Here is a 199,552-nt window from a genome sequence, read left to right as displayed (position 1 = left end):
AATTTGGTTTTCGCATACTATAATTATACAACATTTGCGGGGCTTTCGAGCCCCGCATTTTCTATATCTGAAATAAAACAGGGCTGCTACACAGCTAACTATTTAGTTAGTTGTGCAACAGCCCCTTATTTTTTATTCTGTTTAAGATATTAGAGAGAGAGTTCTGAAATTAATTAACATTATTATATAATATGAAAATATATAGCAAACACTAAAATTTAAAATTTTAATGTTCTAAAATCATGTTTTAATTCCCAATAAGTTTACATATATGTATTAATATGATATGGTTGATACATTAAAGACAAAATAATTCCATATTTGTAGTAATTTTTGAAATATTTTACACTAGAATTATACGATGTAAAAGAGTGCATTAAATAAAGAAGGGAGGTAATTAAATACTTAGTAGTTACTGTCTTATTAACGTACAGAAAAAATTCATATGAGAACGTTTAAAATGTATTTATTGAAAGAATATATTGGAGGGGTAGATCGTGAGAAGAATAAGGAAATTAATAGGTAAATTTTGCATAACCTCATTTGTGCTTTTTGTAGTTATGCTTGCCAATAGTATACAAAGCGTACATGCAGGTGTTGATAGAAATTATAGCGATGATGAGCAGATTAAAAGTTTAATAAATAATTATTTTGCTTTGGAATTTGAAGAGTTAAAATATAAAGATGTAAAATATACTATTAATGATTTGGTAGACAATGGATCGTTAAGTAAGTTTAAAGCTACTAAATTAAAGTTAGACAAGCTTTGGTATAAGAAAATTAGCGATAATATTAAAGATTACAAATTATGTATTGATTATTTATCATTAGATATTAATGATGATGAAGCAATAGTAACTTTGAGAAAAAGCGTAGATTTTTCATTTGAAAATTCACCTGAGATAGTACAAAAGATAAGAAATGAAGAGCATAAAGTATATTTAAAGAAGCATAGCGGTAAATGGAAAATTAAAAATGATTATTATAACAATATATTATTAGGAGAAGAGTTCCAAGGGTTAAATAACTCGAATGCATTAGAAAGTAAAACTGCGTTATTAGAAGAGAATATTAGGAACATAGAGGAAATCGTTAAGAAATTTAGCACAACAAAGTATAATAATAATTCAAATCAAGCGAATGCTATGATATATAGTAATTATTATGGGCCATATGCTGCATCTTATGCAATTAGGTACGCTGAAGACTATAATCTTGATTACAGCAATTATAATGGTAAAGGTGGAGATTGCACTAACTTTGTCTCACAAGCACTATTAGCAGGAGGGTTACCTAGTGATAGTACTTGGTATAAAGATAGCAATGCATGGATAAGGGTAATAGAATTAAGGAATTGGTTAATAAATAAAGGTTATGCTACTGAACATACGTGGAATAACAACTGCAAAGAAGGAGATGTAATACAATTTTATAATAATGCTTATAAAGAATGGCGTCATTCGGTCATTATAACATACAGACGTCCAGATAGTGGATTGTTGTTTGTGTCAGGTCATGCACCAGATGTAGTAAATGTTAGCGTAAGTTATTTCTTTCAATATAATGCTAACTTAACGGATACTAGATATCTGAGGCTAACTAGCTAGATTTAATAGGGGTGATTAAAATTAATAAGAAAAAAACTATTATCACTATTATTGCATCTGTAGTAATAGTTTTAACCATAGGTTTTCTAATATTTAATAGAAGTAGCAAACCAGAAAAGCTTATAAGCAAAAATATTGAAAGTTTAATAAAGAAAGATGTAAAATCCTATAACTCAACTATGGATTCTAGAAAACAAGAAAGTCCGGAAAAATTTGGTGAGGCTGTTAAAGATATAAAGATAACTAGTATTAAAGAAATAGCTAAAGAGGATTTTAAGCAATATGGCTTTGACGCTCTTACAAGGCAAAAGGGACTATCAGAGGAGAATACAAAGATATTTATTGTAGATAAAGATGTAGAATATTATGAACATATTCAGACTTCTAGAGATTCAGGAAAGGCTCAAGGGTATTATATATTAACAAAGAAAAATAACAGGTGGATAATTCATGAGTGGTGGGATTTTTAGTATGTACATTAAAAAAGCGACGAAGGTCGCTTTTTTTTACACTACCTGAAAAACAAAGAATTTCAAATAATAGGATTCATCAGAGCTCCAAAGGATTGGATGATCCGCAGATTGAGTTCTAAATTCTACTTGTCTCAATACTCTATTGGCATCTCTAGCTGCTTCTGCAATAGTGCTCTTTAATAGGTCTTCCTTCATAAAATGAGAGCAGGAGCAGGTCACAAAGTAGCCGCCAGGTTTAACCATTTTTAGTCCTCTTAGGTTGATTTCTTTATAGCCTCTTTTAGCGCCGTTCACTGTGTCTCTTGACTTTGTAAAGGCTGGAGGATCTAATATCACCACATCGAATTTTCTGCCTTCCTTAGCCCATTTAGGCAGGATATCAAAAGCATTGTGACATTCAAACTTAACAACATCCTCTAAATTATTAAGCTTAGAGTTCTTTGCAGCAAAATCTACAGCGTGCTGGGATACATCTATACCCAAAACACTTTTAGCGCCAGCAATGCCTGCGTTTAAGGCAAAGGAGCCCGTATGAGTAAAGCAATCTAAAACCTCAGCATCCTTACAGATTCTATGTATAGCCTTTCTATTTTCCTTTTGGTCTAGGAAAAAGCCTGTTTTTTGGCCATTCTCTATATCTACATAATATTTAACGCCGTTTTCCGTGATTTGCACCATGGTATCGAAAGGTTCAGTCAAGAAGCCCTTTTTTTGCTCTAAACCCTCTAGTTCTCTTGAAGCTATATCGCTTCTCTCATAAACTCCTTTGGCCTTATAATCTTCTACTAAAATCTTTGTAATGATATCCCTATATCTGTCCATACCCAAAGAGGATATCTGTATAACAAAATAATCCTCAAACTTATCTATGGTGAGTCCAGGGAGGAAATCTGCTTCCCCAAATAAAAATCTACAGCTGGAGGTATCTATAATTTGCTCTCTATAGCTCCAAGCATCTTTAAATCTTTTTCTGAAAAAGTCCTCATTTATAGCCTCATCTATATCTCTAGTCATTATTCTTAGGGCTATCTTGGATTGATCATTTATGTAGCCCTTACCTATGAATTGATTTTTAAAATTATATATTTCTACTATGTCTCCATTTGTATATTCGCCATCATAACCCTCAATTTCATCTGTATATATCCATGGATGACCGTTTTCTGCTTTTCTACCCATACCTTTATGTAAATAGAATTTACATGCCATTAAAGTGTTCATCTCCTCACATTTAAATTACTTTAAGATTATACCATAAACTATAGGGAAACAATACGAAAAACTTAATATATAAAGGTTCTAATATGGCGCCATATACCAAGGCTAAATTATAAAAGTCCAGAGCATACAGCTCTAGACCCTTATAATTTTCCAAGCATATCCTTTATTATATCTACCTGCTCAATACCTATACCCATTCTACTAGCAATAGTAGATGAGTCCATACCTACGTGGATGCATTCTTTGAATTTTTTTAGATTATCTGGACTGGTTATTATATCCTCTACCACTCTGCTATCTTTTTCAGATATGCTCTTTAGGTGATTCTCTACTTTATCAAATAAATTCATTTCCTTTAACTTTTCCCAAGACATAAAAATCCCTCCATAAAATATATATTTAATTACAAATTTATCTTTCCCATAAAAATATTTTTTATTTTATGAACCGATAATATAATGGGACGTAAAACATATATGAAGGGGGGGATGATAACAGTTAATAAAATATTATAGAAGTTTATATAACATTCTTAAATTTGTATAATGTTTATATTATAAGAAATTTTTTAGGAATTAAAGGTATTGAAACTAAAACTAAAAAAGTAATAGGATACTGTAGAATTACTTCCTATAAACAAAAAGACGATTTAGAACGTCAGATTGAAAATGTAAAAATATACATGATTATTAAAGGCTATCAATTTGAAGTCATTACTGATGTAGGAAGTGGAATTAACTACAATAAAAAAGGGTTACACCAATTAATAGATATGATAACTAATTCAGAAGTTGAAAAGATAGTAATTCTATATAAAGATAGATTATTGAGATTTGGGTTTGAAATCATAGAAAATCTTTGTAATAAGTATGGAACTACTATAGAAATTATAGATAATACTGAAAAAACAATCGATGCGGAATTAGTTGAAGATTTAACTCAAATTGTACAGTCTTTAGTTGTAGACTACAAGGCAAGAGAGCAAATAAAGCTAAAGAAATGATTAAGGAGCTATTGTAAGATGATAACATCAACGAAGGTTAGGCTAGAACCTAATAATAAGCAAAACACTAAATTGTTTCAAAGTTCTGGAACAGCAAGGTGGGCATATAACTGGGTTTTAAGTAAACAAGAAGAAAACTATAAAAATGGTGGCAAATTTTTATCTGATAGTATTTTAAGAAAAGACCTAACTCAATTAAAGAAAACAGAAGAATTAAAATGGCTTAATGATTATAGTAATAACATAACTAAACAAGCTATAAAAGACAGTTGTGAAGCTTATAAAAAATTCTTCAAGGGATTATCAGATAAACCTAAATTCAAGAGCAGAAAGAGGTCAAAACTTTCTTTTTATCAAGATACTGAAAAAATAAAGTTTACTGAAACTCATGTAAGACTTGAAAAAATAGGTTGGGTAAAGCTTTCAGAGCATAATAGAATACCTACAAACTCAAAATATAGTAATCCAAGGGTTAGTTTTGATGGTGTTCATTGGTATGTGTCAGTAGGTATTGAGTTAAATCAAATACAATTAGAATTAATCGACAAAAGTATTGGTATAGATGTCGGAATTAAAGATTTGGCAATGTGTTCACATAAAGAAAAACCCTATAAAAATATTAACAAGACCAAAAGAGTTAAAAACTTAGAAAAGAAATTATGTAGATTGCAACGTAAAGTATCAAGAAAATATGAAAAAAATAGAGAAGGGGGGAGTTACGTAAAGACAGGCAACATTATAAAACTTGAAAAGAGCATTAAAAAGTTACACAAAAAGCTTGATAATATTAGAACTGATTACAGACATAAAGTAACTACAGAGATTGTGAAAGCCAAACCTTCTCGAATAGTTATGGAAAATCTAAATATTAGTGGTATGCTTAAAAATAAGCATTTATCAAAAGCAGTTGCACAGCAAAGCTTATATGAATTTAAAACTATGATTAAATATAAAGCTGAAAGATGCAATATTGAATTTGTAGAAGCTGATAAGTGGTATCCTTCATCAAAGACTTGTAGCAAATGTGGTTATGTTAAACCTAAATTATCACTATCAGAAAGAACCTTTATATGTGAATGTTGTGGAGCTGTTATAGATAGGGATAGAAATGCTAGTATTAATTTATCAAGATATAAAGTATCATAAAGCACTTTAACGAATTATGATACTGTGTAGGGTGAGTTACACCCGAATTTACGCCCTCGGAGTGTTATATCAAACGAAAGTAGCATTTTGCAAAATCGGACACATTGAACAGGGAAGTAAACAGAAACTTTTATAATGTTATTAGAGAGTTTTATAAGTTTTACGTAACGGGAACAATATTGGAAGATAAATATATATTTAATTTATTTAAATCTAATAGAGAAGAAGCTTTAGAGCTTCTTGTGGATAAATACAAAAACCCCCTTTATAAATTTTGCTTTCATATATGCAGAAACCAGCAGGAAGCAGAAGAACTATTTCAAGATACTTGGATGAAGGTTTTTAAAAACTTTAATAGCTATGATGAAAATAAAAATTTTCAAACCTGGTTATTTACCATCGCTGTAAATTCTTATAAGGATAAGTATAGGAAGGCTAAAAGGTGGCTTAACAGGATTAAGGACTACTTTGATAATGAAGAGAAGAAGAGGGAAATAGAGAGTATTCAGAGCTTTCAAGGGATTCCAGAAGAACAGCTCATGATAAGGGATGAAAAAGAGAGCTTAATAAAAGCTGTGAGAACCCTAGAAGATAATTATAAAATTCCTCTGATTCTTTATTATTTTAAAGGCTTGAGTTATAAGGATATATCAGAAATAATGCAAATACCTGAGGGTACTATAAAATCAAGATTAAACACTGCAAGAAAAAAACTTAAGGAAATAATGGAGGTGTAGGCATGGAAGAGGAAAGATTAGAAGAATTACTTTTTGAAATAGGCAATGAAACTATGGAGCCAAGGAAAGAAGTGGTTATGAAAACAAAAGAAAGAATTAAGTATAATCCTTTGATATATTTGATTCCACTTAGTGTGCTGCTTAATGTAGTTTTTGGCGTTCTGATATCTACTATATTTTTAACATATTTTGATATAAAGCTTATATCCATAACCTTTATTTCTTTAGGGATTATTTCTAATACCATTATTTGCATATTACTTCTTAATGAAGGGTTGTTTAATGAAAAAATTAATTTAGGAGGATTTAGTCATGAGTAATATAATGGCATTACCTATTTTTATAATAATGATTTTAGGCTTAGTGGGGGTACCACTACTTTTAATAACTTTAGTATTGATGAAAAAGAAAAATAGAAGATATGATGGGGGTTATGTGGAGGGAGAGCCGAGTAAATTTAAATATCTATTTTGGACATTGATAACCTTAATATGCTTACCAGTGCTATTATTTTTTATAAGGGTTTTCCCATTAATACTATCTGAAGGAGCGGAATCCTTTAAAAATACCATTGCTATGGGAAGCATTTTTATTTTAATTATGGTATTTATAGCCTCTATAGCTTTTGCTATAGCTAGATTTGTGTATAATGATGCAAAGAAAAGAGGCATGGACCCATGGCTTTGGATGACAGTGGCAATTTTTATTCCCAATCTTATAGGGTTAATCATATATTTAGTGGCAAGAAACTCTTATGTGAATATAGATAATAAGCAATGTATAAATTGCGGAAGAACCATAAACAAAGATTTTAAGCTTTGCCCCTATTGTGGAAAAGATTTAAATAATACCTGTAGCCAATGTGGAAGTACTGTGGATGAATCTTGGAAAATGTGTCCTTACTGTGGAAAAGATTTAAAGTAAGTTTGGGGAGGATATTATGAGAAAAAATTATTGTAAGTATTTATTAATAGTAGCTATGATGTTCTTGCTTGGGGGTTGTAGCTATAGCAAGGGTATAAAAATAATGTCAACAGAAAGTAATACGTTTAGCAAAAAGTCAGCCAGCTTTAAAAAGTTTGATGGAGAGGATAAGAAAATAATCATCTTAAAAAAGGGTGAGAACCTTGAGCTTAACTATAAAAAAACTGTGGAATCAGGAGAGCTTGATATTAAGGTCATGCACAAGGATGAAATACTTTTAGACTTAAAGGAAAACTCAGGGAAAGAAACCATAACTGCAAAGGATAGTGGAGAATATATAGTATCAATAAAAGGCAAAGCTGCAAAGGGCAGCTATGAAGTAAAATGGGATAAAAAATAAATATGTTTAAATTTATTATAATACCTGCAATTCTACGTGGAATGCAGGTATTATTTTGCCATAGATTATAGGTAGAATAATAGTCTGAGTTAATATATAATTATAAGGGTATTTAGTCTTTTACTGAGGAAGGAGAAAATATGAATTTACTAACTTTAGAAAATATAACAAAGAGCTATAGTGAAAAAGTTCTTTTAAATAATATATCCCTAGGCATAAATGAAGGGGAAAAAATAGGATTAATTGGTGTAAATGGTACAGGAAAGAGTACCTTTTTAAAGATTATAGCTGGTATAGAGGTGGCGGATTTAGGAACTATAGTGAAAGGGAACAAGGTAAGAATTGAATATCTATCCCAGAATCCAGACTATGACCCTAATGCTACAGTTCTAGAACAGGTTTTTAAAGGTTCCTCACCAGAGATGGTGCTTTTAAGGGAGTATGAGCAGCTGTTAGAAAAAATAAATCACCCTAAGGCTACAGAGGACTTAGAGAAACTAAATAGAAGATTAATAGAGCTCCAAGGAAAGATAGATGCATTAAATGCTTGGGAGCTTGAAAGCGAAGCTAAAAGTATTTTAACTCAATTAGGCATCACAGACTTTGAAGCAAAAATAGGATTACTATCCGGCGGTCAAAAGAAGAGGGTATCCCTAGCTAGCGCACTTATAACCCCTTGTGAGCTTCTAATTTTAGATGAACCCACAAACCATATGGATAATGATACTATTGGTTGGTTAGAGAAATATTTAAATGGGAGAAAAGGATCTTTGCTCATGATAACCCATGATAGATATTTCCTAGATAGGGTTACTAATAGGATACTGGAGCTTCATAATGGCAATTTATATAGCTATGCTGGTAATTACAGTATATTTTTGGAAAAGAAAGCAGAAAGAGAAGAATTAAAACTGGCTAGTGAGAAGAAAAGAGAAAACTTATATAGAAGAGAATTAGCATGGATAAAAAGAGGGGCTAAGGCTAGAACCACTAAGCAAAAGGCCAGAATCCAAAGATTTGAGGATATAGAAGAACAAAGGATTGATATTAAAGAAGAAAAATTAGATATATCAGTATTAGGCAGAAGATTAGGCAAAAAGATTATAGAGCTTAAAAATATAAATAAAAGCTACGATGCTTTAAAGCTTATTGAGGATTTTAGTTACATTTTATTAAGAGAAGACAGAATAGGTATAGTAGGCCCTAATGGGATAGGAAAATCAACTTTGATGAATATAATCAACGGAGATATATTGCCTGATAGCGGTGAAGTAAATAGAGGAGAGACTATAAAGATAGGCTTCTTCTCCCAAGAAAACGCCTTTATGGATGAAGCCATGAGGGTTATTGACTATATAAAAGAAGTGGGAGAATATCTTCCTACAGCTGATGGCTACAGAATAACAGCATCTCAGATGCTGGAGAGATTTTTGTTTAATGGAAGCATACAGTATGCACCTATCGGAAAGCTTTCAGGAGGAGAAAAGAGAAGGTTATATCTGTTAAGAGCACTTATGTCAGAGCCTAATATATTATTACTGGATGAGCCTACTAATGATTTAGATATTCAAACTTTAACTATATTAGAAGACTACTTAGATAGCTTTGAAGGAGCCATCATTGCCGTATCCCATGACAGGTATTTCTTAGATAGGATATGTAATAAAATCTTCTCCTATGAAGGCAATGGAAAAATAAAGCAATATAACGGGAACTATGAAGATTACATTGAAAGCTTAAAAGCTATGGAACAATCAGCTTCAGAGGATAGCAAGAAGAATAAAGAAAAGCCTATAAAGGAACAAGCTGTAGAAAGCAAAGCTGATAAGAAAGAAAAGCCTATTAAATTTACCTTTAAGGAGCAAAAGGAATTTGAAGAAATTGACGGAGTTATTGAAGCTTTGGAGAATAAAATCTCTGAGATAGGTATTAAAATCGAAGGAGCTGCTTCAGATTTTCTATTATTACAAGAACTATTAAAGGAAAAAGAGGAATTAGAAAAAGCCTTAGAAGAAAAATATGATAGATGGACTTACTTAAATGAACTAGCAGAAAAAATAGAAGCACAGAAAAAATAAAAATTGCGAAGCAATTTTTATTAAGGGAATTTATAAAGCGTGGCTAATGTTTAGCCACGGCTTTTTAGAAAATATAATTAAAGATTTTTCGTAGAGTAGCGAAGAAAAATCCTCCTCAATTGTGCATTGTGCATTGTGAACTGTGAATTCAAAAAAAGCGACCTTGGTCGCTCAGGATGTTGAAAAACCCCATCGGATTTTATGAAAATCCTGATGAGGTTTTTTAACAGCAAAAAAATCCATACTGTGGGCGTAGGTAGGTGAAAAACTCACGTAAAAATTGGTATTTTCTCTCCTAAGAGTACGAGCATTGGCGTGATAACACCAATGCAATCTTCTTTATATTCTGTGCTACTGATGTTAGTAGGCACTGTTCACTAACTTTGGGTAATCCGCGGAAGCGAGCGTAGCGAAGCCCATGCAGTTCTTTTGAATCTGCAAAGCTTCGCTCAATAGTTTCCTTTCTACGTTTATAGATACCGTTACCTTTATCAGATCTAAGAAAGTCAAAAACCTTTTCCTTTAACTCCTCCCATACATGCCGTCTAATTGTCCTGACATCAGCTTTATCTGATGTCAAGCACTTTTCTCGTAACGAACAATTATCACAGTAGAACTTATCACTTACATATTCTTTATATCCTTGTCTTGTTGTTGTCTTATAACGCAATGGTGCTGCACCTGGACAAACATATAGATCATGTTCAGGTACATACTGAAATCTTAGTTTAGTAAATTTGCCTTTTACATGTGGTCCCATTCTAAAACCTAACACTGCCTGATAACTTTTTTCTGAGAGTTTCTTTATAGTTGGAGCTGTTGAATATCCTGCATCAGCTACTGCATACTTAGTATCAAACTTAAATTTGTCTATTATTGTGTCAACTCTATCCACATAAGGTTCGTCATCATTGATATTTCCAGGGGTTACGTAGCTATCAAGGATAATGTTATACCTACCATCAACAGTTCTATGCTCAAGGTAAAAGAACCCTTTTGGCTTTCCATCTCTTGTCATAAATCCGCTATCTGGATCAGTTGTACTTACTTTTCTATTCTTCTCTATTTTATCTGGAAGCTTTTTTTTTAGAGGTGTCTGACCATGGTCTTCTCTTGACTTATTTACTGCATCATCAAGATCATTTAGATAATCTTTGGTTGATGCAGTTATTTCTTCATTGGTGAATTTATTCTTATTGGCATTTGCCTTTATATGTGTAGAATCTGTATAAAGTATCTTGCCACTTACCAGTTTTATGTCAATAGAATTTCCACTATTTTATCAAATATCTTCTGGTATACATCTGATTCGCTAAAGCGCTTAGTTCTATTTTTGCTAATGGTTGAATGATCTGGAATCTTTTCTGATAACGAGAAACCCAAAAACCATCTATACGCTATATTAACTTCAATTTCTTCTACAAGTCTTCTTTCTGATCTTATTCCAAATATGTAACCTATCAGTAGCATCTTAAAAAGAACTATCGGGTCAATAGCTGGTCTGCCATTATCAAGACAGTAATACTCCTTTGTTAATTCTCTAATAAACGAGAAATCAATGCACTTATCAATCTTTCGTAACAAATGATTTTGTGGAACCAAGTTTTCAATATATACTAATTCTAGTTTCTGCTGTGCAGAATTATTTTCTTTAATCATGCTTTATCACCTCATACTATCCTATGAGTATAATATTCTACACCGAAGTTAAAAATCCTTTTTGCAAAGAAAAAATACCCGCCACAGCGGGTATTCCCATAAAATGTTTATCAACAGTCTGAGCGACCTTGGTCGCTTTTTTCCTACTTTCCATATTTATCTAAAAGCTCTTGTATCTTTGGAGTACATCTTCTACCAGAGCAACCACCAGAGCCAGCTCCTGTAGCCTTTTGAACCTCTTCTACAGTTCTTGCACCATTAGCAATGGCTTCCTTCATTTTAGATCTTGGTATAGCTTTGCATAAACATACCTTAGTCAATTTATCCATAATCATTTCATTTGCATTATTTTCCATAGTTATCTCCCTTTCAAGTCTCATATCATTAAAATAATAAATAATATTAATAAATACATATTATCTATTAATATTATTAAAGCATGAAATTTATATAATTTCAATAAGATAAATTTTGCTTACACATACTTAAATTGAGTAAAATGGAATTTAGTAAAGCTGTTTATTCCGTGGATAATTTAGCTATAGGTTGGGTTACATTGCACTTATATAGATCATCAGGATACCTAGCATTTCTACGTCTTTAGTCACTCTCATAGTATTTCTTCTTGAAATAAAATAAATTTTAACCTATGGATAGATTTCCATAGGTTAAAATTTATTTTTAATAGTTTAATTAGGCTATAGTATTAATTTGCTCATTAAACTTGTTAGTACTGCTTAAGTTATTGTTTCTATAATATTCAATGCTATGCAAAATTTGCTTGCGTTTAACCTTGGTTTTGGCATCCTTTAATGCCTCTCCAAATTTTTCTTCAATAGACTCCATATTATTCTGAAGCTTAGTAGCAGCTTCTTTTTTATCAGTGGGATTAATACCTCTTTTTTCATCTGCTCTTATTTCGCCATTTAAGACTTTTATTTTACTTGATACTTCTTTTCTTTGACGAGATAAAAGTTTAGCTTTTCTTAGTGTAGTAGAAGATTCTAAGAGGTTTTCCATAGAGGCATCACTTAAATTATTATGGGAAGAGTCTTCATCGTAGGTATTTTGAAGATTTTCTTTTTTGCCTTCTTTGTTTTTAGTACCCATTTTTTTCTGTTGTTCTTCTAGTTGAAGCTTAGTTATTTGCTTGTCGATTTCTTTCATTTGTTTGTCGATTTCTTCAAGCTTTTCTTTTATCGACGCAGGATCGGTATTTCTCTTAGCTGCTCTATCTAAAATAGTCTGTTTATTTTCCATTAATTTTTCTTTTTGCTTCATTAAGTTTTCCAATAAATTATTTTTCTTTAGTTGTACTCCCGAATTTATACTTTTATTTTTGTTCATATGGTGATTGACTTCATTTTTAATATTTTTATTATTATTAGATACATAGCTTAAAGATGTTAAGGATGTTCGGAAATATGGAGAAGAAAGAACTTGCATAATCACACCTCCTTATATATTTTTTTGTAACTATGATATATTCTTACAAGTAATATATCGTAGTTTATTGAATAAAGTAGATATGTATTCTGAATTTTGTATTTAACATAAATAATGTGTAATAGAGCAAATATAAAAACCATATATTATTTATCCTTTATTTATGCTAAAATTGGAATATTACCATATTAAAACACATGAAAGAAAGGGTACTATAGTGAGTAAGAATTATAAAGAAATAATAAAGCAGAAAATTGAATACTTTAAAAGAGAGCTTAAAGCTATATATTTAGCATATAAAAGCCCAGATATGCCGGTACCTGCCAAGATATTAGCAGCTATTGTCATAGCTTATGCATTGAGTCCAATAGATTTAATTCCTGATTTTATACCTATATTAGGATACTTAGATGACCTTATACTTATACCCTTGGGTGTAACCTTGGTAGTGAAGCTTGTACCTTTAGAGTTAATGGAGAAATGCAGGCTGGAAGCAGATGCTCAAAAGGATAAAGATAATCCGAGAAGCATTATCGGTGGGGTGGTTATTACCGCTATATGGGTTTTAATAATAGCCTTTATATTATATAGGTTTTTAAAATAGTTAAATTTTATCGTATATGAGTTTATAAAAACAAAGGCTTTATCCCTGTGTTTTTACAGCACAAGGATAAAGTCTTTTAATATTTATTTACTATTCTACTATGGATTATTCAAATTTAAACTCTCTATTTACATAGTTAGTCAATAATTCTATGCAAGCTTCTGTATCTTTCTTATTTACGAAGCAGTTTGGTCCATGTACATATCTTGTAGCTACGGATATACCAGAAGCTCTTACTCCGTAGTAAGACTTGTTTATAGCTCCAACGTCAGTACCGCCAGCGTCAATAATGTCTCTTTGGTACTTGATATTATTCTCTTCAGCACATTTAATCATTTCTTCCACTAGGTACTCATCGCAAAGTACAGAAGCATCTGAAATTTTAATTGCAGCCCCTCCGCCTAGAGCATTGCTTCCTTCACCAGAATTAGGGAAGTCATGAGCTACAGTAACATCTAAGGCTATTCCTAAATCAGGCTTTATTCTTTCCGCAGCAACGGTAGCACCTCTAAGCCCTACCTCCTCTTGAACAGTAAATACAAAATAAACATCATTATAAGGCTTTTCTAATTTCTTTAAAGCTTCTATAGCTATGTAGCAGCCTATTCTGTCGTCTAAAGCTTTAGCTATAAAGTTATCATCCTGAAGCTCTAAATATTCGCCATCATAGCAAGCCACGTCTCCAACCTTTACACATTTCTCTGCTGCTTCTTTGGATTGAGCTCCTATATCTATATATAATTTTTTTATGTCATTTTTTATGTCGTCAATTTTAACACTGCACCATACTACTCCAGGAGTTCCGTTTCTAAATTTAACTCTGTTCATCACAGTAGCAGTTACAGGAATTCCACCTATGGCCCTAACTCTAATTAGCCCTTTATCATCGATTTTCATAACTTGGAAGCCTATCTCATCCATGTGAGCAGCAGCCATTACTTTTTTCTTATTTTCTCCTACACCTTTTTTATAAACAATTAGGTTTCCAAGGGCATCTACAGTTATATCGTCGGCATAGTCCTTTACAGTAGTTTTTATTAGTTCTCTTACTTCTCTCTCATATCCACTTACCCCGAAGGTTTGTGTAAGTTCTTTTATTAGCATGATTAGTCCTCCTCTTTAATAGGATTTTTAAAATGTATAAATTTACTCAACATAAATATATTATCATTAATTAGCTCTTTATGTAAACGGTGTAATAAGCATTTATTCAATAATTACATAACAGAAACTATACAAGATTTATGACGTATTAATATGAAAGGAGGTTTGTTATGGAAAAAAATAAATCAATAGCTAAAAATAAATTTATTTTAATAGGATTACTTATAATAATACTGATTTTCATGTATGAAAGTACTCAAATAAACCTTCCATTATCGGCTCCAAACTTAATAGTTAAAGTTAATGGCAAAAAGTTTGAGGCTACTAAAAATGAATATAATTGGTCTAGCTTTAAAAACTCAAATTCTAATCTAGGATATAGAGTAGTTGAAGTAGCTAAAAAAATAAAACCATATAAAGTACCAGGAGAGGGCCATTTGAAGTTAATGTTATCTTCAAATAAAAACATAAAAAATTTCAATGTAAAGCAAGTCTTAGGAACAGATAAAGAAAACTATGTTCTTAAAGATATTGATTTGACTAATGATAGTATCAGAGTTCCCAAAGAAGCAGGCGAATACACTTATTTTATTTATGCGGGTTGGGACGAAGATCATTTTGTGGAATATATAGTTAAAGTTGTTGTAGAAGAATAACTGTGATTGGAGCATTCTCATTTTTCTTAATGATTAAAGCAATTTATATATGAAATTAACCATAGGTTAATTATCTTCCATCATAATCAACTACCCGTCCATTGGTAAGGGAAAGGTGTTACTGTATACTAAATATATAATTTAGTTTAGGAGTGATTGCTTTGAATAAATTAATCATAGGAGAAGTTATATATAGATTAAGAAAAGAAAAATCCATAACTCAGGAACAGTTAGCAAGCTTTATAGGAGTTTCTACAGCAGCTGTCTCAAAATGGGAAAGCGGAGCTTCTTATCCAGATATCACTTTGTTACCTGTGCTGGCTACCTTTTTTAATGTGACTATAGATAAGCTTTTAAATTTTAAAATTGATATATCTAAAGAAGAAGTGATAGAAATATTTAAGGAATGTGAAGCAGCTTTTAGCAGCAATGAGAATTTTAATGCCGCTGTAGAATTAAGTGAGGATTATATGAAAAAATATCCTTCCAGCTATCTTTTAAAGTTTAGAATAGCTTATTTATTTTTCGCCTATTCTTGGAAAGGTGGCGATGAAGAAAAGTATAATAATATGATAAAATATTCTATAGAGCTTTTGGAAGAAGTAGTGGCAAATTCAATGGATGTAGAATTGGTGGAACCATCATTATTTCAATTAGGAGCGCTTTATTCAGATTTAGAGGAATATGATAAAGCTGTAGAAGTACTAAACAAAATGCATAGGAGTCACTGTGATCCTAATGATATATTGTCTAGTGTATATATTAGGCAAGGTAAGCTTAAAGAAGCAAGAAGAATACTTCAAAGTAAATTATACAAGAGTATTCATGATATATCCCTTACTTGCATGTCTCTTGCTGGTTCCTACAGAAAATATGAAAAAGATTTTGATATAGCAGAAAGGTATTCTCAATTGCCTATTAAATTTAAGCAAGCAACAGCTCTAAATTTATTCATGGAGTACTATAATCTAGCTGAAATATATATACAGAAAAATGATAAGCGTAAAGCTATTGAAATGTTGAAGCTTATGCTAGGGGAGATAAAAAAACAGGACATTAATAAGGCTTCGCAGATTAATAATATATGGTGCTTTAATGACATGGAAGTGGGAGAACGCTCACTTACTATGAATTTATATGAAAATATAAGCAAAATGCTTGAAGATCCTAGCCTTGACCCTATAAGGGAGCATGAGGAGTTTACTGATATAGTAGAAGAGGTAAGAACTTTAAAAGATAGGGCTATGTAGTCTCTTTTTACCATGCATATTGATAAATAATATGCAAATGCTATAACTGTATAAATATATGTTTACAGTATGAAAGGAGTCCTTCTTATGAATAGAAATAAGAAAACCAAAAATGTTAAAGTAAATAAAGCTATTGACAATATGGGAGATAGTGCAACCATAGATGCACTAAATGCTTCACTTACTAATAATAGTGATTATAAGCTTAATACTAATATTAATGGATCTACAACAAATAAATAAAAGCAAAGAGACTATACTAGAAGCAGCTAAATAATCTCATGTTACAAGGGAAGGCATTTTTGTTTTCCCTTAATTTTATAACAATTTTGTGTTATAATAAAGGATATAAAGGTTAATACTTCTTGGTATGGGAGATATAATAATGTTGGATGATAAATTAAAATTTCAATTGCAACAAATCTTTGATAAGTATTCACAAATTGAAAAGGTAGTATTATTTGGTTCTAGAGCTAGAGGCGATAATAAATATAATTCAGATGTAGATCTATGCATATTTGGTGAGGAGATTACTCATCGAGTTTTAGCGAAAATTAGTATGGATATAAATGAAGTAACTACTCCCTTGAGTTTTGATATATTATCTTTTAATGAAATAAGCAAGAAAGAGCTGATAAATAATATATTAGAGGAAGGGGTAATCATATATAATGGGTAAAAAATTAAATGAAAGAATTAAAGATTTTACTAATGCCTTAAGTAGATTACAGGAAGCCTTAGAAAAGGATATTTCTGATGATATAATAGTGGACGGAATTATTCAAAGGTTTGAATTTACCTTTGAACAAAGCTGGAAGGCTATGAAGTTATATTTAGAGGATCAGGGAGTTTTAGATGAGGCTTTAGCACCTAGAAGTACTATTAAAACTGCCTTTATGCATAGAGTGATTTCTGATGGGGACATTTGGATTGAAATGATGTTAGATAGGAATAGAACTTCACATATGTACGATGAAGATGCAGCTAAGGAGATAGTTAAGAGAATTAAGGAAACCTACATTAAGGAATTTAGTAGCTTAAAAAACTTTTTAGAGAGTAATTTTTGAAATTGACAATATTCTTTAGTTATAATATAATCAAAGGTAATTAAAAACTGTGAATAGGAAAAGTATTTAAGTTTAAGCCTTTCAGAGAGTGGCGGTAGGTGCGAAGCCATAGGGAGAATTTAAAGAAAATCACCTAGGAGTTGGCAGCTGAAATATGCTATTAAAGTAAGTGAGCCCGTAGTTCTGCGTTAAGGAATAGAGCATAATAATGTGCTTGAAATAAGCTGCCTATGTAAGTGTAATATGTATTTAAAATTTAAATAGGGCAGTATAACCTTTAGGTGGTATAGCGAATACAACTTCGTCCTGCGGGATGGAGTTTTTTTATTTGAAGCACATAATAGCACATAATATTGAATATGGAAAGGGGAAAGAAATATGTACAAAAAAATTGACTCTTCAAGGAGCTTTGTAGATATAGAAAAAGATATATTAAAGCTTTGGGAAGAAAAAGATGTTGTTCAAAAGAATTTTGATTTAAATCCAGATGCAGAATATTTTACTTTTTATGATGGACCGCCAACGGCTAATGGTAAGCCACATATAGGCCACGTTTTAACAAGAGTTATGAAGGATCTTATCCCAAGATATAAAGTAATGAAAGGCTATAAGGTTTTAAGAAAAGCTGGTTGGGATACTCATGGGCTTCCAGTAGAGCTTGAAATCGAAAAGAAGCTTGGTATCTCAGGAAAGCAAGAGATAGAAAAGTATGGAGTAGAAGATTTCATAAAGCAATGTAAGGAAAGCGTATTTACCTATTCAAGCATGTGGAAGGATATGTCTGAAAAAATAGGCTTCTGGGTAGACATGGATAATCCTTATGTTACTTACCATAACAACTATATAGAGTCTGTATGGTGGGCATTAAAACAAATGTGGGATAAAAACCTATTATACAAAGGACATAAGGTTCTACCTTACTGCCCAAGATGTGGAACAGGTCTATCTTCTCACGAAGTAGCTCAAGGCTATAAGGATGTAAAGGAATCTACAGCTTTTGTTAAGTTTAAAGTAAAGGGAGAAGAAAACAAGTTCATATTAGCTTGGACAACAACTCCTTGGACACTACCTTCTAACGTAGCGTTAACCATAAATAAAAAATATGATTATGCAGAAATCAAGGTTGGAGAAGAGACTTATATATTAGCAAAGGAGCTAATAGGAAAAGCTCTTGGAGAAGTAGAATATGAAGTAGTTAAGGAATTTAAGGGAGAAGCTATATTAGGCTTAGAGTATGAACAATTATTTAAGTTCTATACACCAGAAGAAAAGGCCTTCATAGTAATCCATGGAGACTTCGTTACCCTAACAGATGGTACAGGTATAGTTCATACAGCACCAGCTTATGGTGAAGATGATAACCTAGTGTGCAAACAATATAATCTTCCATTAATAAACCTAGTAGATGCAGAAGGTAAATTTGTTGACTGCGTAGAGCCTTGGGCAGGGGTTTCCGTTAAAAAGGCAGACCCCAAGATCCTTGAGTACATGCAAGAAAACAATATGCTATATAAATCGGAGAAGTTTACACACTCCTATCCACACTGTTGGAGATGTGATACACCATTATTATACTATCCAAGGGAAAGCTGGTTTGTAAGAATGACTTCTCTAAGAGATAAGCTTTTAGAGAACAATAACAATATAAACTGGTATCCTGACAACGTGAGAACGGGTAGAATGGGTAAATTCTTAGAAGGTGTAATCGACTGGGGTATATCCAGAGACAGATACTGGGGAACACCACTGCCAATATGGGAATGCGATTGCGGTCATAGAGAGTGCATAGGCAGTGTTGAAGAATTAAAGAATAAAGGAATCAATGTGCCAGAAGGCATAGAACTTCATAAACCATATATAGATAATGTGCATTTAAAATGTGAAAAGTGCGGTAAGGAAATGAAGAGAACTGCAGAGGTTATAGACTGCTGGTTCGACTCAGGCTCCATGCCTTTTGCTCAATATCACTATCCCTTTGAAAATAAGGAAATATTTGAAGCTAACTTCCCAGCGCAGTTTATTTCAGAGGCTGTAGACCAAACAAGAGGATGGTTCTATACATTACTTGCTATATCTACATCTATATTTGATAAGAAGCCTTTTGAAAACTGCGTAGTGCTAGGACACGTTTTAGATAAGCAAGGAATTAAGATGTCAAAGCATAAAGGAAACGTAGTAGACCCAATCGATGTTATAGAAACTCAAGGAGCAGATTCTACAAGATGGCATTTCTACACTGCTAGTGCACCATGGCTTCCAACAAGATTCTCAAAGGATGACGTGGCAGAGGCTCAAAGAAAGTTCCTAAGCACTTTATGGAATGTGTACTCCTTCTATGTGCTATATGCTGAGATAGATCAGTTTGATGCTACAAAATATGCTGATTTTACTTCAGACAATGTAATGGATAAGTGGATAATATCAAAATTAAACACTTTAGTTAAATCCGTAGATGAGGATTTAGAAAACTATAGAATAACTCAAGCTGCATTATCTATAGAAGAGTTTGTAGATGAGCTTTCTAACTGGTATGTAAGAAGAAACAGAGCAAGATACTGGAGTGAAGAATTAACTGATGATAAGATAGGAGCTTATGTAACATTATATAAAGTATTAGTGACTATATGCAAAGTAGCAGCGCCATTTGTTCCATTTATCACAGAAGAAATATATCAAAATCTAGTGGTTAATCTAGATCAAAAAGCTGAAGAGAGCTTACACCTATGCTCATGGCCAGAGTACAGAGAAGACTTAGTTAACAAAGAGCTAGAAGAAGAAATGGAAATGGCTTATAGAATAGTTAAGTTAGGAAGAAGTGCTAGAAATGGAGCTAATATAAAGAACAGACAGCCACTTTCTAAAATGCTTATGAGCGCTAAGTCTCTTCCAGAGTATTATGGAGACATAATAAGAGATGAATTAAATATCAAGGAAGTAGAATTTGGAGCAGACCTTTCAAAATATGTTAACTTTGAAATAAAACCAAATCTACCTGTGCTAGGCAAAGCGTATGGTAAGATGATACCTGGCATAAGAAAAGAAATAGCTGCTAGAAACCAAATGGAGCTTGCTCAAACTATCCAAAAGGGTAATACTGTAACTATAAATGTAGATGGTACAGAAATAGAGCTAAACAGCGAAAACTTACTTGTGACAATGCAAGGATTAGAAGGTTATGCTTTTGCTGGTGAAGGTGAAGTAGGAGTAGTACTAGATACAACTATCACAGAAGCTCTAAAAGAAGAAGGTCACTTAAGAGAAATCATAAGCAAGATCCAAAACATGAGAAAGGAAAGCGGTTTTGAAGTAGCAGATAAGATTAACCTATATGTAGCTAACAATGATATGCTAGTAGAAGTAGTTAAGAAATTTGCTGAGGTAATTAAGAAAGAAACCTTAACCTTAGAAATAGTTTATAATGGTGAATTTAGCTATACAGAATGCAATATAAACGGAGAAAAGTTTGATATTGCTGTAGAAGTGGTTAAATAAGATTATTATATAATACTGCTGAATAAATAGAAGCTGAGTTAAAACGGAGATTTAAGTTCTGTTTTAACCTAGCTTTTTCTGTTTAAAAAGTGAAAGGTAATTTTATCGTAATTTTATGAGATTATTTCAATTTACATATTATTGACAAAAAGGAATAGAACATATAATATGTAAATATAAAGAAAAAATATAAATATAGAAACTGCCCAAATTCGGATCTAATCTCTTAAATTTTACGCTCTATAAAAGATTATGTTGTAGAACTACTTAAGAAGAGTTATTGAAAAGAAACAATACTATATAAAATCAGTTGATTATTAAGATCATTCTAATAACTACAGCTATAAGATTATAAAAATTATAAGCTATGATAATAAGCAAATTTAATTGTATGTTTGTTATAGGAAAGAAAAAATCACATCAAGACATAACTATTATGCTAAAGTATATGATTTTTAAAAAGTTAGAATGATATTTAAATATAATATTTATATACGTATGCACGTTAGAGATACAGATATACTTAACTGTATTTAGAGCCATGCCCATAAAAATATAATTAGGAAAAATATTGAACATGGTCTATTCAAAGATGAATAATGATTCATGATTACTAATTTATCATTAAAGTATAGTTCGTAAGAAATAAAAAGTTATATTACTCTTGTTACTAGTAAGCATCCATGTATTAAATTTTTAAGTATGATAACCTATGAAACTGGACAAGTAATGCTGCAGAAAATAAAAGGTATGATACTAAAGTATCTCTAGAGTTTCTTAAAGAGATAGAGAATATCTACGCTATTATGCTATTGGATAACTCACGAATTTACCATGCTAAACAATCGAATAGATCTTAGAGTATATTCTTATGTTAAATTTAGTATTTTCCCCATTATCAATTTTATAGACAGTTTATTGATATAACTTAAGTATAAGCTGTTATAATTACTTTTACCCTGCTGTTAAAGAAATAAAATTTACTGTTGAGAAATCTATCTAGATAAAAAGTTATTAATAGACTTTGTATTAGATTATAAATCCTTTTTTGCTATTCATATAGATAATTAGAGTCTAAAGATAAAAATACATAATTTAAAAAATTTTTTAATTAAGTACTACAGTTTTAGTCATAGATTGGATTAAGGTTAATATGTATATACATATATTAATAAGCCTATAAATAATTTAGTTAGCTTGGAATGATACCTTGACAAGAATATACTAGAAGCGTAGTAGTATGCAATTCAAAAAATAAATACTATACCTAACTTATAAGGGATGCAAATGTTTTTAGAGGGCGTAGAAGATACAGAGAGCTTATTTATTATTACGCGAAACACTAAAATGCTTAGGGTGATTTTTATATTTGTACTTTTCTTTTATATTTATTACATACTTGAAAGTTAGTGCAGAAACTTCTAAATTTTTAAGTAAAATTTATCAAAATTAAATTATGAGATAATTTAAGCTCATAAATAGGCTAGTCTTATAATTATTTTTGAAAATTTGATTTAAATATAATATAAAACTCATCTTCGATAAATGATTTTTATATTTATGACATTTAAATATTAATAAACTTTACTGCATAAAGTTAAAAATGCATAAAGCTAGTTCTATTTTTACTTACTTAGCGAAATATGAAGTAAAATGTTTATAAAAGTTATTTATCTATTTATAAAATTAATAATTAAATCTTAGGAGGGTGAATTATTTAATGTTTAAAAAGCATATGTTTGTAAGTTTGTTAAGTATTGTTATAATATTTTCTCAGCTTGGCCTCGTTGCTAAAGCGTATGAAGGATTTTCTGTATATGATAAGTATTTTTTCTACTCAGGAGCTCAAGCTACTAAAGCAAAAGAGTGTTTTGATTATGTTGGATACAATACTCCAATACCAAGTGATGAGCCTTTTACAAAAGCTAACTTAATGGAACATATACCATCCCTTCATTGTTTCTATTATAGTGGACATGGTTCACAACCTACAACTGTAACTAGTAAAATCTTTACAGGATATAATGGAACTGAAGCAGCAATTACTGATGCTGAAATTAAAGCAAAAGCTTATGGATATTACAAGTTTGTATTTATTGATGCATGTAGTGTAGGAGCTAATAAATATATGGCTTCTGCTTTTGGTATAACAAATGATGACGGTTTAAATCATGCGTTTTTAGGATGGACAACAGCTATTTACGATACCCCATCACAATACAAGTTTACACAGTCAGTTCTTGAAAATCTAACAATATACAATAAAAATTTAAATGATAGTGTTTGGGCAGCATATACTGAATCAGGATGCTCAAACTATAAAATATATGGAAAGTGGAATATGACTATGTCACCACATAATTAAGTATTTGATCAATGTGTGTTAGAAAGGAGAATTAAATTGATAATTAATAAAAAACAAATTTGTTTTATGGCTTCCGTAATATTTATATGCATAGTTTTTTTCGTAAACACAGCTAGTACTAGACAAAATGTTAATGCAAAAGAGAATAGCGAAATTTCAATAAAATTAGCCAAAGAAAAGGTTAGCAAATTTTTGGCATATGTAAAACCAGTTGAAAAACCAGGAGATTTTAATGGTGATTTTGAAAATATAATTAGTAAGAATGACTCATATTGGAAAAATAAAAAGAATTTAATGACTAATGATGAAATAAGTATTGAAACAGATGAAAGTGGTGACGTAATTACTTTTATTAATAAGCTTAAAACAGCTCAACAAGAAATTAAGAATAAAAGTAAAATTGTAGATAAAGAGTTATTGCTGAAAAGAGCTGAATATATTAGTGAGCAGTTTAGCAAAGAAGAAAAAAGTCTAATTACATCGGAAGATCAGTTTAATGGATACAAAATATTTAAATGGGCTAGAACTTATAAGGGGTATAAATATGACACTGATTTTATTACTGTAGCATTAGATCCTTCTACTGGGGAAGTAGCTGCAGCTAGCAAAAGATTTGTATCAACTAAACCTGACATTCAAGTTAATTTAAATGAAGAAAAAGCAAAGGAGATTGCAATTTATGAAATTGAAAATATTTCAGAGTTTAAGGTAGGGAATATTAAGGATATAAATATGTTACTAGTTAATCCGAATTATAGATGGACTAACAAGGCTACAATAGAATTTAATCCTAATGCAAGGCTAGCTTATGCAATTACTTTTGAGAGATTAAGTCCATTAATCGGAGAGGTTATCATGTGGATAGATTCGTTGAATGGAGAAATGTTAGGGGGAGTGGTGTCCAAGTAAAAAATATTTTAATTTGCTTAAAAAATTGCTAAGTATTGGTGAAAGTATTTAATCTCATCAAGGAGGAAATGTGAAAATTAAAAAATTATTAAAAGTATTACTATTTATTGTTGCAGCTATAGTTATAATAAAGATTATGATTTATTATAGGATACCTAGTCCAAAAGAAATTTATGTGTATCGCAATGGATATAAAGTAGTAGTTGAAAAAAACAGTCCTAAGTTTAATGAAGTTGTAAGATATACTCGTCAAAGATATAAATTATTTAAATATAGGGGAAAAGGTGCAGTAGAGGATAATATTAAAGAACAAGAGTTGGTATTAGAGTTTATCTATGATAAGAAGTATAGAATAGCTAGAAATGATTTTGTAAAAATATTATTCCCATTAAAGACTAAATTAGAGTCATCAAATTATAATGAAGAAATGTATTTTGCTAATGAACTTAATAGTAATTATTACGTGGGAGGAATTGGTCCTTTAAAGCATTCTAATAAGCTTATAGATGTGCTTATAAATATAAGTGAGTAAAAGTATGTAGTAGGCAAGCAATCATTGTGATTGCTTGTCTTAATTTTTTACCTCTAAATATTGAAAATATACAGATTCTCATTAATAGATTGCCTGTATGCTTAAGCTATATATGTAGGCTCAAATTCTTATTCAATATTTCTTTCTAGAATGCATTGGTATAGTAGTCTATCATTTCGAATTATAACTTTCCAATTCCATTTTGTAGCGTCTGATATATTAGACTTCCCCATGAGTTATTAGTTAATTTTCTAGGCATGGTCATAGCATAAGCTAACAGAAGGCTTGTTAGTGTACCTATAAGACTAAATTCATAAGCTCTTCCCTCAATGAATGTTCTTATTGAATAATGAATGATAAAATTATATAAATAAAAAACTATAGGAGCTAAAGAAAACCATGGATTTAAAGTCTTTGGAAGAAGATCATCAATTTTTTTAATAATTACAACATAATAAAATCCTTCGATTATACCCCAAGTTAGAAAAGTTAACATTATCCCAATTAAATTAAATGGGAAGGATAGATTTAATGAGTATAGAACAGTGGTATGAGTTCTCATGGGAAAGTAAACTAATCCTCCAGCATCAATTGACTTTAATAAAATCATTATTACTATAAAACTTAATGTAAATAGTATCGATTTTTTTATATTATCTTTTTTTATACCATAATCAGAAAAACTCTCTTTTCTTATAAACATAACTACAAAAGCCCCAAGGCCTGCAGCGCAAAATTCTATTATTGATAAGAGAACTACTGAAATAAAATTCGAATTAGCATTAATATAATTACCAAATAAAATGAACAGCGGAAGTGATAGTGGTAAAAATATGAAAATCAAACCTAAATCAATTGCTATACTCAATTTCTGATTTTTCTTTTTTGGTTGTGTATTGATTAACATAATGCCCCTCCTTTTTCTCTTGTTTAAACTTTATAAATATATAAATGCTAATTACTAATAAGGCTAAGCTTACTACTAAGCCCCCTTCAGGTACCTTATATGTTCCAGATAGTAAACCTTCTTTTATATTAAAACTAATAGATACATTATTATCTAAAAATAAAATGTGTTGTGTTAAATTCCAAGTTAGATGGAATCCTACTGCCATCATTAATGACTCAGTTTTAATTACTATGAAGGAAAGCAGCATACCTACAATACTTGCATTTATAAGCCCTATCCAAAAATAATAGTTTGACGAATAAGCAAAAAGATGTAGACCTCCAAAAATCAATGAAGATATAATTATAGATTTTATCACATTGAATCTCTTAAGCAATTTTTGTAATATATACCCTCTAAAAAGTGATTCTTCAAATAGAGCTACCGCTAAACATCCTATACCATTAATTAAAAACAACAATAAGGAATTTTTTAAAGCATTAGTGTGATAGTTATATGTACCTTCACCAAATAGATAAACAATTACTGTATAAATTAGGAATCCAATAGTACCTAGGACAAAACCTTCCGTAAACAACCTTACCGCTCTTTTATCGAATTGAATTAAAAAATCTTTTAGACCTTCTTTATGCACTATCTTTCTTATTAGAAGAATAATTGCAAATAATATAAAATTAGAAATCCCTGTTATAATGGAATCTGAATACATTAATTTAATCCCCCCAATATATTTACTTTCATTTAATAATGACAATATTATTTTGAAAAATTATTTATAGTCATCTAAGTATTCTTCTTGTCACAGAAAATCTATGATATAAACAGATTAGAATAAATAATAGTCAACTTATAAGAAAAATGTGTCTTACAATATAGAGATGTTTCCCTTATCTTCTGGAATTAAGCATTTTTGCAACATAATATCCATGTACCGGCTTTCCTATAAATTCCTTAATTAAACTTTCACCTCTCATAATAGCTGGACACATACAATAATTAAGTGCATGCCACATAGGAATAGCCTCTATTTTATCATCACTACTCCATGCACGAATCTGATTGTATCCGTAATTCTTTGCCCACTCTTCTGTCAATTTAATAAGCTTTGTAGCGATACCTTGACGACGATAGGCTTTATCAACTTCAATATCATCAATATATGCATCATAGTAACATTCTAACGGCTCAGGATAATAAAGTGGATAAGTTGAAATAAATCCTATGGGGTCATTATCACATAGCGCAGCAATAGAATAACAACCTTCACCATAATGTAGACAGTTAAATTCTTTTACCCAATTGCCATACTTTGCAATTATTTTTTTCTCAATCTCTTGATTAATTTCTTTATAAATAATTTCAGGCATATAATCCTCCAAACTTTACGAGAGGGTTAAAATATAGTCGCCCTCCTTATGATTATGACATCTTTTAATGTGTTTTTCATATGATATTACCTCTTCATGAATTCTTATCCATTATATTTGTCGAAATAATATTAGTGAATTCTCATTAATTTTAAAGTTACGTTTATCATATTTCCAGAAAGTATTTTTATAATAAAAGTTTCCATGCTTTGTTGCGTTAAATAAGAATATTACGAACCAATAATCATAATATCGTAGTCCTATATAGACTATTAATCAATTATGATTATGATAATACAATGCCTTTTTCTATTTTATTTCCTTTTAAAAATTCTTTTACCTCAAGAGGTTTCCCCCCTGGAAACTGTAATATTTCTATAATCAGAATACCGTTATTGGTGGCGACTGTAATTCCTTCATTATTTGCATCTATTATATAACCAGGTGGTTTAATAATATTTGCCTCTAATGACTTGGATTTGAATATTTTAATTGGAATATCTTTATAATAAGTATGAGCAGTTGGCCATGAGTTTATATTTTTATATGGCCAAGAACTCAATCCTCTTATTAAATTATGTATGTTAATACTACTGTCATTCCAATTAATCTTTGCCATTTGCTTGTTTAACATCTGTACATAAGAACTTCCATCACTCTGTTGTTTTACCCCACAAATTTTACCTGTGATAATTCCATTTATTGTTTCCTCTAACAGTTCAGCACCGTTTATTTTTAATAATTTGTACAGTTCTCCTGCTGTCATAGATTCAGATATGTCAAACTCACTTCTCATAAGCATATCACCCGTATCTATGCCAGTATCCATTAGTATAGTTGTATTTCCAGTTGTTATTTCCCCATTTATTAAACTCCAATTTATTGGTGATGACCCCCTATACATTGGGAGGAGAGATGCATGTAGATTAATACATCCGAGTCTTGGTATGTCAAGTATATGCTTAGTTATGATTTGACCATATGCTACAACAATAATAAAATCAGGTTTTATTTCTTTTAATTTATCAATAATTACAGAGTCTGTTTTTATTTTTTCGGGCTGAAAAATTGGAATTTGATTCGATAGTCCGACCTCTTTGATTGGTGAAATTGCTACCTTTTTCCCTCTTCCACTTGGTTTATCAGGTTGTGTTACAATCGCACTTACATTATATTTCTCTATCATTTTCTTCAATGAGGGAACTGCAAAATCAGGAGTTCCCATAAAAACTATTTTCATTATTGATACCTCCTTTTGATACTACAAAATATATTTTGTAGTTATTCATTAGTTACACAATATATTACAATTACGTTTCATAAAAACCAGATCTAAAAATTTTTAAGCCTTTTACAACCTATATGCGTAAAAATTCCCCATGCAGTTCCTTTTCACATAGGTATAATATAATGACTTTGAGTATTAAACAAAGCTAAGTGCTAACAAGTATAATTTTACTATTTTTCACTGCCTAGCATCTGATGTAATGATAAACCCATATTCACACTCATTATCTCCCCAGCTGCAAATAATCTTAAAGCCTCTTATTGTATTTCCTGGTTCATAATCTTTGCTGTTTGAACTTAACATTGCTGCCATATGCACATCAAGTTTGAAGGTTACCTTTTCGTCAATCAGTTTAACTGGTATTTCATTTATTTCCTTTTCTGTGTACTTAGGAATACCATTTTCTTTTAAAATATAATCCTTTAATACTAATTTATCTGGCTTAATCCCTTTAAAATCGATTTGAATAGTCTTTCTTAATTGAATGTATGGAACTTTTATGCCAGAGTCTTTTTTGATAATTGTTTGAAAAGTGTCTTCCCTATCATAAATAGAGCCATTCCACTGATTTAAGCCAACAACATAAGGAATTTCTTTATCTTCTGATGTAATTAGAATTTTAGGTGGAGCAGCTGTTTTCTTATTATAGCTACATGACGTGAAAGTAAGCATTATTAGTAGGGCGAAAATAAACCAATAGCATTTTCTCAATACATATACCCCCTATTAAGAAAAAATATTTTATTTCTTCTATCTAGTTATGTAAAGCGAGTATTTATTATGCAAGTATACTTTATTTCTAAAAAGTTCAACCTTAGAGCCTGATAAAACAAAACCAAGTTTTTCTACAAGGCGCATTGATCTTTGATTATAAATATAAATACATGCGATTATCTCCTTTATGTTCATTTCAGCTATGGCGAATGCTATGATTTCTTTCATCGCTTCTTGTATATAACCATTTCCCCAAAACTCTTCTTTGAGATCATAGCCAATTTCAACTTTACAATCTGTTCGATTCCAGCAATGAAATCCACATGTACCCATTTTCATCTCATCTGATTTTCGCACGATAACCCAACGATGTTGCAATTGTGGCTTAGGCTGTGTATAAAATGTAATAATTTCATCTGCACCATTGATATCGGTTAATGGTTCTGCATCGAATAAGTATTTATTTACTACCTCGTCAGAAAACTGGCTAAATATAAAATCCCTATGGCTAATTTCTATATTTTTTAAAAATAATCTATCTGTTTCTAAATTGTAAAATAGCATAAGACCTCTCCCTCGAATATAATTTTAATACCATGGTAGGGTTACCTTCCTTTATTAATCCTAGCATTTTCACATACCTTGCATTTACAAAAGATCAACGGACATGATGTTGCCGCTGAGGTCCCTAAGAACATTATTCTCATTCAAGCACACACACTTTCTATTCTAAAATTTCTGCAGCATACTGTTGTATAATAATATCTAAATTATACTATATTTTCCTGTGAATTCTCAATCCATTCTTAAAGGCTATTTTATATAATTGTTAAATTTTTCCACAATAGATTCTGTTAAAAAAGTAGCTTTCTCTTTTCTTGCTTGCTTTACTTAAATATATTATATTCTATAATTTGGCATATAATTATAATGAAGAGGTTTCTAAGGGGTGAGAAATAATGAAGAGGTCTGAGGATATCGTCTATGAATATCTCAAGAAGTGCTGTGAAAATCAAAAGATTAATGGTGAGGAAATGGGTTGTTCCACAAAAGAGATTGCAGATGGGTTAGAGCTTCAGAGGACTAATGTGAGCACTATATTAAATAGACTCTGTGAGGAAGAACGAATAATAAAATTAAAGAGCAAACCTGTACTATACAGCATTATAGATGGGAAGGAATCACAGGAGAAAGTGAATATGAATTTTGATATGCTAATAGGAAGCAGCAGGAGTTTAAAAAAGAGCATACAACAGGCTAAGGCAGCAATTTTATATCCACCTAAGGGACTTCACACCCTTCTTTTAGGGCCTACTGGCGTTGGTAAAACCATGTTTGCTGAGCTTATGTACAAATTTGCAGTTGAAAAACAGATGTTTTCTAGCAGTGCACCTTTTATTCATTTTAATTGCGCTGATTATGCTAATAATTCACAATTGCTTCTAGCTCATCTCTTTGGATGTAAAAAAGGAGCTTTCACAGGAGCGGATAGGGATAGACTAGGTATGGTAGACAAAGCCGATGGAGGAATTCTTTTTTTAGATGAAGTACATAGACTGCCTCCAGAAGGGCAAGAAATGCTTTTTATGCTTATCGATAAAGGAATTTATACTCCTTTAGGAGATATTGATAATAAAAAGAACTGTGAAATAATGATAATATGTGCTACTACTGAGGATGCAGATAGTTCATTATTAAATACCTTTACTCGAAGGATTCCTATGACCATAAGTATACCTTCATTAAAAGAAAGAAGCTTGGAGGAAAGGTTTGAGCTCATTGGTGAGTTTTTTAAAATAGAGTCAAGAAGGATAGGCAGAGAAATAATAGTATCCACTAATACTTTGAGGAGCCTTCTTCTTTATAACTGTCTTGGAAATATAGGACAGCTTAGGAGTGATATTCAATTAGGCTGTGCTAATGCTTTTTTAAAGTGCATATCCAAGGGAGAGAAGAAGATAAGGGTTTATAGTACGGATTTTTCAAACTCCGTTAAACAGGGATTGATTCTATATAAAAATTACGGACAAGTTGTTGATAAATTGGTTAAAGAGGACATGAAAATGAGCTTTACACCTAAAGGAGGACGGCTTCAAGCAGCCTATGATGACTATTCTCTTCCTAATAGCTTCTATGATGACATAGAAAAAAGGATTCAAGAGCTTCAAGAGCGGGGAATAGAGGAAGAAGAGATAAATTTTATAATGTTTTTTGATATAGAAAACTATTTTAAAAAATATATAAGAAAATTTGAAAAGGGTGTTAAAAAAGAAGAGCTGTCAAAGATTGTGGATAATAAAATTATAACCCTTGTAGAGAATTATTTAGAAATGGCCTCTGATAGATTAAAAAAGATCTTTTCTACTAAGGTGTTTTATGGGCTTTGCCTTCATATAAGCTCCAGCATAGAGAGAATAAGGCTAAACAAAAATATAATAAATCATAATCTTAAAGATATAATAGATAGACACCCTGATGAATATGCTATAGCTCTTCACTTTTCAAGCACTTTAGAAAAGGAGTTTAATATAAGGATACCCTTAGACGAAGTTGGCTTTATTGCTATGTTCTTATGTGTAGATGAGCCTAAGGAAGAAGGACTAAATCATAAGCCTGTGGTGGTAATCGCCATGCATGGCAAAAGCACTGCTTCCTCCATGGCAGAGGTGGCTAATAAGCTGGTAGGAGGAGAAAATGTATACGGCTACGACATGCCTTTGGATAAAAGTCCTAAAGTAGCCTATGAAGAGATAAAAGAAGTCATATTAAAATATAATCAAGGAGCGGGAGTGCTGTTATTAGTGGACATGGGATCTTTGGGTATGTTTGGAGAGCTCATAAGTGAAGAGACAGGAATAGAAATAAGGGTTATTGATATGGTTACTACGGTGATAGCCATTGAGTGCGCTAGAAAGGCTCTTACAGAAAAGAATATTCATGAAATATGGGAAGAAACTAAAAACTCTCTAGGATTTCTAAACACTTACACTGCTAGCATGGCACAAACCTATATACCTAATAAGGATAATATAATAATAACCCTTTGTACTACAGGTGAGGGCAGCGCTATAAAGCTTAAGAATATGATAGAGCAAAGGATTAATTTATCAGAAAAGGATATACAAGTTATACCCATGGCTATAAGTGATAAACAGCATATGTATAACAGTATAAATAAATTAAATAAGGATAAAAAGCTTTTAGCTATTGTAGGAACTATAAACCCCAATATTTATGGAGTGCCTTTTATATCCACCTCAGAACTGTTTATGGATAACAACTATGGAAGACTTAAAGAAATAGTTGATAATACGGAGACTTTAGAAAGATTCTATAATAGTATTTTTGAAGCTCTAGCAATGGAAATTACAGAGCTAGATATAAGCAGATTTAAACCACAGTGCATAAAATTTATAGATACTATTCAAGGATGCATAGAAAAAAAGTTAGATAAGGACAAGGTTGTTGGAATAATACTGCATTTAGCCTGTGCTATAACAAGACTTCTAAGTAGAAATAATCCTCCAGTATGCTATATGAAAGATAAAATAATTGCAGATTATACAGAGGAATTTATGTGTATAAAGAAGGGATTAAAGATTTTTGAAGATAGTTACAATATAGGCTTTTCCGAGGATGAGGCTTGTTTTATAGTTATGATAATATTGAGTCTTTAACTATAGGGAAACAAAGGTGAAACTTAACTTATGTATGTTCCAAAATGGCAACTTTAAGCCATTATGGCGTATGCATAAGCTAATAGTTGAACTTGTATCCCTATATAATGTCCATAGAAATTATTATAAATACTTGTGAAGATAATATAATTCTATTAATGTGTATAAATTGGATATTAAATCTAATCCATAGCGGTGATAGTGTATAAAAATAGTATATATATGTATAAAAATAAGGGGCAGAAAGAGGATTGCCCTTATTTTTATATTATTATGAAAATTGGCATGGATAATGCTATATACATAAGTGTATGTAAAAAAATAAAGGGGGGTTAGTAATGAAAATTTTACTTGTATGTGCAGCAGGTATGTCTACCAGTCTTATTGTAGAAAAGATGAAAAAATCTTTAAAACCTGAGGAAGCTGACAGCGCCATTGTAGCTGTACCCGTAGAGGAATTTGAAAGTCTAGTAAAGGATTATGATGTGGTGTTACTGGGGCCTCAAATTAGATATAAGAAGGTTGAATTTGAGGCTATAGCTAAAAAGCATAATATACCTTTAGATGTTATTAACACTATGGATTACGGTCTAGTAAAAGGAGACAAGATATTAGACCATGCCAGAAAACTGTATAATTCCAGATAATTATGAGGGGGAGTATTCATGAGTTCAAAGGTTTCTTTTTATGAAAAGTTTAGTCTTTTTCTAGAAGAAAAGCTTATGCCCATAGCAAGTAAAATTGCTAATCAAAGACACCTTAAGGCAGTGAGAGACGGTATGATAAGTATAGTTCCGCTTACTATAGTTGGGGGATTATCTTTAATCCTTGCTTTTCCTCCTATAGATCCAGAGAGAACACAAGGCACTAATTTTTTTCTTAAAGCTATGCTGGGATGGCATAAATGGGCACAGAACAATTTTTCAGAGATAATGATGCCTTTTAACATGACCATGGCTATAATGTCCTTATTTGTGGCCATTGCCATAGGCTATAGTCTTTCTAAATCCTATAATATAAATCCCCTATCTGGTGCAATTTTATCTGGAACAACCTTCTTATTAGTATCAGCGCCAGCACAGAACTCAGTGGCTTTATCTAAAATAAAAGAGGGGATGGACTTAAAGGCAATTCAAGCTCTAGGGGAAGGGGTATTACCTAGCTCCTACCTAGATGCTAAAGGCTTGTTTACCGCAATTATAATAGGTTTATTATCCATAGAAGTTATGAGATTTTTAAAAGAGAAGAATTTTACTATAAAAATGCCTGATGGAGTTCCACCAGCAGTAGCTTCCTCTTTTGAAGCTTTGGTTCCATTAATAGTAAATGTAATTCTTTTTTATGCCATAAGCTTAATTTTCCAAAAATCCTTCCATATGATAATACCTGAAGCTATAATGAAGGCCTTAACTCCTGCTATGAATGCAGTGGATAGCGCCTTGGCTGTCTTCCTAATATCATGTTTATCACAATTACTATGGTTTGTAGGGCTACATGGAGCAGCTATAACAGGAGCTATAAGAGATCCTTTTGTAAATGCAAATTTAATGCTTAATGCTAATGAAAAATTAGCAGGTACCCCTATGACCCACGTATTTACAGGACCTTTCTGGTCTTACTTCATAGTTATAGGAGGATCAGGAGCTACTTTAGCACTAGTATTCTTAATGCTTAAGAGCAGGTCCTCACATTTAAAATCCGTAGGTAAGGTTGCTTTGCTACCTGCTTTATTTAATATAAATGAACCTATAATATTTGGTGCTCCAATGGTTTTAAACCCCATATTCGCAATTCCCTTTATATTTATACAAGGAATAAATGGTGTGCTAGCTTATTATGTAGTTAAACTTGGCATCGTCGGAAAAGCCTTTATAAATACACCTTGGACAACGCCTGCACCCATAGGAGCCTTTTTATCAACTATGGATTGGAAAGCTTTAGTTCTAGTTATAGCTCTTGCAGTATTAGATGGATTCTTGTTCTATCCATTCTATAGGGTGTATGAAAAGGCTATGATCAAGCAGCAAGAAGCTTCTCAAGAAACGGCTATAGATAATTCAACTAAATCCATGTAATAGCCTTAAGATAAATTATTTTAGACCAAGGAGGTAGGCGCACATGCAGTTTACAGAAGAGATTATATTTCAATTAATAAGCTTTTCCGGATCAGCTAGAAGTTATGTTTTCGAAGCCTTAAAAAATGCTAAGGAAGGTAATTATACAAAAAGCGAAGAGAATCTAGCTGCTGCAAAGAAAGAGCTTTTAGAAGCTCATAAAATTCAAACTAACCTGATTCAAGAAGAGGCAGCAGGAAATTCCATGGAGGTAAAGCTTCTTATGGTACATGCGCAGGACCATTTAATGACCTCTATTTTAGCAAAGGATTTAATCTTTCAGATGGTGGAAATGCAGAGAGAGATAAATGTATTAAAGGAAAAGCTAGAGGAAGGAGCTAAATAGTATGAATGGGTTAAAGATAGCAACCATAGGAGGAGGTTCAAGCTATACTCCTGAAATAATAGAAGGGTTTATAAAAAAGAAGTTAGAAGGAACTCTGCCCTTAAAGGATCTATATTTAGTGGATATAGAAGAAGGAAAAGAAAAGCTAAACATTGTAGGAAATTTAGCTAAAAGGATGGTTGAAAAAGCTGGAGCTGATATAAATATTCATCTTACCTTAGATAGGAGAGAGGCTTTAAAGGATGCAGATTTTGTAACTACTCAATTTAGAGTAGGATTATTAGAGGCTAGAATTAGAGATGAAAGGATTCCTTTAAAGTATGATCTTATAGGGCAAGAAACTACAGGAGCTGGAGGTTTTGCTAAAGCTCAAAGAACAATCCCTGTGATCTTAGATATATGTAAGGATATGGAGGAATTATGTCCTAATGCTTGGTTAATTAATTTTACAAATCCCTCAGGTATAATTACAGAAACTGTATTAAAGCATACAAAAATTAAAACTATTGGACTATGTAATGTGCCCATAGGCATGATTTATATGGCGGCGGAAATGCATAATGTATCTCCTGAAAGAATATATATTGAGTTTGCTGGACTAAATCATCTGGTTTGGGGAAGAAAAATATTTAAGGATGGAGTGGATGTAACTAAGGAAACCCTAGAAGTAATAAAAGATGGCAAATTCTTTACCATGAAGAATATACCCAACATGGAATGGGGGCCAGAGCTCATTGAAGCTCTAGGAGCAATGCCTTGTCCTTATCACAGATATTACTATTTAAAAGACCATATGCTAAAGTATTGTCATGAGGAAGCAGCAGGTACAGGCACAAGAGGAGAGGTTGTAAAGAAGGTTGAGAGTGAACTATTTGAACTATATAAGAATCCCAATCTCAGCATTAAACCTCCACAATTAGAAAAAAGAGGAGGAGCACATTATAGTGAGGCAGCAGTGAATTTAATTGATTCCATATACAATGACAGAAAGAATATACAGATTGTAAATATAAGAAATAATGGAACCATAGCGGACCTTCCAAGGGATGTAGCTATAGAATGCAACTGCGTTATTGATAAAAATGGGGCACATCCTATAAATGTAGGGCATATGGAAACCAGTATAAGAGGACTGCTCCAAGCGGTAAAGGCTTATGAGGAATTAACCGTAGAAGCTGGAGTTACAGGGGATTATAATACTGCTTTAAAGGCTTTAATCATACATCCCTTAGTAAATGATGCCATAAGAGCTAAAAAGGTATTAGATGACATCATAAAAGAGAATAAAGCATATCTTCCTCAGTACAAATAGTAAAAGGGTGGTTTTCCACTCTTTTATTTTTATAGGTATAACAACCTGCAAAAAAACACAAATTAATAATGTAAATATTAATCTATAATATAGTTATTTATTGCATTATAGCCATTTTATAAGTATAATAATAAAAAGTGAATAAGAGAGATATGGGAGTTGATAATATGGCAGCTTCAATTAAAGATGTTGCAAAGGAAGCAGGAGTATCTATTGCTACTGTTTCAAGAGTTTTAAATGACGTAGACGTAGTAAATGAAGAAACAAAGAAAAAGGTATTAGATGCTATAAAAAAGCTGGGATACAGACCTAATATAGTAGCAAGAAGCTTAAAAACTCAAAGAACAAAAACTATAGGAATACTTATTCCAGACATATCAAGTCAGTTTTATCCGGAAATAGTTAGAGGTACAGAGGACGTAGCTAATATATACGACTATAATATAATGCTTTGTAACTCAGATTCAGACTTAGAAAAGGAAAAAGAGTATTTAAGAGTGCTTAAGGAAAAAATGGTGGATGGAGTTCTATATATGAGTAGTTCTCTTGAACCTGAAATTCTTAACCTTATTAAGCAGTTAGAACTTACTACAGTATTAGTTGAAACCAAAGACCCAGAAGACATATTCCCTAGCGTAACTATAGACAACAGGGCTGCGGCTTATGATGCAGTAAGATACTTGACAGAAAAGGGAAATAAAAAGGTAGCCTACATAGGAGCTTATAGAGATGTGGTAACAGCTTGGGCTAAAAGATACCTAGGCTATGAAGAAGCCCTAAAGGATAGCGACCTAGAGGTAAATGAGAATTTAACCTTCTTTGGAGAATTAAAGGCTCAAACAGGCTATGAAGGAATAAATAAGATTTTAGAAAAAGAGGAAAGCATAGACTCATTATTCTGTGCGTCAGATGAAATTGCTATGGGAGCTATAAATGCTTTAAGAGATAAGGGTATAAGAGTACCAGAGGATGTGGATGTAGTTGGTTTTAACGATATCTATGCTGCTTCAATCTTCTATCCTAAGCTAACTACTGTGTCTCAGCCTATGTATGATATGGGTTCAGTAGCTATGAGAATGCTTATAAAGCTTGTAAATAATAAAGAAGTAGATCATAAGCAATATGTATTACCATATAATCTTATAGAGAGAGACTCTTGCAAAAAGTAAATAAAAAAGAAAAATTAGAGACCTTTTATGGGTCTCTTTTTAATAGGGGGACAAAATGAAGAGTTTTCTTTATATGGGAGAAGAAATTAAATATGAAGTAAAAAGAAGTAAAAGAAAGACTATAGGCATAAAAATATCTAAAGCATCAGGAATAGTAGTAATGATACCTTATAATTGCAGTGAAAAAATGGCGGCGAAGGTTGTAGAAGAGAAAAAGACATGGATATTCAAGCATTGGAAGAGCCTAAAGGAGGTTAAAGACAAAGAATTAAAAAGGCAATATAAAGAGGGTGAAGAAATAACTTATTTAGGTAATAATTATCCTATAAAAATTAAGGAACATGATAAAGACTTAATAAATGTATCCTTAGAGCAGAATAATTTTAATATTTTTACCAATAACATAAAATCTACATATTTAAAGGATAAAATTATTAGAAATGCTGTTTTGGAATGGTATGAATATCAAGCTTATAGCATATTTAAAGATATAACTGATAAATACTCTGCTATCATGGGAGTAACCTATGGGGATATAAAATTAAAAATCATGAAATCTATTTGGGGAAGCTGTTCTTATAGAAATAATTTAAGCTATAATCTAAGACTTGCTATAGCTCCGAAAGAAGTAATTGAATATGTGATTTTGCATGAGCTATGTCATATACTTGAGAAAAATCATTCATCTAGGTTTTGGAGTTTGGTTGAAAGATATATGCCAGATTATAAATTAAAAAAGCGATGGCTTAAGGAAAATGGATACAAGCTAAATTTTGATTATATTTATCAATAAATGCTATTGATAAAAGCAATTGAGAAAAAGTATTTTTATTATTTGACACATTTTATTATTTAAACTAGAATATACTTATACCATGCAGGGGTATTTTGAAAGAGAAGGAGGGTGTTTCATGAAAAAGTGGATTAAAGTAGCCGTTCTTGCCCTGATCGTGTTATCCTTAGCAGGCATATATTATGGAAAAAATGTATATGGAAAGAAGGATAAGGTAGAGGCAAGTAAAGAGCTGCAATGGGAAACCTTTGATCCTAATCCGCCAAAGGAAGGTAAGGCTTTACCTGTGATTCTAGAGTTAGGATCACCTACATGACCAGCTTGCTTACGGATGGAGTCCGTTTTAAAAGAAGCAAAGGCTAAGTATGAAGGAAAGGTTCAGGTTATAAAAGTTAATATTGAAGAGGAAAAAAACTATAAGCTAGCATTAAAATATAATATTAGATTAATGCCTACAATAATGTTTTTTGATGAGAATAGGCAAGTAAAAGGAAGGTATGAAGGGTTACTAGACATGAGTCAAATTGATAAAATAGTTTCTTCTATGGGGGTAAAATAACATGAGCGGTATATTGAATAATTTTGCTGAGCTTATATCAAATAATATATGGCTAGCTCTTGTAATGTCACTCATAGCTGGATTAGCTTCATCCTTTAGCCCTTGTGTGTTGTCCTCTGTCCCACTAATTGTAGGATATGTGGAAGGAAATGGGGTAAAGGATAAAAAATCAGCTTTTAAGATTTCCCTAGTATTCTCTTTAGGAGTAATAGTGACCTTTACCGCTATAGGAGCTTTTTCAGCTATATTAGGAAAGTTTTTTAGCGGGGCGGGTAAATGGTGGTATATAATGTTATCTATAATTATGCTCCTAAGTGGATTACAGCTATTAGGGGTAATAAATATAGGTAAGAGTAATAACAGCTGCAAATTACCTAATCAAAGAAAGGGCTTACTAGGAGCATTTTTTCTAGGTATATTAGGGGGAGCATTATCCTCACCCTGTGCTACACCAGTATTAGCAGCCATATTAACCTTTGTGGCAGGAAAAGCTAATATACTTATAGGAATATTGATGCTTTTGCTTTATTCTATAGGTCATTGCCTATTGCTTATTGTAGCAGGAAGCTCTGTAGGAATAGTAGAGCACTTAAGCAGCTCTCCTAAGACTATAAAGATAGGAAATATATTAAGAATAGTTTTAGGCATAGCTATAATAATTTTAGGATTATATCTGTTTTCTATAGGAATCTAATATTTTAAAGTACCAAAAATATATAGTTGCAAGCACAACTAATTTTATGTATAATAATAGTTGTGCTTGCAACTATTATTTTTTAAAGCAATAAAATTTTGTGAGGAGATAGACTATGACAGTAAAATGTGAATCCATTGGAAAATATATATCTATGTTATACAGGATGGGCAGCTGTTATTATAGTAAAAAGTTATCACCTTATAATATAGGCAGTGGGCAAATCATGTTTTTAGGTTATCTATATGCTCATGATGGTGTCAATCAAGAGGATATGAGTCATAATCTAAATATCGACAAGGGTACTACCGCTAGAGCTATTAAGAAGCTAGAGGAAGAAGGATATGTTACTAGAAAAGTAGATGATAAAGATAAAAGAGCCTACAGAATCTATGTTACGGACAAAGCCTTAGCCATAAAGGAAGAGTTTTATGAGGTGCTAAAAAGCTGGAATGATATCATATCTTCTGATTTTACCGATGAAGAGAAGGAGATGGTTATAAAGCTTTTAAATAGAATGGTGAATAATAGAAATAATTTTTATATGAAGGGAGATAATTTATGCAACAGGACAGACAAAAGAGTTTAGGAACAGAAAGTATACCTAAGCTACTATTAAAGTTTTCGGTACCCGCTATAGTGGGAATGATGGTAAACGCCCTATATAATATAGTAGATAGAATGTATATAGGGCATATAAAAGATGTAGGACAATATGCAATAACTGGAGTAGGAATAACCATGCCAATTATGACCATAATAATGGCCTTTGGTATGTTGGTAGGTATAGGTACTTCAGCCTCTATTTCTATAAGACTTGGACAAAAGAAGAGAGATGAAGCAGAAAATATATTAGGTAATGCATTTACTTTATTACTTATTTTAAGTGTTACTATAACAGTATTTGGAATTATTTTTGGTAATAGCATATTAGATCTTTTTGGAGCCAGTGAAAATACAGTACAGTATGCAAAAGAATATATTAACATAATATTTTTTGGAACTATTTTTAATATGATGAGCTTTGGCTTAAATCACTCTATAAGGGCGGAGGGAAACCCTAAAATAGCAATGTATTCAATGCTGATAGGAGCTATAATGAATACAGTCCTTGACCCTATATTTATCTTTACCTTTAATCTTGGAGTAAAAGGTGCGGCTATAGCTACGGTGTTGTCACAAGTGGCTACAGCAATATGGGTTTTAAAATACTTTACAAGCAAAAACAGTGTTCTAAAATTAAAAGTAGCTAATATGAAACTGAATAAGAAACTAGTGCTTAGCATATTTGCTATAGGTGTATCGCCTTTCAGCATGCAGCTTGCTGCCAGTGTAGTTCAAGTTATTTCTAATACTGCATTAAGAACTCACGGGGGAGATCTAGCTATAGGAGCTATGACAGCCATTAGCAGTATTGCTATGATATTCTTAATGCCTATATTTGGTATTAACCAAGGTTGTCAACCGATAATTGGTTTTAACTATGGAGCAAAGCAATATAAAAGAGTAGTAGATACTGTAAAATACGCAGTTATGGCAGCCACTTCCATAGTGGTAGTAGGGTTTTTAGTAGTTCAATTCTTCCCTGACGCTGTAATAGGATTATTCAATAATGATGAAGAGCTATTAAGCATAGGAAGAGTAGGAATTAGAATATACCTAGCCATGCTTCCAGTGATAGGCTTCCAAATAATAAGCGCTAACTACTTCCAATCCATCGGTAAAGCTAAAATATCCATGTTATTGAGCCTATTAAGACAAGTAATTCTGCTAATTCCATTATTATTGATACTGCCAAATATTCTTGGACTAACAGGAGTTTGGCTATCAGGTCCTATAGCAGATGGATTATCCTCAATAATAACAGCTATATTATTTTATAAAGAAGTGAGATTATTACATCTCTCACATGAGGAAAGCTTTAGAGAAGGTTTAAATAACGCGTAAAAAGTATATATTATAATATTAAGGCTTATAGCTTATTTTCGTCAGAGAATAGGGTATAGGCTTTTTTATTTAGAAAAGATATTTATAATCACCTTACAACACGTGTATGTTCCACTTTTGCTTCAGATACTTAAGAATATATTTAATTGTAATACATGAATAAAAACACTATAATGTTCATATAGGATATAAATGGAAGTGGTGATGAAATGAGAAAAATAGCCATTGTATTTATAATAGGTTTGATTTCTATTATAGTAGTTTATTGCTTTGCACAGTGGCTAAAGCCTGGTGGAAGTAAAAAAGTTATAAAAGATGAAAGTGTTTTAGAATACGTAAAAACTATTGAGGTTTATGATAAGAATATTTCTAGTTTGGAAGTATATACTCAAAATGCTGTGTTATTTTTTAATTATAAATTAAAGAACATGCCTCAGAAAGTAATATTGGACGATATATATAATAAAAATTATAATTTTATAGTGGAGAACGAAGTAATAAAAAATATAATCTATTCTCCACCTTCAGGGGATTACGTAAGATCAGTATATATAAGATTTACTTGTAAAGAGGAGATATATAGTTATGAAGGCAGAAAATTTATCTATACGGAGCATTCAAAAATAGAAGATAATTATCAGCGTTGGGATGTAAAGAAGGATGGAATGATAATAGATGCTATAATCCAGGGCAATTAATTAATTTTCTACTCAATGCTCCTCTAATATTATGATGATATTTAATTAAAAATAGGAGAAGCGCTATGGATAAAGAAAAATTAGAAACCTTAATTAAAAATTTTAAGCTAAGGAATATTGAAGTAAGTTATTTCGATACCCTTAAAGATGCCAAAGCAGAAATATTAAGGATTATACCAGCTGACTGCACCATAGGTATTGGACATTCTTCAACCCTTCAAGAGATGAATATTAGTGAGGTGCTATTAGAAAGAGGAAATATAGTGTATGACAAGGAATTAGGCAAAAATAAAGAAGAGTGCAAAAGCTTAAAAAAGAAAGCCCTTATTACTGATTGGTATATTACAGGATCTAATGCTATATCAATGGATGGACGAATCGTTAATGTGGATCATAGCGGAAATAGAGTTGCTGCAATTTCCTTTGGACCGGATAATGTAATAATTGTGGTCGGTATAAATAAGGTTGTAGATTCTTTAGATGAAGCAATAAAGAGAGTAAAAAACATTGCATCGCCATTAAATGCAAAAAGAGCTGGATATAATCCTCCTTGCGTGACACTTAATAGATGTGTAGATTGTGTATCAAAAGAAAGAGTTTGTAACAGCCTCTCTATAATAGAGGGACAATCAAATCCTAATAGAATCAAGCTATTTGTTGTTAAGGATAATTATGGATTCTAAATACAGGAGGGTAAATATGAAAAGTATAGATTTAATAATGCATTTTTGGGAAACCGTAGATAAGCAAGAATGGGAAAAGCTTAAATACTTTTTTGAGGATTCAGCTACTGTTGCTTGGCCCAATACAAAGGAACTTTTTGATGATATAAATAATTACATTCGTGCTAATAGTGAGTATCCAGGAGATTGGCTCATTAAGGTTGAACGTATAGAAGAAGTAGATAATAAGGTTATTACTGTAGCAACGGTATCATTAAAGGATCAGGATACCTCATTTTATGCAGTATCATTTTTTGAGATTACTAATGGTAAAATAAAAAGCCTTACAGAGTACTGGGGAGATAATGGTGATGCACCTGAATGGAGAAGAAAATTAAATTTGAGCAGAACATTAAAATAAAAAATATAAATAGCATAGCTTTATTTAAGGGTATATTTGATTGAGCTAGGATAAATGGGGAGGAGAATAATATGGAGTATATTTTAGAATGTACAGGCTATGAAATGTTTGTAAAAGATATTTATTTCCTTATAGGGGGTGCAAAATGAAAAAATTAATTTTTATTCATGGACCTAATGGCGTTGGAAAATCAACTATTTGTAAGGTATTACATCATAAATTATTAAATTCTGCCTGGCTTGAAAGTGAGTGGTGTCGAAATACAAATCCTTTTATATTTAGTGCTGAGATAGAGTTAATGGTGGAGAAAAACATAACCTTTTTGATAAGAAATTATTTTGAGTGCAGCATGATAGATTATGTAATATTCAATTGGGGATTCCACGGCCCAAGGAAAAAGATATTCCATAAAGTCCTTAAAAATCTTAGCGATCTAAAATTTGAGCTAGTTCCAATAACTATAACTTGTAGTGAAGAAGAGAATATAAAAAGAATGAAACAGGATGGAAGAGATGAAGAAAGGATTAAGAGAATTCTTGATACTAGATACCTATATGAAGGGCCATCAAATCCAACCATTGATAGCACTTTCTTAACTGTTGAGGGTACAGTAAATAGAATTTTAGATATTTTGGAGAATTAAATAGGTATATTAAAGTAAAATAAAAAAACACTAAAGGCATGAAGCACTTAGTGTTTTTGCTAGTTTCAAGTTATTTTTAATTAATATACGCTTTTCATGGTGCTTATAAATTCTTTGGCTGCCCCAGAAAGGTATCTGTCTTTTCTATAGGCTACTACCATAGCTCTTGTAGGTTTTAAATCTTGTATAGAAAAATAAAAGGGCTTATCATAACCGTCATACAAGGATAATAAGGTATCTGGTACAAAGGTAACACCCATGCCGGAGGTAGCTAAAGCGTGAGCAGCTTCAATACTTTCACTTTCTAATATTATATTAGGCTTAAAGCCACATTGGTTACATAGGGAGATGGCTATCTGGTGGAGCTTTTGATGGCTTTTTAATAGTACAAAGGGTTCATGCTCAAGCTGTTTTAAATTAATAGTTGGACGACTTTTAGAAGAATCACTTTTAATTGAATTTTTGCATAGAGCTTGGCCAGCAGGCAAGGCTACTAAAATTTCTTCTTTAGCAATAGATTCATAATTAAAAACATCGTCTTTTATGGGGAGAGTCATTATAGTTATATCTGTACTGCCTTTTATAGCTAAATCCTCTAGTTCAGAGGAGGTACCTTCCACGAAAATTACTTCAATACCAGGAAATTTTTCTCGAAATTTTGGCAGAACCTTTGGCATTACATAGGTGCTCCTAAAAGGCGAAAGGCCTATAATAAGACGTCCTTTCTTTAAACTAGCCACATCTGTCATCTGTTGTAAAAGCTGATCCTTTAAGTCCAATATCTGTTTAGCGGTCCGCACATATAATTCTCCTGCAAAGGTAAGCTTAAGAGGGACGGTACTTCTATCAAATAATTGAACACCTAGTTGCTGTTCAAGTTTTTGAATATATTGACTTAGGGAGGGCTGCGCTATATAAAGCTTCTGAGCCGCTTTAGAAAAACTTTTTTCTTCTGCCACCTTAAGCATATATTGCAATTGACGAAAATCCATAAGAAAATCTCCTTTGTAATTATAGGTTTTAACCTATATATTTTATAAACATTATAGTATTAGATATATTTTATTTTAGATGATACAATAATAAGGAGCAAAATTCAATGCTTTATAGAAGAAAGGTAATAGTTATGATAAATTTATTAATAACCTTAGCGATAGGGGGAATAGGAGCCTTAATAGCTTTACGACTTAAAGTTCCAGCTGGAGCCATGGTAGGGTCAATGTTGGCAGTAGCTTTATTTAATGTAGTAACAGGAGAGGCACTGATTCCTCAAAATGTTAGAATAATAACTCAAATAGCCGCAGGAGCTTTTATTGGAGCAGGTGTAAGCTATAAAGATGTCGCAGGACTAAAATCCATGGTTAAGCCAGCAATTCTCATGGTTTCTTCTATGATAGTATTAGATTTAATCATGGGATATATAATGTACAAGACTACAGATATTGATTTAGTGACTTCCCTTTTTGCCTGTGCTCCTGGAGGTATTGTGGATATGTCAATAATAAGCAGTGATTTAGGAGCAGACTCTTCAAAGGTAGCTATATTGCAGATGGTAAGATTGATGAGTGTCTTTGCTTTACTGCCGTCCATAATGAAATTTTTATCTTCAAGGATAGAGAAGAAAGTCGCTAAAAAGCAGAGTAAATCAATAAATATCTCAGAAGTAGAATTAGATAAGAAGTGTTTAGAAAAGGATAAAAAGAAATACGTAGGAAAAGAAGCTTTAATAAACTTAGGCATTACTACTATTATAGCTACCATTGCTGGCTTAATAGGGTATAAGTTAAAGATTCCAGCAGGTACAATGACCTTTTCTATGGTAGCCATAGGTATATTAAATATATTTACAGGTAGAGGGTACATGCCTCTTAATATAAGAAGGATGACTCAGGTATTTGCAGGAGCTCTTATAGGCGAAAAGATGACCTTTGCTGATCTGATGGCCCTAAAAGGAATTGTTGTTCCTGCTTTGATATTGCTTATAGGAATTATCCTAGTGAACTTATGCATTGGAATTTTTATTAGCAAGGTAAGTGATTTAGAACTTATAACTTCTCTACTGGCCAGTGCGCCAGGAGGGGTATCCGATATGGCTCTAATAGCAAAAGATCTTGGAGGAGATGGGCCGAAGGTTGCTATACTTCAGCTAGCAAGATATGTATGCATTATAGCCTTCTTCCCCATAATAATAAAGTATATCTCATTATTAGTATAAAGTTGAAGGCTATACTGACTTGTAATTTATTTATACTGAAAATTCGTAACCAATGCCCCAAACGGTTTTTATATATTTCGGTTCATTAGGAACATCTTCAATTTTATTTCTAAGATATTTTATATAAACCATAATGCTATTATCATCGGAGGAAATGTTATGCCATACATTCTGATAGAGTTCCTCCTTAGAGAATACATGGTTTGGATGCTGCATAAAGAATTTTATTATTTTTGTTTCTTTGGAGGATAGTTTGATTTCTATATCGTTCTTATAAAATTTATAGGTTTTTAAATTAAATTTAAAAGGGCCATGCTTTATAATGCTAGGATCTAGATTTTCAGGTGAAGCTCCTCTTCGCCTTTTGATTTGAGATTTTACCTGTGCGCAAAGTATGGAGGGGCTAAAGGGCTTTGTTATATAGCTGTCTGCCCCAATGTCAAAGCCTTTTACTATGTCTTCCTCTTCTCTTTTGCCGCTGAGGAATATAATTGGGAGCATTAAATCTTCGCTACGTATATGCTGTGCTATGTCATAGCCAGACATGTCATCCATCAAGATATCCAATATAATTAAATCAAAGGTATATTTATTAATCATATCAAGAGCCTCTTTTCCATTTTGGGCTTGATACACCATCATACCTTCCTTTGCTAGTATTTTATGAATCAATTTTCTTATAGATTCTTCATCTTCTACAATGAGAATTTTTATTTCATTCATAGTTCCCTCACATTAAAATTTTATAATATTCAAGAATATAGTATTGATTATATAAATGTGAGTTATAAAAAGCAATGAAATTTTTTACATACAATTATGTAATTATACCCATTGTGTCATGCTAGAACATTATGGTTGCAATACCATAATAAAAACTTTCGTCGCAAATATAGCTATATTATAATTAGACTATAGTTCATTTTGAGAAAGGTGGAGCATATTTGACAAGTTCTATTATAAATAAATTAAAGGAAAAATTCCTTTCTAAAAAAGTAATAGCTAGAGTAATTATATTTATAACTTTTATAGCTATTTTAAGTATTCTTATATATATCACCTACGATGAATATAGGAACAGAGTGGTAGTACAGCAGCAGAAGGAAATGCTCAGTATTTCTAAATCCATGTCTAGAAGTATAGAGTTGTTTATCAATGACATCACAGAGAGTATAAAGGTTATTACCTTGGACAAAGATTTTAGTAAAGAAATTCCACATAATAATGATATCATCAATGATAAGCTAAAAGCCTATTATGAATCAAAATCACAGGTTATTGAGGGTGTATTTCTTTATGATAAAAATGCCAATATGATAGTACAGTATCCTAAAGATAAGACTAATATTGATGATAGGATACAATCAGAGATTAATATGGTGGTTGCTACAAAAAAGTCTTTTGTGGGCAAAGAATATTTTGATAAGAGCAAAAGCAGCTTTAAATTAAACATATATGAACCAGTTTTTCAGGGAGAGGCTATTAGTGGTGTAATATCTGTAGTTATAAATCTTAATACTATTTACGACAGATTAATCGCTCCTATCCAAGTCGGGGAAAAGGGCTATACTATGGTAAAGGATCAGTACGGTATTATACTAATGCATCCTGTAAAGGAACAGATAGGGATAAATGTTATAGAAACCAGGAAGCAAATGCATCCAGATCTAGACTTTGAGGAGCTTGAGGACTTAATTAAAAATCAGCTTACAGGCAAGGAAGGCACTGCAATTTACTACTCGTACTGGTGGGGAGATAATGTGCTTAAAAAAGCGAGGAAATTAAGTGCTTATACCCCTGTTAAACTAGGAAATTATTTTTGGGTTATAGCTTTAACCATGTCCTATGATGAAATTCAAGCACCTATAAATAGATTCTTAGGCATAGTTATGGGGATAGCGGCATTAATTACACTAATAATATTTATGTTTGCATTGCAGCTGATTAAAATGAAGAAGAATAGGGAAAAGCTTGAGGAGGAAACGAAATATTTAAAAATGCTAAATGAGGCTTCGGAAAAGCTTAGGAAAAAAGAAGCAGAGCTATATCATTCTCATAAATTGAAAATGATTGGTACCTTGGCTGGAGGTATCGCTCATGATATCAATAATCTGTTAACTCCCATCCTTGGATATTCAGAACTGCTTATGACCAGTATGCCTAAAAATAGCGAGTATTATGAGGATGTAGAGGAAATATTTAATGCTTCCAAAAAAGGAAAGGATTTAGTTGAACAGGTATTAGTTTTTAGCAGAAAAGATAATGGAATGGTTAAAATAGAGTCAATAAATATCAACGATGTACTAAAGCAAACTATAAAGCTATTAAAAGTTATATTGCCAAAAAAAGTAATAATCAAGGAAAATATTAAAGAAAATTGTGGATATATAAGAGCTAATTTTACTCAAATTCATCAAATTATATTCAACCTGTGCACCAATGCTTATCAGGCAATAAAAGGAAAAGAAGGGGTTATTGATGTAACCTTAAATGCTATTGATGGATTAAAGGCTAATGAAATCAATGAAAAACTATTGAAAGAGAGAAAATATGTAGAGCTAAGTATAAAGGATACAGGCTGTGGCATGGATGAAGAAACAAAGTCAAGAATCTTTGATCCTTTTTTCACCACAAAAACCATAGGAGAAGGTACGGGCTTAGGACTCTTTGTAGTACAAAGTGTCATCGATAAATATGAGGGAGTAATTACTGTTGAAAGTGAAATAGGAGTAGGAAGCTGTTTTAAGGTATATCTTCCCTTAATTGAAGAGGAGGATTTTAGTGTAAATAGTAAAGATAATAAAGGAAAAATATTAAAAAATAAAAAAAGAATATTAATAGTGGACGATAATGAGAAAATAGTAAAGATGCTGAAGAAGGGCCTAGAGCCTATGGGCTGGGAAGTGTGTATTGAGACTAGCGCCTTAAGGGCCCTAAAGCTGCTTTATTCAGAGCAAAAAAGTTTTGACTTAGTTATAACAGACTATATAATGCCGGATATCAAAGGAGGAGAACTAGCCAAGCAGATAAAGACTATAAGAGAGGATATAAAAGTCATTCTCATAACTGGTTATGTGGATGAGAGTCAAAAGGATGTAAATAATCTAGAATTTATAGATGCCTATGTTTCTAAACCTATAGAGATAGGCAAACTTTCTGAGATAATAAAAAATATGATATAGAGAACACTAATTCATTAACAAATTGATTATTTTTAAGATTATTTTAAGAATATATTAAACCTATTTTAAGATTATCAAAAATAAATATATTTTTTTAATAAATCGTTAAAAATTTGTTGAATACCATAGTCTATTTTAATATAATCATAATAAGTAAGCTGGCTTTCTTAAAAATATTAAAAACGTTTTCTAAGAAATCGGAGGTATATATTATGTTAGCTATTTTAGGCTATGGAATTGTAATTACTTTTATGTTATTAATTATGACAAAACGTATGACAGCCTTTACATCTCTTATCATAGTACCCATAGTGTTTGCGCTTATCGGCGGTTTTGGATCAAACATTGGTAAATTTGCACTTACAGGTGTTAAGGGAGTAGCACCAACGGCAGTTATGTTGCTTTTTGCAATCCTTTACTTTGGCATTATGATTAATGTTGGGTTATTTGACCCACTTTCAAAAGCAATCATAAAGTTTGTAAAAGGGGATCCTCTAAAGGTTCTGATTGGAACAGCAATATTGGCAGCGGTGGTATCTGTAGACGGCGATGGTTCAACTACAACTATGATTGTTTGTTCAGCTTTATTACCTGTATACAAGAAATTAAAAATTAAACCACTTTATTTAGCTACAATAATAATAATGCAAAATTCTATAATGAATCTTTTACCTTGGGGAGGTCCAACTGCTCGTATAATGTCAGCCTTAAAAATTGAGGGTGGAGATATTTTACGTCCCCTAGTTCCAGGTATGATAATTTCTATAATTTATGTTATAGGTGTAGCATATTATCTTGGACTAAAAGAACGTAAGAGATTAGGAATAATAAATATTGATAATGAAGTTTTAAATGAAATGTCTGCTACTTTAGATCCAGAAGAATTAGCACTTAAAAGACCTAAGCTTATTTGGATTAACTTTGCTTTAACTATATTAGTTATGGTTACATTAATCCTAGGCAAGCTTCCAGCAGCAATAATATTTGAGGTAGGTACAGCCTTAGCTCTTATAATAAATTATCCTAAATTAAAAACACAAAGACAACTTATAGAAAATCATGCTGGAAATGCTATACAGGTCGTAGTAATGGTGCTTGCGGCGGGAGTATTTATGGGGATATTAACTGAAACAAAGATGGCGGAAGCTATTGCACTAAACTTAGCTTCTATAGTGCCAAAATCCTTTGGTTCTCACTGGACATTAGTTACAGCTATTATTAGTATACCAGGTACTTTCTTCTTATCTAATGATGCATTTTATTTTGGAGTGCTTCCTGTACTTGCTGAAACTGGAGCTGCTTATGGCTTTACTCCACTACAAATTGGTATAGCATCTACAATGGGACAAGCATTCCACTTATTAAGTCCACTTGTTGCCTTCATATACCTTCTATTACAAATAACAGAAGTAGATATGGGAGAATGGCAAAAACATGCGGCTAAATGGTCTATTGGAACCTTTATAATCTTTGTATTAGCTGCAGCTCTTACAGGGGTTATGCCACTATAAAACTTTATATCACCTTTTTCTATAATTGTATTACTAGAATAAAAAAGTTCCTTTGGGGACTTTTTTATTCTATGTTTTAAAATAAGTCGATTTTTTATATATTTTTGGTTAAAATCTAAATAAGAATATAAAATTAACCCTTCAGTAAGGAAAAGGAGTTTTTTTATGATAGATTATATGGATGAACTTGTTAAGAACACTAATTTTAACCAAAGTAAACCCATAAGGGATGTAGTATACGAAAGCTTAAGGAAAACCATAATAAGTGGGGTAATTCCTGTAGGGGAAAGAATAGTTGAAAAGGAATATGCAGAAAGATTGAATATTAGCAGAACCCCTGTTAGAGAAGCATTGAGAAGGTTAGAGCTTGAGGAATTAGTAGAATATTTACCTAGGACTGGAGTAGTAGTAAAAAGAATTTCTATAGAAGATGTGATTGAAATCTATAAGATAAGACATAATCTAGAAGTACTAGCCACTACTAGTGCTATGGAGAATATAACGGAACAAGAGATAAGAGAAATAGAGGAGCTGCTTGATTTAACTGAAAAGAAGAATAAAGAAGGTAATGTGGAGGAGGTAGTTAAGTTATTCGGAGTATTTAATTCAAAAATATATGAAGCTAGTAGAATGAGGAGGCTTGCCAGCATGATTAGCAAGCTTAATGAGTATCTTCAAAGATTTAGAAATATTTCCATAGCGGAAAATGAGAGAAGAGAAAAGGCTTTAAGAGAGCATAGAGAGATTTTAAAAGCAATAAAAGAAAAAAACAAAGAGGATATCGATGACATAATTAAAAGACATCTGGATTATTCTCTGGAGATTGTTATGTCAGAAATAAAAGATTAGGGGGAAAAAGCTTGAAGGCAAAAGAAGAAATTGCTCACTACATTGCTTCTATGGCTCAGCGAGCTATATTATATGAGGTAAGCACTACACCTAAACCAGGGTTAGTTGACCGGGAAAATTCTGGTGCGCATAAGGACATGGATTTTTTTACATTCATGGCTAGCAGTTCTTCATTATATAGAGGAATGTATCAGTGCGCTTTAGAAGGATTTTCTTTTGAAGATGAGGATAAGAGAGAACTTTTAAATATCATAAGGAAGCCTGGCATTGAATGCGAAAAGGAGATGTTCAAGGCTACTGATGGGATAAATACTCATAAGGGAATAATTTTCTCCTTAGGTATTCTCTCAGCAGTAGTAGGAAGTTTATATAGAAAACATGGTTTTAATTATTTTTCTTCAGAAGAAATTTGTGAAGAAGTAAAAAAGATATCTGAGGATTTGTCAATAAAAGATTTTAGAAACATTAATGATAAAGAAGTATTGACTCATGGAGAAAGGCTTTATAAGCAATATGGATTTAAGGGGATACGAGGAGAGGTAGAGAGTGGATTCTATACTGTAAGAAAAAGCGCAGTAGGATTATTAAGGCAATGGCAGGTAGAAAAGGTAAGCTCCTTAAACGATTTGTTTTTAGAAATTTTGATGCATCTTATGGCCTATAGTGAAGATACTAATGTAATCATTCGAGGTGGAGTGGAGAGCTTAGAATATGTTAAAGCGATTTCAAAGGATTTTTTAAAGGCTGGTGGAATGAAACAAGTTGATGCAAAGGAAAAACTGAATATAATGAATTCTGATTTTATAGCAAGAAATATAAGCCCAGGCGGGTCTGCGGACCTTTTGGCTGTTACTATCTTTCTAGGAATGGCAGAAGGAATCATAAAATAGAGATTAGGAATAACCTGAGTGTGTTATTCCTTTTTTTCATATTTAAGAAGCTTTATTGAAGTTTATATATACAAAAAAGAACACCAAAAGTACACAAAAAAACACTGAAAAAACTTGGGTATCACTATAGTCACCCTTATAATTAAGGTAAAATAAGAAATATTTAAAGAGGCCTAGAAAATATTAGGGGACACATTAACCGGAGGTGAAGAAAATGAAAATAATAAATAACTCCATAGCTGGAACTTTAGAATCTAGCGATATTCAAATAATAATTGAACCAAAAGAAGAAGCGGGAATAGAAATTGAATTAAAGAGCAGTGTAGAAAAGCAATTTGGTAAGCAAATAAGAAGAGTTATTAAAGAAACCTTAGAAGATTTAGGTGTAGATAATGTGAGAGTAATTGCTGCGGATAAGGGAGCATTGGATTGCACCATAAAGGCTAGAGTTCAATGTGCGGCCTATAGGGCAGCTGGAATTAAGGAGAATTATGTTTGGGAGGTAATTGACTAATGGAACGTTTAAGAAGGACTATGATGTTTGTTCCAGGAAGTAATCCAGGTATGATTAAGGATGCTTACATTTACGGGGCAGATTCCTTAATGTTTGACTTGGAGGATGCTGTGGCCGTAACTGAAAAGGATTCCGCTAGGTTTTTAGTTTATAACGCTATAAAGACTATAGATTATGGTGATAAGGAATTAGTTGTAAGAATAAATGGATTAGATACTCCTTTTGGTAAGGATGATATTGAGGCCATGGTTAGAGCTGGGGTTCATGTAATCAGATTACCTAAAACTGAAAGAAAAGAAGATATATTAGCTGTAGAAGCAGTGATTGAAGAAGTGGAAAGAAAAATAGGACGTGAAGTAGGAAGCACTAAAATGATGGCAGCTGTAGAGAGCCCTATTGGAGTAATAAATGCCTATGAAATTGCTACATCAAGTTCAAGACTTATAGGAATAGCTTTAGGAGCAGAGGATTATGTAACTAACCTTAAAACTAAGAGATATTCAGATGGCTTGGAGCTACTAGGAGCTAGAACTCAAATTGTTATAGCTGCAAGAGCTGCTGGTATTTACGCACTAGATACAGTATATTCTGATGTGGATAACGAGGAAGGCTTTAGAAGAGAAGTAGAGCTCATTAAACAGCTTGGTTTTGATGGAAAGTCTGTTATTAACCCTAGACAAATCAATCCAGTACATGAGATTTATGCGCCTACTGCTGAGGAAATAAAGAAATCTATAAGTATTATAAGAGCAGCAAAAGAAGCAGAAGAAAAAGGTTTAGGAGTAATATCCTTAAATGGCAAGATGATTGATAAACCTATTGTAGATAGAGCGGATAGAGTATTGCAATTAGCAAGTGCTGTAGGCTTATACAAGGAGGAAAAGTAAGATGAAAAATAGTATAGGCAGAGAGATTCCAGATGAAATCATAAAAGGAAGAAGGCTTTATGAAGGCCCTTTTTCAATGGAGGAAGAAATTTTAAAAACTACTCCAACCATTAAAGCAGTTAAGCCAGGAGATAAAAAGCTATTACGTAATATTGAAGAAGCTGTTTTAAAAAGTGGCTTAGAGGATGGGATGACAATCTCCTTTCACCATCATTTCAGAGAAGGTGACTATATTCTAAATATGGTATTGGATGTTATTGCAAAGCTAGGTATCAAGGATCTGACTTTAGCTTCTAGCTCTTTAGGCAGTGTTCATAAACCACTGATTGAACATATTAAAAATGGTGTAATTACCAAAATCACAACTAGCGGCTTAAGAGGAGCCTTAGCAGAGGAAATATCCAATGGATTAATGAAAGAACCAGTAATTATAAGATCTCATGGGGGAAGAGCTAGAGCGGTAGAGGCTGGAGATATAAAGGTAGATGTAGCTTTTCTCGGTGCACCTTCCTGTGATGAATATGGTAATGCTAGCGGCACAAGAGGTATTGCTAATTGTGGTTCTCTAGGCTATGCCAGAGTTGATGCTCAGTATGCTAATAAGGTTATTGTAATCACAGACTGTTTAGTAGATTTTCCTAATATGCCTGCAAGCATACCACAAACCTATGTGGACTATGTGGTAAAGATAGATAAAATAGGGGATCCTGCTGGAATAGCTTCTGGAGCTACAAGATACACTAAGAATCCAAAGGAGCTATTGATTGCAGAATATGCAAGCAAGGTAATAATAGAGTCAGGATATTTTAAAGATGGATTTTCCTTTCAAACAGGAACAGGTGGATCTTCACTAGCAGTAAGCAGATTTATAAGAAATGAAATGATAAAGCAAGGAATAAAAGCAAGTTTTGCCTTAGGTGGAATAACTAAGCCTATGGTTGAGATGCATGAAGAGGGTTTAATAAAGCATATTTTTGATGTACAGGGCTTTGATTTAAGTGCGGTGGAGTCTATCGGCAAAAATCCAATGCACCATGAAATAGATGCTTCCTTCTATGCTAATCCTCATAACAAAGGGTGTATAGCAAATAAACTAGATGTGGTTGTATTATCGGCACTAGAGATAGATACAAATTTTAATGTAAATGTTATGACAGGTTCAGATGGGGTTTTAAGAGGAGCCTCAGGTGGGCATTGTGATACAGCAGCTTGTGCAAAGCTAACAGTTATTGTTTCTCCACTTATAAGAGGAAGAATACCTTGTGTAGTTGATTCAGTGAATACTGTTATCACACCTGGCGAAAGTATAGATGTTTTGGTTACGGATGTAGGAGTTTCTGTGAATCCGAAAAGAACGGATTTAATTGAAAGATTTAAGGAGCTAAGCATACCAGTATATACTATTGAAGAATTAAAGGAAAAGGCAATAAGTATCGTAGGTCATGCAGAGGAAATAGAATATGAGGACCAAGTAGTTGCCATTGTAGAGTATAGAGATGGAAGCATCATAGATGTAGTAAGAAAAGTAAAATAGAATTACTTTAAGGGTGCATAAGGATCAATGCTTATGCACCTAATGAGAAACACGAGGAGGAATATAACAGTGAATCCAATAAAAATAACAGAAACAGCGCTTAGAGATGGTCATCAGTCTCTTATTGCTACCAGATTAAAAACAGAAGAGATATTGCCTATATTAGAAAAGATGGACAGAGTTGGATATCACGCTTTGGAGGTTTGGGGAGGCGCTACCTTTGATGCATGTCTTCGTTTTTTAAATGAAGATCCTTGGGAAAGATTGAGGGAAATTCGTAAGGTTGTTAAAAATACTAAATTGCAGATGCTATTAAGGGGACAAAATCTTTTAGGATATAAGCATTATGCAGATGATGTAGTAGAAGCTTTCATTAAAAAGTCTGTAGAAAACGGAATAGATATAATAAGAGTTTTCGATGCTCTAAACGATACTAGAAATTTAGAAACCTCAATTAGAGCAATAAAAGCTGCCGGAGCCCACTGTCAATGCGCTATAAGCTACACTACAAGCAAGGTTCATACTATAGATTACTATGTAAAATTATCAAAATACATGGAAGATCTAGGGGCAGACTCAATCTGTATAAAGGACATGGCTGGTATATTAACTCCAAATTCAGCTTATGAGCTTATAAAAAGATTAAAGGAAACAGTGAGTATTCCTTTGGATTTACATACTCATAGTACCAGCGGAATTGCATCCATGACCTATTTAAAAGCAGCCGAGGCGGGAGTGGATATAATTGACACGGCTATTTCACCTTTTGCAGAGGGAACTTCACAGCCATCTACAGAATCCATGGTTCTTACCCTAATGGAAGGTGAACGTAATCCAAGGCTAAACACAGAGTTATTAGGGGAAATTGCCGATTATTTTAAACCTATAAAAGATAAATACAGAGAAAATGGCATATTAAACCCTAAAGTTATGGATGTAGAACCTAAGACTATAACCTATCAAGTGCCAGGAGGAATGCTTTCAAATCTTTTATCCCAGTTAAAAACACAAAGAGCTGAAGATAAGTATGAAGCAGTGCTTAGGGAAATACCTAGAGTTAGAGAAGACTTAGGATTTCCTCCATTAGTTACCCCCTTAAGTCAGATGGTGGGAACCCAAGCGGTATTTAATATATTAGCTGGTGAAAGATATAAAATGGTACCTAAAGAGATAAAGGAATATGTAAGAGGACTTTATGGAAGTTCGCCAGCACCAATTAATGAAGAAGTAAAGAAAAAAATAATTGGTGATCAAGAGGTTATCACTGTAAGACCAGCAGACTTGCTAGAACCTGAGATTGAAAAAAACAAGGCTGAGATTGGAGAACTTGCCACCTCATTAGAAGATGTGCTTTCTTATATAGTATTTCCTCAAGTGGCAAAGAAATTCTTTGAGGATAGACTAAAGCCTCAAACTGGTGGTAGCACAAAGGAAACCGAGGAAACAGTACATTATATTACTGTAACCATGTAGAAATAAGGTGGTGAAATTATTGGCAATATCAGATTTTTTTAAGAGACTTTTTGGAAAAGAACAGCAATCAGAAAATACAATAGAAGAGCCTATAGTACAAAATGCTAAATACGAAATAGATGAAGAAGATAGAATAATAATAGCCTTGGCTGCCTCTATTATGGCAGGAAAGGATAAGCCTAATTCTCACTTCCATATTTCAAAAATTACAAGGATACAATAGAAACATTAGATTATAAATGCATTTAAATGAAACAATCAGTATAGGAAGGTGTTAATAAAGATGAAAAAATATGTGATAAAGCTAAATGGTAAGGTCTATGAAGTAGAAATGGAGGAAGTGACTGGAGAAGCCGCTGCCACTGCTAAAGGAAGCAATAGCGCTCCTGCTGTTAATAAAGCGCCGCAAACTGCAACTGCCCAGGCACCAGTAGCTCAAGCCTCTGGCGGAGAAACCGTAGAAGCTCCAATGCCAGGAAATATAGTAGGCGTCCTTGTGAAAGTAGGAGATCAAGTTAAAAAAGATCAAGTTCTAGTGGTATTAGAAGCTATGAAAATGGAGAATGAAATAGTATCACCTATAGATGGAAAGGTTCTTTCTGTAGGAGTAACAAAGGGACAAACTGTAAATCCTGGAGAGGTTCTTGTTCAGATAGGATAAATTTAATAAAAGTACAGGAGGAAAATACATGGAAATATTAATCCAAGGAATTATGTCTATTTCTTATAAACAAATTATTATGTGGGTAGTAGGTGGTGTTCTTATTTACCTTGCTATAAAAAAGGAATACGAACCTGCGTTGTTATTACCCATGGGCTTTGGTGCGATTTTAGTTAACTTCCCTAGTACCGGTGTACTGACTCAAATTATAGGAAATACTAAGGTTGAGGGGATACTAGATTTTTTATTTTTAGGTGGTATAACCACAGAGTTATTTCCGCTGCTAATATTTATAGGTATAGGAGCCATGATAGACTTCGGACCATTGCTTCAAAATCCATTCATGCTCTTGTTCGGTGCTGCAGCGCAGTTTGGTATATTCTTTACTATATGTGTGGCAGGTTTATTTGGAGGATTTGATATCAGAGAGGCTGCTTCCATAGGTATAATAGGTGCCGCAGACGGTCCTACCTCCATATTTGTAACAAGTCAGCTGGCTTACCACCTCTTGGGGCCTGTAACTATAGCGGCCTATTCCTATATGGCACTGGTGCCGATAATACAGCCTTTTGCTATAAAGCTTGTTACTACTAAAAAAGAGCGTATGATAAGAATGAAATATAAAGCAGAAAATGTATCAAAAACTACTAAAATACTTTTCCCAATAATAATTACTATAGTAGCAGGGCTAATAGCCCCAGTCTCTCTTCCTCTTATAGGCTTCCTTATGTTTGGAAATCTTTTAAGAGAGTGTGGAGTTCTTGATAGATTATCTAATGCAGCTCAAAATGAGCTAGTTAATATAGTTACTATTCTACTAGGAATAACCATTGCTACAAAGATGACAGCAGAGGAGTTCATACAATTTAAAACTCTTTTAATTATAGCTTTTGGACTAGTAGCCTTCATCTTCGATACCATTGGTGGTGTACTGTTTGCTAAGTTCATTAACCTTTTCAGGAAGGAAAAGATTAATCCAATGATAGGAGCGGCAGGTATATCAGCTTTCCCAATGTCTGCAAGGGTAATACAAAAGATGGCTCAAAAGGAGGATCCGCAAAACTTCGTTTTGATGTATGCTGTAGGAGCTAACGTAGCTGGTCAAATAGCTTCAGTTATAGCTGGTGGACTTCTTCTTGCATTCTTTGCATAGCACTTGTATCTATCAATGTTGTTAAGGCATCGTAAAAAAATAACTAGTTAAAGATGCGAATTATATTTTGCGTAAGACAAGGACACGGGTTCCATTAATAGTGGGGCTATTAGTGGGTTCTGTGGACGCAGTATTACGCAAAATAGACGAGTAGACTGACTAGTTATTTTTTTGGAGATGCCTAAAGTAAATCACTTATGGAGAGGATGTGTTCACATGAATCTATTTGAAAATTTAAGCAGAAATCTTCCAACCTTTTTTCAGGGCTTTGAGCTTATGGGCTTTGGAATGGCAGGGATTTTTATAGTTCTTCTATTGATATTTGCATCAATAAAAGTTTTAATTAAGGTATTCCCAGAAAAAAAATAAAGAATATTTAATAAGATTATCATGGACGATTATATAAATAGAAAGACCTATTTAGTTAGATTAATAACTAAATAGGTCTTTTATACTTCTTATTATATAAGCTGCAAAATCTAAGATTGTTATTGTACCTTATATAATTCCCTCAGTTTTTAGAATATCTTCTATCTGTTGAACTTTTTCTGATAAGGTCATGAATTTTTTCTTAATTTCTTCATTTGTCAAAGTTGATTCGTTAATACATTTTTCCATAGCTTCTACAGTAGAAAGTGCATCATCAATATCTTTTTGAGCCAGCTTTATTTTGTTGTCATCCATTATAAAATCTCCTTCGCATCTTTGACTAGTTATTTTTTACGATGCCTAATTTAGTTTTCTTAATATATTTTTATGGTTTTTAAGCTCTATAAAAGGAGCTGTAAACATAAAAGAACGTTCATGTCCACAATTTGAACAAGTACATTCACAAACATCAAAAGGAATTTCATCTATAAGTACTATTTCCAAGTCCTCTGCAAAATATTCTCCACCGCAAACTTCGCAGGGAGTTTGATTAATAATACCATATTCGCTTTCTATATATTTCATAATATCACGTATGGTCATCCTAAATCCCCCTAAACGTAACGTATCTCCAAAATAAATGTTAACACTCATAATAAACAATTTCAATAAGAAAAGGATAAAAACACAGTTTTTTTCATATATATGTATAGATTATATACTGCCTGGAGGTTATTTATGATAAATTACATATGGTTTGCCATGATATTCATAGGAATTATTTTAGGATTAGTAAATGGACAAGGTGATATTATTTCTAAAGGTATTGTAGCTTCAGCGGGAGATACTGTGCAATTAGTTTTAGGGCTTGCAGGGTTAATGTGCCTTTGGTGTGGAATTATGAAAATTGCTGAAAGAAGTGGCTTAACTGAGAAAATAGCTTTAGCCTTAAGGCCTATTTTAAAAATATTGTTTAAGGAGGGAGCTAAGGATGAGAAGGTTATGGGGGCGGTAGTGATGAATTTAACTGCTAATATGATGGGGCTATCCAATGCGGCAACCCCATTTGGAATAAAGGCCATGGAGGAAATGCAGAGAATAAATAGAGAAAAGGATAAGGCTAGTAATGACATGGCGCTTTTTCTTGTTATGAATGCTGCCTGTATTCAATTTGTACCTACCACGGTGCTATCTATCAGAGCGGCCTTGAACTCTCAAAATCCTGGAATAATCATAATTCCAGCCATAATATCTACAGCTACAGCAGCTTTTGTAGGTATAATTGCCTGTAAAATTTTACAAAAATATTTTTGATTAAGGAGTATTTATGAGAGAATTAGTTCAATATCTTATAAAAGCGATAATACCATTGATAATACTTACTATAGTTATTTATGGTATGGCTAAAAAGGTTAAAGTATATGAATGCTTTATTGAGGGGGCAAAGGATGGACTTTCTATATGCTTAAGAATATTTCCCTATTTATTAGCCATGCTCGTAGCAGTAAGAGTTTTTAGGGATTCTAAAGCACTGGATTTTCTTACAAATAGCCTAAGACCCATAGTATCTTTATTAGGTATACCAAAGGAAATAGTACCCTTATTGCTTATAAAACCACTGTCAGGTAGTGGAGCTATGGGTGTTTTTACGGAAACTCTAAAGCAATTTGGGGTAGATAGCTATATTGGATTAATAGCTTCTGTAATAATGGGATCTACAGAAACTATATTTTATACATTGACAGTTTACTATGGGGCGGTGGGAATAAAAAAGATAAGGCATACCTTATGGGCAGCTATATTGGCTGATATAACTGCGGCTATAATGGCAGTAACCTTAGTTAGATTATGGATTTTAAAATAAGTATTAGCATCAATGAGGGCATATAGTGTTTTCATTGATGTTTTTTTATTTAAGGCTAATTTAAGAATTAATTAATGTTATTTTAAGGATAAAGAGATATAATAAAAGGTCAAAGGAAATATAAAGTGAAGTATATGTTTACCAGGAAGAGATAAACAAAGTAAAGCTATGAAATCACATAAGATAATCAGATCAAACGCTTAAAATGATATTTAATAACTCTTTTTAACGTAAAATTAAAGTTGTTAAAGGATATAAGAATAAATATAATTAAATTAGTTCTTAATAAGGGGGAAATACTATGATAGAAATAAGTAATGTAACAAAAAGCTATAATAACATTAGCAATGCTGTAGAGAATCTTAATCTAACCATTAACGATGGAGAGATATTTGGCTTTTTAGGACCCAATGGTGCTGGTAAAACCACTACTATAAAGATGATTACAGGCATTATAGCTCAGGACAAGGGAGAAATAAAAATAAATGGTATAAACACTAAGGAGAGGCCTATTGAGTCAAAGAAACAATTTGCCTTCGTTCCAGATAGTCCTGATATGTTTTTAAGATTAAAAGGCTTAGAATATATAAACTTTATGGCAGATATCTATGAAGTACCTAAGGCTATCAGAAAAGATAGAATTGAAAAGCTAGCAGAGAGATTTGATATGGCTAGTGCTTTAGGCGATAAGATTCAAACCTATTCCCATGGTATGAGACAAAAGATTGTAATCATGGGAGCTCTTATTCACGATCCTTCTGTTTGGATACTAGATGAACCACTAACAGGGCTAGATCCTAAATCATCCTTTGTACTAAAGGAAATGATGAAGGAGCATGCTAACAGTGGGAAAACCGTATTTTTCTCTACTCACGTGCTAGAGGTTGCAGAAAAGCTATGTGATAGAGTAGCTATTATAAATAAAGGAAAGATATTATTCTGTGGAACCCTAGAGGAAATGAAAGATCACTTTAAAGAAAATAGCTCCTTAGAAAATATGTTTTTGGAGATGACAGAAAATGAGTAAGATAATATCACTGGTAAAAGTATTTTTAAAAAATGGAGGAGAAAGCTTAGGCGGTAAAAAAGGCAAGAAGTTTGCTGGATTTGCTATGATCATTTTCCTCGCCGCCATATTTATTTTGTCTTTAGGGGTTCCTTTAGGGCTATTTATTTCAGAAGCTTATGATATGCTAGCTATGATGCAGCAACAAGGTGTAATCTTAGGCTTTGGTATGGTTATGGTTAGTTTGGTAGTATTTGTATTTGGTATACTTTATGTTTTAACTACCTTTTATTTTGCAAAGGACATAGAAAGTCTACTGCCTCTACCATTAAAGTCGCACGAAATATTGACAGGTAAGTTTATCGCTGTACTGGTTTATGAATATTTAACTGAGTTAGTAGTTTTAGCACCAATTATCATTGTATATGGAGCTAAGAGCAGTGCAGGAGCATTATATTATATATACTCTATAATTGTGTTCTTACTATTACCGGTTTTACCTTTGGTGGTTGCAGCTATTATTAATATGGTAATAATGAGATTTACAAACTTAGGTAAGCATAAGGATGCCTTTAGAGTAGTAGGTGGACTTTTAGCTATGTTCAGTGGTATCGGCATAAACATCATGATGCAAAGAGTTGGAAGAAATATGACCAATGAACAAGAGCTTATGAAATTACTATCTAGCGGAGATAATTCTTTAATAGGCATAGTATCCAATATGTTTCCTTCTTCTAAGTTTTCAGCTTTTGCTTTAGCCTCCTCTGATTTAGGAAAGGCTAGCCTAAACCTATTGATATTTTTAGCTATAACAGCTGCAGCCTTCATAATATTTATGATTGTAGGAAATATTCTTTACTTTAAGGGCGTAATAGGAATGTCTGAATCCTTTGCAAGACGTAAGAAGCTAGGAGAACAAGAATTAGATAAAAGTACGGTGCAAAATTCAGCAATAAAAACGTATATATTAAAGGAACTAAGAGTTTTATTTAGGACACCAGCTTATCTAATAAATTGTGTTATAATAAATTTCTTGTGGCCCATATTCTTTTTAATACCATTATTAGCAGAGAGAGACTTACTTCCTAAGATACTTAGTTTCTCTTCAAAGATATATAATAATGATACAGCGGGTATAGTTATATGTATAGCTTTTGCAATTATGATATTTATATCTAGCTCTAATTCTATAACTTCTACGGCCATATCAAGAGAAGGTCAAAATATCTTTGTAAGTAAATATATACCTATGAGATATAGAGATCAAATATTTGCAAAGGTAATGGCAGGATTTTTAATTAGCATTGCTTCTGCTACTCTATTTATTCTACTACTATCGATAGTGACCAAAGCTCCTATAATGATGGCATTAGTGCTATTTATAGTTTCTGCCCTAGCTATTTTATTTACAAGTTTATTGGGTATAATAGTAGACCTAAGAAAACCAAAATTAAACTGGGATGATGAAAATAAAGCTGTTAAACAAAATTTTAACTCTTTTATAGCTATGATGCTATGCATGGCTATAGCAGGAGGAACAGTATACTTAACTATAAAATTTAAACCTACTTTGTGGATGGCTTTTGGAGTTATAGCTTTAGTGGGTGTGCTTTTAAATTCAATTTTAGTATACTTTGTAAGTACTAAAGGTGAAAAAATGTATAAGAGAATACAATAAAATTTATATTTTACGAAACCTTTATAGGGTTTAATACGTCTAATATAGTAAAAGGGTTTATGGGAGGGATTTAAAAGGGTTATGCAAAACTCTGTTTTAGAAATGAAAGAAAAGGCAAATATAGAAGAATCAAAAAAAGATGCACTATATGAAGAAAATAAAAGTATAGCTCTTGGCATATGCTTTGGATCAGGCATAGGTATATTTCTAGGAGCCTTGTTAGGCAATGTGGTCTTAGGCTTAAGCGCTGGAGGAAGTTTAGGAGTTGTAGTAGCCTTAATATTACAAGTTAAAAAAAACATGGATAAGACATCTTCAAAAAATAAATAGTTAATATATCTGTGTAAAGCTTAATAGGATATCCTGTTAAGCTTCTTTACTTTTAAGCTTTACTAGTATTAGTAGAGCTATGAGTTTTCAAGTAAACTTATGTTAACATTAAATAACATTAGCTTAACTAAATAATAAAATGCCTCATGTTACAATAATATTGGATAGGGAAATTATTACTTATTTATGCAAAGGAGTATATATATGAGGCGTTTTAACAATTTTAAGATATCACAAAGGCTTATAGTGTCTTTCTTAGCTATATCCTTATTGATACCTTTAGTAGGTACAATTGGATTATCCAGCATGCAAAGGATAAATAAAAATGCAACAGCTATATATACTAATAATATGGCAAAATTGGACAAGGTTAAGTCCATAAATGCAAAATTACTTTTAATAAAATCAGATATCTTATCTATTATCTATGATAGTGATAAAAGTAATACTAAAAGTATTAAGGAAGACTTAACTAACAATATGGAAGTTTGCCATAAATTAATGAAAGAATATCAGGAAGTAAATGATTTTGGTAATGAGGATTTAGAATTATTTGAAACCTTTAAGGTAGACTTTGAACAGTATGAACAATCCATAAGTGAAATATTAGATAGAGTGGATAACGGCTTTTATAGTGCTGCAGAGTTGGTTATGGTGGAGAACAATAGATTAAGAGAAAAGATGCTCACGAAAATGGAAAAATTTTTGGAGCATAATATGAAAGATGTAGAAAGTGCTAACAAAGAGAATTCTCTTATTTATAAAAGTTCTTTTACAATAATGTCTATAATAATATTAGTAGGTATTTCTGTAGCTATAATGTTAAGCCTAATTATATCTATGGCTATAGCTAAACAGTTAAAAAAGGTGTTAGAGGTGGCAAAATCTATAGGAAGAGGGGATTTAACTAAAAGCATAGATATAAAATCTAGAGATGAAATTGGGGAACTATCTCAGGCTTTGAATGAGGCAGTAAATAATACTAGAATGCTAATAAATGAAGTAGCTATGAGTTCTGCAACTATAGCAACCACCAGCTCTCAGGTAACTAATACTATTGAAAGTATATCTTCTGAAATGAGAAATGTAAATGAGTCTACCAAATATATATCAGAGGGGACAAAAAACTTAAGTGGTACTGTAGAGAATATAAATAATACCATAAGCTCTATAGTGCTGACCACCAATGAATTGGCTGCAAAGGCGCAGGAAGGCGAAAGTGCCTCCATGGAGATCCAGAAAAGAGCAGTGAATATAAAGGATAAAGGATTAAGCGCCATGGAGTTGTCTCAAGTCATATATAAGGATAAGATGGAAAAAATATATGAAGCTATAGAAAAAGGGAAGGTTGTTAAGCAGATCTATACAATGTTAGAAACCGTAAATAACATAGCGGCACAAACTAACTTGCTGGCACTGAATGCTTCTATTGAAGCTGCTAGGGCTGGAGAACATGGAAGAGGTTTTACGGTAGTGGCAGATGAAATAAGAAAATTAGCTGAACAGTCTTCAGCCTCTGTTTTGAATATAAAATCAGTGATAAACGATGTATACACTGCTTTTAATAACTTGAGCGTTAATTCTAAGGATATATTAGGATTTATTGAGGGAAATGTTAAAAGAGATCATGAGTTGCTACTGGAAACGGCAGAGAAGTATGAAGATGACGCCAAATACATTCATAACATGTCTCAAAATATATCTGAGGCTGCAATATTGATGTTAAATTCTATAAGAAAAGTAAGTGACTCTGTTGAAAATGTACTGGTTATTACTCAGCAATCTGCAAAAAACTCGGAAGAAATACTATCTAGTGTGGAGGATACTGGAAACTCTATTGACTATGCTGCTAAAGAAATTCAAAATCAACAACAATTAGTAATATTAATGAATGGCATGGTTCAGAGATTTAACATATAAAAAGGTCAAGCCCTTAAATTATTAAGGGCTTGATCTTATTTTAGATGCCTAAAGTATTTTTTAAATAGTATAAATATTAAAGTTCCATCAAACAACCATTGTAGGGATGTAATAATCCATACCCATATCACAGATAGTTTTAATACATAGATGACATAAATCATTAGCGGCAATCTAATGCACCAGCTAGAAATTAAAGATATTATAAATGGAGTTTTAGTATTTCCAGCTCCTTTTAAGGCGCCTCCAGCAATCATGGAAATTCCCATGAAGGGTTGTTCAATAGAGGCTACCATAAGGCATAGGGCTCCTAGTTGAATTACAGAATGCTCTGATGAATTTATAAAAAGTCTTATTAGCCCTCTAGGAAAGCTCAAAAATAATAAGGAGCAAATAAACATAAGGGCAGTACCTAATATTATAGAAGTGTAAGCATATTCCTTAGCTTCCTTAAACTTTTTCTCCCCTATTTTGTGACCCACCAAAGCTGTAGCAGCCACCGCAAAACCAGATCCAGGCATAAAGGAGATGGATTCAATAGTAGTGGTGATTTGATTGGCTGCAAAGGCTATAGTTCCCATGCTTACAATCATAAAGTTGCTTAATAACCTACTTATGCTAAAGGCAGCCTCTTGCATAGAGGAAGGTATAAATAGTTTAGAAAAATCTTTTATCATAGTTAAATTAAAATCTTTTATATATTTTAATCTAAGTTTTAGCTTTGACTTAAATACAACATATAATGCAATGAATATAAATCCGGAAATTTGGGCTATGGTAGTAGCTATGGCAGCTCCAGCTACCCCTAACTCAGGAAAGTTAAATTTACCAAAGATCAATGCATAATCTAAAGGTATATTGATGATGTTAACTAAGATGGAGGCCATTAAAGGTGTTTTTGTATTTCCGTAGCCTCTTAACAAGGCATTTAACATATTCATCAGCATATTAAAAAATATACCTATGGAAGCTATTTTAGTATAAATGCTTCCTAACATTACCACATTATTATCAGCACCAACTAAGGTTAATATTTTTTTATTCATAAAAAACAATATTAAAAAGAAGATTAGGGATATAATTGATCCTATTAAGAATCCTAGAGTTGCGTATTCTTCCGCTAGGTCATATTCCTTAGCACCATACTTTCTTGCTACTAAAGAAGTTATACCCACAGACACCCCTATAGCAATAAATATATTTGAAAAACTATACATAATTTCTGAGCTTAAACCTACACTACTAACAGCAATATTACCTCCATATTGACCTACCATCATAGTATCAAATACCCAAATCATCATATAGAGTATCATTTCTCCTACAGCAGGTAAGGCTATTTTGAATACTGCCTTTGTAGTTTTTTTATTTAATAACATAATCCACCTCAATAAAAAAATTACAGCATATTTTCCTATATGCATATACACATAAAATCTTAAAACATTTTAGTAAATAAAGCAAGTTGAACAGACTTGAAACTGTTGCTTTTCAAGATGTCTTAAGTATTCTTTAACGAAAAATGCTTATCAAATAAGATAACCTATGCTAATAGGGACATAGCATAGGTTATAGTAAACTTTAACTTTCTAAATATAGAAAGCTAAAAAGTGGGGGACTAAATTTTAAATTTATTATGAATACTATCTACCATTATAGCAATGGCATTATCACCAGAGACATTGCAAGCAGTTCCAAAGCTATCTTGAGTAATGTATAAAGCAATCATTAATGCAAGCTGAGCTTCAGAAAAACCAAGATTTGTTTGCAATAATCCTAAGGCTGCCATTACCGCGCCGCCTGGAACACCAGGAGCTGCTACCATGGTTATGCCAAGCATAGCTATAAAGCCCACCATTTGAGGAAAGGAAAAGCTGATGTTGTTCAATAACATTAATGCAACAGAGCAGCAAGTTAAAGTTATAGTGCTTCCTGATAAGTGAATAGTAGCACATAAAGGTATTACAAATTCTCTAATCCCCTTTGATACCTTGTTATTTTCCGCACATTTTAAGTTTACAGGTATAGTAGCCGCAGAAGATTGAGTACCGATAGCTGTTAAATATCCAGGTATTTGATTTTTAAGACATTGGAATACATTTCTTTTACCTATGGAGCAAGCTATTAAAAATTGAACTATAATTATAGATATATGGAGAGCTATAACTATTAAGAACACTTTCCAAAATACAGATAAAATTCTTGTAACCTCTCCAGCATAAGTCATATTGGCGAAGATCCCCATTATGTGTATTGGTAGAAGTGGAATTATAATGGCACTAATAGTTTTTTCAATTATCTTTTGAAATTCTACAGATATATTATAAAGAGTTTTTTCCTTTATAGACGCAATGCCAAGGCCTAGTAAAAAGGCTAATAGCAAGGCGCTCATTACTCCCATAATAGGAGGCATATCCACTTTAAAGAAAGGACTTAGCAGTTTTTCCTCAGGATTTACCGCACTTCCTAGAGTGGAAGAAGCTTTTATGAACAGAGGAAAAAATTTAACCGCTACAAAGTAAGCAATAAAACCAGCACAAAGAGTAGATATATAGGATAGAGCAGTAGTTATACCTAATAATTTTCCGGCGCTTCCGCCTAAGTCTGCAATTCCAGAAACCACAAAGCCTAGGATTATAAGAGGTATTACAAAACCTAGGAAATTACCGAATAAAGAATTAAAGGTAGCTAGTATTTGGGTTACAAAGGCTGGAAGGAAGGCACCTATTAAAATACCTATGATTATTGCTGCAATTAATTTTGGTATAAGTCCGATTTTTTTCAAAAAATCACTACCTTTCTAATTTAATAAATAAGTTAATGATGAAAATTCTAAAATATGAAATTTAAAAATAGCAAGGATTCCTTTGTAGCTACAAAATATAAATAAATATTACTTAATAATATAGTGCAAAAACCAGAATGAGTCAATAGTAATCAATTGCCATAGGGCAGAGTATATAAAAATTAATTTGAGAATAATACGTAAAATATGCAAGTTTTTAAAATCAAGATGCAATTAGTAAATATAGTGAAAACGTTTTAAAAAGTGAAAAATAGCTATGTACAGTATCCTAATTTAAAATAAAGGGTATTTTTAATTATTTTTAATGTAGCAATTAAAATATAGATTTGATATAATTATTCTGTAGACAAATATTAAAAAATGTATTCAAGTGAAACACAAATAAATTTAAATATATTAAGGAGGAAATGAAATGGGAAGTAAGGCTTTAAACAAATTTTTAACTGAAAATCTAAACGACTTAAAAAGCAAAGGCTTATATAATGTGATAAATTCCTTAGAAGGAGCAAATGGAGCAATTATAAAAATAGCAGGAAGAGAGTTAATAAATCTTTCTTCAAATAACTACTTAGGATTAGCCACTCACCCAAGAATGATGGAGGCAGCTATAAAAGCTACTAAGGAATTTGGAGTGGGTGCTGGTGCTGTTAGAACTATAAATGGTACTTTAAAAATCCATGATGAATTAGAAAAAAGAATAGCAGAATTTAAACATACAGAGGCCGCTATTGCATTCCAATCAGGTTTTAATTGTAATGCAGGCGCTATTCAAGCAGTAATGAATAAGAATGATGGAATATTATCTGATGAATTAAACCATGCATCTATAATAGATGGTTGCAGATTATCAGGAGCAAAAATAATCAGATATAAACATAACGATATGGAAGATTTAAGAGCAAAGGCTAAGGAAGCTAGAGAAAGCGGTTTATATAATAAGTTAATGGTTATTACTGATGGAGTTTTCTCCATGGATGGAGATGTAGTTAATCTACCAGGCCTTGTAAAGGTGGCAGAAGAGTTCGATTTAATAACTTATGTGGATGATGCTCATGGTTCTGGAGTAATGGGAATGGGAGCAGGTACTGTTAAGCATTTTGGACTTTCCGATAAAATAGATTTCCAAATAGGAACTTTATCAAAAGCCATTGGTGTAGTTGGTGGATATGTGGCGGGTTCTCAAGATCTTATAGATTGGTTAAAGGTTAGAGCTAGACCTTTCTTATTCTCCACATCACTTACTCCTTCAGCAGCGGCAGCTTGCATTGAAGCTATAAATATAATGACTGAAAGTACAGAGCTAGTAGATAAGGTTTGGGAAAATGGAAGATATTTAAAAGAAAACCTAAAGAGACTTGGCTTTAATATAGGGCATAGTGAGACTCCTATAACTCCATGTATAATTGGAGATGAAAAATTAACTCAAGAGTTTAGTAAGAAATTAATTGAAGAAGGGGTTTATGCTAAATCTATTGTGTTCCCTACAGTGCCACTAGGAACAGGAAGAGTTAGAAATATGCCTACAGCTGCACATACAAAGGAAATGCTAGATAACGCCATAGCTATATATGAAAAAGTTGGAAGAGAATTAGGGGTAATTTAAGTATACTTTATTAATATTATATAAAAGATGGGATTTGGAGGAGTAGCAATGAAAAAGATATTAGTTACGGGGTCTCTTGGACAAATAGGCTCAGAGTTAGTTACCTATATGAGAGGAATCTATGGTAATGATAATGTAATAGCAACAGATTTAAGGAGAATAGATGGCTGTGAAGCTGTTGAATCCGGTCCTTTTGAAATATTAGATGTACTGGATGCTAAAAAAATGGGAGAAGTGGCTAAAAAGCATAATGTAGATACTATAATTCACTTAGCTGCTTTATTATCAGCAGTAGCTGAAGCAAAGCCAGTACTAGCTTGGGAAATAAATATGGGAGGACTATTTAATGCTTTAGAAGTAGCAAGAGAATTAAAGTGTTCCTTCTTCACTCCAAGCTCCATAGGTGCGTTTGGGCCAAGTACTCCAAAGGATAATACACCACAAGATACTATACAAAGACCTGAAACTATGTATGGAGTAACAAAGGTTTCAGGAGAACTATTATGTGATTACTATTATAAAAAATTTGGTGTAGATACTAGAGGGGTTAGATTCCCAGGGTTAATATCTTATGTAGCACCTCCAGGGGGAGGAACTACTGATTATGCAGTAGATATTTATTATAAAGCCTTAGAAGACAAAAAATATACTTCTTATATTAACAAAGGTACTTATATGGATATGATGTACATGCCTGATGCTTTAAAAGCCATAGTAAACCTTATGGAGGCAGATTCATCAAAATTAGTTCATAGAAATGCTTTCAATATAACAGCTATGAGCTTTGAGCCAGAAATGATAGCGGCGGAGATTAAAAAGCATATATCAGAATTTGAAATGAGCTATAATGTAGATCCTGTAAGACAAGCTATTGCTAATTCTTGGCCAGATTCCATTGATTCTACCTGTGCGAAAGAAGAATGGGGCTTTAAAGCAAATTATGACTTAGCTTCTATGACTATAGATATGCTAGAAAAATTAAGAGTAAAATTAAATATTAGATAGAAGGGGCTGTTGCACTAAGAATAAATACTGCAATATATTGTATGTAAATTTCTTAATGCAACAGTCTCTCTATATAAAGACAAAAATTTACTATAACTCAATTTGATAATAATTAACATTACATATATAATATTTTTAGAATGAATTTTATAAATAGTACAATAATAGAAAGAGGTGGGAGTATGAGCGATAAGTATTTTATAGTTAATAGTAAAGTACTTCCGGAGGTCTTTGAGAAGGTAGTCAGAGTAAAGGAATTATTATATACTGGCCAAGTAAAAGATATATCTGAGGGTGTTAGAGAAGTTGGAATAAGCAGGAGTGCCTATTATAAATATAAGGATAATGTTTTTTTGGTTTCTGAAGGGGTAAAAGTGCAGAAAGCTACTATTGCTTTACTGCTAGCTCATGAAACAGGAGCGCTATCTGGAGTTTTGGATAAAATTGCAGAAAAGCAGGGAAATATATTGACTATAAGTCAAGATATACCTATAAATAATGCGGCTAATGTTACTATTACCTTTGACATATCTCAGCTAACAATGGACATTAAAGAGCTTATCAATGAAATACAGAATATGAGTAATATTATAAAAGTAAAGCTTATAGCCATGGAATAAAGGTTTAAGGTTTGGAGCTGATTTTTTATGCTACAGTGGAGAGAATTATATGAAGAGTGTTCAAAATGTCATAAATGCATATTAGGTGAAAATAGAACAAATATGGTATTTGGAGATGGAAATCCTAAGGCTAAGATAATGTTTATAGGAGAAGCACCAGGAGCTGATGAGGATAGGCTAGGCTTACCTTTTGTAGGAAGAGGAGGTCAGCTTTTGACTAAGGCCCTCACAGCCTTAGATTTGCAAAGGAATAGAGATTACTATATATGCAATGTATGCAAATGCAGGCCTGAAAATAATAGAACTCCAAGAGAGGAAGAAGCAGAGGCTTGTTTACCTTACTTAAGAAATCAAGTAGCATTAGTGAAACCAAAGATGATAGTTTGTCTAGGGGCTACTGCTATGACCTATGTAATGGGAAAGGATTTTAAAATCACTAGGGATAGAGGAAAATGGATAGAGAGAAAGGGATATCATATCATGGCTATCTTTCATCCGGCAGCTATTTTTAGAGATGAAAGCAAGAAAGTATTGTTCTGGGAGGACTTAAAAATTGTTAAGCAAAAATATTTAAGCTTGTAATAATAACAATGCATAATGCTCTGAGCATTATGCATTGTGCATTGTGTATTAGTTAAAGTCCTTCATTAAAATTATATATAGTCTTTAGTAATTTATTTATGCTTTCTCTTAATTCTACAGCTTCCTCTGAGGAAAGACCAGTGCTGCAAAGTATTTTAGAGGGTACTGATAAAATATCCTTTTTTAATTCTCTAGCTTTTTCTGTGAGTTTAATAATCACTTTTCGTTCATCCTCACTAGAACGCTGCCTAACTAGCAATCTATTTTCCTCCATTTTCTTTAGTAAAGGAGTCAATGTGCCTGAATCTAGGTATAATCTTTCTCCTAACTCTTTAACCGTTATATCATCTTTTTCCCATAAGGCTAAGAGAGTTATATATTGGGTATAGGTTAATCCATGTTGCTCTAAAAAAGGTCTATATAATCTTGTAATTTCTTTTGAGCAGGCATATATAGCAAAACATAGTTGATTATCTAATTTTAATATATCATCATTTATCATATATACTATGCACTCCTTGCAGGCTAATATAATTGTTTTCTAAAATTATATTTTGCACAATTAATTTTATGGTTTTATTTTATATATAATATATATTTTTGTCAACGAAATTATAAAAAATAAGAACACAATGTAAATTTTTTATTGCAGCTTATATAGGAGGCTGTGAAAAAAGGTGTTCTATAGGCTTCCATACACCGAGCGTGGAGCCCCGCGAGTGGACCGTGAAAAAGAACACCTATGTTTTTTACATCCTCCTATAGATAAAATACAATTTTTAAAGTAAAATATAGTTAAAGATTTTTGAGGTATCTTTGTTGAGATATTTAAATTAGAAAGGTTGGGGTGAAATGAAAAAAAAGATTTATGCAGAGAATAGAAAAAACCTTGTTGAAAGGCTAAAGAATAATTCTATATTAATTATGTTTGCAGGAAGTGCTCCTAAAAAGAGTGCTGATGAAGCATATCCATTTACACCAAACAGAAATTTTTATTACTTAACAGGCATAGATGAAGAAAAGATCATATTAATGATAAGCAAAGTAAATGGTAAGGTAGAAGAAACCTTATTTATACAAAAGGCAGATCCAGTGATGGAAAAATGGGTAGGTAAGACTATAAGTGCAGAAGAGGCGAAAGAAATATCAGCTATAGAAGGCATAAAGCATTTAGAGGACTTTGAAGCTACAGTGCATAGGCTTATAACCACATATGATATTGAAAGGATCTATCTAGATCTTGAAAGAGATAGATGGAGCTCTGCGAATTCTATAAGCGGAGAGTTTGCTAATACAATAAAAAATAGGTATCCTCAAATAAAAGTAAAGAATATTTTCAATTCTATATGTGAATCGAGACTTATAAAGAATGAAGAAGAAATAGAAGAGATGAAAAAGGCCATTGATATAACCAAAGAAGGTATAGAAAGTCTAATGAAGAATGCTAAGGCAGGTATGAAAGAGTACCAGTTAGAAGCTTATTTTGATTTCGTTTTAAAGACTAACGGAGTTAAGGATTATGCCTTTAAAACTATAGCGGCTAGTGGGAAAAATGCTACAGTGCTTCATTATGTAGCTAATAATAGTGACATTAAGGACGGGGATTTAATTTTATTTGACCTTGGTGCTCAATTAAATTATTATAATGCAGATATTAGTCGTACTATACCCGCTAATGGAAAATTCACCGAAAGACAAAAACAAATATATAATGTGGTGCTTAAAGCAGAACTAGAGGTAATTAAGGCAATAAAGCCAGGTTTACCTTTTGTGGAATTAAATAATATAGCTAAAAAGCATTTGGCAGAAGGGCTTAAAGAGCTAGGAGTCATTGAAAAAGATGAAGAATTATCTAGATATTATTATCATGGAGTAAGCCACTTTCTAGGCTTAGATACTCATGATGTAGGAAGCAGAGAAGTGGAGCTAAAACCAGGTATGATAGTAACGGTAGAACCAGGCTTATATATTGAAGAAGAAGCTATTGGGATAAGAATTGAAGATGATGTTCTAGTTACGGAAGAGAGCTATGAAGTGCTTTCAAAGGATATAATTAAGACTGTAGAAGAAATAGAGGCGTTTATGAATGAATCTTAATTTTTACAATGGAAGGTATGGCTGGGATAGATTATCTAAGTTTATAGTCATAATAGCGCTACCCTTGCTGCTTTCTGGATATACAGCCTTAACTGGAATTGCTCTAATTATATATGCTCTTTGGAGAAGTTTCTCTAAAAATATTACAGGAAGAAGCAATGAAGCCATAAGGTTTGAAAATTGGCTTAGAGGTTTAGCCTATAAAATGGCTAATGGAGGATTTAAATTTTCTAAAAAATATAAGAATATGTCTATTAATTTAGAAGAGAGAAGAAAGTATAAAATAGTGGCTTGCCCTGAATGTAAACAGAAGCTTCGTTTGCCTAGAGGTAAGGGTAAAGTAATAGCTACTTGTAAGAAGTGTGGTCATGAATTTAGATTAAAGACTTAGTTTAGATTAAAAGACCTATTGATTTTTCAGTAGGTCTTTTAATGTCCAAAAACTAAATCTCTTATGATTCACTGAAATATAATTTTCAAATAATATTGATTATTAAGTATATAAGTTATATAATGAATTTGAAAGCACAATAAAAGAATAAACACGCTAGGGGTGCATTTATGCTGAGAGGGATTGCAAAATCCTAACCCTTAGGCAGCGGAAAAAATAATGTAGCAAAATATAAGAAAAAGCTTAGTTATTTTTTCGAGATGCCTTATACCTGAACTGGATAATGCCAGCGTAGGAAAGCAGGGATAGATTTTAAGACACTGTTTTTCGGCAGTGTTTATTTTTTTATAATTTATAAAAGGAGGAACCATAATGGATTGGTTTAAATTTAATTTTAAGGCTCCAGAAGCTACGGAATCTTTTGCTGCAATTTTCTCAGATCCTATGATTTATATTACTTTATTAGTAGTGGCAGCTCTATTTATTGCATTTGTATATATCAGCAGAGTAAAGCTCACAACAAAGGTTATGATTCAAGTAGCCATTGCCATAGCATTAGGTACTGTGCTAAAAATGTTTACAATAATGAAAATGCCCATGGGAGGTTCTGTGACTCTAGGAAGTATGATTCCTATTATTTTTATAGCCTATGTTTATGGCGCAAGAGTAGGTTACTTAGCAGGCGTATTGTTTGGTATTATTGATTTGCTATTAGGAGCCTATGTAGTGCATCCAGTGCAGCTTTTGCTTGACTATGTATTAGCTTTTGGTGTATTGGGAGCGGCAGGTTATTTTAAAAATAACGTATCCCTAGGAGCGTTAGTTGCTGTGGCTCTAAGATTTATATGCCATGTTATTTCAGGAGTAGTGTTTTTCGCCTCCTATGCAGAGGGACAAAATGTTATAGTATATTCTGTATTATATAATGGCACTTATTTATTACCAGAAGCCATAATAGCTATGATTATTTTAGCTATAATTCCTGTAAAGCGAATAAAGACAGAGATATCAAGAACTTTGGTTTAGATATTGTAAGGAATAATGCAGTTTTAACAACGGAATTAATTTTTTAACAAAATTATAAATAAACACTATCAAATTTATTATTTTTTATAAAGATTTGATAGTGTTTTTATTGTAGAATGGATTTAGAACTAATTATTAATAAAAAATTTAAATTATTCCTATTGAACTAATATTTTTGGGGGGAAAGATCTAATCATGAAAAAGTGTTTTGTACTTTTGTCTTTTGTATTACTTTTAGTTAGTGTTTTTCTAGGTTGCAGTAGGCTTCCTAATACTCCTGGAAAACAACAGGCTGTTATTTCTGAAAGGCTGGCACAGGAACCGCCTAATCAGGAAAAAAAAGTCGAAGAAAAAAAAGTGCCTGAAGAGGTTATAGAAAAGCTTAAAGCCTCTAGAGCGATACATAATAGTAAGGATATGAGAAAATTTCCATATCCCTATAAGGCTATGGTAGCTATATCTTCAGATATTGATAACACAACTTTAGAAGAGTTTGAAAAGTACCATAGATTCTTAAATACAAAGGAAAGGACGGAATTTGGAGAAGGCTTAGGCTTGGATATAGGGGATACCATGTGGGTATTTACAGGAAGTAATGTACCAGAGATAACAGATCTTAAGGGGCATGGTCAGGAGTCGGTAATGACCTACTATAAGGGAACTGATTCAACGGCTATACATGATGGAGAAAAAATAAAACGTTATTATAAGGCTGGATGGATTGATGCACTCCATACCTATGGCGATTTTTCAAGATTAAAGGGAGAGGATATCAGCTTTAGACGTGAATATGCAGAAAAAGCTTGGGAGACCCTTAACAAAGAAAATATGAAGTTTAAAGTGTGGATAAATCATGGTAACCAAAGCAATAAACAAAATTTTGGAGCTAATAATATAGGAAAATACTTTCATTATCAAGAAGGGGACAATGCTAAATCTCCTTATTATAATACAGATCTTGTTATTAAAAATGGGGTAAAATTTTTATGGAACTCTGACTGTAAAGCTGATTTTGAAGTAGACAATCCTTTGTTCCCCATAAATCTTAGAGATGGGAAGCGTATATGGGGATTTCATAGATATACCTATGATATGATTAAAAGTACTGCAGATTGGACATGGACTCCAGAGAATGTTCATAAACAAATAACAAAAGAGAGATTGAACAAACTAGTTAAAGATCAAGGCTATTCTATAATAGCACAGCATTTTGGGGTTAACGCGGAAAAGCTTTTCATAGCAAAGAATATAGAGGCATTAAGGCTTTTAAAAGAATATAAAGAAAATGGACAAATCCTAGTAGCAAGAACCTCTAGGCTTTTAAATTATGCCTTAAATCAACAGTATGTAAAATACTCCTTAGTCAATTTTCGAGATAAGCTTTGGATAAACATCGATTCTATAGCAGATCCTATCTTTGGCGAATTTAAACCAGAGTTAGAGGATTTAGCAGGGCTCACCTTTTATACAGATAACCCAGAAAAGACTTGTATTTTACTTAATTTAAAACCTATTGATGACAAATATATTCAAAGGAATCCTAAGGAGGATAATTCTTTAAAGAGTATTGGATTTAAGTGGTATAAAGAAAACTATCATGACTATACCAAGATAGAAAAAAATGTTTCTAACCTTGATGAGATACATTAGAGGTTATCACAGATGAATTTCTGTATTGATTTTATGGCTTTTGAGGAATCTTATAATTATATTGATTGAGTCTAAAGTTATTTTATAATAAAATAATTCTATAATAAAATGGTGGGGAGAGATTATATGAAAGACATGACCAAAGGCAATGAAGGTAAATTGATTTTTTACTTTACATTACCCATGCTAATAGGAAACATATTTCAACAGCTGTACAATACTGTTGACAGCGCCATAGTAGGAAGATTTTTAGGAAAAGATGCTTTAGGTGCTGTAGGCGCTAGCTTTCCTATAATGTTTTTGCTGATTTCTTTGGTGATAGGCTTCACCATGGGAGCCTCTGTGCTTATATCTCAGTATTTCGGTGCAAAAGATTTTGATAAGCTTAAAAAGACTATAGATACAACCTATATTGTAATATTTTTTGCATCCATAGCCATAACCTTCATAGGAATTATTTTTAGTGGACCTATATTAAGATTAATAAAGACTCCTGAAGAGATAATACCTCAGGCTAAGGCTTATTTAGATGTTATATTCTTAGGAATGATAGCTATGTTTGGCTATAATACTATAAGTGGAGTGCTTAGAGGAGTTGGAGATTCCAAAACTCCCTTATACTTTCTAATTATAGCTACAGGAATAAACATAGTACTTGATTTAGTGTTTGTTGTAGTATTTAAGTGGGGGGTAGCAGGAGCTGCCTGGGCCACCGTAATAGCTCAAGCTTTTTCCTTTTTAGCTAGCATAATTTATTTAAATAAAAGCCATGAGGTATTAAAATTTAATATAAAGAATATGGTATTTGATAAAGAAGTCTTTATCAAAAGTCTAAAACTAGGATTACCTTCTGGTATTCAGCAAATGCTATTTTCCTTTGGAATGATGGCTATGCAAACCATGGTTAATAATTTTGGAGCAGATACCATAGCTGCCTTTACAGCAGCCACAAGGATAGATTCCTTTGCATCCATGCCTATAATGAATTTTGGAGCTGCTATTTCTACCTTTGTAGCGCAAAATATGGGAGCTAATAAGCCAGAAAGGGTAAGAAAAGGATATATCTCCTCAGTGCTTATGTCGGCAGCTATATCCATAGCTGTATCCTTGGTTATTGCCATTTTTGGAAGACAAATGCTGGTGATATTTAGCAATGACGCTAATGTAATAGATATAGGAATGAATTATTTAACCATAGTATCCTCTTTTTATGTTATAGTGTCCACCATGTTTATAACCAATGGGGTGTTAAGAGGAGCTGGAGATGCAATATTCCCTATGATATCCTCTTTACTTTCCTTGTGGATTATAAGGATACCTGTAGCTTATATACTCTCTCCTAAGATAGGCAGTAACGGTATATGGTGGTCTATACCTATAGGTTGGTGCTTTGGATTAGTACTTTCTTTAGGCTATTATAAATTAGGAAAATGGAGAGAAAAGGTGGTAATTAAAGTTGATTCTCAAATAAAAGCTGATGAAAAGGATAAAGAGAAAATTGGCTTTCCAGAAGAAGCAATTTAGATAGACTTAGGTATATAGATATAATTTTTACATTATGACTTTAGGCATTCTTGAAAAATAACTAGTCAGAGTATTAGTAGCTTTGATTATTTACTTTTCAGGAGATGCCTTATTTTTTTACAATTCAATATATCTTTTTTTAGTGTAATTGGGTATAATATTGTTAATAATTTATCAAATATTAATATGGTATGGTTAGGTATCTACTAGCTTTTTTAGAGATGCCTTATAAAGGGGAAATTATGAAAGTCAGCGAAACCTTAATAATAAATTATACGGATGGTGCAACCTATAAAAAAGGAATAGATTATTATAATAATAAAACTGTAGATGATTTTACAGTGCAAATACAATTTAGCGATTTATCAAAAATCAATACTTATGCCATAGATACTTGGGTTAAGTCATTAACCAACAATAATATTTATAATGTACAAGTATCCTTTAATGACTTATGTGGTTTTACTAGCTTTTATTGTGATTGTGAGGTTTTTAGCGGAGGTTACAGGAAAAGAGGTATTTGTAAGCATGTAGTAGCGGTGCTGCTTAAGTATTTTAAAGAAAATGAAAAGAAAACACTAAGAGATAGAAATTCTCTTAGAACAGATAAATTTATAGAGGAAGCTAGAAGCTCTATAGTTTTTATCCCGAAGCCTAAAGAGAATTTGAACCTAGATATTAAATATTGCTATGAAAGGAGTTCTTTTATAAGCTCTTCTATAGAGATTAAAATAGGAAATCATAAAAGCTATATAGTTAAAAATATAACAGATTTTCTAAATGTAGTAGAAGGCGGTGGAATATATGAGTTAAGTAAAAATTTTGTTTTTGATTCCGCCACACATAGATTTTCAGAGAAAGATAGAGATATATTAAATATATTTTTAGAAATAAATGAAATAAATAATTTAAGATATAGAGCTGATCATCACTGCAGCAGTAAGGATACCTTAATAAATGGTAAAAAGTTGTACCTAACTAATAAGTATTTGAAGAGATTGATGTCTTTATTAAAGAATAAAGAATTTGAATGTTGCATAAATGGAAAAGAATATGCGGGCGTGAAATTTAAAGAAGAGAATATGTCCCTTGCTTTTAAAATTTATAAGGGTAAAGAAGATTTTATTATAGAGCATGATAACAATTTTCCCATACCGTTAAATAATAATTTGGATATATTCTTTTTTCAGGGAAATATATATAGGCCTGATGAGGAGCAATTTAAGATTTACTCTACATTTTACAATACCCTTATAAATGGTAGAATATCTTTTCCAAATAGAGATAAAAATAAACTTGGGGCTTATATTATACCTATGTTAAAAATTATATCAACTATAAAATTAGAGGATAATCTAAAAGAGAGTTTTTTTGAAGAAGCTTTAACTATTAAAGCTTATATTGATAGAGAAAAGGATAATGTTATATGTTCTATGACCTTTTGTTACGGTGACATGAAAATAGATGCTGGAGATAATTCTTACAAGCTTAAAGAAGACAAGACACTAATAAGAAATATAAAAGAAGAATTAGAAGCTCTCAAGATCTTAGAACTGTTAGGGTTTAAAGAAATACAAGGAAGGTATAAGTTAGAAGAAGAAGAGGATATATTTAATTTTTTAAGAGAAGGTATATTAAGGCTTCAAGAAATATCTCAAGTTTATTATTCTGAGGAATTTAAAAAGATAAAGGTCTATAAAGCATCTAGCTATAGGTATGATTTAAATCTTGGAGAAGAAGGACTCATAGACTTTGAGTTTTCTATAGAAGGAGTAGATGTTAAGGAACTACCTTTCATATTTAAAAATTACAGAGAAAAGAAAAAGTATTATAGATTAAAAAAAGGCGGGTTTGTAGATTTAGAGGAAGATGAACTTAAAAGGATAGTTAGCATAAATGAAGTGCTATTAGAAGGTCAGCCATTAAAGCAGGGGAAAGTCTTAGTTAATAAGAGCAGAACTTTGTATCTTGAAAGAACTTTAAAAGACTCCTCAGCTGCGAATGTATTTAAAAATAAGGCCTTTCAAGATTTTGTTAAGTCTATAAGTGCTATAGAAGAAGCAATTATAGAAGTTCCCAATTCTCTAAGAAATGTAATGAGGGAATATCAAATTTTAGGATATAAGTGGTTTAAGTTATTGTCTAGCTATGGTTTTGGAGGAATTTTAGCTGATGAGATGGGACTAGGAAAAACCCTACAAGCTATAGCCTTTATACTATCAGAAGACAAAAGTAATCCTTTCTTAATAGTAGCGCCTACTTCTTTAATATATAATTGGAAATTGGAATTTGATAAATTTGCTCCGGATTTAAAACTTTTAGTAATTAGTGGAGATAAGTATGAAAGAGAAGATTATATTGGAGAAATTAAGAGCTATGATGTAGTTATAACCTCCTATGCACTTATGAGAAGGGATATTGATAAATACGAAAATATACTATTTCAAAGCTGCATCTTAGACGAAGCGCAAAATATTAAAAATCATAGGTCACTAAACGCTTTAAGCGCTAAAAGAATTAAAGCGAAATCCTATTTTGCTTTAACTGGAACTCCTATAGAAAATTCCTTGGGAGAATTTTGGTCTATTTTTGACTTTACTATGCCAGGATATCTTAATAGCTATACAAAGTTCATGCAAAGATATGAAAATTCTATCGTCAAATATAGAGAAGACTTTGCTATGGAGGAACTATGCTCTCTTGTAAAACCCTTTGTTTTAAAAAGAACTAAGAAACAGGTGATTTCTGAGCTGCCGCCTAAGATAGAACATAAAATCCTAGTAGAGATGACGGAGGAACAAAAGCAAGTTTATTTTGGATATTTACTAAAGGTAAAGGAAGAACTAAAAAGTGAGCTAAAGGAGGACAAGTCAAAGCATAATAGCATAAAAATATTTTCGGCCTTGACTAGATTAAGGCAAATATGTGTGGATCCTTCTGCATTTATCGAGAACTTTAAAGGAGATAATGGAAAGTTTAATGTGCTAAGTGACCTATTAGAACAATGCATTGCTTCAGGCCATAAAATTTTAGTGTTCTCACAATTTTCGTCTATATTAAAAAAACTGTGTAAAAAATTAAATAAGCAAAAAATTTCTCATCTATATTTAGATGGGCAAATTCCTTCTGACCAGAGGATGGAGTTGGTTAAAGAATTTAATGATGGAGAACATAAAGTATTTCTCATTTCATTAAAGGCTGGAGGAACAGGGCTAAATTTAACCTCTGCTGATGTAGTAATTCATCTAGATCCTTGGTGGAATCCGGCAGTAGAGCAGCAAGCTTCCGATAGATGTCATAGAATTGGACAGACTAAGGTAGTAGAAGTTATAAAGCTTATATGCAAGGATACCATTGAAGAAAAAATATACAATATTCAGGAAAAAAAGAAAGATATAATAAGCGCCATAGAGGATAAATTAGATGCAGCCAAAGCTTTAGAAGGTATATCTATAGAAGAAATCTTAGAACTTCTAGAATAATATGTTAGGTATTGTAAAAAATAATTAATGAGTATACTCCTCTATTTTGGGGATAAGTATTGACAAAAGTTTTTACTTTGACTATGATTTAATTATAAATTAAAATGCTTTGAAAAGAAGAGTAGTAAAGCGAAGGGTCTAAAGAGAGCTGGAAGAGGTGAAAGCCAGCGGCAGGAAGCTTTATGAATATGGTCTTGGAGCAGACTTTTCGAGTCTTAAAGATTAGAATAGTACGGGAGCAACCGTTATATTGCAGGGTGATAAAAGCTAAACCTGTGGATGGAATATGGGTAAAGTGGAGTCACTTATTAAGGTATTTATGGTAACATAAATATAAAGTAGAGTGGTAACGCGTATATACGCCTCTATGTGGATTTTTCCGCATAGAGGTTTTTTATTTATATAATAGATAAAACTAATGTATATGAATAATTTTGAGGAGGAAATAAAAATGTGTAAAGACAAAAGATTTTATATCACAACACCTATATATTATCCATCAGCTAATTTGCATATAGGAAATACCTATACTACAGTAGCAGCAGATGCTCTAGCTAGATTTAAGAGATTAGCCGGTTATGATGTATTTTTTCTAACAGGTACTGATGAGCATGGTCAAAAGATTCAAAGGATAGCAGAGGAAAAAGGCGTTACTCCAAAGGAATATGTAGACGGTATAGTAGCAGGCATAAAGGACTTATGGGATTTAATGAATATAAAATATGATAAATTCATAAGAACTACTGATGATTATCATATAAAAGCCGTCCAAGATATATTTACTAAATTATATGAGCAAGGAGATATATACAAAAGCTCTTATGAGGGCTGGTATTGCACACCTTGTGAATCCTTCTGGACAGAGACTCAATTATTAGAGGGAAAGTGCCCAGACTGTGGAAGACCAGTAGAAAAAGCTAAAGAAGAGGCTTATTTCTTTAAAATGAGCAAATACGCAGATAGATTAATTGAACACATAGAAACTCATCCAGATTTTATACAACCAGAATCAAGAAAGAATGAGATGTTAAATAATTTCCTAAGACCAGGGTTACAAGATTTATGTGTTTCAAGAACTACCTTTAATTGGGGAATACCTGTAGAATTCGATAAAGGCCACGTGGTTTATGTTTGGATTGATGCTCTATCTAACTATATCACTGCTTTAGGTTATGGAAGTGAAAATAAGGAGCTATACGAAAGATATTGGCCTGCAGATGTACATTTAATAGGAAAGGATATATTAAGATTTCACACTATTTATTGGCCTATTATGCTAATGGCGTTAGGAGTAGAACTTCCAAAACAAGTATTTGGTCACGGCTGGCTGCTTGTGGATGGAGGTAAAATGTCAAAATCTAAAGGTAATGTAGTAGATCCTGTGGTTTTAGCAGAACACTTTGGAGTTGACGCTATAAGATATTTCTTATTAAGGGAAATTCCTTTTGGCTCTGATGGATTATTTAACAATGAAACCTTTATAAAGAAAATTAACTCTGATTTAGCTAACGATTTAGGTAATTTAGTATCAAGAACCGTAGCTATGATTGATAAGTACTTTGAAGGACTTATTCCAGCACCTACAGCTAAGGAAGCCATTGATGATGAGTTAATAGGATTAGCTTTAGAAACTGCTAAATTAGTGGAAAAGGCTATAGATGACTTAAGATTGCCAGAGGCATTATCGCATATATGGACATTAATAGGAAGGGCTAATAAGTATATTGATGAGACTACTCCTTGGATTTTAGCTAAGGATGAAGCAAAGAAGGAAAGATTAGGTACTGTACTCTATAATTTAGCAGAGGCTTTAAGGTTTACTTCTGTTTTAGTGTCCTCCTTCCTTCCAGCTACAGCAGAAAAAATTAATAATCAATTAAATGCAGAGCATATTAGTTGGAACAGCTTATCTTCCTTTGATGGAACTAGCGCTGGAACAAAGGTTAATAAGGGAGAGGTTATATTCCCAAGAATAGATGTAGAAGCTAAACTGGCAGAGCTAGATGCCTTAAGAGAAGCTCAGCTTAAGGAAAATGCAAAACCATCCATGAAGCCTTTAAAAGAAGAGATAACCATAGAGGATTTCGAAAAGATGGATTTAAGAGTGGTTAAGGTGCTTCATTGTGAGGCTGTAAAAGGAGCTAAGAAGCTTTTAAAGCTAAAAGTAGATTTAGCTGGAGAAGAAAGACAAGTGATATCAGGCATAGCTCAATACTATAAGCCAGAAGATTTAATTGGTAAATATGTAGTGCTTGTAGCTAATTTAAAGCCTGTTAAGCTAAGAGGGGAATTATCTCAAGGAATGATATTAGCAGCCTCCACTGAGGATGACAGCAAGCTGTTTACTGTATCAATTCCAGGGGAATTACCTACAGGAAGCGAAGTAAGATAATTTTACTACTAAAGATTGAAGATATATTTTTTCTTCAATCTTTTTTGATTATGAAAGAAAAGCAAAGCAAAGAGATTATCCTTATTTTGTAATGTGGATAGAGAATTCAGAACTGTTAGTTAAAAGATGATTAAGAGCAGCTTGTCTAGTAACAAGCTGCTCTTAATCATTAATTTATCTCTTTAACCTTATCTATGATTTCATGGCTTAAATCTAAATGAGAATTACCGGATTGCTTAATGGTTTTTATTTTATCTGATATTGTGTCTATTTTATTAACTACATTATCAAAGCCGTCATTTGCTTGGGTAGCAATATTAACACTATCAACTTTTCCTTTATTTAATTCTTTTATTTGATTGTTAGCTTTATCTGTAATAGAGTAGATTTCTTTTACCGTGTTTTGTATACTTCCTAGTAAACCAGTAGTATTAGCTGCTAGCTTTTTAATTTCTTCAGCAACCACAGAGAAGCCTCTTCCAGATTCACCTGCACGAGCAGCCTCTATGGAAGCATTCAGTGAAAGTAATTCTGTTTGAGAAGCAATGGTGTTGATTTGGGAGGAGATGGTTTCTATGGACTTTACGTGGGATAAAAGATTTTCAAAAGTATCAGTAAATTTATTTATGGTGGTTTCTGTGCTAGAGGTAGTACCTAACATATTGTTTAAGGTATTTCCAGCATTTTTAGCAGTATTTTTAATGTCAGAGCTTATATTGTTTATTTCTTCAATATTATTTATTATCCATTTATCCTGAGAAACTAAATCTTCTAATAAATTTTTTATGGTATTAGCTAGGTCAGCATAAGAATAATTGTATGTACTAGTAGCGGCGGTTTCTGTTAAAGCAACCATATCTTTCTTTAAGCTTTCATTCTCAGACTTTAAGGCATTATATTCTTTAGTTATGGAGCGTAACTCCTCTGATTTAATATTATTATCCTCTGTTAGCTTTTGTAATTGTTCTTTTAATTCGGAAATCTCTTTTTTGTATTTACCCGAAAACATAATATCACCTCATATTATTTATAGTGAGCAATTAAATTTTATCATATTTTTAAAGATTCGCTTTTAATAGTTTAATATCCTTTATTTGTATAACATCTTTATCATAATCAATTAAATTTTCTTCCTTCATCTTTATCAATTCTCTAGATAGGGAAGGCCTCTGAATACCTAGTTTGTCAGCCCATTCTTTTTTTGACATAGGTAAGGTTATATAGCTACTTTTTGAAGTGTTATATTGTATAATCAAGAATTCACAAATCTTTTGACGAATAGTTTTTAAAGTTACCTCTTTAAGCTTTGAACTTAGGGCTACAGCTTTATTGGATAATATTTTTAAAAAGGCATAAAGGAAGAATTCATTTTTTTGACATAAGGATGCCACAGATTCTTTGGGTAAGTTTAGAACCCTTGAACTAGACTTAGAAATTACGGTCATAGGATATAAATTTTTGTCTCCAAATAATAGATTTTCTCCAAATACATCTCCAGTCTTTAGATTTGCTACAGTAAGTATCTTTCCGTTAGGGTCTATCTTTTGTATTTCTATATTTCCTTCTAATAGTATGCTTAAATTTTTACAGAGCTCATCCTCCATAAAAACCACATCATCTTTTTCATACTCTTTTATCGTATAATTAAAATCATTCATTAGATTAATTATGTCTTCTTCAGAAAAATTTTTAAATAAAGATATATTTTTAAGAGTAGTAATGTATTTTCTCAAAACCATAGATTTTACAGACCTCCTCCAATAGAAGTATTTTATATTTATTATAACTTAATTGATAATATTTTTTAACTAATAAATTTTAGATGCCTTAACAAAGATTTTTATTGTATATCTTTATATAGGTTACTATAATATAATTTGAAAACTACAATTATATATCATAAGTAAGCTCAATTCTATGCAAATTAAAAGCTATAAATAATTATTAAAAATTAATTTACTAAAGTTAGAAAGGAAGTAATATTCATGCTTATAAAGTATTTAACAGCCTCCTTGGTAGGTGCTATTATAGGATATATAACCAATTGGCTGGCTATTAAAATGTTATTTAGACCTCATGAGGAAAAAAAGGTTTTAGGCATTAAGATACCCTTTACTCCAGGTTTAATACCTAAGGAAAGATATAGAATTGCAAAAAGTGTAGGAGAGACCATAGGTACGCACCTGCTTTCAAAAGAAACTATTGTAGAAGCTTTAAATAGCAATAAAATGAGAAATCATACAAAGGCTTGGATAGCATCTAAGATACAGGATCTTTCACATTGTGAAGATACTGTAGAGCATAAACTAAAGACTGTGTTTAAAGATAATTATGAAGGTACATTATTACAAATAAAAACAGATATGGCGAGGTATTTTTATGAAACTATAATAAGCTCGGAAGGCTTTAAGCAAAAAATTGGTCAGATTATATCAGAGAATTTTAAAAAATTAGTTAAGCATAAACCTATCAGCTTAATAGAAGTGGTAGGAGAGTCTAAAATTAAAGAGGGACTAATGGATGTAATAAACACTTATAAATCTTCTGAGGAGCTTAAAGAATGGTTTAATAATAAGGCTTATAAAAGGCTAGATGAGCTTAAATCTGACGAAAGACTATTAAAGGATGTGCTACCTCAGGAGCTTATAACTGCGGCTAAATCCTATATATTTAATAATAGAAAAGAGATAAGTAAGCTTTTAGAAGATTCACTATCAGAGCCTGAAATAGAACACAAGCTTAAAATGGCCATAGGTGAGGGCGTTAGCGCCAATGTTAATCCGTTAATGGCTATGTTTTTAAACTCGGAAACCATATATGGTAAAGTTAAAAGTTTTATAACTAAATATCTTCAAGAAGAAGAAAATCAGATATTTTTATCTAATTCCTTGATAGGTTTATTAAATAAACTTATTAATAATAAGGTTTCAGAGGCACTAGAGAATGTTCACCCATATATAAAAGAAGGGACTATAGAGGAAGTTTTAACTTATATAAGCGATAAGATAGCAACTGAGGAGCTTATTGATAAGGTTGTAGAAGTAGTTTTAGATAAAGCTAAGGAAGTTAATTCTTTAGAGGAAATTCTATTGAATATAGATCAAAGCTACGAAGAAAAGGTTAATGCCTTATTAAGTAATAAGCTTCAAGAGTTTATCGAAGGAGAACAAATTCATATCTATATAAAGGATTTTATAGATATGGGTGTATATCATATAATGAATACTGAAATAGCAACTATGGTTTCAGGAAATGAAGAAACTATGATAAATATATTAGATAACTCTGCTGAAAGCTTAATTAATAAATTTATTGAAAAGGAAGCTATGAATGTAATAGAGCTTTTAAACATTCCTAAAATAGTGGAAGAACAAATAAATTCTTTTGATGTGATGTTTGCAGAAAAGATAATACTTGAAATAGCCAGCAAGGAATTAAGTGCTATAACTTGGTTAGGGGCACTATTAGGAGCAATAATAGGTATATTATCACCAATATTAAATTCTATATAAGACGTCTCCAAAAAAATAACTAGTCACTTTACTCGTATCTTTGACTAGTTATTTTTTTACGATGCTTAAAAGAGCCAGGGCGCAAGCCCTGGCTTTTTAGAAAAAATGCTTATGTTAACTTTTGCAATGCCTAAGATTTCATAACATTAATAGCCTGTTCTCCGTTCTTTCCAGTGGTTAAATCAAATTTTACTTCATCGCCTTCTTGAAGGGCTTTAAAGCCTTCCCCTGAAATTCCAGAATAATGAACAAAAACATCCTTTCCATCTTCTGTGGTTATAAATCCATAACCTTTTTGAGAATTAAACCATTTTACAACTCCAGTCATAAAAAAACCTCCTATTAAAAGTAACCAACTTATGTATATACATTTATCTGAAGTTCTTATAATTATGTATAGTTACAATGTATTAGAACTTTTACAATGTATACATTCATATATTATTGTGTATAAAAGTTATTAAAATATACTAAAAATTTGATATGTAATTAAAATTGATTTTTGTGATATAATTTACCTTTAAGGAAATATTAGAATAAGGAATTGTAAAAATAACTAGTTAAATTTTGGGAGATGCCTAAAGTAAAAGTAATTTTAAGTATAAACACGAGGTGATTTTTAATGATAAATAATGAAAAGAGTATAGAGATTTTTGATTCTCATGCTCATTATGATGATGATTCTTTTAATGAAGATAGAGAAGCTACAATTAGTAATATTAAGAGCAATGGAGTAATAGGTGTGCTAAACTGTGGTTCTTCTATAGAAGGAGCAAGAAAATCATTGGAATTAGCAGAAAAGTATGATTTTTTCTATGCAGCAGTAGGAATTCATCCTGAGTTTGCCCATAAATTAGATGATGAAATCTTAAATGAGATAAAGAATATGGCTAGCAGTGAAAAGGTTAGAGCTATTGGTGAGATAGGGCTAGATTATTATTACGAAGAAAACCCACCAAGGGACATACAAAAAAATGCTTTTAGAAAACAAATGGCTTTAGCTAGGGATCTAAAGCTTCCAGTGGTAATACATGATAGAGATGCTCATGAAGATACCTTAAATATAATAAAAGAATTTCCAGAGGTAACAGGAGTAGTACACTGCTTTTCTGGAAGTGTAGAATTTGCTAGAGAGTGTGTTAAAAGAGGTTATTACATAGGTATAACGGGAGTTGTTACTTTTAAAAATTCAAAAAAAATTATTGAGGTAGTGAAGGATGTACCCCTAGACAGGCTGTTAGTAGAAACTGATTGTCCATACATGGCCCCAACACCTTATCGAGGTAAAAGAAATCAATCAGATTATATAAAATATATATTGGAAAAAATATCTGAAATAAAAGATTTGGATATAGAAAAAGTGAACTGTCAAACAATTTATAATATTAAGAACTTGCTAAAAATAATTTAATGTAATAAAATAGTATTATTAAATTACAAAATTTACAAGAAGCATGATTATTTTTCTAAATTATGGCATATAATTATATATAAGTAATAACCGGGCGTATACTGTGTAAAATCCCCCTCAATTATGGAGACTGTTAAAATATGTTAGTAATTTTTTTATTAACGGTATTATAAATATTATTATAAAAATATTATATGCAAATTGGTGCATTTATGCAGTCTAATTGAAGGCAAAGTGGCAAATTTGACAACTTTCGTCAATAAAGTTATAATGTTGAGGATGCTCTTGCCAGAGGGAGGTTATTATTATGCTTGAAAAGTTAAAAAATGTTCCAAAAAATTACTTTTCAAATGGTCCAAAGGCAACATTCATATTATCCTTAGTGATAATGAGCTTATTGATCATAATCTTTAGTATGAGAAAGACATTAGTTATTGTAATAGACGGAAAAGAATCAAAAATAGTAACATACAAAGGGACCGTTGGAGGGGCTTTACACGATAACAGAATAGTTTTAGGCCCGAAAGACAAGATTGAGCCCGGTATTGACAGCAAGGTTAAAAAGAATGACAGCATAGCAATAAAAAGAGCCGTTAATGTGGAAGTAGCAGTTGACGGAGATACACTTAATATTCAAAGTGCCGAAGGTAATATTGAGGCAATGCTCAAGGCTGAGGAAATTAAGCTTCAAGATGAAGATAAGGTTTCACCAGCTAAGGACTCCCCTATAACTGAGGGGTTAAAAGTAGATATAACAAGAGTAGAATCTAAGATATTAACTGATAGTTTAGCTTTAGACTATGCTACAGTGGTGAAAAAAGATGATGACTTAGCGAAAACCGTTAACAAGGTTGTGCAAGAAGGTCAAAAGGGAGAAAAATTAGTTTCTACAAAAATCATTTATGAAAATGGCAAAGAGATATCAAGGAAAGTAATAAGCGAAACCATAGTAAAAGAGCCAGTACAAAAGGTGGTTTTACAAGGAACTTTAGGAGTTCTTAACCTTTCAAGAGGTAGTGGTGAGAATGTGCTTTATACCAGATCCTTAAGGGTGAGAGCCACGGCTTATTATGATAGCGGCAGCAACGGTAATGCATATACTGCTTCAGGAACCAAAACGAAAAGAAGTTCTAGTGGCTATAGTACTATAGCTGTTGACCCAAGAGTCATTCCTTTAGGAACTAAGGTTTATGTAGAAGGATATGGTTATGCTGTTGCTGAAGACACTGGTGGAGCCATAAAAGGCAATACCATCGATGTGTTTTTCCACTCCTCAAGCGAGGTATACAATTGGGGAGTAAAGTATGTAAATATATACATTCTTAAATAATAGAGGCGCAAGCCTCTATTGTTTTTTGAATATATCTTTACATCAATGAGGGTTTTTATATATTATTATATAAGAATGAAGAATTGTGCATTGAAAAAGGTGAAAGGGAGAATTAAGTTTTGATAAAAGAAGTAATTGTAGTTGAAGGACGGGATGACATATCAGCAGTAAAAAGAGCTGTAGAGGCAGAAGTACTTGCTGTAGGCGGCTTTGGCATCAATAAAAAAGTAATAGACAAAATAAGAGAAGCTCAAATTAGGCAGGGAGTTATAGTTCTTACAGATCCTGATTTTGCTGGAGAAAAAATAAGAAAGATAATAGCTAAAAGAGTTATAGGTATAAAACATGCTTATATAGATCAAAAGGAAGGTACTAAAGATGGGGATATAGGTGTAGAGAATGCAGAACCTGAGGCAATAATAAGAGCTTTAGAAAAAGCTAGATGTACTCTTAAGGAAGTACAAAGTACATTTACTGTTCAAGATATGATTTATTTTAGACTTATGGGAAATACTAATTCTAAGGAGATAAGAGAGTTTATAGGAAAAGAATTAGGTATTGGCTATTGTAATTCATCTCAGTTCCTATCCAGATTAAATAGTTATGGAATAACTAAAGAAGAATTTATTGAAGCTGTTAATAAAATGAATAATGTTATAAAGAGGTAATAGTATGGGAAGTTTAGATACAAAGGATATTGTTCAAAAATATAATTTTAAATTCAGCAAAAGCCTAGGCCAAAATTTTTTAGTAGATGAAAGTGTTTTAGAGGATATTGTAAAAGGTGCAGAAATAAGTTCAGAGGATTTTGTAATAGAAATAGGTCCTGGGGTTGGAACTCTTACAAAGGAGCTATTAAAGAATGCTAAGTCTGTTTGCTCTATAGAACTGGACTCGGATTTAATTCCAATATTAAATGAAGAATTAAAAGACTATGAGAATTTTAAGCTTATACATAAGGATGCTTTAAAAGTAGATTTTAATGAGATAATAGGAGAAGAAACCAGCGTAAAGCTGGTGGCTAATCTTCCCTATTATGTTACCACTCCTATAATAGCAAGGTTATTAACTGAGGGCTATAAATTTAACTCATTAACAATAATGATCCAAAAGGAAGTTGCAGAAAGGATTAATTCTGAACCTGATTGCAAGGAATATGGATCTTTGTCTGTGCTGGTTCAATATCATTGTGATACAAAGATAATTAGAAAGGTATCCCCTAATTCCTTTATACCGAAGCCAAAGGTAGAATCCATAGTTATAAGATTAGACAGGTTAGAGAAACCTAGGGTAGACGTAAAGGATGAGCATTTATTCTTCAAGGTAGTAAGAGAATCCTTTAATATGAGAAGAAAAACCCTCTCAAACGCACTAAAAAATCTAAAGCTATCTAAGGAGCTTATGAACGAAGCTTTCGAAAAGGCTGGAATAGATTCTAGAAGAAGAGGAGAGACCTTATCACTGCAAGAATTTGCAAATCTTTCAAATGCTATCTATGAGCTTACTAAATCTTAAATAAAAGCATAAATTGTAAATTTCTCGTAGTGGAACGAAGAAAAATCTTCTTTAATTGTGCATTAAATTCTAAAACTAACTAGTCAGTTTACCTGTATATCTGATTAGTTATTTTTTTATGATACCCAAAGAGCATTTTTTTAAAATTTGTTCACTTTTTAATAAGTGTCTCATATACTATATTGAATAAATATAGTTTGGGGGGATAGTTAATTGGCTCATAAAAAAGCTTATAGTAGATATTTTATAATCCTACAAGAAGATGAAAAGGGATGTGCTCTTGCTAGCGACAAGCAGCCCTCTGGATACGCTAAAATTGAAATAAAAAATGATAAATGTAAGATAACATACTATGTACAAAATTTAAAAAAGGATAAAGAGCCTTATTATATGCTTTTAATCTGCAACAAGAAAGATATGAAAAAGCTTATAAATATTGGTATATTGAACATAGATGATCACGGAAGAGCAGAAATAACCTTCGAATGCAACATAGATAACATAGGAAGTACAGGCATATCTACTGAAAAGATAAGTGGGGCTGCCATTATTAAAAAGATTAATGATAGGATAATAATGCCTATGAGTGGATTTGCTAGTACGGATATTCCCGGCGATTGGAAGTCATATGTAATTGTTGAACATGAAAATAAGAGGGAAGCAGAAGAAGAGAGAAAGAAAGAGGAAGTAAACATAAATGAAGAGATAAAAAATAATCCTGAGAAGGAAGAAGAAAAAGAAGTCATAGAAGAGATGAAGATAGAAGCGGAGTTGGAAGATAGTGTAAGGACTGCTGAAGAGGAAATTACAGAAGGAAATAGTATTGATTTTAAAGAATATGAAGATATGATAGAAAAAGAAAAGGATAGAGAGAAAGTAAAGGAAGAGGTAATTGAGGAAAAGGTAGAAGAAAACAACAGAGATATTATAGAGGCAGAGCCTATAACAGAGAAAGAAGTATCAGAAGAAGAACCTATAACAGAGAAGGAAATAGTAAAAGAAGAGCCTATCGCAGAGAGAGGAATAGTAGAAGAAGAGCCTATAGCAGGGATTGAAATACTAGAGGAAGAGCCTATAGCAGGGATTGAAATACTAGAGGAAGAGCCTATAACAGAGAGCGAAATAGTAGAAGAAGAACCTATAGCAGAGAGAGGAATAGTAGAAGAAGAGCCCATGTCGGAAAAAGAAAGGATAGAAGAAGACTATAAAGAAGTAGAGAATAATGAAGAGCCTATGACAGAGCAGGAAGTAATAAATGAGGTAATAAAAGAAGAGGATTATCCAAGGGGAAGTGTAGGAGAATTCTTTGAGGCTGTGGTAGATGGATTCGAAGAAGCTAGAGGAGTATGTCCAGAAATTAAGAAATGTAAGTGGTATAAAGTTCCTGTAGCAAATTTCGATGTTATGTGTAACATCTCAAGTTATAATAAGTATACTATAATTTATTATCCTATGATAAACTACTATCCTTACATTAAAAAATATGGACATTATATGGTAGGGTTTAAATGTGATTCTCAGGGTAAAATGAAGTATTTAGTTTACGCTATACCAGGGACTAAAGATAAGCCAGAGCAACCCTATGGTGGTAAATCTGGATTTGTAACCTGGGTTCCTGAGAAGAGCAAAGATAATAGAGAAACACATGGTTATTGGATAATGTTCTATGATTTTAAAAATTCTATAATAGTTGTTCCTATGAAATAGTGCTATTTTAAGGCTTGTATCCTAGCAATGATATTAATTTACCGCTAGAGGTGCAAGCTTTTGTTATTGAGATTGTAAAGCCAATATTTAAGACATATTCAAAAAATATTATATATGCTTAGAGTTATAAATCAGCATTTAAATTAATATATTTTATATATAGGCAAGCAATCTTATAGGGAGGGGTAGCATGAAGGTTATAGTGCTCAATAGAAAAAGATTAGGAGTCACCCTTGTAATTATTGGTTTAATGGTGATAATGTTAGCACTAGAGAAGCAATTTGATAGCAAATTAAAATATATGGCTCTTATGAATAATAATATGAATGTGTTAAAAGATTATAAAGCCTTAGGGGATAAATTTACTTATAAGTTGCCAGAAAAATGGACAACATCCTTGCAAAGTTTTCCTGGAGAAGAGATAATATATCATAATGACTATATTTCTGAGGATATGAAGATACACGGATTTGTAGAGATCTGGAATCTTAAAGAGGATTTAAAATCCTTTTTAGATAAAAGCAAAGCTATTTCCTTAAAAGAAAATAAAGTTTCTTCATATAAGATAAGTCAGACTAATATTAATAAAAGAGAAGCTTATGTGGTTAATTATATTATTAAGACGCCGCCAGACAAGACTTATGTGGCTTATGAGTATTTTATAAAACTTAAGGATAGGTTTATAAGATTTTCTTTTTTTGTAAATGAAAAAAATTTTAAAGAAGCTATGCCTACAATTTTTAAAACTCTAGTGGAAACTTTTACTTATGTAGAATAACAAGTATTTAAAAAATTTTAATTTGATTTAGCTATTGTAAAGTATTATAATTTTACTAAAAGGAATAAGAGAAGCCTAAAGCTTCTCTTATTTTATACTTGTTTTTATGGGAGGGTATTATGAGACCGGTTTTATTTAGTTTATGGGGGATAAATATTAATGGTTATGGTTTAATGATCGGGATAGGCATTATAGCAGCGGTTCTATTATTCACTAATAGGGCTTCTAAAGAAGGCTATGATGAAGATAGCATATTAAATTTGATTATAATAGCTATAGTAAGTGGCGTGGCTGGAGGAAAAATACTATACATAATTACAGATATACAAGCTATATTAAAAGAGCCAGAGATGCTTAAAGATTTTGGAAGCGGCTTTGTAATCTACGGATCTATAATTGGTGGAGTTTTGGCTTTCTATCTTTATTGTAAAAGGAAAGCTTGGAATTTTATTAAGGTATTTGATATAGCTATACCTAGCTTGCCTTTAGCTCAAGGCTTTGGAAGAATAGGGTGCTTTTTAGCGGGTTGCTGCTATGGAGCGGTCACTGATTTACCTATTGGAGTAGAGTTTAAAAATTCGCCTTTTGCACCTAATGGTGTTCATCTGCATCCCACTCAGATCTATTCTTCTATATTCGATTTTGCCTTAGCCGCCTTTTTATTATGGTATTATAAGAGGGAGCATAGACAAGGCAGAGTTTTTGCTATGTATATGATAATTTATAGTATAGGTAGATTTCTAGTAGAGTTCTTAAGGGATGACCCAAGGGGGGCTGTAGGAGGTTTATCAACCTCTCAGTTTATAAGCCTATTTGTTTTTATTTTAGGAATAGGATTATATAATTTAGATAAAATTAAAGGGAGAATGGTTAAAGTTGAAAAATAAAAAGAGAGCTTTTATATTTATTTTTATGTCTGTTTTAATCCTAGTTTTTTCAGGCTGTTCAAAAGTTGAGGATATGAAAGTTAAGTGGGGATTAAAAAATAGAGATTTTGAATATATAAAGCAAAACAAAATTCAAAAGATTATTATTCAAAGTACTAGAGATACTGGATTTAGATTTATAGTTACGGACAAGAGAACTATAAATGACTTATATGACATATTATCTACTGCTAAGTCATCCAGTGAAAAATCTAATTTAGAGCCTGATTATGTCTTTGAAATGATTGAGGGTTCTGATAAGGTTCATAAGTTTAATTATGTTGTAGGCATTCATGATAAGAATGTAGGAAATCTATATAATGATGACAATTCCTACATTGTTTCTAAGAGAATAGATAATGATATAATTAAAAATATGTCTTCCCTTAGAAAACCAAGGGCTTTTGAGGAACTATATTACGACACTATTTTAAATTTTATAAATATATATGAAAATTCTCTTCCAAAGGATAAGAGCATAGGGGTAAACATAAGCGATGATATAGAAGTAGCTAAGTATATCCTTTCTATAGATGTGGAGGATTTTAAGATTAACCTAAAAAATAAAATGAGCAACATAGATTTGGTAAATAAGAATAAGGATAAATTTGATTATCTAATTAATGTAAAAACCTATGGTTATAAGACTACTATATATAAGAGCATAATAACACTTCAAGATAAAGTTAATAACAATGAAACAAAATATTACGTCTTATGTAAATATGATGAAAGAGCATGGGATATAAAGATAACAAAAACTAAACCAGAAGAGTTTTAAAAAAAGCAAAGGGGGAAAAAACATGAGTAATTGCTCAACCTGCCCAAGTAAAAACAATTGTAAAACTAAGGATACTAATGCAAATTCCTGCGGGAAGGCTGTTCCTAAGCATGGTAATATTAAAAATATAATAGGAGTAATAAGTGGAAAAGGCGGAGTAGGTAAATCTACTGTTACAGGCATTATGGCAGTGGAATTAAGAAAGGCTGGTTTCAAGGTAGGGGTGCTGGATGCAGACATAACTGGACCTTCTATGCCTAGATTCTTTGGAATCAATAATAAAAGAGCTGCTATAATACCTATAGGTGATAAAGAAGAGGTTAAGTTTATACCAGTAGAAACGGAATTAGGTATAAAGGTAATATCTATAAATCTCCTTACAGAGCAGGAAGAACAACCAGTAATATGGAGAGGACCGGTATTAACAGGAGTTCTAAATCAGATGTATTCAGACACAGAATGGGGAGAGTTAGATTATTTGCTTATTGACATGCCTCCAGGCACAGGGGATATAACCTTGACCGTTATGCAAAGTTTCCCTATTTCTAGCATGGTAGTAGTATCTACTCCTCAGGATATGGTATCCATGATAGTTAAAAAGGTTGTTATAATGACAGAAAAGCTTGGAGTGCCTGTAAAGGGTGTAGTGGAGAATATGGCCTATATAATTTGCAATAAATGTGGAGAAAGAATGAGAGTGTTTAGCAAAAAGTCTTCTGAGGAGCAAGCTGATTACTTAGGGATACCACTTATTGCCGAAATGCCTATTAATTTGGACTTAGTTGAGAGTTTAGAGCAAGGTCAGGCAGAAGTATATATAAAGGACAGTTCACAATATGAAATTCTAGTAAAATCTTTTGTATAATATTGAATAAAACTATCACTAAAGATAAATAATAGGTATGGTAAATAATTTTTTATGGATGGTGATATTTTATGAAAGCTTATGTAGACAAAGATACTTGCATTGCTTGCGGGCTATGCCCTTCAGTTTGCCCAGAGGTTTTTGAAATGGAAGAGGACGGGAAAGCTGGCGTTATAGTAGAAGAATTAACAGAAGATAATTTAGATTGTGCTAAAGAAGGAGAAGCTAGTTGTCCTGTGAATGCTATTTCTATATCATAAAAATTAATATATTTTATTTAAGAAGTTGATTTATCTGTCAACTTCTTTTATTTGTCTAAATTTATTAATAAGTATTTTGATGAAACCAGAAGTTTCAACATTCTGGTTTTCTTTCATTGAACTTTATTTATTAATATTATAATATTTTAATAAGGGGTGATTATAATGATAAAGATTATAAAAAATATTAAAGTATACACACCAAAGTATATAGGGATAAAGGATGTTGCTCTAATAGGAGATAAGATTGCTTCTATAGAAGATAGCATAGAGATAACTACAAAGGGTTTAGAAGTGGAAATGATTGATGGGCAAGGAAAAATTCTTACCCCAGGCTTTATAGATGGACATGTTCATATACTAGGAGGCGGTGGAGAAGGTGGCTATAAGACAAGAACTCCAGAGATAATGTTATCAGATATAATTAGAGGTGGAGTAACTACTGTAGTTGGCTGCTTAGGAACAGATGGAATAAGTAGAAACATGGTTTCTTTATTAGCCAAGGCTAGGGGGTTAGAGGAAGAAGGGGTATCTACATATATTTATACTGGCTCCTATAGAGTACCTGTAACTACTATTACAGGAGAGGTTATGAAGGATATCATAGCTATAGATAAGATAATAGGGGTAGGGGAAGTGGCTATATCTGATCATAGGTCATCCCATCCTCATGTAGAGGATATAAAAAAGCTAGTATCTGATGCTAGAGTTGCAGGTATATTATCAGGAAAAGCAGGAGTAGTGAATTTTCATTTAGGAGATAGTAAAAACACTATAAAAATTTTAGATGAAATTATTGAAAATACGGAGCTCCCTTATTCACAATTTTATCCTACTCACATGAATAGAAATCCTTATTTATTTGAAGAAGCTAAAAATTATGCTAAAAAGGGTGGATATATAGATTTTACTACAAGCTCTGTGCCTTTATACTGGGAAGAAGGAGAAGTGAAAGCCAGTAGGGCACTAAAGATCTGCTTAGAAGAAGGGGTACCAGATGATAGAATAACTTTTACTTCTGATGGGCAAGGAAGCCTGCCCATGTTTAATGAGAAAAAAGAATGTATTGGACTTAATGTGGGAAAGGTAACAACTCTTTATGAAGAGGTTAGAGATGCAGTGCTAGTAGACGGAGTACCTTTTGAAAGGGCTATAAAGACCATAACTTCAAATCCAGCTCATATTTTAAAGCTTCATAATAAAGGTAACATAGGTATTGGGAAAGATGCAGACCTAGTTATTCTAGACGAGAAAGAGTTAAAAATACAAACAGTCATAGCTAAAGGTATAATAATGCTTTATGAGGGTGAAGTAAAGGTATTTGGAACTTTTGAAAAGTAAAAGAGTAGTTTTAGTAAATTTTCTTTAAGGATAAATTTATAATGATTTGATATATAGTAAAGAATGTCCCTAGTCAAAGGGACATTCTTTACTACAAACTAGAAAAAATCCATAGGCTTATTATTTGATAAAGTTGGAGCATTATTAAAAGGTATATTTACTGAGTCTCCTACCTTGGAGTTTTTTGGCAACTTAGATAAGGATATATCCACAGTCTCACCATTTTCCAAAGATATAAAGGCATCTATTAAGCTAGTGTCGATAATCTTACCTTTCATAATCTATTCACCTCAGTATTATTCTTAACCTTTATAATAAAAATATACAAAAAGAAGTCCTAAAGGACTTCTTCATCAACATATAAATCTTTATAAATTATCTTAAATACTTCTAAGGCTTCTTCAATTTTAGTTTTCAGTAGATTTTTTTTATTATCAAGCTCTTCTACACCTTTAGGCGTTAGCTGGTATATCTTCTGAAACTTTTTTTCAGGGTCATCCCATTGTCCTACTACTAAACCTTGCTTTTCTAATTTCTTTAGCAAAGGATAGATTCCTCCTGTACTAGGAACCCAAAGTCCATTGGTTCTATCTCCGATTTTATGAGCAATATCATTACCATTTTTAGGTCCTAGACTTAATATATATAGTACATATATGGGCAAAAGTCCTTTAGTAAATACTTGTCCTACGGCCTCTTTTTCTTTTTGAACTTTTTTAAGTTCCGCTAGTTTCTTCTTATATTCTTCATAAAGTCGTTTTTCCTCTGCCTTTAGATCTTCGTTTTGAAAAACAAAATTATCCATTAAATATTAATCTTCCTTTACAACTACAAGTCCTACAAGGCCAGGTCCAGCATGTACTCCAGCAACTGGGCTTATTTCACCAAAACCCAATTCTGATATATTGCTATAAGTCTTAATGGTATTATATACTTTTTGACCTTCCTCTAAAGCTCCTCCATGCATTATCCACACCTTGCAGCGAGTAGATTTTAAATATTCTTCAGCTAAATCAAGTAATTTAGATATAGCTTGCTTCTTGCCTCTAACTTTTGAATAAGTATAGTAAACTCCATCATCATTTACAGATATTATGGGCTTTATATTTAGAAGTTCTCCTATAGTTCCAGATACTCTACCGATTCTACCACCCTTTTTTAGATACTCTAAAGTATCTACAATAAAGTATAAAGAAATTTTTTCTTGAATTAAAGGCAGTTTAGCTACTATTTCTTCATAAGGCATATTAGCTTCTATTAATTTTGCACATTCTATAATTAGAGCTCCAGCACCCAAAGAAAGGGACTTAGAGTCAAACACTGTGGTTGTTAACTTAGGATGATGCTCACTAACCAGCTTTAAGCTGTTAAAGGTACCAGAAAGACCACTGGAAATAGGGATTATAATAGTATGAGTATAACCTTCCTCCTCTAGCCTTGTGAGTAGGGATTCCATGTCATTCATAGAAGGCAGTGAGGTTTTAGGGGTTTCATTTTTCAAACTATCATATACTTCTTGTGGAGTAATATCAACCCTGTCTATATATTCCTTATCTTTATATATAACTCTTAAAGGCAGTATATGAATATTATACTTTTCTATAATATTTTTATCAAGATCACAGGTACTATCTGCAATTAATGCTATTTTTTCCAAAATAAACTCCTCCTAGGATAATAATATAAGTAAATTATATCATATCTGATAACTATATCAATAGTGATATAGTTATCAGATATGATAATGTTAAAAATAAAAAAATATTTGATTGTAAATAATCTGTTAAAGAAATATAATTTTCTTAAGAGGTGTTAGCGTTGATAAAAGAGTATTTGATAATTATATATTCTATTGTGGTTATATTGATTATTTTTATTCAAATGTTTAATATAAAAAGGCTAAAGAGCGAATCAGAAGCAATGAAAAAGCTGAAAAAGGACATCTACTTTCTATGTGAAAATGTGAGTAAGGTTGAAACTAAGGAAGAAGTATATTCTCTTATGTTAGATGCTGCAATAAGATTCGTTGGTAAAGCTGATAAAGGTAGTATTCTCATATTAGAGGATGACGGAAATTTTTACTATAAAGCTCTTAGAGGCTATTCCGATGAATTATATAAAATTCATTTAAAAAAAGAAGAAGTCTATTTATATAGATGTAATAAATTTAAAGATACTGCTATAATTCAAGAACCATTAAAATTTAATGAGCACACCAATAGTGTTGAAACCACAAATTTTTTTAGAAGTATAGGTGCTTTGGATATATATAGTACTATAAGTTCACCTATATATGTAGATGAGAGGCTTATTGGAATGATGAACATAGATATATCTTCAAAAGATAAGGTTTTTGACGAAGAGGATATGAGACTTATAAAACATATAAAGTATGAAATGGAATTAGCCTTGAAGAACTTCTTGGTTCAAGATAAATTAAAATATATGGCTACTCATGATGAGCTTACTAATTTATATAATAGAAGAAGCTTTAAGATGCTTCTAGAAAATGAGATAAAACAAATAAATTCTCAAGCCTACAATTCTATATTAGTTCTAATTGACTTAGATGATTTTAAAAATATTAATGATACCTATGGTCATAATACTGGAGATAAAGCTTTAGTTTCATTTTCTAAAGTTCTTATAAACAATATTTCGAAAAATGATATTTGTGCTCGAATGTCAGGAGATGAATTTGTAATAATTTTTAGAAACTCTAATGAAGAACAGGTAAGAAAAACACTGAATCAGGTAAGGCAAACACTGCTTAATGAGAAGATCGGTTCTGAGGTTATATCCTTCAGCTATGGTTTTTGTAATATAGATTATAATGAAGGACTAACCATGGATGATATGCTAAGTATAGCGGATAGAAATATGTATGAGGACAAGAAGAATAAGTATTGTAAAAGATAGTAAATAAAAGTTGCGACGCAACTTAAGAAAAAAGCGACAGAAGTCGCTTTTTTCAATTCACAGTTCACAATTCACAATGCACAATTATGGAGGATTTTTCTCCGCTGCTCTACGAAAAATCTATAATTATATTTTAAAGTGGCTACGCCACTAAAAAAGTCGTGGCTAAGCATTAGCAAGCTTTATAAATTCCCAATTTTTTCGTAGCGTTAGTGGAGAAAAAATTTCCTCCATTGTGAATTGTGCACTGTGCATTGTGCATTAATAAAAATTACTTTATGTCCACCATATTATTCTTGTCAATTATATTCCACCAGGTATTTCCTTCTGATAAGGGAACCTCTTTGCCCTCTAAATCCTTTAATATAGTAGGGGAGTCCAGGCCTTCTCTAAACCAATTTATCCTTTGATATTTTCCATTGCTTATTACATAGCCTTCTCCCTTTCCTACAAGAGGTATATCTACATGAATTTTATCTTTATTTAGGGTAATTGAGGTTTTTTGTATAACGACATTTTTTACTGCCACAGGCTCGTTATAGGCCTTATCTATAGTTTTAACATTGTCCATATATTTCATATACCTGCCATCTTGAAATTCATAATGGGTGTTATAGAATCTATTTAAGGTTAATTTAACCATATTAGCCTTTGGTAAAGTGTCATTTCCCCAATATTCACTGTCAAATTTGATCTTTACATTTTCTTTATTAGTATAATTTTTCTTTTTAATAAGCTCAATCAGTTTTTCTGAGGATGTATAAAGATTATGAGGGGCTTTTCTAGTCTTGTCCCGCCAATAATAGGAGCCATTTGTCATTTCATTTAGGCTTATAAGATTTTGAGCTTTAATGGAGTTTAATGCATCTTCACTTCCTCCGCAATGGGCAAAAGGGAGCTTAAATTCCTTAGATATATCTATAAAGTAAGAACGGGCACTCCGAATAGGTCCAATTTCTTTAACCGTATTTTTTTGAAATAGTGATATGAATCTAGGTATTCCTCCTTCGGCCATAGTTTCGAAAGTGAAGTCAGCCTTAGAAATACCAGACTGAGGACGCGAGTCTGTTGAATTTTCTATAATAGCCATAAAAGCAACTTTATCTGCATTTTCCTTAGAGGTCTCCTCACCAGTGTAGGGTAAGAAAAATTTTTGAATTTGATTCTGTTTTTCATAACTAGAGATATTTTCATTGAAAGTAGGTATAGTGTCATCTAAGGAGGGCACAGATTTTTTTCCGATATTACAAGAAGAAAAAGCAATACTAGCAGTTACTAAACCAATTAATAAAAGTTTATTTTTCATAATCTCCTCCATAGTATAGGGAAACAACTTTAACTTTTGAATTATACATATATTATAGCGGCTTAAATATACTATTTTGGAATATGTATAAACTTAATTTTTGTAAGTGTTCCCTATATACATTGTACTAAAATAAGAACAAATCTATTTATATATTATATGGATTATAAAAGGATTTATTCTATATAAGTTAATTAATGGTATTTATATCGTTATTTAAATTAAAAATATTTCTGTCAACAGAGATAGGAGTATAAAAAACTTCAAAAAATAGAGTTAGTAAAACCTAAAAAAGAATATTATTCCTAAAATAAGAAAATGAAAATTGCTAATAAATTTTTTCTAAAGTATAATTACTGAGTACAAGATATAGTGCGTTGGAGGGTTTGTGTATGCTACATGTTGTGAAGAGAGACGGGAGAGAAGATGAGTTCAACTCATTGAAGATTTCTGAAGCCATTAAGGGGGCTGCGGAAGAGATTTCCTTTCATTTGAAAGAAAGTGAAGTTATGGAATTGACTCAAAGGGCTGTAAAGTCTATTGAGGAATTAGAAAGAGAAAGAGTAACTGTTGAAGAAATCCAAAACTTGGTAGAGAAAATTCTTTTACAAAACGGTCATAGGTCTATTGGAATAGCTTATTCTAATTATCGTAAGGAAAGAACTAAAGTAAGAGAGATTAAGTCAGATCTAATGAGAGCCATAAGGCAAATAGGAGTAGAGACGGATAGGGACAACGCCAATGTAGGAAATAATTTTAGTTCAAAACTTTTAAGGATAGCTAGCGAATCAAATAAGTGGCATAATTTAGCCTGTATGCCTAAGCATTTAGCAAAGGCTCATGAGAATGGAGATATTTACTATCACGATCTGGATAGTTATAATCTAACTACTAACTGTCTACATATACCCACAAAAGAAGTACTGGAAAGAGGCTTTAATACCGGCTACGGAACTATTAATAGGCCTAGAAGGATAGAGTCTGCAGCAGAATTGTCCTGTATATTACTGCAATCTACACAAAATGATATGTTCGGAGGACAGTCCCACCCAGACTTTGATAATGATATGGCGGTGTTTGTAGAACCAACTAGACAAGAGATAAAACAAGAGTTTATGGAACTAGGTGTCAACGAAGAAAATATAGATAATTTGGTAGAAAAGAAGCTTGGTAAGACTATAAGTCAGGCTATGCAAGGCATAGTATACAATCTAAACACCATGCATTCTCGTGCAGGGTCACAGGTGCCTTTTTCTTCTATAAACTTAGGAATACCTTTTTCAAAGGATGCAGCTTTAGTCTGTGAAAAGTTCTTGTTAGAATATGAAAAAGGCCTTGGAAAAGGGGAGCAGCCAATATTCCCTAATATCATTTTCAGAGTTAAAGAGGGAATAAACAGAGAAAAAAATGATCCTTATTACTATTTATATGAGCTTGCCTGTAGAGTAGCGGCTAAGAGAATGAATCCAACCTTTATGAATATGGATTCAGATTTTAATAAGGTTTACTTTGATAAAGGGGTAATCCCCGCCACTATGGGGTGCAGAACCTACATAATGAGCAATATAAACGGAGAGCCAGGTACTAAAGGAAGAGGAAATATTGCTCCAACTACTATCAACTTGCCAAGGATAGGAATTTTAGCTAAGGGCAATATTGATAAATTCTTTGAATTGTTATTAAATAAGCTAGAATTAGGTAAAGAGGCTTTATTACATAGATATGGTGTGTTAAAGCATCTAAAGGTTAAGGATTTACCTTTTGTGGCAGGTCAAGGACTTATGAAAGGGTCAGAAGGCTTAACTCCTGATGATTCTATAGAACCAATTTTAAAGCAAGGTACCTGGTCCATAGGCTTTATAGGATTAGCAGAAACTTTAACAGCCTTAACAGGTAAGCACCATGGAGAAGATGAAAACTCAAGAGAGTTAGGCATTAGAATAATATCCTTTATAAGAGAATATACAGATAAATTAACTCAAGAGACTAAGTTGAATTGGAGTACTTATGCTACGCCAGCAGAAGGCTTAAGCGGCAGGTTTATACTTCAAGATAAGAAAGTCTTTGGAGAAATAAAAGGTGTTACAGATAAAGATTACTATACTAATGGTTACCATGTGCCTGTAGGCTATGCTATATCTATTAAGGATAAAATTGATATAGAAGCTCCTTATCATAAACTATGTAATGCTGGACACATAACCTATTTAGAGGTAGATGATTGTCCAAATGGCGAAGCTATTATGAGAATATTAGATTACTCTTACAAGCACACTAATATAAGCTACATAGGCATTAATTTCCACATAAGATATTGTAGAGATTGTGGTACTTATCTTCAAAGCGGAGATCAAAAGTGCACCTTCTGTGGAAGTCATAATATTCAAGGAGTATCAAGGGTAACTGGATACCTTAGTTTAGACGAAAGATTTGGACCAGGAAAATATCATGAAAGAGAAGATAGATTAACTCATACCAATAATCAGCCTGGTTATAGAGATTATATATCTAGATAGGTGAGGGTATGGAGGATAATAATAAAGCTATAAGACTTTCGGGATTAATTCATGAAAGCTTAGTCAATGGACCTGGAATAAGAAGAGTATTTTTTTCACAAGGATGCCTACACAATTGTAATGGATGCTTTAATCCAGAAACCCATAACTTTTCCGGTGGAGAGCTATTTGATATGGATAAATTGATTGAGGATGTAAGAGTTAATCCTATGTTAAGTGGCATAACCTTTAGTGGTGGAGATCCCTTTGAGCAGGCAGATAAATTTGCTTATTTAGCTGAAGCTTTTAAGGCCTTGAGATTAAATATATGGTGTTATACAGGTTATACTTTTGAGCATATAATAAAGAACATTGATGATAAACCTTCTTGGAAGGCTCTTATGGAATGCATAGATGTATTAATAGATGGAAAATTTGATGAAGAGGAAAAGGATGAAACTCTAAAGTATAGAGGATCTGGCAATCAAAGAATCATTAATGTACAAGAAAGTTTAAAAAGTGGTAGAGTAATAGTTGAAGAGTTTAAATAGAAAAAAGACTTGGCGATAAACCAAGTCTTTTTCCTATCTATCTTTATTTTGTCTTTTCAAAGAAGTAACACCCACTATTGTGAAGATAGAACCTAGTAAAAGCAAGCTATTCATATTTATAGGGGAACCAGTCTCTGGAAGTACAGCCTTGTCTTTAGGTTTCGCCATTGTGGAGAGTTCAAAAGTTCCTACTTGAGCTGGATAACCAGCTAGTCCCTCTAAAGACTCTCTAGGTATCACTAACATATATTTACTGTTATATTGCAATGATTTTTTAGGTCTAATTATTAAAGATTTATCTTTAATTTCAATTAATCTCTACTATGGTATCTACGGATTTACCATTAGTATCTACTATGGTTATCTCATTAAATTTATCACCCTTTTGCAGCTCCTCATTGAAATACATAGTGATTACTCCATCTACCGGAAGGTTATCATAGCCAAAGGGTTGTCTAGGGCCAGGTCCTATTGTATTCTCTGCAATATTTATTTCTAAATTAGTTTTTTCATTAGCGTTAGAACTTTCTTCCACTTTAGTTATAGTGGAGTAATTAAAAAAAGTTAAAGACAGAGAAAGCGCTAAAAATGTAATAATTCTTTTCATTTTTCTCATAACAAGACCTCCTTGCAATAAAATTATTGACTTGTAGCTAAGAAAGAAATAACCTGTTCTAAAAATAGCTCCTTAGCTTCCATATGGGGATAGTGGCCTACTTGATCAAATATCACTAATTTGCTATTTTTTATATCATTATTAAACTTATAGGCATCATCAAGAGGAATAGAAGGATCTTTATCCCCCCATAGAATCAAGGTTTTGCAGGTAAGCTCTTTTATATAAGGAGCTAGGCTGCCACTATCGCTATCTTCGTTAAATTTTTTTAGCACTTTACCCGGAATCTTATTATTAAAATAAAAGTCTCCATCAAAAATATACTTATCAAAGGTGGATTTATTTGAAAAAGCCTTTAAGTTCATAGATATCTGAGGTATATAGCTGACAAATACTTTCTCTAAAATAAAGGGACTTAAGTTTAGATTTTTTACTTTTTTATAGCCAGCACTATCTACTAGTATTAAGGACTTAATATCCTTTGAATAATAGTAAGCCATATTAAGAGCTACTTCTCCACCCATGGAATGGCCAAGTACACTAAAGCTTTCATAGCCCTTCTTTTTCATTAATTTATAAAGGGTAGAGGCTATATTTCTTTTGGTATAGTCATAATTTAATGGTTTATCTGATTGGCCAAAGCCAGGTAAATCTACGGTAATAATTTTATTCTTTTTTGATAAAGGTTCAATTATATTGTTGAAGTCTAAGGAAGAGGCTAAAAAACCATGAATGAGTAGCAAGGGCTCTCCTTCTCCGTATTCCTTATAATAGATATTAACACCATCAATATTTAGTAGGGAAGAATTTTCAAGTTTGTTCTTAAATTCTCTATTTATTTTTAATTCAAAATAGATATTTAACATTGTTATAGATAGAATTAATAATACTAAAATTAGGGATAGAGTCTTAAAAAGTCTTTTTATAAATTTATATGAAATCATAAGGCAAATCCTTTCTATAAAAATAAATGGAAATAATTCGATATAAGGTAACATAATAATATTTTACAACCTATTGAAATAATATTCCATATATAAAAGTGTTGACTATATAAATTTAAATGTATACAGTTTTATATGTTATTAGATAAGAATTTTTAAATGAGAATAATTTTACGTATTGGAATATTGCTAATTTTAGATTATACTAAAGGTAATAATTTTATTAAAGAATGAATTTCAAATTTTTTTGAGGTGATAATATGAATTTTTTAGTTAGAACAGGACAAAGCATAGAAGCAGATGTATTAGTTTATCCTATATTTATGGAAGACGCTTTAGATAATTTAAGCCAAGATTTAAAAACTGTTTTTGAAGGTTTAAAAAGTAAGGAGAGATTCAAGGCAGAGTTAGGACAGGTATACCTTTTTTCTGAAAGGTTACAAGGAGAAATAAAAGATATTATTTTTGTAGGTTTAGGTAAAAAAGAAGAATTAAGTGCTGAAAAGATTAGAATAGCCTTGGCTAATGTATTAAAGAAAGGAAAGGAGCTTGGAATAGAAAGTATAGCAGTTCAAGCCATAAGCTCTGATAAGCTTTGCTTTAAGAGGACAGTGAAGGCCATGGTTGAAGGTATGGCTCTAGCAAATTACAAGTTTGATAAGTATAAAACCGATAGAAAAGAAGGTAAGTTAAAAGAAATTTACATACTCAATGTAGTTGAAGAGAAGGTTGAAAAAGCTGAAAAAGCTATAAAAGAGGCAGAAGCATTGGTAGAAGCTACTCTTTGCGCTAGGAATTTAGTAAATGAGCCCGCTAATGTAATAACTCCAAAGGAATTAGGAAAGAAAGCTAAAGCTATAGGTAAAGAGGCTGGCTTTGAAGTAGAGATATTTGATGAAAAAGAAATAGAAGCTCTAGGCATGAAGTCCTTCTTAGAGGTGGCAAAGGGTTCAGATAATGCCCCGAGATTTATTGTTATGAGATATTTTGGAGATGAAGATAATAAAAATGATATACTAGGGTTGGTAGGGAAAGGATTAACTTATGATTCAGGCGGATACTCTATAAAACCAACAGATGGAATGGTTACAATGAAGAGTGACATGGGAGGAGCAGCAGCTGTAATAGGAGCTATGAAAGCTATAGCAGAGACCAAGCTTAAGGCTAATGTGGTAGCAGTAGTGGCGGCTTGCGAAAACATGATTTCAGGTAAAGCATATAAACCAGGAGACATAATATCTTCCATGGCTGGAAAGACTATAGAGGTATTAAATACCGATGCTGAAGGAAGACTAACTCTTATAGATGCAGTTCATTATGTTATCGAAAAGGAAAAAGCTACTAAGGTTATAGACGTAGCTACTTTAACAGGAGCAGTATTGATTGCTTTAGGAAATACTACTACTGGAGTAGTAACAAATAACGAAGAGTTCTATAATGATCTTCAAAGGGCTTCAGAGCTTTCAGGAGAGAAGTTCTGGCAATTACCAGCTTTTGATGAGTATAAAAAGTTAATAAAATCAGATATAGCTGATTTGAAAAATATAGGCGGAAGACATGCAGGAACTATTACTGCAGGACTGTTTATAGGAGAGTTTGTACAAAAGAAACCTTGGCTTCACCTTGATATAGCAGGTACTGCTTGGGCGGATAGTGATAAGGATTATATAACTAAGGGAGGCACTGGTGCCCCAGTTAGAACCTTATACTATTTAGTAAAAGAAAAGAATAGTTGTTGTAACAAATAATTTTTTAAATATGAGTAAGTTGAGCTTCAGGGATATTTTTAATATTTCTGAGGCTCTAATTTACAAAAGGAGTGTGAATCGATGAAAGAAAAAAGAGTTCTTAGAATTATTGAAAATATGCAAAAGCATAATTTAAAGCAAATGATAGTTACGTCACCAGCTGCTATATTTTATTTGACTGGAAAATGGATAGAACCAGGAGAAAGATTACTAGCCCTATATATAAATGTAGAAGGAGATAAAAGGCTTTTTATAAATGAGCTTTTTCCTATTGATAAAGATGAGGATTTAGATTTAATAATATATAATGATGTTCAAGATCCTATTAATATAATGAGGGATTTTATTAATAGAGACCAGATTCTTGGCATAGATAAAAATTGGCCTTCTCATTTCTTGATAAAGTTTATGGAGAATAATATAGCTCCAGGCTATGTAAATTCATCCCCCATAGTTGACAGGGTAAGAATGATAAAGGATGAAGAAGAAATAGCTCTTATGAGAGAAAATTCAAAGATAAATGATAGGGTAATGAGTAAATTAGTAGCTCTTATAGCAAAAGATTATGATGAAAAAAAAATCTGTGGAATTCTCTCAGAACTTTATGAGGAGGAGGGAGCTTCAGGATTCTCTTTCCATCCGCTTATAGCTTATGGTAAAAATGCAGCAGAGCCCCATCATGATTCAGATAAAAGCAGACTATCTACTGGGGATAGCGTAATATTAGATATAGGAGGCAGGAAGGATAACTACTGCTCAGATATGACTAGAACTGTATTTTATAAGGAACTAAGTGATGAAGCTAAGAATATATATAATATAGTTTTAGAAGCAAATTTAGAAGCTATAGATAAGGTAAAGCCAGGGGCTAGGTTCTGCGATATAGATAGAGCTGCCCGAGGGCTTATAGAAAATCATGGTTATGGGAAGTACTTTACTCATAGAACAGGACATAATATAGGCATTGAAGTTCATGATTTTGGCGATGTAAGTGCTGTCAATGAAGATATAGTTCAGCCAGGAATGATATTCTCTATCGAGCCAGGAATTTATTTGCCTAATAAATTAGGGGTGAGAATAGAAGATTTAGTACTGGTTACAGAGCAAGGAGTAGAGGTGCTAAATAGCTATACTAAGAAGTTACAGGTTATAGAATAATAGGGAGGCTTAGCTATGGATTATAAAAAGATATATGAACAGTGGCTAGAAGATGAATATATAGATGAAGCTACTAAAGAAGAACTAAAAAACCTTGCAAACAACGAAGATGAAATTCAAGATAGATTTTATAGGGACCTGGAGTTTGGTACCGCTGGGCTTAGAGGTAAATTAGGCGCTGGTACTAATAGAATGAATATATATAATATTGCAAAGGTTACTCAAGGCTTAGCAGAATATATAAAAGAGAAGGGTCAAGAGGCCATGGATAGAGGAGTAGCCATAGCTTTTGATTGCAGACACTTTTCCAAGGATTTTGCTAAAACCGCAGCTCTCGTGCTATGTGGCAATGGCATAAAGGCCTATTTATTTGAAAATTTAAGACCTACACCAGAGCTTTCTTTTGCAGTAAGAACTTTAAATACCATATCAGGTATAGTGGTAACTGCTAGTCATAATCCAAGAGATTATAATGGATATAAAGTATACTGGGAAGATGGTGCACAAATTTTATCTAGTATAGCAGATTCTATATTAGATAAAATAAAAGGGGTAGAAAATTTAGGTCAAGTTAAAAAACTAGATGAAAAAGAAGCCTTAGAAAAGGGCTTATTAAAAATTTTAGGAAAGGAAATGGATGATAAATACCTAAGTAAGGTTAAGGGGCTAGCTATAAGAGAAGATGTGGATAAGGATATAAAAATAATTTATACTCCTTTAAATGGAACAGGCAATATGCCTGTTAGAACGGTGCTTAAGGATAGAGGTTTTAAAAATATAATTGTAGTGCCAGAGCAAGAAAACCCAGATCCTGATTTTACTACGGTGGGATATCCTAACCCAGAGGATACCAAGGCATTTAAATATGCTGAGGAATTAGGAAAGAAAGAAGGGGCAGAACTGCTCATTGCTACGGATCCGGATTGTGATAGATTAGCTATAGAGGTATTAGATAAGTCCACAGGAGAATATGTAGCCTTTACAGGAAACCAAACAGGAGCAATTTTAATAAATTATATACTATCAGGCATGAAAGAAAAGGGAACCCTTCCTGAAAAGGCTGCTATAGTTAAATCCATAGTTACTGGTGATTTAGGCAAAAAAATTGCAGAGGATTATGGAGTAAAGACTTATGAAGCCCTTACCGGTTTTAAAAATATATGCGGAAGAATACCTGAATTTGAAAGAACTAAAGAGGCTAATTTTGTATTTGGCTATGAAGAGAGCATAGGCTATGTGACAGGAACCTTCGTAAGAGATAAGGATGGAGTGAGCTCAGCTATGCTATTATGTGAAGCTGCTGCTTACTATAGAAAACAAGGTAAAACTTTATTAGATGTTTTACAGGATTTATATGAAACTCATGGATATTACAGAGAAAAGCAAATATCTCTCATATTAGAGGGTATTGAAGGTAAAGAGCGTATTGACAGAATGATGAAGAGCTACAGAGAAGCCTTCCCTGAATATATTAATGAGATAAAGGTAGAAAAGTATATAGATTATGAAACAAGGGTTAATTATAATCTTCAAACAGAAGAAAAGCTTCCTGTAGACATACCTAAATCCAATGTTTTAAGATTTTTCTTAGAGGATGGAAGCTGGTATGCTGTAAGACCTTCAGGCACAGAACCAAAAATAAAGCTATATATTTATACCATAGGGGCAAGCTTAAAGGAAGCGGATGATAAGATAGAGATGATTGAAGGAAAGGTACTTTCTAGGCTGGAGGAAGTAAAATAAAAGGAAAGATTTTTTGTAATGCACAGTGCACAATTCACAATGCACAATGGAGGAAATTTTTTCTCCACTAGCGTTACGAAAAAATTATAAAATAAAAAGCAGAGCTTGAGCTAAATGATTAGCCCAGCTTTGCTTTTTTAACATACCTAAATTAAAGATTTTTCGTAGAGTAGCGTAGAAAAATCCCATTAATTGTGAATTGTGCACTGTGAATTGTGAATTAAAAAATGCCTTGCATTTTTTAAAACTCTGCAGTTTTTGGTGTTCTTGGGAATGGTATAACGTCTCTTATATTTGATATGCCAGTAATGTACATTATCAATCTTTCAAAGCCTAGACCAAATCCAGCGTGTTTTGTTCCACCGTATTTTCTAAGTTCTAGATACCACCAGTAATCTTCTTTGTTAAGACCAAGCTCTTCTAGTCTCTTTTCAAGTACATCTAGTCTCTCTTCTCTTTGGCTTCCGCCTATGATTTCACCAACTCCAGGCACTAGACAATCCATAGCTGCTACAGTCTTTCCATCATCATTTAATCTCATGTAGAAGGCTTTTATCTCCTTTGGATAGTCAGTGACAAATACAGGTTTTTTAAATATTTCTTCAGTTAAGAATCTCTCATGCTCTGTTTGAAGATCAGTGCCCCATTCTATAGGATAATCAAAGGTTTTTCCTGATTTCTTAAGCAAATCTACAGCTTCCGTATAAGTTACATGAGCAAATTCTGAATTTACTACATGATTTAATCTATCTAATAAAGTTTTGTCTATAAAGCTGTTAAAGAACTCCATTTCCTCAGGAGCTTTATCCATAACATACTTAATAACATACTTTAACATATCTTCAGCTAATTTCATATCGTCTTTTAATTCTGCAAAAGCTATTTCAGGCTCTATCATCCAGAATTCAGCTGCGTGTCTAGCAGTGTTTGAATTTTCGGCTCTAAAAGTAGGTCCAAAGGTATATACCTTTTGGAAGGCTAAAGCAAAGGTTTCAGCCTCTAATTGACCACTTACTGTTAAGTTAGTTTCCTTTCCGAAGAAATCCTCAGAATAGTCTACTTTTCCATCCTCTGTCCTTGGAGGGTTTCCTAAATCTAGAGTGGAAACTCTAAACATTTCTCCAGCGCCTTCAGCATCACTTCCTGTTACTATTGGAGTGTGAGTGTAAACAAAGCCTCTTTCTTGGAAGAAGCAATGAATAGCATGAGCAGCTAAGGATCTTACTCTAAAGGCTGCGGAGAAGGTGTTGCTCCTTGCTCTTAAATGGGCAATAGTTCTTAGATATTCCAAAGTATGTCTTTTCTTTTGTAGAGGATAGTCTGGAGAAGAAAAACCTTCTACTACTACATTTTCTGCCTTGATTTCAAAAGGCTGCTTTGCTTCTGGAGTAGCCGCTAAAGTTCCTTCTACTATAAGGGAAGAGCTAATGTGAAGTTTAGAAATCTCCTTAAAGTTTTCTAAATCTTGTTCAAAAACTACTTGCAGGTTTTTGAAGAAGGTTCCGTCGTTTAACTCAATAAAGCCAAAGGCATTAGAAGCTCTTAAAGTTCTTATCCAGCCAGCCACCTTTACTTTTTTACCAATATAAGCTTCACTGTTTCTGTAAAGCTCTTTAATATCAACAGTTTTCATGATATCATTCCTACCTTTCCTTATAAGGCATCTCCCAAAAAATAACTAGTCAGTCTACTCGTCTATTTTGCGTAATACTGCGTCCACTATTAATGGAACCTGTGTCCTTGCCTTACACAAAATATACTTCGCATCTTTGGCTATTTATTTTTTTTACGATGCCTAATTAATTTTTTATAAATAAAAAAAGCCCTACATCCCCAAGGGACGAAAGACTATACTCCGCGGTACCACCCAATTTGTCTATAAAAAGACCACTTTATCAGCACATCTTAATGCTGCTCAATGCATAACGGTTTGACTCCGTCTAAGCCTACTAATCATAGTAAAACAAACTATGGATTTCGGTTAGAAACTCAGAGATGTTCTTCAATATAAGCATCGTACTGGACTTTCACCTTAACCAGCTCGCTGAAACTACATCTTATAGCTACTCTTCTCTTCACAGTTTTTATATTTAAAATTATTATATTATATTTTACACCAATTAATTCAATAATGCAAATATATTTTTAAAAAGTTAATCATATAACTATTTAGTAGATATAATTATTTGGAGGAATAAATGTGTTTGATGTAAATGAGCAATTATTAATTAAATACAATGAAATAACAAAGATAAAATATTTAATGACTTTAAATTTTAAAAACCCTGTCTATGATATGTATAGAAAGGTTTTAAATGATAAGTTAGCAGAGGTTCAGTTAATAATTGAATTTATAGAGCTAAAATATAGCTCCAATAATTTTAGAGGAGTGAGAGAGTCATTAAAGAAATTTACTTTAAAAGATTTAGCCTTTTATGATGGCTCTAATGGAAAACCAGCCTATGTAGCCATTAACGGCAAAGTTTATGAAGTTACCAATGAAGCTACTTGGGGTGGAGGCACTCATTTTGGGCTAGTAGCAGGAAAGGATTATAGTAAGGAATTTAATAGTTGTCATGAAAATAGCAATATATTGGGAAAGTTGCCCTTGGTAGGTGATTTGATAAATGGATAATAGAAATAAATGTTGTAAGGCTATGGATGAAGTGGTGGTAAAGATTAAGGAAAAATGTAGGGAGATTACCAAGGATATGAAAGAAGGAAAATATCGTAAGATGAACCTTATATGGTTTGAAGCTAATGGGTGCTCAGGAAATATAATATCTCTTTTAAATGCTTCAGACCCCGAGGTTGGTTACTTTCTGAAAAATATGGTTAATATTACCTACGAAAATAGTATAATGTCAGATCAAGGACAAAGAGCTTATGAAAAATTTTTAGATACTCTTAATACGGAATTTATTTTAGTAGTAGAGGGGGCAGTATCCTTAAAAGATAATGGAAAATATAATATTGTAGCTACCTATGATGATGTAGAAATTACGGCGAAGGATGCTATAAAACTAGCTTCGAAGAAAGCAAAATATATTTTAGCGGTAGGCAACTGTGCTGCCTATGGAGGAATTAGTGCTGCAAGCCCCAACCCCTCAGAATGCATAAGCCTGCCAGAATATATAAAGGATAAATGGGTTATTAGACTACCAGGATGCTCTTGTAATCCCTATTGGGTGGTAGGTACCATAGGAGAGCTAATAACTAGAGGGCTTCTTGAGATTGATAAGGACAATAGGCCCCTAGAGTTCTATGGCAATACTATCCATGATGCTTGCCCTAGGAGGGGATATTTTGAGAAAAAGATTTTTGCCAAGGCTTTAGGAGATAAGGAGTGTATGCTGAGACTGGGGTGCAGAGGGCCAGTAACTAGGGCCAATTGCCCTATAGTGGAATGGAATGACCATTCTTCTTGGCCTATAGGAATAAATACGCCTTGTATAGGCTGTACAAATCCAGGGTTTCCAGATAAAATGGAACCCTTTGTAAGATATTAAAAAGGGTTTAGGAGAGTTTTTATGAGTGTTAAATTAAACATAGATCCTTTAACCAGAGTAAGTGGTTTTTTAAAGATAGAAGTACAAGTAGAGAATAATAAGATAATAGATGCTAAATGCACTGGCTCCATGTTTAGGGGCTTTGAACTCATGTTAAAAGGCAGAAATCCCTTAGATGTTATATATTTTACTGAGAGAATATGCGGTATATGTTCTACGGCTCACTCCTATGTATCTTCACAAGCTATGGAAAAGGCCATGGGAGTAAAGGTTTCTAAATTAGCTATGTATATAAGAGATTTTATCCATGGTGCTGAATTTTTACAAAACCATTTAAGGCATTTTTATTTGTACGCTTTGCCAGATTATGTACGTGGACCAAGAATAAGTCCAGTTTATAATGAAAGCTTAAGAGATTACAGACTTCCAGAGAATATAGAGCAAAGAATTAATACGAATTATATAAGAGCTTTAGAAATGAGTTCTATGGCTCACCAGATTTTAGCTTTATTGGCAGGAAAGGCTCCTCATAATCATGGGATTTTCATCGGAGGGGTTACAAGTAACTTAGATGCAAATATCATATTTACTGTAGAACAAAAGCTTAAAACCATCTCAGATTTTATAGAGCATAATATGCTGATGGACTTACATGACATAGCAGAGTATTATAAGGACTATTTTACTAAAGGCAGTTCTGGCAATAATTTTCTAAGCTATGGATTGTTTGATAACTATATTGAAAAAGATATATTTTACGTAAAACCCAGCGCAATGATTAAAGGACAATTAGAAGGCTTTAACGCTGATTACATTGATGAAAGCATAAATAATTCTTGGTATGAAAAAGACCCTAAGGGAGATATATCAAGTGATAGGAATAAAGAAGGAGCTTATAGTTTTGTGAAAACTGCCCGCTATAAGGATGAAGCTATGGAAGTAGGGCCACTAGCTAGAATGATATTATCCGGTGAATACAAAAAAGGAAGTGCTTCTATGGATAGAATAGTATGCAGAGTGCTTGAAGTAAATAAAATAGCTATGATAATGCAAAATATTTTAAAGCTTATAAAAGAGAGTTATATATCAGCAAATAGTCTAGAATTTAAAATCTATGAGATACCAAGTATTGCCAAGGGAGAAGCTCTTAGGGATACTACCAGAGGAGCCTTAGGTCATTGGTTAACCATAGAAGATAAGACCATTAATACCTATAATATAATAACTCCTAGTGTGTGGAATCTTGGACCATCAGAATCTCCAACAAAGTCCTTGGGTATAGTAGAGAAGGCTTTAATAGGAACTGCTATAGAAAATATAAGTTCTCCAGTGGAAGTAGGTAGAATTGTAAGGAGCTTTGACCCATGCATATCCTGTGCTACCCATATATATGGCAATAATTTTATGGACATAGAGTACAACATAATATGAGAACTATTAAGGTTATAGCCCTAGGAAATATCTTAATGGGGGATGACGGGGTAGCCATAGAGGTAGCTCAATATCTGATGAAGAACATAAATTATTCCAATATAGAAATTCTAATTGGAGAGACAGATGTGGATTATTGTATAGAAAACATAAATGAAGAGGACTTTTTAATTATCCTAGATGCTACATACATGGGACACCATGTGGGAGAACTATCATTAATAAATCTAGAGAGCATCAAAGAAGATACTCTGCTAAAGGAATCGCAGCACAATTTAAACCTTTTAGATTTGCTTAGTATATATAATAAAAATAACAAAGGCTACTTTATAGGCATAAAGGTTAAGGACATAGATTATAGAATAGGCCTCAGCAAGGAAGTAAAATATAGATTTAAAGGGATTTGTGAAGATATAATGGCGCTTATATTATATTTTGCTTAGGAAAACATTGGTTAAATTTTATTAGGAGTGGACATAAAAATCTCACTCCTAATTTTCTTACTCTATGCCAGACTTGTACGAATGTATAAGTATCTCAGGGAAGTTTTTCATTTGCATATCCTTTACTGTCTTGCCATAGTTATAAGGTATTTCTATAATGCTTGTCTTAATACCACTTTCCTTATCTATATCAATCAATGCATAAGTGCAATTTGGTCTTCCTATCTTTGGCTTGCCCACACTGCCATCATTTAATAATATCTTGTTACCATAATTTTTTGTATAGGGTATATGAGTATGAGCACATACTAGCATATCGTACTGTAAATTATTCATTACTTCATTAGCAGCATCACTGCCTTCAATCATATATTCATTTATTGCTCTTGGACTTCCATGAACAAAATGAAGAGTTTTGTCAAAGAATTTTAAGGTTAAACTTTCGGGGAGGTTTTCTAAGTAAGCCTTATTTAATGCCCTCAATTCTTCTACTGTCCAAGGTAGTGAAAAGCTATTTACAGAAGTTTCTCTTATATAGCTGAATTTATTTTCTACCACAGAGGTATCATAATTACCTTTTATACATAGGATTCCCCTTCTTCTTATAAGGCCTATGACTTCATTAGGGTGAGGACCGTAACCAACTAAATCTCCTAGGCATATTATAGAATCCACATTTTGCTCATCTATATTTTGTAGTACCTCCATCAGTGCATATAAATTTCCATGGATATCACTTATAACTGCAATTCTCATATTTTTACACCCCTGTTTTGAAAGATTTCTTAGTATTTTTATTATATCACCATGAAAAAAAGATTAAAAATAAAATATAATAAAAAAGCTTATCTTCTCAATTTAGAAGATAAGCTTTTAAATTTACTATTTATGCGTAGCCTCTTTCTTTTCATCGCCTGCACCTCTAGTAGGAACAGTAGAGGCAATGAATCCAACTAAGATGGACACTAGTGCAGGGGCAGCTATATTTACATAAGCTATATAACGAGTTTTATAAAGTACTAAGGCTGTAAGCACAGTGATTACTACTGTGGCTACAAATATGTATAATACATATTTGGCAAAGGAGCTCATAAGCTTTTCATAGATTCTATGGCGAGTTGGGCCACTTATTATGTTTTTAAAAATAAAGAAAGAAATCAATATTATAACTAAATTTGCTCCTGAGGATATTAAAAAATTTTTCATACAATACACCACCTAACTAAGCATTAACTTATTTAGCTATAGTATTGGCTATTTTTTAAAATTTTACGCAAATATTAATAATTTAATAGCATAAATTTTAAAAAATATATGTAAAACCAAAAGCCATGCATAAATAGGAAAACAGATTTCCTCATATACATGACTTTTTCATTTTATTTTTTCTTAACATTGTGAAAAAATTCTTTAATTGTGAATTGTGCACTGTGAATTGTGCATTAAATTAAGCTCCTTCATTAAGGAATTTGTATTGTGACATATAAAGGTTATAGTATATACCTTTTAGCTTCATCAACTGCTCATGGCTTCCAGCTTCAGCGATTTTACCGTCATTTATGACCATGATTTTATCGCAATCTCTAATAGTGGATAGTCTATGAGCTATAACAAAGGAAGTTCTTCCATATAGCAATTTCTTTATGCCTTGTTGTACCAATCTTTCCGTATAAGTATCTATATTTGAAGTAGCTTCATCTAAAATTAATATTCTAGGATCTGCTAATAATGCTCTTGCGAAGGAGATTAGCTGCCTTTGGCCGACAGAAAGTCTAGAACCTCTTTCACTTACCTCCGTATCATAGCCTTTTTCAAGCTTCATTATAAAGTCATGAGCATTAACAGCCTTTGCTGCTGCAATTACTTCCTCGTCTGTAGCATCTAGCTTACCATATCTTATATTTTCCTTAATGGTAGTAGAAAATAAAAAGGTATCTTGAAGCATTATGCCCATTTGAGATCTCAGGGATTCAATTTCTACATTTTCTACATTTTTTCCATCTACTAAAACTTCGCCTTGGTCACAGTCGTAGAATCTGCTTAAAAGGTTTATTATAGTGGTTTTACCAGCCCCAGTAGGTCCAACAAGAGCTATGGTTTCTCCAGCATTTATTTTAAAACTAACATTATCTAAAACCTTTGAATCATCTTCATAACCAAAGTTTACATTTTTAAATTCTACATTACCTTTGATTTTAGGCATTTTTACAGAATCCTTAATATCTGTTATATCTGGATCAATATCCATTATCTCAAAGATTCTTTCTGCGGCAGTGAAATTAGTGATTAAGGTATTATAAAAATTGCTTATATTCATAATAGGTCTCCAGAACATGCCTACATACCATGTAAAGGCAATTAAGGTACCTACAGTGATAGCATTTGTTTGTGTTAATTTAAAACCTACCCAAAACACAATGACAGAGCCTATACCCCAAGAGGTTTCAACTAAGGGCCAAAATAAATCATTGAGTTTTACAGCGCTGATAAAGAAATCCATAAGCTCCGATACCAGGGAGTTAAAGGTTTTTGAGGTATTCTTTTCGTTAGCAAAAGCTTGAACTACTCTTATACCAGAAAAATCCTCATGAGTGTAAGCATTCATATTAGAACGTTTCTTTCTATACTCTTGCCATCTTTTCCTAGACACTGTCTCTATAAAAAACATGCTGATAAATAGTAATGGAAGTATGGTTATAGTGGCTAGGGCTAATTTATAGTTCATAGAAAACATCAATATAGTTACACATACAAGGCTTAATAGTTCAGGTATAAAGCTGGTTATGCTGTTGGTAAAGAGCTCTTGCAGTGCATTTACGTCTCCAATGACCCTGGCTAATATTTTACCTACAGGTCTATTATCAAAGAAAGAAAAGGACAATTTTTGAATATGGGTATATAGTTCGTGTCTTATATTTATCAATATTTTATTTGTCACTGATGACATCATCATAATTCTTTTTCTTGAAGCTATCATGGCTGCAAAGTTTAGCAAGGTCATTGCTAAGGCTATTAAAAATAATCCTTTAAAGTTTGAGGTATCTATATAATCATCTATGGCTATTCTTAAAAGATAAGGATTTAGTAGTCCGCATAACATAACAAATATCATCAATAGAACTACTAAAATTACCTTTATCTTAAAGGGTTCAATGTATTTAAATAGTCTAAAAGCTATGTCTTTTTTTGACTGCTTGTTTAAAAATTCATCTTGCTTTACTGAATTTCTCGCCATTATACCACCTCCTCATTACCTAGATCCTCAAAGTCTTTAAATTGTTCGCTGCATATATCATAATATCTGCCCTTTAATGTTAGAAGTTCCTCATGGGTTCCTCTTTCTACTATTTGTCCGTTATCAACAAACAGAATTTGATCTGCATTCTTTACAGCAGAGATTCTATGGGCGATTATAAAGGTAGTAGCATTAACCTTTCTTTGGCTTAAATTTTTTAATAGACTATATTCTGTTTCCATATCTAAAGCCGAAGTAGAGTCGTCGAGAATTATGATAGGAGCCTTTCTAACAAGGGCTCTAGCAATGGAAATTCTTTGTTTTTGCCCACCGGAGAGGCCTATACCTCTTTCACCAATGATGGTTTCATAACCCTTTGAAAGCTCTTCTATAAAGTCATTAGCGCAAGCTAGTCTGCAAGCTTCTTTTATATCCTCCATGGTGGCTTCCTTATTTCCAAACTTAATGTTTTGCTCTATGGTATCTGAGAATAGAAATACATCTTGTGACACCACAGACATGTTACTTCTAAGCTGATCTAAATTGAGTTTTTTAACATTTAAACCATCAATTAGGATTTCTCCTTCACTTACATCATAATATCTTCCGATTAAGTTTACGATAGAAGACTTACCTGAGCCAGTAGTACCCATAATAGCGATGGTGCTTCCTGCTGGTACGTTTAAGTTTATATTTTTTAATATATATTCTTCATCGTATTTAAAGCTAACATTTTTAAAGTTTATATTACCTCTTATAGAAGATAAGGAAAGAGAATCTATGGAGCTTTTAATAGTAGGCTCTGTATCCATTATGGCAAATATCTTCTTGGCAGAAGCATTATTTTGAGCCATCATATTTGTTAGCCAGCCTAGCATTCTCATAGGCCATATGAGGTTCCATATATATTCACTAAAGGCTACTAAAGTACCTAAGGTGATTTCATCCTTAATTACCAAGGAACCTCCAAAGGTAATCATTATAACTATAGAGATATTAGTTAAAAATTCTATGGGTGGAAAATGATTTCCGATGATTTTAGCCTGATCCATATTTAATTCATAGTTAGTTTTATTCATATTTAAAAATTTTAGTATTTCATGTTTTTCCCTAGCAAAAGCTTTAACAAGTCTTACTCCAGCTATATTTTCTTGAGCAGCGGTATTTAATACTGCACCTTGATCACTTAGCTTTTCATAGGAGTTCATTATTTTTTTCTCCAGCTTCATAGCTATATAAGCTATGGGAACCATTATTATTATGCAGGCTAAAGCCAGCTTCCAGTTTAGATAAAATAAAATTGCGGTGCTCATTACAAAATATATTATATTCTCAACAAATAATCTTAAACCAAAGGATATGGTTCTCCAGATATTATCTACGTCTTCACCTATTCTTGACATAAGCTCACCAGTATTCATTTTGTCAAAATAGCTAAAAGGCAAGCTTTGAATATGGTCAAAAAGGCTTTGCTTTATATCAATATTGACTTTTGTGGATAGAACATCGAACAAGTACTCTTTTATATATCCAAAAACAGCCTTACCAACAGTTATTATTACTAGACCTAATAATATTTTTGGTAAAAGGCTAGCTTGTTTCCCTGTAATAACTTTATCTATAAGTTCTTTTCTTAAGTAAGGGTTAAACATATCAATTATTATGGTTAAGAGCATAGATATTGATGGTATTATCACTAGTAATTTGTGTTTCCATACATAGTTAAAAATTCGCTTCATTAATTAATTCCCTCCTTTTTTAGCAAATAAAAAAACCACGGTGTTACCCATGGCTTTATAATATAAGAATATAAGGCGCGCGCCTCCCCTATAAACTAATAAAATAAAATATAAAAGGCCATGGGCACGATAACCCATGACCTTAAATTACTATTAATTAGTGCATTTAAGAATCACATACAAAGTACAAGCTAAAAGCCTTGCACTTCTATTGAGATAGGGCTACCGCATATAGATTTAATTGTTACTGTATTGAGTTGTGCATTCATCAAATTAAATTGTACTAATCCGAACATTAGTCCTACCTCCATTTATCAAAATTTACTTTACCTTCTTATGATACAATCTTTTCCTATTGCTGTCAATACAAATTTTTCTAAATTATCTTCCTTTTTAATTTTTGAAAAACCCAAGGAAAGGTTAGAAGCTTAACCTTGAGTTTGTTATACTAGTCCATTAAATACATTTCGCCCAGCTTTACAATATCTCCAGCCCCTAAAGTTAAGAGAAGATCTCCAGGAGATAATTTGCCTTTAACGTAGTCTAAAGCTTCCTCGAAACTATAACTATTTATACATTTTATTCCTCTTTCTCTTATTCTGTCACCAAGCATTGTAGAATTAACTAGTCCATTATCTTTTTCTCTAGCAGCATATATATCCATTAATATTAACTCATCTGCATTATCAAAGCATTTAACAAAGTCCTCAAATAGACTTAGAGTTCTAGTGTAAGTATGTGGTTGAAAGGCACAGAATATCTTATTATGAGGATAGTTTTTTGCAGCTTCTAAAGTAGCTTTTATTTCTGTAGGATGATGCGCATAATCATCTACCACAGTTACTCCATTTTTTACCCCTTTAATTTCAAACCTTTTATGAGCATTAGCAAATTCATTTAATCCCTTTACAATTGCTTCTCTTGGTACGTCTAGTATAAGAGAAACACATACACTGCTCAAAGCATTTAATATATTGTGCTTTCCAGGTACATTTAAGGTAACCCTAAATAACCTTTCTTCCTCTTCATATACATCAAAAGTAGCACAGCCCTTTTCGTTAAAACTTATGTTTTTAGCTTTTATATCCCCAGCATCAATACCATAGCTTAAGGTGTTACATTGAGCCTTACATAATACTTGCTGTACTCTTTCATCATCAGCATAACCGATTAAATAACCATCCTTTGGGATTAGTGTTGAGAACTCCTCAAAGGTGGATTGAATATGATTTATATCCTTATAATAATCTAAATGATCCGCATCGATGTTTAAAATAACTCCTATATAGGGAAAGAACTTTAAGAAAGATGCCTTATATTCGCAGGCTTCAGTAATAAAGTATTCACTTTCTCCAGTGCGGAAGTTACCTTTTATAACATCTAATTCTCCTCCAACTAATATAGTAGGATCTAAATCTGCTGCTAAGGTTATATGAGATAGCATGGAGGTACTAGTGGTTTTCCCATGGGTACCTGATATGGTTACATTATATTTATGTCCACGCATTATAAGTCCTAAGAATTCTGCTCTATCCATTAAAGCAATATTATTTTCTTTAGCGTAAATGTATTCGCAGTTATCTTCTTTTACCGCAGCAGTATATACCACTAAATCTACATCTTTTATGTTATCTTCACTATGTCCTATATATATTTCTGCTTCTGCCTTTTTTAAGCCCTGTACTATATGAGAATCCTTCATATCAGAACCTGAAACCTTATAGTTATTTTTTAATAATATGGCAGCTAGACCACTCATGCTTATGCCGCCAATGCCAATAAAATGAACTTTTTTATTTTTATCTTTAATAAAATCAAAAGCCAAGCCATACACCCCTTTTAATGTTAAGATCTTTCTTTTAATAATTATATACATATTTTATAGAAAAAAATACAGTATAATATAAATTATTATAAGAAAAGTAGAGCTAAAAGGTTACAAACTTTAATAGTAAGGCTAAATAATGTCCTCTACTGTTAAATTTGTATTCTTAGATAGATCTATATATTCCTCACCTACCATAACAAAGGGTCTAGTAATGTTATTTATATCGATTTTTAATATTCTAGCTTTTTTTCCATTGCTTAATAGAGTGTATTCTCCAACATAATAATCTATCATGTTTTTTATGAATACATTACACAGATGAATATCTAGCTTTCCAAAGCTTTCTTCTTTTAATGCTTCTAAAGCTTTTAGAGGACAATCTTTTTTCTTATATGCTCTATTGGAAGTCATGGCGTCGAATATATCAGCTATGGCAATTATTTTAGCATATATATGGATTTTTTCTTCTGTTAATTTTAAAGGATAGCCAGAGCCATCCATTCTTTCGTGGTGCATTAGCACAGCCATTTCTACAGAAGGATCTATGTAGGGGATAGCCTTTACTATTTCGTAGCTTTTTACAGGATGAGTTTTTATAATCTCAAATTCCTTCTTTGTTAGAGAGCCTTGCTTGTCTAAAATAGCATTGGGAAGCTTAGACTTACCTATATCGTGTAACAAACCAGCATAGGTAATTAACATTATGTCTCTAGAAGTCATATTTAACCATTTGGCCAACATGGAGCTTAATACAGCAACATTTACAGAGTGGCGAAAGATATAACAATCTGCATCTCTAGAATCAATTACATTTTTTATTACGATACCTATATCTTTAAGCTCAGTTAATATGTTTTCAGATAACGAGCGGATACCTTTTATATCAATTTTAGAACTAGAGATTACCTCATTGAATATTTTTTCTGCTTCATCCGAGAATTTTTCAAGATGTACTTCAGTCTGCTTAAATCCTTCAGAGCCTCTCTTTTTCTGAATTTCTAAATCAGATTCCTCTAACTTAGAATAGACTTGTACCAAATTAGTAGAATATAAACTTTGAATTCTCTCTATTACTCTTTCATTAAGCTCTGTACCTTTGTTTACAAGCTTAACATTATTTATATATAAATCCTCAGCCAATATCATGCCACAGGATAGTTGAAAAGGGCTTAGCTTTTTTGTAGTGTTAAAATTCATAGTAGGGTGTACCAATCCTTTCATTGGAATAATATAAAAAATTGCTTCATTGGAAAAAAATATTAGTTAATTATTATTTTACAATAATTCACTAAATATATAAATAAATATCATACATAATTTACATAAAAATATCAAAAAGAAATTCTTTACATTAAAATATTGATATTAATATTAATTTAGAATAAAATATGAATAATAACAGGAATATTAAGAATAAAATTCGTAAAAATACAAAGAATATGTAGGTGATAAAATGGGTAGATTTACTAGAAATAACCGGGTGGTAGCAATAACTAAAATTTTGATGGAAAATCCAAATAAAATTATAGGATTGAATAGATTTACTGAACTATTAGATGCTGCTAAATCTACTATAAGTGAAGATATTTTAATTGTAAGAGAAACCCTTGAGAAGCTTAACCTAGGAAAGGTTGAAACTGTGTCAGGGGCTGCAGGCGGGATAAAATTCTTAACAGATATAAGTAAAGAGGAAACCCTAGAATTTATAAAGGACTTATGTCTGCTATTAGAAGATAAGAGCAGAATAGTACCAGGAAATTTTATTTATATGACGGATGTTATGTATAATCCTCATATAATAGGAAAAGCTGGAACTATATTAGCAAGCTTTTATAATAACTTTCAGGTTGATTGTGTGGTCACAGTAGAAACTAAGGGAATACCTCTAGCATATGAGGTAGCAAAACGATTAGGTGTTCAATTAGTTATTGTAAGAAGAGACAATAAAGTTACAGAAGGACCTACAGTAACTATTAATTATGTATCAGGCTCCAGTGGAAGGATACAAAACATGTCCCTATCCAAAAAGTCCTTGCCTAAAGGAAGCAGATGCCTTTTCATAGATGATTTTATGAAGGCAGGAGGTACCGCCTTAGGCATAATGGATTTGCTAAAAGAGTTTGATAGTGAGTTAATAGGTATAGGGGTGCTAGTAGATAATATTGAGACTAATAAAAAACTCATAGGAGAATACGTATCTATTGTTGAATTTTTAGGTATAAATGAAGAGGGAAAAGCTTTGATTAATCCCTCGAAATGCTTTAAATAGGAAATTTTCAAAAAATTTATTTGTTTTTTACATAAAAAAAGAGGAAAAACAAAATATATATAGAAATATATAGTTTATAAAGCATCTTGGAGGTGGATTTTAATGCAAATTACAGACGTAAGAATAAGGAAGATTGCAGCAGATGGTAAGATGAAAGCGATAGTTTCTGTAACCTTCGACAATGAATTTGTTGTTCATGACATAAAGGTTATTGAAGGACAAAATGGGCTTTTTATAGCTATGCCAAGCAGAAAAACTCCAGATGGAGAATTCAAAGACATAGCACATCCAATTAATACTCAAACAAGAGAAAAAATACAAAGTGCTATTCTTGCAGAGTATGAAAAAGTTAAGAACGATGAACCTGAAGTTGCAGAGGTTGTAGAGGAATAATGATAGGAAGGAGTTTTATACTCCTTTTTATTTTTTGAAAATTACCAAAATAAAATAACCGTCATTTGGTGTTGAAAATGCTAGATTTATAAAATATAATATAGAGGGCAATTAAAATTGTACGTGAAAGTTTTAACCTAAATAGTATATGCTATTTAATATTATGTGCCATAAGGAGTGGTATAATGTATAAATGTGCTATAATAATGGCTGCAGGTGAAGGCAAAAGGATGAAATCCAGTACTCCAAAAGTATTGCATAAGGTTTGCGGACAAGAAATGGTTAACCATGTTATTGACAGAATGAGATCGGCGGATATAGAAGAAGTTAATGTGATAATAGGAAGAGGAGCGGAGCTTGTAAAAAAAGGAACAGAGCATAAAAATGTAACTTACTCCTTTCAAGATAAGCAATTAGGAACTGGCCATGCTATAATGTGCGCAGGGGAATTCTTAAAAGATAAAAAAGGAACCCTAGCTATTTTTACTGGAGATGCTCCACTTATTAGAGAAGAAACTGTAAAGAGACTTTTACAATTCCATGAAGATAACGGATTTAAAGCTACTATTTTGACTTCTCGCATAGACAATCCTACTGGTTATGGAAGGGTTATAAGAGAAAAGGATGAAGTGGCTAGAATAGTAGAACACAAGGATTGTAGTGAAGAGGAGCTAAAGGTAAAAGAAATAAATGCAGGAATGTATTGTTTTGATATAGAGGCACTTAGAGATAGTTTGGGGAAATTAAACAATAATAATGCACAGGGTGAGTATTATCTCACAGATATTATAGGTATATTAAAATCAGAAAATAAAAAAGTAGGAGCCCTTATAACAGATTTTGAAGAGACTATAGGAGTAAATTCTAGAGTAGAGCTTGCAGAAGTAGAAAGAATACTTAAGCTTAGAATAAATAAAAAGCACATGGATAATGGGGTTACTATAATAGATCCAAGTAATACCTATATAGGCTCAGAGGTTAAGATAGGTCAAGATACCATTATTTATCCAGGAAATTACATTGAAGGAAACACTGAAATAGGCAATGAGTGTATTTTATACCCTAATTCTAGAATAAGCAATAGTATAATTAGTCATAAAGTTACTATACAAAGCTCTGTAATCTTAGATAGTAAAATCGGAGAGGAAACTACTGTAGGACCTTTTGCTTATATAAGACCAGAAAGTAACATAGGTAAGCATGCTAGAATAGGGGACTTTGTAGAAATAAAGAAATCTACCATAGGTGACAATACAAAAGTATCTCATTTAACTTATATTGGAGATGCTGAGGTAGGGGAAAATTGCAATTTTGGATGTGGCACTGTAGTAGTTAACTATGATGGTAAAAATAAATATAAAACAATTATTGGCAATAACGCTTTTATAGGATGCAATACTAATTTGGTTTCTCCTGTAGAGGTTAAAGATGATGCATATATAGCAGCAGGATCTACCATTACAAAAGAAGTTCCTAAGGGAAGCCTTGCTATAGCTAGAGCTAAGCAGGTAAATATAGAAGGATGGGTAGAGAGGAAAGGGCATAAAAAGAGCAAGTAAAACATCTTGTTTATACAAGTTTTTAATTTTAAGGAGGTCTTCGTAAATGATAACCCATGGTAAAAATATTAAAATATTTACGGGTAATGCACATCCCCAGTTGGCTAAAGATATAGCAGATATCTTAGGTATACCTGTAGGTAGTTCTAAGGTAGGAACTTTTAGCGATGGAGAAATATCCGTAGATATTAATGAAACTGTAAGAGGAACAGATGTGTTTGTAGTTCAATCAACTAACTCCCCAGTTAATGATAATTTGATGGAATTACTAATAATGATAGACGCATTTAAAAGGGCTTCTGCAGGAAGAATAACAGCAGTAATTCCTTACTATGGATATGCTAGACAAGATAGAAAGGCAAAATCAAGAGATCCTATTACAGCAAAACTAGTAGCAGATCTTATAACTGCTGCAGGTGCTGATAGAGTTCTTACTATGGATCTTCACGCATCACAAATACAAGGATACTTTAATATACCATTAGATCACTTATTAGGAGTACCTATTTTATCTAGATATTTCTTAGATAAGGGATTTGGAGAAAATGAAGATGTAGTTATAGTATCGCCAGACTTAGGAAGCGTTACAAGAGCTAGAAAATTTGCGGACAGATTACATGCTCCTATAGCAATTATTGATAAAAGAAGGCCTAAAGCAAATGTTTCAGAGATAATGAACATCATAGGCGATGTAAGAGGAAAGACTGCTATATTAGTAGATGACATGATAGATACTGCAGGAACCATAGCTAATGCGGCTAATGCCTTAAGAGATTTAGGTGCAAAAGAAGTATATGCTTGCTGCACTCATGGCGTATTATCAGGACCTGCTATAGATAGAATAAATAGTTCTGCCATCAAAAAATTAGTTATGCTAAATACCATCAAATTACCTGAAGGAGATAATCTGGAAAAATTTGTTTCTCTCTCGGTAGCACCTATTTTTGCGGAAGCTATTAAGAGAATATATGATGATGTACCATTAAGCAAATTGTTTGAAGAATAAGATTTAGAATTATTGGCTGTTTCGGAGTGGAAATTTAGTTTCTATTTTGAAGCAGCCATTTTTATTGTCTATTAATCCTCAGTTACAATTCTATAATTGTACATTGATTAAAAGTTACAGTATGTTAACTAGTATAGTTTATGAATTTATGGTAAATTTATAATATAAGTGATTAAACATTAAAAGGAGCGTGCTAGGTATGGAAGGAACTATAGCTAAGGTTCTAATAGTTGATGATGATGAAAATATATGTGAAGTTATAAAAATGTATTTGCAAAGCTCAGGTTATGATACAAGGCTTTGCCACGATGGGAAATTAGCTCAAGAAGCCTTTACTGAGTATAAACCAGATTTGGTGCTTTTAGATATAATGCTGCCACATGTAGATGGTATTGATGTATTAAAGTGGATAAGAAAAGAGAATGAAACCCCTGTTATAATGCTTACGGCCAAAGGGGATACCTTTGATAAAGTTCTTGGGTTAGAGCTAGGAGCTGATGATTATATGGTAAAGCCCTTTGAACCTAAAGAGCTTATAGCTAGAATCAAAGCTGTAATGAGAAGGTATAATGTGGAAGGTGGAAGTAAAGAGACTTTAAACTTCCCAGATTTAGCTATTGATGTTAATTCCTACACAGTGATATATAAAAATGAAGAAATTAAGATGCCGCCAAAGGAATTTGAATTATTGCATTATTTGGCAAGCAATAAAAATAGAGTGTTTACAAGAGAACAACTACTATGTGAAGTTTGGGGATATGATTATCCGGGAGATTCCAGAACTGTTGATGTTCACGTTAAAAGGTTAAGAGAAAAACTTCATGGAGGACCTAATTGGCAATTAGAAACCGTATGGGGTGTGGGTTACAAGTTTGAGGTGAAATAGATGGTGAAAAATAGCCTTGTTTCTAAAATGATAGCTGCTTTCACATCCATAACAGCTATAAGTTTTATAATTATTGCAACTATACTTTCTGTATGGTTTCAGAATTATTATTTTGATCAAAGAAAAACTCAGATGGATAAGCAAGGACAATTAATAGCAGAATCCGTAAAATCTTATCTTAATGATCCTCAACAAGAGATAAGTCTATATAGATTAAGAATGAATATGGCTTTTGTAAGTGATTTAGTAAGTGCAGATATATTAATTTCAGATAGTTATGGCCTTGTATATGCGATTTCTAATACGAAGTATTCTGATTATCTATCTAAGAATTTAGGAATAAAGGAGATGGATGAGCTAAGGTTTGGAAGGACCATTGAGAAAAAGGGCATTTATGATAAAGTCCTAGATAAGGTAGTATATGTTTATATGAAGCCAGTTTTTGATGGAAGTTCTTTTAGAGGCGTAATAGCTATGTATACCCCTGTAGATCAAATAAAGACACCTCTTAAGAGAGTGTACTACATAATATGGATAAGCGCTATTTTAGCTGTTATTATTTGTAGCATAGTAATTTATTATTTTTCCCAAAGAATATTAATAAAACCTTTATCCCAAATAAATGCTGTGGCAAGAAAAATTTCTAAAGGAGATGTGGAACGAAGGGTAAATATAGATTCTAACGATGAGATTGGAGAATTAGCAGATTCTTTTAATACCATGGCAGATTCTCTTGAAAAAGTAGAAAAAAATAGAAGAGAATTTATGTCTAATGTATCCCATGAATTAAGATCCCCTATAACCTCTATAAAAGGTTTTATCGGTGGAATTTTAGATGGAGTAATACCAAAGGATAAGGAAAATTATTATTTAACCATAGCCTACGAGGAAATTCAAAGACTTACAAGACTTATAAACGATCTATTAGATTTAGCAGCTATGGAAGCTGGAAAGTTTTCTTTAAGAATTTCTGAGCTGGATATAAATGAAATAATTAAGCTTTGTGTTATAAAATTTGAAACTAAAATAAATGACAAGAAGTTAAAGGTGGATGTAGTATTTCAAGAAGAGCATCTATATGTAGCTGCGGATAGGGATAGGCTTATTCAAGTTATTACTAATTTACTTGATAATGCAGTTAAGTATGTAAGCGATGAGGGAAATATAAAGATAAATACTAAAATAAAAGGAAATAAAGTATTAGTTTCAGTGTTTAACGATGGACCAAGCATACCGGAAGAGGATATAAAGCACATTTGGGAAAGATTCTATAAATCCGATAAGTCTAGAACTTCAAAGGTTAGCACGGGATTAGGTCTTCCTATAGTAAGAAATATATTAACTCAATTGGGAGAAGATATATGGGCAGAAAATAAGGCTAAAGATCAAGGTGTTACCTTTATCTTTACTTTAACCAAAATATAAATGTTATAAAAAAATAATCATTTTATAATACTTTGTTCATATATATTTAAAAATATTGAAGTATAATATTTTTATAATTATAGGAGGTGCCTTATGGAGAGCGGTAAAAAAAATGCAGATACATATTTAGATAATAGAGATAAAGATTGTACAACTTCATCAGAGCACTGTGTAAACTATGGAGAAATAAACTTTATTCAAAATAAAGCCAAACGAAAGATAAAGTATATGTTTAAAAGTCTTTCCTTTGTTTTGATAGCAGCCATATCAGGAGCGGTTACCGCTGACTATATTGTAGAAAAAAAATACTCAAAGATAAATTATGGATTAGTAGGTAATATTCCTATAGTTAACTCAAATAGTGATGATGGAAATATAAAGCATCGTGATGTTCCAAGGAATGATATAAATATAGTAGCTGAAGAAGTTAGTTCTTACATTGTAGGAATAAGCACTAAGGCAGATGGGTTTAATACAAACTCTGTAAGCAAAAATACAGGTTCTGGTATAGTCTTTGATTCAAAAGGATATATTCTCACTTATGGGAATCTTATAGAGGGTGCTCAAAAGATTTTTGTAAAGTTACCCAGCTATGCTAGCAAGCCTTTGGAAGCAAAATTAATAGATATAGATAAGCTTTCAGATTTAGCTCTGATAAAAGTTGAAGTAGATAATTTACCCGTTCCTAAATTTGGAGACTCCTCAAAGGTTAAGATAGGAGATACAGCTATAGCTTTAGGCAACCCCTTAGGAGAAGATATATCTAGTTCTGTAACTGTAGGAATCGTTAGCTCTAACAACAGAAAAACAGAGATTAAAGATTCTAAAACTTCTGATAGAATTTCGTACTTTAAAATAGATGCAAAGGTAAATTCCTATAATAATGGAGGCGCTGTATGCAATTCTCTAGGAGAAATAATAGGAATCAGCAGCTTGAAGTTAACACAGCAATATAATTCAGAAGGGGTAGGCATAGCCTTATGCATAAATGAGGTAAAACAAATAGCGGAATCTTTAATGAACTATGGAAGAGTAAAGAGACCGGATCTAGGCTTTGTTGGAGCAGGAGTGACTTTGGATAATAAGGGCATAGAAGGAATTTATGTTCAAGAGGTTTCACCTGGGAAAGCTTTAGCTAATGCAGGAGTGAAGCCCACAGATATCATAGTTGAATTGGATGGGAAAAAGCTTAAAAAGATCCAGGACATACAAGCTATTATAGAGAACTATAAGGTTGGAGATGTAATAAAGGGAAAGATATGGAGAAATGATAAGGCAGAGGATATAACCATAACCTTAATGGAACGAAAATAAATCTGTTTTAAAAAGAGACTTTCAAAAGTCTCAGGATGTTGAAAAACCCCATCGGATTTTATGAAAATCCTGATGAGGTTTTTTAACAGCAAAAAAATCCATACTGTGGGCGTAGGTAGGTGAAAAACTCACGTAAAAATTGGTATTTTCTCTCCTAAGAGTACGAGCATTGGCGTGATAACACCAATGCAATCTTCTTTATATTCTGTGCTACTGATGTTAGTAGGCACTGTTCACTAACTTTGGGTAATCCGCGGAAGCGAGCGTAGCGAAGCCCATGCAGTTCTTTTGAATCTGCAAAGCTTCGCTCAATAGTTTCCTTTCTACGTTTATAGATACCGTTACCTTTATCAGATCTAAGAAAGTCAAAAACCTTTTCCTTTAACTCCTCCCATACATGCCGTCTAATTGTCCTGACATCAGCTTTATCTGATGTCAAGCACTTTTCTCGTAACGAACAATTATCACAGTAGAACTTATCACTTACATATTCTTTATATCCTTGTCTTGTTGTTGTCTTATAACGCAATGGTGCTGCACCTGGACAAACATATAGATCATGTTCAGGTACATACTGAAATCTTAGTTTAGTAAATTTGCCTTTTACATGTGGTCCCATTCTAAAACCTAACACTGCCTGATAACTTTTTTCTGAGAGTTTCTTTATAGTTGGAGCTGTTGAATATCCTGCATCAGCTACTGCATACTTAGTATCAAACTTAAATTTGTCTATTATTGTGTCAACTCTATCCACATAAGGTTCGTCATCATTGATATTTCCAGGGGTTACGTAGCTATCAAGGATAATGTTATACCTACCATCAACAGTTCTATGCTCAAGGTAAAAGAACCCTTTTGGCTTTCCATCTCTTGTCATAAATCCGCTATCTGGATCAGTTGTACTTACTTTTCTATTCTTCTCTATTTTATCTGGAAGCTTTTTTTTTAGAGGTGTCTGACCATGGTCTTCTCTTGACTTATTTACTGCATCATCAAGATCATTTAGATAATCTTTGGTTGATGCAGTTATTTCTTCATTGGTGAATTTATTCTTATTGGCATTTGCCTTTATATGTGTAGAATCTGTATAAAGTATCTTGCCACTTACCAGTTTTTTCTCAATAGCAATGTCCACTATTTTATCAAATATCTTCTGGTATACATCTGATTCGCTAAAGCGCTTAGTTCTATTTTTGCTAATGGTTGAATGATCTGGAATCTTTTCTGATAACGAGAAACCCAAAAACCATCTATACGCTATATTAACTTCAATTTCTTCTACAAGTCTTCTTTCTGATCTTATTCCAAATATGTAACCTATCAGTAGCATCTTAAAAAGAACTATCGGGTCAATAGCTGGTCTGCCATTATCAAGACAGTAATACTCCTTTGTTAATTCTCTAATAAACGAGAAATCAATGCACTTATCAATCTTTCGTAACAAATGATTTTGTGGAACCAAGTTTTCAATATATACTAATTCTAGTTTCTGCTGTGCAGAATTATTTTCTTTAATCATGCTTTATCACCTCATACTATCCTATGAGTATAATATTCTACACCGAAGTTAAAAATCCTTTTTGCAAAGAAAAAATACCCGCCACAGCGGGTATTCCCATAAAATGTTTATCAACAGTCTGAGACTTTCAAAAGTCTCTTTATTATTTTTGCTGTATAATATAATATTATATAGGATAGTGATAAAACATGGAGGAGAATATAGAATGTACTTAGTAGTAGGATTAGGAAACATAGGAGCTCAATATGAAAATACTCGCCATAATGTAGGATTTGATGCTATAGATTTAATCAGTGATAAGTATAATATATCTGTGAATAGGATAAAATTTAAAGGAGTCTATGGAGAGGGGAATATAGGAGGAGAGAAGGTAATATTATTAAAACCCTCTACCTATATGAATTTGAGTGGTGAAAGTATAATACAGGCTATAAATTTTTATAAGATAAGCAATGATAATATAATAATTATATATGATGATGTGAGCTTAGATGTGGGAAGGATGAGAATAAGAGAAAAAGGTAGTGCGGGTGGACATAATGGTATAAAGAATACTATATTGCACTTAGGTAGTGATTCCTTTCCAAGGCTTAAGATAGGAGTAGGACAGCCTAAGAATGATATGGTAAATCATGTTTTGGGTAAGTTTTCTAAGGATGAGAGAGAAATTTTAAATAAAGTGTTAGAAGGGTCCATAGAGGCTGTAGAAGTCATGATAAAGAGTGGAGTTACTGAAGCTATGAATAAATTTAATGGATTTATAGTAAATGCTTCGAAATAGTGTTTTATATTTAAGGCGGTGTTTTAAATGAGATTGAATGGTCTAATGACCCCATTAAAAGGGAATAAAGACTTTAAAGAAGTAATAAATAACGTAAACGCAACCAGATTCCCAGTAGGTATATATGGCATTTCAGAATCGTCAAAGGCTTACATGATATATGGAGTTTATGAAGAGCTAGAAAAATCATTTTTTGTAATAACCCATAGCGATATGGAAGCTAAGAATTTATATGAGGATCTAAGTTTTTATACACCTGAGGTATATTATTTCCCCACGAAAGAGGTAGTATTTTACAATGTAGATGCTATTTCGGGAGATTTAAGGTGGGAAAGAATAAAGGTTATAAAAGAAATATTAAACCATGAAAGAAAGATAATCATAACTTCTATTGAGGCTTTAGCTCCTTGTTATACACCTATTGAACTATTTAGAAGCCATATATTTAATTACGAAGTAGGAGATTCTTTGGACATACAGCAATTAACTCAAAAATTAGTCCAGTGTGGTTACGAAAGAATGGAGCTAGTAGATGGCAAAGGACAGTTTTCTATTAGAGGCGGTATACTAGATATCTTTCCTCCTACTAGCATGTATCCCTATAGAATAGAGCTTTTTGGAGATGAAATTGACTCCATTAGGACCTTCAATGTAGAATCTCAAAGAAGTATAGAAAAAGTAAACTCTATAGAGATTTTTCCAGCCAAGGAGATAATCCTTACCAAGGAAAATGTGGAGAGAGGATATAATTTAATAAAAGAGGATTTAGAAAAGTTTATAAGTTCTCCAAAAAATAAAAAGAATAAGGAATTAGTTAATAAAATTAACCAACTAGTAAAGCTTAATTTAGAAAGCTTAAAGGAAAGCTGGAGCTTTGAAACTATAGATAGTTATTTGCCCTATTTTTATGAAAAGCCTTCAAGCTTCTTTGATTACATGGCAGAGGGTTTTATAGTTTTAGATGATACTCAAAGATCCATGGGGAAATTAGATAGCGTATACACTGAGTTTGAAGAAAGCTTTACCTCTTTTTTACAAAGAGGAGATATATTGCCCTATCAAGGGAATTTAATGATCCCCAAAGAAACTCTGGTGGAGAATTTGAGCTCCTGGGAAATATCAACTATTAATGCCATAGCTAAAACCACTCCTAGGATTACACCACGTTCTATGGCAACCTTTTCACAAATAACTCTACATAATTATCATGGACAACTAGATTTTCTGATAGAAGATATAAAAGATAAAAAGCAAAAGGGATATAAAACTATAATATTATCAGGCACAAGGCCTAGAGGTGAAAGGCTTGTAGCTACCTTGAGAGACCTTGGCATAGAAAGCAGCTATAGAGATATAGTGTCTGATATACAATTTGGAGAAGTTGTAGTTACTTTTGGTAATCAACTAAAAGGTTTTGAGTATCCAGAATTAAAGCTTTGTGTAATATCTGATAAAGAAGTTTTTGGAGAAGCAAAAAGAAAAACTAGCAGAAAGCTATCCAAGGGCAAAGGAGTAGCTAAGATAAAGAGCTTTGCTGAACTGAAGCCTGGGGATTATGTGGTTCATGTAAATCATGGTATAGGAGTATATAAGGGGGTAAGACAGCTAGAGGTTCAAGGGCATAAAAGAGATTATTTAGAAATAATCTACGATAAGGAAGATAAGCTTTATGTGCCTGTAGAGCAGCTAGATATGGTTCAAAAATATATAGGCAGTGAAGGGAAAGCACCTAAAGTTAATAAGCTAGGGGGAAGTGAGTGGGCAAAAGCTAAAAGCAAGGTTAAGAAATCCATAAATGAAATAGCTGAGGATTTGGTTAAGTTATATGCTGCAAGAGCTACATTAAAAGGCTATAAGTATTCCACAGATACTGTGTGGCAAAAGCAATTTGAGGAGGAGTTTCCATATGATGAAACCCCAGATCAAATTACATCGTTACAAGAGATAAAAGCTAGCATGGAGTCAGATAAGCCTATGGATAGACTGCTCTGCGGTGATGTAGGCTATGGAAAGACTGAAGTGGCTTTAAGAGCTGCCTTTAAAGCGGTTATGGATGGCAAGCAGGTGGCTTTATTGGTGCCAACTACTATATTAGCAGAACAACACTATAACAACATGATTAAAAGATTTTCAGATTTTCCTATAAAAATAGATATGGTCAGCAGATTTAGAACCGCTGCACAGCAAAAGGCTACTTTAAAAGGCATTAAGGAGGGCAATGTAGATATTTTAATAGGTACTCATAGGTTAGTATCAAAGGATGTACAGTTTAAAGATCTAGGACTGCTAATTATAGATGAAGAGCAAAGATTTGGAGTAACGCACAAGGAAAAGATAAAAGGTCTAAAAAAGAATATAGATGTGCTTACTTTAAGTGCTACTCCTATACCTAGAACTTTGCACATGTCCTTAACAGGGGTTAGAGACATCAGCGTTATTGAAACTCCACCAGAGGAGAGGTATCCAATACAAACCTATGTGGTGGAATATAATGACCAGCTCATAAGAGATGCCATAGTTAGGGAGTTAAATAGAAAAGGTCAGGTCTACTTTGTTTATAACAAGGTAGAGGATATAAAAAATATGGCTACATATATTCAAAATCTTGTTCCTGAATCTAGAGTAGGTATTGCCCATGGTCAAATGACGGAAAGAGAACTTGAAAGCGTCATGATGGATTTTATGAAGGGGGAAGTAGATGTATTAATTTGTACCACTATCATAGAAACGGGCATAGATATACAAAATGTAAATACCATGATTGTATATGACTCAGATAGAATGGGATTATCTCAGTTATATCAATTAAGAGGAAGAGTAGGTAGATCTAACAGAATAGCCTATGCTTATTTTACCTACAAAAGAGATAAGATATTAACCGAGGTAGCAGAAAAGAGGTTAAAGGCACTAAAAGAATTTACAGAGCTAGGATCTGGATTTAAAATCGCCATGAGAGATTTAGAGATAAGAGGGGCAGGAAATATGATGGGCTCTGCTCAGCATGGGCACATGGCGGCAGTAGGATATGATTTATATTGCAGGATGCTGGAAGATACTATAAAGCTTATAAAAGGTGAAATAGCTCAAGAACCTGTAGAAACCACTATAGATATACATATCGATGCATATATTTCAGAAAAATATATAGAAGATGAAATTCAAAAGATTGAAGTTTATAAAAAGATTGCGGCTATTGAGAGCTATGATGATATGATGGATATAATTGAGGAGTTAGAAGATAGATTTTCAGATATACCTCAAGCGGTTTATAATCTAATAAATATAGCATATATAAAGAGTATAGCTAAATTATTAGGTATAGAAGAAATAAAAGAAAAGGGCAATGAAATTATATTCCAGTTTGAAAATAAGGGTAGAGCCAATGAAAAATTATTTAAAGCCCTTATAGATAAATATAGTAAAAATATTGTATTTAAGTTTGGAGAAAAGCCTTCTTTTGGATATAAACTCTCTACTATAAAAAGAGAGGAAATATTAGGAGTGTTTAAAGAATTATTAGAATATATGAAGGAAGCAACAAATAAATAAATTGCAACATTTACAAAATTTTGCTATACTTATGAACGACATTAATAAAAAATTAATTTGCATTACAATATAAAAGTATTTATAATTGTAAAGAGATTATTAAAGAGATTATGAAGAGCGGGGGAATAAGAGTGAAAAACGTAAAAAAGATAGTTGCAGCTGCTATGTTATCTATATTTACCATATCCTTTGCGGGCTGTAAGATGATAGAAAAAACACCTGAGGCTATAAAGAAAAGTCCTGTAGCTAAGGTTGGTAAGGAAACAATAACTAGAGGTGAGCTAGACGAAAAAATGGCACCAGTAATAGAACAATTAAAACAGCAATATGGTAATGACTATGAAAAAAATGACTCTGCAAAAGAAATATTGATGGAGCAAAAAAAGCAATTGTTACAGTCCTTAGTTGATGAGAGGGTATTGCTGTTAAAAGGAGAAGAATTAAAGTTAGTACCAGAACAAGCTAAGCTAGATGAAGAAATAAATAAAAAGCTTGAAGAAATAAAGTCAGTGTATGGCAATGATGCTCAAAAGTTTGCAGATGCATTAAAAGAAGCTAATTTAACTGAAGAGGCTTTAAAAGGCTATATAAAAAATCAAGTAATAACTTCTAAAGTATACGATAATATGGTAAAAGATGTTAAGGTAGATGATGGCCAAATTGAAAAATATTATAATGAAAATAAGGATGCTGCTTTTACAGAAAAGCCAGGAGCAAAATTATTCCATATTCTAGTGGACTCTGAAGATAAAGCAAAAGAAGTTAAGGCTAAACTAGATAAAAAAGAAGATTTTGCTAAGCTAGCTAAAGAATATGGTACAGATGGTACTAAAGATAGCGGCGGAGAGCTAGGCTTTATTGAGTATGACAATGCAGGCTATGATAAAGACTTTATGGATGCAGCTAGAAAGCTTAAAGAAGGGGAAATATCTGGACCTGTGAAAACTCAATTCGGATATCATATCATAAAAGCTACAGAGTTAAGAACTGAGCCAAAAGTTAAAAAATTAGAAGATGTAAAAGATCAAATAAAAGAAAAATTAATAGATGAAGGTAACAGAACTGCTTATACTAAAACTTTAGATGAGTGGAAAAAGGCATTAGGAGTTAAGACCTACGAAAAAAATCTATAATCTAAAAACATAGAGAGTTTGCAATATTGTTTGCAGACTCTTTTTATTTATTCATAGTCTTTGTTATAAAGATATAAATTTGGATAAGTGAAATAAAAACCTACATTTGTGTATAAAATTACATATTTAGAAAGATAATATTATTGCAGATATAATTATATACTTTAAAATAAGGAGGTAAGTTACAAATGAAGGCGACAGGCATAGTTAGACGTATAGACGATTTAGGTAGAGTTGTAATTCCTAAGGAGATTAGAAGAACCCTAAGAATCAGAGAGGGAGATCCATTAGAAATTTTTACAGACAGAGAAGGTGGAGTAATACTAAAAAAATATTCCCCTATAGGAGAATTAAGCGATTTTTCAAAAGAATATGCAGAATCTCTTCAGCAAGCTATTGGACATATAGTGCTTATAGCAGATAAAGATGCATTTATATCTGCTAGTGGTGCTCCTAAAAAAGATTACTTAGAAAGAAAAATAAGTAACGAACTTGAAAAAATTATGGAAGATAGAAAAACTGTTTTACTAGAAGAAGGAAATAGCAAAGTAATTCCTTTATACAATGATGAAGAAATAGAAGGGAAATATTCTAGTCAAGTTATATCTCCTGTAATAGCAGAAGGGGATGCAATTGGAGCAGTTATAATACTATCAAAACAAAGCGGCGAAAAGTTTGGAGAGCTAGAATTAAAGCTTGCTGAAACTGCATCCGCATTCTTAGGAAAACAAATGGAACAATAAATGGCAGCATAGTCTGCCATTTCTTTTTTTGATACTTTAATGATTGTTGACATAAAAATTATTATATATTCAATGAAAGTATGATTTTTATGTAATATTACCTTCGACTTTAAAATAAGAATAATTATACTATAGGAGGCTATGAAAAAAGGTGTTCTATAGGTTTCGCTACACCACGGGTGGAACCCCACGAGCGGTCCGCGAAAAAGAATACCTAAGTTTTTCACATCCTCCTATACATAAATTTTTGATTCGGAGGTATGGAATGAAAAAGCAATCTTTGATTAAAGGAACTTTGATTCTTGGAGTGGCAGGGATTTTAGCAAAATTTTTAGGATTATTTTTTAGATGGCCTTTGATAATGCTTATAGGAGATGAAGGCGTAGGATATTATCAAATGTCTTATCCCTTATATATGTTTTTTGTGGCTATAGCATCTGGAGTTCCTGTAGCTATATCAAAATTAGTTTCAGAAAAAAATGCTATGGGAGATAGGGAGGGGATTTTTAAAGTATTAAAGGAAGCTTTGCTTCTGATGGGCTTTATGGGGATAGGAACTACGGCTATATTGTATGCCTTATCAAAGCCTATTATAAGTTTCCTCAAGTGGGATCCTAAGGCTTACTATTCTTTATTAGGAATAGCTATAGCACCTATGATAATATCCTTAATGAGTGCCTTTAGGGGTTTTTTTCAAGGTCTTCAAAATATGAGCCCTACTGCTATATCTCAAGTTTTAGAACAATTTGGAAGAGTGATATTTGGAGTTGGACTAGCCTATATATTGCTTCCAAGAGGAATAGAATTTTCAGCAGGAGGAGCTGCTTTAGGCGCGGCAGCTGGAGGGATATTAGCGGGAATATATCTTTTCATTAAATATTTAAAGTTAAAAAGTGATTTTAATGTTTTTAAAGTTAAAAGTGATGAGAAAATATTATGGAAGCTAATGTATATTGCCATACCTATATCTCTAGGAGCTACTGTGGGCACCATAATGAATCTCATTGATTCTATACTTGTGCCACAGAAGCTCTTAGAAGCAGGCTTCACTTATAAGGATTCTACAATTTTATATGGACAGCTTACTGGCAAAGCCTCAGTACTAGTTAATTTACCCTTGACCTTGTCTATGGCTCTTTGTGCTTCCTTAGTACCTATAATTGCAGAGGCATATATTCTTTCAAGAAAATATGAAGTAGTAAATAGAGTAGATGTGGCCATAAAGCTTTCAAATACCATAGCTTTTCCAGCTTTAGCAGGATTATTTTTCCTATCTTATCCTATAATGAACTTAATTTTCCCTGGGCATAGTGAAGGACATAATATACTTAGATATTTATCTCTAAGTATACCTTTTATAATAATGGCTCAAACAACCACAGCAATCCTACAGGGAACCGGGCATTATATAAGACCTGTTCTAAATTTGACCATAGGATGCATTATAAAGATATTGCTGACTATGTTTTTAGTACCTATAAAAGAAATTAATATCTATGGGGCCGTCATAGCCTCTGTTGTAGCTTATGTTATTGCTTCCTTACTCAACTTAGGTTCTCTTAAAAGAAAATTGAAGGTAGACATAAGATATTATGATTCTATAATAAAACCAGCCTATTGTTCTATAATAATGATTTTGGTAGTATTAGTAATATATAAATTTGTTTATGGCAATACTTATAGCAATGGAATTTCTTGCTTAATATCTATATCCTCAGGTATTATAATATATATACTGCTCATAGTGATAACGGGTATATTTAAATATAGTTATATAAAGAAAAAATTATTTAAGTCATCTTCAAAAAATAACTAACTATTTGTTCTCAGGTGACTAAAAAGTAAGGAGAGAAGCTCATGATTAAAATATTAGGTTTAGGGCCTGGCTCCAAGGAGGCTCTTACTACAGGAACTTTAGAAGCACTAAAGGGAAATTCAAATATTTTCTTTAGAACAGAAAAACATCCTACGGTAGAATATTTAAAAGCTATAGGAATAAACTACACTACCTATGACTATGCCTACGACAAATTTGACAATTTCGATGAGGTTTATAATTTTATAGCCTTAGATTTAATTTCAAGATGTGAGGAACTAAAAGAAGTTATATATGCAGTGCCGGGACACCCTTTTGTGGCAGAAAAATCTGTTAGAAATATTATAAATTTGTGCAAGGCTAAAGGTATAGAATATAAAATTTACCCAGCTGTAAGCTTTATAGATGCTATGATGGAAGCATTAGATATAGACCCTGTGGAAGGTCTTAAGATTATTGATGCCTTCGATATGGAGAATCATATTCTAGACAAGAGAATAGGTACAGTTATAACACAAGTATATGATAATTTTATAGCATCAGAGGTTAAAATAAGACTTTCTGAATACTATAGAGATGATACAGAAGTCTATTATGTCCGTGCCGCAGGCATAGAGGCCATGGAAAGTATAAGAAAAATACCTCTTTATGAGATTGATAGGCAGGAGGATATAGACTATCTTACTTCTATCTATATTCCTAAAGATCTAGACAATAATAGGGATTTTAATGATTTATTAGACATTATGGATACCCTAAGAGGAGAAAATGGTTGTCCTTGGGATAGAGAGCAAACCCATGAATCTTTAAAAAAGTATCTCATAGAAGAATGCTATGAGGTTATAGAAGCCATCGATGAACAAGAAGATAACAAAATAATAGAAGAACTAGGAGATGTACTTCTTCAAATAGTATTTCATGCAGCTATAGCTAAAGAAGAGGGATTCTTTAATATTATGGATATTACTAAAGCCATATGCGATAAAATGATACTAAGACATCCTCATGTTTTTGGAGAAAAGACTGTAAAGAACTCGGAGGAAGTATTAGAAAATTGGGATAATATAAAGAAAAAAGAAAAAGGTATAGAAAGTCTAACTGAAGAGATGAGAAGTATAGCCAAGTCCTTGCCTGCTATGTTACGAGCTGAGAAGATTCAAAATAAGGCGAAAAAGGTAGGATTTGACTGGGACAATGTAGAAGATGCTATGAATAAGATTTTAGAAGAGTTTAATGAGGTAAAGGATGTATATAAAGGAGAAAATAAGGCAAAAATACTAGAAGAAATAGGTGATTTATTATTTGCCTGTGTAAATGTAGCAAGGTTTTTGAATATAAGCCCAGAAGAAGCACTAAATAGTACTAATGAAAAATTCATCAGCAGATTTAACTACATAGAAGAGTTTGCAAAGAAAAGTGGCAAGGACTTATGTCGGATGACTTTGGAAGAAATGGATGAAATATGGAATATATCAAAAAAAACTGAAAAATCTTAGGGCAAAAGAAGGATTTTCTTAGTTTTTGAAGAATATATAAGACTTATACAATATAAAGCTTTATAAAGCTTTACGCTATATTTACACAATTATATATCTTAAAAATAAGAATATTTTACATTAAGGTATAGACTAGAAAAATAAATGGATATATAATATGGTAATGTAGTAAATAAACAAATATAGAGGATGTAATTATGTAATAAGTAAATTACTTGTTGTATAATTTAATAATCTATACTCTAATATTTAAGGAGGAATAAAAAAGTGAACAAAGCAGAATTAATATCAAGCATGGCTGAAAAAAGCAAATTAACAAAAAAAGATGCAGAAGCAGCTTTAAAAGCATTTATAGAAAGTGTTGAAGAAGCTCTAGAAAAAGGAGAAAAGGTTCAATTAGTTGGATTTGGAACTTTCGAAACTAGAGAAAGAGCTGCAAGAGAAGGAAGAAACCCAAGAACTAAAGAGCCAATAACTATACCTGCAACAAAAGTTCCAGTTTTCAAAGCAGGAAAAGAGTTCAAAGACAGAGTAAGCAAATAATTAATTTAAATACCCGGGGCATCTCGGGTTTTTTTTATACATATAGTTTTTATGAATTATAAATTTGTAGGGGGAATACTTATGAGATTAGATAAATATTTAAAGGTATCAAGAATAATTAAAAGAAGAACTGTAGCAAAAGAAGCTTGTGAAAATGGAAGGGTATCTATAAATGGAAAAGTAGCAAAGCCAAGCACAGAGGTTAAAGAAGGAGATATTATTGAAATAGCTTTTGCTTCTAAATTTTTAAAAGCTGGGATAACTAGTATATCTGAACATGTAAAAAAAGAAGATGCAAAAAATATGTATGAAATACTTTTAGGCGAAGAAGATACAGAAGAATAAAGTTTATAATGTAATATATAACAAGCCTACCTCATATATTGTAGAGAAACGTAGTAGGAGGTTATATTTATGGAATTGAAAAAAGATTTAAAAATAGAAGAAAAGAAAAGTACTTTAGTATTGGAGAGCAGAAAGAAGTTATCCTTAACAGGTGTAATAGAGGTATTTAGTTTTGATGAAAGTAAAATTCTTCTAAATACAAACCAAGGGATGTTAACGATAAAAGGGCAGAGCCTTAAAATGAATAAACTAGATGTGCAAAATGGAGATGTAATCATAGTTGGAGCCATAGATTCCTGTATTTACTCATCAGCGGAAGCTAAGAAAGAAAAAGAGAGCCTAATAACTAAGCTGTTTAAATAGTTAGAAAGAGGTATATATGATATTATCACTTTTATTACAATTTAAAATTATTTTTTTTAGCTTGTTAGCAGGAGTAATAACAGGAGTATTATTTGATTGCTATAGAATATTTAGAGGGCTAAGCACTAATAAAATCTTAGTAATAATACAGGACATTCTCTTTTGGATATTATGCTCTTTAATAATTTTTATATTTCTTCTCTACAATAATAACGCTTTTGTAGGGGTTTATGTGTATATATACATAGCTATAGGAATATATATGTATTTAGCTTTAATAAGTCGCCATTTTTTAAAATTTCAATATACTATACTAAGAACTTCTAATAAAATCATAAGAGTATTGTTTAATTTTATATCATATCCTATAAAATTACTTTTTTACAATAAAAACAAGGAAAAATCATAATAAAAATAGCTTGAATAAAATTGAAATAGAAATTAAAATAGACATATAGAATAAATTATTTTATAATATTTCGGAAGGGACTAAAGATATGAAGCGAAAATTAACCCTTAAAAATTTAGTCATATCTATGATAGTATTCTATTGCATCTTTAGTTTTGTTGACCAACGATTCAAAATGAAAAGGATAAACGAAGACCTTAGGAAAACCAATATAGAACTAGAAGCAATAAAGCAAAAAAATCAAAAGTTACAGGATGAGGTTAACTTATCAAAAACTGATCTTTATTCAGAAAAGCTATCAAGAGAAAGATTAGGCTATGTAAAACCGGGAGAGACTCCTGTAATAGATAGTAAGAAATAATTTATTTTTATTATAGCTATTTTTAGATAGATGAATTTAAAATAATAAATTTAACTATCTATAGATATAACATATAACTATTAATTTATTTAAGGAGGAGTCTTTTTAATATGACCTTAATGGCAGGAAACATTTTAGAAGGTACAGTGGTTAACATTACAAACTTTGGTGCATTTGTAGAGATAGAAGGGAAAACAGGTTTAGTCCATATCTCAGAAGTAGCCGATACTTTCGTAAAGGATATAAGACAGCATTTAAAAGAGCAGGATAAAGTAAAAGTAAAGGTAATTTCTATAGATGACAATGGAAAAATAAGTTTATCCATAAAGCAAGCAAATATTCAAAAAAAATCAGTAAGACCAGCAGAGATAGATTGGTCTTCTGAAAGAGGCAAGAGTAATTCAAATAATTTTGATGATATGATGTCAAAATTCATGAAAGATAGTGAAGAAAAATTCCAAGACATAAAGAAACACCAGGACTCAAAAGGAAGAGGAAGTAGAAGAAGTTTTGGTTAATATTGAGAATTGATATAAATTTGCCCTATGCTTTCGCATAGGGTTTTATAGATAAACACTACGAAAACTTAATTTATACATATTTCAAAATGACATCTTTAAGTTATTATGAGGAATGTATAAGTTAATAGTTGAACTTGTTTCTCTATATTGAGTAAAGCAAGCTTTAATGAGGGCTTCGCCATAGAGTGAAAAAACTTAAAAATTTTTAATTAAATATGTTGACAATGTTTTAGGTATACTATATAATAAACTATGTCGTCACGAGATGGTGACTACAAAGCAAATGTGCTGGAGTGGCGGAACTGGCAGACGCACAGGACTTAAAATCCTGCGGTGCTTAAACACCGTACCGGTTCGATTCCGGTCTCCAGCACCATCAATATCGCGGGGTGGAGCAGTTGGTAGCTCGTCGGGCTCATAACCCGAAGGTCGCAGGTTCAAGTCCTGCCTCCGCAACCAAAATATAATAATATGGCGGAATAGCTCAGCTGGCTAGAGCATTCGGTTCATACCCGAAGTGTCGTAGGTTCAAGTCCTATTTCCGCTACCATTACCCTAATTTAATACATACATGTTTCATTTAGAAACGTGCTGGAGTGGCGGAACTGGCAGACGCACAGGACTTAAAATCCTGCGGTGCTTAAACACCGTACCGGTTCGATTCCGGTCTCCAGCACCATTTTAATATCGCGGGGTGGAGCAGTTGGTAGCTCGTCGGGCTCATAACCCGAAGGTCGCAGGTTCAAGTCCTGCCTCCGCAACCAAAATATGATAATATGGCGGAATAGCTCAGCTGGCTAGAGCATTCGGTTCATACCCGAAGTGTCGTAGGTTCAAGTCCTATTTCCGCTACCAGATAAGCTCATGATTTTAAATCATGAGCTTTTGTTGTTCTCTAAAATATAAAAAAATCCATAACATAATAGAGTCTGACATAAAGATTAATTTTATGGTATATCTTGAAATATTACTATTTTTTATCCACAAATTCTTCAATGTTTTTTTTTCTAGCGACAATTAAATAATAGATATATAAATATTAATAGAACAAGATATCCACAATATATATGTGTTTACAATTTTAATATACATATATATTGTGGATATCTTGTTAATAGTGTGGATAAAGAATAATTGATATTAATAAATATAGATTTTAAAACATGTTTATTTTTTGTAGTAACAATGAAAATTTATAAATTTATGTCCGTTAAAAGTTAAAACTGAAAGCACTAAGTGACATTAATTTCCAGAGACCTTTGCTATAATGTAACTAACTTATAAATAGTAATAATACTTTTTAATGAATTAATAAGGATCTAGGGAGGAATTATAATGCAATACGGTGCAGAGGTTTTAACTTATCAAAGAGCAAAGGAGAAGGTGCAAGATAAAAATAAGGAAATACCTATATCGCCTATAAGAGTTATACTTTACTTTGTAGCAGCACTTTTTATAAGTAGAGTGATAATGATAAATAATATGGCGCCTTTTGGCTTAGCATTTATTATAGCTGTGATGAACCATAAGGAAGAAAAAATTCCTCTGGCTGTAGGCTGTGGAGCCTTAATCGGATATCTGTCTCTTTATTACAGACTAGAGAATACTCCTTTATATTTAACTATGGTTTTTACAGTGACTATATATGGATATATAACTGAAAAAATAAGTAGCAAGAGAAGTAAAATAGCTGTTTTATATTTTGTGCTTTTCATGGAGATGATTGCCTATAGATTTTTCATTGATAAATTATCTTTAGGGATAAACTTATTTTCTAGCTTTTTTCAAATTGCTTGCATATTCCCAATATATTATATTATGGATTATGCTATAACATGCTCAAATGATATAAAAACAAAACATTTATTCACTAATGAAGAAATTATAAGTATGGCTATAGTGGGTTCCTTGGTTATATCAGGCACCTGGGGTATAGCTATAAAAGGTATAAGCTTAACAAATATTTTAGCTCTAGCTTTTGTTATAATAATTGGTTATGTAAATGGATGCAGTACTGGAGCGGCTACAGGGGTGGCCATGGGACTTATTGTTGGAATCGCTTCAAAGAATATTACTATGTTTATAGGTGTATATGGAGTATGTGGATTAATGTGCGGACTATTTAAGGAAACGGGTAAGTGGATCAGTGCTTTAGCTTATATTATAGTGTTTTCACTATTAAAGCTTTATGGAAGCAATGGGGAAGAATTTAAAGTAATAGAAGGCTTGATAACTTTTGTCATATTTTTAGCTATACCTCAAAGATTATATCATAAGCTATCTATGGAATTGGATTGGGAGAAGAAGCAGGAGATCACCAATGAAAGTTACATATATAAGATTAAAAATATTTTAACAGAAAGACTTAGTAACTTTTCAGAGGTTTTAACTAATATGTCTAATATATTAAATACCCTTGTAGATAATGATAAGCTGCTTATTAAAACTAAAAGTAGCGCTCTTATTGAGAATTTAGCTGATAGAGTATGTAGTGGCTGTGATATGAAAAGTATATGTTGGAAAAGAGAAATGCATTATACTTATGCCTCTTTTTCAGAGCTTATTCAAAATTATCAAGAGAGCAGAGCAAAAATACCTGCAGAAATAGAGAGAAAGTGTGTAAAGAGAACTTCTCTCATAAAGAATACTGAAGAGATAGTAAATAATTATATTATAAGTGAAATGTGGAGAAATAGGCTCAGTGAAGGAAGACAAATTCTAGCATCCCAGATAAATAACATGGCTTCTACTATAGAGGAAATAGTTGAGGATTTTAGTGCAGATATAAGTATAAATAATGAAATGGAAAGAAATATAAGAAGAATATTAAATAAGAGCAATATAAAGATTTGTGATCTTCTATGTTATGATGATAGAAATAAGAGACTGGTGATCAAACTATCCCTAGAGGCTTGTGGTGGTAGGCAGCGATGCGTAAAAGAAATACTGCCTTTAATAAATGAGTCTACAAAAAAAGTAATGTGCATTAGCGATGAGGGATGTGTTATAAATCCAGATACTAAAATATGCAGTGTAACTTTTGAGGAAGCTCCCAAGTATCATATGGCATCTTATGTTGCCAGAGTATGCAAGGATGGAGAGCAATATAATGGGGATAGCTACAGTTTTGGAAAGTTAAAGGACGGTACTTATATGACTATAATAAGTGATGGAATGGGTTCAGGACCTCAAGCGGGAGAAGAGAGCAGAGCAGCGGTAGAGCTCATTGAAAAATTCACTAATGCAGGCTTTAGCAAACTAACAGCTATAAATACAGTAAATTCTATTATGACGCTAAAATTTTCGGAAAATGAAAAATTCTCTACCTTAGATTTAAATACCGTGGATCTTTATTCAGGGGATGTGGCTTTTATGAAGGTAGGGGCAGTGGAGAGTTTTGTAAAGAGAGGAGATAAAATAGAAATAATAAAATCTAAAACATTGCCCATAGGAGTTTTGGATAAGGTCGATATAGAGATAATTGAAAAGAAGGTAAAAAATGGGGATATCGTTGTAACTGTTAGCGATGGAGTATTAGATTGCTGCAACGATTATAATAATGAATGGCTCAGTAAGTATTTAGCCACTACAGATTGTAATAATCCAAAGGAATTGGTATATGATATATTAGATAAAGCTAAAGAAATTAGCGGGGGAAAGATAAAAGATGATATGACTATAGTTGTCTCTAAGGTATATAGTCTATATTAGACATTAGGATGTCTAAAAATCTTCCCTTATGCTATAGAAAAAATATATAAAGCATCATAAAAAATAGCAAATCTAAGATTTTAGTAGGCTGACTAGTTATTTTTGGGAGATGCTTAATGAAAGGTATCAGTTTAAAGGCAAAACTTATTGCTAAATACAGGAGGATGCAAAAAACATAGGTGCTCTTTTTCGCGGGTCGTTCGTGGGGTTCCACGCACGGTGTAACGAAACCTATAGAGTGCCTTTTTTCACATCCCCCTATAGGGAACAACTTTAACTAATGACTTATACATGTATCATAATGACTTGAAGATTCTATTTTGGAACATGTATAAGTTCAGTCTTCGTAGTGTTTCCCTATAGCATAAGCTTTGCTTTTAATTTTGCATTACAGTATAATTATCGATGGTTAAAAACTACTTAATTCTGAAATAAATTCCTTAGTATTTTTATAAAAGGTGAAAAGGTCTTTGATAAAATGGAAACTATGATATAATATGATATTATAATAGATTTGGGATGTGGTAACTTGTTAGAGGAAGTGCTTGCTTTCATAAATGAAAATTCTATGATTAAAAGAGGAGAAAAAGTTTTAATAGCCTTATCAGGTGGACCAGATTCTGTATGTTTGCTTCATGTGCTGTATAGTTTAAGAGAAATCTTAGGAATTTCTATTATGGGAGCTCATGTAAACCACTGTCTAAGAGGTAAGGATTCTGATGAGGATGAGAAGTATGCTTTAAAACTTTGTGAGAAATTAAATATACCTTGTTATGTGAAGAGAATTGATATAAATAAATTATCAAAAGAACGAGGGCTTTCTAGCGAGATGGCAGGAAGAGAAGCCCGATATGAATTTTTTAATGAACTAAAGGAAATACACAATGTGGATAAAATTGCTTTAGCTCATAATTGTAATGATCAAGCAGAGACAATAATTATGAGATTTATGCGAGGCGCAGGCATAGAAGGATTGACAGGAATAAAACCAGTAAGAGATGAAGTTTATATTAGACCAATTTTACAGATAAATAGACAAAAAATAGAAGAATATTGCCTGGGTAATAATTTAAAACCAAGAATTGACAAAACTAATTTAGAAAATGTCTATTCTAGAAATAAAGTGAGATTAGAGTTAATTCCCTATATGCAGAAAAATTTTAATCCAGACATAATAAATACTCTAAATAGAATGGCTAATATAATTGGCAAAGACAATGAATATATGGATAATGTGGCAGAAGAAAAGTTTAAAAAACATTGCTTTAGAAAAAATGAATATATTATTATATATAAAGAAGCCTTTAAGGAAGCTCATTCAATCATTACTAGAATTATTAGAAAGGCTATTAATAATTTTTTTGGAAGCTTATATAATTTAGAGTGGATACATATTTATGATATTATAACCCTTCAAGCACAAGGTACAGGAAAAATTATAAACCTTCCTCATAATATCATAGCAGAAAATCAATACGGAGATATTATAATTAGGGATAAAATCTTTAAACCACATGACCTAGAAGAATTAATTATTAAGAATTTCACCATGGATAAGGATTCGTTGAAGGATGTAATAGAGCTAGAAAATACATTCTTAAGTTATAAAATAAGCTTTAGGCTTTTATCTAAGGATGAAGTTGTTGATTTTAACAAATATACTCTGTCTAAATTTTTTGATTATGATAAAATTAAGAATAAGGATATAATAATTAGAGCTAGAAGAGAAGGGGATAAATTTACTCCCTATGGCATGAGCGGCAGTAAGAAGGTAAAGGATCTGCTTATGGATTTAAAAGTACCTAAAAATGAAAGGAATCAAATCCCTTTATTCTGTGTGGAAAACCAGATATGCTGGATAGTAGGATACAGAATAAGCGATAAATATAAGATAGAAAAAAATACAAAAAGGATTTTACAGGTAAAATTTGAAAGAGAGGTATAAAACATGAGAGAAGACATTAAGGAGATTCTATTAGACGAAAGCACCATGAGAGAAAAAATAAAGGAAATGGGGAAAAAAATAAGTGAAGATTACATAGGTAAGGATTTAGTTTTAGTAGGAGTTCTAAAAGGTTCTGTTATGTTTATGGCGGATTTAATGAAAGAGATAAACATACATTGTTCTATGGATTTTATGGCGGTATCTAGCTATGGAAATTCAACACAAACCTCAGGAGTGGTAAGAATTTTAAAAGATTTAGATTATCCTATTGAAGGTAAGGATATACTAATAGTGGAGGATATTATTGACTCAGGTGTAACATTAAAATATCTAATAGAGTACCTAAATGGAAGAAAGCCAAATAGCTTAGAAGTTGCATGCCTTTTAAATAAGCCAGAAAGAAGAAAAGTAGACATTGAAGTTAAATATTTAGGTTTTAATGTTCCAGATTACTTCTTAGTTGGTTATGGACTTGATTATGCTGAAAAATATAGAAATTTACCATATATAGGCATACTAAAAGAAGATGTTTATAAATAATTCATATTATTACTTATTGTAATGAAAAATTTGATATGATAAAATTTTATAGTAACTAGAAAGAGAGGGGGGCCTAAGATGAAGAAGTTTTCAAGTGCAACGGCCTGGATTGTGGTATTAATAATGGTTATACTTGCTGCTCTTGCCTTAGCTGAAAGTGGCAAAAGTAGCAATGCTATAGGTTTTGATCAATTCCAAAAACAATGGATAGATAATAATGTAAAAAGTATTAAAGTAAAAGATGACAGAATGACAGTAGAGGGTACCTTAAAAAATGGATCTAGTTTTGTAACTATAGTTCCATCAGAAAGATTATTTCAGTTCTTTGCTCAATATCCTAAGAATGGAGATGTAAAAGAACTTTATGATTTACCAACCAATGTTCCTGCGTGGATTCAAGTGATCCCCACAGTATTATTAATAGTGATGCTATTAGCCTTTTGGTTCCTATTTATGCAGCAGTCCCAAGGTGGTGGCGGCAGCAGAGGAGTAATGAATTTTGGAAAAAGCAGGGCTAAAATGGCTACGCCGGATAAGAAGAAAATAACCTTTAAGGATGTAGCGGGTGCAGATGAAGAAAAAGAAGAATTAGCAGAAATCGTGGATTTCTTAAAGCAACCTAAAAAATATATGGAATTAGGGGCAAGAATTCCTAAAGGTGTACTTTTAGTTGGACCTCCTGGAACAGGAAAAACTCTTTTAGCTAAGGCTATTGCGGGAGAAGCAGGAGCACCTTTCTTTAGCATATCAGGTTCTGACTTTGTTGAAATGTTTGTAGGAGTAGGAGCATCAAGAGTAAGAGATTTATTTGAGCAGGCTAAAAAGAATGCTCCATGCATAATATTTATAGATGAAATTGATGCTGTAGGAAGACAAAGAGGAGCTGGCTTAGGTGGTGGTCATGATGAAAGAGAGCAAACCTTAAATCAGCTATTAGTAGAGATGGACGGTTTCGGAGTAAATGAAGGTATAATAATCGTTGCGGCTACTAACAGACCAGACATTCTTGACCCAGCGTTGTTAAGACCAGGAAGATTTGATAGGCAGATAGTGGTAGGAGCGCCAGACGTAAAGGGAAGAGAAGAAATATTAAAGGTGCATATTAAGGGTAAGCCTTTATCAGAGGAAGTTAAATTAGATGTATTAGCAAAGAGAACACCAGGGTTCACTGGTGCTGATTTAGAGAATTTAACTAATGAAGCTGCTTTATTAGCAGTAAGAAGAAATAAAAAGTTCATAGAGATGCCAGAAATGGAAGAGGCCATAACTAGGGTTATAGCTGGTCCAGAAAAGAAGAGCAAGATAATTAGCGAAGAGGATAAGAGGATTACTGCATATCATGAGGCAGGTCATGCCATTGTTATGAAGCTTTCACCTCATGCAGATCCAGTTCATGAAATAAGCATAATACCTAGAGGTATGGCAGCGGGTTATACTATGCATCTTCCTAACGAAGATAGAAATCATGTAACAAAGTCTAAGCTTAAAGATGAAATGGTAGGACTTTTAGGTGGTAGAGTGGCAGAAAAACTTGTTTTTGGCGATATTTGTACTGGAGCTAAAAATGACATAGATAGAACTACAAACATAGCTAGAAAAATGGTTATGGATTTTGGAATGAGTGATACCTTAGGCCCGATAGCTTATGGTGGAGATCATAATGAGGTATTCCTAGGAAGAGACATAGGAAAGAGCAGAAACTTTAGTGAAGAAGTAGGCTCTAAAATTGATAAAGAAATAAAGGATTTAATTGATGAAGCTTATAAGAAGGCTGAGGTAATACTAAGTGAAAATATGAGTAAGCTTCATGCTGTAGCTCAAGCTTTACTTGAAAAAGAAAAGCTTGATGGTGATGAATTCCAAGAAATATTCCAAAACTCATAAATTAAAAATTAAAAGGCTTTCTACAAAAAAAGTAGAAAGCTTTTTTTATAAAAATATATTAAAATATTCAGAATAATGTTATAATATGATGTATATGAATCTTATAAATTACAATGAGTTTTGAAAAGCAATAAAATTTTCAATTTTTAGAAAGGAGGATAGCTAACTAAAATTGGTTAGCTTAAAGATCTCATGAGAAGTGATATAGAAATTGCTCAAAGTGCAAAAATGGAGCCTATAGTTGAAATAGCAAAAAACATAGGCTTAAGCGAGGATGATATTGATTTATATGGTAAGTACAAATGTAAGTTATCCTTAGAAGTGTTCAATAAGTTTTCTGAAAATAAAGATGGAAACCTTATATTAGTTACAGCTATAAATCCTACACCAGCAGGTGAAGGAAAATCTACAGTAACAGTTGGTTTAGGACAGGCTTTATGCAAATTAGGTAAGAATGCTATTATTGCCTTAAGAGAACCTTCCTTAGGCCCAGTATTTGGAGTTAAAGGTGGAGCAGCAGGCGGTGGATATGCTCAGGTTGTTCCTATGGAAGATATAAATCTTCATTTTACAGGAGATATGCATGCTATAACTGCAGCTAATAATTTACTGGCGGCTACTATTGATAATCATATCCATCAAGGAAACACACTAAGAATAGACTCAAGAAGAATAATATTTAAAAGAGTAATGGATATGAATGATAGATCTCTAAGGGATATAGTTATAGGTATGGGAGGTAAAGCTAATGGCTTCCTAAGAGAAGATGGCTTTATGATAACTGTCGCCTCAGAGATAATGGCGATTTTATGTTTATCAAAAGATTTGATGGATTTAAAAGAAAGAATGGGAAACATTTTAATAGCTTATGATTTAGATGGAAATCCAGTGTATTGTAAGGATTTAAAAGTTCAAGGGGCCATGGCTATGCTAATGAAGGATGCTATAAAGCCAAATCTTGTGCAAACATTAGAAAATACTCCAGCCATCATTCATGGAGGGCCTTTTGCTAATATAGCTCATGGCTGTAATAGCTTAATTGCAACAAAGATGGCATTAAAGCTGGGAGATTATGTAGTTACTGAAGCAGGCTTTGGTGCAGACCTAGGAGCAGAGAAGTTTTTTGATATAAAATGTAGATTTGGTGAATTAAAGCCTAGCTGCGTGGTAATAGTGGCTACGGTAAGAGCTATAAAGCATCATGGTGGAGTTAAGAAGGAAGATTTAAACAAGCCAAATGTAGAAGCAGTAGCTAAAGGAATTAAAAACTTAGAAAAGCAAATAGAAAATATTCAAGGTTATGGATTGCCAGTGGTGGTAGCTATCAATAAGTTCATTACAGATAGTGATGAAGAATTAGCTTATATTGAAGAATTCTGCAGTAATAAAGCCGTTAAGGTTGCTCTAACAGAAGTATGGGAAAAAGGTGGAGAAGGTGGAGCTAAATTAGCAAAAGCTGTATTAAGCACCATAGAAGAAAGAACTTCAGACTTTAAAGTATTATATGATAGTGAGTTGACTATAAAAGAAAAGTTAAATAAAATAGCTACTACTATTTATGGAGCAAAGGATGTAGTATATTCAGCTCAAGCTCAGAAACAAATAAACGAGCTTGAAAAGTTTGGATTAGATAAAAAACCTATATGCGTGGCTAAGACTCAATATTCCTTATCAGATAACCCATCCCTGCTTGGCAGACCCGAAGGCTTTAGCGTAAATGTTAAAGAAGTAAGAGTTTCAAATGGAGCAGGATTTATAGTAGTACTTACTGGAGATATAATGACTATGCCAGGATTACCTAAAGCACCAGCGGCAGAAAAGATGGATATTAAAGAAAATGGAGAGATATTAGGTTTATTTTAAAATTAATTTTTGTAGAACTATTCGAAAAAAGCGACGGAAGTCGCTTTTTTCAATTCACAATCATTGTACATTGTGAACTGTGAATTAAAAAGGCTTCCTATTATTTATTCGTTTGTTTTGTGTGTCTTAGCCTTTATTTTGATAAAGCAGAGTTATAATAGTGCAGGCAAATGCGGATACTATAAAAAACTGTGGTTCATAATATACAGAAAAATGAAGCAAAACTTGCAGAAAGTATATACATTCTTAGAAAAATATGATATTATTAACATGGACATATTTTTAAAATTTTATAAAAATCATAATAGATAATTAAAAACAAGTATTTATTTATATTTTAAGGAGGAATATTCATGGATAGAGTGGAGGATTTAATTCAGAGAAAGAAATGTATCCATTCATTGGAGGGTGAAAAGGTCACCATAGTGAAAAATAACCTTCAAAGGATGAATGCTATGGAGAGAATAGAGTTTCTTCTAGACAAGGGCTCCTTTATAGAAATGGGCGCGTTTAGGAGTAACGGTACATCTTCTGTAATAACTGGATATGGAACTTTAGATGGAAAATTAGTGTACATATATAGTGAAAACTATGGTTTGCAGGGAGGAGTAATGACCATTGAAAATGCTGAAAAAATAAGCAATATTATGAAAATGGCATTAAAAATGGGTGCTCCTTTAATAAAGATTCATGATTCTATAGGAGCAGATATAAAAGAAGGATTACATATATTAAACTCCTATAGCAGCATAATAAAATTAAGCGCCAGCTTATCTGGAGTGGTACCGCAGATATCTGTAATATCTGGACCATGTACGGGTATGGCAGCTATAAATGCCGCTATGAGTGATTTTACTATAATAGTAGAGAATCAGGGTCAATTTTATGTAAACTCCCCAGAAAAACTATCAAAGGGAGAAAAGAAGTTTATAGACTATGCTATGTATGCTGAGGCAGATAATAGTAGTAGAAATGGAAGTATACAACTTATAGCGAAAGATGAAAAGGAAGCCTTAAGCTTATCTAAAAAAATACTAGCCTATTTGCCTTCTAATAATATGGAAGTTTCCTTGGATATAAATTCTGAAATTAAGCTTGAACCCATTACTAAATTTAATGAAATGTGCAATGAAAGAAGCTTTGATGCCTACGAGATATTAAATCTTTTAAGTGATGAAAATAGTGTCATTGAATTTGATAAACATAATGGCAAGAATGTAGTCACAGCTTTATGTAGAATTCATGGATTAACCATAGGCTGCATAATTACTAATAGTAAAAATCAACAGGGTAATATAGATCTAACTTCTATAAATAAGATCACTAAATTTGCAAGATTGTGCAACTCCTTTAATATTTCCTTAGTAAATATTGTAGATGCTAAAGGTTTTGAGGTAAATATAGAAGCTGAAAATAGCGGTTTGGCATTGGACATAGCAAAGATGGCCTATACCTTAAGTGAAACATTAAGTCCTAAGGTAACTTTAATAATTGGAGATGCTATTGGAGCTGTTTATTCCTTGCTATGTAGTAAAGAAGCTTCATCAGATGTAGTGTATGCATGGCCTAGTGCTTTAGTTAGCCCTATAGAACCAGAGCAAATAGTAAAAAGCTTATATAAAGAGCAAATAGTAAATTCAGCAGAACCTAAGGAAGAAGAAAAACAATTAATTGAGAAATATATTTTAGAAGAGACTTCACCTTATAAAGCAGCATCTCTAGGTGATATTGATGATATTATTACACCAGAAGAAACAAAGATAAGATTATTTATGGCCCTTGATATGCTTCAAAGTAAACGTGAGGTTAAGTATCCTAAAAAGCATGGAACTATTCTAATATAAGGAGGCGTTTATATTGGGCATTTTAAAAGAAGGAGTTATGGTAACATTATTTGCTATGGCCATAGTATTTGCGGGATTGATTGTATTAATGATATTAATTAAATTTCAAACCCGTATTTTCTCTGGAAATAAGGAAGAAGTGAAAAAAGAGAACATTACTAATTCTAGTGCTAGTCATATTAGTAATGCTAGTGAAAAAGTAGAAAAGACAGTTTTAAAGGAAGAGGATGATTTAGAACTGGTGGCAGCTATTATGGCTACAATATCTTTGTATACCAACATGGATAGCAGTGAATTCGTAATAAAAAGCATTAAGAGAGTAAGCGGAAATGAATCTAACTGGAGAAGAGCCGGATTAAATTAATAAGGGAGGACTATGATGATGAAAAGATATTATGTAACTGTCAATGGAAAAAGATATGAAGTAGAAATAGAGGAAGTTAAAGGGGAATTTAGCCCAAGAGCATCAGTGGCTACTACAGCTAATGCGGAAGCACCACAAGCGCCAGTGCCAGCCCCAGCTCAGGTTGAAGCACCAGAGCCTGTAGAAAAGAAAGAGGTAGTAGAAGAAAAATCTCAGCCACAGCCAGCAGCAGCTAATGCAGAAGGAGAAAAAATAGAATGTCCAATGCCAGGAACTATATTAAAGGTGAATATTAATCCTGGTGATCAGGTTAAAAAAGGAGACGTACTATTTATACTAGAAGCGATGAAGATGGAAAATGAAATAATGGCAGCAAGAGACGGAAAGATTGTTCAAGTTGCTATTGCAAAAGGAACCGCAGTCAATACAGGAGATTTATTAGCAGTGATTCAATAAAGCTGAAAGGATGATTAATTATGAATTTCATCGATTCTTTATATAAGCTTTGGCAATCATCAGGCTTTGCAAGCATAGATGGCAAACAGCTCGTTATGCTTGCAGTAGCTGTTTTCCTTATATACCTGGCCATAGCAAAGCAGTTTGAACCACTTTTATTATTACCAATAGCTTTTGGTATGCTTATTACTAATTTACCGCTAACAGGTTTGCATAAAGAACCTGTATTTGAGCTTCTAAATGGTCACCTTGTAACAAAGGAACCAGGGGGATTGTTTTACTACCTATATCAAGGAGTGGAGTTAGATATATACCCACCACTTATATTTTTAGGAGTAGGGGCTATGACGGATTTCGGTCCACTTATAGCTAATCCTTCTAGTATATTAATGGGAGCGGGTGCACAGTTTGGTGTATTCTTCACTTATGTATGTGCCTTACTTTTAGGTTTTAACGCCAGTGAAGCTTCCTCTATCGGTATTATCGGAGGAGCTGATGGACCTACAGCTATATACTTAACCAGTAAGCTGGCTCCCCATCTTTTAGGGCCTATTGCGGTGGCGGCTTATTCTTATATGGCCTTAGTGCCATTAATTCAACCACCTATTATGAAGGCATTAACTACAAAAGCAGAGAGAACCGTTAGAATGGGACAGCTACGTAAAGTTAGTAAAAAAGAAAAAATTATTTTCCCTATAATAGTTACAGTGGTGGTTACACTGCTATTGCCTTCCATAGCGTCATTAATTGGCATGCTTATGCTGGGAAATTTATTCAGAGAGTCTTGCGTAGTGGACAGATTATCTGATACTGCACAAAACGCACTGATAAATATTATAACTATTTTCCTAGGGGTGACCGTAGGAGCTACTGCTAAAGCTGAAATATTCTTAAAGCCTCAGACTCTAGCTATTATAGCCTTAGGTATGGTGGCCTTTGCCATAAGCACAGCAGCAGGGGTTATAATTGGAAAGATTATGTATAAGCTTTCAGGGGGAAAAGTAAATCCACTAATTGGATCAGCAGGAGTGTCAGCAGTACCTATGGCAGCTAGAGTTTCACAAGTCGTTGGACAAAAAGAAGACCCAGGTAATTTTTTGTTAATGCACGCCATGGGACCAAATGTAGCAGGAGTAATTGGGACAGCCATAGCAGCAGGAGTATTATTAACATTATTTGGAGTTTAGGTATTTAACAAAAATAAAGACATGTATTTAAGTAGTTATTTTTTACAATATCTAGGCACTTGACAAATAGTTTTAACTTGTTAAAATTATATTGTTAAAAATAACTTGAGATTAATAATATTAATTGCTGTGAGCAATAGGGAAACAACGTAAGCTTTTAACTTATACATGCACCATAATGGCTTAAAGATGCCATTTTAGAACATGTATAAGTTAAGTTTTCGTAGTGTTTCCCTATATATACTAGATAGAATTACTAATATTTAAATTAAAGGCAGCTATAGAGCTGCTTTTATAATTATATAGAGGCGGTGTTTATAATGGTGTTGCTTATAGATGTGGGAAACACAAATATAGTGCTAGGGGTTTATAAAGAGGGAAAGTTTGTCGCGGATTGGAGATTATCTACAGACTCTAAAAAGACCTCTGATGAGTATGGAATACAAGTTAAGCAACTTTTTGTTCAGAGCAATCTTAGTGCTGAAGATGTAAAAGGTGTTATTGTATCCTCTGTGGTTCCAAATATAATGTACTCTTTAGAGCATATGATAAGGAAGTATTTTAATATGAATCCTATAGTAGTAGGACCGGGAATAAAAACTGGCATAAATATTAAATACGACAACCCTAAAGAAGTAGGGGCAGATAGAATTGTAAATGCAGTGGCAGCTCATGAAATGTATAAGAAGTCTCTTATAATAATAGATTTTGGAACTGCTACTACCTTCTGTGCAGTAACTAAAAATGGGGACTATCTTGGAGGAACCATATGCCCTGGTATAAAAATATCCTCTGATGCACTTTTTGAAAGAGCAGCAAAACTACCAAGAGTTGAATTAACAAAGACTCCAAATGTTATATGTAAAAATACTGTAAGCAGCATGCAAGCCGGCATAATATATGGATATATAGGTCAAGTTAAATACATAGTTTCAAAAATGAAGCAAGAAATGATAGCCTTAGGAGAAAAAGAACCCTATGTTATTGCCACAGGGGGATTGGCTAAAATGATTTATGATGAATGTAAATGCATTGATAAGATTGATCCCTATTTAACCTTAGAGGGACTAAGAATTATTTATGAAAAAAATAAGGAGTAGTTCTTGATGAAGATTAGCAATCTAAACTTTGAAAATAATATTTTTTTAGCTCCTATGGCAGGGGTGACGGATATTTCTTTTAGAGCTATTTGTAAAGATATGGACTGTGGATTAGTTTATACTGAGATGGTAAGTGCAAAAGCATTATATTATGGAAGTGAAAATACAGAACAGCTTCTAAGAATTTCTGATAAAGAAAGCCCTGTGGCAGTGCAGATTTTTGGAAATGACCCTTTAATCATGGCTAAGGCTGCAGAAAGATTTAATCTTGATGATAAAGTATGCTTAATTGACATAAATATGGGATGTCCAGCTCCCAAAATTGTTAAAAATGGAGAAGGCTCTGCGCTTATGAGGGAGCCTAAGCTAGCTCATAGTATAGTAAAGGAAGTAAGAAAAGCTTCAATAAAGCCTGTAACAGTGAAAATTAGAAAGGGTTTTGATAAGGCTGAAGTTAACGCAATAGAATTTGCCCAGGCTCTAGAAGAGGCTGGTGCACATGCTATAGCTGTTCATGGTAGAACCAGAGAGCAAATGTATGAAGGTATAGCAGATTGGGATATAATAAAGCAGGTAAAAGAAAAGATAGCTGTTCCTGTTATTGGTAATGGTGATGTTTTTAAAGCGGAAGATGCTATTAATATGCTTAGCTATACTAACTGTGATGGAGTTATGATTGCTAGAGGATCCATGGGAAATCCTTGGCTCTTTTCTCAGGTTAAGGAATATCTAAAAGGAAATAAGATTATAGAACCAACCCCAGAGGAAAAGATAGATATGTGCATAAAACACTACAATTTAGCTCTTCACTACGATGGTGAAGAAAAAGCCGTGAGAGAGATGAGAAAGCATGTAGCTTGGTATATAAAGGGCCTTAAAAACTGTACGGAAATTAAAGAAAGCATAAATTATGAAAAGAGCGGCCAAAGAGCTATTGAGCTGCTAAAAGCATATAAAGCGTCCTTATAAATTTATATTAAAAGTAATTTAATTTGAAATTACAGAATAAATATAGGGTATAAATAATATAAATAAGGTGAACTTATGAATAATATTATTGATATAAGTTTAAGAGAAGATAGTGTGCCCTATGACAGCTTCAATGGATTATCAAAAATCCTTGATAGGTTTAAAACAAAAATAACAGAAGATATAATAATTAAAGAGTTAGGAGTAAAAATACTAAAAGTAAAAGTACCTTCTAATTTAAATAAAGATGCTTATTATTATAATATTACAAACACAAAGCGATTAGCAAAAGGCACAGAGGCGGTATTAAGTCCTAAGATAATAAGAGCTATGGATTATTTCTTAATGGATGATTTTCAAAAGAGGCTATTTGCCTTTGGCGTATTTAAAAGCATACAGCTTATATTAAGAAATACAAATAAGAGCATTAAAAACAGCTGTATTGTTGTTGATGACGCCAACGAAAGAGTAGTAAAAGAAGTAATTTATGAATTAGCAAAGAATACAAAGTACTTAGTTCTTCTATCTAAAGATTTAAAAAAGTCTTTAAGACTAAGAGATTATATTATTTCTAATTACGGCATATCTCCGGAAGTTACTTGGGATGATGATTATGCTTATAAAATTGCTGATTTTGTTGTTACTACTAGAGAACAATCCTATGAAAATAAAAATATTTGGTACATTAACAATCTATATGTGCCAGATAAACCTTCACATATTATAGTAAACGATATTACCTTTAAAGTTCCTTGGACAATGAAGGAGGATGAGGTGTCCTGTGAGCTTCTAGGAGCTATATTAGGCCAGATGGGGGAGAAGGATATAGAAAGGTCCCTAAACTATAATGGAATAATTTTAGATAATATTAAATTTAACCATAGTATTGTAAGTGTTGACAATATATAAGGGCTGTTTTATAATAACCTAAATGTGCTTTAAAAGCTATAATAAACATATTATAAAAATAAAAGCAAACATATCAATTAATAATATAAAGTAATGAAGTTTAAAGGGGAGAAAAAAATGAGCGAGAAAAAATATATAATGACTTATGAGGGTGTAAAAAAATTAGAGGAAGAGTTAGAATATTTAAAGACTGTTAAAAGAAAAGAAATAACTGAAAAAATTAAGGTGGCTCTAGGTTATGGAGACCTAAGTGAAAACTCAGAATATGATGAGGCTAAAAATGAGCAAGCCTTTGTAGAAGGAAGAATAGCGTCACTTGAAAATATGTTGAAAAATGCTTCAGTAATAGATGAAAGCGAAATTTCAACGGATACAGTAAGTGTAGGATCCATAGTAAAGGTTAAAGATTATGAGTTTGATGAAGAAGTGGAATATACTATTGTAGGTTCTGCTGAGGCTGATCCAATGAACTTTAGAATATCTAATGAATCTCCAGTAGGGAATGCCTTAGTGGGCAAAAAGATTGGAGAAGTTGTAGAGGTTAGTGTGCCAGAAGGTGTAAATAAATTTGAAATCTTAGGAATAAGAAGAGATTAACGGAGGGATATTCATGGCTAATGAAGAGATTAATATTCAAGAACTAGAGGCTCAATATAATGAGCAAGAAACACTAAGAAGACAGAAGTTAAGTGAATTACAAGAGCAAGGTAAGGACCCTTTTGATGTTTATAAGGTGGAGAGAACTCATAGCTCTAGCCAAGTTAAGGAAAACTATGATTCGTTAGAGGGACAAGAAGTTAAATTAGCTGGCAGACTTATGTCCAAAAGAGTTCAAGGAAAAGCAGGTTTTGCTGATATTCATGATAGAGACGGTAAAATGCAACTTTTCTTAAAAATAGATGTATTAGGTGAAGAAAAGCATAAGGCTTTTAAGACTTTAGATCTTGGAGACTGGATAAGTGTTACTGGTAAAGTTTTCAAGACTAAGACAGAGGAAATATCCGTTCAAGTGAATGATTATGCTTTAATATCAAAATCCTTAAAGCCTCTACCAGAAAAATGGCATGGATTAAAGGATCCAGATTTAAGATATAGACAAAGAGAAGTGGATATAATCACAAATCCAAAGGTTAAGGATACCTTTATAAAAAGATCTCAAATAATAAAATACATAAGAGAATTCCTTGATAATAGAGGATATTTGGAGGTTGAAACTCCTATATTATCACCTATAGCAGGAGGAGCGGCTGCAAGACCATTTACTACTCACCATAATGCCTTAGATATAGATATGTACTTAAGAATAGCCACAGAATTATATCTAAAGAGGTGTATAGTAGCGGGCTTTGAAAAAGTTTATGATATGGGTAAGAACTTCAGAAATGAAGGAATAGATATAAGACATAATCCAGAGTTTACAATGATAGAGCTATATGAAGCATTTGCTGATTATAATGATATGATGGAAATTATGGAAAACTTAGTTGCCTATGTTTGTGAAAAGATTCATGGAACTACTAAAATAACATATCAAGGAGCAGAAATAGACTTTACTCCACCTTGGAGAAGAGCCACTATGGTAGACCTTGTTAAGGAATATGCTAACATTGACTTCAATGAAATAAAAACTCATGAAGACGCTAGGGCTATTGCAAAGGAAAAACACTTAGAGTTCAAGAAAGAGCTAAAGGATTGCACAAAAGCTGATGTGCTAAATGTATTATTTGAAGAATATGCAGAAGAACATTTAATACAGCCAACCTTTGTAATGGACTATCCAGTAGAAATATCTCCTCTAACAAAGAAAAAGAGAGGAAATGAAGAATACACTGAGAGATTTGAAGGATTTATATTTGGCAGAGAGGTATGTAATGCCTACTCAGAATTAAATGATCCGATAGTACAAAGAGATAGATTTAATCAACAAGCTCAAGAAAGAGAGCTTGGAGATGATGAAGCTTATATGATAGATGAGGAATTCATGAGTGCCTTAGAAACTGGAATGCCTCCAACAGGCGGTCTAGGTATAGGTATTGATAGAATAATAATGTTTTTAACAGATGCTTATTCTATAAGAGACGTAATATTATTCCCAACTATGAAGCCACAACAATAATTAAAATAGAGCCTTCACTCATTAGAGTTTCTAGAGAGTGAGGTCTCTATTTTTATTAAAAAAAATTTTAAAAAACTATTGCATTTTTAAAATAAGTTGATATAATATTATTTGTAGATGACGTTCCGCGATAGCTCAATGGTGGAGCACTCGGCTGTTAACCGATAGGTTGAAGGTTCGAATCCTTTTCGCGGAGCCATTTTTATTTTTTGAAACCTTAACTAGCGTTAAATATAGAGCAGGCAATAAGTTTAAAACTTGTTGCCTGTTTTTTTCTTATATAATATTACAAAAATATGGTATAATTGTATTGCTGTGCATTATATAAAAAACATAGCACTATATTTAATAAAAAACGTATATTAGATATGGAAAAACTTTAGGCATCGTAAAAAAATAACTAGTCAAAAATGCGAAGTATATTTTGCGTAAGACAAGGACACAGGTTCCATTAATAGTGGGGCTATTAGTGGGCTCTGTGGACGCAGTATTACGCAAAATAGACGAGTAGACTGACTAGTTATTTTTTGGAGATGCCTTACGTGGAAAGAAGGGGGAAAATGAGAAAATATATTAAATTTATTTTGCTTTTAGCTATAGGATTATTATTGTCCTACTTTAACGTATATGAAGTTGAAGCAGATAGTAAAGGCTTGAATGTAAAATATGAATTGGGTTTTGATGGTAATTATAAGGTGGAAAGCTCAGCGCCAATAAAATTGACTGTGGAAAATAATATGCAGGACATAGAAGGAACTGTAGAAATTCATGTACCCACCATGCCTGGTAAATACACCAGTTATGTTAAACCTATAAGCCTTCCTAAAGATTCGACAAAGGACATTATGATAAATGTACCTATAATGGGCAGTTATTCAAAGTATAAAATAATTATAAATAATGGTAAGAATAAAGTTTATGAAAGTGAAGCCGCATTATCTCTAGGCTCAAACAATATGACCATGTTTATTGGTATATTAAGTGAGGACTTTGATAGTGTAAGCTACATAAATAAGATTCCGGCGCCTAATGGTATGTCTTTATCTAATAAGGTAATAAGGCTAAATGAGAAAAACTTACCAGAAGATGTAGAAGTAATGGGTTCTTTTAACCTAATAGTAATAAATAATTTCGACACTACTAAATTAAGTAAAGAGCAATATGAGGCTTTAAAAGATTGGGTTAATAAAGGAGGTACTTTGTTAATAGGTACAGGGAATACCTATTTAAAAACCTTAGGAATATTTAAGGATAACTTTATTGAAGGAGACCCTGGAAAAGTTGAAAAAATAAAAACAGGAGAAATAAGCAAATTATCTTCTAAAGGAGTAAGTAATACATTACAGGACATAGATATTTTTAATCTAGATGTAAAAGGAGCAAGTGATATATTAACTTCCCCTCAGAAATCTCTTGTAAAAGATCTTCCAAGAGGAAAGGGAAAGGTATTAATATTTACCTTTGATCTTGGAGTGAGCCCTTTCACTGGTGGACAGGACTCCTCTGCATTTATAGAAAACTTACTAGGTTCTTCTATGAACATAGATAATAGTATAAATGCAATAAGAAACGGCCGAGGAGATTTATCTTATCTATTAAGAGAAGTTATGAATTTATTTTCTGAAATGCCTTCACCTAGTACAGGCAGTTTTAGTTTAATACTAGTAATCTATATTTTAATAGTAGCACCTTTAAGTTATATAATATTAAAAAAGCTAGACAAAAGAGAATTCATGTGGGTAGCGGTACCAGCTATAGCTTTAGTATTTGCATTAATAATGTATATATCAGGATCATCTTCAAGGATAAGCACTATAACCAATAACACAATATCTATTGTCAGTATAGATGAAAAAGGTATAGCCTCTAGAGAGAGTTACTTTGGTATATTCACCCCTAACAAAATGAAAATCAAGGTAAGTGGCACAGAGGGAGAAGCAGTAAAGCCTATTAATAATCCTTATTATGGAGACGATAGATTAAGAGAAGGAGCTACAGGGGATTTAGATGCTAAAATTTACGATGGAGCTAATAAGTATGTAGAATTTAATGATGCCAGCATATTATCCAATAAAGTAGTTTCTACTAAACAAAGCATTATGAAAGCCCAAAGCATGGAAACTAATTTTTCCTACGAAAATAATAATATAAATGGTTCTATAAAAAATTTAACAGAAATGGACTTAGAGGATTGCGTAATACTTACTCCGGGACAATATGTATCTATAGGAGATATTAAAAAGGGAGAAGTAAAGGAAGTTAATGGAGCATTAAATAGTTATGATGGTAATTTATATGAATTCATCAATAAGATTTATGGCTTTAATGGACCTCCACCAACTATTAGCGGCGAAGAGGAAAGAAAGAAATTTGTTGATAGGCAACAGAAAAGAATGATGCTAGAGCTATTAATGAGAAGGGGGCTTAGAGAGAAAGTAAATAATATTACTCTCATTGGATTTACTAAATCTAAGGTAGCTAACCCTATATTAGTTAATGATAGCAGTGTGAAGAGCTATGAAAGAACCTTAGTAAGAGCTAATTTAAAGGTAAATTTTATAAAAGATAACGTGGCCAGTTATCCCTTAGGCTTTGTAGAAGGAAGGTTAATGGCAGGATCATTAAAGTATGATGAGTATGCAGGAAGAATATTTGGTTCAGGCTATGGTGAAGTGTTATATGATATAGATAAAAAAATAAATGTAGAGGAAATGGAATTTAAGAGTGAGAGCAGATCTAATAATGTAAAAAACTATTTTTGGAATATAAGCACTAGTACTTGGGAGGAAGCTAAAGAAGGTAAATTAGGTTCCGAAGAAATAAAGAAATATGTAGATAAGAACAATGTATTAAAAATAAAGATAGATCTAGGTAATGGCGGAGATTCCTCAATACCCAAAATTTCAGTAAAGGGGAGGGTTAAGTAATGCTGAAAATTAATAACCTATGTAAGAATTATGGAAAATTCAAAGCAGTGGATAATTTAAGCCTTCATATCCCTAAGGGTGAGATTTTTGGATTCGTAGGACCCAATGGAGCAGGAAAAACTACTACTATGAAGATTGTATCAGGCCTATTAGATGCTACCTCTGGAGAGGTATATGTAGGCGGTATAAATGCCTTTAAAAACTCCAAGGAGTTAAAAAGAAAAATAGGCTATATGCCAGACTTTTTCGGGGTATATGATGATTTGAAGGTAATGGAGTACCTAGAATTTTATGCTTCTATTTATAAGATTAAGGGACAGGAAAGAACAAAGATATGCAATGATTTACTTCAGCTTGTAGAGCTATCTGATAAAAGAGAAGCCTATGTAGATAGCTTATCAAGAGGTATGAAGCAAAGGCTATGCCTTGCTAGAAGTCTTGTGCATAACCCTGACCTACTAGTGCTAGATGAGCCTGCCTCAGGTATGGACCCAAGAGCTAGAGTAGAGATGAAGGAGATTTTAAGGACTCTTAAGGGTATGGGTAAAACCATAATTGTAAGCTCTCATATACTTCCTGAGTTAGCAGAGCTTTGTACTAGTATTGGCATTATCGAAAGTGGAAAAATAGTAATTAGCGGAACTGTAGAAGAGATAATGAGTAAGGTATACAATACTAAAACCTTAAGAATAAAAGTATTAGATAACCTTGAAGAGGCTATAAATATATTAAGAGAGTATCCAAATTTAGATAATATAGATAAAACCTCTGATACCACTATAGAAGTGTCCATAGATGGTGATGAAAAGCATATGAGCTCTCTTTTAAAGAGATTAATTGAAAATAATATTCCGGTAGTAACCTTTAATCTGCTTGATGGAAGTCTTGAAGATGTATTTATGAGAGTTACTGCTACTGTGGAGGAATAGCTATGGAAAATAAAGCAAGAAAAATTAATTTTAATTTAAACCCAGTATTATTAAAAGAGTTAAAGGTTAAAATGAGGGGATGGAAGGCGGCAGCACTAATAGGGGTATATGTGTCCATATTAGCCTTGGTTACAGTATTTATAATTAAAGTATCCATGAGAAATAACATGTATTATAGGATAAATGCTAACGATATTTTTGGAGCTTATGCTTTCTTAGCGGCTATCCAATTTGGATTAATAACCTTAATAGCTCCATCCTTAACAGCAGGAGCTATATCAGGAGAAAGAGAGAAACAAACCCTAGATATACTTTTAAGTACGGAGCTTAGGTATAGTTCTATTATACTAGGAAAGCTATTTGCATCCTTAAGCCAGATAATTCTATTAATAGTATCCTCTATTCCTGTATTTTCAATTATATTTTTGTTTGGAGGTATAAGTGTCGTAGAGCTAGCACAATTGTTTTTATTCTATATAGTGATTGCCATAACCATGGGTAGCATAGGTATGTTCTTTTCTACCTATTTAAAGAGAAGCACCGCTTCTAATGTTCTATCCTATGCTGTAATAATATTTTTATATATAGGAACAGCCTTTATAACTTACCTATATATAAGCTTAAAGTTTACTAACTATGGTAACTATGCTGCTAGGTATCAAGACACATTTTTCCTTATGTATTTTAATCCTATAGCTTCCTTTGCATCTTTATTAATGGCGCAATTTGGGCAAATGGGCGGCAGTGTGTTTCCAGGGTTAAATATAAGTAAAAAGGTTTTAGGCATGACCTTTTGGCAGTTTAATGCCTTAATAAATTTGATGATATCTTCTGTATTGATTTTTTTAAGTGCATATAAAATAAATCCTAAGAGAAAAAGAATTACTTTAAAATTTAAAAGAAAAAAGCATAAATAATTTTTTAAAAAGAGCTTGGCCTAATGGATTCTAAGCTTATACTTATACGTATTATAGGAGGATGTGAAAAAAGGTATTCTATAGGTTTCCCTACACCGCGCGTGGAGCCTCACGAGCGGCCCGTGAAAAAGAACACCTATGTTTTTCACATCCTCCTATAGATAAACAACTTCAACTACTAATTTATACATGTCTCATAATGTCGTGAAGATTGGCATTTTGAAACATGTATAGATTAAGTTTTCGTATTGTTTATCTATATATCTAATGAAACTAGAATTATGGAGGAATAAGTATGAACAATATATATGAAGAAATTAATAAGATTCTTCGTAAAATTAAAATAAGGCTTTTCATAAAGCGATTCATAGACAATGTATGGATTTCTCTTTGTATTTCTATGGCATTAGGCTTAGCTTTTATAATAATTTCAAGATTTATTCCTGTATATCAGGTCTATTGGAAGTGCCTTTATATTTCCATAGCGGCACTACTTGTAGCTTTAGTAGTTACTTTAGTATATATGCCAAATGGAGAGAAGGCGGCTTTGATTACGGATAGCTTTGGTCTCAAAGAACGAGTTTCTACGGCTTTAGAGTATAGAGATGACTCTTCAGATTTTCATAAACTCCTTAGAGAGGATGCCTTACTAAAATTAAAGGAATTAGATTATAAAAAAGAGATTAAATTTACTCAAAATAAAAAAGTTATTATTATTTTCTCTTCCTTACTTTTAGTTTTTGTAACTAGCTATTTCATACCAAATCTTAAAGCTGAGGAAGCTGCAAGGCTTCATCAGCTAAAACAGGAAAAGAAGGAAGAAATAAAGAAGATAGAAAAAGCAGAGAAAGAAGTAAAGGAAAATAAGAAGCTCACAGCAGAAGAGAAAAAGGAACTAATGAATAAATTAGCGGAGCTTAAGAAAGAGATAAAGGAATCAAAGTCCAATAAAGATATAGCAAAAGCTAAGGAAAGAGCATTAAAGAAACTGGAGCTGCAGAAAAAAGAAGCTATAAATAAGGACTTACAACAATTGGCCAATAATCTAAAGGATAATGAACAAACAAAAAATTTAGCAGAAGCCTTAAAGAAGTTGGATTCTGACAAGCTAAAAAAGGAATTGGAGGCTCTTAAGGATAATATTAAAAACATGGATGAGAAAACTAAGGAGGCCTTAAAAAACAGCTTATCTAAGGCTTCAAATAATATATCAGATTCACAATTAAAAGGTAATATAAACTCTCTTAATGATGCTATAGGCTCTGGAGATGAGAATGCCATAAATAGCACTGTAAGTCAGCTCTCTTCGAGCTTAAACAGTTCTTTATCTAAGGAGCAGCTAGCACAGCAGCTGGATAATCTTCAGCAAGCTTTAGGTGGTGAAGGTTCGGAAGGCAGTGAAGTAGCACAACAAGGAGCAAATGGAGAAGGAAGTGGCTCGGGTCAAGGACAAGGCAATGGACAGGGGCAAGGCCAAGGTCAGGGAGCAGGTCAAGGACAAGGTACTGGAGGCTCTGGAGCTGGATCGGGAAGTGGAATGAAGGAAGGTACTACTCCTTATGGCCAAGGCGGTATTGCCAATAAAAAACCTTCTGAAGGAAAGCAAAACGAATATGAAAAGATATTTACTCCAAATAGATTAGGGGGAGATGGAAATGCCTCTAATTTAACTGGTAAAGGTGGAGGTAAGGGAAGCAGTGAGCAGCAATTTTCTAATAACCCTAACGCTACCTTAGGAGATTTTGTACCCTATGATAAGGTCATTGGAGACTATGAGGAAAAAGGTATGGAGAGATTAAATACCTCAGATATACCGGAGGGTATGATGGATATTATTAAATATTATTTTTCATCTTTACAAGAATAATTACAGAGAGGAAGAACTATGGTGGAAGAAATCAATGTTAAATATATTACGGATAAGGTAAAAGAGGTAGAAGAGGAAGTAGGAAAAGCTATTATAGGGCAGAAAGAAATAATAAGACAGGTAATAATAGCTATTTTAACTGGAGGCAATGTGCTTTTAGAAGGGTCTCCAGGTTTAGGTAAAACCCAATTAGTCAAGACCCTTTCAAAGGTAATGGATTTATCTTTTTCTAGAATTCAATTTACTCCGGATTTAATGCCTGCGGATGTAGTGGGAACTAATATAATAGTTAAGGATGAAAAAGGCAATGGGGTATTTCAATTTCAAAAGGGTCCTATTTTCTCTCATTTAGTTTTAGCGGATGAAATAAATAGAGCTACACCAAAAACTCAATCTGCTTTACTAGAGGCTATGCAAGAGCATACTGTTACTGTAGGAAACTATACCTACAAACTAGAAGAACCTTTTATGGTTTTAGCCACTCAAAACCCTATTGAAATGGAAGGAACCTATCCTTTACCAGAGGCTCAATTAGATAGATTTCTATTTAAGCTGCAAGTGCCTTTTCCAAACTTGGAGGAGTTAAAAGGGATAATTGGAGTTACAATCACTAACACCTCCACGGAACTAAATAAGGTTATAGATGGAGAGGAAATTTTAAGGATTAGGGCTTTATTAAAAGAAGTGCCTATAGCTAAGGCTGTGGAGGAGTATGCCCTTAAAGTAGTATTGGCTACTCATCCTGAATATGAAAAGTGCCCAGAGGTAACAAAAAAGTATATTAGATTCGGAGCTAGTCCAAGAGCTGCTCAGGCCATTATCTCTACGGCTAAGGTTAGAGCTGTGATGGAAGGCAGATTTAATGTAGCTTTTGACGATATAAAATATGTGGCCTATCCTGCCTTAAGACATAGATTTTTCTTGAATTTCGACGCTATGGCGGATGGTGTTACCACTGAAAAAATATTAGAAGATATCCTAGAAAGTCAATTACAGTAACTTTGAAGGTTGTGATTTCAGTGAAGGATAAAATTTTTGATGCTGAGTTTTTTAAAAAATTAGAGAATATATCAATAAATGCTAGAATGCCTATGACGGAAGGGGCCTCTGGAGGAAGAAAATCAAAGGCTAAGGGCAGCTCCGTAGAATTCTCTGATTTTAGAGAATATGCACTAGGAGACGATTTTAGGAGAATAGATTGGAACGCTTATGGTAGGTTTGATAAGCTTTTCGTAAAATTATTCATGGAAGAAAGAGAAGCCTTGGTTAATATATTTATAGATTGCAGCAAATCCATGGATTATGGTGAGCAGCACAAAGGTGTGTGTGCCTTAAAGCTAGCAGCAGTGCTTAGTTATTTAGCCCTAAATAATTTAGATAGAGTTTGTATAAATAGGATGGTGGGAGATAATTTAGCACCCTCTATTTCTTATATGGGAAGAGGAATGTTTTCAAGAACTGTAGATTTTCTTCAGCAAACAGAGTTTAGCGGTAGCACCAATTTAAGTAACGCCATTAAGAAGAAGGATTTGAAACAAAGGGGTATTTCTATTCTCATATCTGATTTTTTTACGAAAGGCTCTTTAGAAGAAGCAATAAAATATCTTGTATATAAAAGACAGGAAGTAATTTTAATTCATATTTTAAGCAAAGAAGAAATAGAGCCGGAGTTAAATGGACAAGTGAGGCTTATAGATGTAGAAACTTCAGAGGATGTTACCATATCTGTGACACCAAAATTACTAAAGCTATATAGAGATAAATTTAATTCCTTTACCAATAATTTAAAGAAACAAACTAAAAGATTCAATGGTTCTTTTCTACAAATCTGCTCTGAGGAACCCTTAGAAAAAATAATCTTTGAGCACTTCACGAAGGAGGGAATTATATGAAGCTTATCTCTCCTCAAAGCCTATGGTTTTTACTTACTATACCTCTTTTGATTATGATGTATATCTTAAAACAAAAATTTGAGGAAAAAGAAATATCCAGCTTATATTTGTGGCAGCAAGTAATAGTGGATATGGAAGCAAGTACTCCTTGGCAAAGGTTAAGAAAAAACCTGCTTTTTCTTATACAGCTCTTAATACTGCTATTATTAATATTTTCACTTACCAATCCCTTCGTATATTTTAAGGGAGCACAATTTGAAAATGTGATTATAGTATTAGATAATTCAGGAAGCATGAGTGCTGTATATGAAAACTCTACTAGATTAGAGGAAGCCAAAAACAGAGTGGAGAAATTAGTAGCCTCTATGTCACCTAAAAGCAAGATAACCCTCATTTCTTCTAATAAGAATTCCAAGGTAGAGGTAGCAGCATCTTCAGATAAGCAAGAGGTGCTAAAAAAAGTAAAAGAAATAAATGCTACTAATAGCTCAGGAGACATTAATAACAGCTATTCTTTAGTTAAAGCTATAAGCAGGCAGTATGATAGTTATAAGGTTATATACTTTACAGATAGTGCTGTAGAGTTAAAAGACTTAAATGGGGAAATAAATAGCTTATCAAATAAAATGGATAATTTTAGTTTAGACTACATTTCTCATTCTTTAACCTCTGATGGATTAAAGGTTATGATTAGAGCCAGTAATAGAAGCGAAAATAAGGGAAGTGCTGAGATAGGTTTGTATGGAGATGGTAAGTTAATAGATATAAAAACTATTGAATTGGAAAAGGGAGAAACCAAAACCATGTATTTTAATAATATAGTACCTAAATATAAATATATACATGGGGAGATAACAGAAAAGGATGGTTTAAATGAAGACAATATCATTTATTCCGTAGTAAAGCAAAACAGCACTCAAAGGATTATGCTAGTTACGGAAAAAAATGTATTCCTAGAAAAGGCTCTAGCCACATTAAAAAATGTAGAGCTATTTAAGGCTAATGAAAAAGATAATATAGTAGGAGAATACGATTTATATATCTTTGATGGAGTAACTCTAGAGAACATACCTAAGAAGGGAAATATATTATACATAAATCCTAAAGGAAATACAGGTTTATTTAATGTGGGAGAAGAGGTGCAAGGTGGCAGCGTAGAGGTTCAGCTAAATGGGGTGACAAAATATATGAGCAATACAGATTTTGTAGTCTCCAAGTTCCATCCTATACAAATGCCTTATTGGGGAAGTGCCCTATTAAAAATAAATGGGGAGACCACTGCATTTTTAGGTGAAACTAAGGGAAGAAGAGTAGCAGCTATTACTTTTGATTTTCATAACACAGATTTTCCTCTGACTCCTGAGTTCCCCATATTCATAAATAATATTATAGGTTATCTTGCTAATGGAAACTTTTTAAGTAAAACCCAGTATTATTCTGGTGATAGTATAGATATATTGCCTATGGCAGATACAGAGAGTCTTTTTGTTAGAAATCCTAAAGGAGAAAAAAAGGTTATTGATATTAAAGCCAATACAAGAGTTTATGATAATACCAATATGCCAGGTATTTATGAAATCTTAGAGAAAAATTCAGAAGGTGAAGTTTCTAACATTCTTGCAGTTAATTTTCCAGTATCAGAGAGTGATATCAATAATGAGGCAGAAAATATCACCAGTAAAAATAAAGACTCATTAAGTAATTCAGGCTATAATATACAAAATTACTTAGTAGTTTTGGCCTTTGCTTTTGTATTAATAGAATGGCTTGTTTATTTAAAAATGTACGGCAGAAATAAATCTAACTAAAGGAAGGAGGGAGGTTATTGATAAGTTTAAAATTAATTAAACCTTACTTCTTAGTATTAATACCCTTAATAGCCTTATTGATTTTTTACTCTTATAAGCGCATGAACTTTAGCACAAAAAGAAAGAAAAATATAATCTTAGTGCTAAGAAGCATTATATTTCTATTTCTGATACTAGCTTTATGCGGAACCAATGTCTATTGGAAGGTAGACACTACTACCACCATATTCTTAGTAGATGCTTCAGACTCCGTTTTAGAAAACAGAAAGGATTTTGAAGGATTCATAAAGGAAGCCATAAGAAATAAGGGTGCAAAGGATAAAATCGGTGTTATAAGCTTTGGAGAGAATAGTCAGATTGAAAGCTTTATATCCAAGGACAGTTCTTTTGATAAGATAGAAAGCAATGTGAACGGAAACTACACTAACCTAGAAAATGCCTTAGCTTCAGCCTTATCTCTAATGCCCAATAATAGCAGAAAAAGAATAGTACTGCTTACAGATGGGGAGGAAAATAAGGGGGCTACCGCTAAAATAGTTCCTTCACTGCTAGACCAAGGTATAGATTTCAAAGTTTATAAGGTGGAAAAGAATATAGGAGAGGAAGTGACTGTAGATAGCATAAATCTACCTAAGAAGCTTATTTTAGGAGAGGAGTTTGGAGTTACTGTAAATATAAGCAGTACAGCAGCCACTTCTGCAAAGCTGACCTTGTTTAATGGCAAACAGCCTGTGGGTCAGCAGAAGGTAGAGCTTCAAAAAGGAGTAAATAAATTTGTTTTTAAAGATAAGGCAGTATCTGGAGGCTTTAAAGGGTATAGAGTGCTTATAGAACCAGAAAAAGACAAGGAAATAAGGAACAATGAAGCCTCAGCCTTTACTAATATAATGGCTAAGCCTAAAATATTAGTTATTGAGGATATTAAAGGAGAGGCAGAGGAGCTAGTAAAGATTCTCAAGGCCTCTGAGCAGGATTATACCTTAGTAAATGCCATCTCTGCTCCTAGAACCCTGCAAGAGATGAGCGCCTATAAAAGCATTATAACCTGCAATGTATCCGCAGAAAACTTAAATGAAGGCTTTCTTAACTCTTTAGAAAGCTATGTAAAAGATTTTGGCGGAGGATTTTTAGCCACTGGTGGTGATAATTCTTTTGCCTTAGGAGGATATACTAAAACTCCTTTAGAAAAGGTGCTTCCTGTCTATATGGATATGAGGGGTAAAAAAGAGATACCTAAAATGTCCCTGATGCTTATCATAGATAAATCAGGAAGTATGACGGAAGGCATAGCAGGTATAAGCAAGGTGGATATGGCAAAAGAAGCTGCTATAAGAAGTCTTGGCTCCTTAAGAGCAGGAAAGGATGAAATAGGGGTATTAACCTTTGATGGTGCTTATAGTTGGGTGGTAAATAGACAGCTTATTAAGGATCAAAAGGCTATAGAAAGTGATATTGCTACAATAAGAGCAGGTGGAGGCACAAGCATTCTGCCGGCTTTAGCAGAGGGATATAAATCCTTAAAAGAAAGTGATGCAAAGATAAAGCATATAATTCTTTTAACAGATGGTCAAGCAGAAAGAGAGGGCTATGACCCTATTATTGAAGATTGCAAAAAAAATAATATCACTGTGTCCACAGTAGCTGTAGGGCAAGATTCAGATAGAGGTTTATTAGAGAATATAGCTAAAAATTCTGGAGGAAGATTTTATGTTACGGATGAGTATACTAATATTCCTAGAATCTTTGCAAAGGAAACCTTTATGGCGGCTAGAATGTATTTAAATAATAGAGAGTTTACCCCTGTAATAGCCACTAACCATTCCATACTTCAAAATGTGGCGGAAGGGGGATTGCCTACATTGCTAGGTTACATCGGGGCTTCCCCTAAGGAAACCTCTAGGGTGATTTTAAATAGCGATGAAGAGGATCCTATCCTTACAGTATGGCAGTATGGCTTAGGCAAAACCCTAGCCTGGAACTCTGATATTTCAGGAAAATGGAGTGCAAATTATATTTCTTGGGGAAAATCCATTAGATTATGGCAGAACATGATAAATTATACCCTAGAAAATTATAATAGTGAGAACCTATCCATTGAGGTAGAGGAAGAGGGTGGAAAAGCCAATATAATCATTGTGGATAATAAAAATACTGAAGAAATGAAGACTAAAGCTACCATAATAACTCCTTCCAATGAAAATGTAGAAGTAGAGCTCTATCCCATAGCTCCAGGCAAATATTCAGCTTCCCTTGACCTTAAGGAGAGCGGAGTATATATGATAAACGGAAAGCAATTTAAAAATGGAGAAGTTACCAGTGCTATAAATACAGGCTACGCTATGCAATATTCACCAGAATATAAAATAGGCTCAGGAAAAAATGTCATAGAAAATCTTATAAAAGAAACTGAAGGAAAAATAATAACCCAAGCTAAGGAAGTTTTTCAGGGAGAAATTAAGGATAAAAGAGGACAGTTAGATTTAACCCCTTATTTGCTTGCTATTTCCTTGTTATTATTTTTACTAGATGTAGCTATAAGAAGGTTAAATTTAAATATGTATAGGATAAAAGCAAAGCTCTTTACTATCTTTAGTAAGCTGAATTTTAAAAGAGGCAAAGTTTTATCTCAAAGGCCTAACTTAAAAACTAGTAAAAATGTAATGAAGGATCATAGTAATAAAATTATTGACCCATATGAAAAAGTGTTAGATAATAATATAAACAACACATTAAAGAAAGAGACAAAAGAAGAAAAAGTCATTGTTAATGAAAAGGATGCAAAGGATAGCTTGGACACCTCAGCATTATTAAAAAACAAAAAATTTAAAGAAAAAAAATAAAGGGGTGGTGTTTATATGAAAAGAAAAACAATAAAAATATCAGCAGTTATTATAGGACTAGTTCTTACCTTAAATGGCTGTGCCAGTAAGCTAAAAACTGAAAACTCAAGTCTTAGTGATGAATTGTCAGAATTAAAGCAGAAGAATGTAGAGCTAACACAACAGGTAGAGACCTTAAAAAAGAATGAGGAAGAGCTTAAAAATAAATTGAACTCACTTACTCAAGCTCCTAAAGAAGAAATAGAATTAACTGTATTTAATGTAAATGACCTAACTTTGAATAAAGAAGCAGCTGCAAAGGTTACTATGGATAAAAACTTACCTTTAAAAGACAAATTATCTTTAGTAGCAAAGAAATTATCAGAAAAGGTTTTTGGAAATTTACCTATAGAGGTGGTTAGCATTGAGAATGTAGGAAATAAAAAGGTGGCCACTATCAACTTAAAGGAAAGTGCTGAAAATCAAGGAGTTAAGGATAATTCTAAGCTTAAGGGAGAAAACTGGATTGCCAGCAGATTTCAAGGTTCTACTGGAGGCGCTGTTACAGCTAAGAGCTTAACAGAAACATTCCTTCAAAAGGACTACAAGGGTGAGTGGATTGATGGAGTTAGATTTTACTACGAAAATAAACCCATACAATTTCAGCACGTAGAAGGTTTATCAGAAATTATATATAGGTAAAAATAAAGGAGCTGTATAATGAACGGCTCTCGCAGCAATATATTTCGAAATGGTGAAAGGGTATAGCTCAATTATGGGCTATATCCTTTCAATTTTTATTTTGCATAAATGAAAGTATATACATTTTTTAATCATCCCCAAAAATCATTTTTGTTTTCCTATGATTGAAGAAGAGTGTAAATGAAGAAGAAGACAGCTTTTAAGTCCATAAAATGAGCTCCTTTAAAATTTAAACTACGTATATGTATATGTAATATTTTATTATTTAGGAGATAGGATTTATGGAACAGCATAAAATTGATATCATAAAAGATTTTGATAGAATATCTAAAATAGAGGAGCGAAAATGGGAGCACAATAACCACTATCATAAATATCTTATGAAAAATATGCCAAATAATCGTGAAAAAGCTTTAGAAATAGGCTGTGGAAAAGGAGTATTTGCGAGGATAATGGCTAAAAAATTTAAAAAAGTTATAGCGGTGGATTTTTCTGAGGGAATGATTGAAAAAGCTAAGGCCATTTCTAAGGATTTTAACAATATTGATTATAGATTAGAAGATATAACTAAGCATGATTTTAAAAATAACAAATATGATTGTATTGTATCCATAGCTACTATGCACCATTTGCCCTTTAGAGAAATGCTTATAAAAGCAAAAGAGGGGTTAAAAGACAATGGAGTTTTTATGGTATTAGATTTATATGAGAGCAAGACTATTACAGACTATTTAATATCTTTAGTTGCTGCACCTGTAAATATAATTTTTATGTTATTTAAAAATGGAAGTCTAAGGCCTAGTGAGGAAGAGAGGAAAGCTTGGGAGGAGCATAGCAAAAACGATGTTTACATGACCTTTAAAGATATAAAAACTATATGTAAAAAAGTTATGCCAGAAGCTAAGGTAAGAAGACATTTCTTTTGGAGGTATTCTATTGTTTGGAGGAAAGAGATATAAAAATAGCTAATTTTTAATAGCTATTGACATTAGACTTTATTTTGTTACAATATAAGGTATAATTAAATATGAGCATGATGATAAAGAAGAGTAATCTTAAAAGCTTTTTAGAGAGATGGTGTTATACTAATTTGCATTAAAAGAGTTACTATAGAGTTGCACTACCTCCCCAGGACACCTGGGGGCCGTGCAAAAGTAACTCTATACTTAATGCAAATTAGTATTAGGTGAGAACCATTAGGCTATAAGATGAAGGGAGCTTTTGAATGCAATGATAAGTAAGTTGGGCTTGTGCCAATAAGGGTGGAACCGCGGAATTAATTTCGTCCCTTAGTGGTAGAGGCTTTTTTATTTTATAAAAATAATTTTAGGAGGTAATAATTATGGCATTTGAAAAAACCATGGATAAAGTAGTTGCTTTATGTAAGAATAGAGGTTTTGTTTTCCCAGGGTCTGATATATACGGAGGACTTGCCAACTCTTGGGACTATGGTCCATTAGGAGTAGAATTTAAAAATAATGTTAAAAAGGCTTGGTGGAAAAAATTCGTTCAAGAGAGTCCTTATAATGTAGGTGTAGACTGTGCTATTCTTATGAATACTGAGGTTTGGGTAGCTTCAGGACACGTAGGAGGCTTTTCAGATCCATTAATGGACTGTAAGGATTGTAAAACAAGATTTAGAGCAGATAAGCTTGTAGAAGATCACATGACTGAAAATGGAGCAGAAGTAGCATCTGCAGATGGTTGGACAAATGAACAATTAAAGGACTATATAGAGCAAAATGGCATAGAATGTCCTAAGTGTGGTAAAAAGAACTTTACAGATATAAGAAAGTTTAACCTGATGTTTAAAACCTTCCAAGGAGTAACAGAGGATGCTAAATCAGAAATATATCTAAGACCAGAGACAGCACAAGGCATATTTGTTAACTTTAAAAACGTATTAAGAACCTCAAGAAAAAAGGTACCTTTTGGAATAGCTCAAGTAGGTAAATCCTTTAGGAATGAAATAACTCCAGGAAACTTTACCTTCAGAACAAGAGAGTTTGAACAAATGGAGCTTGAATTCTTTTGTAAACCAGGTACAGATTTAGAATGGTTTAAATATTGGAAAGACTATTGCTGGAACTTCCTTTTAAATCTAGGCATGAGGGAAAACAATTTAAGAATGAGAGATCATAGTCCAGAAGAATTATCCTTCTACTCTAATGCAACCTCTGACATAGAATTCTTATTTCCATTTGGATGGGGAGAACTTTGGGGAATAGCTGATAGAACAGACTATGACCTAAAGAAACACGCAGAGCATTCAGGAGAAGATATGAATTATCTAGATCCTATGACTAATGAAAGATATGTGCCATACTGTGTTGAGCCATCTCTAGGTGCAGACAGAGTAGCTTTAGCCTTCTTATGCGATGCTTATGATGAAGAGGAATTAGAAGGAGGAGATGTTAGAACAGTAATGCATCTTCACCCAGCTTTAGCTCCATTTAAAGCAGCTATATTGCCACTAAGCAAAAAACTATCAGAGAAGTCTACAGAGGTTTATGATAAATTAAGAAAGAACTTCAATGTAGATTATGATGAGGCAGGAAGTATAGGAAAGAGATATAGAAGACAAGATGAAATAGGAACACCTTTCTGTATAACTATAGACTTTGATACTTTAGAAAATAACACAGTAACTCTAAGGGATAGAGATTCTATGCAACAAGTAAGGTTAAGCATAGATGAACTTGAAAATTATATAAAAGAAAAGATGGAGTTTTAGTCATCTGAAAGATAATCAGTAGAAGATGGCTTAATAAGAGCTTATAGTTTTATACTATAGGCTCTTATCTTTTAAGATAAATTTAATTTTGTATTGTCTGATTGGATCTTTTCTTCTATTTCTGGCAATACCTTTTGTAAATTATACATTATTATGTAGCAGGTTATACTCATGATGAATAAAGAAGCAAAAACTGAAATTTTAGAAGATATAAATCCTGCTAAAACAATAGTAGCTGCATTCAAAATAGTAATATTAATTTTTTTAAAAGTATAATATATAGAAAGCTTTAATACATCTTTTGATTTCAAATAAAACCTTGATACTATTGGAAAGGCATAAAGGCCAATAATAATTATATATATAATAACTACATATATAAATATTGAAATAATATTTGATACGAAATAGTTAAGGTTGACATAGGCAGATACTAAGATAATTAATTCAAGAGCCCATAAAAAAACCGATTGCAAGAAACTCTGTTTATATGCCTTAAAGAAAGTTTTAGTAACAACAATGTCTTTTTCCCTCACAAGTTTGCCCATAGTACTACAAAGGGCAGTTACTGCGGGCCCGATTGGAATGCAGCATAATAGAACTATTACACTAAATCCTGAGGGCAGCGGATTTTTTCCATTAGCTACAAGTACAATTGTAATATAAACTAATGGTATATTCATCAATAGAAAATAAAAGTTAGATAACAAAAAACATAATATGTAATTTGTTATAGTGTTGATAGGACCTTCTCCAAATTCTCTTTTTGCTTTTGTCATTTTTCCCTCCATGTGCTTTGCTATATTTAATATTAATTAAAATTTACCATAATCCATCAATAATTAAAATGGTGAATATATACAAAAATCACTTATTTTATTGGTTTTATATTATAGAGAAGTATTTTGTAAGTATTAAGAAATAATGGTATAATTTTATCAATTATATATTATTTTCGCTGACTTAATTACATGAGTCTAACATAGAAAGTGAGATGGATTTTTGATGAGCATAGAAATAAAAGAATTAACTAAGTATGATTTAAGACCTGGTTTACTGGAGACATTTAATAGATTTCAAGAGGTTAACAAGGTGTGGAGAAAAGAAGAGGGAAAATATGTATTAAAAGATAATCCATTTACTGAACAGTGGGATGAAAATTTAAAAAATGAAATTATCTCTGAAGATTTTACTCATTGCATAAATACTGGTGGTGCAGTTATTGCAGCCTTTGACGGAGATAAGCTAATAGCCTTTGCAGCAGTGCTACGAGATTTTTTTGGCAATGAAAAACAATATGTTCAATTGATGCAATTACATACCTCCTACGAATATAGAGGCATAGGCATAGGAAAGCAATTATTTAATATATGCGCTAATAAAGCAAAGCAGTGGGGAGCAAAAAAGCTATATATTTCATCTCATTCCGCAGATGAAACTCAGAAATTTTACAGAGGAATAGGTTGCGTGGATGCACTAGAAATAAATAAAAGACTTGCGGAACATGAGCCTTGTGATTGTCAGCTAGAGTATGTATTGTAATTAATAGTGGATGTTTATGAATAGTTAATAAAAAGATATTGAGAGGGATGGGATTTTGGATAAAGATAAAAATCAGAAAAATGTAACTGATGGTATATCATTTTTTACCCATAGCGATTTATTTAAGAAAAAAGAAAATATCTATTTATTGAAGGTTTTCGGACTGTCAATTCTTTTACTAGCTATATCTAGCAGTATTTTTTCCACTATAGATGGAACTACTTCTTATTTTCTATCATTAATATCCTCAGCATTGATAATCAATGGATATGATAAAGTTAAAAAGGAAAATAAGTATTAGAAGATTAATTTATTTTTGAGGACATCTATTATTAGTTTTTGATATTTAAAATTCTTAAGAATTGCGAAAGGAATGATAGATTGTATGATTAAAAATATTAATATGATCTTAGATCAGGTATCAAAGCTTTATCAATTAGATATTGATAAAGGTGCTTTTAGCCCAATAGGCAATTCAGCTAATTTAATTTATGAATTCCAACATAAAGGAGAGTATTTTATCCTAAGAATTACCGAGAAGGATATAGAACATTTAGCAAATTATGAATCAGAATTAGATTTTATTAATTATCTAGCTAAAAATAAGGTTAGTGTATCTAAAGCTATTACATCAGTGAATAATAGATTAGTTGAAGCTGTAAAGGATAGCAATTCATGCTACATAATTTCAGTTTTTGAAAAGGCAGCTGGACATATGCCTGTAATAAATGATGCTGAAGAATGGAATGATAAATTATTTTACAAATGGGGTCAGACCATGGGGCAAATGCATGCCTTATCTAAAGGATATAAGCTTAATAAATGTGTAAGTAGGAAGCAGTGGAATGAAGATATTTACTTTACAGATGAATATATTATAGAGGATGAGAGCATCGCTAATAAGTGGAACAAAATTATAGATGAGATGAATTTATTGCCTAAGGATGCAGACGCCTATGGTTTAATACACTATGATTTTCATCAGTATAATTTCTTTGTTAATAACAATTCTATAACTGTTTTTGATTTTGATGATTGCTTATATCATTGGTTTATTTGTGATATAGTTATTGCATTTTATCATGCAATAGCATGTATACCAGTAAGTGAGCCTCAAAAGCGCATGAATTTTGCGTGGAATTTTATAGAAGCATTTTTAAAAGGGTATTTAAAAGAGAACATAATTGAGGAGTATTGGATTGAAAAAATACCATTATTTCTGGAATATAGGAGAATGTGCTCCTATATGTTTTTTACAAAAATGTGGGACAATCAAAATATAGAGCCAAAACAAAAAGAGGCTTTGGAAAGAATGAGATATAATATAGTAAATGAAATTCCGTATATTGAAATAGATTTTGGAACTCTTAAAGAAAAGCTTACATGCTTGAAGTAGCCAGTATTTTTAAAGAGTATAGAGCTTGGCATTTGTAAAATGTTAACTAGCTAGAATGGGGAAGGAATATGAATTTATCATAATTAATTTAGTTGGAGGTAGGTGTATGGAAAAATATACTATAAAAATATTTGTATGCTCATAGCAAAGACTGCTATAAAGAAATAAGCTATGCTTTGTTTTGAGCTAAACAATTATATATTGTTAGTAGTCTTTGCTTAATCTTTATATTTTATAAGGAGGGCAAAGCAGTGGGATATATTAAAGCACAGAATGTGTTACCAGAAGAAATAATAAAGTTGATTCAAGAGTATGTAGACGGAGAGTATTTATATATTCCAAGAAAACTAGGAAATGAAAAATCTTGGGGTGAAAAAAGTGGCACAAGAAGTAGTCTTAAGAAACGTAATGCCGAAATTTTTGACCAATACACTAATGGAATTACTATTATTGAATTGACTAGGAGATATTATCTTTCAGAAAAAAGTATAAGAAGAATAATAAGTAAAGAAAAGTTACTACGTTCATATTAAAAAAAGATGTTTTGTTATCAAATATTATTTTGATGATAAAACATCTTTATATTTTTAATTTAAAGTAGTATGTTGGTATACAAAAGTATAATCTCATACATTGCTCAAGTTTTATTAGTAACCATTTATGAGGTTTTAATAGGAAAATAAGGATGATACAATGTATTTGTAAGTACATGGTATGGAGGAAAAGTTTATTATGAGAATAGAATTTAGAAAACCTACAAAAGAAGATGGACAGTCTATTGTTACTTGGAGATATGAAGGCATATATTCCTTTTATAATAATGATAAAACAGAAGCTAAAAAGCAATGGGCTCTGAACATACATAAAGAAGAATATGCTTTTGTTATGTATGATGAAGAAAATAAATTAATAGGAAACTGTAGTTTTGATTATGACGATAATCAATATATGTTTGGAATTCAAATGAGACCAGATTTAACAGGAAAAGGTATGGGTACTGAAATAGTAAAAGCTATTTTAGAATTTGGAAAGGAAAAATATAAGTTTGATAATATAGAATTACTTGTAGCTAAGTTTAATGAAAGAGCAATAAGGGTATACGAAAAGTTAGGTTTTGAGAAAGTGGATGAATTTATGCTGCATGTAAATAATGAGGATAAAGAGTTTATTGCTATGAAAAAAGTTTGGAATATTTAGATGTAGCCAAGTAATTGATTTAGATAAGATGAATATTAGTAATTAAAACTTATTTTTGAATTATAAGGGGTTATAGTTTTGGACTATAATCCTTTTATTGTTTATGCTATAAGTGTATTTTGTAAATATAAGAAATAATGGTATAATTTATATATAGGATATTGAATTTAAGCTATTTTATGTAGAGGTGAAAACAAATGACTAATGTAGCATTACTTTGTGCAACTCATGATCCTAGCGGTAAAAATATTAATCTTATAACAGAACTTGCTCCCACCTTAAATACTATATACACCAAATTATTTATAACAGTAAGCGAGGAAACCAATAAGGAATTAGTTAATATATTAGAAGAGAACAGTTTTAATATAAGAGTTATTCCCAAAAATGGTGCAGCACAAGCTAGAAGAGAAGTGATTAAATTTGGATTAGAACATAAGGAGCAATATTTTCATTATTGCGATTTTGACAGATTGCTTACTTGGAGCAACAGATATGCTTATGAGCTTAGGAAGATGGTTAGTGAAATACCTAAGCATGATTATTTAATTTTTGGCAGAACAGAGAGAGCCTTTAATACTCATCCTATTCAGTGGATAGAAACAGAAAAAATTACAAACAGAATATTCTCTTTAGAGTTAGGGAAAGAGGCGGACGTAACAGCCGGATCTTGTGGCTTTTCAAGAAAAAGTACGGAATTAATATCTCTTTATTCTAAGGATAAAATGACTGATGCGGAATGGCCCATGATAGTAAAAAGGATTGGTAAGCTAGAGGTTTCTTATAAATCTGTGGAAGGTTTAGAATATCAAGAAGATATAAACGGATATAGTAGACAAGTAAATGCAGCGGAAGAATGGTTTGGAAGAGTAAGACTTTGCTATATTATTAGTGAATCAGCTATAAATGCGGGTAAAGAATTTATGGAGTAAGAAATAGATGAGCAACAAATATATTGTTCTGAATTTTCTCAGAATGCTGATAGAAGATACTATGAACTAAAAATATTAAATGTATATAATAAGCAAAGGTATATAATAAGCAAAGGTATATATGAGCTTTATGAAAGAAGAGAGCTAAAGGAGTCTAGAGAGAAGATAAAGGATTGTTGGAAATTTTATTTTGTAATATCTGTAATCACTTTATTTTATATGACCTTTTCTATAAATCTTCCTAAAGACTTCAATGTTATTATGTTTATTATAGGTATAATAAATTTAATTACGGCTATTTCTATAGCGTTGGTGTTTAAAAAATGTAGAGTGGATTTAAAACAGTAGATGAATTAGAATTGATAACTAAAGTTTGCCCTGAAGTAGGGATAATTCTTAGAACAATTAATATAGATTTAGTAAGAAGTTTCTCTATTGCTTTTGGATTGGCGTTTGGAATTGCTTTTACTGAAGTAATATTTTTTAAGAAATAATAAACTAATTTTAAGAGGGGATGAATGATTTTGAAAAGAAGATTAAGAGTATTACTAATAATGTTAATACTTAGTACATCTCTGCTCTTAGCATATAATAGTTATGCCAAATCCATCGTTAGAGAGTATATCTATTTTTTAAATAGCACAAATCTAAGAATGTTTTCAAAATTAGGCATAGTAGGAGAGGTACAACTTGAAAAAATTATAAAGCAAAGTCCTAATAATCTGGTTATGCTAATAAAAATAGGAGAGGATAATAAAGCCTATGTAACGATAGAAAATTGGATGACTAAAGCTCATGACCGTATACAAATACATGTTATAGATAATGAAAAGACTATTATGATTAGAGAATAATAAATTATGGAGTGAAATTATGAAAAAAGAAGTTAGGTTTACAGTTACACAAAAAATTATTGAAGTTATAACTGCAGGTATGCTTCTATTCTTAATAGCATACTTAGCCATTAACTGGTCATCGATTCCTGATAAAATTCCATCTCATTATAACTCATTAGGCATAGCTGATGCTTGGAGTAGAAAGACATCTATAATAATGCCGCCTATTATTTCTATAATTTTATATACATCACTTACTCTATTGTCTTTTTTCCCAGCTATATGGAATACACCTGTACAAGTAACAGATAAAAATTATTCTTTCGTATATCAAAATACAAGAAGTCTGATTTGTTACTTGAAGTTAGTGCTAGTAGGCACCTTTTCGTATATGACTATTTGCGCTGCACAAGGTAAAGCTCTTGGAAAACTGTTTTTACCTCTAGAATTAATTACAATTTTTGGGGTAATTCTTTGGTTTATTGTTAAGATTGTAAGAGGGGCTAATAAAACAAAATAATATATTTAATGACATATTCATGAATACAAAATTGAAATTAAAAATAAATTTAAAGCTAAATTAGGGGTTCTACCTCTCCACCTCTCTTAAGAGAAACAAGTTTAAATATTAGCATTAGTTTCTCTATACACAATAGTAAATAGTATTTTTAAAATGTAATTTACATATATATACATTGCGAAAGTTATAATATATTACTCTAAAGATATGATGCAAGAACTTTAAAGCAATATATGTATTAAATAAAAAGGGGTGGTTCTTATTAAAAGGAAGCAGTTGTCGCAACCTGAAAAATGGATAATGCTAGGTATTCCAGCTCTATTTATCATCGGATCTATAATGCATTTTGCATATGATCTAACAGGGAAAATTGCACTAATTGGCATATTTTCGCCTATAAATGAAAGCATATGGGAACATCTGAAGATGGTATTAATTCCTATCATTGCTTGGTGGGGTGCCTACTATGGTTCAAAGGGCAAAAAATATAATATTAACAAGGAAAGATGGTTTTGGGGAACAGTTATTTCTATAATTTCTTCAATGGTTATAATAGTAGCTTTTTATTATACTTATACTCAAGCTACAGGCATAGAGTCCTTAGCTCTTGATATATTTGATTTATTTTTGGGAATTGCAGTTGGTCAATGCTTAGGACTTCATATCTATAAATACAGTAAAGGAATAAATATATATGTCTCAATTTGCATAATGATATTATTGATAGTAGTATTTGGAATATTTACTTTTAATCCACTATATGTCCCTCTCTTTAAGGATGGGTCAAGCGGGAAATATGGATTATAAAATATAATAGTTATATTGATGATGGCCTCTATCTTTAAGATGAGGCCTAAAACTTTGTATTTACCAAAATTGGTATTTTAAACTTAAAGTTTGTGGTAAAATAAATCTAATTATTGAAGAGTTAATAAATTTTTAAATAATAACTTATTTAAGTTATTAAGGGGAGAAGTTCATTAGTGTATATTATACGGAGGGATAATGGTGATTAATAATATTTTAGCCTTTGTACTTCACATAATTTGTATTTTTACATCCTTTATTTTTACATTATGGTTTGTATCTACGGGGCCAACACTTGGAATATATACTACAAATATCATTTTTAGAATATTTTTTATTATAATATTCATAGTGATTTATATTTATTTAGGAAGCTTTTTGAGTACTAAAAAAGATAAAAAATATGATTTTATTAGTGGTACCGTTATAGCTTTAATTGGTATTTTTTTGTGGGGGTATACTCTTTTATATACTGGAGGTAATTTATGTTCCATATCTGAAGAACAAAGAGAATATTGGATATTATTTAATATATATTTTTGTCCATTGACTATAAGTTATCTCTTCTTAGATATAACTACTACACCGTTAATATTATTTTTTACAACTATGATACCTTCTTTATTTCTTGGATGTGGTATTAGATTGAAAAGATTAATGAAGAAAGAACTTTTAAAACCTAAATAAAGTTATGAGCCTAAGTAGAAAGTTGTCTATTTAGGCTTTTTTAATATAAACTTTGTTAATTATATAGCAATGTAAACAGACCTCTAAGCCTTAGAAAATCAAAGGATTTAGACAATGCATGAAAATAACTTTCGAAATACACCCTATATTCATAAAAATAAATTTTAAATTATTTAGTATAAGTAGTAGAATTAAAGTGTAAACATTAACAGTATATAATTTAACATTTGATTTTGTATATCTTACATTTTTAATGGAGGGGTTTAAGTGAATATATTAGTATGCATAAAACAAGTTCCAGGAACATCAAAAGTAGAAGTTGATCCAATAACTGGAGTTCTAAAGAGAGATGGGGTAGATTCCAAAATGAATCCCTATGATTTGTATGCTTTAGAAACAGCTCTTAGAATAAAAGAGCAGCAAGGTGGAGCAGTGAAGGTTATAACTATGGGTCCACCGCAGTCTCAAGAAGTTATAAGAGAAGCTTATATGATGGGTGCTGACGAGGGCGCACTGCTTTCGGATAGGAAATTTGCAGGAGCGGATGTACTAGCTACGGCTTATACGCTATCTCAAGGCATTAAAAAAGTTGGACAATGTGATTTAATAATATGTGGAAAGCAAACTACAGATGGGGACACCGCTCAGGTGGGACCGGAGATGGCAGAATATCTTAATATTCCACATGTGGCTAATGTTTTAGAAATTGTAGAGATAAAGAAGGAATCTATCATAGTAAAGATGGATATGCCTAATGCTATAGAGAAGGTAGAAATTAAGTTTCCATGTTTAATCACTGTAGAAAAGGGAATATTTGAACCAAGGCTACCTTCTTACAAGAAGAAAATAGAAACTAAAGATAAAACTATATCAATCTACGGCTTAAAGGATTTTAAGGATCAAGATGAAAATAAATATGGTCTAAACGGCTCACCCACTCAAGTAGAGAGGATTTTTCCGCCAGAGCACAATTCTGAACATGAAAATTGGAGCGGAGATTCCGAAGAGTTAGCCAAAAGGCTTGCACAGAAATTAAAAGATTTAAAATTTATATAATGGATGTACTAGGAGGAATATAGATGGGAAGATTAGTAGTTCATAATGAAAAACTTAATAAGGATAATGTAGAAGCACTGCTTAAAGTATGTCCTTTTGGAGCTTTAGATTTAAAGGAAGGCAAGGTAGAAGTAAATGCTGCCTGTAAAATGTGCAAGCTTTGTGTGAAAAAGGGACCGGAAGGTGTCATGGAGTACGTAGAAGAAGAAGTTAAGTCCATAGATAAAGGCCTTTGGAAGGGGATAGCGGTTTATGTAGACCATGAAGAAGGACATATTCATCCTGTTACCTTAGAGCTTCTTGGAAAGGCAAGGGAGCTAGCGGATAAGGTTAATCATCCAGTATACGCCATATTTGTAGGACATGATATTAATAAGGCTGCAGAGGAATTATTATATTATGGTGTTGATGAAGTATTTGAATATAACCATAAAGAATTAGAGCATTTTAGAATAGAACCCTATACTGCAGTTTTAGAAGATTTCATAAATAGCAAGAAACCATCTACTCTATTAGTAGGAGCTACTACCATAGGCAGATCCTTAGCTCCAAGAGTAGCGGCTAGATTTAGAACAGGGTTAACCGCAGATTGTACTATATTAGATATAAAAGAAAATACAGATTTGATACAAATAAGACCTGCTTTTGGTGGAAATATCATGGCTCAAATAATTAATCCTAACAACAGACCTCAATTAGCAACGGTTAGGTATAAAGTTATGAATGCACCAGAAAAGAAGGCCCTAGCTCAAGGGAAAATAGTTCAATGTAATGTAAAAGAAGAGGCTTTAAAATCTAATATTGAAGTTTTATCCGTAACACCAAAAGAGCAGGAAGAAAGTATTTCTGAAGCTGAAACTATAGTAGTTGTTGGAAGAGCTATAAAGTCAGAGAAAGACATGGAACTTATAGAAAGGTTAGCCAAAGCTTTGGGAGCACAGATTGCCTTTACTAGACCTCTAATTGAAGCAGGTATAGGGGATGCTAAAAAGCAAATAGGATTAAGTGGAAGAACAGTAAAACCAAAGCTAATAATTACCCTTGGAGTTTCAGGAGCAGTACAGTTTACCGCTGGAATGGGTGGTGCAGAGCATATATTTGCAATAAATAAAGATGCAAATGCACCTATATTTAATGTAGCCCATTATGGAATAGTTGGGGACATCTATGAAATTGTTCCTAAACTTCTAGAGAACATTGAACAGTTTAAGGCTTTATAGGAGGAGGGTATACTTATGGAATATAAAAAAGTGGAGCTTAAAGATATTGAATATTTAAAAACCATAGTAAATATAGATAGGGTATTTTATGGAGAGGATATAAATGAGGACTACGCTCATGATGAACTAGGTGGAATAAGCAACAAACCTGAGGTTTTAGTAAGTGTTTCTTCTACAGAAGAAGTTTCTAAGATAATGAAATATGCTTATGATAATAACATTTCAGTGGTAGCAAGAGGCTCAGGTACAGGCCTTGTAGGAGCTTCTGTGGCTATTAATGGAGGAATAATGATAAGCCTCACGGCAATGAACAAGATACTTGAATTAGATGAAGAAAACTTAACTCTTACCTTAGAACCTGGAGTACTATTAATGGATATTAGTAAATTTGTAGAAGCTCATGATTTATTCTATCCACCGGATCCAGGTGAAAAGTCAGCCACTATAGGAGGAAATATAAGTACTAATGCTGGTGGCATGAGAGCAGTTAAATATGGGGTTACTAGAGATTACGTAAGAGGCTTAGAGGTAGTATTGCCTAATGGAGAGATTTTAAACTTAGGTGGAAAAGTAGTAAAAAATAGCTCAGGCTATAGCATAAAAGACTTGATAATAGGTTCTGAGGGAACATTAGGTATTATAACTAAAGCAATTTTAAAATTGCTTCCTCTGCCAAAGAAATCCATAAGCTTACTTGTGCCCTTTCCAGATTTAGAAAAGGCTATAAATACAGTTCCGGATATAATAAAATCAAAAGCTATTCCAACGGCTATAGAGTTTATGCAAAGAGAAGTAATAATAGCTGCAGAAGAGTTTTTGGGTAAAAAATTCCCGGATAATTCTTCTGATGCTTACCTATTACTGACCTTTGATGGTAATAGCAAAGAGCAAGTGGAGAAAGATTATGAAAAAGTAGCGGATATATGCCTAAATTCTGGCGCATTAGACGTATATATAGTAGATACTGATGAAAGAAAAGAAGCGGTTTGGTCTGCTAGAGGAGCCTTTTTAGAAGCTGTAAAGGCCTCTACTACAGAGATGGATGAGTGTGACGTGGTAGTTCCAAGAAATAAGGTAGCTGAGTTTGTAAAATATACTTATGAACTACAAGATAAATTCGATGTACGAATAAGAAGTTTCGGACATGCTGGTGATGGAAATCTGCATGTATATGTTCTAAGAGATAATTTATCTGATGAACAATGGAAACAGAAATTAGCTGATGTTTTTGAATGTATGTATAAAAAGTCTCAAGAGTTGCAAGGATTAGTTTCTGGAGAGCATGGTATAGGATACGCTAAAAAGTATTATATGTTTGAACAATATGGAGAAGAATATATTAATTTGATGAAGGGCATTAAGAGCGCTTTTGATTCTAAAAATATACTAAATCCACAAAAGGTTTGTCAATAAAATAAAGAGGTTGCCATGAATCTTGGCAACTTTTTTAATATATTTTAAAGTTTGAAGTGGCATATTATTAGTGATATAATAATTTTGTTATTGGAGAACTAATTTTTTATAAATGAATAAGATAAGATTAGAAATTGCTTCTCTAGCATATAGTTACATTAGGATAATGATTATATCCGGAGGTATTTATGAAAAAGGACTTTTGTGATTTTAAAAAATTTATAAAAGAAAAAGAGGTAGCTGTAGTAGGAATAGGGGTAAGCAATATTCCCTTAATTAATTTCTTATTGGAATTAGGTGCGCTAGTTACAGCTTTTGATAAAAAAACCGAAGAAGAATTAGGAGAAACTGCAGAGGATTTTAAGAGGAAAAATGTAAAGTTAAGTCTAGGTGAGAATTATCTAAAAAACTTGACAGGTTTTGATGTAATTTTTAAAACCCCTTCCATGAGAATAGATAGTGAAGCATTAGTAAGAGCGAAAGAAGAGGGCGCTTATATAACCTCTGAGATGGAAGAGTTTGTGAGGTATTGCCCTGCTAAAGTATATGGAGTTACAGGCAGTGATGGTAAAACTACTACCACATCCATAATCTATAATCTTTTGAAGGAGCAAGGATATACCACTTGGGTAGGTGGCAACATAGGAAAGCCTCTTTTCTCTAATATTGAAGAAATAAAACCTGATCATAAGGTGGTATTAGAGCTTTCTAGCTTTCAACTTATGACTATGGATACTGCGCCAGAGGTAGCGGTAGTAACAAATCTAAGCCCTAATCACTTAGATATGCATAAGGATATGCAAGAGTATATTGACGCTAAGAAAAATATATTTATTAATCAGTCTGAAGAGGGTATTTTAATATTAAATAGGGAAAACAATATTACTTATTCTTTTGCTGGAGAGGCTAAGGGAAAGGTTAGATTTTTCAGTAGTAAAAGAATACTTCATGATGGAGCTTATTATATAGACGAAAAATTATATGTTTTTGGTACTGAAATATGTTCTAAAGAAGATATGATAATAAAGGGTATTCATAATGTAGAGAATTATCTTTCAGCCTTTTTAGCTGTTTATAAGGATGTAGAGATAAGCACTATGATTAAGGTGATTAAAAGCTTTAAGGGGGTGCCTCATAGGAACGAACTAGTGAGAGAACTAAGAGGTGTCAAGTATTATAATGATTCCATAGGATCAAGCCCTACAAGAACCTTGGCTACTATATCTGTTTTTGATAAGCCTGTTATACTAATAGCTGGAGGCTATGATAAAAATATCCCTTTTGAACCCTTAGCAGAAGAAGGGATAGACAAAATTAAAGCTTTAATTTTATTGGGAGCTACTAGAGGTAAGATTAAAGAAGTTTTTGAAAAAGTCATGAAAGAAGAAAAAATTAATATTCCTGTATATATAGCAGAATCCTTAGAGGAAGCAGTAATTAAAGCTAAGGATATTGGTAAGCAAGGAGATTACGTGGTATTGTCTCCTGCTTGTGCTAGCTTCGATATGTTTCCCAATTTCGAAGTTAGAGGAAATAGGTTTGCGGAAATAGTAAATAGTCTAAAGTAAAAAATGCCCTTTTGGTAAGGAAAAAAGTCTAACTAATAAATCCTTAGCTTAAGGGCATTATATTTTTATAATTTTAGTGAAAATATAGATTTAGGGTCAAGTTTGCTTTGATAATATAATATATTATTTGATATAGAATATTGATTTATAGTTTCTTCAGAAAGTTTTTTGCTATTGGATAAATCTAAAGAACTTCTATAAAGTTTATTAGAATCAGTTTTAGTCATGTAGTAAATATAGTCCGAGGATATGTAGATATTTTCAGTTCTGTCCTCTATAAGTTTAGTTTTTTCCTTTTCATTAAGAGAAAACTTATACAACTTTTCATTATCAGTTTTATTGATGTAATAAACACTGTCTTTTGATAATCCAAAATAACTTGGTACATCATCAAGTATTTTCACATTACTTTTACCAGTGACTTTAACTGCGTAGAGCTTCCAATTATCTTGAGCATTTTGATAATATATCCAGTCACCACCTATAGAATAATTACCCACAGTAAAGTCAATTATCTTCTCCTTTTGTTTGCCATCTAGAGAAACCTTATAGAGTTTATTATAATCTGATTTGTTTATATAATATATCCAATCCTTACTAAGTGATATATATAAGCAACTATCCTCAGTTAGCTTTTCTCTCTCTTTTCCGTCATTTTTAATTCTATAAAGTCTTCCGCCATCGGAATCGTTAGCGTAATATATGTATTCTTCATTAACTGCAATGCTATGTGAAGAGTCATTAGTTAATATGGAAGCTTTAGTTAGATCTAATTTTCCATCTTTAATATTTTGAAGTGATAGCTTATAAAGCTTCCAATTGTCTGACCAGTTAGAGAATATTAATTCATCCTTTGTTTCTGTAACACTTGAACTAATAGTTATGCTGTCATTATTTACAGGAAAATTTTCTACATCAATTTCCGCATTTTTATTTGGAGCGGAATTATTTAATGAGGTATCAGAAGAGTTATTGCTATCCTTATTAGTAGAAGTATTTTTATTAGAGCAGCCGTATAAAGGTACAATAAAAAGTACTATCAAAATAAAGTAAGTAATTCTTAATTTCTTATTAGCCATAAAAACCTCCAGATTTAAAAAACTTAATAGTGTAAAGTATTAAGCTTTTAAAATTATATTATATAATTAAATTTTATATTAAAACTAGGTTTTTGTACATATATATGGAAGAAATTTAAAGAAATATGTATAAACTTCGACTTGTTAAGGCAGAATATGTTTAAAATTAATTAAAACCTTCCCTGGTGTATCTATAATATTAATAATTAAAAAGAAAAAGAGATTAAGAGGATTAAGCATGTTATTTGCGTTTTTTGGATGTTTTTAATAGAGAAGGATAATGTTTTTGTGATAATATTTAAAAGTCGTCTGAAACAAGCGACACTGAAACAAAACATTTAAGTAGACTTAAAAAATAACAAGTTAACAAAGATTAAAAAAATCTAAAAAACTTGTTGACAGGTGAAAACTTAAATGATACAATAAATTACGCTGTTGAAACACAGCATGGTCTTTGAAAATTAAACAGAGGAAAATAAACATGAAACCAGCAATTCTTTATGAGAAATCATAAGACAAAGTAAGAATGAGCAATCAAACTTAAATTTTTAAATTGAGAGTTTGATCCTGGCTCAGGACGAACGCTGGCGGCGTGCCTAACACATGCAAGTCGAGCGAGAGACTTCGGTCTCTAGCGGCGGACGGGTGAGTAACACGTGGGCAACCTACCTCATAGTGGGGGATAGCCCTCCGAAAGGAGGATTAATACCGCATAACATTGCTTTATCGCATGGTAGAGCAATCAAAGGAGTAATCCGCTATGAGATGGGCCCGCGGCGCATTAGCTAGTTGGTGAGGTAAAGGCTCACCAAGGCGACGATGCGTAGCCGACCTGAGAGGGTGATCGGCCACATTGGAACTGAGACACGGTCCAGACTCCTACGGGAGGCAGCAGTGGGGAATATTGCACAATGGGCGAAAGCCTGATGCAGCAACGCCGCGTGAGTGATGAAGGCCTTCGGGTTGTAAAGCTCTGTCTTCAGGGACGATAATGACGGTACCTGAGGAGGAAGCCACGGCTAACTACGTGCCAGCAGCCGCGGTAATACGTAGGTGGCAAGCGTTGTCCGGATTTACTGGGCGTAAAGGATGCGTAGGCGGATTTTTAAGTGGGATGTGAAATACCCGGGCTCAACTTGGGTGCTGCATTCCAAACTGGAAGTCTAGAGTGCGGGAGAGGAGAGTGGAATTCCTAGTGTAGCGGTGAAATGCGTAGAGATTAGGAAGAACACCAGTGGCGAAGGCGACTCTCTGGACCGTAACTGACGCTGAGGCATGAAAGCGTGGGGAGCAAACAGGATTAGATACCCTGGTAGTCCACGCCGTAAACGATGGGTACTAGGTGTGGGAGGTATCGACCCCTTCCGTGCCGCCGTTAACACAATAAGTACCCCGCCTGGGGAGTACGGTCGCAAGATTAAAACTCAAAGGAATTGACGGGGGCCCGCACAAGCAGCGGAGCATGTGGTTTAATTCGAAGCAACGCGAAGAACCTTACCTAGACTTGACATCTCCTGAATTACCCGTAATGGGGGAAGTCCTTCGGGACAGGAAGACAGGTGGTGCATGGTTGTCGTCAGCTCGTGTCGTGAGATGTTGGGTTAAGTCCCGCAACGAGCGCAACCCTTATTGTTAGTTGCTACCATTAAGTTGAGCACTCTAGCGAGACTGCCCGGGTTAACCGGGAGGAAGGTGGGGATGACGTCAAATCATCATGCCCCTTATGTCTAGGGCTACACACGTGCTACAATGGCCAGTACAGAGAGAAGCGAGACCGCAAGGTGGAGCAAAACTCAAAAACTGGTCCCAGTTCGGATTGTAGGCTGAAACTCGCCTACATGAAGCCGGAGTTGCTAGTAATCGCGAATCAGCATGTCGCGGTGAATACGTTCCCGGGCCTTGTACACACCGCCCGTCACACCATGAGAGTTGGCAATACCCAAAGTCCGTGAGCTAACCGTAAGGAGGCAGCGGCCTAAGGTAGGGTCAGCGATTGGGGTGAAGTCGTAACAAGGTAGCCGTAGGAGAACCTGCGGCTGGATCACCTCCTTTCTAAGGAGTCGAACATATAGGGATAACCTATATGATAAGAA

General features: G+C 32.4%; 183 protein-coding genes, 7 tRNA genes, 1 rRNA gene, 1 pseudogene and 3 other annotated features. Of the genes and pseudogenes, 153 read left to right on the top strand and 39 right to left on the bottom strand.

All coding sequences use genetic code 11. The annotated features are described in order from the left end of the window. The first annotated feature begins 497 nt into the window (after positions 1 to 497). Positions 498 to 1,607, top strand: coding sequence for an amidase domain-containing protein (locus BN2665_RS01655; RefSeq protein WP_055665374.1), 1,110 nt, complete (start codon positions 498 to 500; stop codon positions 1,605 to 1,607). A gap of 11 nt (positions 1,608 to 1,618) precedes the next feature. Beyond that, positions 1,619 to 2,077 (top strand): DUF4829 domain-containing protein, encoded by a 459-nt coding sequence (locus BN2665_RS01650; RefSeq protein WP_055665373.1) that lies wholly within the window; start codon positions 1,619 to 1,621, stop codon positions 2,075 to 2,077. Positions 2,078 to 2,113: 36 nt separating this feature from the next. On the opposite strand, the gene BN2665_RS01645 is transcribed toward BN2665_RS01650, so the two are convergent. Together BN2665_RS01645 and BN2665_RS01640 are read right to left on the bottom strand one after the other, a co-directional pair. Then, a complete protein-coding gene (locus BN2665_RS01645) occupies positions 2,114 to 3,289 on the bottom strand; it encodes a class I SAM-dependent rRNA methyltransferase (RefSeq protein ID WP_055665372.1) in 1,176 nt (391 codons plus the stop codon). A gap of 152 nt (positions 3,290 to 3,441) precedes the next feature. Then, on the bottom strand, positions 3,442 to 3,675 hold the full coding sequence (locus tag BN2665_RS01640; protein ID WP_055665371.1) for a hypothetical protein: 234 nt from the start codon (positions 3,673 to 3,675) through the stop codon (positions 3,442 to 3,444). A gap of 224 nt (positions 3,676 to 3,899) precedes the next feature. Here BN2665_RS01640 and BN2665_RS01635 point away from each other — a divergent pair. The 7 genes and pseudogenes from BN2665_RS01635 to BN2665_RS01605 all read left to right on the top strand — a co-directional run. Then, positions 3,900 to 4,321 (top strand): annotated as a pseudogene (locus BN2665_RS01635) (IS607 family transposase); the annotation flags it as partial. A 1-nt stretch (position 4,322) separates the two neighbouring features. Then, positions 4,323 to 5,450 (top strand): RNA-guided endonuclease InsQ/TnpB family protein, encoded by a 1,128-nt coding sequence (locus BN2665_RS01630; RefSeq protein ID WP_055665370.1) that lies wholly within the window; start codon positions 4,323 to 4,325, stop codon positions 5,448 to 5,450. 179 nt (positions 5,451 to 5,629) lie between these two features. Next, entirely contained in the window at positions 5,630 to 6,187 is a 558-nt protein-coding gene (locus BN2665_RS01625; RefSeq protein WP_055665369.1) for a sigma-70 family RNA polymerase sigma factor, read from the top strand. A gap of 2 nt (positions 6,188 to 6,189) precedes the next feature. Continuing rightward, positions 6,190 to 6,507 (top strand): hypothetical protein, encoded by a 318-nt coding sequence (locus BN2665_RS01620; protein ID WP_055665368.1) that lies wholly within the window; start codon positions 6,190 to 6,192, stop codon positions 6,505 to 6,507. Next, positions 6,500 to 7,111, top strand: coding sequence for a zinc ribbon domain-containing protein (locus BN2665_RS26620; protein WP_055665367.1), 612 nt, complete (start codon positions 6,500 to 6,502; stop codon positions 7,109 to 7,111). Before BN2665_RS01620 ends, BN2665_RS26620 begins: the two co-directional genes overlap by 8 nt. A 16-nt stretch (positions 7,112 to 7,127) precedes the next feature. Beyond that, on the top strand, positions 7,128 to 7,511 hold the full coding sequence (locus tag BN2665_RS01610; RefSeq protein WP_055665366.1) for a hypothetical protein: 384 nt from the start codon (positions 7,128 to 7,130) through the stop codon (positions 7,509 to 7,511). A 140-nt stretch (positions 7,512 to 7,651) separates the two neighbouring features. Further along, a complete protein-coding gene (locus tag BN2665_RS01605; protein WP_055665365.1) occupies positions 7,652 to 9,589 on the top strand; it encodes an ABC-F family ATP-binding cassette domain-containing protein in 1,938 nt (645 codons plus the stop codon). A 295-nt stretch (positions 9,590 to 9,884) separates the two neighbouring features. Here BN2665_RS01605 and BN2665_RS01600 read toward each other — a convergent pair. The 3 genes from BN2665_RS01600 to BN2665_RS01590 form a co-directional block, all read right to left on the bottom strand. Then, positions 9,885 to 11,248 (bottom strand): IS1182 family transposase gene (locus BN2665_RS01600; RefSeq protein WP_423229840.1). Its coding sequence is split into 2 segments (ribosomal slippage): positions 9,885 to 10,861 and positions 10,861 to 11,248, totalling 1,365 coding nucleotides; the frame shifts between segments, so codons are not numbered across the junction. 143 nt (positions 11,249 to 11,391) lie between these two features. Further along, on the bottom strand, positions 11,392 to 11,604 hold the full coding sequence (locus tag BN2665_RS01595) for a (2Fe-2S)-binding protein (protein WP_055665364.1): 213 nt from the start codon (positions 11,602 to 11,604) through the stop codon (positions 11,392 to 11,394). 337 nt (positions 11,605 to 11,941) lie between these two features. After that, on the bottom strand, positions 11,942 to 12,694 hold the full coding sequence (locus BN2665_RS01590; protein WP_055665363.1) for a hypothetical protein: 753 nt from the start codon (positions 12,692 to 12,694) through the stop codon (positions 11,942 to 11,944). A 217-nt stretch (positions 12,695 to 12,911) separates the two neighbouring features. Between BN2665_RS01590 and BN2665_RS01585 the strand changes: the two genes are divergently transcribed. Then, entirely contained in the window at positions 12,912 to 13,298 is a 387-nt protein-coding gene (locus BN2665_RS01585) for a YkvA family protein (protein WP_242865881.1), read from the top strand. A 105-nt stretch (positions 13,299 to 13,403) separates the two neighbouring features. On the opposite strand, the gene BN2665_RS01580 is transcribed toward BN2665_RS01585, so the two are convergent. Further along, entirely contained in the window at positions 13,404 to 14,402 is a 999-nt protein-coding gene (locus BN2665_RS01580; protein WP_055665362.1) for a M42 family metallopeptidase, read from the bottom strand. Positions 14,403 to 14,572: 170 nt separating this feature from the next. On the opposite strand from BN2665_RS01580, the gene BN2665_RS01575 reads away from it, so the two are divergent. The 9 genes from BN2665_RS01575 to BN2665_RS01540 all read left to right on the top strand — a co-directional run bounded on the left by BN2665_RS01575 (position 14,573) and on the right by BN2665_RS01540 (position 24,673). Beyond that, positions 14,573 to 15,058, top strand: a complete 486-nt coding sequence (locus tag BN2665_RS01575; protein WP_055665361.1) for a hypothetical protein — start codon at positions 14,573 to 14,575, stop codon at positions 15,056 to 15,058. Between the two features lie 161 nt (positions 15,059 to 15,219). Further along, complete coding sequence (locus tag BN2665_RS01570; RefSeq protein WP_055665360.1) at positions 15,220 to 16,308, top strand: helix-turn-helix domain-containing protein; 1,089 nt, start codon at positions 15,220 to 15,222, stop codon at positions 16,306 to 16,308. 87 nt (positions 16,309 to 16,395) lie between these two features. Further along, complete coding sequence (locus BN2665_RS27260; RefSeq protein WP_195892643.1) at positions 16,396 to 16,551, top strand: hypothetical protein; 156 nt, start codon at positions 16,396 to 16,398, stop codon at positions 16,549 to 16,551. Positions 16,552 to 16,693: 142 nt separating this feature from the next. Next, entirely contained in the window at positions 16,694 to 16,987 is a 294-nt protein-coding gene (locus BN2665_RS01565; RefSeq protein ID WP_055665359.1) for a nucleotidyltransferase family protein, read from the top strand. Beyond that, positions 16,980 to 17,375, top strand: a complete 396-nt coding sequence (locus tag BN2665_RS01560) for a nucleotidyltransferase substrate binding protein (protein WP_082435756.1) — start codon at positions 16,980 to 16,982, stop codon at positions 17,373 to 17,375. Before BN2665_RS01565 ends, BN2665_RS01560 begins: the two co-directional genes overlap by 8 nt. 40 nt (positions 17,376 to 17,415) lie before the next feature. Continuing rightward, positions 17,416 to 17,687: a binding site (T-box leader), on the top strand. A 66-nt stretch (positions 17,688 to 17,753) separates the two neighbouring features. Beyond that, positions 17,754 to 20,867: an isoleucine--tRNA ligase gene (gene ileS, locus BN2665_RS01555; protein ID WP_055665357.1), complete on the top strand. Its 3,114-nt coding sequence runs from the start codon at positions 17,754 to 17,756 to the stop codon at positions 20,865 to 20,867. A gap of 1,720 nt (positions 20,868 to 22,587) precedes the next feature. Further along, a complete protein-coding gene (locus BN2665_RS01550) occupies positions 22,588 to 23,232 on the top strand; it encodes a hypothetical protein (protein WP_055665356.1) in 645 nt (214 codons plus the stop codon). Positions 23,233 to 23,268: 36 nt separating this feature from the next. Continuing rightward, positions 23,269 to 24,141, top strand: coding sequence for a hypothetical protein (locus BN2665_RS01545; protein ID WP_055665355.1), 873 nt, complete (start codon positions 23,269 to 23,271; stop codon positions 24,139 to 24,141). A gap of 70 nt (positions 24,142 to 24,211) precedes the next feature. Further along, complete coding sequence (locus BN2665_RS01540; RefSeq protein WP_055665354.1) at positions 24,212 to 24,673, top strand: hypothetical protein; 462 nt, start codon at positions 24,212 to 24,214, stop codon at positions 24,671 to 24,673. Positions 24,674 to 24,854: 181 nt separating this feature from the next. Here BN2665_RS01540 and BN2665_RS01535 read toward each other — a convergent pair whose 3' ends face one another. The 6 genes from BN2665_RS01535 to BN2665_RS01510 form a co-directional block, all read right to left on the bottom strand. After that, positions 24,855 to 25,580: a hypothetical protein gene (locus tag BN2665_RS01535; RefSeq protein WP_055665353.1), complete on the bottom strand. Its 726-nt coding sequence runs from the start codon at positions 25,578 to 25,580 to the stop codon at positions 24,855 to 24,857. Further along, positions 25,525 to 26,292, bottom strand: coding sequence for a CPBP family intramembrane glutamic endopeptidase (locus BN2665_RS01530; protein ID WP_055665352.1), 768 nt, complete (start codon positions 26,290 to 26,292; stop codon positions 25,525 to 25,527). Before BN2665_RS01530 ends, BN2665_RS01535 begins: the two co-directional genes overlap by 56 nt. 178 nt (positions 26,293 to 26,470) lie before the next feature. Continuing rightward, on the bottom strand, positions 26,471 to 26,950 hold the full coding sequence (locus tag BN2665_RS01525; protein WP_055665351.1) for a GNAT family N-acetyltransferase: 480 nt from the start codon (positions 26,948 to 26,950) through the stop codon (positions 26,471 to 26,473). Positions 26,951 to 27,236: 286 nt separating this feature from the next. Beyond that, complete coding sequence (gene fmt, locus BN2665_RS01520; RefSeq protein ID WP_055665350.1) at positions 27,237 to 28,190, bottom strand: methionyl-tRNA formyltransferase; 954 nt, start codon at positions 28,188 to 28,190, stop codon at positions 27,237 to 27,239. Positions 28,191 to 28,415: 225 nt separating this feature from the next. Further along, on the bottom strand, positions 28,416 to 28,949 hold the full coding sequence (locus BN2665_RS01515) for a hypothetical protein (RefSeq protein ID WP_055665349.1): 534 nt from the start codon (positions 28,947 to 28,949) through the stop codon (positions 28,416 to 28,418). A gap of 39 nt (positions 28,950 to 28,988) precedes the next feature. After that, positions 28,989 to 29,516, bottom strand: a complete 528-nt coding sequence (locus BN2665_RS01510; protein ID WP_055665348.1) for a GNAT family N-acetyltransferase — start codon at positions 29,514 to 29,516, stop codon at positions 28,989 to 28,991. 395 nt (positions 29,517 to 29,911) lie between these two features. Between BN2665_RS01510 and BN2665_RS01505 the strand changes: the two genes are divergently transcribed. The 16 genes from BN2665_RS01505 (at position 29,912) to BN2665_RS01430 (ending at position 43,987) form a co-directional block, all read left to right on the top strand. Further along, positions 29,912 to 32,629, top strand: coding sequence for a sigma-54-dependent transcriptional regulator (locus BN2665_RS01505; protein WP_055665347.1), 2,718 nt, complete (start codon positions 29,912 to 29,914; stop codon positions 32,627 to 32,629). Positions 32,630 to 32,967: 338 nt separating this feature from the next. Then, complete coding sequence (locus BN2665_RS01500) at positions 32,968 to 33,276, top strand: PTS sugar transporter subunit IIB (RefSeq protein ID WP_055665346.1); 309 nt, start codon at positions 32,968 to 32,970, stop codon at positions 33,274 to 33,276. Between the two features lie 18 nt (positions 33,277 to 33,294). Then, positions 33,295 to 34,704, top strand: coding sequence for a PTS sugar transporter subunit IIC (locus BN2665_RS01495; protein ID WP_055665345.1), 1,410 nt, complete (start codon positions 33,295 to 33,297; stop codon positions 34,702 to 34,704). 43 nt (positions 34,705 to 34,747) lie between these two features. Continuing rightward, positions 34,748 to 35,089: a PTS lactose/cellobiose transporter subunit IIA gene (locus BN2665_RS01490; protein ID WP_055665344.1), complete on the top strand. Its 342-nt coding sequence runs from the start codon at positions 34,748 to 34,750 to the stop codon at positions 35,087 to 35,089. A 1-nt stretch (position 35,090) separates the two neighbouring features. Continuing rightward, a complete protein-coding gene (locus BN2665_RS01485) occupies positions 35,091 to 36,401 on the top strand; it encodes a 6-phospho-beta-glucosidase (protein WP_055665343.1) in 1,311 nt (436 codons plus the stop codon). Between the two features lie 167 nt (positions 36,402 to 36,568). Then, positions 36,569 to 37,570 (top strand): LacI family DNA-binding transcriptional regulator, encoded by a 1,002-nt coding sequence (locus BN2665_RS01480; RefSeq protein ID WP_055665342.1) that lies wholly within the window; start codon positions 36,569 to 36,571, stop codon positions 37,568 to 37,570. A gap of 55 nt (positions 37,571 to 37,625) precedes the next feature. After that, positions 37,626 to 38,363 carry a M48 family metallopeptidase gene (locus BN2665_RS01475; protein ID WP_055665341.1) on the top strand — a complete coding sequence of 246 codons (738 nt, stop codon included), beginning with the start codon at positions 37,626 to 37,628 and terminating at the stop codon, positions 38,361 to 38,363. A 118-nt stretch (positions 38,364 to 38,481) separates the two neighbouring features. Then, positions 38,482 to 38,679: a hypothetical protein gene (locus tag BN2665_RS01470; protein ID WP_055665340.1), complete on the top strand. Its 198-nt coding sequence runs from the start codon at positions 38,482 to 38,484 to the stop codon at positions 38,677 to 38,679. A gap of 15 nt (positions 38,680 to 38,694) precedes the next feature. Next, a complete protein-coding gene (locus BN2665_RS01465) occupies positions 38,695 to 38,922 on the top strand; it encodes a thioredoxin family protein (protein WP_055665339.1) in 228 nt (75 codons plus the stop codon). A 1-nt stretch (position 38,923) separates the two neighbouring features. After that, entirely contained in the window at positions 38,924 to 39,616 is a 693-nt protein-coding gene (locus BN2665_RS01460) for a cytochrome c biogenesis CcdA family protein (RefSeq protein WP_055665338.1), read from the top strand. Between the two features lie 115 nt (positions 39,617 to 39,731). Then, positions 39,732 to 40,205, top strand: coding sequence for a MarR family winged helix-turn-helix transcriptional regulator (locus BN2665_RS01455; RefSeq protein WP_055665337.1), 474 nt, complete (start codon positions 39,732 to 39,734; stop codon positions 40,203 to 40,205). Further along, positions 40,178 to 41,563, top strand: coding sequence for an MATE family efflux transporter (locus tag BN2665_RS01450; RefSeq protein ID WP_055665336.1), 1,386 nt, complete (start codon positions 40,178 to 40,180; stop codon positions 41,561 to 41,563). The genes BN2665_RS01455 and BN2665_RS01450 overlap by 28 nt, the downstream gene beginning before the upstream one ends. 209 nt (positions 41,564 to 41,772) lie before the next feature. Then, a complete protein-coding gene (locus BN2665_RS01445) occupies positions 41,773 to 42,261 on the top strand; it encodes a hypothetical protein (protein WP_055665335.1) in 489 nt (162 codons plus the stop codon). 65 nt (positions 42,262 to 42,326) lie between these two features. Continuing rightward, positions 42,327 to 42,944, top strand: a complete 618-nt coding sequence (locus BN2665_RS01440) for a lactate utilization protein (protein WP_055665334.1) — start codon at positions 42,327 to 42,329, stop codon at positions 42,942 to 42,944. Between the two features lie 16 nt (positions 42,945 to 42,960). Then, positions 42,961 to 43,344, top strand: a complete 384-nt coding sequence (locus BN2665_RS01435) for a nuclear transport factor 2 family protein (RefSeq protein WP_055665333.1) — start codon at positions 42,961 to 42,963, stop codon at positions 43,342 to 43,344. 145 nt (positions 43,345 to 43,489) lie between these two features. Then, entirely contained in the window at positions 43,490 to 43,987 is a 498-nt protein-coding gene (locus BN2665_RS01430; RefSeq protein WP_055665332.1) for an AAA family ATPase, read from the top strand. Between the two features lie 80 nt (positions 43,988 to 44,067). Here the strand turns inward: BN2665_RS01430 and BN2665_RS01425 are convergent, their stop codons facing one another. Beyond that, positions 44,068 to 44,979 carry a LysR family transcriptional regulator gene (locus BN2665_RS01425; RefSeq protein WP_055665331.1) on the bottom strand — a complete coding sequence of 304 codons (912 nt, stop codon included), beginning with the start codon at positions 44,977 to 44,979 and terminating at the stop codon, positions 44,068 to 44,070. A 107-nt stretch (positions 44,980 to 45,086) separates the two neighbouring features. On the opposite strand from BN2665_RS01425, the gene BN2665_RS01420 reads away from it, so the two are divergent. Next, positions 45,087 to 46,202: an AbrB family transcriptional regulator gene (locus tag BN2665_RS01420; protein WP_242865880.1), complete on the top strand. Its 1,116-nt coding sequence runs from the start codon at positions 45,087 to 45,089 to the stop codon at positions 46,200 to 46,202. Positions 46,203 to 46,232: 30 nt separating this feature from the next. Here the strand turns inward: BN2665_RS01420 and BN2665_RS01415 are convergent, their stop codons facing one another. Continuing rightward, complete coding sequence (locus tag BN2665_RS01415; RefSeq protein WP_055665330.1) at positions 46,233 to 46,925, bottom strand: response regulator transcription factor; 693 nt, start codon at positions 46,923 to 46,925, stop codon at positions 46,233 to 46,235. A gap of 221 nt (positions 46,926 to 47,146) precedes the next feature. Between BN2665_RS01415 and BN2665_RS01410 the strand changes: the two genes are divergently transcribed. From BN2665_RS01410 to BN2665_RS27255, 12 genes are all read left to right on the top strand, one after another. After that, positions 47,147 to 49,384 carry an ATP-binding protein gene (locus BN2665_RS01410; protein ID WP_242865879.1) on the top strand — a complete coding sequence of 746 codons (2,238 nt, stop codon included), beginning with the start codon at positions 47,147 to 47,149 and terminating at the stop codon, positions 49,382 to 49,384. A gap of 212 nt (positions 49,385 to 49,596) precedes the next feature. Further along, a complete protein-coding gene (locus BN2665_RS01405) occupies positions 49,597 to 50,895 on the top strand; it encodes a CitMHS family transporter (RefSeq protein WP_082435755.1) in 1,299 nt (432 codons plus the stop codon). Between the two features lie 165 nt (positions 50,896 to 51,060). After that, positions 51,061 to 51,744, top strand: a complete 684-nt coding sequence (locus BN2665_RS01400; protein ID WP_055665329.1) for a GntR family transcriptional regulator — start codon at positions 51,061 to 51,063, stop codon at positions 51,742 to 51,744. Positions 51,745 to 51,755: 11 nt separating this feature from the next. After that, entirely contained in the window at positions 51,756 to 52,634 is an 879-nt protein-coding gene (gene citG, locus BN2665_RS01395; RefSeq protein WP_055665328.1) for a triphosphoribosyl-dephospho-CoA synthase CitG, read from the top strand. Between the two features lie 214 nt (positions 52,635 to 52,848). Continuing rightward, on the top strand, positions 52,849 to 53,148 hold the full coding sequence (gene citD, locus BN2665_RS01390; RefSeq protein WP_055665327.1) for a citrate lyase acyl carrier protein: 300 nt from the start codon (positions 52,849 to 52,851) through the stop codon (positions 53,146 to 53,148). After that, positions 53,148 to 54,035 (top strand): citrate (pro-3S)-lyase subunit beta, encoded by an 888-nt coding sequence (gene citE, locus BN2665_RS01385; protein WP_055665326.1) that lies wholly within the window; start codon positions 53,148 to 53,150, stop codon positions 54,033 to 54,035. The genes citD and citE overlap by 1 nt, the downstream gene beginning before the upstream one ends. A gap of 1 nt (position 54,036) precedes the next feature. Next, positions 54,037 to 55,569 (top strand): citrate lyase subunit alpha, encoded by a 1,533-nt coding sequence (gene citF / locus BN2665_RS01380; RefSeq protein ID WP_055665325.1) that lies wholly within the window; start codon positions 54,037 to 54,039, stop codon positions 55,567 to 55,569. Positions 55,570 to 55,638: 69 nt separating this feature from the next. Continuing rightward, positions 55,639 to 57,042, top strand: coding sequence for an oxaloacetate decarboxylase subunit alpha (locus BN2665_RS01375; RefSeq protein ID WP_154674837.1), 1,404 nt, complete (start codon positions 55,639 to 55,641; stop codon positions 57,040 to 57,042). A gap of 19 nt (positions 57,043 to 57,061) precedes the next feature. Continuing rightward, positions 57,062 to 57,265, top strand: a complete 204-nt coding sequence (locus tag BN2665_RS01370) for a hypothetical protein (protein WP_055665324.1) — start codon at positions 57,062 to 57,064, stop codon at positions 57,263 to 57,265. Between the two features lie 60 nt (positions 57,266 to 57,325). Continuing rightward, positions 57,326 to 57,703, top strand: coding sequence for a biotin/lipoyl-containing protein (locus BN2665_RS01365; RefSeq protein WP_055665323.1), 378 nt, complete (start codon positions 57,326 to 57,328; stop codon positions 57,701 to 57,703). A gap of 28 nt (positions 57,704 to 57,731) precedes the next feature. Next, entirely contained in the window at positions 57,732 to 58,856 is a 1,125-nt protein-coding gene (locus tag BN2665_RS01360) for a sodium ion-translocating decarboxylase subunit beta (protein WP_055665322.1), read from the top strand. Between the two features lie 216 nt (positions 58,857 to 59,072). After that, the gene (locus BN2665_RS27255) at positions 59,073 to 59,225 is read left to right on the top strand and encodes an OadG-related small transporter subunit (protein ID WP_195892642.1); all 153 of its coding nucleotides are present in this window, start codon (positions 59,073 to 59,075) and stop codon (positions 59,223 to 59,225) included. A 129-nt stretch (positions 59,226 to 59,354) separates the two neighbouring features. Here BN2665_RS27255 and BN2665_RS01355 read toward each other — a convergent pair whose 3' ends face one another. Together BN2665_RS01355 and BN2665_RS01350 are read right to left on the bottom strand one after the other, a co-directional pair. Continuing rightward, the gene (locus BN2665_RS01355) at positions 59,355 to 59,540 is read right to left on the bottom strand and encodes a hypothetical protein (RefSeq protein ID WP_055665321.1); all 186 of its coding nucleotides are present in this window, start codon (positions 59,538 to 59,540) and stop codon (positions 59,355 to 59,357) included. A gap of 45 nt (positions 59,541 to 59,585) precedes the next feature. Beyond that, a complete protein-coding gene (locus BN2665_RS01350; protein ID WP_055665320.1) occupies positions 59,586 to 59,828 on the bottom strand; it encodes a hypothetical protein in 243 nt (80 codons plus the stop codon). A 135-nt stretch (positions 59,829 to 59,963) separates the two neighbouring features. Between BN2665_RS01350 and BN2665_RS01345 the strand changes: the two genes are divergently transcribed. The 6 genes from BN2665_RS01345 to BN2665_RS01320 all read left to right on the top strand — a co-directional run bounded on the left by BN2665_RS01345 (position 59,964) and on the right by BN2665_RS01320 (position 66,023). Then, positions 59,964 to 60,539, top strand: a complete 576-nt coding sequence (locus BN2665_RS01345; RefSeq protein ID WP_055665319.1) for a nucleoside recognition domain-containing protein — start codon at positions 59,964 to 59,966, stop codon at positions 60,537 to 60,539. A 13-nt stretch (positions 60,540 to 60,552) separates the two neighbouring features. Continuing rightward, positions 60,553 to 61,089 carry a spore maturation protein gene (locus BN2665_RS01340; protein WP_055665318.1) on the top strand — a complete coding sequence of 179 codons (537 nt, stop codon included), beginning with the start codon at positions 60,553 to 60,555 and terminating at the stop codon, positions 61,087 to 61,089. Positions 61,090 to 61,390: 301 nt separating this feature from the next. Next, the gene (locus BN2665_RS01335) at positions 61,391 to 62,116 is read left to right on the top strand and encodes an ABC transporter ATP-binding protein (protein ID WP_055665317.1); all 726 of its coding nucleotides are present in this window, start codon (positions 61,391 to 61,393) and stop codon (positions 62,114 to 62,116) included. Next, positions 62,109 to 63,773 carry a putative ABC transporter permease subunit gene (locus tag BN2665_RS01330; protein WP_055665316.1) on the top strand — a complete coding sequence of 555 codons (1,665 nt, stop codon included), beginning with the start codon at positions 62,109 to 62,111 and terminating at the stop codon, positions 63,771 to 63,773. Before BN2665_RS01335 ends, BN2665_RS01330 begins: the two co-directional genes overlap by 8 nt. An 81-nt stretch (positions 63,774 to 63,854) precedes the next feature. Continuing rightward, positions 63,855 to 64,103 (top strand): hypothetical protein, encoded by a 249-nt coding sequence (locus BN2665_RS01325; protein WP_055665315.1) that lies wholly within the window; start codon positions 63,855 to 63,857, stop codon positions 64,101 to 64,103. Positions 64,104 to 64,307: 204 nt separating this feature from the next. Next, a complete protein-coding gene (locus BN2665_RS01320; RefSeq protein WP_055665314.1) occupies positions 64,308 to 66,023 on the top strand; it encodes a methyl-accepting chemotaxis protein in 1,716 nt (571 codons plus the stop codon). Between the two features lie 35 nt (positions 66,024 to 66,058). Here the strand turns inward: BN2665_RS01320 and BN2665_RS01315 are convergent, their stop codons facing one another. Continuing rightward, positions 66,059 to 67,402, bottom strand: coding sequence for an MATE family efflux transporter (locus BN2665_RS01315; RefSeq protein ID WP_055665313.1), 1,344 nt, complete (start codon positions 67,400 to 67,402; stop codon positions 66,059 to 66,061). A 239-nt stretch (positions 67,403 to 67,641) separates the two neighbouring features. Then, complete coding sequence (locus tag BN2665_RS01310) at positions 67,642 to 68,808, bottom strand: dicarboxylate/amino acid:cation symporter (RefSeq protein WP_055665312.1); 1,167 nt, start codon at positions 68,806 to 68,808, stop codon at positions 67,642 to 67,644. A gap of 433 nt (positions 68,809 to 69,241) precedes the next feature. Here BN2665_RS01310 and BN2665_RS01305 point away from each other — a divergent pair, with 433 nt between their 5' ends. The 4 genes from BN2665_RS01305 (at position 69,242) to BN2665_RS01290 (ending at position 72,639) form a co-directional block, all read left to right on the top strand. Further along, the gene (locus BN2665_RS01305) at positions 69,242 to 70,432 is read left to right on the top strand and encodes a glycine C-acetyltransferase (protein WP_055665311.1); all 1,191 of its coding nucleotides are present in this window, start codon (positions 69,242 to 69,244) and stop codon (positions 70,430 to 70,432) included. Between the two features lie 48 nt (positions 70,433 to 70,480). Then, positions 70,481 to 71,437 carry an L-threonine 3-dehydrogenase gene (locus tag BN2665_RS01300; protein ID WP_055665310.1) on the top strand — a complete coding sequence of 319 codons (957 nt, stop codon included), beginning with the start codon at positions 70,481 to 70,483 and terminating at the stop codon, positions 71,435 to 71,437. Between the two features lie 182 nt (positions 71,438 to 71,619). Next, complete coding sequence (locus BN2665_RS01295) at positions 71,620 to 72,057, top strand: ACT domain-containing protein (RefSeq protein WP_055665309.1); 438 nt, start codon at positions 71,620 to 71,622, stop codon at positions 72,055 to 72,057. 27 nt (positions 72,058 to 72,084) lie between these two features. Beyond that, positions 72,085 to 72,639, top strand: a complete 555-nt coding sequence (locus tag BN2665_RS01290; RefSeq protein WP_055665308.1) for a uracil-DNA glycosylase — start codon at positions 72,085 to 72,087, stop codon at positions 72,637 to 72,639. A gap of 52 nt (positions 72,640 to 72,691) precedes the next feature. Here BN2665_RS01290 and BN2665_RS01285 read toward each other — a convergent pair whose 3' ends face one another. Then, positions 72,692 to 73,141: a MarR family winged helix-turn-helix transcriptional regulator gene (locus tag BN2665_RS01285; protein WP_195892641.1), complete on the bottom strand. Its 450-nt coding sequence runs from the start codon at positions 73,139 to 73,141 to the stop codon at positions 72,692 to 72,694. Positions 73,142 to 73,491: 350 nt separating this feature from the next. On the opposite strand from BN2665_RS01285, the gene BN2665_RS01280 reads away from it, so the two are divergent. From BN2665_RS01280 to metG, 7 genes are all read left to right on the top strand, one after another. Continuing rightward, positions 73,492 to 74,736: an aminopeptidase P family protein gene (locus BN2665_RS01280; protein WP_055665307.1), complete on the top strand. Its 1,245-nt coding sequence runs from the start codon at positions 73,492 to 73,494 to the stop codon at positions 74,734 to 74,736. Beyond that, a complete protein-coding gene (locus BN2665_RS01275) occupies positions 74,726 to 75,127 on the top strand; it encodes a zinc ribbon domain-containing protein (RefSeq protein WP_055665306.1) in 402 nt (133 codons plus the stop codon). The genes BN2665_RS01280 and BN2665_RS01275 overlap by 11 nt, the downstream gene beginning before the upstream one ends. Before the next feature lie 372 nt (positions 75,128 to 75,499). Further along, positions 75,500 to 76,153 (top strand): energy-coupled thiamine transporter ThiT, encoded by a 654-nt coding sequence (thiT, locus tag BN2665_RS01270; RefSeq protein WP_055665305.1) that lies wholly within the window; start codon positions 75,500 to 75,502, stop codon positions 76,151 to 76,153. Between the two features lie 195 nt (positions 76,154 to 76,348). Then, positions 76,349 to 77,803: a hypothetical protein gene (locus BN2665_RS01265; protein ID WP_242865878.1), complete on the top strand. Its 1,455-nt coding sequence runs from the start codon at positions 76,349 to 76,351 to the stop codon at positions 77,801 to 77,803. Between the two features lie 126 nt (positions 77,804 to 77,929). Continuing rightward, the gene (locus BN2665_RS01260) at positions 77,930 to 79,327 is read left to right on the top strand and encodes an MATE family efflux transporter (protein ID WP_074042189.1); all 1,398 of its coding nucleotides are present in this window, start codon (positions 77,930 to 77,932) and stop codon (positions 79,325 to 79,327) included. A gap of 242 nt (positions 79,328 to 79,569) precedes the next feature. Then, a complete protein-coding gene (locus BN2665_RS01255; RefSeq protein ID WP_055665304.1) occupies positions 79,570 to 82,809 on the top strand; it encodes a DEAD/DEAH box helicase in 3,240 nt (1,079 codons plus the stop codon). Positions 82,810 to 82,909: 100 nt separating this feature from the next. Further along, positions 82,910 to 83,179 (top strand) — a binding site (T-box leader). An 81-nt stretch (positions 83,180 to 83,260) separates the two neighbouring features. Further along, a complete protein-coding gene (gene metG / locus BN2665_RS01250) occupies positions 83,261 to 85,201 on the top strand; it encodes a methionine--tRNA ligase (RefSeq protein WP_055665303.1) in 1,941 nt (646 codons plus the stop codon). Between the two features lie 169 nt (positions 85,202 to 85,370). Here the strand turns inward: metG and BN2665_RS01245 are convergent, their stop codons facing one another. Then, positions 85,371 to 86,210, bottom strand: coding sequence for a methyl-accepting chemotaxis protein (locus tag BN2665_RS01245; protein ID WP_055665302.1), 840 nt, complete (start codon positions 86,208 to 86,210; stop codon positions 85,371 to 85,373). A gap of 49 nt (positions 86,211 to 86,259) precedes the next feature. Next, positions 86,260 to 86,940, bottom strand: a complete 681-nt coding sequence (locus tag BN2665_RS01240; protein WP_055665301.1) for a Crp/Fnr family transcriptional regulator — start codon at positions 86,938 to 86,940, stop codon at positions 86,260 to 86,262. 246 nt (positions 86,941 to 87,186) lie between these two features. Here BN2665_RS01240 and BN2665_RS01235 point away from each other — a divergent pair, with 246 nt between their 5' ends. Further along, a complete protein-coding gene (locus BN2665_RS01235) occupies positions 87,187 to 88,713 on the top strand; it encodes a DUF445 family protein (RefSeq protein ID WP_055665300.1) in 1,527 nt (508 codons plus the stop codon). Positions 88,714 to 88,843: 130 nt separating this feature from the next. On the opposite strand, the gene BN2665_RS01230 is transcribed toward BN2665_RS01235, so the two are convergent. Beyond that, complete coding sequence (locus BN2665_RS01230; protein ID WP_055665299.1) at positions 88,844 to 89,041, bottom strand: cold shock domain-containing protein; 198 nt, start codon at positions 89,039 to 89,041, stop codon at positions 88,844 to 88,846. Positions 89,042 to 89,335: 294 nt separating this feature from the next. On the opposite strand from BN2665_RS01230, the gene BN2665_RS01225 reads away from it, so the two are divergent. From BN2665_RS01225 to iadA, 11 genes are all read left to right on the top strand, one after another. Further along, positions 89,336 to 90,124, top strand: coding sequence for a TatD family hydrolase (locus BN2665_RS01225; protein ID WP_055665298.1), 789 nt, complete (start codon positions 89,336 to 89,338; stop codon positions 90,122 to 90,124). 307 nt (positions 90,125 to 90,431) lie between these two features. Then, a complete protein-coding gene (locus BN2665_RS01220) occupies positions 90,432 to 91,454 on the top strand; it encodes a 3D domain-containing protein (RefSeq protein WP_055665297.1) in 1,023 nt (340 codons plus the stop codon). A gap of 119 nt (positions 91,455 to 91,573) precedes the next feature. Beyond that, entirely contained in the window at positions 91,574 to 92,122 is a 549-nt protein-coding gene (gene rnmV, locus BN2665_RS01215; RefSeq protein ID WP_055665296.1) for a ribonuclease M5, read from the top strand. Positions 92,123 to 92,126: 4 nt separating this feature from the next. After that, positions 92,127 to 92,969, top strand: a complete 843-nt coding sequence (gene rsmA / locus BN2665_RS01210) for a 16S rRNA (adenine(1518)-N(6)/adenine(1519)-N(6))-dimethyltransferase RsmA (RefSeq protein WP_055665295.1) — start codon at positions 92,127 to 92,129, stop codon at positions 92,967 to 92,969. Between the two features lie 213 nt (positions 92,970 to 93,182). Continuing rightward, the gene (locus BN2665_RS01205) at positions 93,183 to 94,676 is read left to right on the top strand and encodes a DUF7922 domain-containing protein (protein ID WP_055665294.1); all 1,494 of its coding nucleotides are present in this window, start codon (positions 93,183 to 93,185) and stop codon (positions 94,674 to 94,676) included. Positions 94,677 to 94,866: 190 nt separating this feature from the next. After that, the gene (locus BN2665_RS01200; protein WP_055665293.1) at positions 94,867 to 95,454 is read left to right on the top strand and encodes a hypothetical protein; all 588 of its coding nucleotides are present in this window, start codon (positions 94,867 to 94,869) and stop codon (positions 95,452 to 95,454) included. 119 nt (positions 95,455 to 95,573) lie between these two features. Beyond that, positions 95,574 to 96,341 carry a prolipoprotein diacylglyceryl transferase gene (locus BN2665_RS01195; RefSeq protein ID WP_055665292.1) on the top strand — a complete coding sequence of 256 codons (768 nt, stop codon included), beginning with the start codon at positions 95,574 to 95,576 and terminating at the stop codon, positions 96,339 to 96,341. Then, positions 96,331 to 97,161 (top strand): YhfM domain-containing protein, encoded by an 831-nt coding sequence (locus tag BN2665_RS01190; RefSeq protein ID WP_242865877.1) that lies wholly within the window; start codon positions 96,331 to 96,333, stop codon positions 97,159 to 97,161. Before BN2665_RS01195 ends, BN2665_RS01190 begins: the two co-directional genes overlap by 11 nt. Positions 97,162 to 97,183: 22 nt before the next feature. Then, on the top strand, positions 97,184 to 98,026 hold the full coding sequence (locus BN2665_RS01185; protein ID WP_055665291.1) for an Mrp/NBP35 family ATP-binding protein: 843 nt from the start codon (positions 97,184 to 97,186) through the stop codon (positions 98,024 to 98,026). Between the two features lie 71 nt (positions 98,027 to 98,097). Then, complete coding sequence (locus tag BN2665_RS01180; protein WP_055665290.1) at positions 98,098 to 98,286, top strand: ferredoxin; 189 nt, start codon at positions 98,098 to 98,100, stop codon at positions 98,284 to 98,286. 165 nt (positions 98,287 to 98,451) lie between these two features. Beyond that, a complete protein-coding gene (gene iadA / locus BN2665_RS01175) occupies positions 98,452 to 99,627 on the top strand; it encodes a beta-aspartyl-peptidase (RefSeq protein ID WP_055665289.1) in 1,176 nt (391 codons plus the stop codon). A 98-nt stretch (positions 99,628 to 99,725) separates the two neighbouring features. On the opposite strand, the gene BN2665_RS01170 is transcribed toward iadA, so the two are convergent. From BN2665_RS01170 to BN2665_RS01160, 3 genes are read right to left on the bottom strand one after another with little or no spacing between them, the layout of a single operon-like run. Further along, positions 99,726 to 99,905, bottom strand: coding sequence for a hypothetical protein (locus BN2665_RS01170; RefSeq protein WP_055665288.1), 180 nt, complete (start codon positions 99,903 to 99,905; stop codon positions 99,726 to 99,728). A 59-nt stretch (positions 99,906 to 99,964) separates the two neighbouring features. Further along, positions 99,965 to 100,432, bottom strand: coding sequence for a PadR family transcriptional regulator (locus BN2665_RS01165; protein WP_055665287.1), 468 nt, complete (start codon positions 100,430 to 100,432; stop codon positions 99,965 to 99,967). A 6-nt stretch (positions 100,433 to 100,438) separates the two neighbouring features. Further along, the gene (locus BN2665_RS01160) at positions 100,439 to 101,284 is read right to left on the bottom strand and encodes a DegV family protein (protein WP_055665286.1); all 846 of its coding nucleotides are present in this window, start codon (positions 101,282 to 101,284) and stop codon (positions 100,439 to 100,441) included. 161 nt (positions 101,285 to 101,445) lie between these two features. On the opposite strand from BN2665_RS01160, the gene BN2665_RS01155 reads away from it, so the two are divergent. Beyond that, entirely contained in the window at positions 101,446 to 102,546 is a 1,101-nt protein-coding gene (locus BN2665_RS01155; protein ID WP_055665285.1) for a sensor domain-containing diguanylate cyclase, read from the top strand. Between the two features lie 271 nt (positions 102,547 to 102,817). Here the strand turns inward: BN2665_RS01155 and BN2665_RS01150 are convergent, their stop codons facing one another. Then, positions 102,818 to 103,852 carry a DUF3048 domain-containing protein gene (locus BN2665_RS01150; RefSeq protein ID WP_055665284.1) on the bottom strand — a complete coding sequence of 345 codons (1,035 nt, stop codon included), beginning with the start codon at positions 103,850 to 103,852 and terminating at the stop codon, positions 102,818 to 102,820. A 392-nt stretch (positions 103,853 to 104,244) separates the two neighbouring features. On the opposite strand from BN2665_RS01150, the gene nrdD reads away from it, so the two are divergent. Together nrdD and nrdG are read left to right on the top strand one after the other, a co-directional pair. Then, on the top strand, positions 104,245 to 106,368 hold the full coding sequence (gene nrdD / locus BN2665_RS01145; RefSeq protein ID WP_055665283.1) for an anaerobic ribonucleoside-triphosphate reductase: 2,124 nt from the start codon (positions 104,245 to 104,247) through the stop codon (positions 106,366 to 106,368). Between the two features lie 8 nt (positions 106,369 to 106,376). Next, the gene (gene nrdG, locus BN2665_RS01140) at positions 106,377 to 106,898 is read left to right on the top strand and encodes an anaerobic ribonucleoside-triphosphate reductase activating protein (protein ID WP_055665282.1); all 522 of its coding nucleotides are present in this window, start codon (positions 106,377 to 106,379) and stop codon (positions 106,896 to 106,898) included. Between the two features lie 33 nt (positions 106,899 to 106,931). On the opposite strand, the gene BN2665_RS01135 is transcribed toward nrdG, so the two are convergent. The 3 genes from BN2665_RS01135 to BN2665_RS01125 all read right to left on the bottom strand — a co-directional run bounded on the left by BN2665_RS01135 (position 106,932) and on the right by BN2665_RS01125 (position 108,458). Then, positions 106,932 to 107,144 carry an LPXTG cell wall anchor domain-containing protein gene (locus tag BN2665_RS01135; protein ID WP_055665281.1) on the bottom strand — a complete coding sequence of 71 codons (213 nt, stop codon included), beginning with the start codon at positions 107,142 to 107,144 and terminating at the stop codon, positions 106,932 to 106,934. Between the two features lie 61 nt (positions 107,145 to 107,205). Next, positions 107,206 to 107,514: a hypothetical protein gene (locus BN2665_RS01130; RefSeq protein ID WP_055665280.1), complete on the bottom strand. Its 309-nt coding sequence runs from the start codon at positions 107,512 to 107,514 to the stop codon at positions 107,206 to 107,208. A gap of 23 nt (positions 107,515 to 107,537) precedes the next feature. Beyond that, on the bottom strand, positions 107,538 to 108,458 hold the full coding sequence (locus tag BN2665_RS01125; protein ID WP_195892640.1) for an alpha/beta fold hydrolase: 921 nt from the start codon (positions 108,456 to 108,458) through the stop codon (positions 107,538 to 107,540). A gap of 260 nt (positions 108,459 to 108,718) precedes the next feature. Here BN2665_RS01125 and BN2665_RS01120 point away from each other — a divergent pair, with 260 nt between their 5' ends. The 3 genes from BN2665_RS01120 to BN2665_RS01110 all read left to right on the top strand — a co-directional run bounded on the left by BN2665_RS01120 (position 108,719) and on the right by BN2665_RS01110 (position 113,107). Further along, a complete protein-coding gene (locus BN2665_RS01120) occupies positions 108,719 to 110,206 on the top strand; it encodes a leucyl aminopeptidase (protein ID WP_055665278.1) in 1,488 nt (495 codons plus the stop codon). 81 nt (positions 110,207 to 110,287) lie between these two features. Beyond that, positions 110,288 to 111,364: a M24 family metallopeptidase gene (locus BN2665_RS01115; RefSeq protein WP_055665277.1), complete on the top strand. Its 1,077-nt coding sequence runs from the start codon at positions 110,288 to 110,290 to the stop codon at positions 111,362 to 111,364. Between the two features lie 15 nt (positions 111,365 to 111,379). Then, complete coding sequence (locus BN2665_RS01110) at positions 111,380 to 113,107, top strand: phospho-sugar mutase (RefSeq protein WP_055665276.1); 1,728 nt, start codon at positions 111,380 to 111,382, stop codon at positions 113,105 to 113,107. Between the two features lie 241 nt (positions 113,108 to 113,348). On the opposite strand, the gene asnS is transcribed toward BN2665_RS01110, so the two are convergent. Further along, the gene (asnS, locus tag BN2665_RS01105; RefSeq protein WP_154674834.1) at positions 113,349 to 114,740 is read right to left on the bottom strand and encodes an asparagine--tRNA ligase; all 1,392 of its coding nucleotides are present in this window, start codon (positions 114,738 to 114,740) and stop codon (positions 113,349 to 113,351) included. A gap of 200 nt (positions 114,741 to 114,940) precedes the next feature. Continuing rightward, positions 114,941 to 115,195 (bottom strand) — a binding site (T-box leader). Positions 115,196 to 115,307: 112 nt separating this feature from the next. Here asnS and BN2665_RS01100 point away from each other — a divergent pair. Genes BN2665_RS01100 through BN2665_RS01085 form a run of 4 tightly spaced genes read left to right on the top strand, consistent with a single transcriptional unit; the run spans position 115,308 to position 118,490 of the window. Further along, the gene (locus BN2665_RS01100) at positions 115,308 to 115,742 is read left to right on the top strand and encodes a cytochrome b5 domain-containing protein (RefSeq protein ID WP_055665274.1); all 435 of its coding nucleotides are present in this window, start codon (positions 115,308 to 115,310) and stop codon (positions 115,740 to 115,742) included. Next, positions 115,735 to 116,616 (top strand): hydrogenase small subunit, encoded by an 882-nt coding sequence (locus BN2665_RS01095; protein ID WP_082435751.1) that lies wholly within the window; start codon positions 115,735 to 115,737, stop codon positions 116,614 to 116,616. Before BN2665_RS01100 ends, BN2665_RS01095 begins: the two co-directional genes overlap by 8 nt. A 21-nt stretch (positions 116,617 to 116,637) precedes the next feature. Beyond that, positions 116,638 to 118,047, top strand: a complete 1,410-nt coding sequence (locus BN2665_RS01090) for a nickel-dependent hydrogenase large subunit (protein WP_055665273.1) — start codon at positions 116,638 to 116,640, stop codon at positions 118,045 to 118,047. After that, positions 118,044 to 118,490 (top strand): hydrogenase maturation protease, encoded by a 447-nt coding sequence (locus BN2665_RS01085; protein ID WP_055665272.1) that lies wholly within the window; start codon positions 118,044 to 118,046, stop codon positions 118,488 to 118,490. The genes BN2665_RS01090 and BN2665_RS01085 overlap by 4 nt, the downstream gene beginning before the upstream one ends. A gap of 57 nt (positions 118,491 to 118,547) precedes the next feature. Here the strand turns inward: BN2665_RS01085 and BN2665_RS01080 are convergent, their stop codons facing one another. The 6 genes from BN2665_RS01080 to BN2665_RS01055 form a co-directional block, all read right to left on the bottom strand. Further along, entirely contained in the window at positions 118,548 to 119,246 is a 699-nt protein-coding gene (locus tag BN2665_RS01080; protein ID WP_055665271.1) for a metallophosphoesterase family protein, read from the bottom strand. 126 nt (positions 119,247 to 119,372) lie between these two features. Then, entirely contained in the window at positions 119,373 to 119,696 is a 324-nt protein-coding gene (locus BN2665_RS01075) for a hypothetical protein (protein ID WP_055665270.1), read from the bottom strand. A gap of 241 nt (positions 119,697 to 119,937) precedes the next feature. Beyond that, positions 119,938 to 121,725 (bottom strand): ABC transporter ATP-binding protein, encoded by a 1,788-nt coding sequence (locus tag BN2665_RS01070; RefSeq protein ID WP_055665269.1) that lies wholly within the window; start codon positions 121,723 to 121,725, stop codon positions 119,938 to 119,940. Continuing rightward, positions 121,725 to 123,464: an ABC transporter ATP-binding protein gene (locus BN2665_RS01065; protein ID WP_055665268.1), complete on the bottom strand. Its 1,740-nt coding sequence runs from the start codon at positions 123,462 to 123,464 to the stop codon at positions 121,725 to 121,727. The genes BN2665_RS01070 and BN2665_RS01065 overlap by 1 nt, the downstream gene beginning before the upstream one ends. Before the next feature lie 448 nt (positions 123,465 to 123,912). Beyond that, on the bottom strand, positions 123,913 to 125,289 hold the full coding sequence (murC, locus tag BN2665_RS01060) for a UDP-N-acetylmuramate--L-alanine ligase (protein ID WP_055665267.1): 1,377 nt from the start codon (positions 125,287 to 125,289) through the stop codon (positions 123,913 to 123,915). Between the two features lie 132 nt (positions 125,290 to 125,421). Further along, positions 125,422 to 126,489 carry an HD-GYP domain-containing protein gene (locus BN2665_RS01055; protein ID WP_055665266.1) on the bottom strand — a complete coding sequence of 356 codons (1,068 nt, stop codon included), beginning with the start codon at positions 126,487 to 126,489 and terminating at the stop codon, positions 125,422 to 125,424. 256 nt (positions 126,490 to 126,745) lie between these two features. On the opposite strand from BN2665_RS01055, the gene purR reads away from it, so the two are divergent. The 7 genes from purR to BN2665_RS01020 all read left to right on the top strand — a co-directional run bounded on the left by purR (position 126,746) and on the right by BN2665_RS01020 (position 134,144). Next, entirely contained in the window at positions 126,746 to 127,561 is an 816-nt protein-coding gene (gene purR / locus BN2665_RS01050; protein ID WP_055665265.1) for a pur operon repressor, read from the top strand. 102 nt (positions 127,562 to 127,663) lie between these two features. Continuing rightward, complete coding sequence (gene spoVG / locus BN2665_RS01045) at positions 127,664 to 127,954, top strand: septation regulator SpoVG (RefSeq protein WP_055665264.1); 291 nt, start codon at positions 127,664 to 127,666, stop codon at positions 127,952 to 127,954. A gap of 185 nt (positions 127,955 to 128,139) precedes the next feature. Next, positions 128,140 to 129,513: a bifunctional UDP-N-acetylglucosamine diphosphorylase/glucosamine-1-phosphate N-acetyltransferase GlmU gene (gene glmU, locus BN2665_RS01040; RefSeq protein ID WP_055665263.1), complete on the top strand. Its 1,374-nt coding sequence runs from the start codon at positions 128,140 to 128,142 to the stop codon at positions 129,511 to 129,513. A gap of 46 nt (positions 129,514 to 129,559) precedes the next feature. After that, positions 129,560 to 130,519 (top strand): ribose-phosphate diphosphokinase, encoded by a 960-nt coding sequence (locus BN2665_RS01035; RefSeq protein ID WP_055665262.1) that lies wholly within the window; start codon positions 129,560 to 129,562, stop codon positions 130,517 to 130,519. 199 nt (positions 130,520 to 130,718) lie between these two features. Further along, positions 130,719 to 131,405: a response regulator transcription factor gene (locus BN2665_RS01030; RefSeq protein ID WP_055665261.1), complete on the top strand. Its 687-nt coding sequence runs from the start codon at positions 130,719 to 130,721 to the stop codon at positions 131,403 to 131,405. A gap of 3 nt (positions 131,406 to 131,408) precedes the next feature. After that, the gene (locus BN2665_RS01025; protein ID WP_055665377.1) at positions 131,409 to 132,830 is read left to right on the top strand and encodes a sensor histidine kinase; all 1,422 of its coding nucleotides are present in this window, start codon (positions 131,409 to 131,411) and stop codon (positions 132,828 to 132,830) included. Positions 132,831 to 132,923: 93 nt separating this feature from the next. Beyond that, a complete protein-coding gene (locus tag BN2665_RS01020) occupies positions 132,924 to 134,144 on the top strand; it encodes a S1C family serine protease (RefSeq protein ID WP_055665260.1) in 1,221 nt (406 codons plus the stop codon). A gap of 154 nt (positions 134,145 to 134,298) precedes the next feature. Here BN2665_RS01020 and BN2665_RS01015 read toward each other — a convergent pair whose 3' ends face one another. Further along, a complete protein-coding gene (locus BN2665_RS01015; RefSeq protein WP_055665259.1) occupies positions 134,299 to 135,663 on the bottom strand; it encodes an IS1182 family transposase in 1,365 nt (454 codons plus the stop codon). A 205-nt stretch (positions 135,664 to 135,868) separates the two neighbouring features. Here BN2665_RS01015 and pth point away from each other — a divergent pair, with 205 nt between their 5' ends. The 44 genes from pth to BN2665_RS00795 all read left to right on the top strand — a co-directional run bounded on the left by pth (position 135,869) and on the right by BN2665_RS00795 (position 183,206). Beyond that, positions 135,869 to 136,444, top strand: coding sequence for an aminoacyl-tRNA hydrolase (gene pth / locus BN2665_RS01010; protein ID WP_055665258.1), 576 nt, complete (start codon positions 135,869 to 135,871; stop codon positions 136,442 to 136,444). Between the two features lie 27 nt (positions 136,445 to 136,471). Next, positions 136,472 to 139,993, top strand: a complete 3,522-nt coding sequence (gene mfd, locus BN2665_RS01005) for a transcription-repair coupling factor (RefSeq protein WP_055665257.1) — start codon at positions 136,472 to 136,474, stop codon at positions 139,991 to 139,993. A 131-nt stretch (positions 139,994 to 140,124) separates the two neighbouring features. After that, on the top strand, positions 140,125 to 141,126 hold the full coding sequence (locus BN2665_RS01000) for a peptidylprolyl isomerase (protein WP_055665256.1): 1,002 nt from the start codon (positions 140,125 to 140,127) through the stop codon (positions 141,124 to 141,126). A 188-nt stretch (positions 141,127 to 141,314) separates the two neighbouring features. Next, complete coding sequence (spoVT, locus tag BN2665_RS00995) at positions 141,315 to 141,869, top strand: stage V sporulation protein T (protein ID WP_055665255.1); 555 nt, start codon at positions 141,315 to 141,317, stop codon at positions 141,867 to 141,869. Between the two features lie 265 nt (positions 141,870 to 142,134). After that, positions 142,135 to 143,685 (top strand): putative polysaccharide biosynthesis protein, encoded by a 1,551-nt coding sequence (locus BN2665_RS00990; RefSeq protein ID WP_055665254.1) that lies wholly within the window; start codon positions 142,135 to 142,137, stop codon positions 143,683 to 143,685. Positions 143,686 to 143,726: 41 nt separating this feature from the next. Beyond that, complete coding sequence (gene yabN / locus BN2665_RS00985; protein WP_055665253.1) at positions 143,727 to 145,181, top strand: bifunctional methyltransferase/pyrophosphohydrolase YabN; 1,455 nt, start codon at positions 143,727 to 143,729, stop codon at positions 145,179 to 145,181. A gap of 267 nt (positions 145,182 to 145,448) precedes the next feature. Continuing rightward, positions 145,449 to 145,724, top strand: a complete 276-nt coding sequence (locus tag BN2665_RS00980) for an HU family DNA-binding protein (protein WP_055665252.1) — start codon at positions 145,449 to 145,451, stop codon at positions 145,722 to 145,724. Positions 145,725 to 145,805: 81 nt separating this feature from the next. Further along, positions 145,806 to 146,069, top strand: coding sequence for an RNA-binding S4 domain-containing protein (locus BN2665_RS00975; protein WP_055665251.1), 264 nt, complete (start codon positions 145,806 to 145,808; stop codon positions 146,067 to 146,069). 69 nt (positions 146,070 to 146,138) lie between these two features. Beyond that, on the top strand, positions 146,139 to 146,432 hold the full coding sequence (gene yabP / locus BN2665_RS00970; protein ID WP_055665250.1) for a sporulation protein YabP: 294 nt from the start codon (positions 146,139 to 146,141) through the stop codon (positions 146,430 to 146,432). A gap of 16 nt (positions 146,433 to 146,448) precedes the next feature. Further along, positions 146,449 to 146,841 (top strand): spore cortex biosynthesis protein YabQ, encoded by a 393-nt coding sequence (gene yabQ / locus BN2665_RS00965; protein ID WP_055665249.1) that lies wholly within the window; start codon positions 146,449 to 146,451, stop codon positions 146,839 to 146,841. 88 nt (positions 146,842 to 146,929) lie between these two features. Beyond that, entirely contained in the window at positions 146,930 to 147,202 is a 273-nt protein-coding gene (locus tag BN2665_RS00960) for an FtsB family cell division protein (protein ID WP_055665248.1), read from the top strand. A gap of 110 nt (positions 147,203 to 147,312) precedes the next feature. Beyond that, on the top strand, positions 147,313 to 147,720 hold the full coding sequence (locus tag BN2665_RS00955; RefSeq protein ID WP_055665247.1) for a S1 domain-containing RNA-binding protein: 408 nt from the start codon (positions 147,313 to 147,315) through the stop codon (positions 147,718 to 147,720). A gap of 290 nt (positions 147,721 to 148,010) precedes the next feature. Then, a tRNA-Leu gene (locus BN2665_RS00950) sits at positions 148,011 to 148,099 on the top strand. Between the two features lie 7 nt (positions 148,100 to 148,106). Then, positions 148,107 to 148,182 (top strand) — tRNA-Met (locus tag BN2665_RS00945). 14 nt (positions 148,183 to 148,196) lie between these two features. Further along, positions 148,197 to 148,273 (top strand) — tRNA-Met (locus tag BN2665_RS00940). Positions 148,274 to 148,313: 40 nt separating this feature from the next. After that, positions 148,314 to 148,402: transfer RNA gene (locus BN2665_RS00935), tRNA-Leu, on the top strand. A 9-nt stretch (positions 148,403 to 148,411) separates the two neighbouring features. After that, positions 148,412 to 148,487: transfer RNA gene (locus BN2665_RS00930), tRNA-Met, on the top strand. A gap of 14 nt (positions 148,488 to 148,501) precedes the next feature. Next, positions 148,502 to 148,578: transfer RNA gene (locus tag BN2665_RS00925), tRNA-Met, on the top strand. Positions 148,579 to 149,058: 480 nt separating this feature from the next. Beyond that, positions 149,059 to 151,434: a stage II sporulation protein E gene (spoIIE, locus tag BN2665_RS00920; RefSeq protein WP_055665246.1), complete on the top strand. Its 2,376-nt coding sequence runs from the start codon at positions 149,059 to 149,061 to the stop codon at positions 151,432 to 151,434. 529 nt (positions 151,435 to 151,963) lie between these two features. Continuing rightward, positions 151,964 to 153,379 carry a tRNA lysidine(34) synthetase TilS gene (tilS, locus tag BN2665_RS00915; RefSeq protein WP_055665245.1) on the top strand — a complete coding sequence of 472 codons (1,416 nt, stop codon included), beginning with the start codon at positions 151,964 to 151,966 and terminating at the stop codon, positions 153,377 to 153,379. A 3-nt stretch (positions 153,380 to 153,382) separates the two neighbouring features. Beyond that, on the top strand, positions 153,383 to 153,919 hold the full coding sequence (gene hpt, locus BN2665_RS26815) for a hypoxanthine phosphoribosyltransferase (protein WP_055665244.1): 537 nt from the start codon (positions 153,383 to 153,385) through the stop codon (positions 153,917 to 153,919). Between the two features lie 78 nt (positions 153,920 to 153,997). Further along, a complete protein-coding gene (gene ftsH / locus BN2665_RS00905) occupies positions 153,998 to 155,803 on the top strand; it encodes an ATP-dependent zinc metalloprotease FtsH (RefSeq protein ID WP_055665243.1) in 1,806 nt (601 codons plus the stop codon). 192 nt (positions 155,804 to 155,995) lie between these two features. After that, positions 155,996 to 157,666: a formate--tetrahydrofolate ligase gene (locus BN2665_RS00900; protein WP_055665242.1), complete on the top strand. Its 1,671-nt coding sequence runs from the start codon at positions 155,996 to 155,998 to the stop codon at positions 157,664 to 157,666. A 353-nt stretch (positions 157,667 to 158,019) separates the two neighbouring features. After that, positions 158,020 to 159,510 (top strand): carboxyl transferase domain-containing protein, encoded by a 1,491-nt coding sequence (locus tag BN2665_RS00895; protein ID WP_055665241.1) that lies wholly within the window; start codon positions 158,020 to 158,022, stop codon positions 159,508 to 159,510. A gap of 13 nt (positions 159,511 to 159,523) precedes the next feature. Further along, the gene (locus BN2665_RS00890) at positions 159,524 to 159,874 is read left to right on the top strand and encodes an OadG family protein (protein ID WP_055665240.1); all 351 of its coding nucleotides are present in this window, start codon (positions 159,524 to 159,526) and stop codon (positions 159,872 to 159,874) included. 18 nt (positions 159,875 to 159,892) lie between these two features. Then, positions 159,893 to 160,330 carry a biotin/lipoyl-containing protein gene (locus BN2665_RS00885; RefSeq protein WP_055665376.1) on the top strand — a complete coding sequence of 146 codons (438 nt, stop codon included), beginning with the start codon at positions 159,893 to 159,895 and terminating at the stop codon, positions 160,328 to 160,330. Positions 160,331 to 160,350: 20 nt separating this feature from the next. After that, a complete protein-coding gene (locus BN2665_RS00880) occupies positions 160,351 to 161,517 on the top strand; it encodes a sodium ion-translocating decarboxylase subunit beta (RefSeq protein WP_055665239.1) in 1,167 nt (388 codons plus the stop codon). Positions 161,518 to 161,837: 320 nt separating this feature from the next. Next, positions 161,838 to 162,617 carry a type III pantothenate kinase gene (locus BN2665_RS00875; protein ID WP_055665238.1) on the top strand — a complete coding sequence of 260 codons (780 nt, stop codon included), beginning with the start codon at positions 161,838 to 161,840 and terminating at the stop codon, positions 162,615 to 162,617. A 6-nt stretch (positions 162,618 to 162,623) separates the two neighbouring features. Further along, positions 162,624 to 163,586 (top strand): tRNA dihydrouridine synthase DusB, encoded by a 963-nt coding sequence (dusB, locus tag BN2665_RS00870; RefSeq protein ID WP_055665237.1) that lies wholly within the window; start codon positions 162,624 to 162,626, stop codon positions 163,584 to 163,586. 75 nt (positions 163,587 to 163,661) lie between these two features. Then, complete coding sequence (locus BN2665_RS00865) at positions 163,662 to 164,495, top strand: hypothetical protein (protein WP_055665236.1); 834 nt, start codon at positions 163,662 to 163,664, stop codon at positions 164,493 to 164,495. A gap of 117 nt (positions 164,496 to 164,612) precedes the next feature. Then, positions 164,613 to 165,092 carry a transcription elongation factor GreA gene (greA, locus tag BN2665_RS00860; RefSeq protein WP_055665235.1) on the top strand — a complete coding sequence of 160 codons (480 nt, stop codon included), beginning with the start codon at positions 164,613 to 164,615 and terminating at the stop codon, positions 165,090 to 165,092. A gap of 13 nt (positions 165,093 to 165,105) precedes the next feature. Next, complete coding sequence (gene lysS, locus BN2665_RS00855) at positions 165,106 to 166,611, top strand: lysine--tRNA ligase (protein WP_055665234.1); 1,506 nt, start codon at positions 165,106 to 165,108, stop codon at positions 166,609 to 166,611. 124 nt (positions 166,612 to 166,735) lie between these two features. Further along, positions 166,736 to 166,810: transfer RNA gene (locus tag BN2665_RS00850), tRNA-Asn, on the top strand. A 361-nt stretch (positions 166,811 to 167,171) separates the two neighbouring features. Continuing rightward, complete coding sequence (locus BN2665_RS00845) at positions 167,172 to 169,538, top strand: hypothetical protein (RefSeq protein ID WP_154674833.1); 2,367 nt, start codon at positions 167,172 to 167,174, stop codon at positions 169,536 to 169,538. Continuing rightward, entirely contained in the window at positions 169,538 to 170,467 is a 930-nt protein-coding gene (locus BN2665_RS00840; RefSeq protein WP_055665232.1) for an ABC transporter ATP-binding protein, read from the top strand. Before BN2665_RS00845 ends, BN2665_RS00840 begins: the two co-directional genes overlap by 1 nt. A 2-nt stretch (positions 170,468 to 170,469) precedes the next feature. Then, positions 170,470 to 171,384: an ABC transporter permease gene (locus BN2665_RS00835; RefSeq protein WP_055665231.1), complete on the top strand. Its 915-nt coding sequence runs from the start codon at positions 170,470 to 170,472 to the stop codon at positions 171,382 to 171,384. Positions 171,385 to 171,679: 295 nt separating this feature from the next. Continuing rightward, a complete protein-coding gene (locus BN2665_RS00830; RefSeq protein ID WP_055665230.1) occupies positions 171,680 to 173,251 on the top strand; it encodes a hypothetical protein in 1,572 nt (523 codons plus the stop codon). An 18-nt stretch (positions 173,252 to 173,269) separates the two neighbouring features. Then, entirely contained in the window at positions 173,270 to 174,250 is a 981-nt protein-coding gene (locus BN2665_RS00825; protein WP_055665229.1) for an AAA family ATPase, read from the top strand. Between the two features lie 20 nt (positions 174,251 to 174,270). Next, positions 174,271 to 175,143, top strand: coding sequence for a DUF58 domain-containing protein (locus BN2665_RS00820; RefSeq protein ID WP_055665228.1), 873 nt, complete (start codon positions 174,271 to 174,273; stop codon positions 175,141 to 175,143). Then, entirely contained in the window at positions 175,140 to 176,951 is a 1,812-nt protein-coding gene (locus tag BN2665_RS00815; RefSeq protein WP_055665227.1) for a vWA domain-containing protein, read from the top strand. The genes BN2665_RS00820 and BN2665_RS00815 overlap by 4 nt, the downstream gene beginning before the upstream one ends. Before the next feature lie 17 nt (positions 176,952 to 176,968). Beyond that, positions 176,969 to 179,791, top strand: a complete 2,823-nt coding sequence (locus BN2665_RS00810) for a VWA domain-containing protein (RefSeq protein WP_055665226.1) — start codon at positions 176,969 to 176,971, stop codon at positions 179,789 to 179,791. A gap of 15 nt (positions 179,792 to 179,806) precedes the next feature. Then, positions 179,807 to 180,472: a hypothetical protein gene (locus BN2665_RS00805; protein ID WP_055665225.1), complete on the top strand. Its 666-nt coding sequence runs from the start codon at positions 179,807 to 179,809 to the stop codon at positions 180,470 to 180,472. A 281-nt stretch (positions 180,473 to 180,753) separates the two neighbouring features. Continuing rightward, a complete protein-coding gene (locus tag BN2665_RS00800; RefSeq protein WP_055665224.1) occupies positions 180,754 to 181,431 on the top strand; it encodes a class I SAM-dependent methyltransferase in 678 nt (225 codons plus the stop codon). A gap of 383 nt (positions 181,432 to 181,814) precedes the next feature. After that, positions 181,815 to 183,206, top strand: coding sequence for a glycine--tRNA ligase (locus BN2665_RS00795; protein ID WP_055665223.1), 1,392 nt, complete (start codon positions 181,815 to 181,817; stop codon positions 183,204 to 183,206). Between the two features lie 71 nt (positions 183,207 to 183,277). Here BN2665_RS00795 and BN2665_RS00790 read toward each other — a convergent pair whose 3' ends face one another. Continuing rightward, the gene (locus BN2665_RS00790; RefSeq protein ID WP_055665222.1) at positions 183,278 to 183,985 is read right to left on the bottom strand and encodes a YesL family protein; all 708 of its coding nucleotides are present in this window, start codon (positions 183,983 to 183,985) and stop codon (positions 183,278 to 183,280) included. 226 nt (positions 183,986 to 184,211) lie between these two features. Here BN2665_RS00790 and BN2665_RS00785 point away from each other — a divergent pair, with 226 nt between their 5' ends. The 14 genes from BN2665_RS00785 (at position 184,212) to murD (ending at position 196,380) form a co-directional block, all read left to right on the top strand. After that, positions 184,212 to 184,748 (top strand): GNAT family N-acetyltransferase, encoded by a 537-nt coding sequence (locus BN2665_RS00785; RefSeq protein WP_055665221.1) that lies wholly within the window; start codon positions 184,212 to 184,214, stop codon positions 184,746 to 184,748. Positions 184,749 to 184,803: 55 nt separating this feature from the next. After that, on the top strand, positions 184,804 to 185,049 hold the full coding sequence (locus tag BN2665_RS00780) for a hypothetical protein (RefSeq protein WP_055665220.1): 246 nt from the start codon (positions 184,804 to 184,806) through the stop codon (positions 185,047 to 185,049). An 84-nt stretch (positions 185,050 to 185,133) separates the two neighbouring features. Continuing rightward, complete coding sequence (locus tag BN2665_RS00775; protein WP_055665219.1) at positions 185,134 to 186,144, top strand: phosphotransferase enzyme family protein; 1,011 nt, start codon at positions 185,134 to 185,136, stop codon at positions 186,142 to 186,144. Positions 186,145 to 186,395: 251 nt separating this feature from the next. Further along, positions 186,396 to 186,677 (top strand): CD3324 family protein, encoded by a 282-nt coding sequence (locus BN2665_RS00770; RefSeq protein WP_055665218.1) that lies wholly within the window; start codon positions 186,396 to 186,398, stop codon positions 186,675 to 186,677. 199 nt (positions 186,678 to 186,876) lie between these two features. Continuing rightward, complete coding sequence (locus BN2665_RS00765) at positions 186,877 to 187,341, top strand: GNAT family N-acetyltransferase (protein WP_055665217.1); 465 nt, start codon at positions 186,877 to 186,879, stop codon at positions 187,339 to 187,341. A 197-nt stretch (positions 187,342 to 187,538) separates the two neighbouring features. Then, on the top strand, positions 187,539 to 188,273 hold the full coding sequence (locus tag BN2665_RS00760; protein WP_055665216.1) for a hypothetical protein: 735 nt from the start codon (positions 187,539 to 187,541) through the stop codon (positions 188,271 to 188,273). Positions 188,274 to 188,797: 524 nt separating this feature from the next. Further along, entirely contained in the window at positions 188,798 to 189,127 is a 330-nt protein-coding gene (locus BN2665_RS00755) for a hypothetical protein (protein ID WP_154674832.1), read from the top strand. Positions 189,128 to 189,146: 19 nt separating this feature from the next. Further along, a complete protein-coding gene (locus BN2665_RS00750; RefSeq protein WP_055665214.1) occupies positions 189,147 to 189,629 on the top strand; it encodes a DUF1648 domain-containing protein in 483 nt (160 codons plus the stop codon). Between the two features lie 276 nt (positions 189,630 to 189,905). Further along, entirely contained in the window at positions 189,906 to 190,436 is a 531-nt protein-coding gene (locus BN2665_RS00745) for a DUF6512 family protein (RefSeq protein WP_242865876.1), read from the top strand. A 378-nt stretch (positions 190,437 to 190,814) separates the two neighbouring features. Further along, on the top strand, positions 190,815 to 191,123 hold the full coding sequence (locus BN2665_RS26810) for a hypothetical protein (protein ID WP_154674831.1): 309 nt from the start codon (positions 190,815 to 190,817) through the stop codon (positions 191,121 to 191,123). A 267-nt stretch (positions 191,124 to 191,390) separates the two neighbouring features. Then, a complete protein-coding gene (locus BN2665_RS00735; protein ID WP_055665212.1) occupies positions 191,391 to 192,179 on the top strand; it encodes an electron transfer flavoprotein subunit beta/FixA family protein in 789 nt (262 codons plus the stop codon). Positions 192,180 to 192,202: 23 nt separating this feature from the next. Then, on the top strand, positions 192,203 to 193,399 hold the full coding sequence (locus tag BN2665_RS00730) for an electron transfer flavoprotein subunit alpha (RefSeq protein WP_055665211.1): 1,197 nt from the start codon (positions 192,203 to 192,205) through the stop codon (positions 193,397 to 193,399). Positions 193,400 to 193,414: 15 nt separating this feature from the next. Next, the gene (locus BN2665_RS00725; protein ID WP_055665210.1) at positions 193,415 to 194,812 is read left to right on the top strand and encodes an FAD-binding oxidoreductase; all 1,398 of its coding nucleotides are present in this window, start codon (positions 193,415 to 193,417) and stop codon (positions 194,810 to 194,812) included. Between the two features lie 188 nt (positions 194,813 to 195,000). Further along, positions 195,001 to 196,380, top strand: coding sequence for a UDP-N-acetylmuramoyl-L-alanine--D-glutamate ligase (murD, locus tag BN2665_RS00720; RefSeq protein ID WP_055665209.1), 1,380 nt, complete (start codon positions 195,001 to 195,003; stop codon positions 196,378 to 196,380). 65 nt (positions 196,381 to 196,445) lie between these two features. Here the strand turns inward: murD and BN2665_RS00715 are convergent, their stop codons facing one another. Further along, a complete protein-coding gene (locus tag BN2665_RS00715) occupies positions 196,446 to 197,459 on the bottom strand; it encodes a DUF5050 domain-containing protein (RefSeq protein WP_055665208.1) in 1,014 nt (337 codons plus the stop codon). Positions 197,460 to 198,008: 549 nt separating this feature from the next. Here BN2665_RS00715 and BN2665_RS00710 point away from each other — a divergent pair. Further along, positions 198,009 to 199,511: ribosomal RNA gene (locus BN2665_RS00710) — 16S ribosomal RNA — on the top strand. Positions 199,512 to 199,552: the final 41 nt, after the last annotated feature.

The organism is Desnuesiella massiliensis (assembly GCF_001403615.1).
Lineage (GTDB): Bacteria > Bacillota > Clostridia > Clostridiales > Clostridiaceae > Desnuesiella > Desnuesiella massiliensis.
This window is presented reverse-complemented; position numbering and strand designations above follow the sequence as displayed.

Excerpts from the sequence above, each read along its gene's own strand:
- BN2665_RS01645 (WP_055665372.1), bottom strand. The coding sequence starts at position 3,289 with ATGGCATGTAAATTCTATTTACATAAAGGTATGGGTAGAAAAGCAGAA.
- BN2665_RS01640 (WP_055665371.1), bottom strand. The coding sequence starts at position 3,675 with ATGTCTTGGGAAAAGTTAAAGGAAATGAATTTATTTGATAAAGTAGAG.
- BN2665_RS01630 (WP_055665370.1), top strand. The coding sequence starts at position 4,323 with ATGATAACATCAACGAAGGTTAGGCTAGAACCTAATAATAAGCAAAAC.
- BN2665_RS01620 (WP_055665368.1), top strand. The coding sequence starts at position 6,190 with ATGGAAGAGGAAAGATTAGAAGAATTACTTTTTGAAATAGGCAATGAA.
- BN2665_RS26620 (WP_055665367.1), top strand. The coding sequence starts at position 6,500 with ATGAGTAATATAATGGCATTACCTATTTTTATAATAATGATTTTAGGC.
- BN2665_RS01610 (WP_055665366.1), top strand. The coding sequence starts at position 7,128 with ATGAGAAAAAATTATTGTAAGTATTTATTAATAGTAGCTATGATGTTC.
- BN2665_RS01605 (WP_055665365.1), top strand. The coding sequence starts at position 7,652 with ATGAATTTACTAACTTTAGAAAATATAACAAAGAGCTATAGTGAAAAA.
- BN2665_RS01595 (WP_055665364.1), bottom strand. The coding sequence starts at position 11,604 with ATGGAAAATAATGCAAATGAAATGATTATGGATAAATTGACTAAGGTA.
- BN2665_RS01590 (WP_055665363.1), bottom strand. The coding sequence starts at position 12,694 with ATGCAAGTTCTTTCTTCTCCATATTTCCGAACATCCTTAACATCTTTA.
- BN2665_RS01580 (WP_055665362.1), bottom strand. The coding sequence starts at position 14,402 with ATGCTAATAAAAGAACTTACACAAACCTTCGGGGTAAGTGGATATGAG.
- BN2665_RS01575 (WP_055665361.1), top strand. The coding sequence starts at position 14,573 with ATGGAAAAAAATAAATCAATAGCTAAAAATAAATTTATTTTAATAGGA.
- BN2665_RS27260 (WP_195892643.1), top strand. The coding sequence starts at position 16,396 with ATGAATAGAAATAAGAAAACCAAAAATGTTAAAGTAAATAAAGCTATT.
- BN2665_RS01565 (WP_055665359.1), top strand. The coding sequence starts at position 16,694 with ATGTTGGATGATAAATTAAAATTTCAATTGCAACAAATCTTTGATAAG.
- BN2665_RS01560 (WP_082435756.1), top strand. The coding sequence starts at position 16,980 with ATGGGTAAAAAATTAAATGAAAGAATTAAAGATTTTACTAATGCCTTA.
- ileS (WP_055665357.1), top strand. The coding sequence starts at position 17,754 with ATGTACAAAAAAATTGACTCTTCAAGGAGCTTTGTAGATATAGAAAAA.
- BN2665_RS01550 (WP_055665356.1), top strand. The coding sequence starts at position 22,588 with ATGTTTAAAAAGCATATGTTTGTAAGTTTGTTAAGTATTGTTATAATA.
- BN2665_RS01535 (WP_055665353.1), bottom strand. The coding sequence starts at position 25,580 with ATGTTAATCAATACACAACCAAAAAAGAAAAATCAGAAATTGAGTATA.
- BN2665_RS01530 (WP_055665352.1), bottom strand. The coding sequence starts at position 26,292 with ATGTATTCAGATTCCATTATAACAGGGATTTCTAATTTTATATTATTT.
- BN2665_RS01525 (WP_055665351.1), bottom strand. The coding sequence starts at position 26,950 with ATGCCTGAAATTATTTATAAAGAAATTAATCAAGAGATTGAGAAAAAA.
- fmt (WP_055665350.1), bottom strand. The coding sequence starts at position 28,190 with ATGAAAATAGTTTTTATGGGAACTCCTGATTTTGCAGTTCCCTCATTG.
- BN2665_RS01510 (WP_055665348.1), bottom strand. The coding sequence starts at position 29,516 with ATGCTATTTTACAATTTAGAAACAGATAGATTATTTTTAAAAAATATA.
- BN2665_RS01505 (WP_055665347.1), top strand. The coding sequence starts at position 29,912 with ATGAAGAGGTCTGAGGATATCGTCTATGAATATCTCAAGAAGTGCTGT.
- BN2665_RS01500 (WP_055665346.1), top strand. The coding sequence starts at position 32,968 with ATGAAAATTTTACTTGTATGTGCAGCAGGTATGTCTACCAGTCTTATT.
- BN2665_RS01495 (WP_055665345.1), top strand. The coding sequence starts at position 33,295 with ATGAGTTCAAAGGTTTCTTTTTATGAAAAGTTTAGTCTTTTTCTAGAA.
- BN2665_RS01490 (WP_055665344.1), top strand. The coding sequence starts at position 34,748 with ATGCAGTTTACAGAAGAGATTATATTTCAATTAATAAGCTTTTCCGGA.
- BN2665_RS01485 (WP_055665343.1), top strand. The coding sequence starts at position 35,091 with ATGAATGGGTTAAAGATAGCAACCATAGGAGGAGGTTCAAGCTATACT.
- BN2665_RS01480 (WP_055665342.1), top strand. The coding sequence starts at position 36,569 with ATGGCAGCTTCAATTAAAGATGTTGCAAAGGAAGCAGGAGTATCTATT.
- BN2665_RS01475 (WP_055665341.1), top strand. The coding sequence starts at position 37,626 with ATGAAGAGTTTTCTTTATATGGGAGAAGAAATTAAATATGAAGTAAAA.
- BN2665_RS01470 (WP_055665340.1), top strand. The coding sequence starts at position 38,482 with ATGAAAAAGTGGATTAAAGTAGCCGTTCTTGCCCTGATCGTGTTATCC.
- BN2665_RS01465 (WP_055665339.1), top strand. The coding sequence starts at position 38,695 with ATGGAGTCCGTTTTAAAAGAAGCAAAGGCTAAGTATGAAGGAAAGGTT.
- BN2665_RS01460 (WP_055665338.1), top strand. The coding sequence starts at position 38,924 with ATGAGCGGTATATTGAATAATTTTGCTGAGCTTATATCAAATAATATA.
- BN2665_RS01455 (WP_055665337.1), top strand. The coding sequence starts at position 39,732 with ATGACAGTAAAATGTGAATCCATTGGAAAATATATATCTATGTTATAC.
- BN2665_RS01450 (WP_055665336.1), top strand. The coding sequence starts at position 40,178 with ATGCAACAGGACAGACAAAAGAGTTTAGGAACAGAAAGTATACCTAAG.
- BN2665_RS01445 (WP_055665335.1), top strand. The coding sequence starts at position 41,773 with ATGAGAAAAATAGCCATTGTATTTATAATAGGTTTGATTTCTATTATA.
- BN2665_RS01440 (WP_055665334.1), top strand. The coding sequence starts at position 42,327 with ATGGATAAAGAAAAATTAGAAACCTTAATTAAAAATTTTAAGCTAAGG.
- BN2665_RS01435 (WP_055665333.1), top strand. The coding sequence starts at position 42,961 with ATGAAAAGTATAGATTTAATAATGCATTTTTGGGAAACCGTAGATAAG.
- BN2665_RS01430 (WP_055665332.1), top strand. The coding sequence starts at position 43,490 with ATGAAAAAATTAATTTTTATTCATGGACCTAATGGCGTTGGAAAATCA.
- BN2665_RS01425 (WP_055665331.1), bottom strand. The coding sequence starts at position 44,979 with ATGGATTTTCGTCAATTGCAATATATGCTTAAGGTGGCAGAAGAAAAA.
- BN2665_RS01420 (WP_242865880.1), top strand. The coding sequence starts at position 45,087 with ATGCTTTATAGAAGAAAGGTAATAGTTATGATAAATTTATTAATAACC.
- BN2665_RS01415 (WP_055665330.1), bottom strand. The coding sequence starts at position 46,925 with ATGAATGAAATAAAAATTCTCATTGTAGAAGATGAAGAATCTATAAGA.
- BN2665_RS01405 (WP_082435755.1), top strand. The coding sequence starts at position 49,597 with ATGTTAGCTATTTTAGGCTATGGAATTGTAATTACTTTTATGTTATTA.
- BN2665_RS01400 (WP_055665329.1), top strand. The coding sequence starts at position 51,061 with ATGATAGATTATATGGATGAACTTGTTAAGAACACTAATTTTAACCAA.
- citD (WP_055665327.1), top strand. The coding sequence starts at position 52,849 with ATGAAAATAATAAATAACTCCATAGCTGGAACTTTAGAATCTAGCGAT.
- citE (WP_055665326.1), top strand. The coding sequence starts at position 53,148 with ATGGAACGTTTAAGAAGGACTATGATGTTTGTTCCAGGAAGTAATCCA.
- citF (WP_055665325.1), top strand. The coding sequence starts at position 54,037 with ATGAAAAATAGTATAGGCAGAGAGATTCCAGATGAAATCATAAAAGGA.
- BN2665_RS01365 (WP_055665323.1), top strand. The coding sequence starts at position 57,326 with ATGAAAAAATATGTGATAAAGCTAAATGGTAAGGTCTATGAAGTAGAA.
- BN2665_RS01360 (WP_055665322.1), top strand. The coding sequence starts at position 57,732 with ATGGAAATATTAATCCAAGGAATTATGTCTATTTCTTATAAACAAATT.
- BN2665_RS27255 (WP_195892642.1), top strand. The coding sequence starts at position 59,073 with ATGAATCTATTTGAAAATTTAAGCAGAAATCTTCCAACCTTTTTTCAG.
- BN2665_RS01355 (WP_055665321.1), bottom strand. The coding sequence starts at position 59,540 with ATGGATGACAACAAAATAAAGCTGGCTCAAAAAGATATTGATGATGCA.
- BN2665_RS01350 (WP_055665320.1), bottom strand. The coding sequence starts at position 59,828 with ATGACCATACGTGATATTATGAAATATATAGAAAGCGAATATGGTATT.
- BN2665_RS01345 (WP_055665319.1), top strand. The coding sequence starts at position 59,964 with ATGATAAATTACATATGGTTTGCCATGATATTCATAGGAATTATTTTA.
- BN2665_RS01340 (WP_055665318.1), top strand. The coding sequence starts at position 60,553 with ATGAGAGAATTAGTTCAATATCTTATAAAAGCGATAATACCATTGATA.
- BN2665_RS01335 (WP_055665317.1), top strand. The coding sequence starts at position 61,391 with ATGATAGAAATAAGTAATGTAACAAAAAGCTATAATAACATTAGCAAT.
- BN2665_RS01330 (WP_055665316.1), top strand. The coding sequence starts at position 62,109 with ATGAGTAAGATAATATCACTGGTAAAAGTATTTTTAAAAAATGGAGGA.
- BN2665_RS01325 (WP_055665315.1), top strand. The coding sequence starts at position 63,855 with ATGCAAAACTCTGTTTTAGAAATGAAAGAAAAGGCAAATATAGAAGAA.
- BN2665_RS01320 (WP_055665314.1), top strand. The coding sequence starts at position 64,308 with ATGAGGCGTTTTAACAATTTTAAGATATCACAAAGGCTTATAGTGTCT.
- BN2665_RS01315 (WP_055665313.1), bottom strand. The coding sequence starts at position 67,402 with ATGTTATTAAATAAAAAAACTACAAAGGCAGTATTCAAAATAGCCTTA.
- BN2665_RS01305 (WP_055665311.1), top strand. The coding sequence starts at position 69,242 with ATGGGAAGTAAGGCTTTAAACAAATTTTTAACTGAAAATCTAAACGAC.
- BN2665_RS01300 (WP_055665310.1), top strand. The coding sequence starts at position 70,481 with ATGAAAAAGATATTAGTTACGGGGTCTCTTGGACAAATAGGCTCAGAG.
- BN2665_RS01295 (WP_055665309.1), top strand. The coding sequence starts at position 71,620 with ATGAGCGATAAGTATTTTATAGTTAATAGTAAAGTACTTCCGGAGGTC.
- BN2665_RS01290 (WP_055665308.1), top strand. The coding sequence starts at position 72,085 with ATGCTACAGTGGAGAGAATTATATGAAGAGTGTTCAAAATGTCATAAA.
- BN2665_RS01285 (WP_195892641.1), bottom strand. The coding sequence starts at position 73,141 with ATGATAAATGATGATATATTAAAATTAGATAATCAACTATGTTTTGCT.
- BN2665_RS01280 (WP_055665307.1), top strand. The coding sequence starts at position 73,492 with ATGAAAAAAAAGATTTATGCAGAGAATAGAAAAAACCTTGTTGAAAGG.
- BN2665_RS01275 (WP_055665306.1), top strand. The coding sequence starts at position 74,726 with ATGAATCTTAATTTTTACAATGGAAGGTATGGCTGGGATAGATTATCT.
- thiT (WP_055665305.1), top strand. The coding sequence starts at position 75,500 with ATGGATTGGTTTAAATTTAATTTTAAGGCTCCAGAAGCTACGGAATCT.
- BN2665_RS01265 (WP_242865878.1), top strand. The coding sequence starts at position 76,349 with ATGAAAAAGTGTTTTGTACTTTTGTCTTTTGTATTACTTTTAGTTAGT.
- BN2665_RS01260 (WP_074042189.1), top strand. The coding sequence starts at position 77,930 with ATGAAAGACATGACCAAAGGCAATGAAGGTAAATTGATTTTTTACTTT.
- BN2665_RS01255 (WP_055665304.1), top strand. The coding sequence starts at position 79,570 with ATGAAAGTCAGCGAAACCTTAATAATAAATTATACGGATGGTGCAACC.
- metG (WP_055665303.1), top strand. The coding sequence starts at position 83,261 with ATGTGTAAAGACAAAAGATTTTATATCACAACACCTATATATTATCCA.
- BN2665_RS01245 (WP_055665302.1), bottom strand. The coding sequence starts at position 86,210 with ATGTTTTCGGGTAAATACAAAAAAGAGATTTCCGAATTAAAAGAACAA.
- BN2665_RS01240 (WP_055665301.1), bottom strand. The coding sequence starts at position 86,940 with ATGGTTTTGAGAAAATACATTACTACTCTTAAAAATATATCTTTATTT.
- BN2665_RS01235 (WP_055665300.1), top strand. The coding sequence starts at position 87,187 with ATGCTTATAAAGTATTTAACAGCCTCCTTGGTAGGTGCTATTATAGGA.
- BN2665_RS01230 (WP_055665299.1), bottom strand. The coding sequence starts at position 89,041 with ATGACTGGAGTTGTAAAATGGTTTAATTCTCAAAAAGGTTATGGATTT.
- BN2665_RS01225 (WP_055665298.1), top strand. The coding sequence starts at position 89,336 with ATGATAAATAATGAAAAGAGTATAGAGATTTTTGATTCTCATGCTCAT.
- BN2665_RS01220 (WP_055665297.1), top strand. The coding sequence starts at position 90,432 with ATGCTTGAAAAGTTAAAAAATGTTCCAAAAAATTACTTTTCAAATGGT.
- rsmA (WP_055665295.1), top strand. The coding sequence starts at position 92,127 with ATGGGAAGTTTAGATACAAAGGATATTGTTCAAAAATATAATTTTAAA.
- BN2665_RS01200 (WP_055665293.1), top strand. The coding sequence starts at position 94,867 with ATGAAGGTTATAGTGCTCAATAGAAAAAGATTAGGAGTCACCCTTGTA.
- BN2665_RS01195 (WP_055665292.1), top strand. The coding sequence starts at position 95,574 with ATGAGACCGGTTTTATTTAGTTTATGGGGGATAAATATTAATGGTTAT.
- BN2665_RS01185 (WP_055665291.1), top strand. The coding sequence starts at position 97,184 with ATGAGTAATTGCTCAACCTGCCCAAGTAAAAACAATTGTAAAACTAAG.
- BN2665_RS01180 (WP_055665290.1), top strand. The coding sequence starts at position 98,098 with ATGAAAGCTTATGTAGACAAAGATACTTGCATTGCTTGCGGGCTATGC.
- iadA (WP_055665289.1), top strand. The coding sequence starts at position 98,452 with ATGATAAAGATTATAAAAAATATTAAAGTATACACACCAAAGTATATA.
- BN2665_RS01170 (WP_055665288.1), bottom strand. The coding sequence starts at position 99,905 with ATGAAAGGTAAGATTATCGACACTAGCTTAATAGATGCCTTTATATCT.
- BN2665_RS01165 (WP_055665287.1), bottom strand. The coding sequence starts at position 100,432 with ATGGATAATTTTGTTTTTCAAAACGAAGATCTAAAGGCAGAGGAAAAA.
- BN2665_RS01150 (WP_055665284.1), bottom strand. The coding sequence starts at position 103,852 with ATGAAAAATAAACTTTTATTAATTGGTTTAGTAACTGCTAGTATTGCT.
- nrdD (WP_055665283.1), top strand. The coding sequence starts at position 104,245 with ATGCTACATGTTGTGAAGAGAGACGGGAGAGAAGATGAGTTCAACTCA.
- nrdG (WP_055665282.1), top strand. The coding sequence starts at position 106,377 with ATGGAGGATAATAATAAAGCTATAAGACTTTCGGGATTAATTCATGAA.
- BN2665_RS01135 (WP_055665281.1), bottom strand. The coding sequence starts at position 107,144 with ATGTTAGTGATACCTAGAGAGTCTTTAGAGGGACTAGCTGGTTATCCA.
- BN2665_RS01130 (WP_055665280.1), bottom strand. The coding sequence starts at position 107,514 with ATGAGAAAAATGAAAAGAATTATTACATTTTTAGCGCTTTCTCTGTCT.
- BN2665_RS01125 (WP_195892640.1), bottom strand. The coding sequence starts at position 108,458 with ATGATTTCATATAAATTTATAAAAAGACTTTTTAAGACTCTATCCCTA.
- BN2665_RS01120 (WP_055665278.1), top strand. The coding sequence starts at position 108,719 with ATGAATTTTTTAGTTAGAACAGGACAAAGCATAGAAGCAGATGTATTA.
- BN2665_RS01115 (WP_055665277.1), top strand. The coding sequence starts at position 110,288 with ATGAAAGAAAAAAGAGTTCTTAGAATTATTGAAAATATGCAAAAGCAT.
- BN2665_RS01110 (WP_055665276.1), top strand. The coding sequence starts at position 111,380 with ATGGATTATAAAAAGATATATGAACAGTGGCTAGAAGATGAATATATA.
- asnS (WP_154674834.1), bottom strand. The coding sequence starts at position 114,740 with ATGAAAACTGTTGATATTAAAGAGCTTTACAGAAACAGTGAAGCTTAT.
- BN2665_RS01095 (WP_082435751.1), top strand. The coding sequence starts at position 115,735 with ATGGATAATAGAAATAAATGTTGTAAGGCTATGGATGAAGTGGTGGTA.
- BN2665_RS01090 (WP_055665273.1), top strand. The coding sequence starts at position 116,638 with ATGAGTGTTAAATTAAACATAGATCCTTTAACCAGAGTAAGTGGTTTT.
- BN2665_RS01085 (WP_055665272.1), top strand. The coding sequence starts at position 118,044 with ATGAGAACTATTAAGGTTATAGCCCTAGGAAATATCTTAATGGGGGAT.
- BN2665_RS01080 (WP_055665271.1), bottom strand. The coding sequence starts at position 119,246 with ATGAGAATTGCAGTTATAAGTGATATCCATGGAAATTTATATGCACTG.
- BN2665_RS01075 (WP_055665270.1), bottom strand. The coding sequence starts at position 119,696 with ATGAAAAATTTTTTAATATCCTCAGGAGCAAATTTAGTTATAATATTG.
- BN2665_RS01070 (WP_055665269.1), bottom strand. The coding sequence starts at position 121,725 with ATGGCGAGAAATTCAGTAAAGCAAGATGAATTTTTAAACAAGCAGTCA.
- BN2665_RS01065 (WP_055665268.1), bottom strand. The coding sequence starts at position 123,464 with ATGAAGCGAATTTTTAACTATGTATGGAAACACAAATTACTAGTGATA.
- BN2665_RS01055 (WP_055665266.1), bottom strand. The coding sequence starts at position 126,489 with ATGAATTTTAACACTACAAAAAAGCTAAGCCCTTTTCAACTATCCTGT.
- purR (WP_055665265.1), top strand. The coding sequence starts at position 126,746 with ATGGGTAGATTTACTAGAAATAACCGGGTGGTAGCAATAACTAAAATT.
- spoVG (WP_055665264.1), top strand. The coding sequence starts at position 127,664 with ATGCAAATTACAGACGTAAGAATAAGGAAGATTGCAGCAGATGGTAAG.
- glmU (WP_055665263.1), top strand. The coding sequence starts at position 128,140 with ATGTATAAATGTGCTATAATAATGGCTGCAGGTGAAGGCAAAAGGATG.
- BN2665_RS01035 (WP_055665262.1), top strand. The coding sequence starts at position 129,560 with ATGATAACCCATGGTAAAAATATTAAAATATTTACGGGTAATGCACAT.
- BN2665_RS01030 (WP_055665261.1), top strand. The coding sequence starts at position 130,719 with ATGGAAGGAACTATAGCTAAGGTTCTAATAGTTGATGATGATGAAAAT.
- BN2665_RS01020 (WP_055665260.1), top strand. The coding sequence starts at position 132,924 with ATGGAGAGCGGTAAAAAAAATGCAGATACATATTTAGATAATAGAGAT.
- BN2665_RS01015 (WP_055665259.1), bottom strand. The coding sequence starts at position 135,663 with ATGATTAAAGAAAATAATTCTGCACAGCAGAAACTAGAATTAGTATAT.
- pth (WP_055665258.1), top strand. The coding sequence starts at position 135,869 with ATGTACTTAGTAGTAGGATTAGGAAACATAGGAGCTCAATATGAAAAT.
- mfd (WP_055665257.1), top strand. The coding sequence starts at position 136,472 with ATGAGATTGAATGGTCTAATGACCCCATTAAAAGGGAATAAAGACTTT.
- spoVT (WP_055665255.1), top strand. The coding sequence starts at position 141,315 with ATGAAGGCGACAGGCATAGTTAGACGTATAGACGATTTAGGTAGAGTT.
- BN2665_RS00990 (WP_055665254.1), top strand. The coding sequence starts at position 142,135 with ATGAAAAAGCAATCTTTGATTAAAGGAACTTTGATTCTTGGAGTGGCA.
- yabN (WP_055665253.1), top strand. The coding sequence starts at position 143,727 with ATGATTAAAATATTAGGTTTAGGGCCTGGCTCCAAGGAGGCTCTTACT.
- BN2665_RS00975 (WP_055665251.1), top strand. The coding sequence starts at position 145,806 with ATGAGATTAGATAAATATTTAAAGGTATCAAGAATAATTAAAAGAAGA.
- yabP (WP_055665250.1), top strand. The coding sequence starts at position 146,139 with ATGGAATTGAAAAAAGATTTAAAAATAGAAGAAAAGAAAAGTACTTTA.
- yabQ (WP_055665249.1), top strand. The coding sequence starts at position 146,449 with ATGATATTATCACTTTTATTACAATTTAAAATTATTTTTTTTAGCTTG.
- BN2665_RS00960 (WP_055665248.1), top strand. The coding sequence starts at position 146,930 with ATGAAGCGAAAATTAACCCTTAAAAATTTAGTCATATCTATGATAGTA.
- BN2665_RS00955 (WP_055665247.1), top strand. The coding sequence starts at position 147,313 with ATGACCTTAATGGCAGGAAACATTTTAGAAGGTACAGTGGTTAACATT.
- spoIIE (WP_055665246.1), top strand. The coding sequence starts at position 149,059 with ATGCAATACGGTGCAGAGGTTTTAACTTATCAAAGAGCAAAGGAGAAG.
- hpt (WP_055665244.1), top strand. The coding sequence starts at position 153,383 with ATGAGAGAAGACATTAAGGAGATTCTATTAGACGAAAGCACCATGAGA.
- ftsH (WP_055665243.1), top strand. The coding sequence starts at position 153,998 with ATGAAGAAGTTTTCAAGTGCAACGGCCTGGATTGTGGTATTAATAATG.
- BN2665_RS00900 (WP_055665242.1), top strand. The coding sequence starts at position 155,996 with ATGAGAAGTGATATAGAAATTGCTCAAAGTGCAAAAATGGAGCCTATA.
- BN2665_RS00895 (WP_055665241.1), top strand. The coding sequence starts at position 158,020 with ATGGATAGAGTGGAGGATTTAATTCAGAGAAAGAAATGTATCCATTCA.
- BN2665_RS00885 (WP_055665376.1), top strand. The coding sequence starts at position 159,893 with ATGAAAAGATATTATGTAACTGTCAATGGAAAAAGATATGAAGTAGAA.
- BN2665_RS00880 (WP_055665239.1), top strand. The coding sequence starts at position 160,351 with ATGAATTTCATCGATTCTTTATATAAGCTTTGGCAATCATCAGGCTTT.
- BN2665_RS00875 (WP_055665238.1), top strand. The coding sequence starts at position 161,838 with ATGGTGTTGCTTATAGATGTGGGAAACACAAATATAGTGCTAGGGGTT.
- dusB (WP_055665237.1), top strand. The coding sequence starts at position 162,624 with ATGAAGATTAGCAATCTAAACTTTGAAAATAATATTTTTTTAGCTCCT.
- BN2665_RS00865 (WP_055665236.1), top strand. The coding sequence starts at position 163,662 with ATGAATAATATTATTGATATAAGTTTAAGAGAAGATAGTGTGCCCTAT.
- greA (WP_055665235.1), top strand. The coding sequence starts at position 164,613 with ATGAGCGAGAAAAAATATATAATGACTTATGAGGGTGTAAAAAAATTA.
- lysS (WP_055665234.1), top strand. The coding sequence starts at position 165,106 with ATGGCTAATGAAGAGATTAATATTCAAGAACTAGAGGCTCAATATAAT.
- BN2665_RS00845 (WP_154674833.1), top strand. The coding sequence starts at position 167,172 with ATGAGAAAATATATTAAATTTATTTTGCTTTTAGCTATAGGATTATTA.
- BN2665_RS00840 (WP_055665232.1), top strand. The coding sequence starts at position 169,538 with ATGCTGAAAATTAATAACCTATGTAAGAATTATGGAAAATTCAAAGCA.
- BN2665_RS00835 (WP_055665231.1), top strand. The coding sequence starts at position 170,470 with ATGGAAAATAAAGCAAGAAAAATTAATTTTAATTTAAACCCAGTATTA.
- BN2665_RS00830 (WP_055665230.1), top strand. The coding sequence starts at position 171,680 with ATGAACAATATATATGAAGAAATTAATAAGATTCTTCGTAAAATTAAA.
- BN2665_RS00825 (WP_055665229.1), top strand. The coding sequence starts at position 173,270 with ATGGTGGAAGAAATCAATGTTAAATATATTACGGATAAGGTAAAAGAG.
- BN2665_RS00815 (WP_055665227.1), top strand. The coding sequence starts at position 175,140 with ATGAAGCTTATCTCTCCTCAAAGCCTATGGTTTTTACTTACTATACCT.
- BN2665_RS00805 (WP_055665225.1), top strand. The coding sequence starts at position 179,807 with ATGAAAAGAAAAACAATAAAAATATCAGCAGTTATTATAGGACTAGTT.
- BN2665_RS00800 (WP_055665224.1), top strand. The coding sequence starts at position 180,754 with ATGGAACAGCATAAAATTGATATCATAAAAGATTTTGATAGAATATCT.
- BN2665_RS00795 (WP_055665223.1), top strand. The coding sequence starts at position 181,815 with ATGGCATTTGAAAAAACCATGGATAAAGTAGTTGCTTTATGTAAGAAT.
- BN2665_RS00790 (WP_055665222.1), bottom strand. The coding sequence starts at position 183,985 with ATGACAAAAGCAAAAAGAGAATTTGGAGAAGGTCCTATCAACACTATA.
- BN2665_RS00785 (WP_055665221.1), top strand. The coding sequence starts at position 184,212 with ATGAGCATAGAAATAAAAGAATTAACTAAGTATGATTTAAGACCTGGT.
- BN2665_RS00775 (WP_055665219.1), top strand. The coding sequence starts at position 185,134 with ATGATTAAAAATATTAATATGATCTTAGATCAGGTATCAAAGCTTTAT.
- BN2665_RS00765 (WP_055665217.1), top strand. The coding sequence starts at position 186,877 with ATGAGAATAGAATTTAGAAAACCTACAAAAGAAGATGGACAGTCTATT.
- BN2665_RS00760 (WP_055665216.1), top strand. The coding sequence starts at position 187,539 with ATGACTAATGTAGCATTACTTTGTGCAACTCATGATCCTAGCGGTAAA.
- BN2665_RS00750 (WP_055665214.1), top strand. The coding sequence starts at position 189,147 with ATGAAAAAAGAAGTTAGGTTTACAGTTACACAAAAAATTATTGAAGTT.
- BN2665_RS00730 (WP_055665211.1), top strand. The coding sequence starts at position 192,203 with ATGGGAAGATTAGTAGTTCATAATGAAAAACTTAATAAGGATAATGTA.
- BN2665_RS00725 (WP_055665210.1), top strand. The coding sequence starts at position 193,415 with ATGGAATATAAAAAAGTGGAGCTTAAAGATATTGAATATTTAAAAACC.
- murD (WP_055665209.1), top strand. The coding sequence starts at position 195,001 with ATGAAAAAGGACTTTTGTGATTTTAAAAAATTTATAAAAGAAAAAGAG.
- BN2665_RS00715 (WP_055665208.1), bottom strand. The coding sequence starts at position 197,459 with ATGGCTAATAAGAAATTAAGAATTACTTACTTTATTTTGATAGTACTT.